Source organism: Psychrobacter sp. 16-MNA-CIBAN-0192 (assembly GCF_040309565.1).
Lineage (GTDB): Bacteria > Pseudomonadota > Gammaproteobacteria > Pseudomonadales > Moraxellaceae > Psychrobacter.
Genome location: NZ_JBEOOX010000004.1, coordinates 1 through 230,686, shown reverse-complemented (window position 1 = coordinate 230,686; position 230,686 = coordinate 1). Strand labels below are relative to the sequence as shown.

The 230,686-nt window shown below is 42.9% G+C and carries 175 protein-coding genes and 2 tRNA genes (1 of these 177 cut by a window edge); 98 read left to right on the top strand and 79 right to left on the bottom strand.

The window, feature by feature from the left end:
• The 7 genes from AAEY78_RS05530 to AAEY78_RS05500 form a co-directional block, all read right to left on the bottom strand.
• Window positions 1-579 carry the 5' portion of a TIGR03915 family putative DNA repair protein gene (locus AAEY78_RS05530; protein WP_352337991.1) on the bottom strand. It extends 318 nt beyond the left edge of the window, so 579 of the gene's 897 nt are visible here — the first part of the coding sequence; its start codon is at window positions 577-579; its stop codon lies beyond the left edge, outside the window.
• Between the two features lie 78 nt (window positions 580-657).
• Complete coding sequence (locus AAEY78_RS05525) at window positions 658-1,926, bottom strand: putative DNA modification/repair radical SAM protein (RefSeq protein WP_352337990.1); 1,269 nt, start codon at window positions 1,924-1,926, stop codon at window positions 658-660.
• Window positions 1,927-2,144: 218 nt separating this feature from the next.
• Window positions 2,145-3,119, bottom strand: a complete 975-nt coding sequence (locus AAEY78_RS05520; RefSeq protein ID WP_352337988.1) for a hypothetical protein — start codon at window positions 3,117-3,119, stop codon at window positions 2,145-2,147.
• Between the two features lie 158 nt (window positions 3,120-3,277).
• A complete protein-coding gene (gene greA, locus AAEY78_RS05515) occupies window positions 3,278-3,754 on the bottom strand; it encodes a transcription elongation factor GreA (protein ID WP_352338058.1) in 477 nt (158 codons plus the stop codon).
• Window positions 3,755-3,982: 228 nt separating this feature from the next.
• Window positions 3,983-7,246, bottom strand: coding sequence for a carbamoyl-phosphate synthase large subunit (gene carB, locus AAEY78_RS05510; protein ID WP_352337986.1), 3,264 nt, complete (start codon window positions 7,244-7,246; stop codon window positions 3,983-3,985).
• 127 nt (window positions 7,247-7,373) lie between these two features.
• Complete coding sequence (gene carA, locus AAEY78_RS05505) at window positions 7,374-8,615, bottom strand: glutamine-hydrolyzing carbamoyl-phosphate synthase small subunit (RefSeq protein WP_352337985.1); 1,242 nt, start codon at window positions 8,613-8,615, stop codon at window positions 7,374-7,376.
• Window positions 8,616-9,015: 400 nt separating this feature from the next.
• Window positions 9,016-9,564 carry a phosphatase PAP2 family protein gene (locus AAEY78_RS05500; protein WP_352337983.1) on the bottom strand — a complete coding sequence of 183 codons (549 nt, stop codon included), beginning with the start codon at window positions 9,562-9,564 and terminating at the stop codon, window positions 9,016-9,018.
• A 239-nt stretch (window positions 9,565-9,803) separates the two neighbouring features.
• On the opposite strand from AAEY78_RS05500, the gene AAEY78_RS05495 reads away from it, so the two are divergent.
• The 10 genes from AAEY78_RS05495 to AAEY78_RS05450 all read left to right on the top strand — a co-directional run bounded on the left by AAEY78_RS05495 (window position 9,804) and on the right by AAEY78_RS05450 (window position 23,100).
• Window positions 9,804-10,340 carry a gamma carbonic anhydrase family protein gene (locus AAEY78_RS05495; RefSeq protein ID WP_352337981.1) on the top strand — a complete coding sequence of 179 codons (537 nt, stop codon included), beginning with the start codon at window positions 9,804-9,806 and terminating at the stop codon, window positions 10,338-10,340.
• 175 nt (window positions 10,341-10,515) lie between these two features.
• Window positions 10,516-11,232, top strand: coding sequence for an HAD family hydrolase (locus AAEY78_RS05490; protein WP_352337980.1), 717 nt, complete (start codon window positions 10,516-10,518; stop codon window positions 11,230-11,232).
• 157 nt (window positions 11,233-11,389) lie between these two features.
• Window positions 11,390-12,485 (top strand): peptide chain release factor 2 gene (gene prfB / locus AAEY78_RS05485; protein ID WP_352337979.1). Its coding sequence is split into 2 segments (ribosomal slippage): window positions 11,390-11,461 and window positions 11,463-12,485, totalling 1,095 coding nucleotides; the frame shifts between segments, so codons are not numbered across the junction.
• Between the two features lie 93 nt (window positions 12,486-12,578).
• A complete protein-coding gene (ppnP, locus tag AAEY78_RS05480; protein WP_352337978.1) occupies window positions 12,579-12,863 on the top strand; it encodes a pyrimidine/purine nucleoside phosphorylase in 285 nt (94 codons plus the stop codon).
• A gap of 252 nt (window positions 12,864-13,115) precedes the next feature.
• Complete coding sequence (locus AAEY78_RS05475) at window positions 13,116-14,225, top strand: DNA topoisomerase IB (RefSeq protein ID WP_352337976.1); 1,110 nt, start codon at window positions 13,116-13,118, stop codon at window positions 14,223-14,225.
• Window positions 14,226-14,276: 51 nt separating this feature from the next.
• Window positions 14,277-14,861, top strand: a complete 585-nt coding sequence (locus AAEY78_RS05470; RefSeq protein WP_352337974.1) for a L,D-transpeptidase family protein — start codon at window positions 14,277-14,279, stop codon at window positions 14,859-14,861.
• A gap of 351 nt (window positions 14,862-15,212) precedes the next feature.
• Window positions 15,213-17,807: an ATP-dependent chaperone ClpB gene (gene clpB / locus AAEY78_RS05465; protein ID WP_352337973.1), complete on the top strand. Its 2,595-nt coding sequence runs from the start codon at window positions 15,213-15,215 to the stop codon at window positions 17,805-17,807.
• A 184-nt stretch (window positions 17,808-17,991) separates the two neighbouring features.
• Window positions 17,992-19,281, top strand: a complete 1,290-nt coding sequence (locus tag AAEY78_RS05460; RefSeq protein WP_352337971.1) for a PQQ-dependent sugar dehydrogenase — start codon at window positions 17,992-17,994, stop codon at window positions 19,279-19,281.
• A gap of 309 nt (window positions 19,282-19,590) precedes the next feature.
• Window positions 19,591-21,219 (top strand): BCCT family transporter, encoded by a 1,629-nt coding sequence (locus AAEY78_RS05455; RefSeq protein WP_352337969.1) that lies wholly within the window; start codon window positions 19,591-19,593, stop codon window positions 21,217-21,219.
• Window positions 21,220-21,444: 225 nt separating this feature from the next.
• The gene (locus AAEY78_RS05450; protein WP_352337967.1) at window positions 21,445-23,100 is read left to right on the top strand and encodes a BCCT family transporter; all 1,656 of its coding nucleotides are present in this window, start codon (window positions 21,445-21,447) and stop codon (window positions 23,098-23,100) included.
• 112 nt (window positions 23,101-23,212) lie between these two features.
• Here the strand turns inward: AAEY78_RS05450 and AAEY78_RS05445 are convergent, their stop codons facing one another.
• The 8 genes from AAEY78_RS05445 to dnaQ all read right to left on the bottom strand — a co-directional run bounded on the left by AAEY78_RS05445 (window position 23,213) and on the right by dnaQ (window position 32,428).
• Entirely contained in the window at window positions 23,213-23,551 is a 339-nt protein-coding gene (locus AAEY78_RS05445; protein WP_352337966.1) for a hypothetical protein, read from the bottom strand.
• Window positions 23,552-23,786: 235 nt separating this feature from the next.
• On the bottom strand, window positions 23,787-24,071 hold the full coding sequence (locus tag AAEY78_RS05440) for a DUF3144 domain-containing protein (RefSeq protein ID WP_352338056.1): 285 nt from the start codon (window positions 24,069-24,071) through the stop codon (window positions 23,787-23,789).
• A gap of 183 nt (window positions 24,072-24,254) precedes the next feature.
• Window positions 24,255-25,421, bottom strand: coding sequence for a methionine adenosyltransferase (gene metK, locus AAEY78_RS05435; RefSeq protein WP_352337964.1), 1,167 nt, complete (start codon window positions 25,419-25,421; stop codon window positions 24,255-24,257).
• 557 nt (window positions 25,422-25,978) lie between these two features.
• On the bottom strand, window positions 25,979-26,623 hold the full coding sequence (gene nth, locus AAEY78_RS05430; protein ID WP_502943677.1) for an endonuclease III: 645 nt from the start codon (window positions 26,621-26,623) through the stop codon (window positions 25,979-25,981).
• A 165-nt stretch (window positions 26,624-26,788) separates the two neighbouring features.
• Complete coding sequence (locus AAEY78_RS05425; RefSeq protein ID WP_352337960.1) at window positions 26,789-27,655, bottom strand: RnfABCDGE type electron transport complex subunit B; 867 nt, start codon at window positions 27,653-27,655, stop codon at window positions 26,789-26,791.
• Window positions 27,656-27,754: 99 nt separating this feature from the next.
• Window positions 27,755-28,738 (bottom strand): NAD(+) diphosphatase, encoded by a 984-nt coding sequence (gene nudC, locus AAEY78_RS05420; protein WP_352337958.1) that lies wholly within the window; start codon window positions 28,736-28,738, stop codon window positions 27,755-27,757.
• Window positions 28,739-28,887: 149 nt separating this feature from the next.
• The gene (locus tag AAEY78_RS05415; RefSeq protein WP_352337956.1) at window positions 28,888-30,570 is read right to left on the bottom strand and encodes a hypothetical protein; all 1,683 of its coding nucleotides are present in this window, start codon (window positions 30,568-30,570) and stop codon (window positions 28,888-28,890) included.
• 235 nt (window positions 30,571-30,805) lie between these two features.
• Window positions 30,806-32,428 carry a DNA polymerase III subunit epsilon gene (gene dnaQ, locus AAEY78_RS05410; RefSeq protein WP_352337955.1) on the bottom strand — a complete coding sequence of 541 codons (1,623 nt, stop codon included), beginning with the start codon at window positions 32,426-32,428 and terminating at the stop codon, window positions 30,806-30,808.
• A gap of 372 nt (window positions 32,429-32,800) precedes the next feature.
• Between dnaQ and AAEY78_RS05405 the strand changes: the two genes are divergently transcribed.
• The gene (locus tag AAEY78_RS05405; RefSeq protein ID WP_352337953.1) at window positions 32,801-33,376 is read left to right on the top strand and encodes a hypothetical protein; all 576 of its coding nucleotides are present in this window, start codon (window positions 32,801-32,803) and stop codon (window positions 33,374-33,376) included.
• 59 nt (window positions 33,377-33,435) lie between these two features.
• Complete coding sequence (locus AAEY78_RS05400) at window positions 33,436-33,741, top strand: hypothetical protein (RefSeq protein WP_352337951.1); 306 nt, start codon at window positions 33,436-33,438, stop codon at window positions 33,739-33,741.
• Between the two features lie 191 nt (window positions 33,742-33,932).
• Here AAEY78_RS05400 and AAEY78_RS05395 read toward each other — a convergent pair whose 3' ends face one another.
• Window positions 33,933-34,481: a YkvA family protein gene (locus tag AAEY78_RS05395; protein WP_352337949.1), complete on the bottom strand. Its 549-nt coding sequence runs from the start codon at window positions 34,479-34,481 to the stop codon at window positions 33,933-33,935.
• Window positions 34,482-34,835: 354 nt separating this feature from the next.
• Here AAEY78_RS05395 and AAEY78_RS05390 point away from each other — a divergent pair, with 354 nt between their 5' ends.
• Both AAEY78_RS05390 and AAEY78_RS05385 read left to right on the top strand, forming a co-directional pair.
• Complete coding sequence (locus AAEY78_RS05390) at window positions 34,836-36,158, top strand: LD-carboxypeptidase (protein WP_352337947.1); 1,323 nt, start codon at window positions 34,836-34,838, stop codon at window positions 36,156-36,158.
• Window positions 36,159-36,221: 63 nt separating this feature from the next.
• A complete protein-coding gene (locus AAEY78_RS05385) occupies window positions 36,222-36,815 on the top strand; it encodes an HAD family hydrolase (RefSeq protein ID WP_352337945.1) in 594 nt (197 codons plus the stop codon).
• Between the two features lie 156 nt (window positions 36,816-36,971).
• On the opposite strand, the gene AAEY78_RS05380 is transcribed toward AAEY78_RS05385, so the two are convergent.
• Window positions 36,972-37,057, bottom strand: a tRNA-Leu gene (locus AAEY78_RS05380).
• A 137-nt stretch (window positions 37,058-37,194) separates the two neighbouring features.
• Window positions 37,195-37,268: transfer RNA gene (locus AAEY78_RS05375), tRNA-Cys, on the bottom strand.
• A gap of 411 nt (window positions 37,269-37,679) precedes the next feature.
• Here AAEY78_RS05375 and folD point away from each other — a divergent pair.
• On the top strand, window positions 37,680-38,546 hold the full coding sequence (folD, locus tag AAEY78_RS05370; RefSeq protein WP_352338055.1) for a bifunctional methylenetetrahydrofolate dehydrogenase/methenyltetrahydrofolate cyclohydrolase FolD: 867 nt from the start codon (window positions 37,680-37,682) through the stop codon (window positions 38,544-38,546).
• 133 nt (window positions 38,547-38,679) lie between these two features.
• Here the strand turns inward: folD and AAEY78_RS05365 are convergent, their stop codons facing one another.
• From AAEY78_RS05365 to AAEY78_RS05345, 5 genes are all read right to left on the bottom strand, one after another.
• A complete protein-coding gene (locus tag AAEY78_RS05365; protein ID WP_352337944.1) occupies window positions 38,680-40,164 on the bottom strand; it encodes a di-heme oxidoredictase family protein in 1,485 nt (494 codons plus the stop codon).
• 190 nt (window positions 40,165-40,354) lie between these two features.
• The gene (locus AAEY78_RS05360) at window positions 40,355-40,813 is read right to left on the bottom strand and encodes an RCC1 domain-containing protein (RefSeq protein WP_352337942.1); all 459 of its coding nucleotides are present in this window, start codon (window positions 40,811-40,813) and stop codon (window positions 40,355-40,357) included.
• Entirely contained in the window at window positions 40,804-42,018 is a 1,215-nt protein-coding gene (locus tag AAEY78_RS05355; RefSeq protein WP_352337940.1) for a chromosome condensation regulator RCC1, read from the bottom strand. Before AAEY78_RS05355 ends, AAEY78_RS05360 begins: the two co-directional genes overlap by 10 nt.
• Window positions 42,019-42,266: 248 nt before the next feature.
• Window positions 42,267-43,409, bottom strand: coding sequence for a magnesium/cobalt transporter CorA (gene corA / locus AAEY78_RS05350; protein WP_502943676.1), 1,143 nt, complete (start codon window positions 43,407-43,409; stop codon window positions 42,267-42,269).
• A gap of 227 nt (window positions 43,410-43,636) precedes the next feature.
• The gene (locus AAEY78_RS05345; RefSeq protein WP_352337936.1) at window positions 43,637-44,026 is read right to left on the bottom strand and encodes a DUF2237 family protein; all 390 of its coding nucleotides are present in this window, start codon (window positions 44,024-44,026) and stop codon (window positions 43,637-43,639) included.
• 581 nt (window positions 44,027-44,607) lie between these two features.
• On the opposite strand from AAEY78_RS05345, the gene AAEY78_RS05340 reads away from it, so the two are divergent.
• From AAEY78_RS05340 to AAEY78_RS05280, 13 genes are all read left to right on the top strand, one after another.
• Window positions 44,608-45,876 (top strand): ATP phosphoribosyltransferase regulatory subunit, encoded by a 1,269-nt coding sequence (locus AAEY78_RS05340; RefSeq protein WP_352337934.1) that lies wholly within the window; start codon window positions 44,608-44,610, stop codon window positions 45,874-45,876.
• 120 nt (window positions 45,877-45,996) lie between these two features.
• Window positions 45,997-47,286 (top strand): adenylosuccinate synthase, encoded by a 1,290-nt coding sequence (locus tag AAEY78_RS05335; protein ID WP_182406669.1) that lies wholly within the window; start codon window positions 45,997-45,999, stop codon window positions 47,284-47,286.
• A gap of 298 nt (window positions 47,287-47,584) precedes the next feature.
• Window positions 47,585-48,001 (top strand): lysozyme inhibitor LprI family protein, encoded by a 417-nt coding sequence (locus tag AAEY78_RS05330; protein ID WP_352337932.1) that lies wholly within the window; start codon window positions 47,585-47,587, stop codon window positions 47,999-48,001.
• A 312-nt stretch (window positions 48,002-48,313) separates the two neighbouring features.
• Window positions 48,314-48,745, top strand: a complete 432-nt coding sequence (gene ndk / locus AAEY78_RS05325; protein WP_352337930.1) for a nucleoside-diphosphate kinase — start codon at window positions 48,314-48,316, stop codon at window positions 48,743-48,745.
• Window positions 48,746-49,321: 576 nt separating this feature from the next.
• The gene (gene rlmN / locus AAEY78_RS05320; protein WP_352338054.1) at window positions 49,322-50,533 is read left to right on the top strand and encodes a dual-specificity RNA methyltransferase RlmN; all 1,212 of its coding nucleotides are present in this window, start codon (window positions 49,322-49,324) and stop codon (window positions 50,531-50,533) included.
• Between the two features lie 177 nt (window positions 50,534-50,710).
• Window positions 50,711-51,598 (top strand): type IV pilus biogenesis/stability protein PilW, encoded by an 888-nt coding sequence (gene pilW / locus AAEY78_RS05315; RefSeq protein ID WP_352337929.1) that lies wholly within the window; start codon window positions 50,711-50,713, stop codon window positions 51,596-51,598.
• Window positions 51,595-52,587 carry a helix-turn-helix domain-containing protein gene (locus tag AAEY78_RS05310; protein WP_352337928.1) on the top strand — a complete coding sequence of 331 codons (993 nt, stop codon included), beginning with the start codon at window positions 51,595-51,597 and terminating at the stop codon, window positions 52,585-52,587. Before pilW ends, AAEY78_RS05310 begins: the two co-directional genes overlap by 4 nt.
• 115 nt (window positions 52,588-52,702) lie before the next feature.
• On the top strand, window positions 52,703-53,818 hold the full coding sequence (gene ispG, locus AAEY78_RS05305; RefSeq protein WP_352337926.1) for a flavodoxin-dependent (E)-4-hydroxy-3-methylbut-2-enyl-diphosphate synthase: 1,116 nt from the start codon (window positions 52,703-52,705) through the stop codon (window positions 53,816-53,818).
• Between the two features lie 141 nt (window positions 53,819-53,959).
• Entirely contained in the window at window positions 53,960-55,258 is a 1,299-nt protein-coding gene (gene hisS / locus AAEY78_RS05300) for a histidine--tRNA ligase (protein WP_352337924.1), read from the top strand.
• A 104-nt stretch (window positions 55,259-55,362) separates the two neighbouring features.
• Window positions 55,363-56,163 carry a YfgM family protein gene (locus AAEY78_RS05295; RefSeq protein WP_352337922.1) on the top strand — a complete coding sequence of 267 codons (801 nt, stop codon included), beginning with the start codon at window positions 55,363-55,365 and terminating at the stop codon, window positions 56,161-56,163.
• A gap of 182 nt (window positions 56,164-56,345) precedes the next feature.
• The gene (bamB, locus tag AAEY78_RS05290) at window positions 56,346-57,539 is read left to right on the top strand and encodes an outer membrane protein assembly factor BamB (RefSeq protein ID WP_352337921.1); all 1,194 of its coding nucleotides are present in this window, start codon (window positions 56,346-56,348) and stop codon (window positions 57,537-57,539) included.
• 286 nt (window positions 57,540-57,825) lie between these two features.
• Window positions 57,826-59,268, top strand: coding sequence for a ribosome biogenesis GTPase Der (gene der / locus AAEY78_RS05285; protein WP_352337920.1), 1,443 nt, complete (start codon window positions 57,826-57,828; stop codon window positions 59,266-59,268).
• 236 nt (window positions 59,269-59,504) lie between these two features.
• Window positions 59,505-61,391, top strand: a complete 1,887-nt coding sequence (locus AAEY78_RS05280) for a sensor histidine kinase (RefSeq protein ID WP_352337918.1) — start codon at window positions 59,505-59,507, stop codon at window positions 61,389-61,391.
• A 139-nt stretch (window positions 61,392-61,530) separates the two neighbouring features.
• Here the strand turns inward: AAEY78_RS05280 and AAEY78_RS05275 are convergent, their stop codons facing one another.
• Window positions 61,531-61,965 (bottom strand): MCR_0457 family protein, encoded by a 435-nt coding sequence (locus AAEY78_RS05275; protein ID WP_352337916.1) that lies wholly within the window; start codon window positions 61,963-61,965, stop codon window positions 61,531-61,533.
• Window positions 61,966-62,528: 563 nt separating this feature from the next.
• Between AAEY78_RS05275 and surE the strand changes: the two genes are divergently transcribed.
• A complete protein-coding gene (surE, locus tag AAEY78_RS05270; RefSeq protein ID WP_352337915.1) occupies window positions 62,529-63,401 on the top strand; it encodes a 5'/3'-nucleotidase SurE in 873 nt (290 codons plus the stop codon).
• Window positions 63,402-63,518: 117 nt separating this feature from the next.
• Complete coding sequence (locus tag AAEY78_RS05265; protein ID WP_352337913.1) at window positions 63,519-64,280, top strand: peptidoglycan DD-metalloendopeptidase family protein; 762 nt, start codon at window positions 63,519-63,521, stop codon at window positions 64,278-64,280.
• A 129-nt stretch (window positions 64,281-64,409) separates the two neighbouring features.
• On the opposite strand, the gene AAEY78_RS05260 is transcribed toward AAEY78_RS05265, so the two are convergent.
• From AAEY78_RS05260 to AAEY78_RS05250, 3 genes are all read right to left on the bottom strand, one after another.
• Entirely contained in the window at window positions 64,410-65,660 is a 1,251-nt protein-coding gene (locus AAEY78_RS05260; RefSeq protein WP_352337912.1) for a cation:proton antiporter, read from the bottom strand.
• Between the two features lie 221 nt (window positions 65,661-65,881).
• Window positions 65,882-67,792 (bottom strand): dihydroxy-acid dehydratase, encoded by a 1,911-nt coding sequence (gene ilvD / locus AAEY78_RS05255; protein WP_352337911.1) that lies wholly within the window; start codon window positions 67,790-67,792, stop codon window positions 65,882-65,884.
• 234 nt (window positions 67,793-68,026) lie between these two features.
• Window positions 68,027-68,806 carry a hypothetical protein gene (locus AAEY78_RS05250; RefSeq protein ID WP_352337909.1) on the bottom strand — a complete coding sequence of 260 codons (780 nt, stop codon included), beginning with the start codon at window positions 68,804-68,806 and terminating at the stop codon, window positions 68,027-68,029.
• A 216-nt stretch (window positions 68,807-69,022) separates the two neighbouring features.
• Between AAEY78_RS05250 and AAEY78_RS05245 the strand changes: the two genes are divergently transcribed.
• The 4 genes from AAEY78_RS05245 to AAEY78_RS05230 all read left to right on the top strand — a co-directional run bounded on the left by AAEY78_RS05245 (window position 69,023) and on the right by AAEY78_RS05230 (window position 74,136).
• Entirely contained in the window at window positions 69,023-69,469 is a 447-nt protein-coding gene (locus AAEY78_RS05245; RefSeq protein WP_352337907.1) for an HIT family protein, read from the top strand.
• A gap of 365 nt (window positions 69,470-69,834) precedes the next feature.
• Window positions 69,835-71,880: a BCCT family transporter gene (locus AAEY78_RS05240; protein WP_352337905.1), complete on the top strand. Its 2,046-nt coding sequence runs from the start codon at window positions 69,835-69,837 to the stop codon at window positions 71,878-71,880.
• A 222-nt stretch (window positions 71,881-72,102) separates the two neighbouring features.
• Complete coding sequence (gene dusB, locus AAEY78_RS05235; protein WP_352338052.1) at window positions 72,103-73,065, top strand: tRNA dihydrouridine synthase DusB; 963 nt, start codon at window positions 72,103-72,105, stop codon at window positions 73,063-73,065.
• A gap of 183 nt (window positions 73,066-73,248) precedes the next feature.
• Window positions 73,249-74,136, top strand: coding sequence for an SDR family NAD(P)-dependent oxidoreductase (locus AAEY78_RS05230; RefSeq protein WP_352337903.1), 888 nt, complete (start codon window positions 73,249-73,251; stop codon window positions 74,134-74,136).
• A gap of 52 nt (window positions 74,137-74,188) precedes the next feature.
• On the opposite strand, the gene AAEY78_RS05225 is transcribed toward AAEY78_RS05230, so the two are convergent.
• From AAEY78_RS05225 to lipB, 4 genes are all read right to left on the bottom strand, one after another.
• The gene (locus tag AAEY78_RS05225; protein WP_352337902.1) at window positions 74,189-74,578 is read right to left on the bottom strand and encodes a DUF1622 domain-containing protein; all 390 of its coding nucleotides are present in this window, start codon (window positions 74,576-74,578) and stop codon (window positions 74,189-74,191) included.
• A gap of 51 nt (window positions 74,579-74,629) precedes the next feature.
• A complete protein-coding gene (locus tag AAEY78_RS05220; protein WP_352337900.1) occupies window positions 74,630-75,094 on the bottom strand; it encodes a hypothetical protein in 465 nt (154 codons plus the stop codon).
• Window positions 75,095-75,323: 229 nt separating this feature from the next.
• Window positions 75,324-75,854, bottom strand: coding sequence for an inorganic diphosphatase (locus tag AAEY78_RS05215; protein ID WP_352337899.1), 531 nt, complete (start codon window positions 75,852-75,854; stop codon window positions 75,324-75,326).
• 237 nt (window positions 75,855-76,091) lie between these two features.
• Window positions 76,092-76,928 carry a lipoyl(octanoyl) transferase LipB gene (gene lipB, locus AAEY78_RS05210; protein ID WP_352337897.1) on the bottom strand — a complete coding sequence of 279 codons (837 nt, stop codon included), beginning with the start codon at window positions 76,926-76,928 and terminating at the stop codon, window positions 76,092-76,094.
• Window positions 76,929-77,383: 455 nt separating this feature from the next.
• On the opposite strand from lipB, the gene AAEY78_RS05205 reads away from it, so the two are divergent.
• The 5 genes from AAEY78_RS05205 to pncB all read left to right on the top strand — a co-directional run bounded on the left by AAEY78_RS05205 (window position 77,384) and on the right by pncB (window position 85,869).
• Entirely contained in the window at window positions 77,384-78,796 is a 1,413-nt protein-coding gene (locus tag AAEY78_RS05205) for a coniferyl aldehyde dehydrogenase (RefSeq protein ID WP_352338050.1), read from the top strand.
• A 235-nt stretch (window positions 78,797-79,031) separates the two neighbouring features.
• Entirely contained in the window at window positions 79,032-80,993 is a 1,962-nt protein-coding gene (locus tag AAEY78_RS05200) for a glycine betaine ABC transporter substrate-binding protein (protein WP_352337895.1), read from the top strand.
• A gap of 56 nt (window positions 80,994-81,049) precedes the next feature.
• The gene (locus AAEY78_RS05195; RefSeq protein ID WP_352337893.1) at window positions 81,050-81,943 is read left to right on the top strand and encodes an ATP-binding cassette domain-containing protein; all 894 of its coding nucleotides are present in this window, start codon (window positions 81,050-81,052) and stop codon (window positions 81,941-81,943) included.
• A gap of 527 nt (window positions 81,944-82,470) precedes the next feature.
• Window positions 82,471-84,270 (top strand): bifunctional peptide-methionine (S)-S-oxide reductase MsrA/peptide-methionine (R)-S-oxide reductase MsrB, encoded by a 1,800-nt coding sequence (gene msrAB, locus AAEY78_RS05190; RefSeq protein WP_352337892.1) that lies wholly within the window; start codon window positions 82,471-82,473, stop codon window positions 84,268-84,270.
• A 351-nt stretch (window positions 84,271-84,621) separates the two neighbouring features.
• The gene (gene pncB, locus AAEY78_RS05185) at window positions 84,622-85,869 is read left to right on the top strand and encodes a nicotinate phosphoribosyltransferase (protein WP_352337890.1); all 1,248 of its coding nucleotides are present in this window, start codon (window positions 84,622-84,624) and stop codon (window positions 85,867-85,869) included.
• A 10-nt stretch (window positions 85,870-85,879) separates the two neighbouring features.
• On the opposite strand, the gene xseB is transcribed toward pncB, so the two are convergent.
• The 3 genes from xseB to AAEY78_RS05170 all read right to left on the bottom strand — a co-directional run bounded on the left by xseB (window position 85,880) and on the right by AAEY78_RS05170 (window position 88,376).
• Window positions 85,880-86,134, bottom strand: a complete 255-nt coding sequence (xseB, locus tag AAEY78_RS05180; protein ID WP_352337888.1) for an exodeoxyribonuclease VII small subunit — start codon at window positions 86,132-86,134, stop codon at window positions 85,880-85,882.
• Between the two features lie 74 nt (window positions 86,135-86,208).
• Complete coding sequence (xseA, locus tag AAEY78_RS05175) at window positions 86,209-87,792, bottom strand: exodeoxyribonuclease VII large subunit (RefSeq protein WP_502943670.1); 1,584 nt, start codon at window positions 87,790-87,792, stop codon at window positions 86,209-86,211.
• Window positions 87,793-88,016: 224 nt separating this feature from the next.
• The gene (locus AAEY78_RS05170) at window positions 88,017-88,376 is read right to left on the bottom strand and encodes a hypothetical protein (protein ID WP_352337886.1); all 360 of its coding nucleotides are present in this window, start codon (window positions 88,374-88,376) and stop codon (window positions 88,017-88,019) included.
• A 386-nt stretch (window positions 88,377-88,762) separates the two neighbouring features.
• On the opposite strand from AAEY78_RS05170, the gene AAEY78_RS05165 reads away from it, so the two are divergent.
• The 11 genes from AAEY78_RS05165 to purF all read left to right on the top strand — a co-directional run bounded on the left by AAEY78_RS05165 (window position 88,763) and on the right by purF (window position 99,969).
• On the top strand, window positions 88,763-89,425 hold the full coding sequence (locus tag AAEY78_RS05165; RefSeq protein WP_352337884.1) for an alpha/beta hydrolase: 663 nt from the start codon (window positions 88,763-88,765) through the stop codon (window positions 89,423-89,425).
• Window positions 89,426-89,782: 357 nt separating this feature from the next.
• Window positions 89,783-90,883 (top strand): cell division protein ZapE, encoded by a 1,101-nt coding sequence (gene zapE, locus AAEY78_RS05160; protein WP_352337882.1) that lies wholly within the window; start codon window positions 89,783-89,785, stop codon window positions 90,881-90,883.
• A gap of 128 nt (window positions 90,884-91,011) precedes the next feature.
• Window positions 91,012-91,674, top strand: coding sequence for a nitroreductase family protein (locus AAEY78_RS05155; protein WP_352337881.1), 663 nt, complete (start codon window positions 91,012-91,014; stop codon window positions 91,672-91,674).
• Between the two features lie 240 nt (window positions 91,675-91,914).
• A complete protein-coding gene (locus tag AAEY78_RS05150) occupies window positions 91,915-93,342 on the top strand; it encodes an NAD(P)H-dependent glycerol-3-phosphate dehydrogenase (RefSeq protein WP_502943675.1) in 1,428 nt (475 codons plus the stop codon).
• Window positions 93,343-93,418: 76 nt separating this feature from the next.
• On the top strand, window positions 93,419-93,877 hold the full coding sequence (sixA, locus tag AAEY78_RS05145; protein WP_352337878.1) for a phosphohistidine phosphatase SixA: 459 nt from the start codon (window positions 93,419-93,421) through the stop codon (window positions 93,875-93,877).
• Window positions 93,878-94,048: 171 nt separating this feature from the next.
• Window positions 94,049-95,344, top strand: a complete 1,296-nt coding sequence (gspL, locus tag AAEY78_RS05140; protein WP_352337877.1) for a type II secretion system protein GspL — start codon at window positions 94,049-94,051, stop codon at window positions 95,342-95,344.
• Between the two features lie 27 nt (window positions 95,345-95,371).
• The gene (locus tag AAEY78_RS05135; protein ID WP_352337875.1) at window positions 95,372-95,917 is read left to right on the top strand and encodes a type II secretion system protein M; all 546 of its coding nucleotides are present in this window, start codon (window positions 95,372-95,374) and stop codon (window positions 95,915-95,917) included.
• Window positions 95,918-96,055: 138 nt separating this feature from the next.
• A complete protein-coding gene (locus AAEY78_RS05130; RefSeq protein ID WP_352337873.1) occupies window positions 96,056-96,457 on the top strand; it encodes a DUF4870 family protein in 402 nt (133 codons plus the stop codon).
• Window positions 96,458-96,633: 176 nt separating this feature from the next.
• Window positions 96,634-97,668, top strand: coding sequence for a quinone-dependent dihydroorotate dehydrogenase (locus tag AAEY78_RS05125; protein ID WP_352337871.1), 1,035 nt, complete (start codon window positions 96,634-96,636; stop codon window positions 97,666-97,668).
• A gap of 93 nt (window positions 97,669-97,761) precedes the next feature.
• Window positions 97,762-98,265 (top strand): CvpA family protein, encoded by a 504-nt coding sequence (locus tag AAEY78_RS05120; RefSeq protein ID WP_352337869.1) that lies wholly within the window; start codon window positions 97,762-97,764, stop codon window positions 98,263-98,265.
• 177 nt (window positions 98,266-98,442) lie between these two features.
• Window positions 98,443-99,969 carry an amidophosphoribosyltransferase gene (gene purF / locus AAEY78_RS05115; protein ID WP_352337868.1) on the top strand — a complete coding sequence of 509 codons (1,527 nt, stop codon included), beginning with the start codon at window positions 98,443-98,445 and terminating at the stop codon, window positions 99,967-99,969.
• 131 nt (window positions 99,970-100,100) lie between these two features.
• Here purF and AAEY78_RS05110 read toward each other — a convergent pair whose 3' ends face one another.
• The 6 genes from AAEY78_RS05110 to yajC form a co-directional block, all read right to left on the bottom strand.
• The gene (locus tag AAEY78_RS05110) at window positions 100,101-100,457 is read right to left on the bottom strand and encodes an AzlD domain-containing protein (protein ID WP_352337866.1); all 357 of its coding nucleotides are present in this window, start codon (window positions 100,455-100,457) and stop codon (window positions 100,101-100,103) included.
• Window positions 100,447-101,091, bottom strand: a complete 645-nt coding sequence (locus tag AAEY78_RS05105; protein ID WP_352338046.1) for an AzlC family ABC transporter permease — start codon at window positions 101,089-101,091, stop codon at window positions 100,447-100,449. Before AAEY78_RS05105 ends, AAEY78_RS05110 begins: the two co-directional genes overlap by 11 nt.
• 142 nt (window positions 101,092-101,233) lie before the next feature.
• On the bottom strand, window positions 101,234-102,634 hold the full coding sequence (locus AAEY78_RS05100; protein WP_352337865.1) for an MATE family efflux transporter: 1,401 nt from the start codon (window positions 102,632-102,634) through the stop codon (window positions 101,234-101,236).
• Window positions 102,635-102,920: 286 nt separating this feature from the next.
• Window positions 102,921-104,201: a protein translocase subunit SecF gene (gene secF, locus AAEY78_RS05095; protein ID WP_352337863.1), complete on the bottom strand. Its 1,281-nt coding sequence runs from the start codon at window positions 104,199-104,201 to the stop codon at window positions 102,921-102,923.
• Window positions 104,202-104,210: 9 nt separating this feature from the next.
• Window positions 104,211-106,088 (bottom strand): protein translocase subunit SecD, encoded by a 1,878-nt coding sequence (gene secD, locus AAEY78_RS05090; RefSeq protein ID WP_352337862.1) that lies wholly within the window; start codon window positions 106,086-106,088, stop codon window positions 104,211-104,213.
• Window positions 106,089-106,433: 345 nt separating this feature from the next.
• Window positions 106,434-106,763: a preprotein translocase subunit YajC gene (yajC, locus tag AAEY78_RS05085; RefSeq protein WP_352337861.1), complete on the bottom strand. Its 330-nt coding sequence runs from the start codon at window positions 106,761-106,763 to the stop codon at window positions 106,434-106,436.
• A gap of 324 nt (window positions 106,764-107,087) precedes the next feature.
• Here yajC and AAEY78_RS05080 point away from each other — a divergent pair, with 324 nt between their 5' ends.
• The 3 genes from AAEY78_RS05080 to AAEY78_RS05070 all read left to right on the top strand — a co-directional run bounded on the left by AAEY78_RS05080 (window position 107,088) and on the right by AAEY78_RS05070 (window position 112,276).
• Window positions 107,088-108,380 (top strand): hemolysin family protein, encoded by a 1,293-nt coding sequence (locus AAEY78_RS05080; protein ID WP_352338045.1) that lies wholly within the window; start codon window positions 107,088-107,090, stop codon window positions 108,378-108,380.
• 338 nt (window positions 108,381-108,718) lie between these two features.
• Window positions 108,719-109,213: a hypothetical protein gene (locus tag AAEY78_RS05075; RefSeq protein ID WP_352337859.1), complete on the top strand. Its 495-nt coding sequence runs from the start codon at window positions 108,719-108,721 to the stop codon at window positions 109,211-109,213.
• Window positions 109,214-109,399: 186 nt separating this feature from the next.
• Window positions 109,400-112,276 carry a LysM peptidoglycan-binding domain-containing protein gene (locus AAEY78_RS05070; protein WP_352337857.1) on the top strand — a complete coding sequence of 959 codons (2,877 nt, stop codon included), beginning with the start codon at window positions 109,400-109,402 and terminating at the stop codon, window positions 112,274-112,276.
• An 89-nt stretch (window positions 112,277-112,365) separates the two neighbouring features.
• Here the strand turns inward: AAEY78_RS05070 and AAEY78_RS05065 are convergent, their stop codons facing one another.
• Window positions 112,366-113,601 (bottom strand): transglycosylase SLT domain-containing protein, encoded by a 1,236-nt coding sequence (locus AAEY78_RS05065; RefSeq protein ID WP_352337855.1) that lies wholly within the window; start codon window positions 113,599-113,601, stop codon window positions 112,366-112,368.
• Between the two features lie 628 nt (window positions 113,602-114,229).
• Entirely contained in the window at window positions 114,230-115,078 is an 849-nt protein-coding gene (locus tag AAEY78_RS05060) for a Nif3-like dinuclear metal center hexameric protein (RefSeq protein ID WP_352337854.1), read from the bottom strand.
• A gap of 308 nt (window positions 115,079-115,386) precedes the next feature.
• Here AAEY78_RS05060 and AAEY78_RS05055 point away from each other — a divergent pair, with 308 nt between their 5' ends.
• Entirely contained in the window at window positions 115,387-116,712 is a 1,326-nt protein-coding gene (locus tag AAEY78_RS05055; protein WP_352337852.1) for a S1C family serine protease, read from the top strand.
• 88 nt (window positions 116,713-116,800) lie between these two features.
• Here AAEY78_RS05055 and yfaE read toward each other — a convergent pair whose 3' ends face one another.
• From yfaE to AAEY78_RS05025, 6 genes are all read right to left on the bottom strand, one after another.
• On the bottom strand, window positions 116,801-117,067 hold the full coding sequence (yfaE, locus tag AAEY78_RS05050; RefSeq protein ID WP_352337851.1) for a class I ribonucleotide reductase maintenance protein YfaE: 267 nt from the start codon (window positions 117,065-117,067) through the stop codon (window positions 116,801-116,803).
• A 134-nt stretch (window positions 117,068-117,201) separates the two neighbouring features.
• The gene (gene nrdB, locus AAEY78_RS05045) at window positions 117,202-118,335 is read right to left on the bottom strand and encodes a class Ia ribonucleoside-diphosphate reductase subunit beta (RefSeq protein ID WP_352337849.1); all 1,134 of its coding nucleotides are present in this window, start codon (window positions 118,333-118,335) and stop codon (window positions 117,202-117,204) included.
• Window positions 118,336-118,438: 103 nt separating this feature from the next.
• Window positions 118,439-118,828, bottom strand: a complete 390-nt coding sequence (locus AAEY78_RS05040; RefSeq protein WP_352337847.1) for a hypothetical protein — start codon at window positions 118,826-118,828, stop codon at window positions 118,439-118,441.
• Between the two features lie 59 nt (window positions 118,829-118,887).
• Window positions 118,888-119,736, bottom strand: a complete 849-nt coding sequence (locus tag AAEY78_RS05035; protein ID WP_352337845.1) for a hypothetical protein — start codon at window positions 119,734-119,736, stop codon at window positions 118,888-118,890.
• A gap of 69 nt (window positions 119,737-119,805) precedes the next feature.
• Window positions 119,806-122,082 (bottom strand): class 1a ribonucleoside-diphosphate reductase subunit alpha, encoded by a 2,277-nt coding sequence (gene nrdA, locus AAEY78_RS05030; protein ID WP_352337843.1) that lies wholly within the window; start codon window positions 122,080-122,082, stop codon window positions 119,806-119,808.
• Between the two features lie 571 nt (window positions 122,083-122,653).
• The gene (locus AAEY78_RS05025) at window positions 122,654-123,013 is read right to left on the bottom strand and encodes a YbeD family protein (RefSeq protein ID WP_352337841.1); all 360 of its coding nucleotides are present in this window, start codon (window positions 123,011-123,013) and stop codon (window positions 122,654-122,656) included.
• Between the two features lie 702 nt (window positions 123,014-123,715).
• Between AAEY78_RS05025 and AAEY78_RS05020 the strand changes: the two genes are divergently transcribed.
• From AAEY78_RS05020 to AAEY78_RS05010, 3 genes are all read left to right on the top strand, one after another.
• A complete protein-coding gene (locus AAEY78_RS05020; protein ID WP_352337840.1) occupies window positions 123,716-124,621 on the top strand; it encodes a hypothetical protein in 906 nt (301 codons plus the stop codon).
• A gap of 14 nt (window positions 124,622-124,635) precedes the next feature.
• On the top strand, window positions 124,636-125,220 hold the full coding sequence (locus tag AAEY78_RS05015) for an alpha/beta hydrolase (protein ID WP_352337838.1): 585 nt from the start codon (window positions 124,636-124,638) through the stop codon (window positions 125,218-125,220).
• 274 nt (window positions 125,221-125,494) lie between these two features.
• Window positions 125,495-126,136: a hypothetical protein gene (locus tag AAEY78_RS05010; protein WP_352337836.1), complete on the top strand. Its 642-nt coding sequence runs from the start codon at window positions 125,495-125,497 to the stop codon at window positions 126,134-126,136.
• A 207-nt stretch (window positions 126,137-126,343) separates the two neighbouring features.
• Here AAEY78_RS05010 and rpoD read toward each other — a convergent pair whose 3' ends face one another.
• The 3 genes from rpoD to AAEY78_RS04995 all read right to left on the bottom strand — a co-directional run bounded on the left by rpoD (window position 126,344) and on the right by AAEY78_RS04995 (window position 132,324).
• Window positions 126,344-128,263: an RNA polymerase sigma factor RpoD gene (gene rpoD / locus AAEY78_RS05005; protein ID WP_352337835.1), complete on the bottom strand. Its 1,920-nt coding sequence runs from the start codon at window positions 128,261-128,263 to the stop codon at window positions 126,344-126,346.
• Between the two features lie 529 nt (window positions 128,264-128,792).
• On the bottom strand, window positions 128,793-130,988 hold the full coding sequence (locus AAEY78_RS05000) for a DNA primase (RefSeq protein ID WP_352337833.1): 2,196 nt from the start codon (window positions 130,986-130,988) through the stop codon (window positions 128,793-128,795).
• Between the two features lie 184 nt (window positions 130,989-131,172).
• Complete coding sequence (locus AAEY78_RS04995; RefSeq protein WP_352337831.1) at window positions 131,173-132,324, bottom strand: outer membrane protein assembly factor BamD; 1,152 nt, start codon at window positions 132,322-132,324, stop codon at window positions 131,173-131,175.
• A 690-nt stretch (window positions 132,325-133,014) separates the two neighbouring features.
• Between AAEY78_RS04995 and AAEY78_RS04990 the strand changes: the two genes are divergently transcribed.
• The 6 genes from AAEY78_RS04990 (at window position 133,015) to AAEY78_RS04965 (ending at window position 140,432) form a co-directional block, all read left to right on the top strand.
• Window positions 133,015-134,238, top strand: coding sequence for an RluA family pseudouridine synthase (locus AAEY78_RS04990; RefSeq protein WP_352337830.1), 1,224 nt, complete (start codon window positions 133,015-133,017; stop codon window positions 134,236-134,238).
• A gap of 50 nt (window positions 134,239-134,288) precedes the next feature.
• Window positions 134,289-135,254: a purine nucleoside phosphorylase YfiH/LACC1 family protein gene (locus tag AAEY78_RS04985; RefSeq protein ID WP_352337829.1), complete on the top strand. Its 966-nt coding sequence runs from the start codon at window positions 134,289-134,291 to the stop codon at window positions 135,252-135,254.
• Between the two features lie 86 nt (window positions 135,255-135,340).
• Window positions 135,341-135,961 carry a flavodoxin family protein gene (locus tag AAEY78_RS04980; protein ID WP_352337828.1) on the top strand — a complete coding sequence of 207 codons (621 nt, stop codon included), beginning with the start codon at window positions 135,341-135,343 and terminating at the stop codon, window positions 135,959-135,961.
• A 641-nt stretch (window positions 135,962-136,602) separates the two neighbouring features.
• Window positions 136,603-138,045, top strand: a complete 1,443-nt coding sequence (locus tag AAEY78_RS04975) for a c-type cytochrome (protein ID WP_352337826.1) — start codon at window positions 136,603-136,605, stop codon at window positions 138,043-138,045.
• A 99-nt stretch (window positions 138,046-138,144) separates the two neighbouring features.
• On the top strand, window positions 138,145-139,743 hold the full coding sequence (locus AAEY78_RS04970; protein WP_352337824.1) for a flavin monoamine oxidase family protein: 1,599 nt from the start codon (window positions 138,145-138,147) through the stop codon (window positions 139,741-139,743).
• 35 nt (window positions 139,744-139,778) lie between these two features.
• The gene (locus tag AAEY78_RS04965) at window positions 139,779-140,432 is read left to right on the top strand and encodes a c-type cytochrome (protein WP_352337823.1); all 654 of its coding nucleotides are present in this window, start codon (window positions 139,779-139,781) and stop codon (window positions 140,430-140,432) included.
• Window positions 140,433-140,536: 104 nt separating this feature from the next.
• Here AAEY78_RS04965 and AAEY78_RS04960 read toward each other — a convergent pair whose 3' ends face one another.
• The 4 genes from AAEY78_RS04960 to tolQ form a co-directional block, all read right to left on the bottom strand.
• Complete coding sequence (locus AAEY78_RS04960; RefSeq protein ID WP_352337822.1) at window positions 140,537-141,829, bottom strand: beta-propeller domain-containing protein; 1,293 nt, start codon at window positions 141,827-141,829, stop codon at window positions 140,537-140,539.
• Window positions 141,830-141,957: 128 nt separating this feature from the next.
• Window positions 141,958-142,980, bottom strand: a complete 1,023-nt coding sequence (locus tag AAEY78_RS04955) for a cell envelope integrity TolA family protein (RefSeq protein ID WP_352337820.1) — start codon at window positions 142,978-142,980, stop codon at window positions 141,958-141,960.
• An 85-nt stretch (window positions 142,981-143,065) separates the two neighbouring features.
• Complete coding sequence (gene tolR, locus AAEY78_RS04950) at window positions 143,066-143,524, bottom strand: protein TolR (RefSeq protein WP_352337819.1); 459 nt, start codon at window positions 143,522-143,524, stop codon at window positions 143,066-143,068.
• A 4-nt stretch (window positions 143,525-143,528) separates the two neighbouring features.
• Complete coding sequence (gene tolQ / locus AAEY78_RS04945) at window positions 143,529-144,260, bottom strand: protein TolQ (protein WP_352337817.1); 732 nt, start codon at window positions 144,258-144,260, stop codon at window positions 143,529-143,531.
• Between the two features lie 492 nt (window positions 144,261-144,752).
• Between tolQ and AAEY78_RS04940 the strand changes: the two genes are divergently transcribed.
• The 10 genes from AAEY78_RS04940 (at window position 144,753) to AAEY78_RS04895 (ending at window position 166,298) form a co-directional block, all read left to right on the top strand.
• A complete protein-coding gene (locus AAEY78_RS04940; protein ID WP_352337815.1) occupies window positions 144,753-146,048 on the top strand; it encodes an NCS2 family permease in 1,296 nt (431 codons plus the stop codon).
• Between the two features lie 639 nt (window positions 146,049-146,687).
• Window positions 146,688-149,927: a bifunctional proline dehydrogenase/L-glutamate gamma-semialdehyde dehydrogenase PutA gene (gene putA, locus AAEY78_RS04935; protein WP_352337814.1), complete on the top strand. Its 3,240-nt coding sequence runs from the start codon at window positions 146,688-146,690 to the stop codon at window positions 149,925-149,927.
• 11 nt (window positions 149,928-149,938) lie between these two features.
• Window positions 149,939-150,631: an aldehyde dehydrogenase family protein gene (locus AAEY78_RS04930; protein ID WP_352337813.1), complete on the top strand. Its 693-nt coding sequence runs from the start codon at window positions 149,939-149,941 to the stop codon at window positions 150,629-150,631.
• A 785-nt stretch (window positions 150,632-151,416) separates the two neighbouring features.
• Complete coding sequence (gene xdhA / locus AAEY78_RS04925) at window positions 151,417-153,048, top strand: xanthine dehydrogenase small subunit (RefSeq protein WP_352337811.1); 1,632 nt, start codon at window positions 151,417-151,419, stop codon at window positions 153,046-153,048.
• Window positions 153,049-153,137: 89 nt separating this feature from the next.
• The gene (gene xdhB, locus AAEY78_RS04920) at window positions 153,138-155,705 is read left to right on the top strand and encodes a xanthine dehydrogenase molybdopterin binding subunit (protein WP_352337810.1); all 2,568 of its coding nucleotides are present in this window, start codon (window positions 153,138-153,140) and stop codon (window positions 155,703-155,705) included.
• Window positions 155,698-156,684, top strand: a complete 987-nt coding sequence (gene xdhC, locus AAEY78_RS04915) for a xanthine dehydrogenase accessory protein XdhC (RefSeq protein WP_352337809.1) — start codon at window positions 155,698-155,700, stop codon at window positions 156,682-156,684. Before xdhB ends, xdhC begins: the two co-directional genes overlap by 8 nt.
• Before the next feature lie 88 nt (window positions 156,685-156,772).
• Window positions 156,773-158,164 (top strand): guanine deaminase, encoded by a 1,392-nt coding sequence (gene guaD, locus AAEY78_RS04910; RefSeq protein ID WP_352337807.1) that lies wholly within the window; start codon window positions 156,773-156,775, stop codon window positions 158,162-158,164.
• 208 nt (window positions 158,165-158,372) lie between these two features.
• A complete protein-coding gene (gene hrpA / locus AAEY78_RS04905; RefSeq protein ID WP_352337806.1) occupies window positions 158,373-162,614 on the top strand; it encodes an ATP-dependent RNA helicase HrpA in 4,242 nt (1,413 codons plus the stop codon).
• Window positions 162,615-162,968: 354 nt separating this feature from the next.
• Window positions 162,969-165,347: an ATP-binding protein gene (locus AAEY78_RS04900; RefSeq protein WP_352337805.1), complete on the top strand. Its 2,379-nt coding sequence runs from the start codon at window positions 162,969-162,971 to the stop codon at window positions 165,345-165,347.
• Between the two features lie 33 nt (window positions 165,348-165,380).
• The gene (locus AAEY78_RS04895; protein ID WP_352337804.1) at window positions 165,381-166,298 is read left to right on the top strand and encodes a response regulator; all 918 of its coding nucleotides are present in this window, start codon (window positions 165,381-165,383) and stop codon (window positions 166,296-166,298) included.
• Window positions 166,299-166,320: 22 nt separating this feature from the next.
• Here AAEY78_RS04895 and AAEY78_RS04890 read toward each other — a convergent pair whose 3' ends face one another.
• The 4 genes from AAEY78_RS04890 to pnuC form a co-directional block, all read right to left on the bottom strand.
• Window positions 166,321-167,247 (bottom strand): DMT family transporter, encoded by a 927-nt coding sequence (locus tag AAEY78_RS04890; RefSeq protein WP_352337803.1) that lies wholly within the window; start codon window positions 167,245-167,247, stop codon window positions 166,321-166,323.
• Window positions 167,248-167,358: 111 nt separating this feature from the next.
• Window positions 167,359-168,012 carry a hypothetical protein gene (locus tag AAEY78_RS04885; protein ID WP_352337801.1) on the bottom strand — a complete coding sequence of 218 codons (654 nt, stop codon included), beginning with the start codon at window positions 168,010-168,012 and terminating at the stop codon, window positions 167,359-167,361.
• A gap of 141 nt (window positions 168,013-168,153) precedes the next feature.
• Entirely contained in the window at window positions 168,154-168,738 is a 585-nt protein-coding gene (locus AAEY78_RS04880; RefSeq protein WP_352337799.1) for an AAA family ATPase, read from the bottom strand.
• Window positions 168,689-169,408 carry a nicotinamide riboside transporter PnuC gene (pnuC, locus tag AAEY78_RS04875; protein ID WP_352337797.1) on the bottom strand — a complete coding sequence of 240 codons (720 nt, stop codon included), beginning with the start codon at window positions 169,406-169,408 and terminating at the stop codon, window positions 168,689-168,691. The genes AAEY78_RS04880 and pnuC overlap by 50 nt, the downstream gene beginning before the upstream one ends.
• 329 nt (window positions 169,409-169,737) lie before the next feature.
• Between pnuC and AAEY78_RS04870 the strand changes: the two genes are divergently transcribed.
• From AAEY78_RS04870 to AAEY78_RS04845, 6 genes are all read left to right on the top strand, one after another.
• Window positions 169,738-170,883 (top strand): beta-ketoacyl-ACP synthase III, encoded by a 1,146-nt coding sequence (locus AAEY78_RS04870; RefSeq protein WP_352337795.1) that lies wholly within the window; start codon window positions 169,738-169,740, stop codon window positions 170,881-170,883.
• A 217-nt stretch (window positions 170,884-171,100) separates the two neighbouring features.
• Window positions 171,101-172,195, top strand: a complete 1,095-nt coding sequence (gene prfA / locus AAEY78_RS04865; RefSeq protein WP_352337794.1) for a peptide chain release factor 1 — start codon at window positions 171,101-171,103, stop codon at window positions 172,193-172,195.
• A gap of 57 nt (window positions 172,196-172,252) precedes the next feature.
• A complete protein-coding gene (locus AAEY78_RS04860; protein ID WP_352337792.1) occupies window positions 172,253-172,744 on the top strand; it encodes a hypothetical protein in 492 nt (163 codons plus the stop codon).
• A 184-nt stretch (window positions 172,745-172,928) separates the two neighbouring features.
• Window positions 172,929-174,458: a lysine--tRNA ligase gene (gene lysS / locus AAEY78_RS04855; protein ID WP_352337791.1), complete on the top strand. Its 1,530-nt coding sequence runs from the start codon at window positions 172,929-172,931 to the stop codon at window positions 174,456-174,458.
• Between the two features lie 227 nt (window positions 174,459-174,685).
• Window positions 174,686-176,578: a DNA polymerase III subunit gamma/tau gene (gene dnaX / locus AAEY78_RS04850; protein ID WP_352337790.1), complete on the top strand. Its 1,893-nt coding sequence runs from the start codon at window positions 174,686-174,688 to the stop codon at window positions 176,576-176,578.
• A gap of 272 nt (window positions 176,579-176,850) precedes the next feature.
• Window positions 176,851-177,750: a LysR family transcriptional regulator gene (locus tag AAEY78_RS04845; RefSeq protein WP_352337789.1), complete on the top strand. Its 900-nt coding sequence runs from the start codon at window positions 176,851-176,853 to the stop codon at window positions 177,748-177,750.
• A gap of 116 nt (window positions 177,751-177,866) precedes the next feature.
• On the opposite strand, the gene AAEY78_RS04840 is transcribed toward AAEY78_RS04845, so the two are convergent.
• On the bottom strand, window positions 177,867-179,048 hold the full coding sequence (locus tag AAEY78_RS04840; RefSeq protein WP_352337788.1) for an aspartate aminotransferase family protein: 1,182 nt from the start codon (window positions 179,046-179,048) through the stop codon (window positions 177,867-177,869).
• Window positions 179,049-179,213: 165 nt separating this feature from the next.
• Window positions 179,214-179,405 (bottom strand): DNA gyrase inhibitor YacG, encoded by a 192-nt coding sequence (locus AAEY78_RS04835; RefSeq protein WP_352337786.1) that lies wholly within the window; start codon window positions 179,403-179,405, stop codon window positions 179,214-179,216.
• Between the two features lie 275 nt (window positions 179,406-179,680).
• Between AAEY78_RS04835 and AAEY78_RS04830 the strand changes: the two genes are divergently transcribed.
• The gene (locus AAEY78_RS04830; RefSeq protein ID WP_352337784.1) at window positions 179,681-180,373 is read left to right on the top strand and encodes a DUF938 domain-containing protein; all 693 of its coding nucleotides are present in this window, start codon (window positions 179,681-179,683) and stop codon (window positions 180,371-180,373) included.
• 154 nt (window positions 180,374-180,527) lie between these two features.
• Here the strand turns inward: AAEY78_RS04830 and AAEY78_RS04825 are convergent, their stop codons facing one another.
• Both AAEY78_RS04825 and purD read right to left on the bottom strand, forming a co-directional pair.
• Window positions 180,528-181,934: an ABC1 kinase family protein gene (locus AAEY78_RS04825; RefSeq protein WP_352337783.1), complete on the bottom strand. Its 1,407-nt coding sequence runs from the start codon at window positions 181,932-181,934 to the stop codon at window positions 180,528-180,530.
• 262 nt (window positions 181,935-182,196) lie between these two features.
• On the bottom strand, window positions 182,197-183,513 hold the full coding sequence (gene purD / locus AAEY78_RS04820; protein ID WP_352338043.1) for a phosphoribosylamine--glycine ligase: 1,317 nt from the start codon (window positions 183,511-183,513) through the stop codon (window positions 182,197-182,199).
• 448 nt (window positions 183,514-183,961) lie between these two features.
• Between purD and AAEY78_RS04815 the strand changes: the two genes are divergently transcribed.
• On the top strand, window positions 183,962-187,330 hold the full coding sequence (locus tag AAEY78_RS04815; protein ID WP_352337781.1) for an NAD-glutamate dehydrogenase: 3,369 nt from the start codon (window positions 183,962-183,964) through the stop codon (window positions 187,328-187,330).
• 100 nt (window positions 187,331-187,430) lie between these two features.
• On the opposite strand, the gene AAEY78_RS04810 is transcribed toward AAEY78_RS04815, so the two are convergent.
• The 7 genes from AAEY78_RS04810 to AAEY78_RS04780 all read right to left on the bottom strand — a co-directional run bounded on the left by AAEY78_RS04810 (window position 187,431) and on the right by AAEY78_RS04780 (window position 199,434).
• Entirely contained in the window at window positions 187,431-188,693 is a 1,263-nt protein-coding gene (locus AAEY78_RS04810) for a WG repeat-containing protein (protein WP_352337780.1), read from the bottom strand.
• Between the two features lie 62 nt (window positions 188,694-188,755).
• Entirely contained in the window at window positions 188,756-192,748 is a 3,993-nt protein-coding gene (locus tag AAEY78_RS04805; RefSeq protein WP_352337779.1) for an AAA family ATPase, read from the bottom strand.
• 74 nt (window positions 192,749-192,822) lie between these two features.
• Complete coding sequence (locus tag AAEY78_RS04800) at window positions 192,823-194,310, bottom strand: exonuclease SbcCD subunit D C-terminal domain-containing protein (RefSeq protein WP_352337777.1); 1,488 nt, start codon at window positions 194,308-194,310, stop codon at window positions 192,823-192,825.
• 174 nt (window positions 194,311-194,484) lie between these two features.
• Complete coding sequence (cysG, locus tag AAEY78_RS04795; protein WP_352337775.1) at window positions 194,485-196,137, bottom strand: siroheme synthase CysG; 1,653 nt, start codon at window positions 196,135-196,137, stop codon at window positions 194,485-194,487.
• Window positions 196,138-196,403: 266 nt separating this feature from the next.
• Complete coding sequence (locus AAEY78_RS04790) at window positions 196,404-197,042, bottom strand: phosphoadenosine phosphosulfate reductase domain-containing protein (protein WP_352337774.1); 639 nt, start codon at window positions 197,040-197,042, stop codon at window positions 196,404-196,406.
• 111 nt (window positions 197,043-197,153) lie between these two features.
• A complete protein-coding gene (locus AAEY78_RS04785) occupies window positions 197,154-197,756 on the bottom strand; it encodes a DUF934 domain-containing protein (RefSeq protein WP_352337773.1) in 603 nt (200 codons plus the stop codon).
• Entirely contained in the window at window positions 197,749-199,434 is a 1,686-nt protein-coding gene (locus AAEY78_RS04780; RefSeq protein ID WP_352337771.1) for a nitrite/sulfite reductase, read from the bottom strand. Before AAEY78_RS04780 ends, AAEY78_RS04785 begins: the two co-directional genes overlap by 8 nt.
• Window positions 199,435-199,827: 393 nt before the next feature.
• On the opposite strand from AAEY78_RS04780, the gene sat reads away from it, so the two are divergent.
• Window positions 199,828-201,102 (top strand): sulfate adenylyltransferase, encoded by a 1,275-nt coding sequence (gene sat / locus AAEY78_RS04775; RefSeq protein WP_352337769.1) that lies wholly within the window; start codon window positions 199,828-199,830, stop codon window positions 201,100-201,102.
• Window positions 201,103-201,264: 162 nt separating this feature from the next.
• Here sat and AAEY78_RS04770 read toward each other — a convergent pair whose 3' ends face one another.
• Together AAEY78_RS04770 and AAEY78_RS04765 are read right to left on the bottom strand one after the other, a co-directional pair.
• On the bottom strand, window positions 201,265-201,645 hold the full coding sequence (locus AAEY78_RS04770) for a hypothetical protein (protein ID WP_352337767.1): 381 nt from the start codon (window positions 201,643-201,645) through the stop codon (window positions 201,265-201,267).
• A gap of 115 nt (window positions 201,646-201,760) precedes the next feature.
• Complete coding sequence (locus tag AAEY78_RS04765) at window positions 201,761-202,363, bottom strand: hypothetical protein (RefSeq protein ID WP_352337766.1); 603 nt, start codon at window positions 202,361-202,363, stop codon at window positions 201,761-201,763.
• Between the two features lie 447 nt (window positions 202,364-202,810).
• Here AAEY78_RS04765 and AAEY78_RS04760 point away from each other — a divergent pair, with 447 nt between their 5' ends.
• From AAEY78_RS04760 to bfr (AAEY78_RS04725), 8 genes are all read left to right on the top strand, one after another.
• Window positions 202,811-203,971, top strand: coding sequence for a sulfate ABC transporter substrate-binding protein (locus AAEY78_RS04760; protein ID WP_502943657.1), 1,161 nt, complete (start codon window positions 202,811-202,813; stop codon window positions 203,969-203,971).
• Window positions 203,972-204,309: 338 nt separating this feature from the next.
• Window positions 204,310-205,428 carry a sulfate ABC transporter substrate-binding protein gene (locus AAEY78_RS04755; RefSeq protein ID WP_352337765.1) on the top strand — a complete coding sequence of 373 codons (1,119 nt, stop codon included), beginning with the start codon at window positions 204,310-204,312 and terminating at the stop codon, window positions 205,426-205,428.
• A gap of 277 nt (window positions 205,429-205,705) precedes the next feature.
• Window positions 205,706-206,590, top strand: coding sequence for a sulfate ABC transporter permease subunit CysT (gene cysT, locus AAEY78_RS04750; protein WP_352337763.1), 885 nt, complete (start codon window positions 205,706-205,708; stop codon window positions 206,588-206,590).
• Between the two features lies 1 nt (window position 206,591).
• Complete coding sequence (gene cysW / locus AAEY78_RS04745) at window positions 206,592-207,521, top strand: sulfate ABC transporter permease subunit CysW (protein ID WP_352337761.1); 930 nt, start codon at window positions 206,592-206,594, stop codon at window positions 207,519-207,521.
• A 105-nt stretch (window positions 207,522-207,626) separates the two neighbouring features.
• Entirely contained in the window at window positions 207,627-208,349 is a 723-nt protein-coding gene (locus tag AAEY78_RS04740) for a sulfate/molybdate ABC transporter ATP-binding protein (protein WP_182406534.1), read from the top strand.
• A 309-nt stretch (window positions 208,350-208,658) separates the two neighbouring features.
• A complete protein-coding gene (locus AAEY78_RS04735) occupies window positions 208,659-208,850 on the top strand; it encodes a (2Fe-2S)-binding protein (RefSeq protein WP_352337760.1) in 192 nt (63 codons plus the stop codon).
• Between the two features lie 405 nt (window positions 208,851-209,255).
• Window positions 209,256-209,744 carry a bacterioferritin gene (gene bfr / locus AAEY78_RS04730; protein ID WP_352337759.1) on the top strand — a complete coding sequence of 163 codons (489 nt, stop codon included), beginning with the start codon at window positions 209,256-209,258 and terminating at the stop codon, window positions 209,742-209,744.
• A gap of 96 nt (window positions 209,745-209,840) precedes the next feature.
• Window positions 209,841-210,323, top strand: coding sequence for a bacterioferritin (gene bfr, locus AAEY78_RS04725; RefSeq protein WP_352337757.1), 483 nt, complete (start codon window positions 209,841-209,843; stop codon window positions 210,321-210,323).
• 92 nt (window positions 210,324-210,415) lie between these two features.
• On the opposite strand, the gene AAEY78_RS04720 is transcribed toward bfr (AAEY78_RS04725), so the two are convergent.
• Window positions 210,416-211,792, bottom strand: coding sequence for a DHA2 family efflux MFS transporter permease subunit (locus AAEY78_RS04720; protein WP_352337755.1), 1,377 nt, complete (start codon window positions 211,790-211,792; stop codon window positions 210,416-210,418).
• Between the two features lie 197 nt (window positions 211,793-211,989).
• Between AAEY78_RS04720 and yghU the strand changes: the two genes are divergently transcribed.
• The 4 genes from yghU (at window position 211,990) to AAEY78_RS04700 (ending at window position 217,894) form a co-directional block, all read left to right on the top strand.
• Complete coding sequence (gene yghU, locus AAEY78_RS04715; protein ID WP_352337753.1) at window positions 211,990-212,883, top strand: glutathione-dependent disulfide-bond oxidoreductase; 894 nt, start codon at window positions 211,990-211,992, stop codon at window positions 212,881-212,883.
• A gap of 246 nt (window positions 212,884-213,129) precedes the next feature.
• On the top strand, window positions 213,130-214,248 hold the full coding sequence (locus AAEY78_RS04710) for a DUF1176 domain-containing protein (RefSeq protein ID WP_352337751.1): 1,119 nt from the start codon (window positions 213,130-213,132) through the stop codon (window positions 214,246-214,248).
• 475 nt (window positions 214,249-214,723) lie between these two features.
• Window positions 214,724-216,394, top strand: a complete 1,671-nt coding sequence (gene csdA, locus AAEY78_RS04705) for a DEAD/DEAH box helicase CsdA (RefSeq protein ID WP_352337749.1) — start codon at window positions 214,724-214,726, stop codon at window positions 216,392-216,394.
• 255 nt (window positions 216,395-216,649) lie between these two features.
• Entirely contained in the window at window positions 216,650-217,894 is a 1,245-nt protein-coding gene (locus AAEY78_RS04700; protein ID WP_352337747.1) for a DUF819 family protein, read from the top strand.
• A 161-nt stretch (window positions 217,895-218,055) separates the two neighbouring features.
• On the opposite strand, the gene AAEY78_RS04695 is transcribed toward AAEY78_RS04700, so the two are convergent.
• The 3 genes from AAEY78_RS04695 to AAEY78_RS15300 form a co-directional block, all read right to left on the bottom strand.
• Window positions 218,056-218,796, bottom strand: a complete 741-nt coding sequence (locus tag AAEY78_RS04695; RefSeq protein ID WP_352337746.1) for a proteasome-type protease — start codon at window positions 218,794-218,796, stop codon at window positions 218,056-218,058.
• 79 nt (window positions 218,797-218,875) lie between these two features.
• On the bottom strand, window positions 218,876-219,661 hold the full coding sequence (locus AAEY78_RS04690; protein ID WP_352337745.1) for a transglutaminase family protein: 786 nt from the start codon (window positions 219,659-219,661) through the stop codon (window positions 218,876-218,878).
• Between the two features lie 70 nt (window positions 219,662-219,731).
• Window positions 219,732-222,188 (bottom strand): circularly permuted type 2 ATP-grasp protein, encoded by a 2,457-nt coding sequence (locus AAEY78_RS15300; protein WP_502943655.1) that lies wholly within the window; start codon window positions 222,186-222,188, stop codon window positions 219,732-219,734.
• 229 nt (window positions 222,189-222,417) lie between these two features.
• Here AAEY78_RS15300 and AAEY78_RS04675 point away from each other — a divergent pair, with 229 nt between their 5' ends.
• Window positions 222,418-223,173 (top strand): M90 family metallopeptidase, encoded by a 756-nt coding sequence (locus tag AAEY78_RS04675; RefSeq protein ID WP_352337743.1) that lies wholly within the window; start codon window positions 222,418-222,420, stop codon window positions 223,171-223,173.
• A 133-nt stretch (window positions 223,174-223,306) separates the two neighbouring features.
• Here the strand turns inward: AAEY78_RS04675 and AAEY78_RS04670 are convergent, their stop codons facing one another.
• Window positions 223,307-223,936 carry a hypothetical protein gene (locus tag AAEY78_RS04670; RefSeq protein WP_352337741.1) on the bottom strand — a complete coding sequence of 210 codons (630 nt, stop codon included), beginning with the start codon at window positions 223,934-223,936 and terminating at the stop codon, window positions 223,307-223,309.
• 260 nt (window positions 223,937-224,196) lie between these two features.
• On the opposite strand from AAEY78_RS04670, the gene AAEY78_RS04665 reads away from it, so the two are divergent.
• The gene (locus AAEY78_RS04665; RefSeq protein ID WP_352337739.1) at window positions 224,197-224,697 is read left to right on the top strand and encodes a hypothetical protein; all 501 of its coding nucleotides are present in this window, start codon (window positions 224,197-224,199) and stop codon (window positions 224,695-224,697) included.
• Between the two features lie 1,186 nt (window positions 224,698-225,883).
• On the top strand, window positions 225,884-227,152 hold the full coding sequence (locus tag AAEY78_RS04660) for a tyrosine-type recombinase/integrase (protein ID WP_352337737.1): 1,269 nt from the start codon (window positions 225,884-225,886) through the stop codon (window positions 227,150-227,152).
• Window positions 227,153-227,379: 227 nt separating this feature from the next.
• Here AAEY78_RS04660 and AAEY78_RS04655 read toward each other — a convergent pair whose 3' ends face one another.
• Together AAEY78_RS04655 and AAEY78_RS04650 are read right to left on the bottom strand one after the other, a co-directional pair.
• Complete coding sequence (locus AAEY78_RS04655) at window positions 227,380-228,450, bottom strand: beta propeller repeat protein (RefSeq protein ID WP_352337735.1); 1,071 nt, start codon at window positions 228,448-228,450, stop codon at window positions 227,380-227,382.
• Between the two features lie 154 nt (window positions 228,451-228,604).
• Window positions 228,605-229,969 carry a serpin family protein gene (locus AAEY78_RS04650; protein ID WP_352337734.1) on the bottom strand — a complete coding sequence of 455 codons (1,365 nt, stop codon included), beginning with the start codon at window positions 229,967-229,969 and terminating at the stop codon, window positions 228,605-228,607.
• A 127-nt stretch (window positions 229,970-230,096) separates the two neighbouring features.
• Here AAEY78_RS04650 and AAEY78_RS04645 point away from each other — a divergent pair, with 127 nt between their 5' ends.
• Complete coding sequence (locus AAEY78_RS04645; protein ID WP_352337732.1) at window positions 230,097-230,387, top strand: hypothetical protein; 291 nt, start codon at window positions 230,097-230,099, stop codon at window positions 230,385-230,387.
• Window positions 230,388-230,686: the final 299 nt, after the last annotated feature.

Genomic DNA, 230,686 nt, shown 5'->3' with positions numbered 1-230,686 from the left:
TTGATAGCGCTTATGAAAATGCGCGCCAATGAGTGGCAAGACATTAAAATCTGGCTCAATTCGGGCAAAATAGATATCCTGCGTGGTGTGCTCAAAACGGACAAACGCTTCCATACGGTGTTTTTCGCGTCCCACGGACTTTACTATTTGCGCCAGCTCAAGAACGTGTAAATTACCTAAATCTTCCATCACGTCACGATTCGGATAGGCAATAGTGTATTTAACCACTTCAAAAAGGATGATGCCAATAATCTGCTTTTCGGACAAAAATCCCCACAATATTTGACGCATACCTGAGCGCCCCAATAGTTTATTTAGGGTTTTTAGCACGCGCTCGGCATGTTCGGCGTCACTGGGTACAGAAATAGCCGGATCAATTAACGAGGGCACATAATTATCCTGCGCGTATAGCTGTAACCCAGCATGGTCTTGCAAACGCTTGCTATAAATGTAAAAAACGGCACTGAGCCAACCTTCAAAGCTGGGTTCGTAGAGAATAATACTCGGAATAACCGCGCTCGGCGTTGTATGCGCATTTGGCTTATTGTGTTTAGTATTTTCTAATAACAACATCGACATTTTTATCCTAAAAACGTGATTATTAAAAATGATTGTGACCATCTTAATACTTAATACACGCTGGCTGATCCAAATTTATTAAAACAGTGCCAGTTGTCCATCACGTTGGTCTTTAAACTTAGTCTGCGTTTGCGCCAGCACATATTGACGGAAGTTATCGCGGGTTAAATGGGCGAGATGCTCATTTTTACCCGTCATCGCCATAAAGTATTTGGCACGGTTTACCGCAGCACCCATTTTTTTAAGATGCTCTAACGTTAGATTATGAAACTTGCGCGCTTTAATCATTTTCTTTGCCGTTTTTGTGCCAATCCCCGGAATACGGACAATCATGGCATAAGGCGCGGTTTGAATATTCACCGGAAAATGCTCACGGTGGCGAATGGCCCATGCCAGTTTTGGGTCGCAATCTAAGTCCAAAAATGGTGACTCCGGCTCGACGATTTCATTGGCATCAAAGCCGTAAAAGCGCATCAGCCAATCGGCTTGGTAGAGGCGGTTTTCTCGTACCATCGGCACCGGTGTGCCAATCGCTGGCAGGCGACTGTCGGACAACATCGGCACATAACCCGAATAATAGACCCGCTTGAGCGCATATTCTTTATAAAAGTGACTCGATAACTGAATCACTTGCAAATCAGTCTCGTTACTGGCACCAACAATCATTTGGCTGGTTTGCCCAGCAGGGGTAAATTTTGGTGCTTTCTTATGGGTTTTTTGGCTGTCACGGAATGTGATAATCTGCTCGCTAACCATTTGCATTGGCATTTTTAATTGTTCATGCGATTTCTCTGGCGCAAGCAATGCTAGCCCAGATTTGGTTGGAATCTCAATATTGGCGCTCAAGCGATCAGCATACAGCCCAGCCTCAATCAGCAATTCCTTTGACGCGCCCGGAATGGTTTTTAAGTGAATATAACCATTAAAGCGCTCGCGAGTACGCAATATTTTGGCAACTTCAACTAAGCGCTCCATCGTATAATCGCCATTTTTAAAAATACCGGAGCTTAAAAATAAACCTTCGATATAATTACGGCGATAAAATTGCATGGTTAATTCCACCACTTCTTCAACGCTAAAAGCTGCGCGCGGCGTGTCATTACTTTTGCGCGAGGTGCAATACGCACAGTCATAAATACAGTGATTGGTTAATAATATTTTTAGTAAACTGACGCAACGTCCATCTTCGGTATAGCTGTGGCAAATGCCTGATTTTTCGCCATGACCGAGCGCGCCACCCTGATTTTTGCGGGTGCTACCGGAGGAGGAGCAAGAGACATCGTATTTTGCCGCATCGGCTAGAATATTGAGCTTGCCTTGCAATCGTTCGTAATTAATCGTTGTCATAATAGAATCTTATCAATCAATTAATAAGTTCTTATTTTAACAAAATTAACGTTAAGTCATTGTATTACTGGCGGATTTTACAGAATAAGACGACAACTGCTGTCGCTGGTTAGAGTAATAATGGCGCATGAAAAAAGGTCTTTAATAATAAAGACCTTTTGATAATTTAAAACGTTATTGCCAACATTAACTACTGATTATATACCCTTAAAAAAGGGTTACTGCACAGTGGCGCGAATCACTACGGTTTGCGCAGCATTAGCGCCAAGGTCAACCAAATTCCATTTTAAACCTGAATAAGGCTGTTGAATGACGGTAGACGTGCCAACTTGTCCGATAGCTTGGTAAGTATTACCACCTGTGGTTGCAAGCGTTGGCAGGCTACTATTGAGCGAAAGTAACTTGACGCCATTGGGAAGGTTCACCGTTGCATTGATATCGTTGACAGGTCTTGCCGTGGTATTGGTGTAAACGGTGTGATATTCGATAATATCGCCGGGCGCAATATGGTTAGCAGGCACGGCAAATTCACGACCTTCGCGATTTTTAAGGATTTTCATCACTTTGGTATTTGCTGCAACCACATTTGGGGTGCTAAATACGGGCTTTAATTGCAACGTATCGAGGGAAGTTGTCGTGGTAACCGCAATGGCATTGTTATTAGTGATGGGCAGGGTAGTGATTGGCAGGGTAGTAATTGGCAGTGTGGTGACTGGTAGAGTCGTTACAGGTAATGCTTGGGCGACGCTATTAACAGGGGTGGTTACAATACCGACCGAAGTGACTTGATTGGTCACAGGAATGGTATTAAGCGGCAAGGTATTGATAGGTAAAGTGGTGACTGTTGTGCCTGTATTTATAACATTGCTTTGACTCACCACTACTTGCTTAGTATTGCTTTGTAATACGCCGTTTTGACGAACCGTATAACGCGGTACGTTGGTCACTTGGGTGACTGAGTACGGCATGCCGCTTTGCATACTGATGCTGGTGGGCGTTGTGGTGATGGTTGCTACTTGTCCGTCAGAGGTTTGCTCAATAATAGTGCTGCTAGCGGTATTCGGGGTGACGATAACTTGCGGCGCAGAATGAGCGCTACTAATAAACAGTAGGCTGCTGGCTAACATGCTAACGATGCACACAGGCGTTATTTTTTGAGTCTGATTGATTTTATTTATTATCATATGGGTCATAAATTCCGTTTTATAAATGTTTTATAAATAAGGATGAATAGCCAGTTAGCCTATAAAAAACCCTCGCAACTGACCAATTATTAATGTCAATTGCGAGGGCAATATAAGTGATGGCTAACCAGTTATCATAAATGTTAAAGGTGCTAGTCTAACCCAATTTAATCATAAATTACTTTCATGACTTCATATTCAACCACGCCTTTTGGCGTTTCAATACGGGCTTCATCGCCTTCAGATTTACCAATCAGACCACGTGCAATTGGCGAGTTGACAGAGATTTTACCGGCTTTAAAATCCGCCTCATCATCACCGACGATTTTGTATTGTTTTTCTTCTTCGGTGTCCATATTTTCGATGACGACGCTTACGCCAAAGACCACACGACCTTCTTTTGGTAAAGTGGCCGGATCAATCACTTGTGCACCGCCCAGTTTGGCTTCGATATCACGGATACGCGCTTCACAAAAGCCTTGTTGTTCACGGGCTGCGTGATATTCAGCGTTTTCCTTTAAATCGCCATGTTCACGTGCTTCTGCGATAGAGGCAGTGATACGAGGACGGTCAATACTTTTTAATTGTTTTAATTCGGCTTCTAAAGCCGCATGTCCTTGCGGAGTCATGGGGTAACGTTGCATATTTTTTCCTTGAACCAACACCATCACACCACCTCGTGATGAGATGGTGTGATGGATGATGATATTATTGCAATGGGTATGGGAGAGAAGCGTGGCGGTACATTGTTGTACCATGCCCGCACACTATAAACATACGTAATAAAAAGCATAGTAGCTGTCTAGCCACTATGCTTTTTAGGTATTCATAAGACGTTAATAAGTTAACTCGTGAGGTCTAATTTACTGAATTTATTCAGCGACGTCAAGACCCTTTGCTTGTGCATGCAAATCTTGTAGCTTATAGACCTCAAACGGCAGCTCGATAGCATAAGATTTACAGACGGCATCTGCTGCGCCTAAGGTGGTGACATAAAACACTTTACCTTGCAGCGCGCTACGGCGGATAGAGAATGAATCCTCTTGCGCTTGCTTGCCTTCAGTCGTGTTAATAATCATATCGATTTTGCCATTTTTTAGCGCATCAACGATATGCGGACGACCTTCGGTGACTTTATTGATTTGCTTACAGTCAATGCCGTTGGCAGCCAATACTTTTTGCGTACCCGTAGTTGCGACAATGTTAAAGCCGTAGTCGATAAGCTGGCGGGCAATAGGGGCAACTTGTTCTTTGTCGCTATCACGGACAGAGATAAAGACCGTTTTAGTTTCGCCTTCAGTTGGCAAGCCTGGCAGACGCTCATTACTACCGATAACGGCTTTGTAGAATGCTTCGCCAAAAGTTTTGCCCACGCCCATGACTTCGCCGGTTGATTTCATTTCAGGGCTCAAGATTGGGTCAACGCCTGGGAATTTAGCAAATGGAAAGACGGCTTCTTTGACCGCAAAGAAAGAAGGTACGATTTCTTTGGTAAAACCTTGGTCTTTTAGTGACGTGCCAGCCATACAGCGAGCAGCTACTTTAGCTAATGAGGTGCCAATACATTTAGAAACAAACGGTACGGTACGCGCCGCACGTGGATTCACTTCTAAGATATAAACGGTTTCGCCTTTTACCGCAAACTGCACGTTCATTAAGCCTACAACACCAAGCTCTTTTGCCATGGCAACGGTTTGTGCGCGCATCACATCACATAATTCTTCTGATAATGAATATGGTGGTAATGAACACGCTGAGTCACCTGAGTGGACGCCTGCTTGTTCGATATGCTGCATAATACCGCCAATCACCACATCAGTACCGTCGCAGATACAATCGACATCCACTTCAATGGCATCGTCTAAGAAGCGATCAAGCAATACTGGTGCTTCGTTAGAGGCTTGTACAGCAGTGCGTAGGTAATGTCTTAGCTCGTCTTCGTTGTAGACGATTTCCATCGCCCGACCGCCAAGCACGTATGATGGGCGTACGACCAATGGATAGCCCACGTCTTTTGCTTTCACCAAGCCGTCTTCTAAGCTAGTTGCTAAGGCATTGGTTGGTTGCACAAGATTTAACTGCTGAATCATATGCTGGAAGCGTTCACGGTCTTCTGCGCGGTCAATCGCATCAGGGCTCGTACCAATGATTTTTACGCCAGCTGCTTCAAGGGCACGTGCCAATTTCAATGGGGTTTGACCACCAAATTGGACGATAACGCCATCAGGCTGCTCAATACGGACGATTTCTAACACGTCCTCTAACGTGATTGGCTCAAAATACAAGCGGTCCGAGATGTCATAATCGGTTGAAACCGTTTCAGGGTTACAGTTGATCATAATGGTCTCGTAGCCATCTTCACGCATGGCAAGTGCCGCGTGTACACAGCAATAGTCAAACTCGATACCTTGACCGATACGGTTTGGACCACTACCGATAACCATGATTTTTTTGTTATCAGTCGGTTTGGCTTCACATTCGCTATCATAAGTTGAGTACATATAAGCGGTGCTGGTTTCAAATTCAGCTGCACAAGTATCAACGCGCTTATAAACTGGATGTACACCTAAATCCCAACGTTTAGCACGCAATTGCTTTTGTGAAATACCAAGTAATTTAGCCAAACGTAAGTCAGATAAACCTTTACGCTTAAATCGACGTAAGTTGTTCTCAGTTAAACCGCCAAAGCCTAATGCTTTAACCGTCGCTTCTGTCTTAACGATATCTTCAATTTGTACCAAGAACCATGGGTCGATTTTGGTGAGATTAAACACTTCATCAACACTCATGCCAATACGGAAAGCATCAGCTACGTAGTAAATGCGCTCAGGCGTTGGGATGGTTAAACGGTTGGTGATTTCGCTGCGGGCTTTATCAGCAGAAACTTGGGTTAAGTCAATTTGCTCATCAAAACCGTCGGAGCCTGTTTCCATGCCACGTAAGGCTTTTTGCATGGATTCTTGGAAGTTACGACCAATTGCCATCACTTCACCAACGGATTTCATTTGCGTTGATAAGACATTATCCGCTTGTGGGAATTTTTCAAAATTAAAGCGTGGAATTTTAGTCACAACATAATCAAGCGCTGGCTCAAAGCTGGCAGGTGTTTTGCCACCAGTGATATCGTTTTGCAATTCATCTAACGTATAGCCAATTGCAAGTTTTGCCGCGATTTTAGCAATCGGGAAGCCAGTCGCTTTTGATGCCAATGCTGATGAGCGTGAGACGCGTGGGTTCATCTCAATGACGACCATGCGACCCGTTTCAGGATTGATACCAAACTGTACGTTTGAGCCGCCTGTTTCCACGCCAATCTCACGCAATACGGCGATGGAGGCGTTACGCATGATTTGATATTCTTTGTCCGTCAACGTTTGCGCTGGTGCAACGGTAATCGAGTCACCCGTATGTACGCCCATTGGGTCAAAGTTTTCAATGGCGCAAATGATGATACAGTTGTCGTTTTTGTCACGAACCACTTCCATCTCGTATTCTTTCCAACCAATCAATGACTCGTCAATAAGCAATTGATGGTTTGGCGATAAGTCAAAACCGCGCTCGCAAATCTCGATAAATTCATCACGGTTATATGCGATACCGCCACCTGAACCGCCCATGGTAAATGACGGACGAATGATACATGGATAGCCCATTTTTTCTTGGGTAACAAACGCTTCTTCCATGGTTTCAGCGGTTTCGGCACGTGGACATTCAAGCCCAATACGCTTCATGGCTTTATCAAATAGATTGCGGTCTTCTGCCATCTCGATTGACTCTTTGGTCGCGCCAATCAATTCGCAATTATATTTGGTTAATACGCCATGCTTGTCCAATTCTAACGCACAGTTCAATGCGGTCTGTCCGCCCATCGTTGGCAAGATGGCATCAGGACGTTCTTTAGCAATGATTTGCTCAACGGTCTGCCACGTAATTGGCTCAATATAAGTTGCATCCGCCATGGCAGGGTCAGTCATGATAGTCGCAGGGTTTGAGTTGACCAAGATGACGCGGTAGCCTTCTTCTTTTAGTGCTTTACAGGCTTGTGCGCCTGAATAGTCAAACTCGCACGCTTGACCGATGACGATAGGACCTGCGCCAATGATGAGAATACTTTTTATGTCGGTACGTTTTGGCATAATTAGGGCTACCTTCGTTTAAGTGATATTTTAATAGAGGGGTATATACTAGTTTTATATGATATAGCTTGAACCACTGTTAATGATCCAAGCATTTTTTTGTTATTATCTATTGATTGCGACTGGCTTAAGCCTGAGCTGTTTTAGCATCTGCCATCATGGTGATAAATTTATCAAACAACGGCGCGCAGTCATGCGGACCTGGGCTGGCTTCTGGGTGACCTTGAAAGCTAAATACAGGCTTATTGGTCAGCTCGATACCTTGGTTAGTACCATCGAATAATGAGCGATGGGTCGACTTAACATTGGCAGGAAGCGTATCTTCATCAACGGCAAAACCATGATTCTGGCTGGTAATCATCACAATACCAGACTCTAAATCTTGTACTGGATGGTTTGCGCCATGATGACCGGTTTTCATCTTAATCGTATTTGCGCCGCTGGCAAGACCAATCAGCTGATGCCCTAAGCAAATACCAAAGGTTGGAATGTCGGTTTCTTCAATGATATGACGCACGCTATCAATGGCGTAATCACAAGCTGCTGGGTCGCCAGGACCATTCGATAAGAAGATACCGTCTGGATTCATCGCTAGCACATCTGCAATTGGTGTTTGCGCAGGGACTACCGTCACATGACAGCCACGGTCAACGAGCATACGCAGGATATTGGTTTTGCTACCAAAATCATAAGCAACAACGTTATATTTTGAATCAATATGCGTGCCTAACTGTTTAAAAAAGCCGCCTGTACCGCTGTCATGATTGCCTGCTATGTCACGATTTAATAGCGTATCTGATAACTCCCACGTACCTGCTGTCCATTCAAAACCTTCAGGGTGGCAGCATTCTTTTGCCAAATCCATACCTGCGATACCAACAAATTCTTGCGCCAGTTTAATCGCTTGTTGCTCATCTTCAGCACTGATAGTCTCGCCGTTTGATGCGGTCATGATGCAACCGTTTTGCGCGCCTTTATCACGTAATAAACGCGTTAATTGGCGGGTATCAATCTCAGCGATAGCAACGGTATCATTGCGCTTTAGATAATCGGTCAACGACTCAGAGTTACGAAAGTTCGAGGTGACCATCGTTGAGTCACGGATGATAAGACCATCTGCCCACACTTGATGATCATTACCCGATTCGGCATCTTCACTATTAGTACCAGTATTGCCGATATGCGGATAAGTAAGCGTCACTAGCTGACGCGCGTAGCTTGGGTCAGTCAGGATTTCTTGATACCCTGTCATGGCTGTATTAAATACCACCTCACCGACACGATGACCTGTGCTACCGATACTGACACCGCGAAAAATCGTACCGTCTGCTAGTGCCAAAATTGCTTGTACTTCTGCCGATGAATTCAAGGGTTGCCTCCGCTGTTATGTAGTAAGTGCCATTATTATTCATGAACTAAAGCTGCCTGTCACCGTGATTAATGGACTAATTTTTGCTAAAATTACGTCTAGAAAAAGGGCTAAAGGCAAATTTTTTCCACAAAAAAGCGAGGAGACATTATAGATGAGAACTACAAAATTCACAGGGTAGTGAATGGGTAAGTCGCATCATGTCCGCTCGCTTAGGCACAGATTTTGCGCATTATATACAATAATGGTGCAGATAGCCAGCCGATTCTTTTATCATAGTAAAGAATATGGGGGCAAAGGTACTCATTGCAAGGAGGTAACGCTTTGGAAATACGTTTATACAGGTATCCGAGTCTATATCAATAATCAAATTTTAAGCGTCCGTTATTTTAAGTTTGAGTTAAAAATTATAATGAACCGATAGTCCATAATAGTCAGGGGCTAAATCAGTGGCGATATGCAGCTGATCGCTATAGCTTTTGGTTAAATACAGACTACTGGCAATGCCCAATGCCGCGCCCGCAAGCACGTCAGTAACATCATGCTCATCAGCATTCACGCGGCTATACGCCACAAATCCTGCACCAATATATGCCGGAATACTATACTCTAAGCCATAACGTTTATGAATAAAGCTGGCACCTTGAAAAGCAACAGAGGCATGACGCGACGGAAAGGCATTATCATCGCTACCATTGGGACGTTCTTTATGAATGGTGGACTTTAGAAGTTGCGTGGCTGCCATATTGGACGCAAAACCATAATAAAACTGCTGCCGACCTTCTTTGTCATCCATATAAAAGGTACTGCCATAAGCAATGGCAGGGATGGCGACGGCAATGATATCTCCAGCAGTTTCGGTACGGCTATTATTATCAGCATGGCTGGGTACTGCCACCATTAAACTGGTAGATAACAAGATTAACGATGCATATCCGTTGCCGTTCATAGTTTTATTCCTTAAGATGGTTATATTCGCGCTAGTGTACTATAACGGCTGTATTATTTTGCATAACCACTCACATTTATAAAGCGTTATTATAAATAAATCAGAGTGCGCTTTCATACGTTAGTTATACGGTACTTATGCGCGTTAGGTTTTATCCGTAAAAATTTAAGTCGCGCGTATCAGAGCGTTGCCGCTGCCAGTCGTTTTGCTAACCGTTTCGCCAATACTAAGGATGAACCATGATTTATAGCTATTTAGATAAGACGCCTGAGTTTGCCAGTCCGTTTAACGGCTGGGTGGCGGATTCTGCACAAGTGATTGGTAATGTGTATTTGGGTCATCAAGCCAGCGTTTGGTTTGGGGCAGTGATTCGCGGTGATATTGAGCGTATTCATATTGGTGACTATAGTAATGTCCAAGAAAATAGCGTGATTCATACTGATGAAGGCATTGCTGTCACCATCGGCAATCATGTTACTATCGGTCATTTAGCGATGTTGCACGGCTGTGAGATTGGCGATAATAGCTTGATAGGTATTGGCGCGGTGGTACTCAATAATGCCAAAATCGGTAAAAATTGTATTATTGGTGCTAAAGCACTAGTCACCGAAGGCAAAGTCATTCCTGATAATTCATTGGTCATGGGCGCGCCTGCCAAAGTGGTTAAAACGTTAACCGATGAGCAAGCTCAGATGATTACCGCCTCTGCCGTGCATTATGCTATTCATTGCCAAACCTTTAAAAATGGTCTACAACCGATTACCCAACCCGATTAAAAAAGCAATTAACAGACAATAAGAGTAAAGATGAGGCGAAGCGGATTTGCTGCTGCGCTAAGTTTTTATATTAATTCCCTTCATGTGAATTACACTTATTTTTATAACTATGGTAAGCGTTAAGTGTAATTTAAACTCCTTCTAACTTCCTTTACAACGTCCCGAGAATAATGATATGACTTCTGATATAAACAATAATATAACCAACATTGAAAATACACGCACCTTAGCGCTGTTTGATTTAGACCATACGTTACTTGATGTTGATAGCGACTATTTGTGGGGCGAATACATTGTCAATAATGGCTTGGTTGATGAGGCGCAGTATCGCACTGCTAACCAAGCGTTTTATGAGCAATATATTGAAGGTACGCTTGATGCAACGGAATATAATGAATTTGTCGCCCAGTTTTTGACCACCTTGCCGATTGAGCGTCTGCACGATATACGAGAAGATTATATTAAAGGTGAGATTGAACCGCACATTCGCCCAAAAGCGATGGAAGTATTATGTCAGCATGTCGAAGCAGGTCACGATGTGGTGATTATCTCCGCGACCAATGACTTTGTGGTGTCTGCGATTGCTAAACGCTTTGGTATTGAAGATGGAAATGTTTTATCTACGCCGCTTGAGATAAAAGACGAACGTTATACCGGCAAATTAACCGATAAGCCAAACTTTAAAGAAGGTAAAATTTATCATTTGGATAAATGGTTAAATAAGCAGCAATTGGCAGGCTTACACTATGCCAAAACCTATGCTTATTCTGACTCCAAAAATGATATTCCATTGCTTGAATGGGCGGATGTGGCTATCTGCGTGTCACCGGACGATGCGCTACATGCCCATGCCTTAGCACATCACTGGGCAGTAGAAGATTGGTCGATTTAACCATGTTGAGCGTTGAATAAGTTGGTTCAAAAAGTGTGTCAATAAAATAACTTAATAAAATGTTGGCATGAATCAATCGTACATTTTGCGCCAATCTCCTTTAAAATAGCGCCACAGTTATCTTTCAAGAATAATCGTTTAAAACACAGGAATAGTTATGGAAATCAACCCGTATCAAGAACGTATTAAAGACTTATCTGAGCGTGGGCAGGACTTGCGGAGGTATCTTTGACTTCGATGGCAAGCAAGAGCGCTTAGAAGAAGTCAATTTAGAGTTAGAGAATCCCGAGCTGTGGAATGATCCCGAACGCGCGACCAAAATTAATAAAGAAAAAAGCCTGTTAGATGGTGTGATTGATGTGGTGGTGTCGCTAGAGACTATATTGGAAGATGCGTCCACCATGCTGGAGCTTGCGGTAGAAGAGGATGATGAGTCGTTACTTGCTGACGTTCAGGCTGAATTAGATGAAGCAGAAGCTCGCGTTGCCGATTTAGAATTTCGCCGTATGTTTAGCGGCGAGATGGATCCGAATAATTGTTATTTAGATATTCAGTCGGGTAGTGGTGGTACTGAGGCGCAAGATTGGGCTGAGATGCTATTGCGGATGTACACCCGCTGGGCAGAAGCACATGGCTTTAAGGTTGAGGTAATTGAGACCTCATCAGGTAGCGTTGCGGGTATCAAGTCAGCAACGATTGAGATTAAAGGCGACTATGCTTTTGGTTGGCTGCGGACTGAAATTGGTGTGCATCGCTTAGTACGTAAATCACCCTTTGATAGTAATAATGGTCGTCATACCTCATTTGCTGCCGTCTTTGTTTCGCCTGAGATTGATGATAATATCGAAATTGATATCAATCCGGCAGATTTGCGCATTGATACTTATCGCTCATCGGGCGCGGGTGGTCAGCACGTGAATACCACCGATTCAGCGGTACGTATCACTCATGAGCCAAGTGGCGTCGTCGTTACCTGTCAAAATGAACGAAGCCAGCATGGCAATAAAGCCACCGCAATGAAGATGCTGCGAGCTAAGCTTTACGAGCTTGAGATGCAAAAACGTATGGAGAGCCAGCAAGCGGTTGAAGACGGTAAGTCTGATGTCGGTTGGGGCAGTCAGATTCGCTCATATGTACTTGATGACTCGCGTATTAAAGATTTACGTACTGGTGTTGAGACCTTTAATACGGGTGCAGTGCTCGATGGTGATTTGGATCAGTTTATCGAAGCCAGTCTAAAAGCTGGTTTATAAAACGATACTTAGCAAAACAAGACTGAGCTTTTAATAGCCGTATTTTTAATAACAGTGCTTTTAATATAAACGATAATAATTTAAGGAAAAATGATGCCAAGCGTGAATAATTATTTTGATAATAAAGTGACTTCTATTGCCTTTCAAACGGCAATCAAACCTGCAACGGTTGGCGTAATGGAGATTGGTGACTATGAATTTGGTACGAGTGAGTTTGAAACGATGACCGTTGTAAGCGGTGCATTAACGGTTAAGCTGCCAGAAAGTAGTGACTGGCAAACTTTTAACGCTGGCGAGCAATTTACTATTGAAGCCAACCAAAAATTTGGCGTTAAAGTTGCGGTAGAAACCGCATATTTATGCACTTATGGTAAATAGATATTAATAAGTCAGCCTAATAGTACAAATCAACGCCAAGTATTAAATGCTTGGCGTTTTTTTATGGTGATTGTTTATATAGTTACTGTTTTTATTGTCGATTGTCGTTACTGTTTTTTTACACAGCTTTACACATTGTCTGCGCCAAAGGCACAGCAACTATCGCGGTATTTATTTATGCTAAAGCATACTAAGGGTGTTCTATTAGCTTCCTAATAATGCTCTGATAATTTTAAGCCAAGGCGAGTGTTTATGACTGATAAAACAACAATCACGGAAGACTTACGGCATGATTATGAGCAATTAGCCAAGCGTGCCAATCTGCGCTATGTTAGTGATGATGAGGCAGGCTTTACGCGCAGGCGACATGGGCGCGGCTTTAGTTACCGCGATAGCGCTGGCAAGACGGTAACTTGCAAAAAGCTACGCGAACGCTTTGATGGATTGATCATCCCGCCAATGTGGTCAGAGGTATGGATATGTCAGGATGATAAAGGTCATTTGCAAGCGACAGGACGCGATGACAAAGCCCGTAAGCAATATTTATATCATCCAGAATGGAACCGTGTCCGTGACCAAGCCAAGTTTGATGCCATGATAGGCTTTGCAACCGCGCTACCAAAATTGCGCGCTCAAGTTGAGCAAGATTTGGACGCGCCGCCACTATCACGCGCCAATGTCTTGGCTGCTGTGGTCAAGTTGCTTGAGACCACGTTAATTCGTATTGGCAATAGTCGCTATGCTAAGCTCAATAAAAGCTATGGACTTAGTACACTGCGCAGTAAGCATGTGAGTGAAACTAAAAATGGCTTAGCGTTTGATTTTGTCGGTAAAAGCGCTAAAACCCATCATATTGAGCTACAAGATGAGCGCCTGATTGATATTGTACAAGCGTGTTCAGAGCTGCCCGGTTATCAGGTTTTTAAATATATTGATGAAAACGGTGATAAGCAAGTTGTCGATAGTGCCGATATTAACACCTATTTACGTGAGCATACTTGTGGCAGTAGTGCTGACAATCTCTATAGCGCTAAAGATTTTCGTACGTGGATGGCAAGTGTGCTTGCTGCTAGTTATTTATATGATAATTTGCAATCTTCAGCAGGTGCAGATATTTTAGATAGTGCACTTGATAGTAAAATACGGCAAAATTTAATTAGTGCTATGGTTAGTAATGTTGCAGACGAATTGGGCAATACGCCTACAGTTTGCCGCGCCTCTTACATTCATCCGCTCATTATCGAGCAGTTTTTGGCAGGGCAATTCTTTGAGAACTATAAACAAGCGCGTCGCGGGCGTACGAAACAGTATCAAAGCTGTGATGAAAAAGCTTTGCTTGGATTTTTAAGTGCTTCACATTAGCAATTTTAAGTCATTTACATGAACACTAACGGTCTAGTAAGGTTGCAATTTATGTCATTTTTTCGTCAGAATTTTAAAAAACATGCCATTGGTTTAAGCATGATTACGGGCTTAGGAGTAAGTGTCGCCGTCAGTGCTGGTAATGCAGTCAATGCAACATCGATAACTCAAAATAAGGCGACAACCGCCATGAAAATAACGGCTGATATGCCCATTATTGATAAAGTATACGTCGATAAATCTGCGCGTCGCTTGCAATTATTAAGCGGTAATCAGGTGATTAAATCATACAATGTGGCATTGGGTGGCAATCCAGTCGGTCATAAGCAGCGTCAAGGTGACAAGCGGACGCCAATTGGCAGCTATACTTTGGACTATAAAAATGAAAAATCTAAATTTTACCGCTCAATCCACGTAAGCTATCCAAATGCTACAGACAAGGCACGTGCGAAAGCGTTGGGCGTGAATGCTGGTGGTGATATTATGATTCATGGACAGACAAATGGCATGAGCGCATCGGCACTAGCGACGCAAAAATCTGACTGGACGGAAGGCTGCATTGCGGTAACTAATGACGAGATGGATGAGATTATGGCAGCGGTAAAGGTGGGTACACCGATTGAGATTGTCGAATAATTAAGCGTTTTAATACTTATAGTTCTCATACTTATGCTAGTTATTATTTTCTGTTGAAATACTTTTTTTAATCGCTTATTTATGATTCATGTCATTGTGCTAGGAGAGCCTTTCTTATAAATAAGAGCCTCACTGTTTAGTATTGCTACTTATAATAATAAGCATATTGTTATGCAGTGTATTGTTGTGACTCGTAATAATCCGACGCAAACGAGTTGAAATTTTACCTCGTTTGCCACATATAAATGCTAGATTATGGTAAGCGCTATTTCACAAAGACTGAATAAAAGCGCGACCATATATAACTATCAATAAGACAACTGTGCATACTAATTATAAAAGGACACTATTATGAGATTCGAAAAATTCACTCAAAAGCTGCAAACTGCCATTCAAGAGGCGCAAAGTCTGGCATTGGGTCGTGATCATACCGGTATTGATCCGGTGCATTTGCTTGCTGCTTTATTACAAGATGAGTCCAATTTGTCGATTTGTCAGCAAGCGGGCGCGTCTATTCCCGCCCTGAAAAATGGCGTGGCAAAAGCTTTGGAAAATCAAGCCGTGATTAGCGAACCAACGGGTGACGTTAATCTTAATCCAAATTCGGTTAAAGTGCTGAATCTTGCTGACCGCCAAGCACAAAAAGCTGGCGATGACTTTATTGCTACTGAATGGGTATTGTTAACTTTAGCTGAGCAAGGTGAAACCAAAAAAATATTTGAGACCGCAGGCGTGACTGCCGCGAAATTAAAAGACGTTATCGAGCAGCTGCGTGGGAGCGATACTGTAAATGATCAAAATGCAGAAGATCAGCGCGATGCGCTTAATAAATATACCATTAATCTGACAGAACAAGCAGAACTCGGCAAGCTTGATCCCGTCATTGGACGTGATGAAGAAATTCGCCGTACCATTCAAGTATTGTCGCGCCGTACCAAAAACAATCCCGTATTGATTGGTGAGCCCGGTGTTGGTAAAACTGCCATTGTTGAAGGCTTAGCACAAAAAATTATTAATGGCGATGTGCCAGAGGGTCTACGCCGTAAAGAAGTGCTGTCGTTAGATTTGGGTGCGTTGATTGCCGGTGCAAAATTCCGTGGTGAGTTTGAAGAGCGCCTCAAAGCAGTACTGAGCGACTTATCAAAGCAAGAAGGCAACGTCATCTTATTTATTGATGAGCTGCATACGTTGGTCGGTGCCGGTAAAGCTGACGGCGCGATGGATGCCGGTAATATGCTCAAACCTGCCCTTGCTCGTGGGGAATTACATTGTGTTGGCGCAACAACGTTAGATGAATACCGCAAATATATTGAAAAAGATGCCGCACTTGAGCGTCGCTTTCAAAAAGTATTGGTCGATGAGCCAACGGTTGAAGATACCATTGCGATTTTGCGTGGTCTGAAAGAGCGCTACGAGTTGCACCATGGCGTTGATATTCAAGACAGCGCCATTATTGCCGCTGCGCGTATGAGTCATCGCTATATCACTGATCGTAAATTGCCCGATAAAGCAATTGACCTCATTGATGAAGCCGCCAGTCGTTTGCGTATGGAGATGGACAGTAAGCCTGAATCATTGGGTAAATTAGATAGCCGTCTTATTCAACTTAAAATGCAGCGCGAAGTGCTCAAAAACGAAGAAGATGCTGGCGCGCAAGCTGAGCGTAAATCTTTAAATGATCAAATTGAAGAGTTAGAAAAAGAATACGCGGATCTTAATGAGATTTGGCAAGCTGAAAAAGCACTGGTTAAAGGCAGTCAACAGCTTAAAGACGAGCTAGATAAAGCGCGTACGGCTTATGACAAAGCCAGCCGTGAAGGCGATTATGAAGCCATGTCAAAGCTACAGTATGAGACGATTCCTCAGCTTGAGCGCCGTATCACTGAATCTGATTTAGCAGAGCAAAAAGAGCAAACGGACGCGCCAAATATTAAGCTATTGCGTAATAAAGTCACTGATAATGAGATTGCTGAAGTCGTTAGCGCCGCCACTGGTATTCCGGTTAATAAAATGATGCAAGGTGAGCGCGATAAGCTGATAGCAATGGAAGACAAACTCCATGAGCGCGTTATCGGTCAAGATGAAGCAGTCGAGGCTGTTGCCAATGCGGTACGCCGTAGTCGCGCAGGCTTGTCTGATCCTAACCGTCCTTCTGGCTCATTCTTATTCTTAGGACCGACAGGCGTTGGTAAAACTGAGCTGACCAAATCACTTGCTAACTTCTTATTTGATAGTGAGGATGCGCTAGTGCGTATCGACATGAGTGAGTATATGGAAAAACACAGCGTCAGCCGCTTGGTTGGTGCGCCTCCCGGTTATGTGGGTTATGAAGAGGGCGGTGCATTAACTGAAGCCGTTCGCCGTAAGCCTTACAGTGTTGTCTTATTTGATGAGGTTGAAAAAGCGCATCCGGATGTGTTCAATATTCTATTGCAAGTACTGGATGATGGACGTTTAACCGATTCGCAAGGTCGCGTCGTGGATTTTAAAAACACCGTGATTATCATGACCAGTAACTTAGGTTCGCATAAAATTCAAGAGATGGTTGGCGAAAGCTATGAGGATATTAAAGCAGAAGTCATGGAGTCAGTAGGCGAGCATTTCCGTCCTGAATTCGTGAACCGTATTGATGAAATCGTCGTTTTCCATGCGCTCGGTCAAGCTCAAATGGCGGGTATTGCTGATATTCAAATGGAGCGTTTACGTCGTCGTTTGCAAGACCGTGAGCTTGATATGACCTTATCCGATGCGGCGATGAACCAGTTGGTTGAAGTAGGCTATGATCCTGTTTATGGTGCGCGTCCTCTGAAACGTGCGATTCAGCAAGAGATTGAAAATCCATTGTCGTTAAAATTGCTGGCCGGTGATTTTGTGGCGGGTGATATTATCAAGGTCGATGTTGGCGCTGATAATAAGCTAACCTTTGATAAGCTTAGAATGAGCTAACTGCACTGATTTTAAGAGTGCTGAATTTCGCATTTATTATAGTGAAATCAATCCCTTATCTGTAAACGCAGGTAAGGGATTTTTGTTTTATGCACTACTATTCTTTTACCGTTTAAATTTTTTACTATGGTATAACTGACTGAAGCTTTAATAATATGACGACCTAATGAATGGAGAAAACAAGATGATTTTAAGCCGTTCGGAACATATCATCCCCTCTTTGACCTTGCTTATCATAGCTGCAATATTGCTTAGCACCTCATCTTGTTCCAATCAGTCGGCGGTAAACACCTACGAAGACCTTAAAGAATATAAAGAAGCGAAAATTTCTGCTACTGATACGCAAGCAAGTCCTACTAAACCAACCTTTACCACTCAGGCAATTGCTACCTTTAATGAGCCTTGGGCAATGACTGCACTCCCTAATAATGGGCATGAGTCACCCATATTACTGGTCACCCAAAAGACAGGTAAATTATTTATCATTGATACGGCAACAGGCGCTAAGACAGCCGTAACTGGCGTGCCCAAAGTGGCATACGGTGGACAGGGCGGTCTTGGCGATATTATTCTTGCACCTGACTTTGCTACCTCTCAGCACATATATCTGAGCTATGTAGAGGCAGGTAATGGTGCTGATAGCAATAAATTTGGCGCTAAAGTTATTAAAACCAAGCTAGCAGGATTAAATAGCAATGCTCCAAGCTTGCAAACCATCACGCCAATTTGGCAGCAAACTCCAAAAGTTGACGGGCAAGGGCATTATAGCCATCGCTTGCTATTTTCTCCTGATGGAAAATATTTATATATTAGCTCAGGCGAGCGACAACAAAAAACCCCAGCGCAAGACATGAGTGTTAATTTGGGTAAAATTATTAGATTAAATCCCGATGGTTCTATACCGGCAGACAATCCATTTGTGGAAAATCTCAATACTAATTCTAATAGCAATACTAATAGCAATACTAACGCTATTGCCGCTCAGTTTTGGAGTATTGGGCATCGTAACGTATTAGGAATGATTTTTGATAATAATGGACGATTGTGGGCGCATGAAATGGGACCACGAGGTGGTGATGAGCTTAATTTGATTAAAAAGGGCAAAAATTACGGCTGGCCTCTGGTATCCAATGGTCGAAATTATTCTGGTGTTAATATTCCTGACCATGACACGCGTCCTGATTTGGAAGCACCCAAAATCACATGGACACCTGTGATATCACCGTCCTCAATCAGTATATACACAGCCGGACGTCATAATGATTTTCCAGCATGGCAGGGCAATGCGCTTATTAGTGGTTTGTCATCGAAAGCCCTGATTGTCGTTGATTTTGATAACAACAGTGAGGCATCTGAGCGTTATCGCTATGATATGGATCAGCGTATACGCAGTATATTAAACGTCGATGGTGAGGTTTGGATGCTAGAAGATGGTAATGAGGCTAGATTGCTAAGATTACTACCTATTACATGACCTGATTTCTAATTTGTATTGGACTTAGTAATGACTTTGTTTTTTATACTAGATAGATGTTATTTAAGGCCGTATTTCACCATATTATTAAAAATAATTAGCATCTTTTGCCCAAATTATAAATGAAATAAACTTCCACATCACGCATTTTAATAAATAATAAACTCAACTTAGTTTCAATTTTATTTCAGAATTATTCAGATAGTATGGTTATGAACCCATTGTTTTTAAGACGTTTTATTTTGTAAAAATTTGATAGTTTGCGGTCAGTTTGTTAAGGTAATACTCCTAAAATTATGAGAGCACCGCATGAATGAAGTAAAAGTAGGTCGGCTAGGACCTTTTCCACGAGTGTGTAAACCGGTGTTTATTACCTCGATGCTGTTGATTTTTGGCTTCATTATTTTTGGGGCATTTTTTACTGAAACGGCAGGTGCGCTATTTGGTTTCTTACAGGAGTTCATCACCCATAAGTTTGGCTGGTTGTTTATTATTTTAGTTAATACGGCATTGGTGCTGTGTATTTATTTGGCTATGAGCCGCTATGGCGATATTCGCTTAGGCGCGCAAACGGAAACGCCAGAATACAGTTTGTTTTCTTGGATTGGGATGTTGTTTTCAGCGGGTATCGGTATTGGGCTATTATATTGGGGCACCGCTGAGCCGTTACAGCATTTTATGGCACCGCCGCTCGGCACGCCTGAGAGTGTGGAATCTGCCAAACAAGCCATGAATCTCTCGTTTTTACATTGGGGTTTGCACGCGTGGGGGCTTTATACCATTGTGGCGCTGGCTTTGGCTTATTTTCACTTTCGTCGCGGCTTACCACTTTCTATTCGTTCGACCTTGTATCCTATATTGGGTCAAAAAATCTATGGTCCTTGGGGTCATACCGTAGACATTTTAGCCGTATTTGGCACGATGTTTGGGGTGGTCACATCGTTAGGTCTTGGGGTGATGCAGATTAACTCAGGCTTGACCAGCTTGTTTGGTATTCCCAATAATATAACCGTGCAGTTTATTTTAATCGCTTTTATTACAGCCATAGCATCTTTATCCGTCATGATGGGTCTTGATAAGGGGGTAAAGCGTTTAAGCGAGCTAAATATTGGTCTGACTATTGTTCTACTGGTCTTTATGGTTGCTTTAGGACCTACCTTATTTATTTTTGACAGTTATATCGAGAATATTGGTAATTATGTGACGTCGCTGGTCTCGTTAGGGACATGGGGTGAGTCTTATAGCGGTACAGATTGGCAAGGTGCTTGGACGATATTTTATTGGGCATGGTGGGTCAGCTGGTCGCCATTTGTGGGTGTGTTTATCGCGCGAATCAGTCGTGGGCGTACCATTAGGGAATTTACCCTTGGCGTACTGCTGATTCCGATGATGATTTTGTTTTTCTGGTTCACAACGTTTGGCGGAGTGGCCATTCATATGGAGCTTGGAGGCAATTTCGGTCTGATTGCCGCGGTTCAGGCAGATTATGGCAGCGCTATTTATAAATTTATTGAGTATTATCCCTTTGTGCAACCAGTTACTTTATTGATTGTGGTGATGATTATCCTGTGGTTTGTAACGTCATCAGATTCTGCCAGCTTAGTGGTTGACATGCTTACTGCAGGCGGCGATACCAATCCACCTAAGATTCAGCGCTTATTTTGGGCAACTTCAGAGGGTTTGATTGCTGCGATTTTACTGGCAGCAGGGGGGCTATCTGCTCTGCAAGCTGCGGCTATTGTTGCAGGCTTGCCGTTTGCTTTGGTTATCTTTGTGATGATGTATGCTTTACTGCGTGGTCTGAGTCGCGATCGGTTGATTCTATACCGTGCTCAGCAACACTTTATCACTGAAGAGTCAGCTGACCATAATTCTGCTAATGAGTTTGTTGATGAGCATTTATTGAAAGGTCCGCCAAAGATTATTAAGGGTGATTAATAATGCAGAGTAATGGCAGATAATTATTGTTACTAAGTATCTTATTAAACAAAGCAATTGTCTAATAACTGTTGAATCGCTGTCAGTTGTATTTGCTATTATAAAACTCTAAGGTAAATTTTTATCTTGGAGTTTTTCTTTTTCAAGCTTCTAGAATGCCTACTTAGATTTGATAGTTGCTCCATATCTTGTTAAGGTAGGCACCCAAAAAAATTGAGATTATGAATGGATCATGTCAAAGTTGGCCGATTAGGCCCTTTTCCGCGTGTTAGTAAACCAGTGTTTTTATCCTCGGCAATTTTAATTGTCGCGTTTATTATTTTTGGCGCTTTCTTTAACGAACTGGCCAATCAAGTATTTGGTCAGGCAAAGGAATTTATTTCTGTACGCTTTGGCTGGTTCTTTATTGTGGTGGTCAATTTAGCCTTAGTCATGTGTATCTATTTGATATTCAGTCGCTATGGTGATATCAGGTTAGGACACCAAACTGAGGCACCAGAGTATAATCTGGTCTCTTGGGTTGGGATGCTGTTTTCAGCGGGAATCGGTATTGGACTGCTCTACTGGGGCACTGCTGAGCCGTTACAGCATTTTATGGCGCCGCCCCTAGGCGAGCCTGAAACCGTTGCTGCGGCGAAGCAAGCCATGAACATATCCTTTTTGCATTATGGTCTACATGTGTGGGCAGTCTATGGCATTGTGGCGTTATCGCTGGCGTATTTTCACTATCGCCGCGGTTTGCCTCTGGCAATTCGCTCGACGTTATATCCGCTGATAGGTAAAAAAATATATGGTCCATGGGGTCATACGGTCGATACGTTAGCGGTATTTGGCACCATGTTCGGGGTAGTAACTACGTTAGGTCTTGGTGTATTACAGATTAATGCAGGTCTTGATACTTTATTTGGTATTCCAAATAACATTACAGTACAGATTATATTGATAGCCTTCATCACTGTATTGGCTGGACTATCACTGTTAATGGGGCTGGATAAAGGCATTAAGCGCCTGAGCGATATCAATATTTTCTTGACCATTGTATTGCTTAGCTTTGTGATTATCTTAGGACCCACTCAGTTTATTTTTAATAGCTTTATTGAAAATATCGGTAATTATCTGCATCAAGTGATTCCTTTAGGTTTGTGGACGGAGTCGTACGCAGGCGAAGATAAGTGGCAGTCGTCATGGACAATCTTCTATTGGGCGTGGTGGATCAGCTGGTCACCATTCGTTGGCGTGTTTATCGCTCGTATCTCGCGTGGTCGTACGATTCGTGAGTTTATACTAGGGGTATTATTAATCCCAATTACCATATTGTTCTTATGGTTTACCGCGTTTGGTGGTTCAGCCGTACATATGGAACTACTGGCAGCAGCAGATCCTAGTATTGTAAGTCCGGGTCTGATTGATGCGGTTAAGGTTGATTATGGCAGTGCTATTTTTAGGCTTATGGAGTTGTATCCATTTGCTCAGCCGATGACCATGCTGATTATTGTGATGATTGTACTATGGTTTGTGACCTCATCAGACTCTGCCAGCTTTGTGATTGATATGCTCACATCTGGTGGTGATGCCAATCCGCCAAAGATACAGCGTTTATTTTGGGCAGGTACTGAGGGTGTGATTGCTGCGGTATTATTGGCAGCTGGTGGGCTTGGCGCGTTGCAAGCCGCCTCGATTGTCTCAGGCTTTCCCTTTGCTATTGTCATCGTGGTGATGCTCTATTCACTACTGCGTGGTTTAAGTCGGGATCGCTTGATTTTATATCGCAATCAGCAATGGTTTACCACGGAAGAATCCGCAGAGCATAATTCGGCTAATGAATTTGTTGATGAACATCTGCTCAAAGGACCACCGAAGATAAATGAGCCTACTGAATAAGTAAGATAGATATAGTAATAAAAAACCCAGTCTAGTTATAGGCTGGGTTTTTTTGATGTAAAGTAATATTTTTTATGAATAATATAAATCAACTTTAACTCATAAAAAGTACTTACTGACATTCGCCTTTGACGTAGCCAACTGCTAAAGCTGAGCCACAAGCGGAACAAGCGTTACCCGCCGTGCGATAGCTAATAGTTGAGCCGTTTTTAACGGTCACGCAGACAGGGTCATATTGTGCCGTACATATATTTTGTTCAGGATTATAAGGGGGGCATTTTGAAAAAACACGATTGTCAGAGGCTTGCGGGTGCGCGGGTGTTTGAATGGGCGTCGTATCTGGTGCATCGATGTTCGGCATATTAGTACAGCCGGTCAATGCCATCGTCATTGAAAGTGCTGCTAACGAGCAGTAAGACCGCCATGATGTCAGAAAATGATTTGTAAACATAATAACTCCTTATTGATTCAAGTTATAACGTTCTATTAGTAGAGATGCTTAACTCTAATCATAGCGCATTTTAAAAATAACAGCATATGATAAAAGTAACCTTGTTGTGTGCTCGCTCAAAAGAGTCAGCTTAAATAAAAATAGCCCATCTACCTTTTATTTAAAGGTGAATGGGCTATTGAAGGCGGTTAACCGCTAACCAGCCTTACATCATATGTTTTAATAGTATTAACAATTAAGACGGCTTATTAATATTGATATATTTATCAAAATTTTGCGCATAGTCTGTCAGGTTATCACTTAACATTTGACGGTATTGTTTGACATAAAATTCGACAATATCGTCTTTTTCTTTGGCAAAATCATCACCCTTTACAAAGCCAATTGAGGCAACTGAGGCACTGTAACGCGCTGCTGCATACAATAATGAGGCGCCCACTTGTCCAGAATGAGCATTATCACCTAGCTGACTGTTTGCCAAACCGATAATCGCATCGGCACGTTGGTAAAATCCTTGCATTTCAGGGGTAATCTCAAGCCCTGATTCAGCATGAGTTTCAGATTGCTCATTGAGAGGTAAAGTATTTTCTTCAGACATAAGCTACTCCTAATAGTTGTGGATGAATAAGCCTGTAATGTAACCATTGCTGCGTGGTGTGTTCTCACTTTAAAAATAACGATAAAATGAGCACACTTTCATGCATTATAACCCAGCGTCAGCTCTCAAAATGTCTGCTTTATCCGTTTTTTCCCACGTAAAGGCAGTGTCCGATCCAGTACGACCAAAGTGCCCAAAGCTTGAGGTGCGCTGATACATAGGTTGAAGCAGGTTCAACATACGAGTGATGCCGTAAGGGCGCAAGTCAAAGTGTTTGCGAATCAGACGAATGATTTCTTCATGGCTGATCTTACTAGTGCCAAAGGTATTGATTGAGATAGACGTCGGTTCAGCAACGCCAATAGCGTAACTGATTTGAACTTCACAGCGATCGGCGATACCAGCAGCTACCAAGTTCTTAGCAACATAACGCACTGCATAGGCAGCACTACGGTCGACTTTAGAGGGGTCTTTACCACTAAAGGCACCGCCACCGTGACGCGCCATACCGCCATAAGTGTCCACGATAATTTTACGACCGGTCAAGCCTGCATCACCAACGGGACCGCCAATAACAAACTTGCCCGTTGGATTAATATGGTAGCGTGTGCCAGCATGCAACAATTCGGCAGGCAAGACATGCTTGATGATAGATTCCATCACCGCTTCTTGCAAATCTGCTTGTGAGATGCTTGGGTCATGCTGGGTAGAAAGCACGACTGCATCAATAGCAGACGGACGGTTATTTTCATATTGCAAGGTAACCTGAGCTTTGGCATCAGGGCGCAACCATGGCAAATCACCTGCGCGGCGCAGCTCTGACTGGCGCTGCATCAAACGATGCGCGTATTCAATAGGCGCTGGCATCAACACTTCTGTCTCATTGCTGGCATAGCCAAACATTAAGCCTTGGTCGCCAGCACCTTGCTCTTCAGGGTCGCTGCGGTCAACGCCTTGGGCAATCTCAGGCGACTGTTTACCCAGCATATTGATAACCGCACAAGTTTCGCCATCAAAGCCTAAATCTGAATGATGATAACCAATGCCATTCACCGTATCACGGACAATACGTTCAAAGTCGATATTAGCCGTGGTGGTAATCTCGCCTGCCAATACCACAGCACCGGTCTTAACCAACGTTTCACACGCCACACGGGCATTGATGTCTTCACGTAAGATGGCATCAAGGATAGCATCAGATATTTGGTCAGCCATCTTATCAGGATGACCTTCGCTCACAGATTCTGAAGTAAATAAACTGTATTCACGCATAGTGGGATCGCTTAATGGAATCAATAATAATAAGAAAAAGCATAGCGCCGGTGCGCTGCTCTAGATAATAAGTGCCTTGCATCAACGTGCTTGGCTAATAAACTTCTAAAAAGGGTGTAACAATAATACGAATGAGAAATTATTGTGAGTATAAACGCGACAAAACATAATGGTCAAGACAGGCATTCATTAAGATGGCTCATATAACCGTATTACAGACTGTAGTTACAGCTATTTATGATTACCGCTCTAAAAATAGCAACAATTGTCAGTATCTTGTGTCAATCGGTATCTTCTGGTTATCTGCACACGATTATCATGAGGTAAGCCATCTGAATTTTTATATTTAATCTGAGACAGATAGACCTTGAAAAGTAGCGTTATTCTACCCTGAAATATGCTAAAACTCTAGTAAGCAGCGTTTGCCGTAGTACCAGTAATACTCATGACAGCGTTTATAAAAAATAAACGACTGCAATAATTTCAGATAAGCATTCAATTTTTAGTTGCTTATTTAACTGAATAAACCATTAGAAGGATTTGGCAAGCACAATATATTAAAGCTCAATAAAGGCAGCTTTATCTTTAAACATACATTCATCATAAACAGGACAGGCACCACATTTAGGCGTACGCGCTTGGCAAGTATAACGCCCGTGTAAAATCAGATAATGATGAGCGTCAATGATAAAGTCATCTGGAATCCGCTCGATTAGTTTTTGCTCGACGATTAACACGTTTTTGCCTGTCGCCAGCCCTGTACGGTTGCCCACCCGAAAGATATGGGTATCAACTGCCATCGTTGGCTGCCCAAAAGCGGTATTTAAAACCACATTGGCGGTCTTGCGCCCAACGCCCGCAAGCGATTCTAAGTCTTTACGGTTATCAGGCACGGTGCTATCAAACTTGTCAATCAAGTCGCGGCAAGTTTTAATCACATTTTTAGCTTTGGCGTTGTATAAGCCGATATTCTTAATATAAGATTTTAAACCGTCTTCGCCTAATGCCAAAATGGACTCAGGCGTATTGGCAATCGGATATAACTGATTAGTAGCAATATTAACGCTGATATCGGTTGCTTGCGCGGATAAAATAACTGCGATTAACAGCTCAAAATTGCTCTTATAATTCAGCTCGGTTACCGGCTCATCAATGGTTGCCGCCAGTTTTTCAAAAAACGGGCGTACATCACGATTGGGCATGCGCCGTGAGGGTGGAGTATCGGCAGTTTTATGTTTGACGGTTTTACTCATGGTATTTTGACTGTCATTATTTAGGATTACGTTAAAGTGTAATTACTTTAAGTTGCCGTCTTTAAATAAATATTTTTAACAACTGTTTGAAAAATAATGTTTAACTAAACTAAACTATATTTGCATCAATGTAAGCTCTGCATGTAACGCATCGAGTTCAGCTTGTTTAGCAGGATTCGCGCGCACGCTGAGTTGTTTTTCTAATTTCTTAATCTTACTGCGTAGCTTAGCGGCAGCAATGGTATTTTTTGCTTGTTGCTCACTGATATCAAGGGTAGGGCTTGCCACGTTGTTCAATTTTGCCTCAACCATACTGACCACGGGTCTACTATTACTAGTATCGGCAAGCTGTTTGGTAACGCGCTCAAGATGGGTGTGATAGCGTTGGCGCAAATCATTTTGCTCGTGCGCGCGTGCTACAGGCGCAAGTTCGCGTTCAATAGTCACTAGGTCAATGCAATCGACCGGACAAGGGGCAATACACAGCTCACAGCCGGTACACAAGTCGGTAAATATGGTATGCATATGCTTGCCTGTACCAATGATAGCATCGACAGGGCAAGCAGGAATACATTTGGTACAGCCGATGCAGTCATCTTCGCGAATAACGGCACGCACTTCTTGCGGTCGCTGCGAGTGTGTCTCTATTGTCCATTTAGACGGTGCTGCTACAAGATGCTGCTCAGTTGCTAAAATATCGGCGATTTTATCAGTGACAGGCTGTCCACCCGGTACACATTTATTATGCGGTTCATGATTGGTGACAATAGCAGTCGCATAAGGCAAACAGCCATCGGGATGATTACATAATCCACACTGCGTCTGCGGTAAACAGGCGTCAATCTGCGCAATTTGTGTTTGCACATCGACAGGCAGCTCATCAAGCGCTAACGTATCAAATAAAATGGGCAAACTTGATAGGCGGCTTTGAGTATTATGGTTAATGAAGATTAAATCATCACGTATTACATCATTGGGCATTAAATTAAAAACCTTAACAGCAGTCATTATGAACTGGCATAAAAATAAAATAAGGGAGGTAAGTAGCGTTATTAATCATAGAAAATAAGAATAAACCAGCTAAAGGCTGATGCCGTATTCATCGGCAATTTGCTCAATCAATTGATAAGCAATACTGCCTTTAAACGGTATTTTCGGCAAATTTGATATATCAAAAAAGTCTGCATGTGATAGCTCGTCTTCTTGGAGCACAATATCACCGCTGGCATAGCAGGCGCGAAAGCCCAACATCAGATTAGACGGAAACGGCCAAGGCTGACTGCTAACATAGTTAATATCAGTGACTTTAATACCCACTTCTTCTCCCACTTCGCGCATAACCGCTTGCTCTAAACTTTCACCGACTTCGACAAAACCTGCAATCAGCCCGTATTGTAAAGGTGGCGTCTGCCGACCGTAACGATGATGATGAGCAAGTAAAATCTGAATCTCACCAGTGAGCGGATTGGGGCGAGTAATGGCGGTAATCACACAGGGTTGTACGCGAGGATACTGGCGCAGACCGCAGCCTGAGCACACCATCGCACGTTCACCTTGGGTAGCTACCGTAACAGCGTCACCGCAGCGACTACAAAATTTTGTATCTGCTTGCCAGCGTAATAGCTGTATGGCTTGGCTTAGCTGGCAGGCTAGGGCTACAGGTAAATGGGGCACCAGCTGGCGATAGGTTACCAAAGCCACGCTACCTGAAGTAACCGGCTGATTGACATTCTCATGGCTATTATCATTGCCAATCTCTAAGGTTGGCGCAGGTACGTTAACATTATGAGATTTGGCATAGCAGACGGTTATGGCGTATGTTGCCGGAAGAATAGGCTGATTATTTGATTGGCTATCTGGCTGATTAACTACAATGGTTTCTGTTATTTCTGCTGCTTCACCCTCTATCAGTAAAGGCACACAGCCTACTTGGTATGTTTGATACAGTTCGCTATTATTAGCAAAATCGTGAGGCATATCTATTTTAATAGGCAGCCATTCTTCGCCCGTATAGCGGCACAATACAGTCTCATTATTAAGTACAAAACTTGTCGTCAAACTCATCACTCATATTCCCAATCAGGCAGGATATGCCTGATGATTAAAGTACCATAATAAGACAATTAAATATTCAAACGCATATTATAAAAAGGCTTGAGCCAGTGCAGCGTTCTTTCATTCAATAATGTGCCAGTCACTAATTATTTTAGAAGCTAAGCAGCCAAAAGTTGCGTCAAACTATTTTGCGCGATATTCAATGACTGACGACTGATGGGACGATGATTCTCATAACTTTGCAGATAATAATCGACGGACATCAACACATCAGCGATATGCTCAAGAGAGTGATTGTCTAGCGGGTAGTCGATATCGAGGCGTCGCTCCAAATAACGCGTCAGTTGACTGAGCATACTAGAAGAGATGGGCATTTGTAAAAAACGCGTTGCCCCTGAAACTTGATGCAGCATTTCTGGCAGATTTCTAATATGTAGTACGTCATGATCGTTATCAGCAACATAATCATTTAGTGCCTGCTCAGCACTGGCAATAGTGGTTCTGCTCTCTTGAATCAAGGTATTATAAGCGGTATCAAGCTGGTGTAAAGAGATGCCTTCATTATTTAGAGGTAATTTAACAATACCTGGAGTATGCAATTTTGCCATGGTAATCATGGCGTTTTCAGCGCTCATTAAGGCCTGTAATAGATGGTCAAAGTCGCTAGGGCTTGGCGATTGCCATTTTATCACAGCGTTACCTGCTTCATATAACGCCGATGCCGCGGTATTTAAGCGCAATAATCGCAACGTGGAGCTCATCTCAATCAGCTCTTTTGTGATTTGGTTCACCTGTAAGTCAATAGCAGTAAGTGAATGGCCACGCGAATAGTTGTCTACTTTTTCTTTAATGTGATTGATTTGAGCTTGAATTAACTGGTGCAAAGTGTCAATAACCTGCCGGTTAGGACCCAATAAAAAACGTCTCATTTGCTCGCGCTGCGGTGTCTCTAGCTGATTGATGGCATATTGACTGCGTAATTGTTGTCCTTGGATATGGTTTCGCTGGCATGCCAAGCTCACCAGCTCGGCAAACCGACTGTCGTTAATGGGTAAATAACTATGAAACTGCTGCTCTAAATAAATCAGCGTGTGTTTTTGGCTGTTATTTAAGGGTAGGATGCTTTCAATATCTGTCATCGCTGCCGCTGCCGCTTGCCAAAATAGACAGTTATTATGAGCTGCAATAAAATTACAAGCACTGCTCATAGCGACCAATTTTTGCCGTTCAGCGTTTGATAGTTGACCATCATTATTGGTTAAGACGACAGAAAATCCGCTACGAAATGCATGGCTTAAGCGTTTATCGTCAAGATCCATAGCGCGTAGAGGTTGAAAGTTTTGTTCAGGATTGGCAACAATGACACTACTATTGCCGAAGTCGAAAAAGTAGTCGGCAGCAAGCGGCGCAAGATGCGCATGGACATGCAGCTTATTAATAATAGGTAGTAGTAAAGAGGGTTCTATCGTTTCCGTTAACAGCACAAACTCAATATAGCGATCAAGGGTCATAATCGCTTCTGATAAATCCATAATTAGGGCAGTATTGGTATTATCCCCACTATCATGCAGCTGCTGCAAGCTCTGTACAATCGCAGTAGTCAGCACCTGTCCACCCATCAATGAGATCAGCTCAAAGATACGCGATAATTGCGTTAATACCTCAATTGAGTCAAGTAACAAAGCGCTCTGCTGTTGATCATTGGTAAACTCGTTTAAGTAAGACTCGGTATCCCTAAGCGTGCTAATAATTTCATCATGCAACAAATGTAGAGAAGGTAGGTTGAAGTTAGTGATACTCAATGTTGGCAGGGTTAACAGGTCGTGCTCTGATTGGCTCATAATATTTCATCCATAAAATGCGGTTAATAAGCAACAAGATAATAATTCATTAATATCACTATTTATATATCATGCTTATAAAAGGGAACTATGATTCCTTGTGAATGCATAAATTTGCTCGATTGCTTCAGGAATCTAGACGCAGCTTAGCAGATTTCTGCTAAACATTAGCTTGGTTTTATATAAAAATAGCGATGTAAAATAATTATGCAAAGCAGCTAGGCAAAATAGCACATTACCATTGGCTTATAACATGCTTAATCTCAGGATAATCATCCGCTAAGCTGGTATACCACTCATTATTCGCGTGCTCGTCAGCACTCGATGCGACCAATAACGTGGCAAGATTGGCAAAGTGTGCATTGCCTGAGTGCCCGCCATCAGCTTGACTGTCCTCTTCAATGGCAAGTGCTACTTGACCACCGGTCATCGCCAAATATACTTCAGCTAAAATCTCTGAGTCTAATAATGCGCCGTGAAAGGTTCGGTCTTGCTTACCGACATCAAGACGACGTACCAGCGCATCCAAGGTATTTTTTTGCCCAGGATACTGTTGTTTTGCCATGACCAAAGAGTCGGTCACTTGCACCCGCTCAGCAAAATCGGTTATGCCAACGCGCTCAAATTCCATAGATAAAAAATTCATATCAAATGAGGCGTTATGAGCGATGATTTCAGCGCCGTCCATGAATTCATATAGCGACTGCGCAACTTGATCAAAGGTAGGCTTGTCCGTTAAGAATGCCTCAGAGATACCGTGAATGCGTATTACCACCTCATCCATGCCGCGCTGCGGATTGATATAGACGTGCAGCTTTTCACCGGTAAATTTACGCCCGATCATTTCAACAATACCGACTTCGATAATGCGGTCGCCTTTTAGCGGGTCAAGTCCTGTGGTTTCGGTATCCATAATCAGCTGGCGATTGGCAGCATGACGATTAATAGGTTGTGGTAATAGTGGGCGAAAATGCGGATTGGCTCGGCTGGTATCACCATCAAACTTGGGCAACTCTTCCTCTAGTGGCTTTTCTTCTAATAAGGCTGGTTCTGCTTCTGCCAATGTAGAATCCTCTAAAATAGAGGTGCTAAGAGGTGCGTTATGGGTAAAGTCTGATTGAGTATCAGAGTCATATGTATGCAGTGAAGCAGGCTGCTCTGAGCCCTCATCCATAATATTTAATCCTAAGGGATCGTTTAACAACCAATCACTGTGGTCTGTTTGAGAAGTATTATTGGACATTGAAGGCTCTTTTTTTTTAATGGCAATGCTGTTAGTTAACGTGTTTTCAGTCGAAGTGGCTTTAACAGCAGTCTCTTTGAGTAATGAATTTTGATTAAAATTACTGCTCTCAACATCGCTACTGGAGGTCACGCCAAGGTTTGCCAATTCATCCGCCTTTTCATTGCCAGCGTGTCCGGCGTGCCCTTTTACCCAATGCCATTCGACCTTGCGCGCGTGGCAAAGCGTATCGAGCTGCTGCCATAAATCTTGATTGGCAACTGGTTTATTGCTTGCTGTTTTCCAGCCTCTTTTTTTCCAATTAACCACCCACTCGGTGATGCCTTTTTTAACATAGCTTGAATCGGTCCAAATCTCAAGCGTAGGCTCATGCGGACTGTGCGTGAGTGCTTGAATTGCGCCCATCAGCTCCATACGATTGTTGGTGGTATCGGGCGCGCCGCCATATAAATCTTGGGTTTGACCATCACTAAATATCAGGTGTGCGCCCCAACCACCGGCGCCCGGATTGCCTTTACAGGCACCATCAGTATATGCCACTGTGGTATCAGGTTTTGCAGCTAGTGGATTATTAGCGCAAACAGCACTGACGGGCGATATCACGTTATCTGACATAAAAACTCAATTGGTTAATAAAAGACTTAGTTTATAAAAGATTTAATTTATAAGGGGCTTATAACAAACGGTATAAAAATAAAGTCTACACCATCGCATCAGAGCCATTACATTAATACCATCACTATTGGGCAAGGACAATGATTAAAAGCTGACTGATTATAACAAATCTGCTGTAGATAGCGACACTCCCAGTGGCGAAAACAAAATATAAATCAAGCAATTAACCAATCCCTAGATTATCGTATCAAGCTCGCTATAAAACCCTATATCAAAATCGCCAGTGCGTCTTTTTCTGTTAAAATGGCTATGATTATTAATCTCTCAAAAAACTAATTTTTCATGCCTTTATTCCTTATGCAGGATACCCTTATGTTGAGCTTATGCGCAGATACAATGTCTAAAAAATTCTCCCTGCTAGCGGTTAGTATCGCGGCTTGTAGTGCGTTATTATTGGTTGGCTGCGATAATAGTCAACAAGCAGAGTCAACGGATACAGCAAGTACCAAGGCGACAGCGGCTCAGCCGGATTTGTCCATATTTGCAGGCTGCTATACCGTCAGTCATGACGAGCCTGCACAAATTAAAGTCAGCGAGCAAGACGGCAAATGGGTGATGCAAATGAAGGAGCCTGCCGGTGCTAAGCGTGTTTGGGATGTGCCAGAGCCGTTAGAGGTCATGGCGACGAAAGATGTACCCAAATATTTTTCTATCGACCCTAACAATGTCGATGCGATTATCGGGCGTCCTGATAGAGTATTGGTGATGGCGCATGTGAAGCCGGTTTATGCCAATCTAGACCCACTGCTCGATAGCGAATATCTGTCTTATATTTATAAAGGTGCTAACACTATTTATCGCGTTGAGTGCGACGAGGTCAAGACAGATGTTTTAGCCAATCCGCATGCTAATATGCAGCATAAAAAGAATGCTACGACAGAGTTATAACGTTATTATTCTCTAAACCTCATCACTCTCTAAACCTTTGGATAAAGCGGTCAAATAATATGAATTTTTTTAGTTATGTGGTGTTGGGCGGCTTCTCTTATGCCGCAGGTTGGGCGATACGTACTTATATATTAGACAAACAGCCAGCACCTGAGCAGTCTTATAACCTAAAGCATCCCGTTATCTTAGGATACATGGGCGGATTTTTTATTATTATGCTGATTGTCTCTTGGTTATTGGGGCGTTACTTGCTTGGCCATACTACGATTGATTTGCCCTTTATTATCATCAATAGTTTGGTTGCCACCTTTGTCTATTCGTTTGGGCTTAATCCAGAAAAAGTGCGTTATGATGTGCCAGACTAAGTGTGAAGCGTACTAAAAATATACGAAACATATTTATTTAGATAGCATAAAAACTGTCGTTAATAATTAGCGTTAATAAAAATAAAAGCAGCGACTCATGATTCCCTCATAGGTCGCTGCTTTTTTACGGTATGACAATTTTTATTACCGTTTTTTTACTTGGCTTAATCAAATATTAATATGGATTAAAATTAAGCGCTTGGCGTATCTGTGCTAGTTTCTGCATCCGTGTCTGTATTAGTAACATTATCAGTATCAGCTTCTTTATCCGCTTTAGTGTCGACATTGCTATCTTTTGCGGTTTGCGCTTCTTTCCATACTTGATAGGTGAGCAAATCTTTTTCGACCATTTTTAAGCAGAACGCAATAATAATCGCATCATCAACATAGCCAAGCACAGGGATAAAGTCTGGGATAATATCAAGCGGATTCAAGATATAAACCAATCCTGCTACCACTGCCGCGATAGATTTGTACGGAACTGTGCGGTAATTGCCTTGAGAATAGTCTTTGACTAGGCTGATAAATAAGCCCACATCGGTCGCAAAACGTTCAAGATGGCTGCTTTGTTTCAGCTTCTCTTTAAGTTTTTCTTCCTCATTTAAGATATATTCGAGATCCGCATCTAACAGTTTTTCATTGGTTTCGCTATGAGCAATTTCTGCTTTCTTCTGGTTTATCTTATCGTTATATAGCATATTTTTACTAAGGTTGGTGTCGCTTTGGCTCTTATCGGTCATTATGATTATTCCTTGTATAATGTTTTTAAAATTATTGTCCGTGATAAAAATCAATATTCTTCATAATTTTGCACGTCTATACTATAGCAAGCCGAGCGTTAAGTACCAAATCGCTTGGTTATCATTTTGTTGCACAACGCTATGCTCTATAGCAGTAGGGTAATGTAACTATTGTTGATTTTAATAGCATCTAGCCTATATCGAATCGCTCGTCTATTGGCTAAATAATAAGATAGTCTACAATGGCATGTTATCAAGATAATTATAAAAAGTGTTAAGCAGTCTTAGAATATGACTCTTTAAGAAAATCTTTATAACAATAAATATAATAATCTTATAAAACTGGTGAACCCTATGTCTAACAAAAGCTCAGCCCTAAAAATAACGTTTACTGATAAAGTGGAAAGCGCTAACGTTAAAAACGTTGACGTTAAAAAAGTAATAAGGCTAAATCGCCGCCAGTTTTTGCGGCACATAGGGCTAGGGGCTAGTGCAGGATTAGTAGCGACGCAAAGCATCAGCCAGACTTTGGCAGGAGTTGGTAATTCTCAAGCGCATAGCTTTCAAAGCAATGATTTTAAAGACAGCACCAGTTTGTTTACCAAGGATGAATTGCCACTGACAGAGCTGGATGCAAGGTCGATATCTGAGCCGTTGGCAGCGCAAACGAATTGTATGGTGCCAAGCATTGAGACGCGACTGTTTGCCAGCTCCAATGTTGGCGGCAATAATGCTCGTAATCAGTTGGGGTTAGCACGGCTGGCGTGTGCCGGTTTTAAAGTCAGTAATCCTGAGGTTGTTAGTCGCCAATATTTGCGCTTTGCCGGCACCGATGGTCAGCGGGTCAGTGACTTACAGAATATTGCCACCGGCGCTATTGCCGCGCCCAAACTACTGCTTGGAGTGCGTGGCGGTTATGGCGCGGTGCGTCTGCTGCCAAAGATTGATTGGCAAACGCTTGGGCGCATTATGCAAGAGCGCGGCACGATATTGGCAGGCTTTAGTGATGTGACTGCGATTCAGTGCGCGCTGTTGGCAAAAGGTGGCATGAGCTCGCTTGCCGCACCCATGCTTTATAGTGAGTTTGGTAAAACCATTCCAGATGAAGTCAGCTCTCGGCAGTTTGTAGAAGCGCTCAGCAATCCTAAGCTAACAATTGATGTTAACAGTGCTGACTTAACCAGTAAGCAATTACCACTTATTTTGGCAAGCAATACTAGTAACCCGATAACAGGCACAATCTGGGGCGGTAATTTAAGTGTGGTATCAGCGCTGGCAGGTAGTGATTATTTGCCACGTATTGATGGCGGTATCGTATTTTTAGAGGACGTCGGTGAGCAGCCGTATCGTATTGAGCGCATGCTGTATGATTTGTATCTGGCAGGTGGTTTTAAACATCAACAAGCCATTGTCCTTGGGGCATTTTCGGGGATAGGGGCAGACAGCTATGATGCCCGATATGATGTGGCAACTGTAATTCAGCAATTGCATAAACTGACTGGATTGCCTGTTTATAGTGGTATGCGCTTTGGACATATTGAGCATAAACACAGCTTTCCGCTCGGTGCACGGTGCCAAATTGTGCCAAATACAAATGGCGGTTACCAATTAAGTTTTGCTGATTATCCGACCATAAATAGACGTGATATTAATGTTCAGGGGTTATGGCAAGGGTAGGTTTTTATCATAGCCACATTTTTATTATGGCGTGCCACAGTTTTGATAGAGTAGAGCAAATTTATGAATTTAGCATTATTTGATTTTGATGGCACCATTACCCATTGCGATACCTTCACACCTTTCATAAAAAAAGCAGTGCCGTCCTCAAGAATGTACTGGGGAGGTTTGCTGCTTTTACCCTCAATTATAGGTTACCGTATCGGTGTCTGCTCTGCCTCTACACTGCGGCAGCAAATAGTTTATGTATGTTTAAAGGGTTTTTCTACCACGCAATTCAAGGCACTTGGTGAAACGCATGCTAGAGAGTTTTTGACAACAGTTATTAGGGCAAATGCACTAGAGAGAATCAAGTGGCATCTTGAAGTGGGAGATAGGGTAATTGTCGTGTCAGCTTCGCTAGAGGTATATCTTAAGCCTTGGTGCGATGCACTAGGCGTAGAGTTGATTTGTAGTCAACTTCAAGTGAATAGAGAGTCGCTTACTGGTAAATATGCTAATGCCGATTGCTCAGGTGAGGAAAAAGCGAAGCGAGTGAAATCACTAGTCAACCTTGATGAATATCAAAAAATATATGCTTATGGCGATACTAAGGAGGACGAAGCATTACTTAAAATAGCTGATGAGCAATATTTTCAATGGCAAAAAAGAATCTGACTCGTGGCTATGAGCTTAGATTACTCATTAAGCGTTTTCATTTTCTATCTAATAGAATAAGTTAAATATCGATAACTGGCTTATTAAGCCTAAAATTAAGACAAAAAAATACCGTTAATAATAAAATTATTAACGGTATTTTCTTTACTACTATAATGGTACCCGGAGCCGGACTTGAACCGGCACGCTATTGCTAGCGAGGGATTTTAAATCCCTTGTGTCTACCATTTCACCACCCGGGCAAAACTTGTATTTATCTAATGTGAAGTTTGCTAAACAGCAATTATCTTCTTAGATAAGTGGTCGCTATTATAAGGGTTTTTATTATTAATGCAAGATAAAATTAATAAAAACTTTCAAATAATTTAACCTAAATAATTGGAGGCTGGAGCCGGAATCGAACCGGCGATCAAGGAGTTGCAGTCCAGTGCATTACCACTTTGCTATCCAGCCAATCAAGGTCGCCTATATTAGCAAGAATATTTTAAATTACAAGCTATTTTTTACTCAATTGTATATTTTTTAATAAAAAAGATTTTTTACAGCACTTAGAACACTAAGAAAGAGCAGAAACAGCATTTTATGCTGGCTGGTGGCTGAGTTTGAATGGCTTTAAAAAAACAATAGTGTTTATTACGTCAGGAAGAATTTTGAGCAGATAAGGGCTAACGGGTAGGTTTTTGGCACTAAGATAGGTACAATACCAAGCTCAAATCTGCGCTAATCCTACTTTTTTATCGCATTATCTATGGAGTTACTATGTCACAAGCTGAATCGTCAACAGCCGTATCAAGTACTGAGTCACCAGCCATGTCAACTGAGACCACAACGTATGAGAAACAGACGTCGTTGCAACATCAGTCAATGATAGTGCTCGATGGAAAAGCGCTTGCCAAGCAGATTGAACAAGACTTGCGCGTGCGTGTCGATGTGATTAAAGAAAAGACCGGTCGTACGCCGATTTTGGCGACGATTTTGGTTGGTGCTGATCCGGCATCAGCAACCTATGTGCGTATGAAGGGTAATGCTTGCAAACGTGTTGGTATGGACTCTATTCGTGTTGATATGCCGCACGAAACGACGACTGAACAGCTTAAAGCCAAAATTCAAGAATTAAATGACAATCAAGATGTGCATGGTATTTTGCTTCAGCATCCTGTGCCCAGTCACATCGATGAACGTGCTTGCTTTGAGCAAATTGACCTAGAAAAAGATGTGGATGGTGTGACTTGTTTGGGCTTTGGGCGCATGAGTATGGGCGAGTCGGCATTTGGGTCTTGTACCCCGCAAGGCATTATGCATTTGCTACAGCATTATAATATTGAACTGTCTGGTAAAGAGGCAGTGGTGGTCGGTCGTAGTCCTATTCTAGGTAAACCGATGGCAATGATGCTGTTAAATGCCAACTGTACGGTAACGATGTGTCATTCACGTACTCAAGATTTGGCAGAGACTGTTAAGCGCGCTGATATTGTGGTCGGGGCAGTCGGGGTGCCTGAGTTGATACGCACGGAATGGATTAAAAAGGGCGCGGTGGTGGTTGATGCCGGCTTCCATCCTACTGATAATGGCGGTGTGGGTGATATCCAGCGTCTTGGTATGGAAGAAGTTGCCGGCGCTTATACGCCAGTTCCAGGCGGTGTCGGTCCAATGACCATCAATACTTTAATCCGTCAAACGGTTATGGCAGCTGAAAAATCAGCGGGAATTACGGTTAATGCAAATAGCTAAATAGTTAATTAATACGGTTACAAGTCATAACTATCAACGTATAAAAAAGGGCTCCAATTGGCAGCCCTTTTTTGTACGTTAAGATTTGGATTTTCCTTAATAATACTTTTTATGTACGATTTTAAAACGCATTTTAAATACCACGTAAAAAGTTTAACAAGGTTTCTTGTTGAGCGATAGGCAATTGCTTAAAGCGCATTTTAGTCGCTTCTGCTTCGCCGCCATGCCACAGTATTGCCTCAGTTAAGCTGCTGGCGCGTCCATCATGTAAAAAACGCGCTGCAGGGTCACGAGCCACAATGCCAATGCCCCAAAGTGGTGGCGTGCGCCATTCAGCGCTCTCAGCATTTTTTTCCTTAACCCCATCATCGAGTCCAGCGCCCATGTCATGAAGCAATAAATCAGTGTAAGGGTAAATGGTTTGCTGCGATAACAGCGGGAAGCGCATGCTATCACCGGTTTTTTGCTTCGGCGTATGACAGCTGGCACAACCAACTTGAGCAAATAAATTTGCACCTTTATTAAAGTTTTGCAAATCTGTGATGCGACGCTCAGGAACTGCCAACGCAGTCATAAAGTCCGTCACTGCATCCAAGCTGCTATCGGTTACTTCAGGGCTACCGCCATTGATTGCTGTCCAGCAAATTGGCTGATTCACAGTGCAATTAGGCTCCATAAATAAGGACGTCGTTAGCCCCATATCTTGCGACATGGCATTGGCGTTTTGGATACGTAAGCTGGCATTGATAGCTTTCCAACCGAAGCGCCCAATACGCTGGCTACCATTAACATCGACCCAGTGTGCACGACCGCTGATACCGTCTTTATTACGATCATTTGGGTCAGCGGCAGCGATGATGCTGGCTTCAGGAATCAAATCAATTAATCCCATACCGACCAGTTGTGGTGAGATACGTCCGCTCATCACCATATCACCTAACGGCTGATTGGGGTCAGTTGGCGTAAAGTTAAAGCGTATTCCAGCTGGCGACTTATCACTTGCTGCTGTGGCAATATATTGCATACGACCTTCAGTCGCGACGCTGGGATTGATACTCTGATGCTGCATTTGCTCGCCATAATACGCGTGCGCTTGACCTTGTTTATTGCCAAGCCGAAATAAAATGGCATCACTTAACTCATTATTCTCCCGATAAATAGGTTTGCGCCCTTCAGCGCTATGGCATTGCGTACAGGCATTGGCATTAAGAAGCGGACCGACCCCGTCGAATAGAACGCGCCCTTCACCAGCAGGTGTCCAATGCGTGATAAATAGCTCGCGCCCTGGCGACACACCGCCTAGCGCGCTGCTGGGTAAATTGGGCATGATTTGTAAAAATGGACGAGTAATATCCGCCGATATCGTGGCTGAACCGCCTGCAGGTAGCCAATTGGTATCCGCTTCAGCTTGGTTATTATCATTGCTATTGTTATTGTCGTCAGGGATAACTGGTGGGGCAGGGTTATTCGGTATATCTGATACGTTATTGTTATCTGAGCCACCACAAGCGCTGAGCACCACTGTCAAGCTCAGTAAGCTGGCACGTATGATGGTGAGTAAAAAGGTAGGCGTTGGACGAATTGGTGCAAAAGATAAAAGTTTTACGGGTAAAAACATGGGGCTACCTAAAAAAATTGGTTTAAAACAGTGATTAAAAATACTGACTGATACATGTAAGACAAGAGCTATCAATAACCATGATATAAAGCAAAAAGGGCGACATACGACATGCCCCCTTTCTGTAGCTTGTTGCTATAAATTACTTTGAATCGCTTTTCTGTGGTTTGAGATATAACTATTCTTTATTTTATAGTTGGTTTGGCAAAATGGTCGGAATAGGATTGTTATACATCCAAACATGGGTAGTGTCTTTATTGCCTAACGAACCCTCAAAGCTCCAGCCCCATGTAAATAAGCTGCCATTTTTATTTGCTTCACTTCCTTTTTCATGCGCAATCAGATGCATAATGCCCATTGCCATCGTATCGATATTGGTTAGGCTAGGCAGGGTATCGGTCGGCTCATTCAAATTGTTATAAACAGTTTTACCTGTACCGTCAGTCTCGCCAAACATGCCCCATGGATAGACCTTGCCATTATCTAGCAGTACGTAACTGGCATTGCCATTAGCATAGACATGACGTACGGCTTTATCGTTAAACCATGGCAATTTGGTAGGTGTGCTAATCACGTCGCCCCATGATTTTTCTGTATTTTTATAACCAATACCGTTATAGCCAATTTGGCTGTTGCTATTTAACCCCAACCATACACCGTTTCTTTATTGGTCAGTGCCAAAATATGGTCTCGTCCAGCAGCAAGCTGTGTAATTTGTTCAATGTTGTTAGGATTATCTACCGTTTTATTAGTTGCTGTATTTGAGCTGTCGTTATTGCTAGTGGTAGCAGGGATGACATTAATAAGAACGGGCACAGCATTAAAATTGGCGCAATTATTTACTTTATTACACGCTTGACCGCGCCCAAGATTGGCATACGCATCGCTGCCCCAACCCCATACTTGCCCTTTATCATCGAGCGCATACGAGCTATTGGCGCTAGCGACCACTTGGATAATACGACCGATGCCTTGTGCCGCTGAAAAGTCGACTTTGACCGGCGTACTACTTTTAGCATTCGTGAGATTGGCATTGCCTAATTGACCTTGTCCATTAGCGCCAAATGCCCAAACGCTACCGTCTGCAGTTAGTACTAAATTGTGACTGTATCCTGCTGCCAACATAACCGCATGGTCGATACCCGCAATGGCACTGATGTCTAAGCGGCAGTCGTTTTTACTATTAGTACAATCATTACGCCCAGTATCACCGCGCCCTAACTGACCAAATTTGTCTTCACCCCAGCTGTAGACACGTCCATCTTGCGCAATGGCTAACGAATGATTTTGATTAAAATCAATGGCAACCAAATTGCGCGGCGCACTGTGCATCAGCATCGGCGTGTCTGGGTGTCCGATACTATCTGCGATTTTGGAGGTCATCCCTAGACCCGTTTGCCCAAAATTATTACCGCCAAAGCCATATAATTTGCTACTTTGCAGCGCGCCCGTATGGGAATTACCAGCCGCAACGGTATTACCGACATACAACGTTTTGGTCATGCGCATAACGTTGCCCGCATTATCCGTGGCCGTTAGCGTGACCGCGTTACTGCCTGCTGCCAATAAAATGCTGTCGTAAAAAGCACCGTCTTTATTAAGGTTTAATGGCTGCGCAAGTGCTTGGTTCAGCTGATAAGTCATGGATTTGATCCCACCATTATCTTGTACTGTACCTGATAAAAATAAGGCGGCTACCGCACTATAGCCGTTGGCAAAGTTGCTGTCAGTTGTCACCAACGGTGGCGTTACATCGTGAACCGTCGTATTCGAGTCAGCATCATTGCCACAGGCAGACAGCATCAAGGCTGCACTGGTAAAAATTAATGCCTGAGACAGACGGGATAAACGCATAAAAACCTCAATAAATTAGCAAGATGGAGCAAAAATAGTCGCGTAACGCGCATAAAAGCTGCGAATACTATTACAAATAATAATTATTATCAATAACGCAAATAAAAAATAGCGAGACGATCGGGTCACAAAGTACCTTTTCGTCTCGCTATTGATGTGTAGAAACATGCTGTTTAAAAGTGGATTTGGATGATATAAAAATTGTCTAAAATTATGTTTTAAAGATTATTAAAATAAAAGTAGAGACTCTATAACCAGCCCAACCTTTTAAAGTTATAGTATAAATAACTACATAATGAGCCAATAAATAACATAATAATTAAGTACGAATATTTCCAGTGTAATTCAGGCATAAAGTCAAAGTTCATCCCGTAAATTCCAGCAATGGCGGTCGGCACAGCTAAAATACCTGCCCATGCAGCAAGCTTACGTACCACCTCATTCTGTCCCATATTAACCATGGCGAGATAAGTATTCATTACCACGCTTAGCATCTCATTAAGACCGTTTATGGCATCAAGTGAATGTAATAGATGGTCATTCACATCACGAAAATAAGGCTTTGCTGCTTGCGAAAAAGAGGAGACCAAATCACTCTTTTTATGGTTGATAAAAAAGCTACAGATGTCTTGCACCGGCAAAATAACCGCGCGCATGTGCACTAGTTGCGACTTTAATTCATACAAATTCTTGAGCGTTTCTTTATTAAATTCATATGTAAAAATATTGCGTTCTTGTTCGCGCAAATAGCTGCCTAAGCGATCCGTCACCGGCATATAGTTATCAACAATAAAATCCAAAATCGCGTGCAAGACAAAAATAGGTCCCATACGCAATTTTTCAGGACGACGATTGCAATGATCACGCACTGGCGTATAAGGATTTGACGGACCGGTACGAATGGTGATTAGATAATTTTTACCCATAAATATCGCTGTTGTGCCGTAGCGGATTACATTATCTTCAAGCTTGGCAGTACGTATAACTACGAATATCGTATCGTTGTCATAATTCTCAACCTTAGCGCGCTGATGGTCGGCGAACGCATCTTCAATCGCCAGCTCATGCAAATCAAAGGCATTTTGCACTTTGGCAATGGTTTTTAAGCTGGGTTCATACAGACCGAGCCAGATAAACTGACCACTGTTCGTTAAGGCTTTATTGACATCGCTAAGCGGCAGCTGATCTAGTTGCTCACCCGTCTTACGTGAATAGGCATAACAATTAACGACCTCATCCGCGTTAGAGATATCGATATCTTCATAACGCTCCGAGTCTGGATCATATACCGTCATGGTCTCAAGCGTATCTGCGAGCGTGGCATCGGCATCGCCGTAGATATAACTGTCATAATCAAGATAGGAGCGGTCGTCTTCCATATCCACATACATATGGTCAAGATTGGATTCAGGTGTGAGACGAGTCGTTACTTTTAGTGGCTGGACATCATCGCGGCTCATTCACCCCTCCTTAATAAAAAAATATAAATAAGAACCATAATAAAATAAGCGACTGTTAATAAGCAGTCAGTCATAAGCAGTTTATAACAAGTAAACGTTATGCACTTATTAGCCTAAGTAATTATAAGGTTTAGTTAGCTGTAAAGTTCAGTCAGCTGTTAGATGGCATAACGCTTTAAAGTATCCATATCAACCAGCGTTAATAGGCTTTCATGACAAGCGGTCAGCTTAATCGGTGGTGCAACGTCATAATCCAATGCTTCAACCCAACGCAAAGCACAAATGCACCAAAAATCGCCTGGCTTTAAACCCGGAAAGTTATATTCAGGCAACGGCGTAATTAGGTCATTACCACGGCTTGACGAAAAGTTTAAAAATTCACTGGTCATTTTTACGCAAACGGTGTGTTGACCAACATCATGATTGCCCGTATGACAAAATCCATTACGATAATAACCGGTGATGGGGTCAAAACAGCAGCTGGCAAGCTCGCCGCCTAATACATTAATGCCATTAATAGCAGGATTTGGGTGGTAATCAGATGACATAAGGTCTCCGAGAGGAATAATAAAAGAGTGGTATAAAGTATGATTGACTATGTCAGTATAGGGGTCAGGACGACAGTTAACACAATAGCCATCACCAATAAAAAGTGCGGCTAGTGTAACATGACTCTAACCCAAAGTTATCATTCAAATCGTGCGCAGAATGTCAGTTGAACGATAGATTTTGTAAGGTCTAACTTCACTACTATAGATAACCTAACTTCCAAAATAGAGGTTCTCTATTATAAAAAATCTTTGTTTATAGTCATTTATTAAATAACAATTAATCATAGTACGAGTAAATATTAGCGCGAATTGTGACTAGGCGAGACTTAGCGTTTATGCTAAACTTAAGCGTAAAGCGCCTTAAATATTTAGCATATTAATGCTGTCGTTTTACCTGCTTTACCAATATTTATTATTCACTCATCTGAGCTTACCTAGTTTTTTATAATAATTGGGCTGATGAAGTTGTGCGTTAAAAATACAAAGTGGCTGTCATAACTGTTAAGTTAATGATATCTCACCCTTATAATTATAATGCCGCGTTTTTTGGTAAGCGCTATACCAAACAAGGATTTATTGTGTCTGTCAGTTCTGATTCTACTACCCTCGTCTCATCAAGCGCGCCTAGTCAAGTAGTCGCTAATAGTCTTCCTTATCTAAGTGACTTTGCCAGCGATGTGGCGAACAGTTGGCTATTGCCTGATGGCGTGGCAGATGTGTTGTTTGAAGAGGCACAAAAACAAGAAGTGCTGCGTCACGAGCTTACTCAGCAGCTAATTACCTATGGCTATCAGCTGGTCTGCCCGCCGATGATTGAGTTTACCGAATCATTATTGAGTGAGGCGTCAGAGGATCTAAAACGCCAAACCTTTAAGATTATCGACCAGCTCTCTGGTCGCTTGATGGGCGTGCGTGCGGATATTACCCCGCAGATTTTACGTATTGATGCGCATCAAGGAGGCGAGGGTATTGCTCGTTATTGTTATGCAGGTCACGTGGTTCATACCTTGCCTTCAGGATTGTTTGGCTCGCGTATTCCGCTACAGCTCGGTGCAGAGATTTTTGGTTGTGCGTCATTGACGGCGGATATTGAGTTGATTGACGTACTTTTTACCTTAATTAATAGCCTGAATATGGATGCAGCGTTGCATATTGACTTAGGGCATGTGGCGATATTCAAACGCTTAGCTGTATTGGCGCAGTTGCAGGATAGCGATACTGAGCATTTAATGCATCTTTATGCCAACAAAAACTTGCCAGAGCTAAAGCGCGTTTGTCAGTCTCTGCCGATGGGCGATGACTTTTATGCCTTAGCGCGTTTTGGGCATGATATAACGCATCTGTTATCTAAGTTATCAGATACCGCGCAGCAGGATACGCAAATTGCAGAAGCAATCGATGAGTTGCAGCGCTTGACTCACCATTTGCAAGATCGTTGGAAGTGCCAAGTGAGTATTGATATCACGGAATTGTCAGGGTATCACTATCATACCGGTATTGTTTTTAATGGTTATATCAATAGTGAAACTCAGCCTTTGGTGCGCGGTGGACGTTTTGATGGCTTACAAAGTCATACCCAGCAGCCACGTGCAGCAACCGGTTTTAGTATGGATGTTAGTCGTTTATTGGCACATACGCAACTTGAGGCGCCAACGGTGGTTATCGTTGATTATGCTGCTTTGAATAATGCTGATGAGACCCAGTTAAATGTGCTAGAGCAACAGTTGGTCAGTCTGCGTGAGCAAGGTTATCGCGTAACCATGCCGTTAGATGCGCAAGATTGTCCTAAAAACAGCACTCATCGTTTAAGTTTAATTGACAGTCAATGGCAGTTATTAGCCGTTTGATAAGTTAACTGCATAAGTTTTAAATGAATATTTTCAAGAAGTTTTTACGTTACAGCCCACTAGGGTTATTGTTAAAATCGTTATCGTACACACCTCAATACATCATTGTAAGGATTGATCATGGGTAAGAATGTCGTAGTTTTAGGTAGCCAATGGGGCGACGAAGGTAAAGGTAAAATCGTCGACTTGCTTACCGAAAAAGCCTCAGCGGTTGCACGCTTTCAAGGCGGACATAACGCGGGTCACACATTGGTTGTCGATGGCAAAACCACCATCTTACATTTAATCCCATCTGGTATTTTGCGTGAAGGCGTGACTTGCTTTATTGGTAATGGGGTTGTACTAGCGCCTGATGCCTTACTAAAAGAGATGAAAGGCTTAGAAGATAACGGTGTACCCGTTCGCGAACGCCTACGTATCTCGCCAAACTGTCCGCTTATCATGCCGTATCACGTGGCTCTTGACCAAGCGCGTGAAGCCAAACGCGGTAGTGGTAAAATCGGTACGACAGGTCGTGGTATCGGTCCTGCGTATGAAGACAAAGTAGCGCGCCGTGCCATTAAGCTTGCGGACTTGTTCCGTGAAGATTTAGAAGAAAAATTACGCAACTTGATTGAATATCATAACTTTCAACTGACGCAGTATTATAAAGTTGAAGCTATTGATTTTGATGAGACGCTTAAGCTTTGTAAAGAGTGGAAAGAAGCCATCAAAGGCATGGTTACAGACGTCACTGAAGAGCTTGATCAATTGCGTCGTGCTGGTAAAAATCTAATGTTTGAAGGTGCTCAGGGCACGTTACTTGATATCGACCACGGTACGTATCCGTTTGTGACTAGCTCAAGTGTGACTGCTGGTGGCGTATCAACTGGTACAGGTATTGGTCCATTATACTTAGACTACGTATTGGGTATTACTAAAGCCTATACTACGCGCGTAGGCAGTGGTCCATTCCCAACTGAATTGTTCGATGATGTGGGTGCACATTTAGCCAAAGTTGGTCATGAATTTGGGGCAACGACTGGTCGTGCGCGTCGCTGTGGTTGGTTTGATGCCGCCGGTTTACGCCGTGTTGTGGTATTAAACTCACTAACGGGTATTTGCTTAACCAAACTTGACGTATTAGACGGTCTAGAAGAGCTACTTATCGGCGTTGGCTATGAGTTGCCAGAAACTGAATGTGCTGGCGCGCATGATGCTGAATTCTATGAGTCAGTAACGCCAATCTACGAGACGCTACAAGGCTGGAGCGAATCTACGGTTGGTATCACTAACTATGATGACCTGCCTGAAAATGCTAAAATTTATATCAAGCGTATCGAAGCATTAATTGATTGCCCAATTGATATTATCTCAACCGGTCCTGACCGCGAAGAGACTATCGTACTACGTGATCCGTATGATGCTTAACTAGTAATAAAGTTAAGTGGTAAAAAGGCTACTTAGTAACACTTAATAATAACCTCTATTGTTTAAATGCAATGGAGGTTTTTTTACAGCATTTTTTTAAACACTCATAAAAAAATGCTACTTCTTAATTACATAAAGTTAGTATAACCCCTTTTAAAAAGGGGTAGGCTTATAGTAATAAGGTGTAGTGAAATTACTATTTTTATTAAATAACATTTAACAATTGAAGAGGTAACATTGTAAAAATAATATGGTAAAAAGGATTTTGCTAACCGTTAAATAACAAGAGGGATCTATTATGAAAATGAATAGCATTAATCGTACTATTAGTAAAACGTCTTTAACGATGTTGGCGTCAGCAGCTTTTATGTTTCCTATGATCTCTTGGGGCGCACAGAATTGTGATAAACCGATCAATGACTTTGACGGATTATACTGTTTAACCAAGGTATATTTGGAAGCCGATAAAGAGCTGAATAACTCTTATACTAAGCTAAATAAAGTCTTAAATAGTACGCAAAAATCTAAACTTAAACGTGGGCAATTGGCTTGGATACGTGACCGCGATGAGCGTTGTAGCTATCATAATGACGAAGGTTTCTTTGTAAATATGAACTGTGCGACCCGTACGACTACCAGTCGCGTTAATTTCTTAAATGATCGGGTACGTGAATGTAGCGCTGGCAGCTGCCGCGACAGCCGTCTAGGAGAGTAATTACTCAATCATAAGCATGAAAAAGCCATTGAGATATGACTGATATTGCCTTTATATAGCTAAGCTTTAAAATTATCCATTTCAAAACATGGTAATTTCAAAGCTTTTTTAAACCTTCCTTTTCTGAGCAGTTAGCGTAATTGCCCCTATCATTTATAGCCTTAATCATTATAATAGACAACAATCACATATTTGGTAGGCTAGATACTGTTTTACTAAGTGCTGTTTTTATTAAGTAGTGTTATGCCAAGTGCTGTGGTCAATTATAATATAAACTTACCCTTTTCACTGTTACCTCATTAGGAGCTTCTCATGGCTATCGAACGCACGCTATCTATCATCAAACCTGACGCCGTTGGTGGCAACCATATCGGTGCTATTTATGACCGTTTTGAACAAGCCGGTCTAAAAATCGTTGCCGCTAAAATGCAACAACTTGATGACGAAAAAGCTGGCGGTTTTTACGCTGAACATGCTGAGCGTCCATTTTATAATGATCTAGTATCATTCATGACTTCAGGTCCAGTATTAGTATCTGTATTAGAAGGCGAAAATGCTATCGCTAAGCATCGCGATATCATGGGCGCAACCAACCCTAAAGAAGCCGCTGAAGGTACTATCCGTGCCGATTTTGCCAGCAGCATCGATGAAAATGCGGTTCATGGTTCAGATTCAGCAGAATCAGCCCAGCGTGAAATCAGCTACTTCTTCAGTGATGGCGAAGTTTGTGCCCGTACGCGCTAATTGCGTTTATACCAAGAACACGCATGATAACTGTAAATAGTCGTGTTAAAAACGATTGATAGCTAACTATGAATCGTATGAACTATTTATCTAGCGTGTCGTTAAACGGCTTATATCCACTAGGGTATAAGCCGTTTATCTTCTTATTATTCGATAGTTATTTATAGTGTTTGCTTAACAAAAACTAATTTAATTATAGTGCATTTGTTGAAAACATCAGCTTTCTGCCTCATGATAAATGGCTAATGTCATTATGTTTTATCAAGAATTGCTTATTATTAATATAAAATACTGATATTCTTGTTAGCATTCTTAACATTATCAATCCTTTATTAGCATCCATTCTGTCTCAAAGTTATTTACGTTAATCAGCTTGGCACAATAAAAGCGCTTAATGCAGATAGCATTATCGACAGTTCGCTTATAAAGGATTGCTAATTTTTATTTTATTGCACCTTTTACACGATGCAAACCAGTACGACCAATAGGTAACCGATTATGTCAACTGTAGCCCCAACTTCTGCCACGCCCACTGCGTCATCTTCTGATTCAACATCTGAATCAGCATCTCAGCCAATGCCTAAACCAGTACGCCGTTATAATCCCATTCAACTGGTAGATGAGGCGCAAGCGAAAACCAATTTATTAGGGATGACGCCAGCACAGCTTGGCGATTATTTTAAGAGTATTGGTGAAAAGCCGTTTCGAGCGACCCAAGTTATCAAATGGATTTATCAGCAAGGCGTGACTGACTTTGAAAAAATGACCAATTTAAGTAAAGGTTTGCGTGAAAAACTATCCACTCATGCCTGTGTTATTCCGCCAAAGGTGATTCATCGTCAATACAGCGATGATGGTACACGCAAATGGATATTTGAAGTTACCGGCGGCTCGTTGGTTGAGACGGTATTAATCCCTGCTGAAGATGGTAAAGTCAATGGTCGCAAAACCTTATGTATCTCTTCGCAAGTGGGCTGCGCTTTAGACTGTAGTTTTTGTAGTACCGGCAAACAGGGCTTTGAGCGAGATTTGACCGCTGCTGAGATTTTAGGGCAGTTGTGGGTAGCCAATGCCTCATATATGACGGATGCTGAGGACAGTTTGGAGCATGTTGATCACAGCGTCTGGGAAAATAATGTCACCAATGTAGTGATGATGGGCATGGGTGAGCCGCTGCTAAACTATCGCCCCGTTGTTAGCGCAATGGAGCTGATGCTGAGCGATCATGCCTATGGGCTGTCAAAACGTCGCGTGACCTTGTCGACTTCTGGCGTTGTTCCTAAAATGTATGACTTGGCAAAAGAAATCGATGTGGCATTAGCGATATCGCTGCATGCGCCCAATGATGAATTGCGTAATGAGTTGGTGCCTATTAATAAAAAATATCCGTTACATGAGCTAATTGCGGCAGCAAAAAACTACGTCCATGACGTTAATCCGCGCCATAAAAAGCATGTCACCATTGAATATGTGATGCTCGATGGGGTCAATGATAAGGATGAGCATGCTCATCAAATGGTCGCCCTACTAGAAGGTCTGCCAAGTAAAATCAATCTTATCCCATTTAACCCATTCCCGCATGCCGGCTATGATAAATCTAGTAATAATCGTATTCATGCCTTTAGCAATATTTTAAGTGAAGCCGGTTTTGTTTGTACCATTCGTCAAACACGCGGTGATGATATTGATGCGGCATGTGGGCAATTGGTCGGGCAAGTAGCCGACAGAACACGCCGTTCGGCAGCTTGGCAACAAAGTATTAAAAACCGTGAAGCCGCGCAAAAATAATTAGTCAGAATCAAAAGAATTTGAACGATTTACTTCGGTTTATATGTCGTAATGGTAATAGATATGTAGCAAAGGTAACTAAATTTTACTTATGTTCGCAAAATCTATTAAACTGTGGCTCATTGAAACCCTTTGTACGTACTGATATGGACTTACAGTGTTATGATGGCGGCTATTATGAGCTCTACTTTATCTAATCTATATACGCGGAAATATTTGCAGAATACTAAATGCGTGGTCACCGTTACCGTACTAATGACAATGCTAGTAACAGGCTGTCAAACGGTGCCCGACAATGAGTTATTAGGCAGTGCCGGTTATCAAACTTCAGCGCAGTCAAAAGGTAAACGCCACATAGACAAGCAGGAAGTAGCACGCGTACGTACGTCGCTTGCTGCCCAATATATTCGTAAAAATGAACTTGATGCCGCCCAGCAACAACTTGAAAAAGCTTTTGCAGCGGATAGCCGATATGCGCCCGCCTATGATATGATGGGCGTGCTGTTACAGCAAGAAGGCAGCCCGATAAATCTTGCAAAAGCTGATCAATATTTTAAAAAAGCCATTGCCTTTGATAAAGATTTTGAGCAAGCGCGTAATAATTATGGCGTATATTTATCGCAGATGAAACGCTATAGCGAAGCCGCCGCGCAGTTTGAGATTGCAGGAGCCGCATTGGGTTATGATGGTCGTATTGGGGCGCTAGAGAACCTTGGTCGTACTTATTTGCAATTAAATGACCGTCCAGCCGCCGCCAAAGCTTTTTTACGAGCTCTAGAAGGCAATCGTAATAGTATTATTGCCCATATTGAGCTGGTGGATTTATTGCTTGAACAGCAGCGTGTTAGCCAAGCAAAAATGCTTTATGAAGAAACATTGGTGTTGGTGCAAGGTCAGGGCATAAGTCCTCGCTTATTATTACAAGGGATTAAACTTGCCGCTGCCCAAAAAGACATCACCACGCGTCAGCAGTTAGCGCAGCAGTTGCTATCGGCGTACCCTTTAAGCGCAGAAGCAAAACAGCTGAAAGTGTGGCTGAATAATCCAAAGGCGACTTGGCAATGAGTGATTTACCAGCGACCAATAAGTCTAAAAATAAGACGAAGCGTGTAAAAGGGCAGTCGCGTTCTAGCCATGATGCAACTGTTCAACAAGTTGTGGTTGAAGAAAAAACGGTGCAATCAGGAGCATCTCAACAGATTGTTATTAAAGAGCCTGCTATTACAGAGACTGATGTTCAGAGCGAAAATGAACAATACAATAAAGTGCAACCTTCATTTGGTGCTATGTTACAGCAAGCACGCTTGAATCAGCAGCTTAGCTTGGACGATGCATCTGCTGAGCTGTTTATTTTGCCGCGTCATCTGCAAGCGTTAGAAGAAGAGCAATTTGAGGCTTTGCCACAAGCAGCATTTGCACGTGGTTTTGCGATTAATTATGCTAAGTTTTTGGGTTTAGACGCAGCCCAAGTGGCAAGCCTTTTTGATGCTGCATGTCCTAAAGACCTTCAACAACAGCCTGCTATGAATATTACTGCAGCTTTGCAGTCTATGGGTACATTATCAACTCATATAGACAGTCGCATGCGCTTGAATCCGTTATTAATTATTGCGGTTGCTGCGTTAATTATCTTAGTGATTTTTTTATCACGTATGATAAGTAATGCGCGCCAAGAACCAGAAGCAGTGCGTCCACTGGCTGAAGATTTGACGATGCAAGCGCAAGAACAAGGCGCCGCTGTAAATAGGGATGTTAATGCTCTCAGCACTTCTGGCTCGACAGTTGGCAATACTGTGGGCAGTACCGCGTTAGAGATTATACTGACTGATACGACGGCGGTTAATATTACCGATGCCACTGGCAGTAGCTTAATATCGGGCAGCCAAACGCGTGGTAACTATAAACTGGTTGGTACGTCACCGTTTAAAATAGATATTGATAATATCGATAACGTCAGCTTGTTACTCAATCAAGAGCCTGTGTCATTAAGTGATTATGCGATTGAAAGTGAAGCTGGCGCTGAAAAGCAAGTCAGGTTTGAGCTGACACTTTAATACATAGACGTTTATACTTTTAAAAAAATTATTATGCTTCTAGTAAGTAACCGAAATAAATGAAATAACTGAATATCCGATTTTATCCGTTTTGCTCTGATCGAAGGATTACTTTATGTCAACGTCAGCACCCATTAACCGTCGCCTTACCAAAAAAATCTATGTTGGTGATGTCGCGATAGGCGGTGATGCACCCATTAGCGTGCAGAGTATGACCAATACGGATACCTGCGATGTGGCGGCAACCGTTGCCCAAATCGAGCGTTGCGTCGAGGCGGGCGCAGATTTTATGCGTGTCTCAACACCGACAATGGATACGGTAAAAGCCTTTGGCGAAATCCGAAAATTGGTCAGTGTGCCGCTGGTTGCTGATGTGCATTTTGACCATAAAATCGCGCTTGCTGTTGCTGAAGCAGGTGCGGATTGTTTGCGTATCAATCCTGGTAATATCGGTAGCGATGCTAAAGTACGAGAAGTAGTGGCATGTGCTAAGTATCATAACATCCCTATTCGTATTGGTGTTAATGCAGGCTCGTTAGAAAAAGAAATTCAACGTAAATACAGTGAACCAACTGGCGCGGCGATGCTAGAGTCGGCAATGCGTCATATTGATATATTAGAGCGTCTAAACTTTGACCAATATAAAATCTCGGTTAAAGCCAGTAATGTGTTCTTAACTTTAGATGCCTATCGTTTAATCTCTGCACAAATTGATAATCCGCTGCATCTAGGCGTGACCGAAGCGGGTGTGTATCGTACTGGTGCTGTTAAATCTGCGATTGCGCTGGGTGGCTTATTGCTCGATGGTATTGGCGATACTATTCGTATCTCATTAGCAGCAGAACCTGAAGAAGAAATTAAAATCGGATTTGATATCCTAAAATCGCTGAATATCCGCTCAAATGGGGTAAACTTTATCGCCTGCCCAAGCTGTTCACGCCAAGAGTTCGACGTGATTAGAGTGATGACCGCGCTAGAATCGCGCCTAGAAGACATTCGTGAACCGATGAATCTATCCGTTATTGGTTGCAAGGTGAATGGACCGGGTGAAGCGAAAGAGGCGGATATTGGTATTGTTGGTGCGGCGCGTAAGTCGCTGGTTTACCGCATGGGTGAAAAAAGTCATTTAATAGACACCAATAACTTAGTTGATGAGATAGAAAGTATGGTGCGCGCTCATGCAGATACGCTAGCCAAATTACGCGAAAATGAGATTATTCGAGTTAGATAAAAGATAACTGCTATTAATAAATAGTTTTTATCAAACGTTATATGAATATGATGTTAGCTTGCTTAACTTTTAATATTGATTTTAAAAAATAAAGATAATAATGGCATTAACCGTTAAAAATTTTAAGGATATGACCGCGTCATGATTAAAGCAATTAAGGGCTTCAACGATATTTTGCCAGACCAATCCGCAAAATGGCTATATTTAGAGTCTATTTTGGCAAATGTGCTGGGCAGATACGGCTATGAGCATATTCGTCTACCCATTGTTGAGCAGACGGATTTGTTTGCGCGAGCAATTGGCGGTGCGACCGATATTGTTGAAAAAGAGATGTATAGCTTTGCTGATAAATCAGAGCCGCCAACGCCGTTAACCCTTCGTCCTGAAGGCACGGCAGGGGCAGTACGCGCTGTTATTGAACATAATTTATTGCGTGGTGATACGCCAAAATTATGGTATATCGGTCCAATGTTCCGCTATGAGCGTCCGCAAAAAGGACGTTATCGTCAGTTTCATCAGTTGGGTGTCGAGAGCTTTGGCAGTGCCTTACCCGATGCTGATGCTGAACTTATTGCCATGACTCATTTGATGTGGCAAGAGTTGGGTTTAAAAGATGAGATGCGCTTGCAGCTTAATAGCTTGGGCGAGAGTGACGAGCGCCATGCCTATCGTGATGCTTTGGTTGCCTATTTAACGGACAAGCAAGAGCAGTTAGACGAAGACAGTAAGCGCCGCTTGACGACCAATCCACTGCGTATCTTAGACAGTAAAGAGACTTCTACTCAAGCTTTATTGGCAGATGCGCCAAAGCTAGCTGATTTTTTAGGTACAGAAAGCCAGCAGCATTTTGCGCAAGTACAAGCGTATTTGGATGAGCTGGGTATCGTGTACGAGATTAATCCACATCTGGTACGCGGGCTTGATTATTATAACAAAACGGTTTTTGAGTGGGTGACGGATAAGCTTGGCAGTCAAGCAACCGTATGTGCCGGTGGTCGTTATGATGGCTTGCTTGGACAGCTAAAATCGATAGATAATCGTGCTGACGCGCCGGACAATAAACCGGTTAAATCTGAACCTGCCGTTGGTTTTGCCATGGGTCTTGAGCGCTTGCTGCTGTTAATTGAAGCCGTTGCACCGTTTGCTGACACGCCCGCTTGTGATGTGTTTGTGGTGACCCATCCAGAAGTTTATAGTGCCGGTATTCGCTATGCGCAGAATTTGCGTTACGCGCGTCCAGATTTGCGTATCAAAATGGCAAGTGCTACTAGCTTAAAAGCGCAGATGAAAAAGGCAGATAAGTCAGGCGCTGCATTGACCGTTATTTTAGCGCAACAAGAGCTGGAAGATCAGACCATTAGTATTAAAAATATGCAGACAGGTGAGCAGACAACGGTTGCCCAAGATTGGTTATCACAGTATGCCAATTTTTCACGTTAAATAGTTGATAGTAGTTGTTTAATGCTACTTGTACTCATTATTAATTCTGCCTTATATTTAAGCACTTTATATTTAAGTCACTCGTTCTTATCAGGTAAATAAACATGGCTCTGACCCCGAATTCGCCCAATGCAGACAACTCAATGCAAGCACTGAAGCAGTATGGTAGTTATATCATTACCGCTATTTTATTGGCATTGGCTGGCTATTTTGGGTGGACGTATTGGCAAAATAATCATGCGCGTGTTGATACCGTTGCTGCGGATCATTATGCAGATATCCAACGCGTAAATGCAGAATTCAGTTTAGCCGCCCAAAATCCTGATTTAGGCGCGGATGCACAAGCTGCTTTATCAGCCAGCCGTACGCAGATGAATAAGGATATTGACGCGCTAGTGAAAAGTCATGGCGATTCGGTTTATGCGTGGCAAGCGCTCATGATTAAAGCGCGTGGGCAGGTGGATAGTGATGATTTTAAAGGCGCTGCGGCAACTTTAAAACAGGCGTTAACCATTGATCTGGGCGATGCAGGCTTACAGGCGATTACCCGTTTGCGTTATGCGAATGTCTTGCTTGCTTCAGGTGATACTACGGCGGCATTGGCTGAGGCGAATAATGAGATGCCAAGCTCGTTTGAACCGAGTCAACAAGAATTGTTGGGGGATATTTACGTCACTCAGGGCGATAAAGAAGCCGCTGTTAAAGCGTATAATAATGCATGGGAATTATTGCGCAGTCGCAATGAGACACGCGCTGTATTGGCATTAAAAATGGAAAGTTTAGGGGTGGTTCCTGAGCCTATCAATGAGCAAGCTGCGCTCATTCAAGCGGCTGCTGCACCTGAGTCAGTATTAAATACAGCAAATTCTCCAAACTCTGATACTGCTGAACAAATCGTGCAGTAAGGTTGTAACTGGCTATCATAACCGTCAAATCTGCAATTATTGTACTTAAGTATCATCGTATAGCGTAGGCTAATTTTTTAAATATTAAAGACTGTAACCTATATTTTGCTATGATAGGGTTGCAATCTTATAATGTTATTTGCTTTTATTGATTATTAATTTATTTGTAGTGAGAATTTATCATGACCCCATCTATGCGCTCTCGTAAAACGATAAAAGCGACTGTCATGCACGTGGCAGTATTGGCGCTGATGACCACAGCCGTTGTCGGTTGTAACCGTGGTATCAAGCCTGTCGTTAATGAACCAGTTAAATTAGTACAAATAGCGCAGCCAATTAGTCTGTTGCAACCCGTATTTAATGTGAGTGTTGATAACAAAAAGGCTATTAAACAAGACCCGTTAAGCTTGCAAGTCGGTTATGACAATGAACAGCTGGTCGTTGCGTCGCGTGGTGGCGACATAATCGGTTTTGATAATACTGGCAAGCGCTTATGGTCGATTAATATTGGCAAACCAATCACAGGCGGTGTGACCGTTGATGCGTTTAGTCAAACGGCAATCGTCAGTACGCGTGATGGACAGGTACTGGCATTTGATACCACAACCGGTGCTAAGCGTTGGGAACAGCAGTTATCAGGCTCAGTATTAACGCCTGCCTTGATTACTAACAACCGTGTCATCTTATCGGCTAATGACGGTTTTTTACATGGTCTATCACTGCAAACAGGACAATCTGTTTGGCAGTTTGCCACTCAAGTCCCTGCAATCAGTATTCGCGGTACTGCAGCGCCTGTATTATTAGATGCTAAAACGGCATTGCTGGCTACGGCTGATGGTCGCCTGCACGCTATAACTGCAGATAATGGTTTGCCGCAGTGGTCACGCCGTATTGGCGTGGGTATGGGCAGTAGTGAAATTGAGCGCATGAGTGATGTAGATGGCATGCCCATTGTAGATAGCAATCAGTTATTTGCTATTAGCTATAGTGGTCAGCTAATAGCCATTGATTTAGCATCGCGGCAAGTGATGTTTGTCCAAGAGCTTGCCAGTCTCAAGGCGTTGGCGGTGAATAATAAGCAAGTGATTGCCAGCAGCTTAGATGGCAAAGTCGTTGCTTATGATCGCCGTACTGGTCAAAAGCTGTGGGAAAATGACGCGTTAGCTTATCGTAAATTGACCAATCCTGTCATGATTGGCAACCATATTGCTGTTGGTGACCTTGAAGGGGTGGTGCATTTATTCGACCCAGCAACAGGTACTATCGTGAGTCGTGTGCAAACTAAAGGGGCGCTAACGACTCTACAAGTGAAAAATAATCGTTTGCTGACCCAAAGCACGTCAGGGCAAGTGGCTATGTGGCAAGTAGCTCGCTAATGATACGTATACTTATTATTAAGTATTGAGCTATTGATCTTTCTTGTTTTGTTAAACGCTGCTCAGTCAGCGTTTAATGCCTTGTGTAAATTGCTTGTTTAGACTGCTGGTTTCGCGTAATCTATGCGCCTTAACGGTTATCGGTGTTTGACATCGACGCTGATAAGCAGCTATAACAAGGTTGCATCATAATTATTAACTATTTTATTATTTTTATCATTCATTTAAGTTTGCGGTCAATTGCAGTCTATTTGCTGTCATTATTGTCCGTCACTGAGAGTAACGCATGAGTATCAAGCCTGTGGTCGCCTTAATTGGTCGCCCAAACGTTGGTAAATCCACCTTATTTAATCAATTCACCAAAAGTCGCCTAGCATTGGTTGCTGACTTGTCAGGTCTGACCCGTGATCGCCAATATGGTGATGCCGAATATGAAGGCAAGGCATTTATTGTGGTCGACACTGGTGGTATCGGCGAAGCGGATGATGGCAAAGGCGCGATTGATGATTATATGTCTGAGCAGTCGTATACTGCCATTCATGAAGCCGACATCATTGTATTCGTAGTTGATGCGCGGGCGGGTATGGTTGGTGCGGATGCCGAAATTGGTAAGTTTTTGCACGCGCTTGGCAAGCCAGTTTATGTCGTTGCTAATAAAGTCGATGGTGCTCATGATTCAGCGCCGGCTGAGTTTTATGCGTTAGGTTTGGGCGAGCCATATCCAATGGCAGCAAGCCATGGTCGCGGTGTTGGTAATCTGCTTGAGATTCTAACGGCTGACATGCCTGATCAAGAAAATATAGTAGAGCCAAGAGGCTTAAAACTGGCTATTATCGGTCGTCCAAACGTTGGTAAATCCACGCTTGTTAACCGTCTATTAGGTGAAGACCGCGTGGTCGTATTCGATATGCCGGGTACCACACGTGACAGTATTTATATTCCCTATAAGCGTGATGGTAAAGACTATGTTTTAATTGATACTGCGGGTGTCCGTCGCCGCGGCAAGATTGATGACAAGGTTGAAAAATTCTCAGTGATCAAGACATTGCAAGCGATTGAAGATTCAAATGTAACCGTCATTGTTATTGATGCGCAAGAAGGTATTGTTGATCAGGATTTACATATGATTGGCTATGCGCTTGATGCCGGTCGTGCGTTAGTAGTCGCAATTAATAAGTGGGATGGTCTAACTGCTGATCAAAAGAACTATATTAAAATAGAAATGGATCGCCGTTTTAACTTTATTCCTTATGTGAAAGTGCATCAAATATCGGCACTGCACGGCACCAATGTGGGTAACTTATACCCATCAATTCTACGCGCTTATCAGTCTTCCATGTTTGAAGTTTCGACCAATCGCTTGACCCAAATTTTGCAAGATGCAGTTGCAGCAAGTCCGCCGCCAACGGTTGGTGGTCGCCGCATTAAGCTGCGTTATGCGCATATCGGTGGACACAATCCACCCGTTATTGTCATTCATGGCAATCAGACGGGCTCGTTACCTAAGAGCTATCAGCGCTATCTTGAAAATCAATTCCGTCAGGTCTTTAAGTTAGAAGGCACACCACTCAACGTGGTCTTTAAATTGAATGAAAACCCTTACGCTAACAAGAGCGACACCCCAACCAAAGCAAAAGAGCAGCAGCTACGCCAGCGTGAACGTAATCGCGCGCAGAAATTTACTACTAAAGATAAGAAGGTCACACCCAAAGGTAAAAAGCCTCGTTAAGTCAACGGCTTTTCATATATTTTTCTATCCTCACGTCACAGCTGTGCTTTCAGTTGGTGAGGCGCTTTTACAGATAATAGTAGCCTTCCGTGTTGCTATTATCTGTAGAGTGCGACGTATTGCTCACTCTCATCACACTCTATGTTGCTTTATGACCGGTACTGGGATTTATTCATCATGATACCTAACTCATACCCATACGATTCGTAACAGTCGCCCTAATCTAGTTGAGTGACATGAATAGTTTTTCGCGCCTATCTTTCCCAAATCTTATTCGCTGCTATGTCTTTCAAGTAGCCATCTCGACAGTATTGTTTATTTATTTACTTACCTGCGCTTCTGAATTGGTGCATAGCTATCAAAATAAGCGACGAGATATCCATCAGTTAGCCACATTATTATCGGATAGTGCCTCCACAACAAACGCTCCAAACATTATCGAGCAGCAAATTAGTAGTTTGTTGGATGAAGACCCAAATATCCAAGGTATATTATTTTATTCGACCACCTATCTGTTATCTGATAGCAATCAGGCAAATACAGAGAGTATTGTAAACGATTGGCAAAATGCACTATTTGCGAGTACCGTTAGCTTTAATTATGCAGTGACCAAAACCGATAACAGACAAAAGAGTGCGAGAGGAGGTGCCATCGCACCAACTTCGTCTAATAATACTTTGATAGGCTATATTAACATTACCTTAGATGCGCAAAAACTGCGCTTAACATGGCTCAAAAACCATGCATTATTATGGCTTATCAATTTGGGGCTGGGTCTGATTTGTGCATGGCTTGCTCTGCGTAAAATAATCTCTCCTGCCAAAGAGATGGTAGCCCTAGCCACTGTATGTGACACGGTTGCTAATAATCTTGAGTTAAAACAGTTGCCCTTTATGCCGCGACAATTTCAATTGTCAGAACTTAGAAGCGTGCGGTCGGCGCTCATTACCTTGTTTAATCGCTTACATGCTGCTGAGAGTAAGCACAGCGAGCTTACTGGTCTTGAAGAGCAGTTACATAGTAAAAGCCTATCACTTGATATTCAGCGCTCTAATTTTCAGAGCATGATTAGCCATGAGTTAAAAACCTCATTAAATGCTATTGCAGGTGGGCTGCAACTGTTAAATACGCAGACTTTGAATGAAGAGCAACAGGACATTTTAGCTATTATTAGACAAGGTAGTGAGCACTTAGATAATACCCTTGAGCAAATTATTCAGCTAAACAAGATTGAAAAAGGTCAGATTGGCATTAGCGTTAATGAGTTTAACCCACTACAGTTGTTGTCCGATGTCATTGCTGATTTTGAGCCCAGCGCGCGCCAAAAAGGCTTAGAATTAATCAGTCGGGTTCAGCATGTTGACTCTATCCTCAAAGGCGATGTTGACAAGATTAAGCAGATTCTCTCAGCTCTGATTGATAATGCAATCAAATTTACCTTAACTGGTCACGTCATTATCGAGTCACAGCTTGACTATTTTACGGACAGTATCCGCTGGCAAATTAAAGTCACTGACACAGGTATCGGCATCGACACCAAATATCTAGAAGATATCTTCACCCCGTTTTTTCAAGTTGATCCCAGTCATACGCGTGAATATGCAGGGTTAGGACTTGGCTTATCTCTGGTAAAACAATTCGCCCAACTTATTGATGCTTCGATAGAGGTGAAAAGTAATCCTGATATGGGCGCAGAGTTTATCTTGACTTTACCGCTACGCAACACGTATCAAGGGCAGCATCAGAATTTATTAAGAGACAAAAAAATTATTTATATTTATCATCAAAACGTCGATTTTATGGTAAAAGAGCTAGAGATGTTTGGCGCTTCAGTAAGCTGTCAACAGTATGGAGTGGTAGCAATAGAGCAGTTAATTATGACGCCAGTTGATATGATCATGATAGCTGAAGATGTGTTGCCAGAGGCAGTTGCCCAGTTAGCCCGTGATATCCGTGAGCAAGAAGATGCGCATCGAGCACTCCTCATATACTGGTATCCACTGCATAGTTTAGTCAGTATTGAGTATGGCTTACAGGCGTTAGGTGTTGATTTTTGCCATCTGGCCACTCGGGATAGAAGTGAGTTGGTGGCGCTTTTTAAAAAGTGGTTAAGCTTGCAGTAGCAGTATTGCTCTATTCTACTATCTTAAACTATATTTATTAAAAATCATCTTAAGCGAACGACAAAAAGACACTCACCGATATGAACATGAGTGTCTTTTTATTGTTTTAGGCAACAGCGCTGCGTGGTCCACTAAGCTATTAAAATTGAGCATCTGCCATATCTTGGCACAGCTCTTTATTGTCCTGTTTTGGGAAGCTCATAGTCCAGCTGCGCATTCCTTGAAGAATCTGGCGATAATCTTGCTGGGTAGATAAATATTGAATCGCAGCTTTTGGGTCTTCTAATGACGGCATTAGCTCACGAAGCTGAGTATTGTAAGATTTATAAAAGCGCTGCTTTTGATTGCCCTTTAACATCGGCGGACAAATCTCTGACAACACTTGCATGACGGCAATTTCATGTTTGGTAATATTCATACCTGACATATCGAGGGGAATCGTGGTGGCTGCTTTATTCGCCGCATTGGTGGTTTGGGACACCATAGCAACCGAAGTGATTAACCCAGCAACCCCAATCTTTGATACTGTTTTTGACGCCATAGAAATGATAGATAACATCGATTGCTTTTTCATTCGGTAGGACACTCGCTTTGCATGATTGAATGGTATTATGGTAATGGGAAAAAAAACAAAAGTCACATAAAATATCGCTTTATGTGTAGGGGTATTGTGAGCTAAACGCCTGATATAGCAACATATGCGCAGCATTGAGAGGCAAGTTACGCCAACCTTAATATAGCGCGATATCTTGTGATACTTTGTAACATTTATATCCACTATCATCTAAGACGCTATCGCTTTAACAACCTTTTATAAGTGTGTATTTTTATAAAAGGTGTTTGTTTAGGGCACATTTTTACCTCAATAGTAATATTAAAAATACGATAAATTGGCGTCAATTGGCTGCTAGCATATAGCTACCACTTCACGACTTTTAGCAAAATGTAGCTATTTTTAGCTCATTTATAGCAGTATGCTTCTAGTTGAAGATATATCGTAATAGTATATAACGGTTTCAACATAAAAATTAAAAACAAATGTTTAATTTTAAACGGATTAGTCTGATTTTTAGTATAACAATTTTCACTAAATAAAGCAGCTGGGCAGGTGGTTAATAATAAATATGGTGAGTCATGATGAATATTTTGATAAGTAATGATGATGGTGTCCATGCCCCAGGTCTATTGGCATTGTATAAGGCGTTATCGGTCTTGGGTGAGGTAAAAGTGGTTGCCCCTGTGAGCGAACAAAGCGGATGTGCCAGTGCATTAAATATCTCTCAGCCTTTATATACCCATCAGCTATCATCAGGGTTTATAGCAGTGACAGGGTCGCCCGCAGATTGTGTATATTTGGCGCTACATCATTTATATCGTGATGTTAAGTTTGATTGCGTGATTACTGGTATCAATTCTGGGGCAAACTTAGGTCAAGATGTGTTATTTTCCGGAACCTTTGGCGCGGCACTAACCGCGCAACTGTTTGGTTTGCCTGCCATCGCAACGTCCTTGGTCGGTGGTGCAATTAAGGGCGATGGACAAGATCAGATGGATGGTTATCAACTGGCAGCGGCAGAGATTGTCAAGATTTTAATAGAGACACCGTTGCTTGCAGAGCTTAAGCGTTTGCCCTATCACGTGTTAAACGTTAATATCCCTGAGGTAAACTGTGCTACAGCGGTTAAAGGGCGCAAGATTACACGTTTGGGTCATAGTGATATCGCCTGCCCTGTACATCCAGTGGTAGACCCGCGAGGACGTGATGCTTATTGGTTAAGCTTGCGTAAAATACCCCTTGGTACGCCAGTCGTCAAGCCTAACAATGCGGATATGATATCGGAGCCTGATGCCAATAGGTTAGCAGACATCGAGGTATCGAACCAGATGTTAGGCGTGACGGATGTCCAAGCGGTGGCGGCGGGTTATATTAGTATATCGCCGGTTCGGGTACATCATACACCGACGGACGTATTAAATCGGTTGTCTACTTTGATGTCGTCTTACGATTAAATTATGATTAAAAAATAACGACAGTCTTTTGCGCTTTTATGGACACGCCGTTATTAACTGCTATCTCTAATCAATTTTGCTTATCAATGATATAAAGTAATATATAGGAATTCTTTTATGAAAAAATTTATTATTAAAGCGCCATTTGTCACGGTGGCACTCATTGGTGCACTTATTATGACAGGCTGTGCGACTAAGCCCAGCTATCAGCAGCCATCCTCTGGTCCCAAGATTATTACTAATGCTCAAGGGGTGCCAAATTATCATGTGGTCGCGCGTGGTGACACGGTCAGCCAAGTTGCTTCCCGTTACCGTCTCAACTATCGTCAAATTGGCGCGTTAAATGGGCTTGATAATCAGTACACTATTTATAGTGGTCAGTATCTGAAATTGTGGCAAGGTGATGAGAATAACTATAGAAGTAATAGCACTAATGCCACCAGTAACAACAATCAGTCTACAACCAGTACACCCTCAGCCAATCCTGTCTATGATGTGATTAATAATGCGCCTTTAGGGTATGAACTGCCGAGCCGCAATCAAGTTGTTCGCAACTTTGATGAGTCAAAAGGTGCTTTAGGTATGTTATTTGCTGGCAACATCGGTGACCCTGTAATGGCAAGTCAAGGGGGCAGTGTGATGTATGCTGGTAATGGACTACAAGAATATGGCAATCTGATTATGATTCGCCATAGTGACAATTATATTACTGCCTATGCGCACAACAGTGAGCTATTGGTAAAAGAAGGCGATTCAGTACAACGTGGTCAACGTATTGCCAGTATGGGCAATAGCGGTCAGACCAATCAAGTTGGGCTTGATTTCCAAGTACGTTTGAATGGCAATCCTGTTGATCCGCGCTCTGTATTAGGGCGTTAATTAACAACGCGCTTTATTCTGTTATTACGAAAAAAACCTACGATTCATTCAATTCATTGTATCGTAGGTTTTTTTAATGTCCGTAAGATTATAACGAGTCGCTATTATTGTATTATTATCACTTTATCATTATTCATGTGCCTTATTAGGCGTCATTTGCAGCAATTTCTGTGCACTCAAACCATGAATGAAAATAGAGATTAAAATTACAATAGAGCAGACCACCCATAACTTAATGGCATCGTCGTCCGCAAAAAAACCTTGATTAATAGCGTAGGATAAATAATAAAGCGTGCCAATACCGCGGATGCCAAGTGATGAAATGGCATACTTTTCAGTACGATGCATGTTAAGTCCGGACAGCGCAATCATGCCGCCAAGTGGACGTATCAGTAATAAAAAAGTAAAGCTAACAATATAAACGCGCCATGTCAGCTCAACTCCGGACTGTAAACCTTGCCCAATGAACATCCCAAAGGTGACGAGCACCAATGACATAAATAAGCCTTCTGATTGCTCTGCAAAATCGTGAAGTTTTTCATGATAACTATGCTTACTTTCGGAACGGCGAAAGGTAAAGGCGGCAATAAATACAGCAATAAAGCCATAACTGTGCACAAACTCAGCCAATCCATATGCCAATAAGGTTAAAGCAATAACCGTATATCCTTGAGATATAGTGGTGCCATTGGTATTTTTCGATAGTATTAACTTTGCCAAAAGCTTACCGACTGCCACACCAACTATTAAGCCTGCACCGATTTTCCACAACACATCATGGGTAAACCATGACCACAGCATCTCACCGGTAAAGCGCTGTCCCTCACTATAAGCTTCAGCGATTTTTATTGCCAAATAAACGAAAGGGAAAGCTAAGCCATCATTAAGTCCGGCTTCTGACGTTAAAGTAAAACGAGGCGCATCTTCGCCACCGGTATTAGGCGGACCAACCTGAATACTAGAAGCAAGTACCGGGTCAGTGGGTGCCAGTACCGCGCCTAATAATAGCGCTGCGCCCAGACTTAAGCCAAAGGCATAATAGCCCAAAACTGCCATTGCAAAAATGCCAATAGGCATGGTAATTAGGAGCAAGCGCGCGGTCGGTCGCCATAATTGCCAAGTCAGTGGCGTATCAATTTTAATTCCAGCGCCAACTAACGACACTAAAACGACAATTTCAGTCAGTTTTTCAATGAGAAAACCATTATTAATCGGGTCTAAAAAGGACAACGTTGTCCACCAATAACCCATTATCATGCCAAAGCTGACTTGCAGCATGGGCAAGGAGATAGGCAAGCGTTTAAACATCAATGGAAATAGCGCACCAAATAAAAACGCAATACCGCAGATCAATAAGAATAAATTGTAATTTTCGAGCATAAGGTTTGCGCACACGGGTAGGTTGAATTAAAAAGAAGCGCGTCAATCACGTTAAATTAATGTGCTTATCATGACGCTAAAAAAATTTAATTTCCGCAAATAAACGTTATCAAAACGGCAGCTACGTTGTTTTTTGGTGAAAAAAAGCCTGCACGCGGCAGACTTTTTTTGATTTGATTTTTATGGAGCTATTAATTGCTGCTGTAACGAATCGTTATTACCTAGCGCTCAACTTGACTGACATCACGTACGGCACCCGTATCAGCGCTGGTGGTCATTGCAGCATAAGCACGTAGAGCAGGGGTTACATGACGCTCACGATTGACCGGCTTCCATGCTTTACTACCACGGCTTTCCATTTCCTCACGGCGTGCCGCCAGTTCTGCATCGCTAACCATCATATTAATGGTGCGATTTGGGATATCGATATGAATGGTATCGCCCTCTTGGACTAAACCGATAGCACCGCCTTCAGCGGCTTCTGGGCTGGCATGACCAATTGATAAGCCAGATGTTCCGCCAGAAAAACGACCATCAGTTAGAAGCGCACACTCTTTACCTAAGCCTTTTGATTTTAGATAAGTCGTCGGATAAAGCATCTCTTGCATACCGGGTCCACCTTTTGGACCTTCATAGCGAATGATAACCACGTCACCTGCGATGATTTTATCATCAAGTACCGCAGCAACAGCGTCATCTTGCGATTCAAAAATGCGCGCACGTCCGGTGAATACCAAAATGCTGTCATCAACGCCCGCTGTTTTGACCACACAGCCACGCTCAGCAATATTACCGTACAAAACGGCAAGTCCGCCATCGGTTGAATAGGCATGCTTAGCGCTACGGATACAGCCGGACTCACGGTTTACATCCAGGTTTGACCACTCTTTTGACTGTGAAAAAGCTTGTGTGGTACGTACGCCGCCCGGTGCTGCAAGATATCGTGCGCGTGCCTCAAGATTATCGGGATTCATGATGTCCCATTTATCAATCGCTTCTTTCATGGTCGCGCTATGAATGGTTGGCAAATCAGTATGGAGCAACCCTGCACGGTCAAGCTCAGCCAATAGTGCAAAGACACCGCCAGCACGATGCACATCTTCCATATGATATTTTTGTGAAGCAGGGGCGACTTTAGCCAAACAAGGCACACCGCGACTTAGACGGTCAATATCATGCATTTTAAAATCGACTTCAGCTTCATTAGCGGCTGCCAATAAATGTAAAATCGTATTAGTAGAACCGCCCATGGCGATGTCTAAAGTCATGGCGTTTTCAAACGCCGCTTTAGTCGCGATAGAGCGCGGTAATACTGAATCATCATCTTGCTCATAGCGACGCTTAGCGAGAGCTACAATCGTACGACCTGCTTCTAAGAACAGCTCGCGGCGCAGTGAATGAGTTGCCAATAGCGAACCATTACCTGGCAATGCCAAGCCTAATGCCTCGGTCAAGCAGTTCATCGAGTTGGCGGTAAACATACCTGAGCACGAACCACAAGTTGGACAAGCTGAGCTTTCAATCGCCAATACATCTTCATCACTAATATTATCATCAGCCGCATCCATCATCGCATCGACGAGGTCAAGCTTACGAATGGCATTGCCTTTACTGTCCGTGCTATGGACGTCGCTACCACCGTCATTATTATGACTGTGTGCCACGGTACTGGCGATAATTTTACCCGCTTCCATGGGTCCACCTGAAATAAAGACCACTGGAATATTAAGGCGCATGGCTGCCATTAACATACCCGGAGTGATTTTATCGCAGTTAGAGATACATACTAGCGCATCCGCACAATGCGCATTCACCATATATTCAACAGAATCGGCAATCAAATCACGGCTCGGCAGAGAATACAGCATACCGCTGTGACCCATGGCAATACCGTCATCAACGGCAATAGTATTAAACTCTTTTGCCACACCGCCCGCTTTTTCAATCTCGCGCGCAACCAATTGTCCCAAATCTTTGAGATGCACATGACCGGGTACAAACTGAGTAAATGAGTTAGAAATGGCGATAATTGGTTTGCCAAAGTCGTCATCGGTCATGCCTGTTGCGCGCCAAAGGGCACGGGCACCAGCCATATTACGACCGCCGGTAGAAGTTTTTGAATTATAATCCATGTGGTATTCCTTCCTTTTAATGGAGCGAGGTGTCTAATAAGTGTTTAAATAGACGCACCTGCAAATGTGATATGAATATTAAATTAGTAAACAGATTAAAGTAGCGGTCATATAAAAAATACGCGACGATGCTTTTCTAAATAAAAATAGGGTTTAGTAGTAAAGGTTCAATAGTAATCAGGATTCTTTTTTATAAGCGTTTATTATAAATAAACAGTCTTAAAAAAAGCAGCGCTATTCGAGCCGTGCCAAAATCGCTGTCTCAAACCAAGGCAACTCAGACTTATGCGTCTCTAATTGAGCAATAACTTCCAGCGCATGCGTTGCAGGCAAGTACTGATAATCCGTGCTGGCGTCAATCGTAAGTATCTGCTCACTAGCCACAGCGTGCTCATCAATACTAACCAGCCTTTGCTTATCGTTTTTATAGAGCACATCAATACGACCAAAAAACTGCCACTCTTTAAAAGCAGTAATGAGGGCTTCATCTGCTTTTTTGGTATAAATCTGCTGCGTACTTTTACCAGTATTGGTCCAATGCAAACGCACTGCTAATTGCAGCGCTTCGCTAAATACTACTAATGAGCCTATCACTTTGACCTGCCAAGGGGTTGCTAGCAATTCGCTTTCGATACCGATTAATTTTGCTGCCTCAACCGCGCTCATTGGGGTATTAAAGTGAGTAAGCAATGCTGGCGTAAGCGGATATGCCTGTTTTACGCTGTCATCTAAACTATCATAATGGTATAAAAATAGCATCGGCAAAGATTGGGTGACCGTTTTTTCACTTAGCTTGCAATTGTGAATACGCCAGCTGATAGCAGGGTCAACCAATGCTTGTGCCAATAGGATGCTATTGGGCGGCAGCGTGGCGGCTTGGCTATCACTAGATTCCGATGCATGCGCTTGATGGTCATCATGGTTAGCAGAATTAGCCTCTACATTGTTATGAGAAGTGTCACCATAAAGGTCAGTACGTTCTAACGATTGAGTAGGCAAGGCAGTCAAATCCATAAGCATAAGCCAATAAAGTAGAGTTGTAATATACCATTTTATAGCCCTCACCCGCCAATAAATTAGCGTGTTTGCTGGATTAATCTTACAGAAGTTTCCGTAAATGACAAAGTAGTAGTGGCTTGTGCTATAGCTATATTTCATTCACTATGGGGCAGGTATAGCAAATAGTAAGACTTACGAATAAATATTTAACGAAAAAATAAGGAAAGAATAATGACCCAAGTAAATGATACTCAGCAAACGATTTATGATAATAATAATATCTTTGCCAAAATGCTAAACGGTGATATTCCTTGCCATAAAGTCTATGAAGATGATAAAACCCTCGCTTTTATGGACATCATGCCGCAAGCAGAAGGGCACGTATTGGTGATTCCGACGCAAAAGGCAGTGGATTTGGGTGATTTAGCGCCAGAATATGCAGCAGCAGTGCTGATGACCGCGCAGAAAATAATGCAAGCACAGCGTCAGGTGTTTGCACGTGAAGGCATTGTACAAATGCAATTAAATGGCGCGCAGGCAGGTCAAACCGTGTTCCATTACCATCTGCATCTGATTCCCTCCAGTATTCAAGAGCTTGGACGTCATGCGGCGATTGAAGTTGATCATGACCAGCTTGCGGCTACAGCAAAGCAGCTGGCAGCAGTCATTAACGCGTAATTTGTATTAAGCAATTTATCCTAAGCACTACTAATCAGTAGCACTACTAATCGGTATTTCTTCAACGATAAAAAAGGCGACTTTCTAGTTGCCTTTTTTATGGATTGTTTTATGGCTTGGTCATAATCATGTAATGAAAATTAAAGTAATGTTACAAAAACGTAGTTATTCTGGGGTTTAAAGCGACTTTATGCTAAAAGTAACGCATTTTTAAGGGTTTAAGCTGAGATTTCATTTTATATTTGCATAAATTTGAACAAAATGTTTATTAAAGTAGTTAAACCATTACGCCCACTTTTTGAGGAGGTCTCTTATCAGGGATCGCTTTCAGGATATCCTTGTTAGATGCTTAAGAGACTGATTTTATGAATAATAAGTTACCGCGCTCTACTATTTTAATGCCCGTATTTATTCCCACAGCGATTGTCATGATATTGCTGGTTATCGGCACTTCAGTCAATCCACAACTGGCTAGTGGACTGTTTGAGCAGGTGCTGAGTTTTACCACGGAGACTTTCGGCTGGTTTTATATGCTGGCAACGGCGCTGTTTTTGATATTTATCGTGGTGCTGGCGTTTTCTTCTTATGGCAATATCAAGCTTGGGCCTGATCATGCCGATGCACAATACAACTTTATTGAATGGTTTGCGATGTTGTTTTCGGCAGGGTATGGCATTGCCTTGCTATTTTATGGCGTCGCAGAGCCGGTACTGCATTTTGCAACGCCACCACTGTCAGAGCCGCAAACCATTGCTGCAGCCAAAGAAGCGATGCAGATTGCTTATTTTCATTGGGGATTTCATATTTGGGCGATTAACGGTGTTGTTGCCTTAACATTGGCTTATTTTGCGTATCGTCAAGGTTTGCCGTTATCGATGCGCTCAACGCTTTATCCTATTATTGGTGACAAAATATATGGTCCCATTGGTCACGCGGTTGATGTGTTCGCCATATTGGGTACTTTATTTGGACTGGCAACCAGTTTGGGTATTTCAGTCTCGCAAATCAATACCGGTTTAAACTATTTGGTTCCTAGTATTCCCGTTAATAATACCGTGCAGGTCATTGCGATTGCTTTGATTACCGGTTTGGCATTGATATCAGTATTGGCAGGTATGGACAAAGGGGTAAAAAGACTGTCTATATTGAATATGATATTGGCTACAGCGTTGATGTTGTTTGTGTTTATGGTTGGACCTTCAGTATTTATCTTAAATGCCTTTATGGAAAATACGGGCAGCTATTTAGGTAATATTGTTGAGCGTACCTTTAGCTTACAGGCTTATCAGCAAGGGGATTGGATTACCAGCTGGACGCTATTTATCTTTGCATGGACGATTTCATGGTCACCGTTCGTTGGCATGTTCATTGCCAAGATTAGCCGTGGTCGTACCATTCGTGAGTTTATTGCAGGTGTTATGCTGGTACCAACCATTTTTACTTTCTTTTGGTTTGCCGTGTTTGGTGATACGGCGCTCAACATGATTATGGTACAAGGCTATAAGTCATTGATTAGCGAAGTACAGAACAATCAAGCCATTGCGTTATTTAAACTACTTGAGAATCTACCGTTTACACAAGTCGTGTCTTCACTGGCAGTCGTGCTTATTATTACCTTTTTTATTACTTCATCTGATTCAGGGTCGCTGGTGATTGACTCATTGGCAGCAGGTGGACGCAGTGATACGCCCGCGTGGCAACGAACGTTTTGGGTCGTGACACTAGGCGTTGTTGCCTCTGTGCTTTTGATTGCAGGAGGGTTACAAGCGCTGCAAACCGCCGCTATTGTCAGCGCCTTGCCGTTTACCATTATTATTTTAATAGCGATGTATGGTATGTGGAAAGCATTACGCATTGAGGGTCATCGTACTCAGAGTTTAGCCAATGACAACCATTTGCCGCCGCATCTGCTCAAGCTCGATGCTTGGCGTGATCGGATTGATTACATCACTGAGCAACCAAGCCGCGAGGATGTTTTAGGTTATATTAAAGGCACGGTTATGTCATCGATGACTGAAGTTGCCGAAAAATTTAAAGAGACTGGTTGGCTGCCTGAAGTGAACTATGATGACAATAATAATCGAGCGGTATTGGAGCTACAACGTGGCGATGATGTGGAATTTTGGTATGAGGTACGCTTAACGCATCGAGATACGCCTGAGTATTATAAGAAAGGCGTGGTGAGTAATACTGTACAAGATCACTCTTACCGCGCCCAAGTTTATTTGCGTCGGGGCGGGCAAACTTATGATTTGTACGGTTATCAGTCTGAATCAGTTATTAACGACATTATCGACCAGTTTGAGAAGTATCTCTACTTTGTAGACGAAGCGCCTAATACCTTGCCATGGCGTATGCAGGAGCATGATGAAGATATTACTTTGGAGCAGGGCAGCGTGTTTGATAAGTAAGTATATTACATAGGAATTTTAATGTTAATAAATCTTATTAGTTGCCTGAGTGATGACGTAATCACTTGCAATATGTGCCTGAACGCTTAGAATAACGGCTTGTTTTTATGATAAATCAAGCCGTTATTTATGCCTAATAATTCTTCTCAGCACACTCATTATATTCCAGCTTCTGCACCAGCAGCCTTGTCAGAAAATACTCATCCATTATTAAAGCCATTAATGATTGGCGGTTTAAAGATTGAAAACCGTCTTATCGTTGCGCCAATGGCAGGGGTGACAGACAATCCTTTTCGCAGGTTATGCAAATCCTTTGGTGCCGGTCATGCCGTCAGTGAGATGATAATCGCTGATACTGCCTTGTATGCCCGCAAAAAGTCTTTATATCGCGCCAATTTTGATAATGAAATTGCGCCCATTTCCGCGCAAATCGCTGGCGCTGAACCAGATAAACTGGCGCAAGCGGCACAATATCAGATTGATAACGGCGCGCAAATTATTGATATTAATATGGGCTGTCCAGTTAAAAAAGTCTGCCGTAAGCTGGCAGGTTCAGCATTATTACAAGATGAAGATTTGGTCGCGCGGCTGTTAGATGCAACGGTTAATGCTGTCAATGCGCCAGTGACACTCAAAACGCGGTTGGGTTATGAAAATGGTCGTGAAAACATTTTGCGTGTGGCAAAGCGAGCCGAGCAAGCTGGTATTGCTGCCATTGCCATTCATGGGCGTACTCGCGAAGATATGTATACGGGCGATGCTCGATACGACTTAATTCGAGAAGTTAAGGAAAGCGTTAACATTCCTGTGATTGCCAATGGTGATATTGATAGCGCCCAAAAAGCCCAACGTATTTATGAGTTGACGGGCTGTGATGCAGTAATGATCGGGCGTGCGGCACAAGGGCAGCCATGGTTATTTCGAGATATCAGACATTTTTTACAAACGGGTGAAACTTTACCAGCGCCAACAGTCAGTGAAATTAAAGACATCGTTTTAGCGCATCTACAAGAGTTATACGGTTTTTATGGCGAATATTCTGGCTGCCGTATCGCCCGTAAGCATATCGCATGGTACACCACAGGCATTCCCAACTCTAACGCCTTTCGCCAAGCCATGTATGGCGAAGAAAGCACCGCTGGTCAATTCCGTGTGGTTGATACTTTTTTAACTGCTCATGAATAAGGCAAATGCATAGACCTACAAATAGTTAATCTGTCCCTGATACGGTTGATATAGCAGGGCTTTTATGATTATCCGTCATTTAACTACGTACCGACCCTACATTTTTGTTATATTGAACCGAGAAGAAATATCGAACAATTGTGCTAAAGTTAATGGACGGACAATAACTAATAAGGGCGTTTTATGGCTAATCCTTCAAGAGCAGCAATTACTAAAGTGGTTAATGGCAAAAATATCCTGATTACAGGAGCTTCAAGCGGCATCGGCGAGCGGACAGCATACTTACTCAGTGAATGTGGCGCTCACGTCATCTTATTGGCACGCACCGAAGAAAAATTAAAAGGCGTTCAAGAAGCCATTGAGGCGAAAGGTGGTAAAGCAAGCTACTATCCTTGTGACCTTACCGATATGGATCATATTGAGAAAGTAACCGCGCAAATCATTGCTGATTTCGACCATATTGATGTATTAGTCAATAATGCTGGTCGCTCGATTCGCCGCTCAGTTCATGAGTCTGTTAACCGCTTTCATGATTTTGAGCGTACCATGGATATCAATTATTTTGGTGCCGTCAAAATTATCCTTGGCTTTTTACCGACCATGATTGCTAGAAAATCCGGACAAATTATTAATATCTCATCTATTGGTGTGCTAGCAAATAGTCCCCGTTTTGCCGCTTATGTGGCCTCAAAATCAGCATTGGACGCGTTTAGCCGTTGTTTGGCTGCTGAGGTAAAAGGCGATAACATTACAGTGACCAATATTTTTATGCCGCTAGTGCGTACACCAATGATTGCACCAACCAAATTGTATCGTTATATGCCAGCGCTCATGCCAGATGAAGCTGCATTGATGGTTGCAAAAGCCATCGTCAAACAACCGAACAGTATTGCCAGTAATATGGGCAAATTTGCATCGGCAAGTTACGCCCTAGTGCCGGCGTTTAACGTCAGTGTGCAGTCTATTGGTTATCGTATTTTCCCGAGCTCAACGGCAGCACAAACCACGGATTCTAAACCAAACTTAGCGCAGCGTGCTTTTGCTAAAATTATTCCTGGTGAATTGCATTAGACGTTTATTAAATTAGTCAATCAAGAACGGTTTTTCTTAACATAAAAACCGTTTAAGAATCGTTAATAGGGGTCGCGGGTGTTTCTTGCTTAGTAAGGTTATTTTTATTTTGCCAAGGAAAGCGACCTTCTAACTCTACTTGTAATGACAAACTTAAAAAGGTGCGAATAAGAACGATAAAGCCCAATACCATCACACTACGCAGAGTGGGAGTGGTGACCACCGTTGCCATAATATCAGCGGCAATCAGTACCTCAAGTCCTAACAAAATAGACTTACCAACTGCTTGTCTAATCTCAAGATAGGTCTGATGAGTGAAATTATGAATGGATTTAATGGCTAAGTAGACGGCAAATAGTAGCCCTGCCACCATAATGAGCACGCCAAGAAATTCAATAGTTTTAGCAATAATATCAATATAATGCGCTAAATATTCTATCAAAATATTTATCCTTAATATTGGTCATGATAACGAATTTCAGCTAGCTATAGTTTAGCCAAATACCCGCCGCAATATCCAAAATAGTCCTGCCATAACAATAATAATCACGAAAATTCGCTTCACCCAATAAGGAATAAGCGGTTTGTTGTATCCCAATTCGTTAAGCTTGCTATCAAGTCCACGTTGTAAGCTTTTAAAGCTTTGCTGGTCTGGGGTTGATTTTACGCGGTCTTTGATTAAGACGGGTATCTCTTCGCGAGCCTGTTCTCCATCAAACGTTAGCGCTTCTGTGGGAATGCCTTGCTTATTGGCAATGGCGTTAAGTTTTTGTTGCTGCTTAGCCTTAAATTCGGTTTCATAGACGTCGATACGTTCTTTAGCGGCATCCATACTAATACTTTCTTCTGCCACTAAGGTGTTGATAGCCATCACGATATTGCCTTTTTCAATCATCATGATGACCGTTTTTGACAATTTAATATTGACAGGCTTTGAGCTGGGATCAGAGTTAAACATGGCTATCCTTAATGATAATTCTTATTTTTAGAAGGGCTTGTTTTTTGAGGGTTAGTTTGGTGGTAGTAAACGCAATAAGCGCGTTATAACCATTATAATAAAGTTAGTATAGCAACTTTGTATCCGTGTTCTGTAGGCAGATAGTCATAAATGACAGCCAAAAAAATACCGCAATCGTCATGAATGCGGCATTTTTTATTAAACTAGGTATTATTAAAAATAATAAAAACTATTTATCTTTCCAGCGTTGGATAGATTCTTTAATCACTTCTTTAGCCTCGTTTACATCGCCCCATGATTCAACCACAGTCGTGCCTGCTTTTTTCAAGTCTTTATAGTGGCTAAAGTGGAACTGTAATTGGTTGATAAGCTGTTTTGGCAAGTCTTCTAGGCTATTGTAAGCATTGCCGGTATCACGATCGTCAGCAGGTACGACAACGATTTTGTCATCGATTTCGCCATCATCAACGAATTTCATGACGCCGATTACTTTTGCTTTTAAGAAGATACCCGTTGGCAAAGGCTGTTCTGTGATGATTAGCGCATCAAGCTCATCGCCATCTTCATCAAGGGTTTGTGGAATAAAACCATAGTTGCAAGGCTTAGCAAAAATCTGTGGGTCAATACGGTCAAGCTCAAATACGGCCAACTCGCGATTCCATTCGATTTTATGGCTGCTACCGGCTGGGATTTCAACAACCACGTTAATAATGCCGCCATCAACATCGCCTGCGTCTAGAATTTTATTAAAATCTGCCATAAAGTGCTCCAATGTAATTTTGTTATGAATACTTCAACGATAAAGGGAATATGTTGGCGCGCTAGGATAATTGCGGCGCCTAATTTGTGCCGAGTGCGAGTATAGCAAGTTTAAATGTTTTTTTCTCGCAATCCTTAAGTCTAAGCGCGCACGATATTATGCACAATTAGACAAACGATTGTAGGTGACAATTTAATTGTCAGTCAGCTTTCAGGCAAATTTCAACTTAAACTACGGCTATGATTTTGGTGCAATAGCACGTAGCTCAATTAATCCAGCATGACGTTGGGCGATATTATCAATGAGTTTTTGCGTCACTTGCTCATAATTTAAGGCATCAGCAAGCTGGGTGTCCATTGCTGAAAAGTCGGACAATCGTAGCATTTGCATACCAGCATAGCCACACGGGTTGATGGCATTAAAGGCGGCTAAATCACAATCGACATTAAGCGCGATGCCATGATAGCTAAAACCGTGCTTAATCTTAAAACCGAGTGAGGCAATTTTACCAATCATGATGGCGTTATCATTTAGCTCGTTATTGCTTTTATTAGTATCGTTTTTATCAATGTCGTTATTGGAAATAGTGTCAGCGTGATTGGCATATAAATAAACACCGGGCGCATCACGGCGTGCATGGGCGCTGATATTGGTCGTAGTGGCTAAAGGATGATTTTTTAAGCAGTCATTGACTACATCTTCAATGGCTTGCTCAGCATGAGAGACTAGATGCCGCACACTCCAGCCCAAGCTATGCAAATCAAACAGCCAATAAATAACCAGTTGCCCATGTCCATGCCAAGTGACTTGCCCACCGCGATCGGTCTTAATAATCGGCGTCGTGGTATGCTGCAAGATATGCTCTTCTTTGCCTGCTTGCCCAAGCGTATAGACGTCATTATGATCGACAATCCATAGCTCGTCAGGCGTGCGCAATCCTTGCTCTTTTTTAAGGGCAATGCGCTTAAGCGTGCGCTGTAGCATGGCATCATGAGTTGGATTATAATCGGCAGCTATTAGCGATTTGCTTAGAAGGGTGTCGCTTATCAGCGTATCATTACTATGAAGTGTCATGAGGAAGGTGTCTTCTTATTGTGTAGAAAGTAGGATGTAGAAATAGAAAGATGATGGTGCAGGCGATTTAAAATTATTAAACTTAAAGTTTCATGATGAAAAAAAGCTGACAATGAATAAGTGTAGCAGTTTTTAATAGCAGTATTCAGAAACGTCATGGAGTTAACGTGCCCAAAAAAATGGCTAAAATTTTTGACAGTACTGTCTATTTTGTCACTTACTTAACGTTTTACACACCGATTGGTCTATTAAACGCGCTTTTCATTTATGAATCAATAGGCTACATTGACAGATAAAGCAGAGATATAGTTCTGATCGAATCTAGTACAGCATGATAACGAACCCTGATACTAAAAATAATATGACTCATGATAGGTAGCCCGCAGATGGATAATCAACAACACGACAACCAGCAAAGCAATCATAATGCATCAGCAGCGATGAATGTTACTGATATGGCAATAACAATAGTGACGGATAAGGCGCAACTACACGCGCAATTTTTACGTTTGCAAACGTTAAGCCGTACCAAGCCTATTTTAGAATGGAGAGTTCGTGAGACCCAGCTTGATAATTTAGAGGCGATGCTGAGTGACAATCAAGACGCGTTTGCAAAAGCCATTAGCGCGGACTTCGGGCACCGCAGTGTGTCAGAGACGCAGTTTGCCGAATTATTCCCGAGCTTTACGGGTATTACTCATGCCAAAAAGCATGGTAAAGCGTGGATGAAAACCCGCCGTGCGTCTATCTCCGCGCTTTATTTACCTGCTCATAATGAAATTCAGCCGCAGCCCTTAGGTGTGGTGGGCATTATGGTACCGTGGAACTATCCATTATATTTAGCGATTGGACCGATGATTGATGCGTTAACCGCAGGCAATCGGGTGATGATTAAGATGAGCGAGGCAGCACCGCAATTTGCGCAGGCTTTTGCTAAAGCTATCGCTCATTATTTTTCAGCAGATATGGTTTGCGTGGTACTTGGTGAGGTTGATATGGCAGAAGCCTTTAGCAAGCTGCCTTTTGATCACCTGCTTTATACTGGCTCAACCGAGGTTGGCAAAAAAGTAATGGCAGCAGCGGCGCCCAACTTAACGCCTGTGACCCTTGAGCTGGGTGGCAAGTCGCCGGTAATTGTTTTAGAGGACGCCCATTTAGAAAGTGCGGTCAATCGGATTATGATGGGCAAGACTTTAAATGCTGGACAAACTTGTATTGCGCCGGATTACGTCCTTATTCCGCGTCAGCACCATCCGCGTTTTATTACCTTAGCGAAAGCGTGGCTACAACAGCATTATCCTAATATTGCCAATAATCCAGACTATAGCCATATTATTAATAATCAGCAATTTGAGCGCGTGCAAGGTTATCTAGAGGAGTTGCCAGCAGACAGTATCTATCCGCTGACTGATATTGCTGCCAATGCTGAGACGCGATTGCTCACCCCAGTAATTGTTACTGAGCCTGATGCCGATAGCAAACTCATGCAGAATGAAATTTTTGCCCCGATTTTACCGCTGATCCACTATGAGGTAGTTGATGATGCCATTGAGTTTGTCAATGAGCGTCCGCGTCCGTTGGCGTTATATGTGTTTGGTAATAATGACCAGCAGATAGAACAAGTGCTGGCACGGACGGTATCGGGTGGCGTCTGTATCAATGAAGTCATCGTCCATGTGGCGCAGCATGATTTGCCTTTTGGCGGGGTTGGGCATTCAGGCATGGGTGCGTATCACGGTAAAGCTGGCTTTGAGCGTTTAAGCCATCTTAAACCTGTGTTTGTGCAATCTAAGCTGAATGGTATGAATTTGCTACTACCACCTTATGGTGACTTATTTAAAAAGGGCATGGCATTGTTGTTAAAATAATTGAACTATTAAAATAGCAGATTAGCTAGGTATCACTTTTCATCTAAACAGCTTATTCAAATAGCGCTTATGATAATAGGCGCTATTTTTTATGAGTAAACTTTTGTTATTAGAACTATAAATTACTATATTTCTTAGTAAGGTTAAACGATAGTTAAGATGATTGTGTATTTGCCGTTTTATTTCACATTATTGTTACTGTTTTTTATTAAAATAACGATAAATAGGATATGTCATGCGCCAATGGATTGCGTTAAGTTTACTGCTATTAAGTTCGTGGTTACTGCCGGTATCTGCATCGGCAGCGTGTGATACGCCGATTAAATTTGGCGCATTGACTTGGGAGAGTGGTCAATTTACCACTGGCGTGCTCAAATATATTGCTGAAAATGGCTATGATTGTCAGATTGAAGAAGTGCCAGGCGCAGGTCCAGCGCTTGAAACCGCGCTATCACAAAACGATATTCAAGTCATTGGCGAGCAGTGGGTAGGGCGTTCGCCTATTATGGAGCAAGCCATCAAAGATAAGAAGGTGGCGGTGATTGGTGATACGCTCAAAGGTGGCGCAACCCAAGGCTGGTATGTGCCCAAATATGTGATAGAAGACAATCCTGGGTTACGTCGTTATCAAGATTTGCCAAAATATGCGCATCTATTTAAAGATCCTGAAGATCCAAAAAAATCACGTTTTATGAATTGTCCTTCTGGCTGGGCGTGTGAGGTGTTTAACACGCGCTTGCTGAAGAATACGGGTCTTGGTAATACCTTTAATAATGTCCATCCTGGTACAGGCGCGGCTTTAGATGCTGAGATTGCATCGGCATTTGAGCAGCGAAAGCCGTTATTGTTTTACTATTGGCAGCCGACAGGTTTGATTGCCAAATATGACTTTGCACCGTTGGCATTTCCTGCGCATGATGATGCGTGCTGGCAAGACTTGTTACGAGCAGATGGTACGGCTGATTGTGTTTCTGGTTTTCCGGTATCGCCATTAGGTATAGCCGTATCAACGCCATTTATAACCACCAATCCAGAAGTCTCTGAGTTTTTCAAGAAAGTGCAGTTTACACCTAATGAGCTCAATGGTGCTATTTTGGCAATGAGTGAAAGTAAGCGTAGTGGCGATGAACAGGCATTAGAATTTCTACGTGACAACCCAACAGTCTGGCAAGCATGGATATCTGACACCGCAGCCAATAATCTTGCGACTGCTTTAGGAATTAACTTAAAAGCGGATAGCGCAGATAATACTAATAGTATTGCTCCTTTAAATACCTCAGCATCAAAATCACGAACTGATACTATATTAGGATTATCATCGAGCTTTCCTTCGTGGTCGCTTGAAACGCCACTGAATAATTCTCTCGCAAGTCTTGTCAAAAATTATGGTGATATCTTTCGTAGTATCAGCCATCTGGCTTTAACGTATTTATTATTGCCTCTTGAGCGCCTACTAACGATTATTCCACCGTGGTTAATCATTGCGCTGGTGACAATATTGGCATGGTTTGGCGTACGCAAGATATGGTTTGCGCTGGCGTGCGGAGTCGGGTTGTTTTTAATTGGTGCTTTTGGGTTGTGGGGCGCATTGATTGATACGTTGGCGTTATTAATCGTATCTGTATTAATCACCGTAGTTATCGGAATTCCTATTGGTATTGCCATGTCGGCAAGTAAAGTACTGCGCAAAATTATTACGCCCATACTTGATGTGATGCAGACCATGCCAAGCTTTGTGTATTTAATACCGGTACTGATGCTATTCGGTATTGGTAAAGTGCCAGCCTTATTTGCTACCGTCATTTATGCTTTGCCACCATTGATTCGACTAACCACTTTAGGTATTACCCAAGTTAATCATGAAATGGTGGAAGCAGGGCGCTCATTTGGTAGCACTCATTGGCAATTATTAATTTGGATTAAACTGCCGCAAGCATTACCCAGTATTATGGCAGGTATCAATCAGGCGGTGATGATGTCGCTGGCAATGGTGGTGCTCGCGTCTATGATCGGCGCACCGGGACTTGGTGAAGATGTTTTACAATCTATTCAAACGCTCAATATTGGTCAAGGGTTACAAGCAGGCGCAGCGATTGTCATTGTAGCGATTATCATCGACCGTATTACTCAAGCATTTGGTCAAGGTCGCCGCGCTCGACAACAGACGATTAAAGCGAGTAGAGAACATATTTGTTGATTTGATAACTTAATAAAACAATGACCGCAGAAATTAATAAAAAAACGAGAATAATAATGAATCATATTCGGCTAGAAAATATCAGTAAAATTTATAATGCGACCAATGCGCAAGCACAGTCCGCGCTGACACTACTGGCTGAAGGTATGAATAGCATTGAGGTAAAAGAAAAAACAGGCTATTCGGTAGGACTCTATGATATTAATCTGACTATTAAAGCTGGTGAGTTACATTGTATTATGGGGCTGTCAGGTTCAGGAAAATCCACATTAATACGTCATATTAATCGTCTTATTGATCCGACCAGTGGCAAAATTTGGGTCGATACTGCCATTAATGCCCAAACCGACATTATAGAAAATGATGCTATAGCAGACAGCGCTTGTCAGTCTGCGCCTTCAACCGTTATTAATATTTTAGATTTGGATGATAAAGGTCTACAGCAGTATCGACAACAAAACGTCAGCATGGTATTTCAGCATTTTGGCTTAACGCCACATATGACCGTGCTACAAAACGTTGCCTACGGTCTGCGTGTGCGTAAAATGAGCGTAAAAGAGTGTCATGATATTGCACGGCACTGGCTCAATGAGGTGGGGCTGCCAAATTTAGAAAATAGCTATCCTGATGAATTATCTGGTGGTATGCAGCAGCGTGTCGGGCTGGCACGTGCATTAGCCACTGATAATCCTATTTTGCTGATGGATGAAGCATTTTCTGCCCTTGATCCTTTAATTCGTGCGCAATTACAAGACCAGCTGCTAGAATTGCAAGCACGGTTGAATAAAACAATTGTATTTATTACTCATGATATTGATGAAGCGGTCAAAGTGGGTCAACGTATTAGTATTTTAAATGGCGGACGTTTGGTACAGACGGGTACGTCCAGCGAATTACGAAATAACCCAGTTGATGATTATGTTGCGCAATTTATGCAAGCAAGAAAGTAAATATCAAACCATTATTTCTTAAAAAATAGTCTATAAAATGATATCAAGATATAGTAATAAATATCAAATAGCCTAAGTAATTATAACGTCTTAAATATTTTAAAAGCTATTCTCCATTTCTACCCCTCCTTTCTAAACAATCTGTTTTCGTTAGACGATTCCTAAGCAAAAATTCAATTAGCTTATCATTTAAAATGTATAAGCCACTATTTTTATCTACAGTCTTACGCGGCTGTAAAATAAATGTATCTGCTTGTATTTTACTGTTAATTTAAACTAAATTATAAATGTATACTATTAAAATTATCTAATTGTAATTATTATTTAACCCTCGTATCATTTACATATAACCAAATTACTCATCTAAATTTTCGCTTCTATTTATTATTTATATTGTATGAGATAAGGTATATTTTTCTAAAATAATCTCATTATATTTAATCCTTTTTCATGCGTATAAAAAATTTCAGAGAAATAATAGCTGCTACCTCATAAATAGTCGTAAGGCTTCATAACAAGGATATATCATGTCATATAAAAATTCTCAAAATGACGCTAATGACAACGACTCAACGCCAGAATCACAGCGTCAACCATCGCGTTGGTTAAAAAACATCAGCGCAGTTGGGGTCACCAGTGTGTTAAGTGCCGGGCTATTACTAGCTTGTGGGCAAATGAGCGGTGCCGAAAATAACGCCAAGAGTAGCGCCAAATCAGGCAGTAAAAATAGTGGTATCACAAGCTCACGTGACATGCTGCCATCCGATATGCTTAAGCAAATGCAAGCCTTACCGCAGTTAACCAAAGGGCTGGGTAAAAATGGGGCAGCTGTTATTGACCCTAATAAGCCGACGCTAGTGAAATTTTGGGCGAGCTGGTGTCCGTTATGTTTGGGTACATTGGAGGAAACTGAAAGCTGGCGCACTGATCCTAAATTTGCAGGCTTAAACGTCGTTACTGTCGCAAGTCCAGGGCATCTGAATGAAAAAGCGTCAGGCGAGTTTGAAAAATGGTATGCAGGAGTGCAGTCTGATTATCCAAGGTTACCGGTATTGGTTGACGTATCAGGCGAGCTAATCAATAAGCTTGGTGTGCAAGTGTATCCAAGTTGGGCAATACTTGATAAAAAAGGCAATCTGGTGCATCTGGTTAAAGGCAATATGACCGAACAGCAAGCCTATGCGTTGGCGGAGAATGCCGGTAACGATTTTGCTGAGCTAAAAGCGGGAAGTGCCAAGCCTGACGCAACATCGGCAGCAGATAATAGCAAAATTGAGTCTATTAACAAAAAAGGTGAGGTTTATTACAACGCCCAAGGTAAGCCGATTAATACTCGTACGATTTACTTAGCAGGTGGCTGTTTTTGGGGCGTTGAAGCCTATATGGAACGGGTCGATGGCGTTATCGATGCAGTATCTGGCTATGCTAATGGTGCTGCTAATAAGCCAAATCCAAGCTATGAGCAGGTTATTGCTGGCTCTGGACATGCAGAAGCGGTCAAAGTAACTTATGATGCCGATAAGACTGATTTGGATACCATCTTAAAATACTACTTCCGCGTGATTGACCCAACCAGCCTCAATAAACAAGGCAACGATCGCGGCGTACAATACCGCTCTGGCGTTTATTATACGGATAGCAAAGATAAAGCCGTTATTGATGCTGCCGTAAAAGAGGTTCAAAGCAAATACCAACAAAAAGTCGTGGTTGAAAATAAGTCATTAGATAATTTCTACCTCGCTGAAATGTATCATCAAGATTATTTAGCTAAAAATCCAAATGGTTATTGTCATGTGGATTTAAGTCTGGCTGATGATAAACCAGAAGGCGTAGCGCGTACCAAGCTTGCACCGGTAACCACGGTTGCTGAAACTTTATCCGCTAAGCGTTACGCGGGTTTTGATAAAAATGCGCTCAAAAACACTTTGACCAAAGAGCAGTATAATATTACTCAAGATGCTGGTACAGAGCGCGCCTTTAGTCACGAATATGATGAGCTCTTTGCGCCCGGTATTTATGTTGATGTTGCAAGTGGTGAGCCGTTATTTTTATCAACGGATAAATACGCCTCAGGTTGCGGTTGGCCAAGCTTTACCAAACCGATTGATATGCAAGTGATTACCCAACATAAAGATATGGCATTTAATATGGTGCGCACTGAGATTCGTTCACGGGTTGCCGATTCGCACTTGGGTCATGTATTCCCCGATGGTCCTAAGGATCGCGGCGGTTTGCGCTACTGTATCAATGGCGGGGCGTTACAGTTTATCCCTGTCAGTGCGATGCCACAATCCGGCTATGCGCCATTAGTCAAGCTGGTTAAATAAGTCCCTGTTATTATGAATACATTAGCTTATTTTTCCATCAAATGATTTAATGTATTCACTCTTATTTAACAATAAAAAAGGCGCTAGAATTAATTTTTAGCGTCTTTTTCGTGGTTCAATTCTTGAAATTAACCGATAAATTGGTATTAAAACGATGCTAAAAACGTAGTAGTTTTGCTGTTAATACCGGTCAATTATGCAAAAAATAATAAACTTCGTTATACTCAGACCTCTATTTATCGACTACTATCATTGCTCCGTCATAAATATGTGCTACTCAAGATTGACTTACAGCGCAACTTTACGGATTGAATGATGCTCACTTTTTATTTTCGCGTTTAAGGCTGTAACATGACCGTTACCCATATTCCTACTAGCGTTGCCCCCATTATCACATCATTACTTGATAACGATTTGTATAAATTCACCATGTTACAAGCGATGCTCCATCAATTTCCGCAGACGCATGGCGTTTATCGGTTTCGCTGTCGCAATAATCAAGATGCGGCTTATCCATTAGCTGATATTAAAGACGCTTTAGAGCAGCAATTGGACAGCTTATGTGAATTGCGCTTCTTGCAAGATGAACTCGATTACTTACGTAGTCTGCGTTTTATGCGTTCAGATTTCGTTGATTATCTTGAATTATTTAAGCTAAAACGTCGTTTTATTACCGTGAGTACGGACGAGAAAGGTCGGTTATTTGTCGACATCGAAGGACCAATGATTCAGGCAATGTTCTTTGAAATCTTTGTTTTAGCGATTGTAAATGAGTTGTATTTTAATGCCTTATCGAATCCTACTGTCATTGCAGAAGGTCAGCGCAGACTTGATGAAAAGGTAGCCTTATTACATGACTACGCTGAGCAACAAGCTTCTCAGCAACAGATAGTGGATAAGCCGCCATTTATAGTGGCTGATTTTGGGACGCGCAGGCGTTTTAGCAAGGCGTGGCAGGCGCATGTGGTAGAAACACTGCATAAAGCGGTGCCAAAAATAGTGAGCGGTACATCCAATGTGTATTTAGCGAAAAAACTTAATATGACGCCTATTGGCACCATGGCACATGAGTTTATGCAGGCATTTCAGGCGTTAGATGTGCGTTTGCGTGATTCACAAAAAGCGGCGTTAGAATCTTGGGTACATGAGTATCGCGGTGACTTGGGTATTGCATTGACCGATGTGGTGGGCATGGATGCGTTTTTACGCGATTTTGATTTATATTTTGCCAAGTTATTTGATGGATTGCGTCATGACAGTGGCGACCCCTATATTTGGGGTGATAAAGCCGTTGCGCATTATCAAAAATTAAAAATAGACCCCAAAACTAAATTGCTTACCTTTAGTGATGGTTTGGATTTGCAAAAAGCGTGGGCGTTGCATCAGTATTTTAATGACCGTATCAAAACCAGTTTTGGTATTGGCACCAATTTGACCAACGATATGGGCTTAACACCATTAAATATTGTCTTAAAATTGGTAGAATGTAATGGGCAACCGGTAGCTAAATTGTCTGATAGCCCCGGTAAAACCATGATTAATAATGACACCTATTTGGCTTATTTACGTCAAGTATTTGAAGTAGATGCACCGGAATAATAAGCTTTTCTTAAAGGTTACGGTCAGTAGATTCTTTATCGGCAAAGGCAGCATCTAGCGCTTGCTGAATGGCATTAATACGAGTTTCGCACACACGATAAGCGGCAATAGACTCTTCAACTGTGGTCATTAAATTATCAATATCCGGCTCATCTTGCTGCTGAAGTTCCGCAGCATTGGTTTTTAAAATATCGTACGCTGCCTTAAAGGTTTTTGGGGCGGCTTTTTTGCGTTTGCGTGTTGGGGCGTTGGTAGAAGTAGTCATAAAAAATCCTAAGGCTTTGATATGTTATTAAAAGGAAAGGTTTAGCATAATAATAATCAGATAATAATGTGTGCTTAATTTGGTGAATAATCAGTCGTTATAGTTGCGATATTGTCATTTTCAACATAGCTAATATGAGCGGTTGCTTGACCATCTTTTAATATAATTTTGATGGTTTGGTCAGGAGAAAGCTGCTCACTACTAGTTAGCCTTTGGTTGGTTTTCCCATCTCTAATGAATGCATAACCTTGTTTGAGCACGCGCGCTGGCTGATGCAAAACGATAACATCGCGTAAATACTGGGTATCTCGCTGTGCTTGCATTACTTGTTGTTGGGCGCTTTTTATAATGGTGTGTTGATAGTCTTGGCTGTTATTGCGCGCGCTATTAATCTGTTGATAAGCAGCTGATTGTGTTTGTTCAAGAGACTCTTTTGCCACTCGTGCGGCTTGACCGATTTGACGTTGGGCACTTTGCTCAATACTACGCCATGCAAAGTGGCTGTCTTTTTGTAGGGCAGTCAGCTGACCAATGGTCTGCGACTGGATGCGATTAAGCTGCCGTGTGCTTTGCTCAGTAGCCGCTTGTAATTGACGATTGGCAGCTTGCTGTATTTGGCTCTGATAATTTAACACTTGCGTGACTAATTGCGCTAAATGAGTGCTGATAGCCGCAATTACTTTCGATGGGGTATCAAAGCTGCTATGCGCTACTTCATCCAAAATCACTTTATCGCGCTCATGCCCAATGCCAACCCACACCGGCACCGACTGTTCGGCAACCAACGCGGCAAGCTCATAATCATTCAAGTATGCCAAATCCCCAACCGCGCCGCCACCACGAATAATCACTAGTAAATCTGGTAAACGCTGATAAGTCGCATAAAAATCCTGCTGTGCACTGACAATGGCTTGGCGTATCTCCATAGGCGCATGATTACCCTGAAAGGTCGCATGATGATAATGAAAATGACAAGCGCCAGTTTTTGCTAGCCTATCGGCATCCGCTTGAAAATCGCCCAAGCCCGCTGCCTTTTCAGGGGCAATGACCAGCACATGCTCTATATCAAACGGGCTAGGTAATTGCTGATTCAGATGTAATAGCCCTTCACCGGTCAGGCGATCAACCATTTCAGCGTACTGGCGGGCGAGGTCACCTAATGTATAACTGGGATCAATATCTTCGATGGTCAGCGAAAAACCATACTGCGCATGAAAGCCTGCCGATACTTTTAATAATACCGTCAAGTCGCGGTCAAGTGCCATGCCGGTTGCGCGCTCAAATTTTGCCAAGACGCGCGTGGCTTTAAAGCGCCACAGGTTGCCACGGCAGCTTGCGACAACCTTACCGTCATCGTCTTTTTCCGCCAACTCAAAGTAATAATGCCCGCCTTTACTTGAGAGGTTACGAATTTCAGCCTTTACCCATACTCTATGGTCAAAGGTTTGTTTGATCACCATATCAACAGCGGCTAAATAATCACTCAGGCGCAGCACTGTATCTTCAAGGTTTTCTGCCAGACTGTCCTCAATTTCAGCAAGCTCAGCTTCAAGGGTCGCCAAATCTTTGGCAGGCATTAGTACTTTATCCTTCCCTTTATCCTTTTCTGATTTTTTAGCATTCAGGTGAGCGACATTGGCAAGATTGGGTTTGCGCATAATAATAGACCAAGAGGATAGCTAGCGTGGAAAAAAGAAAGCGATAAGAAGGGTAGCTTAGCGTAAAATCCACCTGATAAACAACTTGTTCCCATTATTCATAACAAAAAAGCCAATAAATATGCGATAAGAAAAATATCTTAATCGCATATTTATTGGCTAGCAGTTACTTATTAAAAGCAGGTTTTCGATTTGTAAAAACTTTAAATATGTATCAAAGCCGATTACTGGCAACGGAAATTAATTGTATATTCATAGTCATCATTGCGTGAGGTATCTGTTGGCGTTTTGCCAAATATACCGCCAATTTGTCCAATCACTCGACCCGTACGTTCACCTAAAATACCATTATATTTGGTTGTATCATTTACCACTATCACTTGGCGAGAGCCGCACGTCTTTTTAGCGCTGTCTAAGGCATTTTGTTGCGCTTTGATTTTAGTGGAGCTTACACCTGTGGTCTCATAAGTGGAGTTGGCACGTTGAATAACAGGCGAGGTGGTAGAGGTTGATTGACAAGCGCTCAAGGTCAGCGCTGCGGCTAATGCGGCAGTGAAAGTCACAGTTTTATTAAAGGTCATCATAATATAATCCTATCAATAACAGAGAAAAAAAACAGAAAAGCAAAATAAGGCAAAAGTCTGGAGCTATACTTGGTGAATTTAACCTATTTCTAACCTTACCGTCTAGATGGTTAATGTGTAGGGTGTTACCGCCATGTTGCCTGCTAGCAAATCATCATATTTATACGAATAAACTGCCTTTTAATGTGGCGTTATAACAAGCGCATGAGTATGGTAATAACCATTTATAAAGCGTTATTTAGGTATGGTTTAGCCATTATTTCTACTTTGTGTAATATTATTAGGCATTAAAGAGCACAAACACGGCAGATACACAGCAAATCACTTGAAATATAACTCATATCTAGGATAATTAGCCTATCTTTTTTTAATGAAACATACCTATTATGCCTTTAATTCCTGCTCCTGCCGGTGTTCTTGAAGTTGACGCACTATGGCAGCAAGACAATCCTAATGATCCAAATACCGATACCGTCGCCTTATTGTGTCATCCCAATCCGCTATTTGACGGTACGATGAATAATAAAGTGGTGACCACCATGTACCGATTTGCGCGTGATAGTGGCATGCATGTGGTACGGTTTAACTTTCGCGGCGTTGGACAATCGACTGGCGAACACGATTATGCGAATGGTGAAGTGACGGACGCAATGACCGTGCTACAATGGCTGGCAGGTCAAACCAGTGCGCGAAAACTGTGGCTAGGTGGCTTCTCATTTGGTGGTTATGTGACGGCGCGCGTGGCAGAGCAAGTGTTGACGTCAGCGCATGTTTGGGGTCTAAGCGACTTTGATATTGTCAATGTTGCGCTGATTTCCCCTTCTATAGAAAAAAATGACGGCAGTGATTTAACTTTGCCCATTGCAAAAACCTTTGAGATTTATGGCGATGCAGATGAGGTGATAGCGCCTGAAAATATGCAGGATTTTGCTGATCGTTTGGGCATTAGAGTCAGTATCGTTGAAGGCGCTGGGCACTTTTTTCATGGTCGCTTAACGGAATTGAAAAAGCTATTACAACAGCAGAGCTTTGATGCGGATACGCAGTAATTTTAATGCTTAGCGGTGCTGATATTTAATAATGTAGTGGCAGTGATATAGTAACCGTGATGTAAGAAATCACGCAGCGATAGAATACCATAGTACTGAAATATACAATATTACTGAAATAAACGGTTGGAAATGAATTAATAACTGCTGAATAGGCAGCGATTGATTTTACTGTATTTCGATAAATTAAATTGATTATTGTTATCCCTTAAGCCGTGCTAACCTAAAGAGTGGTGTTGATAAGCCACTCTGACATCTCGGTTGCTACTTTCTCAGTGTAAAAGACATAAGTGGGTAGCAATGGACGGTTTCAACACATTGTTTTATTGTTTATTTTGTCGAATGACGAGTCGTCTTATGAGATTATCTCCATTGCAGCGTTACGAGCAAGTCATCAAGAATGATGACTTTACCCGAGATGACCAGCAGTATCAGGCCATGAGTTACCTCGATGATCTTTATCATCAGCTGAATGCCAGTGCTCAGCGCAAAAAGGGTTTTTTTAGCTTTTTAAAAGCCAAACCTGCCGCGCCAAAGGGTCTATATATGTGGGGCGGAGTGGGGCGTGGTAAAACGTGGATGATGGACATGTTCTACGATTCGCTGACGATTGAGCGTAAAATGCGTCAGCACTTTCATCACTTTATGCAGCGTGTGCATCATGAGCTTAATTTGATTCATGGCGAGTGTAATCCACTGGAAAAAGTGGCGGATATCATTTATGCCGAAGCGGTGGTGATTTGCTTTGATGAATTTTTTGTCTCTAACGTCTCTGATGCGATGATTTTAGGTGATTTATTTACCATGTTATTTGATCGCGGTATTACCTTAGTGGCAACCTCCAATATCGCGCCTTCAGGATTGTATAAAGATGGTCTGCACCGTGATCGCTTGCTGCCTGCCATTGCCGAAGTAGAAAAGCATACGACCGTGATGAATATTGACTCGGGTATCGATTATCGGCTGCGGGTATTGCAACAGGCGGAGCTTTATAAATCGCCGATGACCAAAAGCAATCACCATTGGCTGGCGAATCGCTTTGCCAGTCTTTCTAACAATGTAAAAATCAGTAATGAACCGATTGTGATTAACGGTCGCGAAATTAGAATAAATGCGCGTACAGAAACTATTTTATTTTGCGACTTTCGGCATTTATGTATGGAACCACGTTCAGCTGCTGACTTTATCGAAATTGCCAACCGTTATAGTACGGTCTTGGTCAATGCGGTGCCTGCCTTAAATGATGATTTACGCGACCCAACCCGACGTTTTATCTATATGGTCGATGAGTTTTATGATCGTCGTGTGAAGTTACTGATTCGCGCTGAGCAGTCGATTCTTGATTTATATCAAGGTGAAAAATTAGCATTTGAGATTGAGCGAACACGGTCACGCTTGCTAGAAATGCAGTCAGAAGATTATCTTAAAATGAAGCATCGCCTTGATGATGCCGCATAATGACTGTATTAAGAGTGTCTGTCTTAAGAGTGCCTCTATTATGGGCTTCTTCATCAAATAAAAAATTGAAATATAAAACTAATAATGACGTTAAATAATTAGAACGACAATAACGATAAGGATAAGTAATGAGCAAGTCTAAAGAGAAATCAGTAAAAATCAATAATGACCACTTATTAGAAGTGACCGCAACTGCGCCAAAAAATGCGCAAGTGACAGACGAGCAATTGATTCAGTGGATTAATTCTAGACGCAGTATCGGTAATTTAGAGCTGCCTGCACCCACGCATGAGCAAATTGAAGCTGCTGTATATTGTGCGGCAACCGCTCCTGACCATAAAAAGTTACAACCGTGGCGTTTTATTGTCACCGAAGGCGATGCCCGTCAAGAATTAGGGCGCGCTTTGCTGGCAGCAGCAGACGCAAAAGCCGTGAGAGATGGTGAGACCTTGTCAGATAAAGATCGACAAAAAATGGCAACGTTACCGCTACGTGCGCCCGTAATTATTACCGTTGTCACACAGATGGAAGTTCATAAAAAGGTGCCAGAATTTGAGCAAATGCTGAGTGCAGGCGCTGCAGTGCAAAATCTAATTTTAGCCTTAAAAGCACAAGGATTTAGTACCCTTTGGCGTACTGGATTACTATGTAATGAGCCTGCGGTTAAAGCTTATTTTAATGTGAGTGCAGAGGATTATGTGACCGCTTTTGTTTATACAGGCAGTAGCCCTTGCAATGAGCCTGCGCGCAAGCCGATAGATATTGAGCCACTACTGCGTTTTGAGTCCTAGGTTTTTAAATAATAGGTTTTAAGGCATAAGTTTTAAATAATGGGTTTTAAATTATAGTCCTTAAATCATACGTTTTTAAGTCATGGTTTTTTACCCAATGGCTTTTATTACATCATAATTTCGCAACACGCTTAGCAGCTACGAGCAATATAATCGCACTATACCTGTGAGTTGCAAGTGTATAAGCTGCAGAGATAATGACAAGCGCCTCAATATGGATAATAAGATATGACAAGTCCAATTAAAACTAAAAAAGCCAAAACGGATACAGCAAAAACTGACAAGCCAGTTGCGAATATAGAGAGCGGTCAGGATAAGCCAAGTGGGTTACTCGCTGGTATTATTGAACGTGCCGCCAAAACAGGGCTTGGGCGTAAAAAACTGGATCCAAGCACGGTTGAAGCTGACGTGACCAATAATATGGAAAAAATCTCCAAAAATCCTGCCAAGTTACGTTTGGCATTTTTGGGTGGCGGTAGCTTTGGCACTGCTATGGCAAATTTAGCGGCGCGTAATGGCTGTGATGCCACACTTTGGGTACGTGATAAACGTACAGTAAAGTCGATGGCAAAGCTGCGGATGAATAAAAAATACCTCCCCGGTTATAAGCTTGATGAGCGCCTAAAATACAGCAATGATTTAGAGGCGACCGTTAAAGATAAAGACATTATTTTTCTTGCGGTGCCAAGCCTAGCGTTTCGGGAAACGCTAAAGAATATTGCTCCGTTTTTAACAGGGCAATCGCTTGTTTCTTTAACCAAGGGCATGGAAAAAGATACCTTTGCATTAATGAGCGATATCATTAAAGATGAGCTTCCAGAGGTGAATTTTGGGGTGATGTCGGGTCCCAACCTTGCCATCGAAATCATGAAAAATATGCCGTCAGCTACGGTGATTGCCAGTGATTCAGAGCCGTTACGCCATGCGGTACAAGCGGCGCTACACAGTGCATTTTTTCGGGTCTTTGCCAGTGATGACGTTCGCGGCGTAGAGCTGGGCGGCGCGCTAAAAAATATCTATGCCATTGCTATGGGAATGGCAGCAGCGTATGAGGTAGGCGAAAATACTAAAGCAATGCTACTAACCCGCGCTTTAGCTGAAATGAGCCGTTTTGGGGTTGAAACGGGTGCCAATCCATTGACCTTTTTAGGCTTAGCAGGCGTAGGCGACTTATATGCCACGTGCAGCTCTGAGCTGAGTCGTAACTATCGTATTGGCAATATGCTTGGGCGTGGCATGAGTATTGATGCGGCAGTTAAAAAGCTGGGTCAAACGGCGGAAGGGGTCAATACCATTCAGCAAGTACATGAAAAGGCAACGAAAGAAGGCATTTATATGCCCATTACCCATGCGCTTTATGCGGTCATTTATGAAGACAAGGCTGCATTAGGGGTTGCACTACAGTTAATGGAAGCTGGATTCCGAAGTGATGTTGAGTTTGTGATGGCGCATGACCACAGTAATGCGTCACTGACGGCTCAGCTACAGGCGGCGACTCAAGATTTTCCTGCCGATACATCTAAAATGGATGACGATAAAAAAGATGACGTGTCTAGCGACAAGACAGCTTTAAGTAATGCCACAAAAGCGACTGTAGTTTTAGATAGCGATAGCAATGTTAATGACAATAACCATAATGATAGCAATGGCAAAATATCAGCCAAATAATGGCTAATAATCATTCATACATTAGCTAAAGCAACACATGGTTTATACAGGCAGATATTTAAGGAGTTAGAGTCATATGAAAATTATCTTGATGCGCCACGGGCAGGCAGAAGATGAGACGCGCCCAGATAGCGCGCGCCAACTGACAGACTTTGGACAGCAACAAGCGGTGCAAACAGCAGCCTATATTATCAGTCATTATATGCCGGACCTTTTTGTGGTGAGTCCCTATGTGCGCGCACAACAAACGTTAGCACAACTACAAGTACAGGCGCCTAATGTCCTCGTTAAAGTCCAAGATAATATCACGCCCTCAGATGACGCACGCACTGCGCTTGCAGAACTTGCAACTGTTGACGCTGAATGCATAGTGGTGGTGTGCCATATGTCCATTATTGCTTATCTTGCCAGCTTATTGACTGGCGAGACTCCGGAATCCTATGCCTTAGCAGAAGCACGCGTTTTTGAGATGGAATTTATCATGGCAGGAATGGCACATGAAATTGACCGCTTTGTTCCCACCCAGCCATATTAATAACTATTAGTCTTAATTATCAGTCCTAACGACTAGACTTTGATATGACACACTATGATATGAGTAGTGGCATTTATTCACAGTGCTGGGTCTCAACCTCTTTTATTAACCCCTTAATGAGTTATCAGTGGATAAATAAGCTAAGGGGTTTGACAAGTAAGGACACGCTTAGTGTTACACGTATGGTTAAGAGCACAGCACAGTCCGCTGGCAGTGTGGCATGGCGCTACCAAACAGTGGCATGCGGTCGATAATTGGCAACAGCTACATGATATTTATAGTATTCATGGTCATAAATCACTGTGTTTATATTTCCCGTCGCAGCATATATTGCAGATAGAAACACCGCTAAGCGGAGCACAGCTTAAGCAGCTGGGTATCACTGGTAAACAGTATTTGTTTGAAGAAGTGTCGCTTGCGCCTGCTGAGCAATTAGCCATACGTCAGCTTGGTTATGCCAATAGTCATTATTTATACGCGCTTGCGTCAAGTGATATAGAAGCCTGGCAGCAAGGCGCGCAGCTGGCAGGGTTAAATATTCAGGCTTTAGTGCCCGATTTTTTATTGTTACCTATTCCAGAAGAGGCAGCAGGACAACAGGTTACGCTGTATCAAGATGCTTATACCACTTTGTTGCGTCAATCTGCTCATCAAGGTCTGGCTGGCAGCTATTTACCGGTGCTGTTTGAGCATTTACCGCAGTTAAGCGAAGTTTGCATTATACCTAGTCTTGATTTGTCAGCTAATTCAGCGGTTGAGGCTTTAACGGCTAGTATAGATAACGAGCTAGCGGTACAAACCGATATAGCTGTAGCAAGCTCGATATCATCAGAAACGGTAGCGCTATTGTCTGAGCGCCAGTTGTTAATGAGTATATTGCCACTTGTACCTGTGCCCATTGACAATCCTGAACGCCATGTCTTGAATTTTTTTACAAAAGCATCCAGCTCCCAGCTATCGCCTTATCTGCGGGTAGCCATGATGGTTGCGCTTTCGGCATTGGTGTTACAGATGGCAACCGATGGAGTGCAGTGGTATCGCTATAATAATGCCGCAACCGTCACTCAAGCCGAGATTGCTGCTCAGTATCAGTCCTGGTTTCCGAATGAGGCGCTCAGCACGCGTACCAAATTACAAGCACAGTTGCAGCCAAAATTAGTCAATGATAATCAAGCGCCAGCATCGCATACGGCTATCTTATCGCGTATTGCTCCTCTTATTAAGCAATCCTCTTTACAAGCGCAAGCGTTGGTTATAGCGCCAAACGCTTTGAGTTTTACCCTAATTGCACCTAATCGTCAAAGCCTTGATGAGTTTGCCAATACGCTGACTGCGCAAGGGTTAATTGCTAATTTGCAACAAGTAAATAGTAATGAGCAAGGACAATTTAGCGGTCAAATTACTGTCAATATACAGCCTGATAGCTCAGCAGTTTCGAAAATAGTAACGGCTGAGGCGGAAACTTAATTAACGGCATTCAAATAAGGTTAGGGCATGAACATATTACAGCGCCGTGTTAAACGGAGTGCTCCGGCAGGCAGTGCATTATCTGCGCGTATCACGAAGTACCATGATATGGCATGGACACGCTGGCAGTTATTGTCTGCGCGCGACCAGATGGCGTTGGCGGTGCTAACGCTATTTTTACTGTTATTTATCGGTGGTTATGGTGGCTATAGCTTGCAGCAAGCGGCTAAACAAAGTAAAGAAGGCTATCAAAATCAAGTGGCAGATTATTTTTGGTTGCGGGCGCAAGCGGGTAATATTGATACCCGCGCTAGTAATGAGGTTGACCAAAACGAGACTGCCACGCCGCCGGCAAGTCGTATTAGTACAGCCCTAAATGGTGCCGGCATTAATGATGCACAAGTGGTAGCGATGGGTGATACAGTCCAGTTAAGCTTTAGTCATCCTAGCCAAGCGGTAGTCAGTACCACATTAGCTCAGCTTGAACAGCAAGGCTGGCAATTGACCCAATTATCTATTCTGCAAGATGCCATCACTAAGCAGTTGCAAGTACAAGCGACCTTTAGCACTTAATAAAACCTATCACTTGGTGTCTATTATTTCGCTTTCTTGAAAACCGCACGCAACGCCACAATGATAATAATATTCGGCAGCATAACAACTAGCCATATAAAAATATATCCAACGCATTTTAAGCAATAAGGCAGTCAAATGATTGATGACAAACAACGCTCGTTAGTGACTTATAATCATGTGACTTATTTACTGTATGTATTGAGCTATTTTACCGCAGGGTTACTTTGGATTGTGCCTATTGTCATGAACTACACCAAACGCCATGCAGCAGATGGCACTTGGCTTGCCACCCATTTTGATTGGCAAATTAAGACCTTTTGGTACAGCATTGTATTTTTTGTTATCGGCGGGTTATTGCTGGTCGTCGCTTTTGGCGGCATTGGTATCAGCGTGCTATCGGATAGCGGCAACGTGGCACTTGTCTCAATCTTATTAACTGGTCTTGGGCTAATGATTATCGCGTTTACCTTTATATGGCACCTATATCGTATTGTGCGCGGCTGGATTGCGCTTACTGACAGTCGCCCTGTGCCTTAATCTCATCTATTTTATTATTAAATACAATATTAAAATAATATCTAAGGTTGTATTTGCTTAACCACAGACCCTTATGAAACTTTGCTCTTCTTTCTGTTAAGCTGATATAATCGCTGCGCTTTACTCATCGCATTTTATTTCATTCATCTATTTCTTATTCAGGGTTCATCGTCATTATGTCCTACGCCTTACTTCGACCGTTTTTATTTAAGATGGACCCTGAGCACGCCCACGACATGACCTTGTCTTTGTTGGCAAAAGCACACAAAGCGCGTGCATTAGGTTTGGTATATGGTCAGCATATGCAGCCTATAGACTGTATGGGTTTGCAGTTTGCTAACCCAGTTGGGCTGGCAGCAGGCTTGGATAAAAATGGCGACTATATTGATGCGCTTGCCGAATTAGGCTTTGGCTTTATTGAAGTGGGTACGGTCACGCCAAAACCGCAAGTAGGCAATGATAAGCCGCGTTTGTTTAGAATTAAACAAGCCGATGCCATTATTAACCGGATGGGCTTTAACAATCAGGGCGTTGAGTATCTGATTGACAATGTTAAGCGCAGTAAATATAAAGGTAATATCGGTATTAATATTGGTAAAAATGCCAGTACACCGGTTGAAAATGCCGCTGACGATTACGTCTATTGTTTGGAGCGTGTTTATCCTCATGCCTCCTACATTACGATTAACATCTCATCACCGAATACCTCGAATTTGCGTGACTTACAAAGTGGTGAAGCGCTTACCTATCTATTATATACCATTAAAAATCGTCATGATCAGCTGGCAACGGAGTATGGATTTTATGTGCCGTTGGTGCTTAAAGTTGCGCCTGATTTAGAGCCAGCACAAGTGGATTATATCTCGCAGCAGCTGCTGGATTTTGAAATTGATGGACTGATTGCCACCAATACTACGTTAAGCCGTGTTGGCGTTGAAGACTTGACCGATGGTGACCAAACAGGCGGTTTATCCGGTCGTCCGGTTAGTCATATTAGTACCCAAATACTGCAACAATTCTCAGATCAACTGGGCGATCAAGTGGCGTTAATTGGGGTTGGTGGGATTGATAGCGGTGAAAAAGCAGTTAAAAAAATCAAAGCCGGTGCAGATTTGGTGCAAGTATATACGGGGCTTATTTATCAAGGTCCGGGGCTAGTGCAATCGTGTATCCAAGCCATTGGCGGCTATTATGATGCGATGGAAAGCTAAATGATTTATTTTATCTAAAGGTTGATAATAGCGTTTACTAACACCAAATATAGTCATAAACATTTAGGTAAATTATAGAGCAAGGCGAAAGATATGAGTGGTTTGGATATTATCATTGCCGTGGTTGTTTTAATTGGCTTATGGCGCGGGTTTCAAGTGGGCTTGATTAAAACAGCAGTCGGCTTGGTCGGCTGGTTTATTGCTTTAATTGCAGCAACGCGGCTGGCAGGTATTATCGCGCCGCAATTGTCTGGCATAGTAGAAAACTCAGTATTACAGATGGCAGCGGCTTTTTTATTGGTGGTCATTGTTATTTTAGCAGTGATGCATTTGGTCGCCTTTGTATTTTCAGGGGTACTAAAGACATTACGGCTTGGGGTGCTCGATAAAATGGCAGGCGGTGTGCTGGGTGCGGCAAAGAATGTGCTTGTCGTGTTGGTATTGCTCAGCGTTAGTGCGCCATTATTGATGCAATTACCGCAATGGGAGACATCAATCCTTGCGCCTGAATTATTACCTTATGCACCCATGGCAAAAACCTTAGCAGCAGATATGTTGGGCGTGGCATGGGATCAGGTCAATCAGCCGTCGATTTAAATGTGTCAAATGTAAAAATATCTAATGAAAGTCAGTATTAAGCTATTTATTCATAAAGTTATTTATCCGTAAATATTAGCAAGCAGTACCATCAGTTTAAGCGGTAAGGACAGTTTATTTTAGCCGTCCGATACCGTCATCACGTTACTAATGTATGATCTAAAATAGGACATAACTATGTGTGGAGTCGTCGGGGTTGCAGCTCATGAGCCAGTCAATCAAATTCTTTATGATGCCTTAACCATGTTACAGCACCGCGGGCAGGATGCAGCGGGTATTGTAACGTTGCAAGATGGGCGCTTATATTTGCGTAAAGAAAACGGCATGGTACGTGATGTCTTTTTAAACAGTCATATGCTTAAACTGGTGGGTAAGTTTGGCATCGGTCACGTCCGTTATCCCACTGCTGGCACATCGAGTAGTGCAGAGGCGCAACCTTTTTATGTTAACTCTCCGTATGGCATTACCCTTGCGCACAATGGCAATTTGACCAATGCTGAGGGCTTGGCAAAAGAGCTTTATCAAGAAGACCGTCGCCATTTAAATACCGATTCAGACTCTGAAGTGTTGCTGAATGTACTTGCTCATGAAATGCAAAATTTGGATAAGACCCATCCGAAGCCTGCCGATATTTTTGAGGCAGTAAGTGCGGTTTACGAGCGTATCGAAGGCGCGTATGGCGTAGTAGCACTCATTACTGGACATGGCTTGCTTGCGTTCCGTGATCCAAACGGTATTCGTCCGCTAATCTTCGGTCAACGTCTTGCTGATAATGGTGGCACTGAATATATGGTGGCATCGGAGTCGGTGGCGCTTACCGGTTCAGGATTTACGATTATTCGTGATGTACGTCCAGGCGAAGCTATTTTTATTGATTTAAAACATCAGTTACATAGTAAGCAGTGTGTTGAGCCAAAAGAATATACGCCGTGTATTTTTGAGTATGTTTATTTTGCCCGTCCTGATTCAATTATGGATAATATTTCCGTTTATAAATCTCGCTTGCGCATGGGTGAGAAGCTGGGACAAAAAATCCTGCGTGAATGGGGCGAAGACCATGATATCGATGTGGTGATTCCGATTCCTGATACCTCGCGTACGTCAGCAATGGAGCTGGCGCTAAAGATGAATATTAAATACCGTGAAGGCTTTATGAAGAATCGCTATATCGGGCGCACCTTTATCATGCCGGGTCAGCAGCAACGCAAAAAGTCGGTACGTCAAAAATTAAGCCCAGTTCCGCTAGAGTTTAAAGGTAAAAACGTATTGCTGGTCGATGACTCTATTGTTCGTGGTACTACATGCTATGAAATCATCCAAATGGCACGTGATGCTGGTGCAAAAAATGTATTTTTTGCTAGTGCAGCGCCACCGGTAAAATATCCCAATGTTTATGGTATTGATATGCCGGTACGCAGCGAGCTTATTGCATCGGGTCACAGCGTAGAAGAAGTACGCAAGATTATCGGTGCTGATCGCTTAATTTTCCAAGATTTAGATGACTTGATTGAAGCGGTAAAAGACACCAAGCACAGCAAGGTTGCAGGCTTTGATTGCGCGGTATTCAATGGTTGCTATATTACGGGACAAATCAACGAAGCCTATCTTGAGCACTTACAAGAACAGCGCAGTGATTCTGCCAAAAATGGCGTCGAAGTGATTGCTGATACCCCAGTCGATATGATGGGTGTAGAAGAGTTTTAAAAATTTAATATATTAGTAAGCATGCTGCTTTAAAAAAGGCTAAATCCTATAGAGGGTTTAGCCTTTTTATGGTTTTTAGTTTATTAGTGCTAATTTATCAGCATCAAATTATGGGCAGCCATTTTAATAACTTATAAAAAACATTCAAATACCCATAGCAAACCATTAATGGCGGCAATGCCAACAATCATACTAATCAGCAGCTGACGACTGATGTGATACACTAGTAACACCAGTGCCAACGCCCCAATTTGCGCCAATAATAAATGCAGCGCGGCATCAGATAAGTGCGTAGTGAACGACAACTCCTGATAGGCAAGGCTGGTAAGAATTAATAATACCAATACTGATAAAGGTAGGCTTTCGTTAAGGCGATGCAGCCATGGTTTATCGAGCATTTTTTGTGGTATTAGGGCAGGAATGGCGCGGGTGATAAAAGTAACTGCTGCCATCGCCAAGGTTGCCAAAATCAGATAACTACTGCTCATCACTGCCTCCCATTGGCTTATCTTTTACCATAAAAGCGCGCCCTAGAATCAGCAGCATACAAATAGCGATTGCCACCAGTAATAGCCACTGACTGGTAAATAGCGAGGCGATAACTAACGCGATAATGGCAATGCCAATTGGAAAGTAGCGCTTAATGGTTTGTAGCTGCTCATACGCCAATATGGCAAATAAACACACCAAGGCAAAATCTAAATGGGGCACTAAATCATTAAGGGCGCTGCCTATCATGACCCCAATCGCCGTTGCCAGTACCCACCAGCTTTGATTAAATAAGCTGATAGGTAATATCAGTGCTTGCCTTGATTCTGCTGGCAGGCTGGTCATGACTGAAAATGTCTCGTCAGTGAGCGCAAATAAACAGTAAGTTTTAGCAAGTTTATGAGTAGGCAGATAGTTTAGTAATGGCACACCATAAAATACATGACGCAGATTAATAGCTGCAATATTGGTGGCGATACTACCAATTGGCAAGCCTGCGCTCAACATCGGTAGGCAGGCATATTGCGCCGCCCCAGCATACAGCACAATGCTAAGCATAATCGTTGCCCAAATCGGCACACCTGCAACTTGCGCCAGTACCCCAAAAGCGATGCCAGCGGGCAAATAACCCATGGCAACTGGCAAGCTTTTTTTAAACCCTTCAGTCCACTGAGTAGACGAGGAGGCATGCTTAGAATAAGAAATCACAGGCTATCCTAAATTTTTAACGTTATTAATAAGGAAATAATAAGAAGTCGTAATAATATCAATACTATTAATGTGGCTGCAAGCTTGCATAGCCACCTTTGCGGCGTGCATGATATAAAAACCCAGCCAATACCAGCGTACGTAGTAATAAAATACTCCAAATGCTAAGCCAGATACCCGTCATATCCCATTGCTGATACAGCATCCAGCTGAGTGGAAAAAATATCGTCGCCCATGTCAATGCGGCATTACGGATAGCACGTCCAGCCGTTAAACCAAAAAATATCCCATCAAGCCAATACGCACCGACCCCAATCAGCGGCAATAAAATCGCAAAAGACTGATAGGCGCTAGCCAGCTCAAATACGGGTTCAATATTAGTCATCATTTGCAAATAATGCGGCATGGCGAACCACCACATAATGCTTAATAAGAGCGCCAGCCCGTAGCTGACGATTCCTGTACGCTTGATAATAATGCTAAAACGTTGCCAATCTCGTCGTCCTGCTGCCTGTCCACTTAACGCCTCGGCGGATACTGCCACCCCATCGAGCGCAAATGCTGAAATGCTCAATACTTGCAATAAAATAGCGTTGGCAGCCAATACTAAATCGCCACTTTGCGCGGACAGACGCGTCACCCAAGCAAAGCTTAAGGTCAGTATCAACGTACGAATAAAGATATCTTTATTTAACGAGAATAGCCTAAGTAATCTATACTTAGTAAAATACTGAGGATCTGCACGAAATAGTGCTGCCCAAGACAGATTTAGATGGCGTCTACTCAACGAGAGCGCTAGTAATATCCCTGACCAAAAAGCAATAGTGGTGCCAAGCGCCACACCCTCGATGCCCATATCCATGCCAAAGACAAAAAACAGAGTTAAGATAATATTCATTACCGCAATAAAACCCTGCTGATACAGCATATAACGGGTCTTGCCTTGACCTGCAAACCAGCCAATAAATGCAAAGTTCATCAGTTCAGCAATGACACCCCAAAAGCGCACGTCCAAGTAGCTTTTTGCCGCAGCGCCACTTGCCGGATTAGCAGATAAAGCATGCAAGCCAAAATCGATTACCCAAGGCTTTGCAAGTAATAGTAGTGTACCAATGATAAATGCCAGCAACAGTGCCCGTTGTAGAATGGACAAGAGTAATGCTGCCAACTCACTAGTTACAGGCATATCTTTACTACTACCAAGTTGCCCTAGCGCTTGAGCTGATAATCCAGAAGAGGCATATTGCAAAAAGTTAAAGCTGACCAGTAGTAAAGACAACAACTGAATAGCAAGTCCCATGCCCGCAAGCTTAGCAGCATCATTCATATGACCTATAATCGCAGTGTCAATCAGGCTTTGTAATGGCATAGCTAAATTAGCAAGCAGCACTGGCACTGCAATGGCAATAATGCGAGCGTAACGGGTATCGATAGGCGGCAGCGCACCAGTCGGCGGTATAGAGGGCATGACAAAATCACTTATACAAGAATGCGAAGGGTAAATAATTTACCGAAATTAGGTGATAATTGGGCAACACTAAAGGGTTATATAGTTATTGTATATAAGGCAGTTTCTTTAAAAATTATTTTAAAAACTGCTTTGAAAAATTGGTTTGGAAGTGTGTAGGACTAAAGCCGCTATATTTAAAAATATTATTAAATGCTGTAAAGATAAAAGCACCTAGAGAATTAGGTGCTTTTATGCTTATTTATAATAAATCCGTGGATATAAATATCTTTATTGCAGCTACTGATTAGTCTTGCTCAAACATTTTTGGGTCGTTAAAGGTCACGATTTCTTCTTCAAACTCAGGTTTCACTTTAACGACAAAGTCGTCGCGTGAGAGCCCCATTGCCAATGGAATTGAGCTGGCAATATAAGTTGAAGAATATGTACCTGCAATCAAACCAATAAATAATGCCACTGAGAACCAGTACAAGCCATCACCGCCAAGCAGCATCATGGCTAATACCACAAGCAAAACCGTAGAGATGGTCATAATCGTACGGCGTAAGGTTTCTGTCAATGACAAATCAATAGTTTGCGTTGGATTGATACCGCGTACGCGGCGGAAGTTTTCACGGATACGGTCATATACCACAATGGTATCGTTCAATGAATAACCAATCAGTGCCAAAATCGCGGCTAAAACGGTCAAATCAAATGGAAAACCGAACAATGCAAATACACCAATGGTGACAATAGCATCATGGAACAAAGAGACCACTGCGCCAAGTGCCAGTTTAAACTGGAAGCGCAGCGCCACATAGCCAAGCATACACAGCAAGGCTAGACCTAACGCCATTACTGAATTTAAATAAACCTCGTTACCCACTTGGCTACCAATAATATTAACATTGCTGATGTCAGCTTTATTATTAGGTAAGTCTAGCGCTTGTCCAAGTGAGGCATTTAAACCATCGACACTGTCTGATTGCGGTGGTAGACGAATCAGTAACTCTTGACGTGTACCTAAATACTGTACAACTGCATCATCAAAGCCATTATCAGCAAGGGCTTTGACCACTTCAACTTGTTCAGCAGGCTGCTCATAGCGTACATCTGCTGACACGCCACCAGTAAAATCCAGTCCTAGATTAAGACCATTCACCGCAATTGCAATAATACTGCCTATCACTAAGAAAATAGATAACAGCGCCATCGGCTTTTCTATCTTCATAAACGGGATAATGCGCTGAGTGCCAATAGACTTGATACCGCCTTCAGCGTGCGCTGCCGCGTGATCATCCGCGTCCCCGAATTCATCTTGAATGTCGGTAATCGGGTCTATATTTGGCGTGGTCAGAGTGGTATTGTCGCTTGTCCCGCCACGATTTGTTCTTTTTTTGCCTTTACCTAATGTCGCTGGGCTATTTCCTTTATTATTGCTACCTTTACCATCACGGCGCGGCTTATTACGGCGGCGACGTGACTTATCGTTTGGGTTATTTGGATTGCCGTCTGAGCCACCACCTGAGCTGCTAGACGTCGGCGTATTCTGATTTTCTGGGGGAATATTCTGTTCAATCGCCATGTTTTTCTCCTAGCCGATGCTCAAACGTTTAATAGATTTACGCTTACCATAAGCAATTTGTATTAAAGCTCGCGTGACCAACAGGGCAGTAAATAATGAGCTGATAATACCAATCGCTAAGGTAATCGCAAAGCCTTTGATTGGACCGGTGCCGATAGCAAACAAAATAAATGCAACCAGTAAAGTGGTGATATTGGCATCAAATACACTGCTAAAGGCGCGATCAAATCCTGCACCAATAGCGGATTTGGGTCGTACGCCGTTCGCCAGCTCCTCGCGTATTCGCTCAAATATCAGTACGTTAGCATCGACCGCCATACCAATGGTTAAGACGATACCAGCGATACCAGGCAATGTGAGTGATGAGCCTAAGATAGACATGATTGCCATGATAATGACCACGTTAATGGCAAGGGCAATATTCGCCATTAAACCAAATAGGCGATAGAAGATAATCATAAAGACAAAGACTAGTAAATAACCCACTTGGGTAGAAAACAGGCCTTTATCGATATTTTCTTGACCCAGTGATGGACCAATCGTGCGCTCTTCAACAAAATACATCGGAGCCGCAAGCGCCCCTGAGCGTAATAATAACGCCAATTCAGCCGCTTCAGCATTGCTATCAAGACCGGTGATACGGAATGATGAGCCGAGCACTGCTTGAATATTGGCACGGTTAATCACTTTGGTTTCAGCATAAGGCGTACGCACTTCGACCGTCTCGCCAGTCGCTGGGTCTGCCTCATAAGTGATTTTTTGCTTATTCTCGATGAACAGTACTGCCATTTGCTCGCCAACGGCTGTGCGCGTGGCATTTTGCATGAGCTTACCGCCAGCACTATCAAGGGTAATATTAACTTCAGGACGACCACTCTCATCAAGGCTGGTTTGAGCGTTGGTGACTTTATCACCGGTGACGATGGCTTGGCGCTCTAGCAATACGGGTTGACCATCAAGCGTCTTAAACGGAAAGGCTTCAGTGCCAGCAGGTGGGATGCCGCCCATATAGGTTTCACTGTCTTTTGCCACCATACGGAACTCAAGATTCGCCGTACGACCAAGCACACGCTTGGCTTCAGCGGTATCTTGTACGCCCGGTAGCTCAACGACAATACGATTGGCACCTTGCGACTGCACTAGGGCTTCGGCAACGCCAAGCTCGCTGATACGATTACGTAACGTTGTTAGATTCTGGTTAACTGCATAACTATTGATTTCATCTAACGTCGCATCGTTATACGACATAATCAACGCCGCGCCTTGCCCATCAATCGATGACTGCAAGTTAAAGGTGGTGCCGACAGTGCTTTGTAAAATATTTTGCGCGCGATTACGAATATCGGTATTGGCAAAATGCAGGACAATACCTTGCGCTTCTGTCTTGATACCTTTAATAGCGATACGCTCAGCACGCAAGTCGCGACGTATGTCACGGCTGGCACTGTTGAGACGCTGCTCAAGCGCCTTATTCATATCTACTTCAAGTACGAAGCGTACCCCACCACGTAAGTCCAGTCCCAGCTTCATCGGCTTAGCACCGATATCGCGCAACCATTGCGGTGTTGTTTGGGCAAGGTTTAATGCCACCACATAGTCATCACCTAAGTTTTGGCGTAACACTTCCTGCGCCTTAAGCTGCGTTTCAGGATTATTAAGCCGGACAAGGGCGCTATTGCCTTCAAAGGTACCATCATGATAGCTCAAGCCGGCTTCTTTAAGCAGAGTTTGCGACTCGGTTAAGATACCTTCAGACAGCTGCGTGCCCGCAGCAGAGCTGGTGATCTGTACTGCCGGTTCATCCGGATATAAATTGGGCGCAGCATACAGACCGGCTATAATCAGCACGATGATGATAACGAAGTATTTCCAAGCAGGATATTGCATAATCACTTCTTTAGGTTGATAAGATACTGGCGCCGCAAGATAAACACGATAAATAATAGGCAGAAGAGCGGCGACTAAATACTACCATTCCCATCCTCTATACACATCATTGCATCTATCTGCGACGATAATAAAGCGTATCGCTGTAAGTAAAGCTACTGTAATTTTACATGCACTCTAAAACATAATTCAAAAATACTTAAAAAATTAGGACGCATGATCGATAAAGTACTACTAGATTATAGGGGCAAATGACCGTCAATCATTAACGGTCAGCCATGCTCTACCTCTAGGGTCACTAACGATATTCGGATAACCATTAGTGATCCGAATAATCATGTCAGGCTATACGCCTTCGATGGTACCTGTTGGTAAAACAGAGATAACAGAAGCGCGCTGTACCTTGATATCCGTATTATTATTTAAGCTAACAACCGCGTAGTCGCCTTCAAGTTTTTTAATACGACCCATCAGACCGCCGGCAAAAATCACTTCGCTGCCCACTGTTAAGGCGTTAACCATAGCACGGTGCTCTTTAGTACGCTTAGACTGCGGACGAATCACCAAAAAGTAAAAAATAGCAAAAAAGGCTACTGGCAGTAAAATTTGACCAAAAATAGAAGCGCCGCCTGCTGCCGTCTCAGCGGCATGGGCTGACTGAATAAAAAAGCTCATAATTTCTCTCGATAACAAGTGAACAAAAATAAAATTAGACGCATAGTAACAAAAATTCCCAGACTTGGTAACTGTTAATCATGGCTTGCGGGTATTTTTACGTTTTAACCCTCACTATAGCGTGGAACCGGTAGTATCAGGGTAGCGGTAGGTCACCAATGCTATACGACAAAGCATACTGCCCGCACTAATTGATGTGACTTATTGTTAAATGCGCTTATCAATGCTACTATCAAATGGCTATCGTTATAGTCATAAGGAGTCAATGTTTGCCTCCTTTCATTCTTTTCTTTGTTTAGGTTACCTACCTTGTCCACCACCTTTATGTCTGTTCCTCGTTCAAGTCGTCCGCGCGCCTGTCGTCAGGCGGCATCTGCTAAACCTCCCCCGACATCGACACGTCATTACTGGCAACGCGCCTCTATAGCGGCACTGCCTTTATTAGCGCTTGTATTGGTGCCGTATCCAGCGCTCGCTGCTGACGCTATGGCAGATCCAACGGCTGCCAATGTGTTATTACTCATCATGTTTGTGGTGATTGCTATTGCAATTTCATTTGTCTGCTCATTAGCAGAATCTGCATTACTCAGTATGACGCCTTCTTATATTGCTGGTGTTCAAGAATACAGCCCTAAAAAAGCAAATATGCTAAGACGCCTAAAAATCGACAATATCGATCAGTCGTTAGCAGCTATTTTGACCTTGAATACAGTAGCACATACTTTGGGTTCTATTGGTGCGGGTGCGCAAGCGACCATTGTCTTTGGTAGTGCATGGTTTGGTTTGTTCTCTGCCATCATGACTTTAGCTATTCTTTTTCTGTCTGAAATCATTCCCAAGACGTTAGGCACGGTGTACTGGCGTCAGCTCAGTGGTATGGTGGCGTATTTCGTGCGGGGCATTATTTTATTGCTATATCCGCTTATTTGGATTTCAGAACGTCTGACTAAACTTTTGGTACGTGGTAAAGAGCAAGAGACGTTTAGTCGCCGTGAGTTTTCCGCTTTAGCTACTATTGGTGAAGAATCCGGTCATATTGATCCCCTAGAATCACGCATTATTCGCAATTTATTGGCGTTTGGCGCGATTAAAGTTGAAGATATCATGACGCCGCGCTCCGTCATGCTAGCGTTTGAGCAGAATAAAACCGTTGCTGAATTGCTGGTAGATAGACCAAAACTTACCTTTTCACGACTGCCCATTTACGATGGTGATCTTGATAATATTACCGGCTTTGTTCTAAAAACAGACATGCTGCTGGCAAAAGTTAACCATGCCATGCACAAGCCACTGACTCAGTTTCAACGTGAGATAACCTTTGTTTTTTCTAAAATGAAGCTGTTTGATTTGTTAGAGCTGATGCTAAAAAATCGCATTCATATTGCCATTACCGTTGGTGAATATGGCGAAGTCAAAGGATTGGTCACGTTAGAGGATGTCTTTGAAACCTTGCTTGGGCTTGAGATTGTCGATGAAATTGACCGCGTTGAAGACATGCAAGCGCTGGCGCGACAAATGATGGACAGACGCGTTGAACGCTTGGGTATGAAGCTAAGCGATGACGAACAAGAAGGCGATAAAGAAGGCGATAAAGAAGGAATAAACACCAAGCTTTAATAAACGTCCTGATACGCCAAATAAAGTCGTTATAACTGTAAGCGGGACAGCCTGTTTAGCTTGCGGTTTATGTTGTTAAAGACTGACTCTATAATCATTATAAGGTTAGTCTTTAATGTACCTGCAACGCTACAACCTGCAAGGCGACACATAACTTCTATACTAAATTTGGCAGATATATTGCGAGGTATGCTATCAATAATTGCACATGACGTTACATGGGTGTGAGAATTGAGTGCTACCCTTATAGGGCATCTGCTGGTATATAAATAAAGACAGTCGGCTGCCAGTTAATCAATGATGGCTCATAGACTGCACACTTATTGCTAAGGAATATCATGAAACGTATTTTGACAAAAGGGTTACTGGCGTTATTTATAAAAAGCGTGAGTATGAGTAGCGTAGTGGCGATTGCCAGTACGGCTGCGGTAAACGCAAATGCTGCAGTGATGACCGAAAGCTTAGTAAATAGCTACGCGGCTGCAATGAAATCCGCTGCTAATAGTCAAAACGTTAATAGAGTGGCGCAGCTGGTATCGGATGATGCGCTCATCTCAATGTCTCGTAAAGGTAAATCCACCAGTCTGGATAAAGAGGCTTATTTAAAGCTGATTCAAAGAAGCTGGAATCAAGCGACTGATTATAAGTACGATATTAAAGTTGATAATATCGTTATTACCGGTACGCAAGCCAAAGCCAACGTAGTGACGATGGAAAGCTGGGTAAAAGAGGGTAGAAATGCCTCCTTTATTACTAATTCTCGGGTTACGCTGACCTTATCAACGGGCAATGCCATATTGTTACGTGCCGTTTCGCAAGTCACGATTGATTAATCGACTGGCTGATTCAATAGGTAATGATAGGCGTTTTTATGACATCTGCTTTTGGGTCGTGTCACAGTAGATAGCGATTATAAGACAGATGTATGACAGCCTATCGGCTGATTTTTATTGAATCGTATTTTATTGCTCAATACCGTTCCGCTCTCATCTATAACTTGTTAGGAAAGCTTTATAATTATGCCTACTGTGCCTTCATCTTCTCGCTCATTTATCGCCTTACCCTTAACCTTTGCAGTGTCAGCTTTGCTTATTAGCGCCTGTAGTAGCACGCCATCTACAAAAAATACTGGTGTAAATGTTCCTACCTCTGGGGTAGTCAAGCGTCCAGCTAATCAAAGTGGTACTGCTAAACCAAGCGGCACGACAGGCTATTCAACTGCCTATCTAGATGCCGACAGTTTGGATGAATTAGCCGATCTGTTGGAAGCGACAGATATGACGATGGTGGAAAGCAGTCAGCTTGCGATTCAGCAATATGGTGATTTATGGAATAGGTTGCGAGCAGGCTACCGGATGAACGCGGGCAAGCCCATGTATGACCCTCGTATTGAAGCACAAAAAAGCTGGTTTAGCAGTCGTCAAGATTATCTCAATCGTTTAACGGCACGAGCCAGCCGCTATTTATACCATACAGTGCGAGAAGCGGAGCGCCGTAATATTCCCACCGAGCTGGCATTACTGCCGGTGATTGAAAGCTCTTATGATCCGACTGGCACAAGTAGTGCAGCGGCAGCAGGGTTATGGCAGTTTATCCCCAGTACTGGACGTATTTATGGTCTGAATCAAAGCGGTAGTTATGATGGTCGCCGTGATGTGATTGAATCCACGCGCGCCGCTTACGATTTCTTGACCGCTTTGCACAACCAATTTGGCAGTTGGGAGCTGGCGCTTGCGGCTTATAATGCAGGACCCGGTCGGGTACAAAGAGCCATTGATGCAAATAGAGCTCAAGGTTTGCCAACGGACTATTGGTCGCTTAGGCTGCCTACTGAAACCATGAACTATGTACCGCGCTTTTTAGCGGTTGCGGACATTGTCTCCAAGCCTTCACAATATGGCGTATATTTGCCCGCGATAGCCAATCGGCAGCATTTTCGTAGTGTACCAGTCAACTATGGGGTGAGTTTGGCGGAAGTGGCACAGATGACGGGTGTGGGTCAGGATGAGTTGGAAAAGTTAAATCCTGCGCTTACTTCATCGCGTATTGACGTGTTAGGACCGCAGCGGGTCGTCATACCTAATGATGTTAATCTGAATCTTGATGCAAAACTTAGTCTATTAAGAGGTGATGGTACGAGTAATGTCGTCGCAGCCAGCGCCACAACTACGCCAAGCTATAAACCAAGTCCTAGCTTTACGCCTGCACCAAGCTATAGTGGCAGCACGACCAGTGCGCCAACTGGCTATAATAGTCAGCCTTATAACAATTCATCTTTGCCCACCACAGGTAAAGGCTTAGCAGATTATGCGGCAAGTGCTCGTGTGCCGCAGCAGACCACTAGTTATATCGCTCCTGTGTCTACGCCGACCAGTAATTCTGTGTATAGTAGTAGTGCGACTATTAGCAAAGAGCCTGCAATCACTAGCGCTGAGATGAAGAAGATTAATGCTGAATTACAAAATAGTAATAGCTTGCCGACCACCTCAGCGCAAATTACTCAAAACAATACTATCGTTCAAGAACCTGCATTAACCAAGCAAGAACGTGACTATATTGCCGCGCAAATCATGCGCCAAACTCCTGAAGTTAAGGAAGTAATCAATGCTGATGGTAATATTAATCTGTCAGCCATTCAGACCCAGCTGTCTATCTTGGAAGCCAGTGGTCAAGATAAAAAGCTGAGCTTTGCAACGACACCTGCCAGCGAACCAAAGCCTAAGGGTGCTCGCAGTACTTATACCGTAAATCCTGGTGATACTTTAATGAATATCGCCAGCCGTGCGGGTGTCAGCTGGCGAGATATTGCAGAATGGAATCAAATAGACGCCAGTGCAAAGCTATTCTCTGGCAGCACGTTATATTTATATAACGCCAAGACCGTTGAGCCACTGCCTGCTGCTTCTGCGCCCACTGTCAAACAGCCTGAAAGTTATGTCGTGCAGTCAGGTGATAGTTTGATTGGTACTGCCAATCGTTTTGGTTTATCAGTCACTCAGCTGGCAACCTATAATAATTTAAGTAGCCGTGCTGATTTACTTATCGGTCAAAAACTGTGGTTGGTTGCAGGAAAGGTGATACCGCCAAAAACTACCCCGAGCAGCAATAGCGCTGCTAGTACTAATAGCGGTAGCAGCAATACCAATAACAGCGCGCCTACCAGTAATTATACAGTGAAATCAGGCGATACCTTGATAGGTATTGCCAATAGTATTGGGCTAAGTGCCGCACAAGTAGCGGCAGTAAACACTAACTTTGATGCTCAAGCACGTCTGCAAGCTGGGCAAGTGATTAAAGTACCGGTCTCTAAAATCCAAGTAGATCGCCAACTAAAGAATCAGCCAGCCAGTTACAAAGTACAAGCAGGTGACAGCTTAACGGCGATTGCCAAACGCTACAATGTCAGCATCAGTGATTTAGCGGCTGCCAATGGATTGACGGCAACCTCAAACTTAATGTTGGGTCGCACCATTACGATTCCGGTTGCAGGTAGTAGCGCTTCGGTGAGTGCGCCAGCTGCCAAAAGCGAGCCTAGCGCCAGTCGTAGCCCAGTTGCAGAGAGCAATAACACCAGTAGTGGTAAAGATTTAAGTAATATAGAAAACTATAAAGTGCAATCGGGTGATGGTTTGATTGTGTTAGCACGGCGCTTTGGCGTGTCAGTGGCAGACTTAGCAGCGACCAATAATATGACTGTCAATGAGTCGTTACAAATTGGACAGACCATCAAAGTTCCTAAGACTACCATAAGCTATACGGTAGAATCAGGCGATAGTCTGATTGGGCTAGCCCGTAAATATGGGGTCTCAACGCAGGAGTTGGCAGATATGAATAAAATTGCCCCTGATGCGATGCTACAGCTAGGACAGCGTCTGACTGTACCCAATCGCCAGTAATGCTTATTAAATGTGTTTAATTGACATTTTTCTCATAAAAAGCTGCCCTTATTAAAAGGCAGCTTTTTTAATTATCCAGCATGTAGGCTCTAAACTGACTGCAGTTTTATAACCTCAAGATAACTTCTGATATTACTAACATAGTGCATGGCTTGAGTATAGCGACTGTTTGAAGCTTGATTTTTTGCCAAATAGGCATAGATATTCGCCCAGTTTTTATCATCAATACCCTTTGCGACCAGCTTTTTCTGGATACCTTTAATCGCGTTTGGCCCCATATTATAAGCGGCAAGGGCAAACCAAATACGGTCGGTTTTTGGCACATCAGCGAAGTCGTCTTTCATCTGCTCTAAATAGCGCGCACCGCCACCGATACTTTGCATGGGGTCAACACGGTCAGCAACGCCCATGGCTTTCGCCGTACTATTGGTTAACATCATCAAACCGCGCACCCCTGTTGGCGAGATAGCATCAGCGTCCAAATGCGACTCTTGATAACCCATTGCCACCAGTAACTCCCAGTCGTGATTGTAGTTATTTGCCTGTTCAATAAAGGATGTTTGATAAACAGGCAGCTTTTCCGTTAGCGTTTGTTGAAAGTGCTGCTGACTATAATCATCTTGAAGTAGCTTTTGATTATAAAATGCCGCCAAGTTTTGAGTACTATTTAGCTTTACGCTGTCGCATAGAAAGTAGCTGGCTTTTTGGGACAACGGATCATTCGTTTGTCTAAATGCCCAACTGACTTTAGGATTTAACCCATTCTTGGTCAAGCTGCTATCATAGCCACAGCTCACGTTAATTGACGGCAGTGCCAGCTCATTTCTAAGTTGCGTGCTTGCTGTCGTCAGTGCCATATCAGCTGCACCGGATCGCAGCGCGCGTAATGCTGCCTCATCACTGGGATAAGCTTGTAGATTAATAGATACCCCAAGCTCATCAGCGTAACCGCGCAGCAAGTCATAACCAAAACCATGTTGAAAGCCATCTGTCGCAAAATAAGTACTGTCACCGGGTACGGCAGCAATGGTCAAGGTTTGTTGCAGCATGACCTTATTATAAGCAGGTAACTGTGCACTCATAGCCATATTCATGGTGGTTAAGCTTTGCGCGGGTAGCGATAGCAAGGCAATACTTGATGCCTGTGCCAATTTTTTGGTTTTACGAAAGCGTTTCATTGGCAGAAAGATTGGCGCAGCGAGGGAACTATTAGCGTCGATAGAGTCGCTAATAAGGTTAAGTGCCGGTTTATTGGAACGAAATAAATAAGAGATACAGCGTTTAGTACTTTGCGTCACGTTGGCGCGATAAGTCATACGCGGCATGAATGTCTCCTGATAGTCGCCATCCTACTTTCCTCAAATCGTCAGGACATGCTGACATCAGCACGCAGTTATGAAGCAACTAATATTAAGTCGGATCATAAAAAGCGCACAACATTAAACTGAGGTAAGGTCATGAATAAAGAATGACAGTGGCAACCCAAGTGCTAAGCGGCAAACCGTCAATGAGTACTAGCGGTTGCATTATTATTGCACGGTCATAAGTGCATGATAATAAAGTATTAATAATTGTCTTAGCGAGTACTGGGCGGCAGCATAAACGCAAATAGGGTTATCTGCATTTATACCGCTCATATCATAATCGGAGGCAGTAAGCGATGATACGTCTCATGACAAAACGTGTATGTTATTTACCAGATGATAATATGCGGAGTAAGTAACGACTATTCAAGATAGATTAAGGACTATGTGATAAAACTTAACAATATTGTTGTGCTGAAGTAAGATAGCTGGAATATTGACAGATAACCAGCATTGCTGATTACACAGATATTCAGATGCGTGTAGAGTATGCCCTCACTTTTGAGCTATCGATTCAGCGAACGTTTGACTAGAAGGCATACTTTGGATGATATATTAGGGTTTAAGCCATTAATACATTATTAATCCTTTAAGCAGGATTGGCAATATCAATAAAGGTAACAGGAATATTGAATTGCTGTGCTACTAACTCACCTAATGCTTGAATGCCGCCACGCTCCGTGGCGTGATGTCCGCAAGCAAAGTAATCAATACCAAGCTCACGCGCACTATGCGTTGTCCGCTCTGATATTTCACCAGAGATATACGCATCACAGCCCATTGTTGCTGCTTGCTCAATCATATCTTGCGCGCCGCCTGTGCAGATGCCCACTCGTTCAATCAACTTCGTGTCATTAATATCACTTTCACTATTATTAGCCTTATTATCATTAAGGTAAGCTGTATTCTGGTAATTACTGGCAATATAAAGCGGGGCGCGGTTTAATGCTTGAGTAATGGTATGAGTAAACGTTGCTGCACTTTGAGGTGCACAAGTGGCAATATTGCCTACTGGATGCGCCTCATTAGGATATAATCCACCGACAATCGTTAGCCCTAGTGATTGGGCAAGCGTGGCATTATTACCAATGATAGGGTGGGCATCAAGCGGTAAATGATAGGCGATAAGAGATATGCCATTCTGTAATAGCTTACGAATCCGTCGACCTTTCATGCCGATAAGCGGTTCTGGTTCACCTTTCCAAAAGTAGCCATGATGCACCATAATGGCGTCGGCATTGGCAGCTATCGCAGCATCAATCAAGGCTTCGCAAGCGGTAACCCCAGTGACAATGCGTTCAATAGGCTGACCGCCATCAACTTGCAAACCGTTTGGAGCATAGTCTTTAAATTGTCCAGCGGATAGATAATTATCACAGAATCGGGTTAACGCTTGGGCGCTGAGTGGCTTGGGTACGGCTGGATTGATTATTGTCATCATATGTCCTTATGGAATCTACTATTTGATGATAAGTACGGCGTTACAGTTGGTGTTAATAAGGGTTCTGAGCTACCATATGGGTATTCATTATATGGTAGCACAGCGGTGCCAGTAGGTAGATAGCTGGCATAACTGAAAGGCTACAGGATAGCGTACTATTGTAACGGTTTGGCAGTTATAATTTGCCTACCCACATTGGTTAGATTAGCTAGCATTTAGCTACATATCAGCTAATGATTCGCTCATTGCACCATCTTTTATCCCTACACTTTCTATCCCTACATTATAAATATAGAGGTTTTTATATGTCGTCATCCCCAAACACCAATGATAAGGCTGCCATTATCAAGTGGTTGCCTTGGATCTTATTGCTGATTGCCATTGCAGCGTTTGTCTGGTTGTTTACGAGTATGAGGGCACCATCAGAGGCAAAATGGGAAAAACCCGTAACCCCTGCCGCTGAGCAACAACTGGCAGTACCAACTACGGACGGTGCAGCACCGATATCTTCTTATCATGACGCTGTGGCACGTGCATCGCAATCTGTGGTTAATATCTATACGACTCAAGTCATGGAAGAACATCCGTATATGGATGATCCCGTTTTACGTCGCTTCTTTGAATATCATGGTAACCCTGACAGTCAGGGCGCAACCAACTTAGGCTCAGGAGTTATCGTCTCACCCGATGGTTATATTGTCACCAATGCGCACGTGATTGAAAAAGCCGATGAGATTACCGTCGCCTTTAATGATGGGCGTAAAAGCCGTGCCAGAATTGTTGGTACGGATCCTGACAGCGATTTGGCAGTGATTAAAGTTGAGATGACTGGATTAACGCCATTGGCATTCCGTGAAGCACCAAGCCGCGTGGGCGATATTGCCTTAGCGATTGGTAATCCGTTTGGGGTTGGACAAACGGTCACGCAAGGTATCATTTCAGCGACAGGGCGTACGGGGCTTGGAGTCAATAAGTTTGAAGACTTTATTCAAACTGATGCCGCGATTAATCCGGGTAATTCAGGCGGTGCCTTGGTCGATGCTAAGGGCGAGCTGGTCGGTATTAATACAGTAATTTTCTCGCGCTCAGGTGGCTCGATGGGCATTGGCTTTGCCATTCCAACCGCATTGGTTGAACAAGTGATGAATGCCTTAATTAAAGACGGACGCGTCAGTCGTGGCTGGCTAGGCATTGAAATACAGTCGCAGATGCGCGACCCAACGCGACTAGAAAGCTCAACAGGCGTTGAGATATTAAACGTCATTCCGCAAGGTTCAGCAGCGAAAAGTGGTCTAAAAGTTGGTGATATTATCTTATCGATTGATGGCGTTGAGATGACTGATGACAACACGTTAGTTCAATATGTGGCACGTAAACCGCCTAATACTGAGCTGCATGCCCAAGTGCTGCGCGGTGGTAAAAATAAACAGGTTAAAATTGTACTAATGGAGCGTCCGCCTCAAGAAAAAATGGAAGAGCCGAATGTCATTTATGACGACGGCTTTACTGGGCAGCCTAATTATCATGGCAATGGACAAGATCAAGATGCCCCGCCAATGTCTGAAGAAGAGCGCCTGCGTATGCGTGAAGAGTTGCTGAAATTGTTTGAACAAGATGCAGCTAAACGTTAAAGAATAGTTATAAATCAATAAAAAGCGCGCCATCTATACTAAGATGGCGCGCTTTTTTGGTTAATATAAATAATGAATTTACAGTCAATTATTCTACTATTAACTCATGATCGATATGAATCACGCCTTGAACCTGACAACAGCAGGGCAATATCTCATCTTCATCAACCATTGCTAAAGGTGAAATAGGATAGACAACCGCATGCGAGCTAGATATTTTACGAATCCGGCAGCTGCCACAATAGCCGTCACGGCACTGATAATTGACCTCATGCCCTGTACGCAATAAGCCATCGAGCAAACTCTCATCATCATGCAAATAAAACTGCATTTTAGGGGTTATTACCCAAGTCATTATTCATCCTACAAGACGCTATCGCGTTCAAATATGAATCAAATTTTTAGTGATAATCACATGTTATAAATTAAATGCTATGACTCAAAGCTTATAATCCGAAAGCCATAATTCAAATCCTATAACTCAAAATCCTATAATTCGAAGTCATCAAAATCAGTGTTTGATAAGTCCGAATCAATTTGCCCAACCAAATACGAGCTGATTTCGGTTTCTTGCGGGGCAACTTGCACATTATCAGATGATAGCCACGTATTAATCCACGGAATTGGATTTGATTTAGAGTTCGGGAACGCGGACGGCAAACCAACCGCTTCCATACGTAAGTTGGTAATGTACTCAATATATTGGCATAAAATGTCTTTATTTAGCCCAATCATCGAACCGTCTTTAAATAAGTAACTTGCCCATTCTTTTTCTTGTCCAGCAGCTTTTTTGAATATCTCAATACTTTGCTCGTAACATTCATTGGCAATCTGCGCCATTTCTGGGTCGTCTTTACCGTTACGCATGAGATTAATCATATGCTGCGTGCCGGTTAAATGCAGCGCCTCATCACGGGCAATCAGCTTGATAATTTTGGCATTACCTTCCATTAGCTTGCGTTCAGCAAAGGCAAACGAGCAAGCAAATGACACATAAAAACGAATCGCTTCCAACACGTTAACCGCCACAATGCACAAATACAGCTGCTTTTTGAGCGATTTTAAATCAACGGTCACTTCTGTACCGTTAATGTTATGCGTGCCCGCACCGTATGAGCTATACAGTTGCGAGCTATGATACAGCTCATCGTAATATTGCGCGATGTCAGAGGCGCGCTCCAAGATGTGCTCATTGGTCATAATATCATCAAATATCAGACTGGGGTCATTGACGATATTACGGATAATATGAGTATAACTGCGCGAGTGAATGGTCTCAGAAAACGACCATGTCTCAATCCACGTTTCAAGCTCTGGAATCGATACCAGTGGCAGCAAAACGACGTTTGGGCTACGACCTTGAATCGAGTCGAGGAGAGTTTGATATTTCAGGTTGCTTAAAAAAATGTGCTGCTCATGCGAGGATAGATTGCCAAAGTCGATACGGTCTTTGGATACATCGACTTCTTCTGGACGCCAAAAAAATGACAGCTGCTTCTCAATCAATTGCTCAAAGATAGGGTGCTTTTGTTGGTCATAGCGGGCAATATTAACCGGCTGACCAAAAAACATCGGTTCTTTTAGGGCGTTATTTGGCGTTTGAGAGAAAATCGAGTAAGTCATGGGACTGCCTTTATAAGTTATGCGATTATGAATCTAAATTTAAAAATAATGCTGTAGAAATGTGGTCAACAATGCGTTATTAACGCTTTATGAGACGTTTTATTTACAAATCCTCTAACGATATCTGGGTCTGTCCATCGTTCATATAGGCTTTAAAGATTTCGCTAAGCTCACTATCGTTTAATGCTTCTAGCTCACCGATAGCGCTATTGTGCTGTGTTCCCAAATCAAGATTTTGTGATGCTTTCAGCGCTTCTCTTTTTGGCTGCTTCTTGATTGGTTTTTTGGTCTCTTTTGCTGCTGTGGTCTTTGGTATCTCTTGTTGTAGGACTTCTTGTTTTGGTTCTGTGCTTGTACCTAGTTGCTGACGAACGGCTGCGATATCGACGGTGACTTGTACAATGTGCGCGCCACCATCGTTGCCATTATTTAGGTCGGCAAATACGTTAGGGATAAACAAACCACCGTCTTTGATGATTGCGGTATATTGCACTATGACCTCCGTCGGTTTTATATATAAAATTTATATGTTATTTATGTATACGATATTTTTTACGCTGGTCTGCCAATAACAGGGCAGTGTCCTTCACAATATTTCAGACTATTCATTAATTTGTCGGAGTCTAATATACTAATTAATTCCTTAGAGTTAATGATGCTACTTGCAAGTTTGTCGCTATAACTAATCATCTGATTTGCGATAGAATCTGTTCTTTTATCAGACGATGCATAAATAAATTGTATATTTTGGGGAAGTTTTAAGCTTTCAAAGTAAGGTGTTTGAAAATCATTAATTAAGTCATGTGCTCCAAGGTCGCAATCAACTATTATGCCTATTCTGTAATTTCTAGGAAATCTATCCTGTATATAACTTGAAATAATAACGTACCAACCAAGTTTCTCTGGACTAATACTATCTTGTATATCAACAAATAAATGAGCCGCAAATGGAATAAAAGGATATTTACTTGTCTTGTTGCATTCATGGATAGGTTTGTTTATAAAGTAAGATGAAGTCACACTTATTAATTTGTTTCTTATAAACTTAGTATTTGTATCTATTGCTAGAACAACGTCATAGTTTTCAAATATAGCTCTATCACAACTAAATGATAATTCTGAAGATTTAATGGGTGTTGAGTTTGTTAGTTTAGTTTTTCCAGAATTTTTTTCGTAAGATGTTGCTATTTTTGCATTATTAATGGTTGCACCTTTTAATGATATTGAGTCATTAAGTAGATCATATGTAAGTTCAACCTTTTCATCAGTAATATCAGCGTAAAACTCTATAGTTTGTTCTCGAGGTTTTTTTGTTTGATCTTTCTTTGCCATATTTAAAACCATTTCCATAGCTTGATAGCAGTGCATGGCAGGTTTAGCTCCAAAAACTAAACCCACCATCCGTCAGAAATTCTATTTAAAGAATTTCTCTTGCGAACCTAAAATTGCAGTGCAATTTTTTAACGGTTCTCAAATCTTACAAGCCCCGCCAGCACAGTCATCTTCCATATCCGCTTGGGCATCATTCGCGCCATCACGAGTATTGTGGTAATACAAGGTTTTTACGCCCAGCTTATACGCCGTCAATAAGTCTTTGAGCAGCACTTTCATCGGTACGCGCTGACCTTCAAAGCGAGTCGGATCATAGTTGGTATTTGCTGAGATACTTTGGTCAACGAACTTTTGCATGATAGCGACCAGTTTTAGGTAGCCGTCATTGTTCGGCATTTGCCACAATAATTCATACTGATATTTCAGGTTTTCAATGTCAGGCACGACTTGCTTTAAGATGCCATCTTTTGACGCTTTAATGGACACCAGACCGCGTGGTGGCTCGATACCATTGGTGGCGTTGGCAATCTGGCTCGAAGTCTCAGACGGCATCAAGGCGGTTAGGGTAGAGTTGCGCAGACCGTGGGTAGTGATTTCGGTGCGCAGCGTTTCCCAATCGAGATGCAGCGGCTCTTGGCAGATTTTATCCAAGTCTTTCTTATAAGTATCAATTGGCAAGATACCTTGCGAATAGGTGGTCTCGTTAAATGCTGGACACGCGCCTTGCTCTTTTGCCAATTTATTTGATGCTTTTAATAAATAGAATTGCAACGCTTCAAAGGTTTGATGGGTCAGACCTAATGCTGAATCATCTGAATAGCGCACGCCATTTTTCGCCAAATAATAGGCATAGTTAATCACGCCAACGCCTAAAGTACGGCGGCGCATACTGCCATTTTCAGCGGCTTTTACCGGATAGTCTTGATAATCTAGCAGGGCATCAAGTGCACGGACAATCAGCTCAGCAGGCTCTTCGATATCGCTTACGTGCTCAACTTTACCCAAGTTCACCGCAGACAGCGTACATAGCGCAATCTCGCCTGCTTCGTCATTGATGTTATCAAGTGGCTTGGTTGGTAGCGCGATTTCCATACAGAGATTGGATTGGCGAATTGGCGCAACGCTGGCATCAAATGGGCTGTGGGTATTGCAGTGATCGACGTTTTGAATATAAATACGTCCGGTGCTGGCACGCTCTTGCATCATTAAGCTAAACAATTCGGTTGCTGGAATTTGACGCTGACGGATTGATTTGTCTTGCTCGTATTGGGTATATAACTCTTCAAACTTGTCTTGATCTTCAAAAAACGCATCGTATAAGCCCGGCACGTCAGAGGGCGAAAACAAGGTAATGTCTTGGTTTTTAATCAAACGGGTATAGAGTGTTTTATTGAGCTGCACACCATAATCCATATGACGGACACGGTTATCTTCGACGCCGCGGTTATTTTTGAGTACCAACAGCGATTCAACTTCAAGATGCCATAATGGGTAAAATAAGGTCGCAGCCCCACCACGGACGCCACCTTGTGAGCAACATTTTACTGCAGTTTGGAATAATTTATAGAACGGTACACAACCCGTATGTTGCGCTTCACCGCCACGAATAGGGCTACCAAGGGCGCGAATACGACCGGCATTGATGCCGATACCCGCACGCTGCGACACGTAGCGTACGATGGCGCTGGTGGTCGCGTTGATTGAGTCTAAGTTATCACCGCACTCAATGAGTACGCATGAGCTGAACTGCCGTGACGGGGTACGCACGCCTGACATAATCGGGGTAGGTAAGGAGATTTTAAATTGTGAGGTGGCATCATAAAAACGCTTTACGTAGCTCAGACGCTCTGCTTTATCGTAGTTGGCAAACAGACACATACCAACCAACATATATAAGAACTGCGGGCTCTCAAACACTGTTTTAGACACGCGGTCTTGCACGAGGTACTTACCTGCCATTTGCTCAACCGCGGCATATGCCAAATTCATATCACGCCAGTGGTCGATATACTCATCTAATTCATCAAATTCAGCACGGCTATAATCCGCTAAAATATGCGCGTCATATTTACCGTCGTTGGTTAGTTTTTGCACGTGGTCAAATAACGCTGGCGGAGTGAATTTATTATAAGCAATCTTACGCAAATGGAAAATCGCCAAACGCGCTGCTAAATATTGATAATCAGGCGTATCTTCAGAAATTAAATCGGCAGCAGATTTGATGATGGTTTCGTGAATGTCACGGGTTTTAATGCCTTCATAAAACTGAATATGCGACTTCAGCTCTACCTGTGACACCGACACATTATTTAATTTATGAGCCGCCCATTCGATGACCTTATGAATTTTATCCAAATCAATAAGTTCAAGACTGCCATCGCGTTTGGTCACTTTAATTTTATCAATATGTGTCATGCTGCCCTCGGTGGTTTATTGCTGATATTGGTTATTACGGTCGTTGAGTTACTACTGATACTGTTAGTTCTAGTTATTGCCGTCATTGATATTTATAAATACTGCCCGTCATTTTTCATTGTTAACCCAATCACTTTTCCCATTCATAATGATGTTTTTTAAAGCAAAAGAATACCATTAGCCACTGTTGTGATAAAAACAGTGAACACTAGATATAGCGTGTGGATGAGTAAGTAGACACAATATAGCGGGAAAATTTTGAAAATGCTATATTGATTTTAGAGAGAAACTATGTTGCCAACAGGCAGTTAGGTACCCCATTTTAAGCAAAGCACGATGGGGCAAGGGTTAGGCGAATTTGTAAAAAAATAAAATAAAAGGCTTGTGTTTTCCTGTAGCAGCAACTTTGAAACAGTTGGTCATCTAAGCGCGCACGGCTTTGCAATGACGGGCGCTGATTGTACCTGAGACCACAAAAAATCGCCAGCCAAAAGCGTGACGATTGTGGTTAGCTAGAGTTATTTTATAAAAATATAGGCACTTATTTTAAAGTGGCATGATGATTGACATGCTACATAACAATGCGAACGGTTTTGGCGGCATCAAGTGCGGCATATAAGGTGTTCACTTGCTCAGCGGTCGTTAAGTATAGGTTGACGCGTGCAGAATGAAAGCGCCCCGTTTTTGAGGGCTTTACTTGTATAGATGCTAAATCAAAATCGGGGAACTGGCTGCCAAGAATCAGCTTAACTTCATTCAATAAAGTCTCATGCTCACCTTCATGACCGATAATACTCATCGGGTAATTCATCGGAAAATCCCATAATTCAGGATTTTGAATGTCGGTTTTTTTACCTTTGATTTTATCATTGGCTAACGATATCTGCGAGACGTTGACATCTTTTTTAGGTTTTTGGTCGTCATTACTCATAGTAGAGTCCTTAAAGCTATTTAATAATGTAAATAAAGGTTAGAGATTGGGTATTTAGTTACCGTTTATAATGATGATTATCGGTATATTCAAGTGCTATAAGATATATTAAGCGTTACAGCTTGGATGTTTACAAGCTTCATACATCGCTATGCAATGATATTGTAGAGCATGTATTTAGAATAAGAGAACTCGATTGGCTGATAGTACTATGATTACTATGATTTATTTGGACAGTTCCAATAAGCTCTTACCAAGATTTTGCTACCTTTAAACGACATCAGATGTCGTATAGCTCGTTTTAGCCTCTTCCCTTTCATCGTTTTTTATACTATAGTTATTAAGTCAGGAAGAAATAACGAAATATCGTAACATAGAGTTAACCCTCGAAGCGCAACGCTTTACCTTATAACTCTGCTATTTTCGTTAACACTAAAAAGCTCTTAATTGGTATTAACTACTACCATTCTAATTATCAAATAATCATCAATAAACATAAGCAATCAAATGTAGCCCGCATAAAAATGCTGGTAATAAATCTCTTTTTGTCAAAAAACCAAGCTTAAACCAATTAACTCACTCATCTTGCCTCTATAACGTTGCTCAAAAAGCGGCGGACAGACACGGCTGACTTAAAGCTTTGACCACCATAATTAAAAAACGCTACTAGCAAACTGCCTTTAAAATAATAAGGACAATCCTATGACGAATACAAAATACACTTTCGAGAAAAAACGCATAGACGATGTACAGTGGTCAGGTGTATCAAGACTCTCAAGTTTACCCTCACTACCGAATGATGGTAAATCTCCATCTCTTAAAATCCCACTGTTCTATATCACTAGCGTGTCTGTTAACGATTATGAAGATGATATCTATTTTGTTAATAATACCGATCAGACGCTACACTTTGTAGCGCCGTTTAAGCTATATCGGAACTTAAATGAAGCGGGTGCCAAGCTTGGTGATACAGGCGTTGATAATGTACAGAAAGTTAAGCTTTATGCAAATGAGATAGACAGTTTATATACCGATGTATTACCCAATCAGGGCGTGCGTATCGGGAGCTATCATATTATGTATGATAGTGATGAGATGATGCAGTGGTTTATACAAGTTCCTTTTAAAGATGCTAATACCCATTATGGTATTTGGCGTTTTAATGTGGTTGAAAAAGGCGGAATCGGTGGGAACTACCCTCTACTATGGAATGACTTTAGCAAACCTTCACATATGGTCAGTTGTGATTATTCGTCTGAGCGAGGTGAGATACCGATAGAGCCTTTAGTGTATGAAGAACGCTGTTGGGTCTTAGATAGTCTGACTGAGTCTCTTGGGGTGGCTGACGCTATATTTGTACTGACCATTAATGATGTGCTGTATCGTTATTGTGTGGGCTGGAGCGCGCCCTATAACGAGTCTGATATACAGGCCAAAGACATTGCCAATAAGTTACAAGAGCTAAAGCCTAGCGATGCTGATGCGGTAAAAGAGGTTATACAAGCCGTTTATGATTTCTGGTTTAACGAGGGCTTTGCTAAGAATATTCCAGTGGAGGCCTGCGCGGAGATTTTAGATTTGTATAAAGAGTGGATGGCTAATCATTAAAAAAGGAGAAAGCGATGATGTTTCCCATTGAGAATAACGACACATTCTTACTGTTCTTTCACGGTTTAGATTCGAGCAATGAGACCAGTAAATACACTTGTATCAAACGTGAACCTAAGTACTGCCAAACGGTTAACTACCGAGATGACTTTGAAGGCGTATTTGAGATTTATGAGGCGTTGATTCAAGAGAAAATGAAGCAGTATCCTAGAGTGGTATTGGCAGGGCATTCACTTGGTGCATGGTTTGCCAATCATTTTGCTCATAAATATAACCTGCGTGCGCTATTGATTGCGCCCTGCATTTATCCCAGTGAGGTATTAGCCGATCATATTCCGCAAGTAGCTGATATGAAGTTGTCTTTTCCTACGTTTAATGCTGAGATGGTGCGAGTCATGGTTGAGGTCGATGATGAGTCTTTGGATGTGGCCGTCGCTAGACGAACGTTAGTCAACTTACCTGATAGTTGGGAAGTGGAGTATTTTGAGTGCGGTCATCACCGTATTGCGCGTAGCGAAGATATTTGGTATCACCTAGTCCATCTGTGCGAAGATCCCATCGTTTGGATGGATGAGGCAACGTTTCATGGTGAAGACTAACCTCAATTCATATTATGCTTCGTACTATACTTTCATGATTAAGAGTTTTTATTAATAGCCGTTATAAGAACTATCGTGGGTTTAATGGTTTTGTAGATGCCAGATGTTATGGTTAATCAATGATGAGTCTACAAACCTTGCAACTTCCAGCACGATATAAAACAACTCTGGTAAAGCGCATGAGCCTGCATTCCGACAAGGCGATTCATGCCTGAATTGATGAGCCGAATTTAGCTCGTCTTCATATTTTGTTGTCGGAGTTCAGGAGTCACCTATGTCTAATTTTAAAAGTCAAAATACCACTCATCTTAAATATACCAGTCGTTATAGTCCACGTCATCCTTTAGCGAAATATGCTGTCAGTCAAATAGGTAAGCTTGCGCTACGGGCACAAGATATTACCCAAGCCATGGGCTATTCTCAACGACACACAATACCTGCCTGTGATCGTCTGCGGCATGTATTGTCTAGTGAAATACTGGGACTAAATGGGCATGATGTTGATACGTACTTCACTGCGCACGAATTCTTAAGAGCGCTGCTTGTAGTGCTGGATATACCATACGAGCCATTTGCAGACACTATCGCTCAAATCGAGTATGACTTAGCGCATTATCCCTATCCGCTGCCGATATATGGTTTAAGAGCAGATGTCGATTTTACGTTTAGTGGCGGTGCAAATTGGATGTCCCGCGGCGTAGCTAGTAGTAAAGCTAATGCTTACTTGCCTGAGGACATTGCCAAGATGGATAACGTAGAGCGTGATTCAATAATACAAAAGTGTATTGCTGAGCACTATAAAGAGTATCACGGTAATTTGCCGTATGACGGGGTTATTAAAAGCTATCGACTGATTGTTGAACAGCGTAATGAGAGTGTTGATAGGGTTGAGTATGGACTGCCGGAGTTTGATTAGAATTTAATGCGTAATTAGTAATATGGCTATGAGTAACCAATGCTTATAGGGCTGTGTAAATAGGGAAAATCTTCAATTAATCTAGAGAATATCAAAAACAGATTATCTAACAGACACAAAAAAGCTGAGATATACTCAGCTTTTTCTATGGTGTTTTTTTTATGACAGTTTAATTTTCGGTTATTAAACTGTTACTTTATCAAACCATTAATCATTTTCGAGGAACGAGCGCAAATGCTCAGAGCGTGACGGATGACGCAATTTACGTAAGGCTTTTGCTTCAATCTGACGAATACGCTCACGCGTGACATCGAACTGCTTACCAACTTCCTCTAACGTGTGATCGGTTGGCATATCAATACCAAAACGCATTTTTAGCACACGTGCTTCACGCTCAGTCAGGTTGCCTAGTACATCACGGGTGGCTTCACGTAGTCCGGCAGCCGTGGCATCGTCAACAGGGCTTGAGATCGTGCCATCTTCAATAAAATCGCCTAGATGTGAGTCTTCATCATCACCGATAGGGGTTTCCATTGAAATAGGTTCTTTAGCAATTTTAAGCACTTTACGGACTTTCGCTTCATCCATCTCTAAGCGTTCGCCTAATTCCTCAGGCGTCGGCTCGCGTCCCATTTCTTGTAATAATTGACGAGAGACTCGGTTAATTTTATTAATCGTCTCAATCATATGCACCGGAATACGAATGGTACGTGCTTGGTCAGCGATAGAGCGGGTGATTGCCTGACGAATCCACCATGTTGCATAGGTTGAGAATTTATAACCACGGCGATATTCAAATTTATCTACCGCTTTCATCAAGCCAATATTACCTTCCTGAATCAAATCCAAGAACTGAAGACCACGGTTGGTATATTTTTTGGCAATTGAAATCACCAGACGTAGGTTGGCTTCAACCATTTCTTTTTTCGCGCGACGGGCTTTGGCTTCACCAACTGCCATACGGCGAGCAACGTCCTTCATGTCGTGGATTTCCATGTCGAGCTTATGCTCATAATCACGGATAGCACGTTGCAATAAAATCACATCGTCGGTCACTTTTTCAAGGGTCGCGGCAAAGCCAGGCTTACCTTTTAGACGTTCAGTGAGCCAATCAACGTTGGTTTCATTACTTGGGAACGTTTTACGGAATTCTTCACGCGGCATACGACCACGGCGAATTACCAAACGCATGATCTGGCGCTCTTGCTTACGTACATCGTCATAGACGTCATGCATAATTGCCATGACTTGGTCTGATAAGCGATTATTAAGCTTGAGCATCATAAAACGTTCTGCAAGCAGTGCATAAGCGGCATCTGCTTCTGTGCTACCACGACCATAATCTAGCAATGCTTGCTTAGCGGTAATAAATAAGCCTTCGATTTCTTCTAAACGTACGCGCACTTCTTCTGGATCGATACCGCCAGTTTCTTCTTCAGCCTCATCATCTTCAACGACATCTGCTTCTTCTTCCTCGTCATCGTCTAGATCAACTTTGGCTTTAGATTTTGCTTTAATGACAGGAACTTTCTCTTCCTTCGCAGCGGCGGCTTCTTCTTTTGCTGCCTCTTTCGCAGCTAACGTTGCCGCTTTATCTTCCTCAGTTTCAGGATCTAAAAAGCCAGTAATGACATCAGAGAGTTTCTTTTCACCATCTTGTACCTTTTGATATTCATCCAGTACAAATTGCACCGTGCCCGGCCAATAAGACATCGCATGCTGAACATCGCGAATACCTTCTTCAATACGTTTGGCAATGGCAATCTCGCCTTCACGAGTCAGCAAATCAACCGTACCCATCTCACGCATATACATACGTACAGGATCGGTAGTGCGACCCGGATCTGTTTCAACCGCTGCTAATACCGCGGCGGCTTCGTCTGCTGCTGATTCATCATCGTTAGAATCGTCATTCATCAAAATATCGTCAGCATCAGGTGCTGATTCGAAGATTTTAATACCAACGTCGGTTAACATCTGGACGATATCTTCGATTTGATCACTTTCTGTGATCGAGTCAGGCAACTGATCATTCACCTCAGCATAGGTCAGATACCCTTGCTCTTTACCCATTTGGATTAAGGTGGCCAGTTGTGATGTGGACTTAGAAACTGACTTATCGTTCATAAATACTCACTTTGTTTGCGTCGGGAATCTTCATTATATGACCTGCTGAAACGTGATGCGGGGCGGGCGTTGATCGACTCTATATGGTGATCAAAAAAACGTCAGGCGTATCATTAATAATAAAAATAAATGGATATTAATAAAATCTAAAAACTCAAATCATAAAATCATTCAAATTCTTACTTAAATAATAAAAATATTTAAAAAATATGAGTGCTAGGGTAAATTCTAAAACATAAAACCCTAAAAATAATTGTCATTAATAATCGGTAATCACCTATAGTCATCATGACAGCGGCATATTTTAACACAATCTATATAATCCAGACTATTGCTATCCGTCAAGGTGCTGCTAAACCGTCGTAATCTGCTGTTTCTCACCATTTCATTATAGATGCTTGTTACACATAATCATTAATAATGGGGTTAAGGTGTATAGTTTTAAAGAGCTAAGCCGTTTTAAGTAATAATATGAGCCCTTGTTTAGGAAAAATATAGCCAAAGTTAGGGAAAATAAAGCTCAAATACTCTAAACGCTAATCATTTGTGCTGATTGCTCTGCTTGCTGCGCCCGTAGCCAATCACTTAAAAGCTGTGCCTGCCTTCGCACGATAGTGGCTTTAATATGATCAGGATTTTTTACCAAATTTTGTATTGTCTTTTTCATACTTCGTTCAAGTAACTGACTTACTAAAGCTTCAATTAACTCGTCAAGGTTGAAAACGTTTCTTATTATTAGGGTCTTATAAAATGAACCCCAACTGCGGCTAAGCGATTCTTGGGTAATGGGTTTGAGATTTGACAAAATAAAGTGTGCAGCGCCATTAACGTCTGATGGTAAGTAAGACGAACAGCGTTGAATAGTACTAACTACGTCAAACAGTGCGGTATCTTGTAAATCTTCCCATGCTAATGGACGAAGAGTATCAGTAGGTGCTTTTTGTTTGATATGTACAGGTAAATTATTAATACCTGCCTGCTGCCAGATTACCTCAATAGGATCATCTATAAGCGCGCGTGGTTGAAACAAAAAGCACAGCTGCAATTGCTGGCTGATGGTCATATCGCCATCAAAGTTTAATAAGGCGTCTTTTGCTTCACTATTTTGGTTGCGTCTGCCACCCAGCTTTTGATAGATATCATTATTAAGCAGGTAACGAAAGCTGCTGCCTTTAGGTAGTGCCGCCGTCAGTGCACGCACTTGCGACATGAGCTTGGCTTTGCCTTCAACCAAAGATAAGTCGTGACGCTCGCTTAAATAAGCAAAGATATATTGCGAGAGTGGCATGGCATTAGTGATTTGCTCACGCATGGCATCTGCGCCATTACTCTTAATAAAGGTGTCTGGATCATGATTGTTAGGTAAGGTTAAAAATCGGAGTTCTTTATCGTCGCTAAGCACGGGCAAGGCTATCTCTAAAGTCCGCCAAGCTGCTTTTTGCCCGGCGCTGTCACCATCAAAGCTTAAGGTTAAGGTTGGATTCAGCGTGAGCAAGCGTGAGATTTGGCTCTCGTTAATCGCTGTGCCCATCGACGCTACCGCGCCATAAATGCCAGCTTGGTGTAAAGCAATCACGTCCATATAACCTTCGACCACCAGCCAGTCATTTGCCCGCTGTTGGCGTGACTCATAATAGCCGTACAATACGTGCTGCTTATGGAAGACAGGTGAGTCCGAAGAGTTGATATATTTGGGCTTCACCTCATCATCTAAAGCGCGCCCACCAAAACCAATGGTGCGACCTTGATTGTCACGAATTGGAAAGATAATCCGATCTCGTAGCAAGTCATAATCGCGTCCAGAATCAGATTGGCGCACTAATCCCAATGCCTTTAAACCTTCGATATCTTGTGGAAAGGCATGTTCAAGATGCTGCCAACCAAAGGGCGCGTAGCCAAGCCCAAAGGTCTCTAAGCTTTGCTCAGTAATGCCGCGCGACTTAAAATAATGCATGGCATGCGGATGTGTGGTTAAACTATGCTGATAAAACTGCTGAATTTGGGTCAGTAATTCATATAAATTACCATCTTTATCATGGACTATATTGGCTGCGCTGCCAGTATCAAAGCCGGCATACATCGCATCATCTGGCGGATAACTATGCTCACCTTGATGCTCACCTTGATGCTCACCTTGATGCTCAGGTTGATATTCCGAACCATAAGCATAACTATAATCATTAGCCATATCAGGCATTGAATTATAATTATCTGAATCATAACTGTCTAATGATGGATAATCTGTATAGCCATTATCATCATAAGCTGGTTGCTGTGGTGATTGATTGTGGTGCTGATTGTCCAAAGTAGAGCCGATAGACGGCGCATCAATAGTTTGGGCTGGATTTTTTATACTAATGGATGGATTAGATACTGACGATGATTCGATTGGTTTCGGCTTTATGCGTCGATAACGTACATTTTGCTGTTCTTCTTTTGGTACTTCGATGCCTGTTTGCTTCGATAATTCGGTGACCGCTTCCATAAAGGTCAGGTTTTCATAATCGCGCAAAAAGCTAATGGCGTTACCACCGACACTACAACCAAAGCAGTGATAAATATTCTTTTGCGGATTAACATAAAACGAAGGCGATTTTTCCCCATGAAACGGACAGCAGCCTTTATATTCACTACCCGCACGTTTTAGTGTGGTATGACGACCAATAATGCTGATCAGGTCAGCTTGGCTATTTAATTGTTCAAGAATATGATTAGGAATACTCATATAAGAAATAGTTCACCACAGGGTAATAATACAATCAGTAACAATAGAAATAATAATGGCTATAAAAAGGCTAAAAACAGAAAAATAAGGTCAACCAGACAGTTGACCTTATTTTTAGCACAAGTTGTATGATGATTAACAAAAATAACGGCAACTAAATAGCGTCAGCTTTTTAGAACGATTATTATTGATTAGGAAGCGTGGTACGGCGCGTTGGATTGGTATTCTGTGGCTCAACGACCGCATCCGTTGCTGCCTCTGAAGCGCTACCTTGTCCTGTTACCTGTTCAGTGGTATTTTCTGGAAGACCTAAACCAATATTAACGCCGCTACGAGCAGGAGATAGTGTGGCGCGCGATGTTGCACTGCCAGCATTAGCTGCAGGCAAGGTTAGCTTGGCTGCATCATAAATAACTTGCGTTTTTGTCGCGCCGTTATATTGACCTTCAGCAAGTGAGGCACCTGGCATTGTTGAGCGACCCAATTGACCAAAGGTGAGCTTATTCAACCACGTGCGATCGGCTTTGGTATTTAATTTTACGCGCCCATCAGCGGTTAGCCAGTTTGGATAGTTGATGCGCAATAGTGTTTTATAATCATTTGCCAAATCCTTCAGCCCAAGCTGTTGATTACTGTAAGCCAAAATAGCAATGGCTTCAGGTACAGACTCACTTAGCGGATAGTATTGGAATGTCCACTTAGCGCGATTGGCGGCGGCAACATAGGCATCACGCTTGATATACCAGTTGGCAGCGGTCAGCTCACTTTGGGCAAATTGATTGTAAATAAACAGCATGCGCTGGGCGGCATCTGGTGCATAAGGGCTATTTGGATATTTATTAATCAATTCTTGAAAATTGGCAAATGCCAGACGTAGATAGCCAGTATCGCGCTTAGCTTGATTGGTTTTAAACAGCTTAATGCCTTCTGACGACCCTTGCATATTGGCAACACCGCGCACGTAATAGGCGTAGCTGACTTGCGGGTTAGAAGGGTAGAGGCGGATAAACTGATCAGCGCTGCCCGCTGCGGTTTCATAGCTGCCGCTTGCGTATTGAGCGTACATCATATCGAGCAATGCTTGTTCAGCGAATTGACCAGTAGGATAAAAGGTACGCAGATTGGTCAAGTCTTCAATGGCTTGAGTGTAGCGACCTTTATCAATTTGGGTAATAGCGTCACGGTAATAGCTCTGCTCAGATTTCTGCGCAGTTTCTATCGTCTCGGCATCTTTATTGGTCAAGTTTTTAAAGGTCTGACAACCCACCAGATTGACACTTAACGCCAATAAGGTGAGTGATGATAGCTTGATAAACGTGTTGCCAACAGGGCGCATACTTCTCTCCGCACAAGATAAATAATAACAATAGCGCTATTAGGCTATAGAACTGGTTGATGATAAAAATTTGTTATTGCAAAGGCTTATATACAGCAGCAATCTAGTTAATAGATTTAATTAACAATAATGTCGATTATCACCGCATAATTACTGGCAAAGTTACCTGCAAAATATCGCCTACTTTATAGAATAAAGCGGGCTTCGTCTATTTTTTCGTCAGCTATTTTGTAGTTAATAGGCGCACGATGAGACTGCGCTATCAATAATCATGCTGTATTTTGCCCACAGTTTAGCACGGTAAGCGCTTAGAGTGATGGAGAATCGTGCTAAATAAAGGCAGTCTTACCTTTCAGTCGGCTTATTTTATTATGGTTTTTATATTTTATTACTATGCCTATATTTTGGGAACGTTGCAAAGTAGATAAGCGAGGTATAAGAGAGGCGATACGTGAAGAGACTGTAATAATGGTATCAGCCTGTGTTGCAGATAACGCAGTCTAGCTATAGGGCTTGAGCGTATGACATGCTACACTATAGCGACATTAGACTGGTTTTTGTTGCCGCTATTATTATTTTTAATGGCTAAAAATTGTCTATCTTTTTTATAAAGCTCACGATTGTGACTTTGCTATATATGAACTTGCCATGAATAATGATGCTATGACCACAAATGTAACGAATAACTCTATGTCTAAACCTATCTCTAAATCTATGCCAGATACGCCTTTATCAGAAGCAGAATTATCAGCGCAGACGATTGCGCCTACAGATGACTTACTAGATAAGTCAATGTTAGATGATAACGATTCACCGTCTTTTGATAACACAGAAGATGAAGATATTGATTATGATACAGAAGGTGAAGATATTGACGATGATGAATCGCAAGATGATGACGCGCCTGCTATGGACTTAGGTCTAGATATAATCGATGAGACTTATACAGTAACAGAAGCTGAAAGCGGTCTGCGTATTGATAAGATTGCCTCGCTAGCCTTTACCAATTTTTCACGTGCCCAGCTGCAAGGCTGGATTAGTGATGGCAGTTTGCTATATAACGGTACGGTTCAAAAGCCTAAACTGCGCTGTAAAGTAGGTGATGTGTTGCATCTCTCGACTACCTTGCAACAGCATAGTCATGATTTGCCAGAGAATATCGATATCGATGTGATTTATGAAGATGATGATGTTTTAGTCATTAATAAGCCAGTTGGTATGGTCGTGCATCCCGGTGCGGGCAATCAAACGGGGACATTGGTCAATGCGCTCTTGTATCACTATCCGCAGCAGCATCATTTGCCACGTGCCGGTTTGGTACATCGTATTGATAAAGACACCTCAGGGCTATTGCTGATTGGCAAGACCAAACCTGCGCAACTGGCGTTGATGGAACAGCTTAAGGATAAGTCCGTTTATCGTCATTATCGATGTGTCGTTGCTGGTGATCAGGCAAGCTTGATGCGCCATCGCCGTATTGATGCGCCTATTGGGCGTCACCGTAATCAGCGCACTAAAATGACTGTGATGACCGCTGGACGCGAGGCAGTGACCCATTTGCTAAATGTCACACCTTTAAATGACAATTATTGCTTATTAGATATTGCTCTTGAAACTGGACGTACCCATCAAATTCGTGTTCATTTGAGTCATATCACTTATCCGCTGGTTGGCGATCGCGTTTATGGCGGACGGCGTCAGTTGCGTTCCGGCTTAACCGAGCAGCAGCGTCAGGCAATAAGCAACTTCCCACGCCAAGCATTACATGCCTATGCCTTGGGTTTTGTGCATCCTGTAACAGGTGAAGATATTGAAGTCACCACCCCGATACCAGAGGATATGGAAAAGCTGATAGCGGTATTGCACGACGGCTATGATGAAGAAAAGCAGAATGAGCGCTACAAGCTCTCATAATTATAAGCAGTTTAAGATACACAGATGATATCTAGGATAATACCCATACGATGACTTATGATTTTCCGATGATGGTACTTGCGACGCTTGGTGAGGTAACAGTCTTTCAAACGGCAGCTTTTACTGATGCTGATATGGCATTAAATGATATTGCGTCAATCAACTGTCAGTCGATGCGCCAAGTAGGGCAGCCAAGTTACGGTAAAGGGAATATCGGTCTGCATGTAAATGATGATGCAGTAAAGGTATTAGATAACCGTATGCACCTGTTAGCAACCATCAATCAGCATCTTGCTGCTAGTCACAGGTCGCCTATTGAAAGTTTACACTGGGTTAATCAAGTGCATGGCAAGCAGATATACGATGTAGATACTAATCCGCTCATCATGCAGCCTGTCGATGCGGATGCGCTGGTCAGTCCACAGTCTAATGTCGGGCTAGCAGTCATGACTGCTGACTGTGTTCCTATCGTCTTATATCAACCGACTACTGGTAAAATCGCTGCTATCCATGCCGGATGGCAAGGGCTGGCATGCGGCGTTATTAAAGCCACTGTCGAGCGCTTTACTCAAATGGGTCAAATTACAGCATGGATAGGTGCTTGTATCAGTCAAGAGAATTATGAAGTAAACGGTCAGGTAAGTAATAAGCTATTAGCTGGCTGTATCAGTTCTCAATTATTAGCAGATAAGCATATACAGCAGTTTTCAACGCTGTTTTGTAACGTCATTGATACTAATATATCAGACGCTCATACTTTAGATGCTAATATTATAGATACTGACATGGCAGCCAACAGTCAAGGTGCAGTAAGCTGTGTTGCTAAGGTTCATATCAATTTACCTAAACTTGCTCATTATCAGTTGCTACATATGGATGTTACTGTGGCGAATGAGGGTCAAGCTCCTTGTAGTTATGCCGATGGACGGCATTACTCGTATCGCCGTCAGACTCATTTACAGCAGCCGGCAACGGGTCGGATGGCGTTAATTATTGCACGCAGTAAGGCACTATAGACAATATTTTCTGATTAAAGTTATGTGACTTATCTATATTTTATCTGTGCTTTTTAAGTTTTTTACCATATATGACTAGAGTTTGTATGAATACACTTGTAACGCCATCTGTACAACCTGCTCATGAAAGTGATACTCCGTCTAATGTTACGTTCGCAGTGATTTATCATAGTAATTATGGTCATACCAAGCGTGTTGCTGAAGCGGTTGCTATTGGTGCGCGTCAGCAGTTACCAGAGTCACAAGTTAAAGCGATAGATATTCACGATGTTGATTGGGATTTTGTCGATGCAGCAGATGTGCTGATATTCGGTAGTGCCGTCTATATGGGTAGCGCGCCAGCAGCATTTAAGACCTTTATGGATGAGACCTCAAAACGCTGGTATCATCGCAAATGGGAAGGCAAGTGGGCGGCAGGGTTTGCCAACTCTGGTGGTTTAAGTGGTGATAAGCTGGCGGTATTACAGCAAATATGTCTATTTGCCATGCAGCATGGTATGAACTGGATTGGTATGCCGCTGATGCCCACCGGACATAGCGAAAATGACTTAAACCGTTTATCCAGCTTTTTAGGATTAATGACTCAGTCCATGAATGCACCACCTGAAGAAACTCCGGGGCAGGGCGATATTGATACGGCTATCTGGTTTGGGGATCATGTGGCAAAGACAGTAGTTAAGCATCAACCTGCCACTATCATCCCATAAATTTCTATATCAACAAACCTATTATAAAAAAAGCAGATACTTACTTAGTGTCTGCTTTTTTATTTATTTATTTATTCATAAGCTCTATACATAAGTATGGTCAAAATACTTACAGTTTTTACTGAAAGGCTTATTTATTGGTTGATGGCTGATGCGTAGTAGAAAAAGAGCTGGTGACGGGGATAGGGCTTTCCACAAACTGAAAGGTTTGACAACCGCCCAGCAGTATTAGTGTAGTGAGTAAGCAGCTCAAATTAAAATTTTTCATAATTATTCTCGTCGTAATAAATCAAGTGCCATGACAATATTTTAGGCTAAATATTGTCAATATAGCATAAGCCAAAGCATATATAGAGCAGTCGTGGGTCGCACTATTATATGAAATTAACCTTATTCTTTATATGCTTTGGGCGGTTCTATTTATACTTATGTAAAGAAATTAGATGAATAAGTTAATAATCAAGCAATATTGGCGAAATAGTTTTACTGTAGCGGTAAAGAGCAAATACTTTCGAGCAATATAACCAGTGCGGTAATAAAACATTATGTGCTGGGTTAAAAAGAATCGAATCAAGACTTGGAATAAGTAAGCTATTTAAAGAGTATTAGTTGCTATAAATAGCCCGCGAGATGAGGATATTATGAAGCCATTTTCTATGATGCTATCGATGCTTGCTGTGGGTATCCTGTCCAGTACGGCAATGGCTGAAGACACAAGCCTAAATCACATAAGCTTACCCAACGTGAGCCCCGCTAATAGCGATCTTGCCAATCGAGGGGCTTATGTCGCTCGTGCTGCTGACTGTGTGGCGTGTCATGGCGAGAACTATACGGGTGGTTCGCCTATTGCCACGCCAATGGGCAATATTTATTCAACCAATATTACCCCATCCAAACGATACGGTATTGGCAATTATACTAAGGATGATTTAAAAAACGTTCTGCGTAAAGGTCGCTCGCCTGACGGTATGCTATATCCTGCCATGCCTTATCCTTCCTATAGCGGTATGACGGATGCAGATATTGATGCATTATTTGCTTATCTGCAGACTGTGCCAGCTGTGGAAGAAGCCCCGGAATATGAAACCAAACTGCCGTTCCCGTTTAACTTTCGAATTTTAATGGTTGGCTGGAATGCGATTAATATTCCATCGTCAGAAAAGCGCGAAGGTCTGACTAAGGTACAGCAGCGCGGTGAATACTTAGTCAACAATCTAGAGCATTGCGGAACGTGTCACACACCTCGCAATAGTACCATGGGCTTTGACAAGCAAAATTACTTGTCGGGTGCGCCTTTAGGCAATTGGCATGCGCCAAATATCACGCCTGATAAGTCAAGTGGTATTGGCAGTTGGAGTGAGCAGGATATTGTGACTTACCTGCGTACAGGCGAGCTTGATCAGCGTGCTTATGCTGGTGGACCGATGGGCGAGGCAGTGGCGCACAGTACCCGTTATCTGGCTGATGAAGACTTAGGTGCTATTGCATCTTATTTAAAAGCCGTTCCTGCGATTCAAACCGACGATAAAATATCTGAAGTTGATGTATCACGTTTGCCCAAGCCGATTAATGAATCTATTACTCGTGATTTGATTGCTCAAAAGGACAATTTAGCGCGAGCAAAAGCCAGCGTGGCGGGTGGTAGCAACTCTCCTGAAGCACTTTATCTTGCCGCTTGTGGCAGTTGTCATGGTATCAATGGTTATGGTCAACCGGATGCACGTTATGCACCGATTGTTGGTTTAAGTAGTCTGCGCCGTGATAAGCCTGATGCGCTAGTGAATATCATCGTGCATGGGATTGATGGCGCGACCAACACCAGTCCTAAAATGCCAGGGTTTTCAGAGGAGCTGAACGCCGAACAAATAGCGGGCATTGCCAATTACGTCCGTGTGAATTTTGGTGGTCTCAAAGACAGTAAGGTCAATGCTGCTGATGTTGATCGGATTATGAATACCAAACCTGCTCAGCCTTTCTTGATTAAATATGCTGGAATATTAGCAGGGCTTGGCATCATTGTAGGGTTGTTACTACTGGGTCTATTGGTACGCTGGTTGTTCCGTCGGAAAAGACATACTTATTAATAGCATATTTTAATAGCGCTAATAGTTACCGATGATCAGTTGATAATAACAAAGACAGTTTAGATATGATCTGCTTGCAAGATCTAAAAGGATAGGACTATGACAGACACGCTTAAGTCCCCAACACGCCGGCAATTACTGAGTATGATTGGTAAGACGGCAGGGGCGACCGCCATGTATCAGGCAATGACCACATTAGGGTTTGCTTCAGAGTCAAGTTTTAAAGCAGGGATGGAGCTTAAAGATGCGCCTCCTGGTGCCAGTATTATTATTTTAGGCGCAGGGCTGGCAGGTTTGACTGCCGCTTATGAGCTACGTAAAGCGGGTTATAGCGTCAAAGTATTAGAGTATCAAAACCGTGGTGGTGGACGCAGCTGGACGGTTAATGCAGGCGATAGCTACACTGAGCTTGGCGGTGAAGAGGTTACTTGTGATTTTGAAAAAGGTAACTATCTCAATGGTGGTCCTTGGCGACTGCCCAGCCATCATTATGGGGTTTTTCATTACTGTAAGCAGTTTGGCGTAGCAATGGAGCCCTTTATTCAAGAAAACTCGCGCGCTTATTTGCACCGTGCTAATCATTTTAATGGCGTGCCGCAGCGCTTAGGCGATGTGCAGACGGATATTAGAGGTCATGTCTCAGAACTGCTATCAAAAGCGGTGAATGTCGGTGGTCTCGACCGTTCGGTTAATACTGAAGATAAAGAGATGCTGCTTGAAGGGTTAAAAGGCTGGGGCGTACTGAATAAAGATTATCGCTATGAGCGTAGTCATGATGCAGGATTTTACCGAGGGTTTGAGGTGTATCCAGGTGGCGGCTTGATGCCGGAGTCGAAATCTTCTAAGCCTATTCCATTAAATGCCTTATTACAGTCAGGTATGTGGTCAGATTTATCTAACTTTACCGCTTATAGCCATCATCCAACCATGTTTCAGCCTGTAGGCGGTATGGGTAAAATTGGTGATGCCTTCACCCGTGAATGCCAAGAAATGATTACCCTCAATGCCAAAGTTACCCGTATTAATCAAGATGATAATGGTGTTAGTGTGCATTATGTGGATACCAATGGTGGCGACAATGTGACTAAGATAGCCCGTGCTGACTGGTGTATCTGTACCATACCATTAACGGTATTGACCCAGCTGGATGTCAATGTCTCAAAACCGATGAAGCAGGCGATGGCAGCCGTACCTTATGAAACCTCGTTTAAAGTTGGATTAGAATTCAAGCGCCGTTTTTGGGAACAGGATGAGTGGATTTATGGCGGGGTCACTTATACTGATATGCCGATTACCCAAATCTCTTACCCATCAGACAATATGTTTGGTGATGGTCCGGGCGTACTATTAGGGGGTTATGGTTATGGCGCAACTTCCTATAAATTCAATGCGCTAACACCGAAGCAACGTATCGATGCGGCGCTGGCTTATGGTAAGCATATACATCCGCAATACCCTAAAGAATTTAAGGCGGGCACGTCTGTAGTGTGGCACCGTATTCCTTGGACATTAGGCTGCTATGGCATTTGGAGTGAGTCCAGTCGCGCGCAGTATTATGATACGCTTTGTAGTATTGATAATCGTATCGTGCTGGCGGGTGAGCATTGTTCGCACATTCCTGCTTGGCAAGAAGGTGCGATTTTGTCTGGCTTAGATACGGCAAAGCGGCTTCATCAAAGAGCGAAGCTTGCGGTATAGCTATCTGTCATAGATTAAGAAATAAAGAGGCGATTATGAATAATTATAAATATCCAATCTTGACAGTCATGACCAGTATCAGCCTAAGCATGGTGTTACTGACCGGCTGCTCATCGGCAGATAAAGAGGCACCAACCATTGCAGAACCTGCCGGTAAAACAACAAGCGTCAAGAGTGCCGATATTGTCGATGGTTATAATGTACAAGAAAGCCGTAATAATGGGGCTTGGGGCGGTGTCTATATGAGCCGTGAAGAGCTGGCTGAGCCACGTGGTAATCTGCTAGATGTTAAAGCGCAGCCAACAATAGCGGATGATCCTGAGCTAAAACAGTGGGATGCTATTTTTGGTGATGACAACTCGTACAGTACCAATGATGGCAAAAAACTGTACCATCAATCATGTGCTGCCTGTCACATGCATAAAGGCGAGGGCGCAATCGGTGCAGGATATTATCCGCCCTTAGCGAACAACAGTAAAATGGAATCAAAATACTATATTATTGATATTTTAATCAATGGTTTCCGTGGTATGCCGTCGTTTCATAGAATGATGGATGATGAGCAAATGGCTGCGGTTACTCAATATATTCGCACTGAGTTTAATGGTTATAAAGACCCAGTAACGGCTGAGGATGTCGCACAGCTTCGCCATGCGATGCCATCAGCTCTTGACCCTTGGGATCAGTAATTTTATAGTAGTTAATTATCAGTAAAGCATTAAAAAAGCGCTTAATCATGTGATTGAGCGCTTTTTTGTACTTTCTACTTCATAGTCATATAATATATCTAACATCATTTAGGGCTTGCTGACCAAACAGGTGAGCGGATAATACCTTGACCGGATTTACCAAAAGACTGACCGCCATTCAACGATTTGATGGTTAATACGCCTTTGCCGCCTTGGGTTGAGGCATAGACTACGCGTTTACCATTAGGCGAAAAGCTTGGCGCTTCATCAATACCAGTACTGCCAAGATTGGCGGTGATACCACCGCTACTGTTCATGATAGCAGCGGAGCGTCCACTTAAAAAGGCAATTTGTTTGCCATCGCTACTAAATTGCGGGCTGGTGGCATAGCCGCTGCCAGATACTTTGGTAACGCGTCCTGAACCAAACTCATAACGATAAATTTGTGGCTTATTGAAGCCTGCTTTATCGGACACAAAAACAAAGGATTTACCATCTGGTGCATAGCTTGGCTGCACTTCGCTGCTTGGCCAATTGGTTAAGCGTCTTGGCGTACCGCCGCTCGCACTGGTTTCGTAAATATGCGCGCTGCCCTCAAAGCTACTAGAGAACAGAATTTTGCTACCATCAGGAGAGAATGAAGGACTTAAGTTGCTGCCTTTAAATGGCGTGATGACAGTTGCCGCGCCGCCGCTGACGTTTTGTACATAAATAAGCGGATAGGACTTGTCACGCTGCACGGCGTAGGCAATGCGTGAGGCATCTGGCGACCACGATGGTGAGAAGATTGAGCCTTTCACTTCAGTGATGGTAGTGGCATTTTCACCGTCTGCATCCATAACTTTTAGACGGGATACTTTTTCTTTACCGCGTCCGCTTTCTTCAATATAAGCAATACGTCCGGAAAAATCACCCGGAATACCAGTGATAAGCTCGTATACTTTGTCCGCAATGACGTGACCAGCATAACGCATGCTTGAGGCATCTTTATTAGCAGATAGGCTTTGTTTGCCTTCAATCACGCGTCCTGTTTTGACATCAATCACTTCATAATCAGTGACAATTTTGCCGCGATCGGTTCGTGTGCTGCCAACGACCAAATAAGGAATACCCAATTGTTGCCATACCGGCAATGTTCCTGCAAGCTCGCTACTGCTGCGAGGCTGTTGAGGCAAGTTTTTATTAGTGACACTAAGCTCAGTGCGGCTTAAGTCATTAAAAATAATGGGCGATAAAACAGAATCCCCAGCAAAGGGTACAAACGCCACTTGGGTTTGCTGGACTGGAATTTCATAGTCCAAATCTAATACTACGGGCGCCGCAAATAAGTTAGGGGCAACAAGGAACCCTGAGGCGCTGGCAAGCAGGGTTATTAATAGTTTTTTATGAGTACGCATAACCGAATCTAACTCCTAAAATTGGGAAATAATTATTTTTATAAATGAGTTTGGCAAATTGCAAAAGTCGCATGATTTCAAACTCATTTTATATCAAAGTAACCAGTATATCGCATTTGCGCAACGGCTTAATTGCTGCCTTTAAACTGTATGGTAAAGGTTGGATATTTAGGATCGTCAGTGCCGATGGGTAAATTACGGGTGCTCATCACGGCCTGTTTTGCGGCGTCATTGACAGCGCTGTCTGGACCTGAGGCGGAGACATTGACGACATCACCATTACTATTGACCGTAATGGTCAATGTTGCGCGCTGGGTTGAGCCTTTCGCTGCGGTTGGCGGGCTATAATTGCGTCTGATTAAATTAATAATCTCGCTATTACTTGCACCACGACTGCCACTAGAGGCGGAGCGGCTACTGCCTTTTGATGTGCTAGACGTTGACGAATCGCCAGATAGCATAGACTGACCGTCAGATAGGCTGTAATTTTTACCACCGCCACCTGAGCTGCCGGAGGTGATTTCGATATTACGCTGTGAGCTGGTGGGTTTTTCAATTTTTGGCGGATTGTTCTTTTTGTCACGCAACTCTTTTAGGCGCGCGCTTTCTTCATTGTTATCGCTTCTTTTGCTCTCTTCAATGCGTTCGAGTCGCTCAAGTGTCAATTCATCTTGTTGTGCTGCCCATTCAGCAAGCTCGCTTTCATACGATTGCGACTGCTCAGATAAGCGATCCTGTTGCTCTTGACTCATAAGTATCGGCGCTTCGCTATCGCCATCAGCAGGATTGTCCGATTGCATAAACACAGGTACACGCTGGGAGGTCGAGCGCGAGCTATTTGCACCAGCGTTATTGGCATCATTGCGGTTAAAAGGCTCGCTGCTAATTGCGCCGCTGGCATTGCTGTCGCTTTGTGTGCCATCAGATGCGGCTGCACGATTGGCAAGGATTTGCCCTTGCATCTCCGCCAGCTGTTCGGGCGACACCATCGTGGTCTCAAGACTGCCGACGGTATCATCGTCCATATGCTGATAGGTATAAATCAATATCCCAATCACGATACCGTGCGCCAATATGCTGAGCAGTGTGGGCAGCGTGAGACCATTACCTTCAGGTTCGGTAGGCACATAGACGACAGGAGCATGGTTCATTATTTTAATACTCTTGGACACTTAATTACTCTTGGTCGTGATTTATTGAATGACAGATTCAGAACATTAACGTCAGTATAACTTATTACGGCTTAGGCATCGGTAAAGGTGTGCCGGTTAATAAGCCGACTTTTTGAATGCCTGCCTGTTGTAAGTTTGCCATTAATCCCATAATCGCGCCATATTGATTATTTTGGTCAGCATTAATCATAACTTGTAAGGGCTGTAATCCGTCAGCCTTGCCTTTGGCTTGCAAGTTTGACAAGGTATCAATCAACTCAGGCTCACTGATGGGCGTATCAATATTATTCTCATAACTGATAAATATCTCGCCATTGCTGGTTAACGACACAATCACCGGTAGCTGACTTTGAGTAATAGTTTTGGTTTGCTCTTTAGGCAAATCGACATCGACGCCTGTGGTCAGCATCGGTGTTGTGACCATAAAAATGACCAATAGCACCAACATCACATCGATATAGGGCACCACATTCATATCAGAATTGAGCGCGACTTTTTTACGGGCATAAGGACTTGGTTTCATAATATTAGCGTCCTGCAACCTGACTGGCTTTGGCAACTTGGGTGGTGGCGGTCACAATAGTAGGATGCTCAGTGCTGGTTTCGCGCTGCAACATACCGGTCATCTCATCACAAAACAGCGCACGCGAATCATACAGACGGCTTGATTTAGAAGTAAAATGATTGTAAGCGAGTACCGCAGGAATAGCGGCAAATAGACCCATTGCCGTAGCGATAAGGGCTTCAGCAATGCCCGGGGCAACAGTAGCAATCGATGCTTGCTCATTTTGTGACAGTCCTAAAAACGCATTCATAATGCCCCAAACTGTACCGAATAGTCCGACATATGGGGCGACAGAACCAATGCTGGCAAGGGTTGCAATACCAGACTCGAGCTGCTGCTGCTGACGCCCAAGTCCTACGCGTAGTTTGCGCTCAACGCCATCAATGATATCGTCTTTTGGTTGGCGTTTTTTATGCATTCTTAGATATTCAGAAAAGCCGACATAAAAAATCTGCTCAAGTCCTTGGCGATCAGGCGAGCCTTGAATACCTTGATACAGCTTGGCTAAATCCTCACCTGACCAAAACCATGTCTCAAACTGCTCATCAAAGTTTCTAGCAGTTCCTAAGCGCGCGCTTAGGCGAAAAATAATCACCCAACTGACCAAAGATGCGAGCAATAATAAGCCCATCACAATCTTTACTAATAGGCTGGCTTGGGTAATAAGGTCAATAATATTTAAAGATTCAGGCATATAACGGACTCACTGACGATGAACAATAACCAATTTAAGTGGATATAGCGCGCACTTAAATCAGCGCAAGCTATTAATCAAATTTCTAATAACGAAGCTTTATAAAGGATAAAATAAGAATATAAAGGTATGCCGTAGCGCTAACACTACGCAGAATAGCGAGCGTGCACTGTTTACAACCTGCTAGTGTACTGCGAAAACTATGAAAGGTCATTTATTAATATGGTTAATACTCAGCTTTCTTGCTTTTATTAACGATTAACCACTATTAAGCATTAGCTTACTATTGTTTAATAATATTATAACAACGAATGATTGTTATTTTTAAGCTTATTTTATGAGTAGGGGTATTTATTGAATTTGTAGGTAATATTCTCTAAAATGTTAATCTTTGTTACGATAGCTTTCTGACGAGAATATCAGTTTTTTGACATTATTTTCTTGATTTTTACTACTTGTAACTTTTTCACTCTCCAGTTGGAAGCGATGCTCATGAACGCAATTGAACGCTATTTTGGGATTAACGGTGAAAATACCACGGTCAAAACAGAAGTTTTAGCCGGATTAACCACGTTTTTAACGATGGCTTATATTATCTTTGTTAACCCTAATGTCTTGGCAGAAGCGGGGATGGATAAAGGCGCGGTCTTCGTAGCAACTTGTCTTGCTGCGGCAATCGGCTGCTTTATTATGGGGCTTTATGCTCGCCTGCCAGTCGCACTGGCACCGGGCATGGGTCTCAATGCCTTCTTTACTTATGGCGTGGTGCTCGGCATGGGCTACGCTTGGCAAACCGCACTTGGCGCGGTCTTTTTGTCTGGCTGTATTTTTGTCTTGCTAAGCTTATTTAAGATTCGTGAAGTGATTATTAATGCCATTCCCATGTGTTTAAAACAGGGCGTTGTTGCTGGTATCGGTGCTTTTTTAGCCTTTATCTCGCTACAAAGCTCAGGCGTGATTATCAATAATGACGCTACGTTGGTCGGTCTTGGTGACATGACGACGTTTTCACCCGCAATGGCAGCATTAGGCTTTATTGTTATTTTAGCTTTGTCTTATCGAAAAGTACCGGGTGCTGTGACCATTGGTATTTTACTAGTAGCGTTAATCAGCTTATTAACGGGTCATACCCAGTTTACCGGTATCATGTCAGCACCGCCATCTATTGCGCCGACGCTTATGCAGTTGGATATTGCTGGTGCCTTTGATGTGGGCATGATCAGTGTCATTTTTGCCTTTTTATTCGTCGATTTATTCGATACGGCAGGTACATTGATTGCGACTACCAGTCAGGCAGGTCTTATTGATAAAGACGGTAAAATTCCCAACATGGGTAAAGCGCTGCTTGCGGATTCAACGGCAACAGTAGCCGGCACTTTATTAGGTACTTCTTCAACGACCAGTTATATTGAAAGTGTGTCAGGTATCGCCACAGGTGGGCGCACTGGTTTGATGGCGGTCACAGTTGGGGTGATGTTTTTACTCAGCACCTTCTTTGCGCCGCTGGCAGGTATGATTCCAGCTTATGCTACCGCGGGCGCTATTTTTTACGTTGCCGTACTTATGATGGGCACTTTAAAAGATATCGCATGGAGTGATTTAACCGAAGCTGCTCCGGTGGTTGTGGTGTTATTATTTACGCCATTAACCTATTCAGTTGCTGATGGTATTGCCTTAGGATTTATTACCTTTACTGCGGTTAAGTTATTGACGGGCAGATATGAGGAAGTAAGCATTCCGGTATGGATATTAACGTTAGTGCTATTATCAAAAATTATATTTTTATAGTACAAAGCGGAATTTTTTATAATGTAGAATCATAGTATTTGCAATATAGCGCTTTATAAAGAGTGAAAATAATTAAAAAACCTTCTTATCGAATGATGATAAGAAGGTTTTTTTTGGAAAATGCAAAATATTTATTTATAAAAGTAATATTAAGAACAATAAAGCAAAGTCATGAATCAGTACTAAAAAATAGGTGAGTTAGGTAATAGCAAACAAAAAGTTATGATTGGAACCATATATTAGTAAGATTATGGTAACTAATTGTTTTTAAAAGCTATACGCGCGTATGCAGCCAAATGATTGCATTAGTTTGCACCGGTTTTCCGTGATACCATAATCGAGTTAAGCGCATCACCTCAATCAACGCCGTAGAGGTCTTTCTTATAGTGAATAAGCGGTAAATCAGCGCACAGTTTTTTGCTAAATATGCTTTATTTGTTCTTTAAGAAGGCATCAATAAAGAGTAATCAAGCAAACATCTCCTGAGCTGATTTTATTCACGACCAACAAGAAGAAGGCACTAATGCCGCTTAGCTGATCGTTGTTGCCTTTGCATAATTGAATAGCATATTTAACTTTCAGAAGTGTAAATACTATTTTGCTTATGTTAATCCTCTATATGACCATTACGGAGTTGGTATGAACCCCTTAGATCAGTTTACCCCGCAAGAACCGATTTTATTTAATCCAACTGATTTGCTTGCGCCAGATTATATCAAGCAGTCAGCGGCTGAGCTGTATGCGCGTATTTCGCCTTTATATAGTGCTGATGAAGACCGCTGGTTGACGGCATTATTGCCACTTGCTAAACCGACTGATGCTGAGCGTGAGGCAGCAGCTGAACAAACACGCAAACTTGTTGAGCACGTGCGCAATGACGGCAAAGCGGTGAAAATGGTCGATTCATTATTGCTAGAATATAGTCTTGATACCCAAGAAGGTATCTTGCTCATGAGCTTGGCGGAAGCATTGATTCGTGTGCCAGATAACTATACGGCGGATGCGCTGATTCGTGACAAAATGAGCGTGGCAGATTGGAAAAAGCATTTAAACGATGACAACGGCTTGATTGTCAATGCCTCGACATGGGGGCTGATGATGACCGGTCGTGTGGTCAGCATTGATAGCAGTACGACGGCGTCAGGATTTTTGGATCGAATGACCAAAAAGATGGGCGAGCCGATGATTCGTGCCGCAATGCAAAAAGCCATGCGCATTATGGGACATCAATTTGTATTGGGCGAGACCATTGAAGACGCCAATAAGAATAGTAAAAATTATCGTGATAAAGGTTATACCTATTCATTCGATATGCTTGGTGAAGCGGCAATTACCAATCGCGATGCAGAAAAGTATTTTAATGACTATCTGCATGCTATTAAGTCAACGGCTAATATAAAAGTAAAAGACGGTATGCCGAAGCCGTCGGTTTCTATTAAGCTGTCCGCGCTGCATCCACGCTATGAAGCCACGCAAGAAGCGCAAGTGATGGGCTTACTGCGTCAACGTTGCTTGCTGTTGATTGAAGCGGCTCGTGAAGTGAATGTGGATTTAAGTATTGATGCCGAAGAAGCGGATCGCCTTGAGATTTCACTAAAATTATTTGAGTCGCTATATCGTGATCCGTTAACCGCCGGTTGGGATGGTTTGGGCTTGGTGGTGCAAGGGTATTCAAAACGTGCAATTGCGATTTTTGCATGGCTGGCGCGTTTGTCTACGGAAGTTGGCGACCGTATTCCATTACGCTTAGTAAAAGGCGCATATTGGGATACGGAGATTAAACTTGCTCAGCAAAAAGGGCTATCTGGCTATCCAGTCTGGACGCGTAAAGAAGGTACGGATACCGCCTATCTAGCGTGTGCACGCTTCTTATTATCGGAGCATTTGCGTGGGCTAATTTGGCCACAATTTGCTACCCATAACGCCCACACGCTTGCAACCGTGATGACCATGAGTACGCACCGCGACTTTGAGTTTCAGCGCCTACATGGCATGGGCGATGCGCTGTACGACCATATTTTGCAAGCCTATAATATTCCGGTACGTATCTATGCACCGGTTGGTGCCCATAAAGATTTGCTGCCGTACTTAGTACGACGCTTATTGGAAAATGGTGCGAACAGCTCCTTTGTCCATCAGCTATTAGACAAGTCTTATCCGATTGATAAGCTGGTCGTGCATCCGTATGACAAGCTGCTGGCGAATGATCATTTACACAATCCCGATATTCCACTACCGCTGGATATATATGGCTCGCGCCTTGCAAGTTTCGGTCCCAATATCTTTGTTGAGTCACAGTGGCACCCGTTTAAAGCCGCGATTGATGCGCAGTTAAATAAAACGTGGTCAGCAGCACCTATTATTAATGGACAAGTAGTCAGTGAGTCTGTAGTAGATGGTGTCTCTGTGAACCTTGCTAGCCATAAAGTACGTGCGCCTTGGAACCATGACGTTATCGCTGGTGACGTACGTTATGCCAATGCTGACGTTGCCAAACAAGCGATAGATGCAGCAGTGGCTGGACAAAAGGCATGGCAATTAGTATCGGCATCGCAACGTGCGACTATTTTGCGAAAAATAGCCGATTTGTATGAAGAAAATTATGCTGAATTAATGGCATTATGTCAGGTAGAAGCAGGCAAGACGATTCAAGACAGTATTGATGAGATTAAAGAAGCAGTAGATTTCTGCCGCTTTTATGCCGATGAAGCTGAGCGTCTCGATGGCATCATGCACGAAATTACTGATTTATCCGGCATGCCGTTGCATCAAGTCTATAAAGCGCGCGGTACGTTTGTGTGTATCAGCCCATGGAACTTTCCATTAGCGATTTATACTGGGCAAATCGTTGCGGCATTGGCAGCAGGTAATACAGTGGTTGCTAAACCTGCTGAACAAACCAGCTTAATTGCTCATTTTGGCGCACAGCTTATGTATCAGGCAGGCGTGCCAGCAGAAGCATTACAGTTTGTGACCGGCGCTGGCGACGTGGGTGGAGCATTAACCACAGCAAATAACATTGCTGGTGTAATATTTACTGGCTCGACGCAAACGGCTCAACGTATCAACCAAAGCCTTAATAGTCATGAGCAACTCAGCGGCGAGCTGCCGGTATTTATCGCTGAAACGGGCGGTCAAAATGCCATGATTGTTGATTCAACGGCTTTACCGGAGCAAGTGGTACGCGATGCGGTACTATCCGCCTTTGGTTCAGCAGGTCAGCGTTGTTCAGCATGTCGCGTCCTTTGCGTACAAGAGGAAGTGGCGGAAGGCTTAATCGAGCTACTTCAAGGCACGATGGCTGAATTGGTCGTGGGCAATCCTACTCAGGTCACTACTGACGTCGGACCAGTCATTGATAACGATGCCAAAAAGGGGCTTGAGGCGCATATTGAACGTATGCAAGCTGAGCCAACTGCCAATATTCTAGCGCAAGCAACGATGAGTGCCAGTTCGATAGTCAGTGAAGACAATGCTACTTTTGTATTGCCAACTGCGATTGAAGTAAAAAGTATCGATGTCATCGGCGGTGAGCATTTCGGTCCTATATTGCACGTCTTACGCTATCAAGCACGCGATTTGGATAAGCTGATTGATGCTATTAATGCAACGGGTTTTGGCTTAACCTTAGGTATTCATAGCCGTATTGAAAATATCGTTGAACATATCGAGCGCCGCGCGCTGGTAGGAAATACTTATATCAATCGTAATCAAATCGGGGCGATAGTCAACGTCCAGCCCTTTGGTGGCTGCGGTTTGTCAGGAACCGGTCCCAAAGCGGGTGGTCCACATTATGTTGCCCGTTTAATGCATCTAATCACTGAGCCTTTAGTAAGCGCAGACAGCGTTTCATTCTCTATTCAAGCCGATATCGCATAAGGAGTAGCAACATGGCGACTGAATTTAAAGAAAATCATGCTCAAATTTGTGAAGCTTGGCGATTATTGACAGCCATTGAACGCGCAAGTTACCTTGAAGTCGCGTTGCCTAAATTGGCACTGCTGACAGGTAATGCCAATAAAGCACGGCGCTTGTTTGCTCATTTGTTAAGCTTTGCACCAAAGCTTGATGACGTGCAGCATATGATTGGTGCAACAGGCGAGTCTAATGACTTATATGTCACCGCACGTGGTAAAACCATGGTTATTGGCGGTGAATCTGCCAAAACTATGGCAATACTGGGACAATTGGTTGCTGCATTGCTAACTGGTAATGAGGTGATTCTACATTGTCCAAGCCAAGATGAGATGTGCATTGCTGCAGTAAAGGCGCTGTATCAAGCGGGCGTTAGTGAAGATGTAATTAGCATTGCCAATGATTCGCAAACCGTCACTTTGCTGCATATCGATCGCCTGGCTCAAGTTGCTGTCGTTGGTAGTCGCGCTGAGGTGCAAGCCATCAGCAAAACGCTGGCAAGTACGGATGGTATCCTGACGCAAGTAATTGCGATCACAGATATGGTCGGCTTAGTAGAAATGCTAGCGCCTGATTATCTATATCGTTTTGTCACCGAACGGGTCAGAACCATTAATACTACTGCGATTGGTGGCAATGCCAGTTTGCTTGAGCTGGGAACGGAATAGATAGTCGGTAGCGATGAGTGGATATGGCAGCCATTTGTCCAACGTCAAATATTAGAGTAAGCTATAAAATTAGCAGTCAGCACTTATTTTTCATGCAATGATGAATAAGGATTGATTGCCTTTTATGGCTTATCCTTTTAAGAGTGGCTCTTACGTTGTGAAATGGTGAAACCGACTGCGTTCATAGGTTTTTTTCGATTCGCCACATTATTTTATTTCTAGCTTAGAAGTTATGCTTTTTAAGTTGCAAGTTAAATAAGTATGCTGCTAGTATAAGTTAACTCTGTAGTTATTTAGCCATCACACAATGGCTCATCAATAGATTAGTAATTATTGTTTAAGTGATTATTTTTTAAGTGATAATTTTCTATAACTAACAAGGAAAGTTAGTTCGTTGCCACTAACCAAGGATAGGTTTTCTATGATTAAAGACGTTTTCCGTTTTAAAAATAAGTAACAAAAAACTATACTTTTGTTTTTATTTTTATTGATGAGGTGATATTATCAATAAATACTAAAGTCCAAAATTCACTTCGATTAAGCCTGAGCGAGTCAGTAGTCATATAGGCAGTCAGCTTATTCAATACATGTATAACTCTCAGTATTGATGTAGGTATGATGAGCATCATCGTATAAATTTTATGTTCATAATTATCAAATACTACCTTAAAGGCGGTGCATTGACGTGCGTCTATCTTTTGAGATATTGGTTGTTAACATTTTATTATTCGATTAGATAAAAGCATTCTTTTATCTCCCTTTCATTTTGACAGCCGAGTATTGCTATGATTAAATTTTATCTGAACGGGAAGCGCCATGAGCTAACCCATCTTAATCCTAATACCACCGTGCTTGAGTACTTACGTCTGCATGTGCGCCAGACGGATACCAAAGAAGGCTGCGGCAGTGGCGATTGTGGTGCTTGTACGGTCATGGCGCAGCGGTTGCCAATGGGTGACGCGAATAATTCTAAACCAAAGCCTTTTTATACGCTAAATTCTTGTATCACATTATTGTCGCTAATGGATGGTCATCATGTGATGACGGCATCTTATTTAGCGGATAATCCTGAGAATCATCCAGAGCGTGCGCGCTTGCATCCGGCTCAGCAGGCCATGGTCGAATGTCATGGCTCACAGTGCGGCTTTTGTACTCCAGGATTTGTGATGTCGCTTGCCAGTGTGTATGAAAATAAACGTCTGCAAAAAGGTCAAAATGCTGCCATTGATAAACAAAATGATAATAATTTGAGTTATGACGATATTGTCGCATCAATATCAGGGAATTTATGCCGGTGTACAGGCTACCGACCTATTATAGATGCAGGTTTGATGATGGGAAAAATTGGTCAGCAACGAGATACCGATCAAACAGAAGTAAAAAACTTAACTATAAACCTAGCCACGGATGCGATGGCAAATGCTCAAATAAATACAAATCAAAAAGAGTCAATTTCTAAAACAGGAAGAATAGAACCGGCACTCACCGAAGGCTTACGACAATTATTTATGCCACAATCTATTGATGAGCTAAATAAAGTTTTAGCGGCAAATCCCAAAGCGACTATTTGGGCAGGTGGTACGGATTTAGGCTTAAGCATCACGCAGCACTTAGTCGACCATGACGTCATTGTTCAGCTGTCCGCTGTTGAGGAATTAAAGTTTTGGTCGTTGGCTGATATCGAAGACACTGCTAACTCTCAATCATCCTCTCAAGAGTTAGTTCTTGGCGCTGGCATGAGTTATCACAACATGCTACCAGTGCTTGAGCAATATTTTCCTGAATTTGCAAACTTGTTCGAACGTATTGCTTCGCCACAAATCCGTAATATGGGCACTATTGGTGGTAATGTCGCTAATGCGTCACCAATTGGTGATTTGCCGCCGATTTTATTGGCGTTAGAGGCGCGTATTCATTTGCGTCATTGTGATATTGTTGATGAGGGTGGCAAAAATACTATTGATGAAATCATACCGTTAGCTGAGTTCTTTTTGGATTATAAAAAGACCAAGCTGCGCGCTGGTAGCTATATTGTTGCCCTTCATATTCCATTGATGCAAGACAATCAGCATTTATTTATTCACAAGATTAGTAAGCGTTACGAAGATGATATTTCTGCTTGTCTACTTGCCGCAAAAATTGCCCTTTCAGCAGATGGCATGACAATTAATAATGCAAAATTCGGTCTAGGCGGTATGGCAGCGATACCACTATTAGCAACTCACTGTGAGCAAGCACTTATCAATCAACCTATTGATGTTGCTAGTTTTAAAAAGGCAGCACAAGTATTGCCACAAGATGTCTCGCCAATGACTGATGTTAGAGCGAGCCGTGAATATCGCATGCACGTGATGCAGCGTTTGTTAATTAAATGCGGCAAACAATTAATAGAAAGTATGCAAAATGAAATCGCATAAAATTAGCGTTTGATCATTATGAAATCGCTATAGCATTAATACCAATAAAAAAAGAATCTTATTGCAAGAGTAACGAAAAGAGAATAACTATGAGCCATCATTCTAGCCTATTTGATAGTTACAGTATCCGCCGCGTGCGTCCACCCAAAAGTAAGATTGGTACTTCAGCCAAGCATGACAGCGCCAGTAGCCACGTGATGGGCACGGCAACATATGTGGATGACATTTTGAAGCCGCAGGGTACGTTGCATTTAGCCGTTGGTAAGAGCAGTCATGCGCATGCACGCCTTTTAAGCATAGATTTATCAGCAGTAAAAGCTTCTGATGGCGTGATTGATGTCATTACCTTTAAGGATTTAACAGCAAAAACGGATATCGGACCTGTCTTTGATGGCGATCCGTTAATGGTCGATGAAATTACAGAATACGTTGGACAAACGCTATTTTTGGTGGTAGCAACCAGTCACCGTGCCGCAAAAAAAGCCACTTTAAAAGCTGTTATCGAATACGAGCCATTGCCTGCAATTTTAAATATCGAAGATGCTCTTGAGCAAGACCATTTTGTGCGTCCTAGCCATTTTATGCAGCGTGGTGATACCGAAGAAGCGCTAAAAAATGCACCGACACGTATTGCTGGGCACATTCATATGCTGGGACAAGAGCATTTTTATTTAGAGGGACAAGTGGCGTATGTGACCCCTTGTGATGATGGCGGGCTTGAAGTCTATACCTCATCGCAGCATCCGAGTGAAGTGCAGCAGCTGGTTGCTGAAGTGACAGACTTACCTTTTCATGCAGTCAATGCCATCGTGCGCAGAATGGGCGGCGGCTTTGGAGGTAAAGAGACGCAGGCAGCGGCGTGGGCGTGCTTTTGTGCCATCGTTGCTAAGCGCCATAATATACCCGTCAGTATGCGCCTTGATCGGCAAGATGATATGGTGGTGACAGGCAAACGCCATGAATTTGCCAACCGTTATGATGTCGGTGTTGATGACGATGGCAAAATTGTCGGTGTTGATATGCAGCTGGCAGGATTGTGTGGTTATTCGCCTGATTTATCTGATGCTATTGTCGATCGCGCCATGTTTCACTGTGACAATGCCTATCATTATCCAGCGGCAAATATTGCTGGTCATCGCTGTAAAACGCATACAGTATCGAATACCGCATATCGTGGTTTCGGTGGTCCACAAGGCGTGATGACCGCTGAATATATGATGGATCATATCGCCTATACTTTAGGGCAAGACCCACTACAAGTGCGCCTGAATAACCTTTATCAAAATGGTCAAAGCACCCACTATGGACAGCCAATCGAGCATTTTGATTTAGCGACTTTGATGGCAAATTTGGCTGATGATTGTAATTACCATCAGCGCCGTCAGCAAATTACTGAGAAAAATAAACAAGCTGAAAAAGACGGCAGCGATATCCGCTTTGGATTGGCGTTAACGCCAGTGAAGTTTGGTATCTCCTTTACTGTGCAAACCTTAAATCAAGGCGGCGCACTGGTTCATATTTATACTGATGGCAGCATTCATGTCAATCATGGCGGCACTGAAATGGGGCAGGGGTTATATATTAAAATTGCCCAAATCGTTGCCAATGAATTTGATGTCGATTTAGATACCGTTAAAGTATCCGCGACACGCACTGATAAAGTACCCAATACCTCGCCAACTGCCGCTTCGTCAGGGACGGACATTAATGGTAAGGCAGCGCAAAATGCCTGTTTAACGATTAAAGGTCGTATTATTGACTTTGCTGCTGAACACTTTGAGGTCGCGCCAGAAGCCATACGCTTTGAGAATAATCACGTTTATATCGGTGACAAGGAAGCCTTTACCTTTGCTGAGATGATTCTTCTCGCGTATCAACATCGTATCAGCCTATCGTCTACGGGCTATTATAAAACGCCGAAGATATTTTATGACCGCTCAAAAGCATGGGGTCGTCCTTTCTTTTATTTTGCCTTGGGCGCAGCGTGCGCTGAGGTCGAGATTGATACTTTGACGGGTGAATACAAGGTACTGCGCTGCGATATCTTACACGATGTCGGACAGTCGATTAATCCAGCGATTGATATTGGTCAAATTGAAGGTGGCTTCGTGCAAGGTATGGGTTGGTTAACGACAGAAGAGCTGACATGGGATAAAACTGGTAAGTTAGCATCGAATGCCGCAGCGAATTATAAAATCCCAACCGCTCATGACCTGCCAAAACAGTGGAGCGTAAAGCTGTTTGATCGTAAAAATGAAGAGCAGACTATTTATAACTCAAAAGCCGTCGGTGAGCCGCCCTTTATGCTCGCTGCCAGTGTGTGGTGTGCCATTAATAATGCGGTAGCAAGTTTAGCTGACTATCAAAAAAATCCAGAGCTTACCATGCCTGCTACGCCAGAAGCGGTGCTAAAAGCGGTCATGCGTATGGAGGGTGCGGCATGGGATATTGATATCCAGGTTGATAAGAATACTGTTAAGAGCTTAACGAAAAATGATGTGTGTGGTGTTGATGATGATAAAGTCGAACCGCAACAAGTGCGTCATGCCAATGATATTAAGCCACCTGAGGTTGAAGGAGAATTGGTTGATGAGCAGCCTGAAGCAATAGAGCAGCCGAATGTCGCAACGGCTAGAGGACCGGCGCATAGTGAGTGAGTCATTGACCGCATTCATCAGCGCAAACTCTTTGATGCCCCCAACCCGATGGTATGACGGTTTAGCAGAGTATCAGCAGCAGGGTATAGCCCATGTGTTGGCGACTATCGCAGCCGTCAACGGCTCAGCACCGCGCGCTTTACAAGCAAAGATGATTATCACACAAGATAGTTGCTGCGATACGCTGGGTGGCGGTGGACTTGAACATGATGTGATGAGCACTGCGCGACAATTGCTCAATGGTGAGGTAGAAGCTACCGTATCAAAACAGGTGACAGATAAAAAAGCCGTTCGCCGCGATGCTATTTATACCAAGCATTATCCGCTTGGCGCGAAGCTAGCACAGTGCTGCGGCGGTAGTGTCACTGTTATGTTTGAATGCTTTAATGTGACGCCACCGCTGTCGATATTAGTATTTGGCGCTGGACATGTTGCAGCAGCACTCATGACTATACTTGCCGAGTTGCCTTGCCAAGTGGATTGGGTAGACAGTCGTCCTGAGATGTTCGAACCTTATTTACTTAATAAACCGCAGAAAATAGAAAGTTTACAGCAAGGTTTAAATGGTTTAGATACACCCACTCTTTACCAACTTCCTGCGCATATTCGACCGCATATTAGTGATGAGCCTGTTGATTTTGTACGACCTTTTATTGAACCATTTAACGAACAAGGTAGTCAGCGCTTTATTCTTATTATGACGCATGACCATAGCCTTGATTTTGATTTGGTACGTGCGGCTATTGATAGTAGTTTAGCAAATGATAACCCACGAAATTCAATGCCATATATTGGCTGTATTAGCTCGGCAACCAAAGCCAAACGTTTTAAAGATCGCCTACTTCAACGCGGTTATAGTGAACAAGTAGTTGATAACTTAACCATGCCAATTGGTCTGCCAATCGGTGGCAAAGAGCCGATGACAGTTGCTGTTTCCATCGCTGCTCAGATTTTACAACAGTACAATCATCAGCTATAGCATAGTGGTTGCACAATTAATTTAATTTATACTCTCATAACTCAACATTTAAAAGCTTGGTATTACTAAAGCGCTAAGAGGTATATCCATGACCCTACATATCTACCAAGCCCAATTGCTACATTATCTTACCGAAGATGATGTGGCTAAGCGCTTACCAAAAATGCCAATAGTTGATAAAGGTGTCACGCTTATGCCTGTGGTTGCTGGCGTGAATGTGTATCCTGAATATATCGCTAATGGTGCACTTGTTGTCGATGATATGACGGGTTTAATTGTTGATTATGGTAGTAGTGAGACTATATTAACTGAATATGCTCATGCTAAAGAGGGTCAACAACCCGTTCAGATTCATGACTATAAAAATAAGCTTATCATGCCCGGCTTTATTGACACCCATGTCCATTATCCACAAATTGATATGATGGCTGCTTTCGGTGAACAGTTGCTTGACTGGCTCAATAACTATACCTTTGTCACTGAAGCAACCTTTGCTGATCCACAGATTGCGCAGGACACAGCCAAGTTCTTTTTAAATCAGCTGCTTGCTAATGGAACAACAAGCGCTTTAGTATTTTCTACCAGCCATGCTCAATCTGTAGAAGCCTTTTTTACCGAAAGTCAGCGCCTGAATACCCGTATGATTACCGGTAATGTGTTGATGGATCAAAACGCGCCTGCCAATTTGTGTGTGCCGACTGAGCAAGGCATTCGTGATACGCAAGATATTATTGATAAATGGCATGAGCGCGGGCGTCAGCATGTGGCGATTACGCCGCGCTTTGCCATCACTTCAACGCCCAAACAATTGCAAATGGCGGGCGAGTTATATGCCAGTTATGACAGTGTTTATATGCAAACGCATTTGGCGGAAAATCACGATGAAATTGCTTTTGTGCGTACCCTATATCCCAATCATAAAGGCTATTTAGACGTTTATGATGACATGGGTTTGCTGGGTCGCCGTACGACGTTGGCGCATGGTATTCATCTTGAGACTGCCGAATATGAACGGCTGCGAGAAACGAGCACACAAATCGCTCATTGCCCGACGTCAAATTTATTCTTAGGCAGTGGGCTGTTTAATTTGCCTAAAACTTTAAGTTATACGGGTGTGAGTATCGCTACTGATGTGGGTGCGGGTACGAGCTTATCGATGCTGACTACCTTGTCCGAGGCGTATAAGGTTCAGCAATTACAAAGTAATCCCTTGTCTGCGCATCAAGGATTGTATCAAATCACGCTTGGCAATGCGCAATCGTTAGTATTAGACGATAAAATCGGTAACTTTATGCAAAATAAAGAAGCGGATTTCGTGGTCATTGATATGGCAGCAACGCCGCTATTGGAACGCCGAATGGCACAGACCAAAACGCTTGGTGAGCAGCTGTTTGTGTTAATGATGATGGGTGATGACAGGGTGATTGAGCAGACGATTGTCGCTGGCGTGAATCGTTATAGTCGTACGAGTGCTGCTTAAAATATTAATGATATAAGTGTTTCTTGTATAATTATAGCCAAATCCTAAGCGTCGCTTGCATTTATTAAGCGGTAACTTGGGGTTTTCTATTTTGACTTTATGAATTTTATATTTTAAGCGTAAAGCACTGAAACAACCACAACTTGAATCATAGTTCAATTAACCCCATAATCTAACTACTTCCAAACAATAAATAGCCTAAGCAAATATGCCTAATACTCTGCAAAATATTCAAGAAAACGCCCATCATGCCCAAACAGAAAGTCTAAGCGCTGATGCGAATAATAAACATCAAGCAGATACAATAGCTAAAAACGCTATTTCTACTGCTGATTTACCTGTACTTGCTAAAGATGAGTATTATCTTAGCCGTCTTGAGCGTGAGCTAAAACGTGCCGCTTCTGCTAAGCAGCCTGCTGAAAATTTAACTAAAAAACGTGCTAATTTTGAAAAACTGAAGACCCGCTCACAGCAAGCGGTACAAGCACGCATAGATAGCATTCCGGCGAATTTGCCAGCGAAGCTAAATCTTGATTTACCCGTTAGCCAACGTGCTGATGATTTAATTCAAGCGATTATTGACAATCAAGTGATTATCGTTGCCGGTGAGACCGGTTCGGGTAAAACCACGCAGTTGCCGAAGCTTGCCATGCTGGCAGGGCGCGGGATACGTGGTCAGATAGGACATACTCAGCCAAGACGATTAGCAGCCCGTAGCGTGGCAAACCGAATTGCCGAAGAGTTGGGCGAGCAGTTAGGTAATACTGTTAGCTTTAAAATTCGCTTTAATGAGCAAGGGACTGCGCAATCTGTAGTCAAGCTGATGACCGATGGTATTTTACTTGCTGAGCTAGGTCATGATCGGTTTCTAAGTAAATACGATACCATTATCATTGATGAGGCACATGAGCGTAGCCTGAACATTGATTTTATTATGGGTTACCTTAAAAAACTGCTACCCAAACGTCCTGATTTAAAAGTTATTATTACTTCAGCGACACTCGATACCAAACGTTTTAGCGAGTACTTTAGCCATTATGATGCCAAGATAAAGCGTAAAGTTGGTGCACCTATTTTTAATGTCGAAGGGCGCAGCTTTCCGGTTGAAGTGCGTTATCGTCCGCTCACTGATGAGCCAGTGACCAGTACAGATGACGACAGTTATGATGACTTTGAAGAGAATTTGCCACGTGCGGTGGTCGCCGCCGTAGAGGAATGCTTTAGCGATGCGCAAAATAAAGGTCATGCCGATCAGGCAGATATTCTAATCTTTGCCGCGACCGAAGCTGAAATACGTGAGCTACAAGAAGTCATTGAACGGCACGGACCCAAGCATACGGAAGTGTTACCATTATTTGCACGGCAAACTTACGAAGAGCAACAGCGTATTTTCCAGCCGTCTGGTCGTGGTCGCCGTATTGTTATTGCCACTAACGTTGCTGAGACTGCGTTGACCGTGCCCGGTATTCGTTATGTCATTGATTTAGGCTTCGCGCGTATTTCACGTTATTCCTACCGTTCACGCGTCCAGCGGCTACCGATTGAAGCCATTGCCCAAGCTGCCGCCAATCAGCGTAAAGGTCGCTGTGGTCGTGTCGCACCGGGCGTTTGTATTCGTCTCTATAGTGAGGAAGATTTTACTGGTCGCCCCGAATTTACCGAACCGGAGATTCTGCGTACTAACTTGGCGTCCGTTATTTTGCAAATGGCTAATTTGCGCTTAGGTAGTGTTGATGATTTTGAATTTATCGAGCCACCTGACAGTCGCTTGGTTGCGGATGGGCATAAGCTGCTCAATGAGCTGGGTGCGATTACCGAAAAAGATGACAAAGACGTCAGTAGCACCGGTACTACAAACAGCAAGTCAAAACGCCAAGGTTTAGATCATTTAAAACTGACCCGTATCGGGCAGCAAATGGCACGTATGCCCATCGATCCAAGGCTGGCACGTATGCTGGTTGCAGGTAGTGATTTTGACTGTATTCGTGAAATGCTGATTGTCGTTGCCGCTCTTGCCGTGCAAGACCCGCGTGAGCGCCCTGCGAATAAACGCACGCAAGCGGATCAAAAACATGCCGAATTTCGTCAAGACGATTCCGATTTCTTATTTTATTTAAGTTTATGGAAAGCGCTGTTTGAGAAAGACGATGACGGCAATAGGCTGTCGGGTAATCAGCGCAAACAGTTTACCAAAAAGAATTACCTGAGCTTTCCGCGTGTGCGTGAATGGCATCAAACCCATAAGCAATTGGTGCAAATGGTCACCGAGCTTAAGCTGACTGATGATGCTAGCACTAAATCTAATACTAAAAACAGTGCTAAAAATGATGAATTAGCCAATAGTGATCCAACTGGCGTCGATGATGAAGCGTTAAAAGCGGTTAAATATGCCAATTTGCACCGCGCATTATTAACAGGCTTATTATCTATTATTGCCCATAAAACCGAAAATCGCGGCGAATATCTAGCAGCGCGTCAGCAAAAAACCAAAATTTTCCCAGCAAGTACGGTTTTTAAACAAATACCGCCTTGGGTAATGGCGTTTGAGATGGTAGAGACATCACAAGTCTTTATGCGTACCGTTGCTAAGATTGAGCCGGAATGGATTATTTCAGCGGCTGGTAACTTATTAAAATACCATTACTTTGAGCCGCACTGGTCGAAAAAAACCGGTCGCGTCAAAGCCTACGCACAGATTAGTTTATTCGGGCTGATTATTATTGGCAAGCAGCTGACCAACTATGAACAAGTTAATTTGGTTGAATCGCGCGAGATATTCATTCGTGATGGTCTGGTCACGGGTAACTTGGGTCGCGCGGCACCATTTTTACAGCATAATATGGATAAAATTGCCGATATTGAGCGTATTGAAGACAAATTGCGCCGACGTGATTTATTGGTCGATGAAGAGTCGCTGTATCAGTTTTACGATAAAAAAATCCCTGAGCATATTGCCAGTCGTAAAGCCTTTGAAGATTGGCGTGCCGAGGTAGAAAAAACAGACACTAGGCATTTATTCTTCACTGATGAAGATGTGTTAAATAGCCAAGCGCCAACCACAGGCGACTTTCCTGAAGTTTGGCAGTTAGGCGATTTGAAATTGCCGCTGCGTTATATCTTTGATCCGGCAAGTGATGACGATGGCGTGACTATTCGTGTGCCGCTTGTCGCGCTACCGCAGTTAGATGCGATTGAGCTACTATGGGGCGTACCCGGTTGGCGCTTTGAGCTGGTATTGCAATTACTTAAGTCGTTACCCAAAGAGATTCGCCGCCAAATCGTACCAATCCCTGATACTGCTGACAGCTTATTTGATGAGCTACAACCGGCGCAATCACAAGGATTGCTTAAGCAGTTATGCCAAGCGCTCAATCGTCGCGGGATTATGTCGGTGACGCCTGATAGCTTTAATCCGTCGACTATCGACCGTTATCTACAACCGCAAATCTGTGTGGTCGATGATAAGAATCGCATTATCGAAAAAGGTCGTGACCTGCAAACCTTGCAAATCCGTCATGCCAGTGAAACTCGCCAAGCGGTGAATGAGCAGCAAGGCGCGCATAGTAGTTTTCCTGAGCACTTTAAGTTTAGTAAAAATCATCATAGCGCAGGTGTTGTGATGAAGCAATTTGCTGCGTTGGTGACGGATAAATCTGGTGAGGCAGTATCTATTCATCAATATACTGACGTTAATGCCGCGCTGCAAGCGCATCGAATTGGCGTTTTAACGCTCATTAAAAAGCAGCTGGGCGCTAAGAAAAAACAGCTAACCAGTCAAGTTGATGCGGTATTTAAGCTGGCATTTGCACCGCTTGGCGATATGGAAAAGCTAAAAACCATCGTCATTGATGCTGCGTTAGATGCCACAATTGAAGAGCATTATGTGCTGTTTGATCACAGTGCAGATTTGCCGGAAAATGCCGATAATATCGCAGTGGGATTGGCTGAAGAGCTACCATTTACGGCAGAAGAGTATCAAAAAACGGCTGAAGTCGTGCTGCAACAGTTCTTATTAACCGGACAAGCGGTCATTAAGACCCTTAAAACTGTCTATACGCGCTGGCAACGTATTCGCCAAGGGCTGTTAATGATGGATCGTGAAATTTTTGGCGAATCCATTGATGATATCGAAGACCAGTTGGAAGACTTGCATCTTGCCGACTTTGTGTATCGGATGGATTATAGCCATTGGCAGCAGTATCCACGTTATTTAGAAGCACTGGAGATTCGTCTTGAGCGCCTTGAGCACAATATTGAGGCAGATTTGGATGGCGTTTATGCGCTCGATTTACATATGGAGCGTTTATCCGGTCGTGCGGATAGCGAAAAAATTAGTGACTATCGCTGGATGGTGGAAGAATATCGTATTCAACTGTTTGCTCAGCCCATGAAAACGCGCATGGCGGTATCACCAAAGCGCCTAAGTAAAATGTGGGATAACGTGAGTTAAACGTAGATAAGTTTGGATTGTTATAAAAAAACATGCTTCTAGCATGTTTTTTTTATGCGCTATTTTAAGTCTACTTTGTCATTACCCCAGATGAATGATGAACGGATTGAATGACAGGTATGTCATCTGCTTGTCATATAGCTGCCCTATCCTTAAGCCCAATATTAACGATTATTGTCTGTAGTGTTACCAATAGCAATTTTTCGTAAATAAATATATAAGCTATTTAACAACTTATCGGTTTAAGCTTTAGACCGTTTTTATAGATAGAGGGTAAGTCTGTTTTACTACTTATTAATAGCAAAACATTTTTTACGTCAGCAGCCAATGCAGTGCCACGGATTAGGTTTTTTTATGGGTATCGTTAAACGGTTTGGCAGTATTACCACGCGTATGTTGCTGATACTAGCGTTGGCATTTTTACTCATTATTATATTGGTATATTGGGTTATTGAGACTCAAGCAAAGCCACGTATATCTGCCATGACGTCAGAGACAGTGGTGGAAACAGGTAATGAGGTTGTTAATAGTATTACTGCTAGTATTAACCATGTTGATGGTATGGCAAAGGCGACCAGCGCTATCAGCGGCGGGTTACCTAAAGATGCCGTTATCTATCAGCAGACCATAGGCAATCTGATGCAACATACCGATGCAAGAATCGTCGGTGGTGGGGTATGGTTCGATCCCAATAGATATCAAGAAGGGCAAGATCGGCAGTCGTTTGTGTGGTCGCGTGACCAAGCTGGTGAGATGCAACGGGTGACAGGATACGATAGTCAGTCGCAAACACCGAACCCTTATTACCGCGACTGGTGGTACACGCCGGCGCTGTATGCTCGTCACGACCACTGCGTGTGGAGTCGCGCTTATGTAGATCCGGTCAGCAACTATCCGATGATGACCTGTGCTAAAGCGCTTTATAACAGTCGTAATCAAGCCTTTGATGGGGTAGTGTCCTTTAATCTGTTGCTGGATAATCTTGATGAGGCGATTAGTAAATGGCAGGAGCGCGTGGGCGGTTACATATTTTTAGTAGATTTGGACAATCGGTTTTTGACTTTTCCCGATCACGCTATGGTAACGCAGGTGACTGCCGCCAATCCACAAGGTGAGATGATGACGGTCAGTCAGCTGGCGAGTACTCATGCGCGGTTTGCCCCTATTGCAACTGCCCTTGACGGGATTAATAACACCCTTATTAGTGAAGCAGTTACCAAAGATGAAGGACGCTATACGCTCGCGGCGCGCAGTATTTTAAGCACCACTAATATGAACAAGATTAGTGAGCAAGAGTCAAAACTGCTCTCAGCCTTGTTACTGCTTAATGTCGATCAAGCGTTTAATTTGGTGGACAGTCACCTCATTGACACGATTGCAGTGCCCAATGACTTTATGTTACAAGAATCTGCCACCGCATTTATTTTTCGCATGCCGTTTACCTATTGGAAAATGGTAATTGTTAAGCCTGATAGCGACATGATGAGCGTGGCAAATGCGCTATCTAGTCAGCTGATTCGAACCATGTTATTTGGTTTTATCCCTATTTTACTACTGACAGCATGGGCATTTCGGCGCTATTTTACCCGTCCCTTAAAAAATATGGCAAGCTCGGTGGCAGATATGGGCAAACTGATTGCGCAAAAGCAGTATCAACAACTCGGCAATCATAAACTTCCTAACTCTAGTATCAGTGACATTCAGCTCATCAGTGACAATACCAATCAGCTGATTGACCGCGTGGTTGAAAACGAAGGCACACTTGCTGAAATCAATGTCCATCTTGAAAAACAAGTCATTGAGCGTACCCAAGATTTACAACAAGCCATGGATGAGCTCAAAGCCTCACAGGTGCAGCTGGTTCGCTCAGAAAAAATGGCAACGTTAGGTCAAATGGTGGCAGGGGTCGCGCACGAGGTTAATACGCCTCTAGGCTATGTGCGTAGTAATATTGAGCTTGTTGGCGATAACTTAGCGCGATTTGATGAGTTGATTGAGCATACTGAGCGCTTGCTGAGTGCTTTTAAAGACTCAAAATCGAGCCAAGCGCATCTTGAGCAGTTAATCACTCAAACTTTACAATGCTGTGATGAGTTAAAAGAAGATGAGGTCAGGGAAGACTTGGCGCACTTGGTTCAAGATGGACTGTATGGCGTCGATCAAATTGCCGAACTGGTGGTTAATTTACGTGATTTTTCACGTCTAGATGAATCAAAAGTGAAAAATGTTGCCATTAATGACTGTATTAACAGCTCTCTTGTGATGGCGCGCAACAACCTTAAAACATTAAATGTAGTCACGCATTTAGCTGAGTTGCCTCCCATTCAGTGCAATCCTTCCCAAATCAACCAAGTATTATTGAACTTATTTAATAATGCCGCGCAAGCCATTCCAGCAGATAAAAAAGGCGAGCTGCATATCAGCAGTGGCTTAGAAAATGATGCAAGGCAGACACCAGATAACAGGGCGGTGGTGATACAGGTGACTGACAATGGTAACGGTATCAAAGAGAGTATCTTAAGCCAAATCTTTGAGCCATTTTTTACCACCAAAAAGGCAGGTGACGGCACAGGACTTGGTCTGGCTATTGCCGCGCAAATCATTGAGCAGCATGGCGGTAGTATTAAGGTGCACTCAACCATAGGTCAGGGCACCACATTCACGATCACCTTACCTAGACAGTCCGTTATTGTAAGCGATAAGCAAGCACCCCAAGCCCTATTTGCCAGTTAAGACAGCCCTGACGACCTACCGGAAGAGAGCAATATGCAAAAACCTAAAATTGCCTTTATCGACGACGAACAGCGCATTTTACGCAGCTTAAAAATGCACTTTCGCCAGACACATGATGTTTTTACCACGACTGATCCAAACGAGCTGCTGCATTATGTGACGGCTAATGAGGTACAAGTGGTCATCAGCGATCAGCGTATGCCAGATAAGCAAGGGACAGAAGTTTTACGCGAGGTAAAAGAGGTCTCACCAAATACGATTCGTATCTTATTAACCGGTTATGCCGACCTAAATGCAGTAATTGACTCCGTCAATGAGGGCGAGATTTATCGCTATATCACCAAACCTTGGCAGAATGACGAGCTCAAAAAAATCGTTAATAAAGCCACAGAGATTGCTCAGCAGACCCAAAACATTGACCAGCAGACAGACATGTTGTCTCACGTCAATAGCGCCCGTCAAGTCTTAGTATTAGATGATGATGAAAATGTTTATAAACAAATTAAAGCCAATTTTGGTGCGGTGTATCAAGTAAGCTGGGCGAGCAGCCTTGAGCAGGCGTCCGACTTACTACAACGCAAAAAGTTTGGCGTGACTATCGCTGATGTGACACTCAATCAAGAAAACATCGCGCCGGTTATCTACGCGCTAAAACACATTCAACCTGACCTTATGATATTGATGTTGACTGATTTTAAAGACGCTCATATGGTGATTGACTTGATTAATAAGGGTCAGATATACCGCTGTTTACCGCGACCGACCAACTTGGCTATTATGAGTATCAGTCTTGACCGCGCTTATAGCCATCATGAGAAGTTAATGCAACAGCCCATTTTGGCAGCCCGTCACCATGTAGAGGCAGTGCCAGAATCGGAAGCGTTTAGTTTTTCAGACAAATTAAAAAATTTTTTTACGAAAGTCACGCTGTGGCGTAGAGTCAAATCATAAGCGCTGCTACTAAGGATACGTCTTATTGAGATACAGGCACCTTACTGGTATTTTGAGCCACAACAAATAATAGTATCGCTCCCACAATCACCGCACTGGTTATGATAAATCTTAGCGTTAAAGGCTCGGCTAGAAATATCATACCCATCACCGCAGCAATAATAGGTACGCAAAGTTGTACCACCGCCGCCTGTGTATTTGTTAGAAGTGGCATGGTCATATACCAAAGACTATAACCAAGAGCAGAAGCTAGCGCACCTGACGCGCAAGCCAATAGTATCCCCTCTATGCTGATAATATTGTGCGCGCTGACTGCGCCTAGTAGCAATAAGGGCAGCGCTACCAAACTTCTAATAAAGTTAAATCCTGTTGCTTGCATCGGTAACGCACAAGCTTTACCGCGAATACTATAAATGCCCCAAGCAACGCCGCTCACTGCCATATATAACGCGCTAAGTGGAGAAGGCGTCGTCGCTGATGGCAATAAAAAATACACAAAACCGGCAACCGCTATTATAAATGCAAACCATTGCACCGGATTTAACAGCTCCTTTTTATATATACCCCAGCCCATCATAGTAAACTGCACCGCGCAAAATAAAATCAGCGCACCTGTACCCGTCTCTAGCGCCACATAAGCAACCGAAAACCCAAGTGCATAAATCAGTAAGCACAGACTGCTGAACCAGCCACCAGTCTCATCGACGTTGATTACGTTTATATTAACGCGATTAGGAATAGCAGCTTTAGGGCGGTTAATTACTGTAAGCAGTATGGGTAGATAGCGCTGGATCAGCATAATCAGACCAAGACAGGCTGCTGCACTTAGTAGACGGATGGCGGTAAAATGCCATGGATCGATATAACCTTGGGCTAATGCCATCCGGCACAGGAGTGAGTTGGCAGCAAATGCAATCAGCGCACCGATAGTAGCCAATACAATTTTCAAAATAGAGTCATAACAAATAATAGCCTAGGTAAAAGCCCGTTATTAATGGTTGTTAATCACTCATTGTCTATGAAACTAATTATCTATAAATATAGAAGTTTAATAATACAGTTAGTTCTGAACCATTCGCAAATCAGCAATCATCTGCTCCAAGTGCGTCTTACTTTGCGCGCTCCATACATTATAAAAGCAATTATTTTTAGGAATCAAAATATAAGCCAGCCATTTTCCAGTTGGATTACCACCTTCACGACCATAACCAACCCAACTGCCATCTTGATAACGGACATTATATTCCCACTTATTAAACATCCCATCAAGACTAGAAGTGCCCGCATTAGCGACCCCATAAGCACTTCGCAACTTTGGTAAATCATAAGCCACACCCCAGCCACCAGAGAAGTTCGCGCGGCGACTGGTATGCCCGTCAAGATGGGCTGCTGATTGCTTGGGTAAGGCTAAAATTGGGCACAACCTTCTACTCTCCGCTTTTAACCATTCTTGCCGATAAACTGCATCTGTTTGGCTATTGTCAATCGCTGGTTTCATCCATGATGCTATGGGCAGCGCAATTGGCAATTGTGGCGGGTTGCGCGGATAGCTCACAGCAGGCTTAGCACCTTCTGATGCACCGTCTAAAATACTTCCTGAGCTGCTCGGTAGTTGACTACTACTAGTCGGCGCTTGACAGGCGCTTACTCCGAAAGCGATTGCACCAAAAAGTAACACTTGAGTCAAAGGCGTTTTGTTTATGATTACTTTCATAAATATTTTCATAAAGTCACCTCGTCAATACTATGGTTTGATTGATATCATTAAGTGATTAATACTTAAATAAATTTAACCGCGTTTTGTATAATTAGTAGCGCTTTTTTGATGGTTGTCTGTAGGGTTCGTATATGGGTTTTACATATTATTAAAAATTTGCTCAACGTATCTTACCCGCTCAAGGCGATTACCACCCACTTTTTTAAAGGGAATTTGATAGCGATTGAGCATGTTTTCAAAAAAGGCGCTAATCGCTTCGCGCTCATGGGGACTGTCACGCAAGTCGTCAGCGACCCACGGGATATCAACTTCAGTCAGTAAGATCAAATCATAATGATGGGCTAACGCCGCTTTTGTCAGCGCCTCTGGGCAGTCATCATAATACCAATGGGCATAAACCATCAGCTCAAATAAACTGGTATCACAAAATATATACTTGTCATTTTTTAGTTCAGCTTGTTGGGCAAGCCTGTTTTCTAACGCGATTTGCCCTTGGGCAATTGGTAATAAATCTTCCCATGTGCAGGTTTTTTGCTCATCATTCCACTTGTCTTGCAGATAGGTTCGCATGTATTCAGACACCCATTGGCAATTAAAATGCGCGGCTAAATCACGGCATAAGGTCGTTTTTCCAGTACTTTCTGCACCCAAAATCACAATCTTGGTGACCGATTTAGGCGTGTGCTGCGTTAAATTGAACCCGATAACGTCGTTGCCATTCATAATATGCCCAAACTGCAATGAGAGTGAACACTACATATTGTAGTGCGGTAAAGGTTAAACCCTTATAAAAATACAGCGGCACTGAAATGGTATCCGCCACTATCCATAGTAGCCAATGTTCGATTTTTCGCCTTGCCATCAGCCACATTGCCATCAAAAATAGCGCGGTGGTCAGCATATCGGTATAGTCAACCCACGTAAATAAATGCAAGCCAAGCTCCGCCCCATCGAAGCTAAATTCGTTATTAATAACGGGACGGAAGTAATATACTAACGCCACAAAAGCAGTCGTCACGATGGCTAATACAGACAAAATGGGTATATCACTTGATTGAATATGTTCAATAGTTAATTCATCGGCTGACGAATTGTTCTTAGCCGTATCCGCTGACTCTGAAGGCACTTTATTTTGTGACCAATTGACCCAGCCGTATAAGCTCATCGCGGTATAATAGGCATTGATAAGCATGTCGCCAAACAGTTGCCATTTCCACAATAAATAGACAAAAATAGCCGTACTGACAATGCCAATAGGGAATGCTAAAATATTGGTGCGGCTGGCAAGCATCACACTTGCCACGCCAAAGACAACCGCAATCAGCTCAAGCCCGATAAATAATATCGAGTATTCCGCATACTGACCAAATAGCCAATCAAAAAGTGCAATCATAACAAGTCCTTATTCTTGATATTACTATTGCTAATATTCTTATTATTGATACTAGGATTTTTGTTGAAAAAAGCGGTGTTAAGCCTAACCGATTATATCGCAGCTTTAGCATAATAAAGCCAGTCTTTGCTGCTTCTGTGCTCGAAATGGATTATTTGTAACAAACGATTAGAAATATAATATAATTCAGGCATAATAAAGCTATTGATTTTAAGTTTACAGTTATTCACCGAACTAACCTTAACAACATTCATTAAAATAGCTTTATGCTATTTTTTTCCCCCTTTATGCTTTATTCAAGCAATTAGTAGTAGACAAGGAAGCTTATCATGACGACTTGTATCACCGGCACTGGCTTATACATTCCTCCATATAGCATCAGTAATGAAGAGCTGGTAACCTCATTTAACCAATACGTGGACAATTATAATGAGCAGCATGCTGAGGAGATAGCCAGCGAAGCCATCCCTGCGCTACAACATTCATCGGCAGAATTTATCGAAAAGGTATCCGGTATTAAGTCACGTTATGTGATGGAAAAAGAGGGTATTTTAAATCCTGAAATCATGGCACCGGTCATTGCGCATCGTGATATGGATAAAGAATTGTCCGTTATGGCAGAGATGGGCACAGCAGCGCTATTAGCGGCGTTAAAAGATGCAGGTTTAGAGCCCAATGATTTGGACGGTATTATCCTCGCTTGTTCAAACTTTCCGCGTACGTACCCTGCGTTATCCATTGAGATTCAAAATGGTATTGGGATGGTTGGCGGCTTTGCTTTTGATATGAATGTGGCGTGTAGTGCGGCAACTTTTGGTATCGCACAAGCGCATGGCATGATTGTATCAGGTCTGGCAAAACGAGTAGCAATGGTCAATGTTGAGATTACCTCAGCCCACTTAAACTGGCGCAATCGTGATAGCCACTTTATCTTTGGGGACGTGGCAACGGCTTGTATTATAGAAGATTTGGATACGCCAAAAGGTTATGAGGTGTTGAATGCCAAGCTATTTACGCAGTTCTCAACCAATATCAAAAATGAATATGGCTTTATGGATCGCTCAGAATATTTAGCGGCAGGCACTAAGATGTACCCTGATATTAAAGAGCCGGTCACGAATAAATTGTTCTTACAAAACGGTCGCAAAGTATTCCGCGAAGTCTGTCCAAAGGTGTCTGAAATCATCACCGAACACTTACAAGCCAATAACTTGCAAGCCGATAAGATCAAAATGATGTGGTTGCATCAAGCCAATGCCAATATGATTGATTTGATACTGCGAACGGTCGTGGGTAAAGACGCGGATAAAGCCATTGCGCCGAGTGTCATTGCAGAATTTGCCAATACCAGCTCAGCCAGTCCAATGATTGTGTTCCACCGTTATAAAGATTCCCTACAGTCTGGCGACTTGGGCGTGATTTGCTCATTTGGAGCGGGTTACTCGATTGGTTCGGTATTGGTACGTAAAGTTTAAGCCGTTCATTTCAATCCTATTAACATTGCAAGCTTCTAGTTATTAAAAAAATAGTCAAGTTCATGCTTGGCTATTTTTTTGCTTTAAATTTTGATAATCGTGCTTATTTGCAATTTTTTAATGCGATAAACCGTAAGTTTACGCAGTGGTTTTAATTTAGTCGCAAAAATTTGCTATAATCGCGGTCTTATTTCCCTCATTTAGATAAAGTTACGTTATGAAAGAATCCTTGCGCCTACGTTTAGACCAGATGGTGGATCGTTATGAAGAGGTGACCGCCTTATTATCCGATCCTGGTGTCATCAGCGATAATAATAAATTCCGTGAGTTATCGGTTGAGCACAGCGACTTGATGGATATTACTACCTTATGGTTGAATTATGGGCGCGCAGAACGCGACCAAGCCGATGCCGAGGCAATGCTAGCAGATGCATCAGATCCTGATATGAAAGAGATGATGCAGGATGAGATTGATGATGCGCGCAATGCTATTATCGAGATGGAAGAAGCGCTCAACGTAATGATGCTGCCAAAAGATCCGAACGACAAAGTACCTGCTTTCTTAGAGATTCGTGCTGGAACGGGCGGCGATGAAGCGGCGATATTCTCTGGTGACTTGTTCCGCATGTATCAAAAATATGCGCAGACGCAAGGCTGGACGTTGGAAGTACTGTCCGCAAATGAAGGCGAGCATGGCGGTTATAAAGAAATCATTAGCCGCGTCTCTGGCAACAGTGTTTATGGTCGCATGAAGTTTGAATCCGGCGCGCACCGTGTGCAGCGTGTACCGGAAACCGAAAGTCAAGGTCGCGTACATACGTCAGCTTGTACCGTTGCAGTGATGCCGGAAGTTGAAATCGATGATAGTGTCGACATTAACCCTGCGGATCTAAAAATGGATACCTTTCGCTCAAGTGGTGCGGGTGGTCAGCACGTTAACACGACTGACTCAGCGGTACGCTTAACCCATATCCCAACCGGAACCGTGGTAGAGTGTCAACAAGAGCGTAGCCAACATAAAAACCGTGCTCATGCGATGAAAATGCTGATTTCAAAAATTCAGCAAGCGAAAGTACAAGCGCAGGTTGATGTTGCAGATTCTATCCGTCGTGACTTGGTGGGTAGTGGCGACCGTAGTGAGCGAATCCGAACCTATAACTTCCCGCAAGGGCGTATGACCGATCACCGTATTAACTTAACGTTATATAAACTTGATGCAATTATGGAAGGCGACATGGACGAGTTGCTTGATGCCTTGTTACGTGAGCACCAAGCGGATTTAATGGCAAGTATCGGTGGTGGCGGCGAATAATATAATCAGTGACTGTATAAGTAAAAGCCATTTATCTAAAAGGTAACGAGGTTTATTATGATCATAAATAACAGATTATCTTTAAAATTAATGGTAAATAATAGCTCAAAAATTGCCTTTGCAACGTTTATGATATTTTGGTTATCAGCATGTGGGATATCGCCATCTTCAACGGTGAAGACCCAAACGCCAGTAACTACAGGCGATGTTATTAACAGTAATCCTAAACTGACCACTACCGTTGACCCATTAGCGTATCAGGGCTGCGTATATCCGCCCGCTGAAATTGTGCAGGCATGTATCGCGTATGGCGGCACTATCACAAAAGTCGGTCGTCAGCAGTGTCACCAATGTATAGTCACCTATAAAGATGCCGGTAAAGCCTGTCAAGATAGTACAAATTGTCAAGGCACGTGCGAGCGTCAAGGCGAGTTTATTGCTGCTGGTACGGCTAATCAAGTCGGACAATGTACTATCGATAGCAACCCCTTTGGCTGTCGTCAACTGATTAAAAAAGGCGTTGCGCAATCAGCAATTTGTGTTGATTAGCCATAAAAATCATCGTTAATCCTATTTATTTTTTAGTCTAGTTAATAAGTATTAGGTTAATAAGTATTAGGTTAATAAGTATTAGGTTAATAAGTATTAGGTTAATAAGTATTAGGTTAATAAGTATTAGAACTGTTTACCCGTTTTATTATTCCTCTAATTATTCAACAATTTTGAGAGTGTTATGTCAAAGCAAAACAATCAAGACCCAGTCCCAGCGGTAGAAGACGCTAACGAATTGATCGCTCAGCTACAATCGAAGCTAGATGATATAAAGGCTTCAGGTAAACAGCCGTATCCCAATCAATTTAAGCGTACCGATTACGCCCAAGACTTACAAACGGTATTTGACGGACTTTCAAAGCAAGATATTGCTGATAAAGATGCGAAAGGTGAGAAAACTCAGGTCAACGTTGCTGGTCGTGTGATGTTGAATCGTGGCGCATTTATTGTTATTCAAGATATGACCGGTCGTATTCAGTTATATGTGGCACGTAAAGAGTTGAGTGAAGAGACGCTAGCTGGTATTAAGTCGCTAGATTTAGGCGATATCGTTGGGGTGTCAGGTTATATCGGTCGCTCAGGAAAAGGTGATTTGTATGTGCATATCGAAGAGATTAGTTTACTGACTAAGTCGCTGCGTCCCATGCCAAATAAGTTTCATGGTTTAGCGGATGTTGAAGCCCGTTATCGCAATCGTCATCTTGATTTGATGACCAATGAGGCAACGCGTGATGCCTTTATGATTCGTAGCCAAGTTATTAGTGGTATCCGTCAGTTTATGTTGAATGAGCGCTTTATGGAAGTTGAAACGCCGATGATGCATCCGATTCCAGGTGGTGCGGTCGCGCGTCCGTTTGAGACGCATCATAATGCGCTTGATATGCCATTATATTTGCGTATTGCCCCTGAATTATATTTAAAGCGTTTAGTAATTGGCGGCTTTGAAAAAGTATTTGAGATTAACCGTAGTTTCCGTAATGAGGGCGTGTCAACCCGTCATAATCCTGAATTTACGATGATTGAATTTTATCAAGCCTATGCTGATTATCATGACTTGATGGACTTGACCGAGCGTATGTTTGCAGAGCTAGCTAATAATATTTTGGGTAGCACTGAGATTACTTATCAAGAAGAGGCTATTAGTTTAAAAGCACCGTTTGCCCGTTTGTCTATGTCTGATGCCATTGCTCAATACGCGGAAGGCTTTGATATGACGCGTATTGATGACCGTGACTATCTCGCTGACTATGTTGCGAATACCTTAAAGCAGCAAGTCAAAGATGTATTCGGTGTGGGTAAATTAAAAACCATCGTCTTTGAAGAAACCGCTGAACATCAATTGCGTCAGCCAACCTTTATCACTGAATATCCGGCTGAAACGTCTCCACTGGCACGCCGCAGCGATGACAATCCTGAAATTACCGACCGCTTTGAGCTGTTCGTTGGTGGTCGTGAATTGGCAAATGGCTTTAGTGAGCTAAATGATCCTGCTGACCAAGCAGAGCGTTTCCGTGGTCAAGTTGCTGAAAAAGATGCTGGCGATGATGAAGCCATGCATTTTGATGCTGATTATATCGAAGCATTGGCTTATGGCTTACCGCCAACGGCTGGCGAGGGCATTGGTATTGACCGTTTAGTCATGCTATTTACCGATTCAGCAAGTATTCGCGATGTGATTTTATTCCCGCATATGCGCCGTAGAATGGATTAATAAATCTTTGTTGACGGGTAACTGTTAGTGCCAATCAGTAGTACGCAAATAGAGATTATCATAGTTAGAAGCCAGACGAATGCGCTGGCTTTTTGCTATAATAAACACAGCAAAATAGCGCTTGAGATAGCACTTTTATTAACTTGCTGCCATTAAACAGAAACATTGAAGAAAGCAATTAAATTGAAAGTTTGAACAATAAAAATCACTTGGCAAAATGGATAGATATGACTCAGCAATATCAAGTCTTAGCGCGCAAATATCGCCCCAAAAACTTCCACGAGTTGATTGGGCAAAATCATGTGTCGCAAGCATTAATCAATGCCATTGATTATAATCGTTTGCATCATGCTTATCTATTTACCGGTACGCGCGGCGTGGGTAAAACGACTATTGCACGTATTTTAGCCAAATGCTTGAATTGCGATATGGGTGTAACGAGTACCCCGTGTAGCGTGTGTGATAACTGCGTGGCGATTGATCAAGGGCGCTTTATTGACTTAATTGAGATTGATGCCGCCTCACGTACTAAAGTTGAAGATACCCGCGAGCTGCTCGATAATGTCCCCTATGCGCCAAGTCAGGGGCGCTATAAGGTCTATCTTATTGATGAGGTGCACATGTTGTCAACGCATAGCTTTAATGCGCTACTCAAAACGCTAGAAGAGCCGCCTGAACATGTGAAGTTTTTGCTAGCAACCACCGATCCGCAAAAATTACCGATTACTATTATCTCTCGCTGTCTACAATTTGTGCTGCGTCCATTGCCCCAAACCTTGCTTAGTGAACATTTAGCAAATGTATTGACTCAAGAGCATGTGAGCTACACGCAACCGGCATTATGGCAGCTGGCAAGTGCGGCTAAAGGCTCAGTACGGGATGCGCTGTCATTGACGGATCAGGCAATTGCTTTTGGGCAAGGCGCGCTTGATGATGTCACGGTCAATGAAATGCTTGGTTTGATTGATGCCGCTGACTTAGTACGTTTAATTAATGATATTTATAATCATGATAAGTCAGCCGTTGCTGCTCATATTGAGCAAATGCGTGCGCAAATGGTCGATGCGACCAGTATGTTTGATGGGTTAGCAGAACTACTTCATCAATTGGCATTAACGCAGCTATTGCCTGAAGTCGCGTTGAATGTGAATGAAGCGCAGGCGCAATCGATAACGGTGCTGGCTCAGCATATTAGCCCTGATGTCTTGCAACTGTATTATGAGATTGTGGTGCAAGCGCGTGAAGGTATTAAGCTCGCTAGTACGCCGATGCAAGCGCTGGAAATGTGCATTTTACGTCTGTTAGCGTTCCGTCCATTGCCGGTTGATGAGATGTTGGTAACGTCAGTTACGCCAGCTATTAATAATACTTCGACTTCTCCAGCTGCTAGTGAAACTATTGTTGCTGCTACGCATGAACTGCAGTCTTACCGTATTGACCAAATTGATGCTGTTGATAGTGAGACGTCCATCGTAAATACACAACAGGTCTATGAAGCAGAATCGTATTTATCAAAAGATACACTGGATAGCTCCGAATACTTAAACCTTGAGATACATGATGTAGCAGAACCAATTGCAGAACCAATTGCAGAACCAATTGCAGAACCAATTGCAGAACCAATTGCAGAACCAATTGCAGAACCTGAACGAAATGATTCTCAATTAATAAGTCAACTTGACGACCCGCGCACTTTGTTACGTTGCCCACCGCAATCGTTAACGGGTGATTGGACGCCGGAGAAATGGGATTATTGGCTACAGACAGTTCGTGAAGCGGATATTTTGGCGGAAGATGAGCGCGCCCTCGCACGTCAAGGCATGATGACAGGCGAGTGTAATGGTAACGCTGTATTTATCACTGGCGTTAACAGTAAGCACCTACAAAGTACGTTTTTACAGCTAACAGCGAAGTTGCAACAGCAGTTTCCACAGATAGAGATTAGCTTGCAGACGGACAGCCATATCATGCAAGCGGATAACCAAACGCCTGAGCGTCGTCAACATCAACGTTTGATACAAGCGACGACTGCCGCAGAGGCAAAGTTACAGCAGTCGCCTGTCATGCGTTATTTGACTGAGCGCGGCGAAGGTAAAATGGGTAAAGTAAAATTGAATTAAAGGTTTGTTACTGAGAGCGAGTTAATCGATAGAGCGTTAATATATATTAAAGAGTACACGCTATTTTCTGACGATTATTTATTAATGCTACGTTAAATGAACGCTAGCGTCTACGTATAGATATTTATATTGAACGGCTAATACCTTGATATTATTGACGTTGACAGTAAGTTATCCTAACCAGTCAATACGGCAAAGCCTATAAAAAATACTCAAAATAAGCTATAATGGTTAAGTTATATTAAAAAATGAAAAACAGCTTAGGTGAGAGTATGATAGATAATTTACGCGGTATGGCTGTGTTCGCCAGTGTGGTCGGACATGGCTCGTTTAGTGGTTCAGCTCGTGAGCTTGGCATCACCACCAGTGCGGTTAGCCAACAAATTCGAGCCTTAGAAAATGAGTTAGGCGTGGTTTTACTACATCGCTCAACTCGTAAGTTAAGCTTAACAGAAGCAGGTGAAAGCTTCTATGGCGCGGCAAGAGATGTTGTCAGCGCGGCAGAGCAAGGCAGAATCAAGGTCAATCAATTGCGCGATGAGCTTGCCGGTAGTTTGCGTATCGCCACCACTCCTGAACTTGGCGTTAATCATATTTTGCCAGCGTTATCCACATGGATGGCGGCGCATGATGATTTGAGTATTACCTATTTTGCAGACAATCATTATATTGACCTGATCGATGAGCGCATTGATATTGCCATTCGCATGAGCCCGAGCATCAATGACTCTACGTTGAGCAGCCATCCGCTCACTGATGTCCGCCAACTGTTAGTTGCTTCACCGCAATATTTGCGCCAGCATAATAAGATTGAAAGCCCGAAAGATTTGGTAGATCATCAGCTGATTTGTATTGATATTATGAAAGACCCCAATCAAGTAGAGCTGACCCAGACAGAGACAGGCAAAAAAACACGTACCAAAATGGTGTCTCGTATCCATACCAACAATGTCTTTATGGCGACAACCTTAGCCAAAGAAGGGCATGGCTTGGTGAGAATGATGGAAATGGACATTAAAAAAGAGCTGGAAAATGGCGATTTGGTTGAAGTACTAACGGGCTATCAATTATCAAGTTTTGTACTTTATGCCGTAACCTTAAGTCGTGAACAGCAGCCCGCTAAAATAACCCGATGCTTAGAAGTGTTAAAAAAATACTTTCATGCGGGATAAAAGTTGACGCTGTGTATAGACATAATTATAGCTAATAAATGCTCTGTTAATAGACAAGAAAAAGCCCTTAGACGACTAATCTAAGGGCTTTTTTAGAGCAATATTTTAATCTTATTTTAAAATAAAGGCTGTAATAAGTTAAGCAAGCGCTCAACCACTTGTTCGCTGTCGTTACGGCTGATATTTAATGGCGGTAATAAGCGAATCACATGACTACCCGTAACATTGATAATTAGTTTTTGCTCGTCACGAGCCTCATCAACCAGTTGGCTACAGTCCATCGTTGCAGGCAACACAAGACCAATCATCATACCAGCACCGCGACTGCTAACCTCATATTGTCCGAGCGCGTCGGTAATACTGTCGCGGATAAATTGTCCTTCCGTGACCGCGTTATCCATGATATCACTATTTGCCAATACATTATAAACGCTATGTACCACACGGCTTGCAAGTGGTGTGCCGCCATAGGTCGAACCATGACTACCCGCACCAAATAAGCCATTTGCTCGTCCACGTACCATACAAGCGCCAACTGGAAAACCATTACCAAGCCCTTTGGCTGTGGTCAACACATCAGGACGTGCGTTGCTGTGCTGATAAGCAAAGTATTTACCTGTACGACCGTTACCAGTCTGTACCTCATCAATCATAAATAACCAATTGTGCGTGTCACATTCTGCTTGCAGTTGTTCTAAATAAGTAAAGCCATTTGCTGCCGTATTAAGACCGCCTTCACCCTGAATTGGCTCGACCAATATTGCACAAATATCATCGTGCTCTATTGCCGCTTTTTTAACTGCTTCGATATCGCCAAAAGGCACGCGAATAAAGTCATCATCTAAAGTAAAAAAGCCTTCGCGTGCTTTTGGATTCGCTGTTGCCGATAGGGATAATAAGGTACGACCATGAAAGGATTGTTCCATTACAATGACTTTTGCTTGTTTAAAGCCTTGATTATAGGCATATAAACGTGCCATTTTTAGCGCCGCTTCATTCGCTTCAGCGCCACTATTAGCAAAAAACACACTGTCCATCTGCGCGGCTGTGCAAAGGGCTTCACCAGCGCGTTCCTGCCAATCAATGCCGAATAAATTACTGGTATGCACGAGCGTTGCCGCCTGTTGCTGAATCGCTTCTGTCACTTGCGGATGGCAATGTCCCAGACCACATACAGCAATACCAGTTAGTGCATCCAAATACGGGGTGTCATCCTGCGTATATAACCAGCTACCTGAACCACGTGTAAAGCTAATAGGTTGACGAGCGTAAGTAGGCATCAGATAAGTAGCTGACATGAAATATCCTTAAAAAAGTAAATGGTAAATGAGACAATCATTATAGTTATCATTAAAAGCTAACGTTGCTAGCAAGCTTTCATTTTAATTCCGTTAAATAAAGAGGGATGATAAAGAGTGCTGATATAAATATACTGATGTATCAATTAAGCAGCGCTCATGCCTTTATAATTCATCAGAGAAAGGTGACACTTCAGCAGGTAATGTATATTCTTCACTTGCCCACGCGCCTAAATCTATAAGCTTACAGCGCTCACTACAAAACGGCTTTGACTTATTATCTTGCCATGCTGTCTGAGTGCCACATTGGGGACAAGGATACGTTTTTGGTAGCGGATTTGGGGTTGATTGCGTCATAATAATTGAGGTGAGCCTCGTAATATATCAAAAAATTAGAATAAGAAGACGTAAAAGCAGTATATGAATAGAAACAGCGTAGGAACGAATCGTTCAAGCTATTATAATAGCATGCGCATCTTAAAAGACAAATATGAGTCTTATTTAAGTAAAATTTATGAATGCTACCTGACACTATTGAGTATAATTATAAATAGCCTAAGTAATAAAATACAGAAAATAAATATCTTATATCACTAACAACGAAAAACATCTAAATAAAAGGCAAAAATTTCATGATTGATGAAACAGTAATTTTTGAAAAAATGAATGAAACATCGCTCTCTCACCAACAGCAACGTGCTTTTCAACCAGAAAAATTATCAGCGCCACGTGATTTTAGTAAGCCTAGTATACTCTTAAGTAAAGATGCCGACAGCATGCCAATTATTATTGAAATTGGTGCAGGAAAGGGCAAACACGCTCTTAGCTTTGCTGCTGCCCATCCAAATAAGCATTTAATCGCTATTGAACGTACTCGTAATAAATTTGAGGCTTTCACTAAGCAAGCAGAGCTGAAAAATTTAGCGAATCTAAACCCAATTCATGCGGATGCTATCGCGTGGATAGTTCATGCTATTGCCCCAAAGAGTATTGCAAAGATGTATATTCTTTATCCAAATCCAGAGCAGCATAATCCCAATCAGCAATGGCTGAATATGCCCTTTTTTGAGTTCCTACTATCGCGGCTACAGGACGGTGGGGAGATTATACTGGCTACCAATATTGAAGCGTATATGGATAATGCAGAGGAGCAAGCAAAGGCAGTGTGGCAATTACCTATACTGCGCCAAACAGTAGCAAGTGACAGTCAGCGCACTCATTTTGAAGTTAAATATTTAGCACGTAATGAGACTTGTTGGGAGCTTACGATGCGAAAACCAGAAGGTTATCACACCCGCTTTGATGATTGGGTTGCAACTTCCTAAACATAAGTAAACGAGCATAGTAACTAGAAAATAAATATCGAGATAAATAATAAATAGCCTAAGTAAAATTAACCAATGAATAAAAAAACCGCTACTAAAGAGCGGTTCAAAATTTATCCATCTCACTTATAGCATCAAAGAAACAAGCTATTAACTATAGATAAGGTTTAACCAAAGTATTGGAATCAGTATGCACATCCATCACCGTTAAAAATGTATAAGCGCCGATAAACTTGCGGCTAATAAACATGAACTCTTTAGGCGGCAAATTGAACTCAAAAGATTGCATCGCGCGTCTGGCATTAGCGGAAATGCGTGAATGTAGTTTACTTTTTGCCCAAATATAACGATTTTGTGCATCTAAGCAATATTTAGGGATATCAATATTTAGGGCAGGATCACTAAAAGGTTCTGTGGCTAGCAAAAATAAAGCGGCTACATTCGACTTAACTTGCTGGCTCATCGTATCAAAGAACTCATAACCGGTCATTGCCGCCATCATCGCAGTATGATCATGATAATATCCAGCGCGTAATAGTGCATGGGCAATGGTCAACAAATTATGGTCAAACTGACGTATAGCACCAAAATCTAGCAATATCAGCTTATCTATTTTGCTATTATCAGGCGCATTATCATCACTTAAACGCACCAGATAATTACCAAAATTGGGATCAGTTTGCATCTCTCCCCAAACGAATATTTCCTGCATCATGATTTCGATGGCGGCTTGACCAATAGCGTTACGGCGCTCAGCAGGTAATACCTTCAACACATCAGAGGTTACTGTGACGCCGGGCTCATAAGACATACATAATAAGCGTTTGCTGGAATAGACACGGTTAATCTTGGGCACGACGTAACGCGGGTCATTCTGCAAACGTCCATAAAAACGTTCGGTCGTTGCTGCTTCAACCGTGTAATTAACCTCGTTATGTAATAAGTCACGTATTTCTTCAAACCAAGTATCTAATGAGCGCGTTTGCGGTACGACATTACTGACTTTTAATAAGCGTTTAAATAACGCTAAATCAGAATCAATGGCTTCAGCCACACCCGGATATTGAATTTTTAATACGACTTCTTCGCCAGTAGCGATAATAGTTGCACGGTGAACTTGTGCTAATGACGCAGTGCCGATGGGTATGGGATCAACCTCTAACTCTTTTAGTTTATCACCCAATATATGCTGTAGGTTTTGTTCTATTTTTGACCACGATAAAGTGGCAGTATCGTCATTTAGGGTTTGCAGTGCACGAGTAATCTCTTTCGGCAACACATGCTCACCATACAACGCCAGCATTTGCCCAATTTTGACGACAGAGCCTTTTAACTTGCCCAATTCTTCTGCCACATATTGTGCTTGCGCTTCCATAAAAGCTTGATTGCGCGCGGTACGAGCTTTTTTATCTAAAAAAATCCCTGAAACACTGTTACCAGCCCAGCGCCGTCCTACGTTTAGGGATGTTTTAGCAATCGACAAGCGACGCTCAAACCCCGACGTTTTCAGGTTGTCAATAGATTGCTTGCTTTTAGAAGAGTTAGACGTATCGTGTTCCATAAATATAGTCATTCATCAAGTTAGTCATGATTTGTGGGCATCAAGCGTACAATACAAGGAGGATATGATACTGATGGTCAAAATTGTATCATATAAAGGCTAGTAGGTTGATAAGACAAGAGCAGCTTATTGGGGTAGCTTTGTAATGATAGATAAAAGGTAAGATGGAAAGGCTAATGACAAATTAAAAAAAATGACCTAGTGCGGAACTAGGTCAAATATATTAGAAATTATAGTCAGGGAAAATATGGTCAGTTATGATTTATTGGTTGTGCTCACGGGCAATGGCATGGTGACCAATATCACGGCGATAATGCGCCCCGTCAAAACTAATGGCAGCGGTAACCGCAAGTGCTTTTTGCTGTGCGTCTAAAATGCTATCGCCTAATGCAGTAACACATAATACGCGCCCGCCATCTGTTAATACGGATTGTGCATCATTAGGATCAATGGCCGCACCTGCTAGAAATACTTTGACTGACTTAGTATGATCCGTGGTTAATGCCGGCAATCCAGTAATGGCATCACCTTTTGAGGACGATTCAGGATAGCCTTTAGACGCTACAACAATACCAAGGGCGCAGCGCTCATCCCATTCTGCTTGTGCAGGCAATTGACCAGCCAGCCCTTGGCTTACCAAATCAACCATTGATGACTTTAAGCGCATAAGTATAGGCTGCGTTTCTGGATCACCAAAACGGCAGTTAAATTCAATCACAAAAGGATTGCCAGCAGCATCAATCATTAAACCAGCATATAAAAATCCTGTATAAGGATGACCGGCAGCTTTCATTGCATCAACAACTGGATGGATAACTTGTGCTATGACTTTGTCATGAATCTCTTGAGTCACCACTGGTGCTGGGGAATACGCACCCATACCGCCAGTATTGGGACCGCTATCGCCTTCAAATGCGCGCTTATGATCTTGGCTGGTTGCCATCGGCAAAATATTATCGCCATCCACCATACAAATAAAGCTGGCTTCTTCACCTTGCAAAAACTGCTCAATGACCACGCGACTGCCTGCATCACCAAACTTATTATCCGCCAGCATATCATCAATAGCTGCATGGGCTTGTTCAATGGTTTCAGCAACGATAACACCTTTACCAGCGGCAAGTCCGTCCGCTTTAATCACAATCGGTGCGCCTTGTGCGTCAACATAAGCTTTAGCAAGGTCAGCATCAGTAAAGCCTTGGTAGGCAGCGGTTGGGATATTATTGGCTGCCATAAATTCTTTAGCAAAGGTTTTTGAGCCTTCTAACTGCGCACAATAGGCAGTGGGTCCCCAAGCTGGAATTCCGGCATCACGGCACGCATCAACAATACCTGTAACCAGCGGTGCTTCAGGACCAACAATTACCATATCAATGGCGTTATCTTTACAAAATTCGATGACGGGGCTGTGATCAGTAGCGCTTGTTGCAGTTTTTAACGTTACGTTTTGGCATTTGTGCTCAAAAGCCGTGCCAGCATTGCCCGGTGCGACATATACATTTTGCACTTTATTATCTTTTGCACACTGCCACGCCAGCGCGTGTTCACGCCCACCTGAGCCAATCACTAAAATATTCACCATCTTTTTTTGCCCTTAGCATCCATGAGTAGCTATTAAAGATTCAATAGCAAAAACGTTAGCACTGTTTATTTTATATTAAGTCAATGTAGTGTTAACAAGTGCACATATTCTAACAAGAAAACACCATGAATTGCCATGAGTATCACAAGCAATAATTTATAGTATAACGATAGAGTGCCTATCATATTCATAAAGGTTATCAAGGTGTGATTGATTCATGAAATGATGTTGTAGGCGGTTTATAGGTAAGTAGGTGCGTTACACTTTAAATGACAAACCTTGTTATGTACGAATTAGGGCTAAAAATGGCTTTAATATTTGTTTTAATCATACTGTTTTGATAAATATGGGCAATAATACGTGCATGAGTAGGCAATGTCATCAAGACAAATAGCTGATCAATATAACAACGTTTATAACGCTTTATAATAAAAGGATTCACGTTATGCCAAACGCTTCGCACACAATCCAACCGTGTGCCAATACTACCGAGATGCAGAATAACCTGCCAATAGAGCAGCTGCGCCAGCGTTTTTTAGATCACATTCCAGCAGCACATCAAGCACGTTTTGATGATAAGACAGTACAGGGCGATATTGAACGCTTATTAAGCTTAACCGCAAGCCAGCCTATGATTTGGCATTTGTACCAGTCAACAGCAGATGCGGATAATCAATTACACCTAAAACTATATGGCAATCAGCAGCCTGTCACCTTGTCTGATGTATTGCCTGTGCTTGAAAACTTCGGCGTGGCTGTGGTTACGGCACAGACTTATACTTTTGATTTGTCAGGTCAGCCAATTTGGATGCAAGAGTATGAGTTGACTTTAGCGCATGTTGATAATGTCGATATGCAAGTGGTGCGTAGTCAGTTTGAAAACAGTTTGCAAGAGATTTGGGCGGGGCGCGTTGATAATGATGGTTTGAATGAGCTGGTGTTAACCACCAAATTAGACACTTATGATGTGGTGGTATTGCGTGCGTTGTCGCGCTATATGCACCAAGCGCGTGCTGGGTTCTCGATACGTTATATCCGTCAAACCATTCTTAAGCACAGCGCCATTAGTGTGCTATTGGCAGAGTTATTCGATGCAAAAATGAATCCGCAACATAGCGATAGCGAAAGTGCGATAAAAATGGCGCATTTCTATGAACAAATTAATACGGCGCTGGCGGATGTTGATAGCTTAGATGAAGATCGCATTTTGCGTTGGTATTTAGATTTAATTAACGCCATGGTTCGTACCAATTTTTATCAAGTCGATAATAATGGCAATCGTAAAGACCGATTATCGTTTAAATTTTTGGCATCAGCCATTCCTAATTTGCCAAAACCTAAGCTGATGTTTGAAGTCTTTGTTTATTCACCGCGCGTGGAAGCGGTACATATGCGTGGTGGCAAAGCAGCACGGGGCGGATTACGCTGGTCAGATCGAGCAGAAGATTTCCGTACCGAAGTGTTGGGTTTGGTCAAAGCGCAAATGGTTAAAAACGCGGTGATTGTGCCAGTTGGTTCTAAAGGCGGCTTTATCGTCAAAACCAAAAGCATGGCAGATGGACGCGACGCATTTCAAGCGGAAGGTATTGCCTGCTATCAAGTGTTCCTTCGCGGTATGCTCGATGTGACCGATAATATCGTTGATGGTAACATTGTCCCGCCAGCCAATACCGTGCGTCATGATGACGATGACCCATATTTGGTGGTTGCCGCTGATAAAGGCACGGCAACTTTTTCTGATATTGCCAACGCGTTATCAGCGGAATATAACTTTTGGTTAGGCGATGCCTTTGCTTCTGGTGGTTCAGTCGGTTATGACCATAAAGCGATGGGTATTACGGCGCGCGGTGGTTGGGAGTCGGTGAAGCGTCACTTCCGGATGCGCGGTATGGATATTCAAAACCAAGATGACTTTACCGTGATTGGTATTGGTGATATGAGCGGAGATGTCTTTGGTAATGGAATGTTGCGCTCAACGCATACTAAGCTGGTGGCGGCATTTAACCATTTACACATATTTATCGACCCCAATCCTGATACGGCAGCGTCTTATGCGGAACGCGAGCGTTTGTTTAAATTGCCGCGCTCAACGTGGGAAGATTATAACAAGTCATTGATTAGCCAAGGTGGCGGCGTGTTTGCGCGTACTGACAAAGCCATTGCTATTACCCCTGAGATGAAAGCACTGTTTGCCATTACGGAAGACAGCCTTGCGCCCAATGATTTTATCAGTGCCTTGCTACGTGCGCCGGTTGATTTGATTTGGAATGGCGGTATCGGCACGTATGTCAAAAGTGCGGCAGAGACCAATGCCGATGTGGGCGACCGTGCAAATGATGCAGTACGTGTAAATGGTGGCGAGCTACGCTGTGCGATTGTGGGTGAAGGTGGCAACTTGGGCTTTACTCAGCGCGGGCGTATCGAATATGCGCAAACAGGCGGTCGTATTTATACCGATGCCATTGATAATTCAGGCGGCGTCAACTGCTCGGATCATGAAGTAAATATTAAAATCTTGCTTGGCAAAGTCGTTGAAGAAGGAAAGATGACCCTTGAGCAGCGTAACGAGCTGTTAGAAAGTATGACGGACAGTGTGGCAGCGCGGGTATTGCGCCAAAATTATCTACAACCGCAAGCCATTGAGCTCAGTCATCTGCGCGCAGCGGCTAATTTAAGCGATCATCAGCGCTTTATTCAGCTATTAGAGACAGAGCAGCGTCTTGACCGAGCGATTGAATACTTGCCAGCGGATGACGAAATTGCTCGCCGCCAAAAAACGGGCACAGGATTAACCAATCCTGAGCTGGCAGTGGTCATGGCATATGGTAAAATGTGGGTCTATGATAATTTATTATTATCCGATGTGCCTGACGCGCCTTATTTTGTGAATGAATTACGCAAATATTTCCCCGCTGAGCTGTCCGATCGCTTCTTTAATGAGATGGTTGAGCACCGCTTGCACCGTGAAATCATCAGCACGTATCTGACCAATAGCGTGGTTAATCGTCTTGGTATTGAGGCATTATTCCGCTTAACTGAAGAAACGGGTCAGCCTTTATCAACCATTATCCGTGCTTATACGATAACGCGTGAAGTTTTCGAAGTGCCCGTCGTCTGGCAGTTGCTGGAAGCATTGGATAATAAAGTAGATGCCACGCGCTTGCTACAGCTAGAGCTGCGCTTGCGTGATGCCATCGAGAGTGGCGTGATATGGTTTATCAATGCCTTTGGTCCAGACTTGAACGTCAATGATTTGATTGGACGCTTTGTCGGTAGCGTTGGGCAATTGACCGAAAAAGGCGGCTTTATCGAGCAACAGTTTGCCCAGCATTTGCAGCAAGAAACCACCAGCTTAATGCATGAGGGTTTGTCCGACAGTGATGCCACGCTATTTGCCATGTTGCCATATCATGTTGATGCCCTTGATACGGCGCGCCTTGCAGAGCGTTATGAGCGACCGGTCGCTGAAATTGCAGCATTATATTTTGAAGCGTATCAAGTGTTGCAACTGGATTGGATGATTAATAATATTACCAACCTACCGCAGCACGACTATTGGGATCGCCGTGCCCGTCATGCGTTATCGAACCAAGTTACACGCGGTTTGCGCTTATTAATGGACACGTTATTATTACAGCCAAATCCAGCACAAGCCTTTGCCGACTGGAAAGCGCGACATAGTAACTCACTTGCTACTGTACAAGCAGAAATGCAAGAGCTGAATGAGCTGGCAAGTAGTGATGATGAGTCTGTGATTGGTCTATCCACATTATCGGTCTTGATGAATGAAATCAGTGGTTTAGTGGTGAAGTAATATCCGTAACTAAGACAACTGTTTGTTAGCAATAAAAAAACCACCATTATGAGTCATGGTGGTTTTTTTTATTGTCATGTTAATAAGACTATGAAGTTTGTTATTTAATAAGTGGTTCTAAACGCACCATTTTGCCATTTTTTTCTACCCATACTTTATCGCCCTCATCGCGATAGCGGGTAAATTGCGGTGCCAAGATAACTTTTGCTTGATTGTTTATAACGCCATATTTTCCTGACTGCCGATACATATACAGCTGGTGATACAGCAGTTTGGTAATGGGCGCACTTGATGACAACCTCAATTTACCAGTGGCGTCAATAATTTGCGCGCTAACAATCTCGTCTTTAATATCTTCACTAAAGCCCGTTGCGCTGCTGCCTGCCACTAAGGTGCTGCGTAAAAATAGTAGCGGTGTGACATTGTCATTAAAAGCTTCTATATGCTGATTGGATGCCAATGGGATAATCGTCTTATGCTGCTGATTGATAAGCGCGGTTTTTTGTTGCAAGCGTGCTTGCAAATATAGCGGCTTATCGGTACAAGGATTTAAGGGTTGCAGGGCATCATAAACTTGAGGGATGACCCATGTGCCTTTATCATCCAATAAGCCGACTTTAATTGTTTTTTTTGTCATGCCAGCTGAGGCAATTACAAAATAATCGCGATCTTTAGGGCTATCATAGTGGGCGTGGCTGATAGAGGCAGGTAGTAGGGCGCGCGGTGCTCTTGCTGCACGTAGCCATGGGGTTGGAGTTATTTGCGCTATAGATTGTGACTTTTGCATACTAGCTGATTGAGTAGCCGTCTTTATTGGCAGCGGATAAATCCAATAGCCATGACGGTTAATAATACCTTGTTTAGTGACTCCATTTGGCGTGTGATTACTGACGATAAAGCTGGTATAAATATCGGGCTCAAAGGCAATGCTGTCATATCTAAATGGCACAATCACATGTCCTGTCGCAGTGACTATTCCTTGTTTGCCTTGACGCTCAGCCCACACATACTTATTCATTAGCACATAAGCGTTGCTCAAATTATCTAAAATTACGCGACCGGCAGGATTTTGCAACTGCTGAGTGCCATTTGCTAAAGTGACCAGCTTGCCGGCAAATTTTTGCTTATCATCAATGCGTTTAAAGTAACTGCTGGGCAAGGTATCCGCGCAGTTTATCGATGCTGATGCGCTCGTTGCTGTAGCCACTGCCAGTATTGACGCAATCGCTACATTTATGGGAAGGGATAATAGTTCAGTTCGAATTTTTCTAGCATAACCAGAATAAAAAGGGCTCGTGTCAAAAGTACTTGCGCCCTTACCGCGGCTTACTTTCTGACCATATATTGACCGAATGACATTCATACTAACCTCCTAACAGCAGAGAAGAATAGCTATTTTAGCTGGCAGAGCTTGTAAATCAATAGCTAGCCAGCAATCCTAGCGCAGCCTTGACCACTGATTTCACTAAAGCCGCCAGACAGTTTGGTGACTTGAATTTGGGTTAAGATGCGCTCTTTTAGTGCAGGAATATGTGAGATAACCCCAATCAGCTTACCTTCTTGCTGTAGGCTGCTTAATGTATCTAGCGCAATATCCAGCGACTCTTCATCTAATGTACCAAATCCTTCGTCTAAAAACAGCGAATCGACACGAATATTTTGGCTCGCCATTTGGGACAGTCCAAGGGCGAGGGCGAGGCTAATAATAAAACTTTCACCACCCGATAAGTTTTTGGTACTACGAATTTCGCCACCTTGATGATTGTCAACGACATTAAGCTCTAACGCATCGCTATCATCACGAATTAATAAATAGCGATTACTCATTTTTTCTAATTGCTTATTGGCATTACCAATCATAACTTCAAACGTTAATCCCTGAGCAAAAGTACGATATTTTTTGCCGTCTTTTGAGCCGATGAGCTGATACAGCTGATCCCACACGATAAAGTTTTGCTTTTGCGCGTCAAGCTGGGTAAGGCGCTCCGCCTGCTGTGATTTCGCTGACTCATTATCTGTCAAGCGCTGCACAACCGCGCCTATCTCAGACAACCGCTGATCCATACTGGCTTGCGTTTCAGCCAGTTTTTGCTCAAGCGTGTGCGCGTCCAAATCACTTAATGGCTCATTGATACTTTTATCATAAGTCTGTTGGGCCGTGGTCAATTGGTGACGCGCTTGGCTTTGAGAGTGTTGAATGTCGTATGCTTGCGCAGCTAGATACTCGCGCTCAGATTGTGGTAGGCGCGCTTGTTCAAATTCAGTCTCTGAGGCAAAATCTGAGCTGGCAAGCGCTTGGGTAAATTTTGCTTGTTGCTGTGCTAGTTGCTCATTAATGCGAATAATGTCAGTCGTCAGCTGCTGTTGCCGTGTGTGACTTTGCGCCAATCTCCACGTAATGCCGTCATACTCGCGCTGGGCGTGAGTGAGCTGCGCAGCGGAGTCATCTCGCGCTTGCTGCAAGTAGTGTTGAATTGAATCTGGGCTTAGATTCTGATTTTTGGTATCGCCATTTTTGAGGTATTGAAAGACGGGCTGAGCAAGTATTGACTGCCGCTCTTGCGTGAGCGTGTTTAAATCCTCAATTAACTGTGCCTCATTTTTAGTAAGCCTTTGCCATAAATTTTGAGCATCAGCTAGATTACCTTGCATCGCGTCAATTTGGCTCACGAGTTTGCCGAGTATGTTTTTTTGCTCATAATGCTGCTCTTTGTTCGCTACAAACTGCATGTACTGCTGATCGAAATAAGTACCGATATCTTGCCATAGGATACGTACATCCTCTATTTGAGCACGGTCTACAACCTTCCGTGCTTGCATAAGGGCAAATATAGATTTTATCAATGCGGTGTTGTCAAAGCTCGCCGGCTTGTCACTAGTAGTTACAAAGTGAGACTGAGCCATAGTATTTATGGGCGCGATTAACGCTAGAAGCTCTTGAAAGTTGCTTGCCAGTTTTTGCTCTTCATGTTGAGTGGCTTGTGCGGTAAGGGTTATCTTCGTTTGGCTCTCATTAATTTGCCCATTAAGCTGCTGTAATTGATTGTTTTTGCTAATGATAGCTTCCTTTATAGCATCAATATTCTGACTGAGGTGTTCAATATGGCTAAGTGTCTCGTCTAAGCGCTGCTTAATCGTGATAAGTGTGGCGTTAAAGGTGGTGATATTTGCGGCTATCGTTTGCTGTGTGTTATCTATAGTCGCTATAAAATCATCATCTGTAACGCCACTGGTGTGCTGATCTGTCGCCGCTTGAATCTCATGTGCAATGCTTGACAGAGCCGGCATGTCATCATTTAAACGCTGAATATTAGGCATGTCTGTATCAATGAGGTGCCGCGTCACATCGCCAATTTGCTGAAGCAGTGCTGTTATATGCTGGCGTGCATCGCGGATCTGTACTGACTGCTGCGCGATATGGGTTTTCGCAATGGCATTTTGGGTGTGGCATTTAGATAGCTGGTCATTGAGAATAGTTATATCTTGCGTGACGGCGTCAATGGTTGACTGCACCGCTTGTTGAGAATGTGTGCCGATGTCGCCTACGTTATTGGTCGATTTATTAGCAATCAGCGGGTGCTGCTGCCCATGCTCTCCGTAGGGGTGTTCGGTGGCACCGCATAGTGGGCAAGGGTCGCCTGAGATGAGCTCGATAATATAATCTTCAAGCTTGGTGGCGCGAATCAACGCCGATAAGTGGGCACGATGAGCGTTTTGCTGCTGCTGTTTGTTATCACGTTCTGCCTCTAACTGTTCGACAGTATCGGTGGTTTTTTTGACTGTCTGCGCAGCACTAGAATGCCCATCACGCGCCTGAACCAATTGTCGGTAAGTGTGGCTGAGTGCGCGACTGTGATGACTCATGTCATAAATAGCGGTATCCATACGACTGATTTGATCGCTAAGAGCGCGAGTGTCTGATATCGATAACGCAGCAGATTGTTGCTGATGAAGGGTAGTAAGATGTAGCTCTTGCTGCTGGATATGTTGAACCATTTGCCCATGCTGCTTCGTGAGCGTATCCACTTCGGCTTGATATTGTTTGGTAATATTAAGCTGCTGATGAAGGGTTAAATCGATATCACTATTAGCTTGTAGCAATTTAATAGCACTAGCGGTGTGCTGATGATAAGCACTAATATCGGGTTGCTTATGACCGAATTGCTCATACGTTTTTACTGCACAACCAAGCTGTTCGAGCTCGCTGTTGATATCTTGTTGCTGCTGCTGCTCGTCCTTTATCTTTTGAGAAAGCGCATTGATATTTGTACTGGCATCTATTTTTTGCTGCTGAATGTCTTGTAATTGGCTGCTAACGTGGCTGATTTTTGTATTGATATCTCGCATTTTTTTAATCAGCGGCTGGGCATCATATAATATCTGCTCAGCGATCTGCTGCCGTGATTGGGCGAGCTGCACGGTATGTTCTGCTGTGTTTTTCGCGGTGCTGTCTTTTTCAATACTTGCCAACAGCTGCTCTTTCTCATGACTAAGTTTTTTATGATCATGACGGTATTGACTTAAGGATTGGAAATTGCCTTCTAATTCAAGGGCGCGATTGGCAGCATTCAGGCAATCTAACTTTGGTTTAAATAATTGCATCTGCTGATTGGCATTCGTGAGCTGCTGTTCAAAACGGTGGATATCGGTGCGTAAAATATCCACGCGCCGCCGCCAGTTTAAGTGCTCATTTAGCTGATTAAAGGCAGTGCGCTGCGTGTTTTGAATGGCTTTTTGTGCCGTTAACTGCTCTTTTAGGCGCTGTTCTTCATCCGACTCTAATATGGATAATGTTGACATGCCCGCCATGAGTGTATCAATTTTTTGCTGCTCGAAACGGCGTTTTTCGAAGACTTGTTGCGATATTTGGGCATAAATCGCCGTGCCGGTAATTTTTTCTAAAATCTCAGCACGATCATTGGTATTAGATTTTAAAAAAGCGGCAAAACTACCTTGTGCCAACATAATTGAGCGAGTGAATTGATCAAAATCCATGCCAATAATGGTTTGAATGCGTATTTTTGTTTTTTTAAGGGCGTTATCTAATATCTCTCCTGTGTCTGCGTTGGCAATCTCATGAGTGGCATCTTGCAAATTACCATCCGCTCTATTGCGCGCGCGGCGCTGCCCCCAGCGACAGACATATCGAGTGTTATTGGTCTCAAACACCACTTCAGCAAAACACTCAGCGGTTTGGCGGGTCATGACCTCATTATTACTTTTGCTGATGGCGTCAATGCGCGGGGTTTGCGCGTATAACGCCAGACAAATGGCGTCCAAAATAGTGGTCTTTCCCGCTCCGGTGTGCCCCGTAATGGCAAAAATACCATTATCGATAAAGGTCTCATGGCTAAAATCAATATGCCATTCGCCCTTTAGAGAATTTAGGTTCTGTAATCGCAGTTCAATCAGTCGCATGAGCAAATCTTAATAAAGAAAAAAAGGAAAAGTGAGATAACGGAGGCAATTTTGATAAACGCATGACATTCAAACTACTCAGCGTTGTAATCCTCATGAGACATCTCATGAATGATGTGCGCGTAAGCATCGCGCAAAGACGACTTTTGCCCCTCATCAACGTTGTGAATAAGCAAACAGCGCTCAAACACCTCCTCGGTGCTCAAGTCTTGTAAAGTTTCAGTCATACTGGTTTGAGCAAGGGTCTTATTATACTGAGTCTTATTTTGGATTTTTAACACCAAAAGCTGAGTACCTGCCACCATCTCATGAATTTGTTCGCGCAGTCCGCTGACCACCTCGTGTCCGGTATAGACCACCTCAAGCCAAACGCTGGTGTTTCTTGTCGATTGGGTCTGAATTTGCGCTTTTATGACGTCTAAATCACCAGTTATTTGTGCCAACGCCTGAAAGCTAGGAATAGAATACGCGGTAACGCTCATATTTTTAACGCTCATATTTTTAGTGGGGTTGGTTACAATGTCAGTGTTAATGTCAATAGCAATGTCACTGTCACTTTGAGTTGCTTCGTTATGATTATATTTTTGAGCGCTTTGGTCACTCTCCTCGAAGCCAAACAAATCATCGATATAACCATCATGGTGATTCTTATTTGAATTGATATATGCTTTCTCAGGAGTCAGTAGTTTTTGCTGATGTAGCGGATTATTATCGCCAAATTGAATAAATATGACTTGTTTTTGTTGCCGTGCCTCACCAAACCCCATGGCAATAGGAGAGCCGGAATAACGAATATGCTCGCAGCCACCCACTTTTTGGGGCACATGTAGATGCCCAAGCGCCACATAATCAAAATGACTGCTGAACATATCGGCTGATATTTTTCCCAAATTACCCACGTACAGCTCACGTACACCGTCATCATCGGTGGTGCTGCCTCCTGCGGCAAACAGGTGCCCTGTCGCAATAATCGGAATATGATGATGGTGCTTAGCATGCAGGGCGCGTTGCTGGACATGGGCTGCCTGTGCTACCGCATCGTAGTGCTGACGAATACCTTGTACTACGTTATCATCTTTACTTTTTGCCGACTCGCCAGCAACGCTACTGCGCACGTCGCGGTCGCGCAAGTAGGGGACGGCAGCAATAATGCAGTACGGCACACCACTGCCATCATGTAAAACCAATACTTCATCACTCACGTTTTCACACGCAGTACCGATAACATGAACGTTTAGCGACTTTAATAGTTGACTCGGCGCATCTAAAAAACTTGGGGAATCATGATTACCGGCAACAATCACCACATGCTGGCAGCATGATTTTGACACCGTGCCCAAAAATTCATAATACAACGCTTGAGCACGGTTACTTGGGGTCATGGTATCAAAAATATCCCCAGCAACAATGAGCACGTCCACTTGTTGGTTCACAATCGTATCAGTGAGCCAGTTTAAAAAAGTCACAAATTCATCATAACGCTGATGCCCATAGAGCCTGCGCCCCAAATGCCAGTCAGAGGTATGCAGGATGGTGAGCGGGGCGGCAGTAGAGAGAGACATAGTTGGGCTTAATTAAGAAGCGGGAGACCGCGATTATTCTAGCAAGAATTGGCGGGGTTTGCTGCTTTACTGTATAAGAGAATGGTTTAGTAAAATGGCTTACACAGCAAAAACCCAGCATCCGCTATTAAACGGATGATGGGTTTGAGACTAAAAGATGAATAGTTTTCTGGCTTAGCCAATCACCAATTGCTCCAAGCTATCGTCCGATTTTTGCTCGGCTAAATCAGATAAATTGGCGACCATTGATAGAGCATGAGCTTGCTGGCGAGAAAGGTTATCGTCTTTTAAAGTGGCTTTTGGGGTGGCTGCCGTACCGCCGCGCAGCCAGTTCTCATCAGTATCTGATTCCTTTTGATTATGCTGCTGGTGATTGACGTTATACCAAGCCAAGTCATGATGCAGTGCCACCACATCGCCCATAATCAGTAGCGCTGGCGTTGGCAATTGCGCTTGTTCTTGCAAGGCAACAATCGTGCCAATGGTGCCGGTCAACACTTGCTGATTGGTCATACTGGCATTAGAGACAATCGCAATAGGCGTATCGGCAGCGCGCCCAGCATCAATTAAGCCTTCGGTCAAACGTGCCAGCGAATGCAGCCCCATGTAAAAGACCACCGTCTCATCGGTATTAAGGAAGTTTTTAAAGTTGCCATTTGGTGCGCCCGCCTTTAAAAATCCAGTAACAAAGCGCACGGATTGAGAATGGTCGCGGTGGGTTAGCGGAATACCAGCATAACTGGCAGCCGCATTTGCCGCCGTAATGCCCGGTACAACTTGATAAGGGATATGATGCGCGCGCAAGCTTTCAATTTCTTCGCCACCACGCCCAAAAATAAAGGGGTCACCGCCTTTTAGTCGTACCACGCGGCGACCTTCTTTTGCTGCATTGACCAGTAATTCATTAATGCCCAATTGCGCCACGGCATGATTGCTGCGTTTTTTACCGACATATACTTTATCAGCATCACGGCGGCACAAATCCAACACTTGCGGTGAGACTAATGCATCATAAAACACGATGTCCGCTTGCTGCATTAACCGTAACGCTTTAAAGGTTAATAACTCAGGGTCGCCCGGTCCTGCACCTACAATATATACTTCACCAACCGGCTGTGTTTGTGACTGAATTGCCTCGTTTTTTGGTTCTTCTTGAGGTTCTAAGTTTTTACTGATTTGCGCGGCAGTATGATCTAAATCGGCTTGTAATTGCGCGGCTGCTTGGGCTTCATTGCCAGCAAACATCAGCTCGCTGACTTTTCCTTCAAAGGCGCGCTCCCAAAACTGGCGACGTCCGGTAAGAGTCGGTATTTTAGCTTTAACTTCATGACGAAACTCGCCAGCCAATTTTGCTAATTTGCCATAGCCTTGCGGAATTAAGGTCTCTAAGCGGGCGCGTAATAACCGTGCAAGCACCGGCGCTTTACCATTCGATGAAATGCCAATCACAATTGGGTTGCGATCAACGATGGCTGGGAAAATAAAGTCGCATAAATGCGGTGTATCGACCACATTCACCGGAATATTTAACTCGGTAGCGTCGGCATGAATTTGATGATTTAGCGCTTCATCATCGGTAGCGGCAATAATTACCCGTGATCCTGTCATATAGGATTTATCGTAATTCTTGTAAATCAGCTCATGCTTATTATCACTGCTATCATTAGTGAGCAAAGCTTGCAGTTCGGCACAGATACTGGGCGCAAGAATCGTGATACACGCGCCAGCACGGCGCAGCAAATCAGCTTTACGCAGCGCCACATCACCACCGCCAACGATAAGCACTTTGCGGTTTTCTAATTTAAAAAATAGCGGGAAGGTATTCATAATACAACCAGTCATTCAATTCTATAGTTAACGCTATTATGAATTATCACACGCAGCAGCTCACGTTGCATATTGGCATTAGTATATTCCATTTTTTAATGTGAACAGTAATTTATTAGAAGAAAGGGAATAGCCATGATTATATTTGTAAAGAGCAAAAGGCATAAAAAATCCCGACTTATATAAAATAAGCAGGGATTTTTTTCTGTTTTTAGAAGCGCTATTAACTTAGAACTAATATTAACAACGCTTTTTAGCAAGCAGCCTTATAGCTGCGTGTGCAGACCACATTCGCGATGCTCTTCTACTTTAGTAGGGTCAAAGTAGTCAAACTCATTTGGTAAGTTATTTTCTTCTAAATAAACATCCAAATCAGCGTCGGTTTTATCAAATAATGGCGCTACTTTCAACACGCCATCTTTTGATAAGCTTAATACATCAAGACCTTGACGGAATTCAGTTTGGTCTTTACGAATGGCATTGAACCACACGTCAGGCTTTAACTCATCAAGGGCTCGGCGGAATGGCTCAAGTTTAACTTGGTCAGTGAACTCGTCATGCAATGGGTTGTCAATACCCGGAATACCTTCCATCGTTACATCGCGATGCGCCGCAGTTTGTTTTGGGATATAAGTGATTACGTTTAGATTTAAATCACGGATAACTTTATTGGCAAGCTTATAAGTGGCATCAGTGTTATAGCCAGAATCTACCCATAATACCGTGATATCAGGGCGCTGTTTAGCCACCAAATGCAAAATCGCAGATTCATACGGACGGAAGTTAGTAGTAATGATTGGGTTTTTAGCTTGGGTTAATGCCCACTCAACGATTTGCTCAGGCGTTTTGCCTTGTAAATCTTGATTGGCTTGGCCAATGTTTAGCGTTGGGTGTAATTGGCTCATGATAAAATCCTAGGTTGATAATTAATTAAAAGTTGCTTGATAACCACGAAAAATTTTAGAAAAATAATTTAAAAGCAATAACGACTTGAACGACTTATAAGTTATTAACTACTAAATGCCTGCAAACATCGGTAAAGCAGTCGCATCTTGACCATCATAAGAGCTGGCAAGGGCAGTGAATGCTTGGCTAATGCCGCCCTCAACACTTGATTTCACATCATGTTCGCTCAGCACAAAGCTGTCAGCGCCAACCCGTAGCAAATAAGCAATTTGATCACGACCAAAGGCGCCTGCCATGCGAATCTCACCTTTATAACCTAACTGGCGTAGCGTTTGCGCAAAGCTAAAGCCGCGACCATCAGCAAAGGCGGGTACATGAATCACAATCAGCGCTTGCGTTAATAAAAAATCACGCAAGCCTACCAACACATCGGTATCCGTATTCGCGGTCATCCAAAGCCCTAAACGACTGGTATGTTCGGTTAAGAGCGCATAAACCTGTTGTAATAGTCCGCTGGCAAGTTCGCCAGTTGGTTTTAATAAATCCGTAAGAGGAATCAGAATATCGGGTTTGTCTTGCTTATGCAGCAGCTCGCTCAAGGATAGCTCGGTGAGCGCCACGCCGTCTGGTAGCTCGGACGTGGTCAATGCCTGCCATGTATCTTGACTACTGATATCGACACCTTGGCTGTTTAGCACATGATGATTACCCATAGACCTTCTCCTTAAATGGGGCAATGCCAACGCGATCGACCAGATCACCAAAGCGTTCTACCTCGTTGTCGCTATCACCGCGCAGCTCAAGGTAAGTATCTAAAATAACTTGCAGGGTGCTGGCAACATCGTCAGCGGCAACCGCGCGCCCCAATATCTTGCCAAGCTTGGCATCATTGCTTGAATTACCGCCCAAGCTGATTTGATACCAATGCTCACCTTTTTTATCCACGCCCAAGATACCGATATCGCCGGTGTGGTGATGGGCGCAAGCATTCATACAGCCGGACATGTTGAGACGGATATCACCCAAATCATAGAGATAATCAAGGTCATTAAACTGCTTTTCGATTTGCTCAGCGATATTGTGCGTGGTGGCATTTGCCAGTGAGCAATAATCCCAACCAGGGCAAACAATCATGTCGGTTAAGGTATTGATATTGGCACGGGCTAAATGTAGCACTGCCAATTGCTGCCACAGCTCATACAAATGATTGATTTGTACGTCAGCAAAGACGAGGTTTTGCTGATAGGTACCGCGCAACTCGCTAAAGCTATAACGGTCAGATAGGTCAGCTAAGGCGTCCATTTGATCGGCATTGACGTCACCGGATGGCACATATTTACCATCAACCAAGCCCGCTTTGAGAGAAATCACTACCGCACGGTAGCCTGCAACTTTATGCGCAACAGTATTTTGGGTGTACCAATTGGCAAAATCTTTATCTGCACTCAGTTGCTGTTGCAGCTCAGATTGTACCTGTAGCGCATCAAACGACTGATAATCAGGCGCAGTAAAGAAGCTAGCAGCGGTGGCAAAATTATCGTCATTTAAGGTCAGTGCGCCATCTTTAGTATGCGCTTCCCATTCTGCATCGACCAGCTTGGCAAACGCTGCCGCGCCCATGCTTTCTACCAAGATTTTGATACGGGCTTTGTACTTATTATCACGGCGACCATGCAGGTTATACACGCGCAAAATTGCATCAAGGTAGCTGAGCAAATGCTGACGCGGTAAGAACTCATTAATGGTTTTGCCAATCACTGGCGTACGACCCAAGCCGCCACCAACCAACACTTCAAAACCTATTTCGCCTTCTGCATTTTTCTTCACATGCAAGCCCACATCGTGGACTTGGGTTGCGGCGCGGTCATTTTCCGAACCAATCACGGCAATTTTAAATTTGCGCGGTAAAAAAGCAAACTCAGGATGAAAAGTTGACCACTGACGGATAATTTCACAATACGGACGCGGGTCAGCAACTTCTTCTTGATGAATACCCGCGTATGGGTCGGTGGTGGTATTACGAATACAGTTGCCCGAGGTTTGAATCGCGTGCATTTGCACCGATGCCAAATGCGCCAAAATATCCGGCACATCTTCGAGTTTTGGCCAGTTCAGCTGAATGTTGGTACGAGTAGTGAAATGCCCATAACCCTTATCATACAAGCGGGTAATCTCAGCCAACTTGCGCAATTGATAGCTGGCAAGTAAACCGTAGGGAATGGCAATACGCAACATGGGCGCGTAACGCTGAATATAAAGCCCATTTTGCAGGCGCAGCGGTAAAAACTGCTCTTCTGGTAGCGAGCCGTCCAAAAAGCGCTGAGTTTGGTCGCGAAATTGGGCGACTCGTTCCTCAACCAACGTTTGATCAGCGTAATTATATTGATACATGACGTAATCTCAATTTCAAATTTAAAAAAGCGAATAGCAAAAAGATAGGGTAGCAAAAATGAAACAATAAACCATGGGTTAAAACACGGTAATAATGAAAAATACCAATAAAAATTAATATTAAAATGATTTTCGTGTATTGCCGTCAGTTTTTGGCATTTTAAAACGGCTCAACAACCAAACAGCTTTACATCATATAAGCTTAATGTTTTAAAGATAAATTCCTTTAAGTCATATCCATAGTAAAACACAGCATAAATTTTCATAACGAAAGTTAGGTAGCCTATAGGCATCTGCTAGTTAGCGACTGCTTATGCAAAGATTAACCAAAAACATCAAGCAAAAATGAATCAATGGTAATTTCACCCAATCTTCCCTCTGTTTAGGATTCTCATGACCCAACTTGCCGAAACGACCTCAAAAGACACTATCTCAAAAACCGCATCAAAACTTGTGCCACCTCACGGTAGCAATGAGCTAAAGCCGTTATTATTAACCGGTGACGCCCGTGCTCAAGCGCTAAAACTTGCCGCAACCTTACCGCAAATCACCTTAAGCTCACGTGAGCGCGGTGATTTGATTATGCTCGGTATTGGCGGCTTTACGCCACTTGATGGTTTTATGAATCAAGCCGATTGGCAAGGCGTGGTCGATAATATGCGTCTGCAAACGGGCGCGAATGCTGGCTTGTTTTGGCCAATCCCGATTACCTTATCTGCGCCGAAAGTAACTGCTGATAACCTAAATAAAGGCGATAAAGTTGCCCTAGTTGCCGAAAGTGGCGAGATTATGGGTGTCTTGACCGTTGAAGAAACTTACACTATTGATAAAGAGCATGAGTGTCAGCAAGTCTTTACCACCACAGATAGCGAACATCCGGGTGTGCAGCAAGTACAGAGCCAAGATGAGGTGAATATTGCCGGTAGTGTAGAAGTGCTCAGCGAAGGCGAATTCCCAACCTTGTATCCTGAAACGTATAAGACCCCTGCGCAAACTCGCCAAATCCTTGCCGATAAAGGCTGGAAAACGGTTGCCGCTTTCCAAACCCGTAACCCAATGCACCGCTCACATGAATATTTAGCCAAAATCGCAATTGAGATTTGTGATGGCGTCTTAGTGCATTCATTACTTGGCGCGCTAAAACCGGGGGATATTCCTGCCGAAGTCCGTCAAGAAGCGATTAAAACCTTAATCGATAATTACTTTAAGCAAGATACCGTTATTCAAGCTGGTTATCCGCTCGATATGCGTTATGCAGGTCCTCGTGAAGCATTATTACACGCCTTATTCCGCCAAAACTATGGCTGTAGCCATCTGATTGTTGGGCGTGACCATGCGGGTGTTGGCGATTATTATGGTGCGTTTGATGCACAAACTATCTTTGAGAAGTTAGAGAAAGATGACTTAATCACTCAGCCGTTAAATATTGACTGGACGTTCTGGTGTAATGCGTGTGGCGCGATGGCATCGAGTAAAACTTGCCCACATGATGCGTCACAGCACGTCAAAGTATCGGGTACGAAGTTGCGTAAGGCATTATCAGAAGATGAGGAAGTGCCAGACAACTTTAGCCGTCCTGAAGTATTAGAGATTTTGCGCCGTTATTATGCCAATATCGCCAAGGAAGAGCGTGCTGAAGTAAAATTGGTTGGTGCCTCTGCGGTATAAGTTCGACTACGTAGATGAAATACGAAAAAGGTAGCAAACGCTAGGTTTGCTACCTTTTTTATTTTTACTGTCACATCATCGCAACCGTATTCGAGACTGATGAAATTGATTCAGGTAGCTTGATGCTGAATAAGTATCATTAGATTGATCACAGAAACAGTGTTATACGCAGAGATCATGAACGGTAATTTGATTTTGATACTTACTGGTAGGACCATATCCACCCTCTGAGCCAACCATTCCAACTACGCAAGTAGTAAAAGATTTAGAGTAGTGCCTTTGTCCCATTTTTTCTGATGCTGCCATCAATAGCTGCTTCGGATCCGACACATAATATAACGTACCATTAGCTTCTAGTTCATGAATCTCAAAACTTCTTTTGAAATCTCCACGTAGTATTATATCCTCTGCAGTCTTCTGTACTGCTGGGCTTAGTGCATTATTTTCTACGGAGTCATCACGATTAGACACTGCATGACTACAACCTATCATCGCAACTATAAGCACCATAACGCCAATGATGGACAATTTACGCTTGAGCATTTAGACCTCTCTAATCAATCATCGCTAAATTATTTTAAATAACTTCTTTCGTAGAATGTTATCAATAAGGTGCGTGCTGCAACGGACAGTATCATTACAGGTAGAAGACATCTCTTTAACTTAAGACCAATTGGCTTGCCAGCTTTTGATAATCACCCGCTAAAGTATCACCGCCTGAACAAAAATAATGCAGCGCCATTTTATCTTGGCTATCAATAGTCAGTTTACCGTCCTTAAACTGCAAAAAAGTCACGCTATTATTAGCCACAGTCTGAAAAATCACGCCATGTGCCTGATCTTGCCCCATTAAGGTCGCCTTACCATCAAAGTTGCAACTGGGATTTTTAATATCACCACGCGCCCGCACTTTAATGTCGATTTCTGCTTCGCCAAACGGACGTACCATCACGCCGACCCAGTCATAACCTTGCTGACGTTTGTCATAGCCATCAGTGGCGTAATCACCGATGACGGTTTGCACTGCTGGCGTGAGTTTGCTTGGCGTTGATGCTGTGGTTGACGTTAATAGTGACATTGTTGCATTAGCTGGCGTGCTTTTTACGGCAGTACTTATGTTGGTATTAGTGTTGGCATCAGTATTGATATTGGCAGAAATACCACTTTGACAGCCGGTTAAAAGCATAACACCAGTGACAAGGGCAGTAGATAGCAAGAAAGGGCGTGTCTGTAAACGTGATGCTAGGGGAAATGGGTTCATATACGTACCTCGGTAAGAATAAGGAAATAGGGCGACGGCATAACGATGATAGTAATAGCAATCAATCAACAACGCTCAGCCACAATCTTGGCAAAAACGAGAACAAAAAACCTTCCTTAACCTTTGGTATGTAAGGCTTATCGTCTTATTGCATAACCAGTTTATCATCTTGACTATTAAAGGATAGCTAATAAAGGTACTTATGCCAAGTTAATCACTTGATAAGCGCTTTTGTCACTAAGCGATAGCCGTGCAAACTGCTAGCATAGCTTTCATGGTCAGCCGCGTACTTCCTTCTTGCCGTGCCTTTTAACCGCTTGAATGATAAAACCTAAGCCACGTCTTTACCATAGCTTTTAATCTGAAAATTAAAAAACAATAACCAATAACTGATGCCTGAATAATGGGCGCAATTTTTTATCCCGTTACTTTTAGAGAGAGCCACCGATGCCACATATTACTAAAGCTGCTATTCATAAAGATGCTTTATCTCATCACACAACGCCTATTTTACAGGCAGCACAGACTCGCATGGCATCACGTGCAGTATTGATGGGTGGCGCGCTCACAACCGTATTATTGCTGAGCGGTTGTAACCCCACCGAAGGCACCAAAGAGCAGGCGTCTGGGGACAATACCGCAGCAGCTGAGAGTAAAGATATCAGCTTACTGAACGTGTCATACGATGTGTCACGCGATTTTTATAAAGAATACAACCCGCTATTTACCAGCACCTATCAAGCTCAGTATCCCGATAGTAAGGTAGATATCAAGCAATCGCATGGCGGCGCTAGTAAGCAAGCATTGTCTGTGGCGAATGGTCTACAGGCAGATATTGTGACCTTAAACCAAGAAAGTGATATTAATATGCTGGTTGAAAAGGGACTTGTAAAAACCGATTGGCGTCAAGCGTTTCCAAATAATGCCGTCCCTTATAGCACCACCATGGTGTTACTGGTACGCAGTGGCAACCCAAAACAAATCAAAGACTGGAATGACTTGGCGCGCGCCGATGTCGACGTGGTCATGCCCAATCCAAAAACCAGTGGCACTGCGCGCTATGCCTTTTTGGGTGCCTATGGTTCAGGATTGCACCAGTTTAAAGAGTCAGTCGATAAGCCAACCCAGACCAATGACTTTATGAAAAAAGTGCTCGATAACGTGGTGACCTATGACAATGGTGCGCGTGCAGCGACCACCAGCTTTACCCAGCGCGGCTTAGGTGATGTACTGATTACCACAGAAAATGAAGCGCATCTGGTCGTCACGCAGCATGCCAAAGGTAAGGTTGAGATTGTTTATCCCAGCTACTCCGTTAACATTGATAACCCAGTGGCAATCGTGAGTTCAGTAACGGATAAAAAAGGCTCTACCGCAGCAGCAACTGCTTATCTTAACGCCTTGTGGGACAAGCCGGCGCAAGAACTGATGGCACAACTGTATCTGCGTCCTAGTAATAAAGAGGTCCTAGCTGCCCATACCGGTACGCTAAAAGACATCCAAACCTTTGAGCCGACTGCCGTTTTTGGAGAGTGGGACAGCATTATGGATACGTTTTTTGTAGATGGCTCACTGTTTGATAAATTAGCTGTAAAAACAGAAAAATAGGGCAGACATCTGCTAACACAATGGTTCGCATAATAAGCGCCTAAAAAATGCTTAAATCAATCACTATAGAAAATGTTAGAAAAACCAATTGGCTGATCATCAGCCAATTGGTCATTTATACCACTAAAATAAAACAACTAACATAAAATTAAAAGAAGTCACCTATAAAATATTAGTGCTCCCAAAACGGCACTCAAAAACTACAATACTGTTCATTAATAGCCATTATTCCATTTTGGCAATAATATACGCATATTCATCATTAAAGATAATAAGCTGGCGCTGTTAGCATACTTGCATTCCCCTAGACATTGACCATCTATCTATTTGAGGCAATTATGACATCATATCGCGCTGCTGATTTATCCACTTATACCGCCAAAAGCAAACGCCGTGCGGTTCTTGGTGTAACAGGTGTTGCCTTAGCCCTTGGCTTGACTGGCTGTAGCAACAATAATGATAAAACGGCAGCCGCACCGAATGCTGATGGCACGCCAGCTGCGACTGAAAGTCAAAATATTGAGCTACTAAATGTCTCTTATGATGTGGCACGCGACTTTTATAAAGGTTACAACCCACTGTTTATTGAGCATTATAAAACCGAAAATCCGAATGCCAATATCACCGTTAATCAGTCTCATGGCGGTTCTAGCAAACAAGCTTTGTCGGTTGCTAATGGTTTACAAGCGGACGTGGCTACCATGAATCAGGGTTCAGACATTGAGCTGCTTGAGAAAAAAGGTTTGGTTGAAGCCGATTGGGAAAGCAAATTCCCAGACAATGCAGTGCCGTTTACCAGCACTATTGTATTTTTGGTACGTAAAGACAATCCAAAAGGCATCAAGGATTGGGCAGATTTGACCAAGCCGGGTGTTGAAATTGTCCTTGCCAATCCAAAATCAACCGGTAATGGTCGTTATGCCTTCTTAGGGGCATATGGCTATGGTCTACACGCATTTAATAATGATGATGCCAAAACTCAAAGCTACGTCAAAGACGTACTAAAAAATGTCAAAGTTTATGAAAATGGCGGTCGCGCTGCTACGACGACCTTTGTCCAGCGCGGTATTGGTGATGTATTAGTGACCTTTGAAAACGAAGCCAATCTTGCTGCCACTCAGTTTGGCGCGGGTAAAGTTGATATCGTTTATCCTAAATACTCGATTAAATCTGAAAGCCCAGTGGCTATCGTTAAAACAGTGACAGATAAGAAAGGCTCTAATGCTGCGGCAAAAGCATATCTTGATTATTTATGGAGCGAGCCAGCTCAGCAGTTAGCCGCTGATCTTTACTTGCGTCCTAGTGTGAAAAGCGTTCTTGATAAAAACGGTGATAAATTACCACCTATCGACACCTTCCGTCCAAATGATACCTTTGGTTCGTGGGATGACATCATGGGTAAATTCTTTAGTGATGGTGGTGTGTTTGATAAATTAGCGGTCAATCCACCGCAGTAAATAACCGTCATAAAAAGATAAGGACAGGGCGCCATTGCCTGTCCTTATTGCCGTTACTCTGTTAGCTAATTTATGCTGGCAAGCTGTTTTCACTTTCTTTCTTGCTTTATTATTTTATCTCAATTATAGAGCTACTCTGAATGATGATGCTTTGAATTCTAGAACCCTAAATAATATGATTCCTACAATAAATAATAATATCCATTACTAATCCCATGTTATGCGCCACGACATGGACTTTTGATATATGCCAGCAGATAGGCTATAGGACTTTACTATGAGTGTTACCCCTTCTCAAACCAGCAAAGCGATTCACAAAAAGGGCTGGTTAACCCGCTTGCGCCAGCGCAATGTGCTGCCAGGCTTTGGTCTGAGTATGGGCATTACGGTCTTTAGCTTATCGTTATTAGTCGTGTTGCCGTTTGCGATGATGGCATATACCACAACGCAAATGGGCTGGAGCGGATTTTGGGAAACCATCAGCCAGCCACAAGTTGCCGCAGCGATTAAGCTGAGTATTTGGATGTCGTTTTTGGCAATGCTCACCAATATGGTGTTTGGTACATTGGTGGCGTGGGTCTTGGTGCGTTATGAGTTTTGGGGTAAGTCGTTAATTAATGCGTTGGTTGATTTACCTTTTGCGCTGCCAACGGCGGTGACGGGGATTTCGCTTGCGACTTTATATGCGCCAAATGGTTTATTGGGACAATGGTTTGATAAGTTTGATATTCAAATTGCCTTTACCCCGATTGGTATTTGGTTGGCTCTGGTTGTTGTGAGCTTTCCCTTTATTGTCCGCGCTGTACAGCCCGTTTTGGCTGAATTGTCCGTTGAATTTGAAGAAGCGGCGGCGGTATTGGGTGCCAATCGCTTAACGACGTTTAATAAGGTAATTTTGCCTGAGCTATTGCCAGCGTTATTGATGGGGGCTGGCATGATGTTTGCGCGCGCAACGGGCGAGTATGGTTCGGTGATTTTTATTGCCGGTAATATTCCGATGCAATCAGAGATTTTACCGCTAATTATTATCAGTAAGCTTGAGCAATTTGATGTGCAAGGCGCGTCGGCAGTGGCGCTATTTATGCTCCTTATCTCCTTTGTGATTTTATTAACCATTAATATTGTGCAGTGGAAACTGTCGCGCCGCGTAGGAGCTCGCTAATATGCAAATCGCCAATAGCTACGACTACCAAAGTAACCCTGCGACTAAAGATACGCCGTGGATCAGACGCATTTTTATCACGATTGCGGTGTTATTTATGATTGTGATGTTGGTCTTTCCGCTGCTTGCCGTATTTTATGAGGCTTTTAAAGGCGGTTGGGAGCTGTATATTGCCTCTTTAGTAGAACCTGAAGCGCTGCAAGCCATCAGACTCACGCTGATTACCGCCGCGATTGTGTTGCCGATTAACATGGTGATGGGTATAGCGATTGCGTGGCTGGTGACCCGTTATCATTTTAAAGGTAAGCAGCTGGTTACCACCTTACTTGATTTGCCGTTTTCGGTGTCACCAGTGGTCGCAGGTTTGATGTTCGTGTTGCTATTCGGACTGAACTCTACCATTGGCGGCTGGCTTGAGAGCATGGGCTTTCAGGTGATTTATGCGGTGCCGGGTATTGTATTGGCAACGTTGTTTGTGACTTTTCCGTTTGTCGCGCGTGAGCTTATTCCACTAATGCAAACTCAAGGTGACTCGGAAGAACAAGCAGCATTGACGCTTGGCGCAACTGGTTGGCAGACGTTCTGGCATGTGACATTGCCTAATATCAAATGGGCGCTGTTATATGGCTTGATTTTGACCAATGCACGGGCGATGGGTGAGTTTGGCGCGGTTAGTGTAGTTTCAGGTCACATTCGTGGCGAGACCAATACCATGCCGCTACTGGTTGAGATTGCTTATAATGATTATAACTTTACCGCTGCTTTTGCTTTATCAAGCTTGCTTGCTGCTTTAGCCTTAGTAACGCTGTTGGTACAGCAGGTGATGACCAAGCTACAAGAGCGTAAATTTGCCAAATTTGAACGCTTGGTCAGTGCGCCTGAACTACCGGTTAGTGCCAACAGCGCCATACCCACGCAGCCAAATGAGTAGCTAATCAGTAATTCATAAGTGACTGAAGAGCACCTTTTAATACTAAAGATAAATACGAAAGATAATGGTTAAAAGCAATCGTTAAAAATAACAAGAGACCATGCTATGAGCATCGAGATTAGAAACGTTAATAAGAAATTTGGTAATTTTACTGCCTTAAATGATATTAGCATCACCGTACCCACGGGTAAATTAACCACACTTCTTGGACCTTCAGGCTGCGGTAAAACCACCTTGTTGCGTATTATTGCCGGTCTTGAATATGCGGATTCTGGGCAGATATTATTTGATGAGTTGGATGTGACTAATACGCCCGTACAAAAGCGCCATATCGGTTTTATGTTTCAGCACTATGCGCTATTTCGCCATAAAAACATCGCCGATAACATCGCTTTTGGGCTGACGTTATTACCTAAGGCGGAGCGCCCCAGTAAAGCCGATATCAATAAGCGCGTGGCTGAACTGTTAGAGCTGGTGCAATTACCACAAGTTGCCAACGCTTATCCGCATCAATTATCGGGTGGTCAGCGGCAGCGTATTGCGCTGGCACGAGCGCTTGCGGTTAAGCCAAAGCTGTTGTTACTTGATGAGCCGTTTGGTGCGCTAGATGCCAAAGTTCGCAAAGAGCTGCGCACCTGGCTAAAAAATATCCATCATGAATTGGGTATCACCAGCATCATGGTCACCCACGACCAAGAAGAGGCGCGTGCGGTTTCCGATGAAATTGTGATTATGAATCATGGTATTGTTGAGCAAGTTGGTACTTCAGAAGAGCTGATTCATCATCCTGCCAATGCCTTTGTCAGTGATTTCTTAGATTTGGTTTAAGAGAGTTATTATAAAAAAGCCCATTTAATCAGACTCAAATATTCATTCTGATATTATTATTAAAGAGACTTCACTTCTTGTGAGGTCTTTTTTTATGAGTTTGGTTGATAGCAGATATAGGCAGCCAACCAGTTACATTAATAAAAAATAAAATAAGCGATTAATTTGTTAAAAGTTATTGTAAATGGTAGTAATTATCGTTATTATAATGGTCATTAACTCATATGCTTTAAGATATTGATTATTAAGCCAATAGATGCCGGACTGATTCCTATCAGCACAGGCAGCTATCTCGCTAGGAGCCCGCACATGTACGTTTGTATCTGTAATAACGTGAAAGATAAACAAATCAAAGCAGCAATTGCTTCTGGTATTGATACCCTTGATGGTTTAAAAGATACGCTAGACGTTGCAACGTGCTGTGGTTGCTGTGAGCCGATGGTAAATGATTATCTTGATGAGCATCATGCGAAACTAGGTATGCTGGCATATGCGGTTTAAGAGCAGGCGACTGCTAAAGTATGTTGATTGACAACATGCTGTTGTAAGGACTAAGTCTTATTAAACAAGCATTACTTTTAGATAAAGTAGTGCTTTTTTGCATTTACTCATTCTCTATACTCTGCACTGCTATTATTTAATACAATAATGGGAGTAACGGCTCATATAGTTATCGCTGATTATGGTTATCACTTACCATCTTATTCTTAGTTACTAACGTTACAAGCCATAATTTACCGGTATGTTACACTAGCTGTTTTACAGGTAAGTCGTTTTGAGTTTTGAATATCGATTTTTACTAAACAGCTCGCTTGCTAAGCCATTACTGCGATTTTGATGAATGAGTCATTAAGCAGTCAGTCGTAAGAGCAGGGCAGTGCGCTGAATAATAAGGGAGTAGACGTGATGATAGGCAGCCAAAAAGTTATTGATTATTTAAATTTCTTACTCGGTGGTGAGCTTGCTGCTCGTGACCAGTATTTTATTCACTCTGAGATGTACGCAGAATGGCATTTCGGCAAGCTGTATGACCGTATCAGTCATGAAATGCATGATGAAACCTTGCATGCGCAAGCAATTATCCGCCGTATTTTAATGCTTGGCGGCAAACCAAATATGAAAGTGAATGACATTCATATTGGTGCTACGGTTCCTGAGATGCTGCAATTTGACCTTAATCTTGAGTATGAAGTTCAGCAACATCTAAAAGATGGTATCGCGATTTGTGAAGCAGAGCATGATTATGTCAGTCGTGAGATGCTGGTCGTCCAACTGAAAGATACCGAAGAAGATCATGCCCATTGGCTTGAGCAGCAGCTGCGCCTTATCGATATGGTGGGTCTACCGAATTACTTACAAAGCCAGATGGCAGAAGTATCGCCTAATCTTGCTTAACTGCCATTCAGCTAACTATGATTTTTTAAATTAGAAAGTGGCGATAGGTTATATCCAGTAATAGGCGCTGTAAGGTATTTATAAGGGAGAGAGAATATGCAAGGTGATAAAGAAGTTATTCAGGCGCTCAACAAGGTACTTGGGCAGTCATTAATTGCCATTAATCAATACTTTTTGCATGCACGGGTGGCACGCCATTGGGGACTGGATGCGCTAAATGACAATTTTTACCATCAGTCCATTCAAGAGATGAAATGGTCAGATGATTTGATTGAACGTATCTTACTATTAGAAGGGTTGCCAAACCTGCAAGACTTAGGCAAAGTCCTAATTGGTGAAGACGTTCCAGAAATCATTGATTGTAATTTGCGGTTAGAGAAGCAGAAATTTGCGATTATTACTGACGCCATCACGTTATGTGAGCAGCGCCAAGATTACGTGTCACGCCAGCTGTTGGTAACACTCAAAGACGGCAATGAAGAATATGAAGATTGGCTGGATACGCAAGAAGATTTGATTAAAGAAGTTGGGCTACAAAACTATATCCAGTCGCAAATGGGTGGCGATAAAGCGCCTTAGTATTCGTTGTTTTATAGAAGCTATAAGAAAAGCCGGCAGTGCGTGTTTCGTATCTGCTGGCTTTTTTAGGTCTAAAATTTAGGGGCAGTTTTCTAATATAATCCTTGTCCATCTTCTGGTTTTAGGCGTAAAAACTGTAATCCTGAAAGTATGGTTAAGATGCCTAGCAGCCAATAGGTAATATGAAACGCGGTAAGTGTATCTATGTGCCAGCGCTCGCGCATAACGTTCAGCATTGCCGCACCAAAGGCAATACCAAAACTGATTGCCAGTTGTTGATTGACCGCCATTAAGCTGTTGCCACTACTGGTCTGCGTTCCTTGTAAATCGCCAATGGTAATGGTATTCATCGCGCTAAATTGCATCGAGTTGCAAGCGCCCATTAAGGTTAGGATAGGGATAAACCATGGCCAGTGCGCAGAGTCATTAAACTGTGCCAATAAAATAATCAATAACCCTAATAAAGAAGTGTTGTATACCAGCACTTTACGGTAGCTATAACGTTGGATAATTTTACTGACAAATGGCTTTACGCCAATTGCGCCAACAGCTATGGGTGCCAGTAACCAGCCAGCTTGTGACGGTGTAAATTCAAACACCACTTGCAGCAGCAAAGGTAGCAAAAAGGGTACGGCACTGATACCAAGACGGGTAAATAAATTGCCGACAATGCCTATACGAAAGGTGCGAACACTAAATAGACTCAAAGGAAATAGCGGTGCTTGTGCGCGTTTGGCATGCCAGACATAAGCCATTAATAGCACAAGCGCTGCCACCGTTAATAACATACCATAAAAACCTCGACCGGGCTGTGCGCCAAATTCAACCGCAAGGGTTAGCCCGCAGGCAGCCGCAGCAAATAAGATAAAGCCTGACCAATCAAGGCGCTGAGTATCTTCAAACAATGCCGGTACTAACTTTTTTCCTAAAATAAAACCTACAATGCCCATCGGAATATTAATCAGAAATATCCAATGCCAGCTGGCATATTGCACCAGATAGCCGCCCAATAAAGGTCCCACTAATGGCGCAACAAGTGCTGGAATGACGGCAAAATTCATCACCGTTAATAGCTGATTGCGCGGATAGGATTTAACCAAAATAAGCCGAGCAACGGGCGTCATCATCGCCCCACCAAGCGCTTGAATCACCCTTGCACCAATTAAAAAGCCCAAATTGGTCGCAGCGGCACACAATAACGAGCCAATACAAAATATAATAATCGCTGATAAAAATACCCGCCGCGTCCCGTATTTATCCGCCAAAAACCCACTAATAGGAATAAAAATCGCCAGCGTTAACGCGTAGCTGATTACTGCCCATTGCATTTTTAATGGTGACTCGCCCAATGCTTGTGCCATTTGCGGTAGTGAGGTATTTAAAATAGTGGCATCTAAAATTTGCATAAACAGCGCTACCGCCAGCACATACGGCAGGTACTTATTTTGAGTTGCGTTTAAGGTCACCATAGTACCGCCAGTATCATTCTACTTGTCATCATTACTATTCTATATCAACTTAAAATCACTAGTATAAACCAGAGCGCATAAAAGAGGCGCTAAGTAACGATAGCCGTTACAGGATAGGACTGTTATTCAAGGTCATGCTCTCGCTATAGTAAGGTTGTGCTATCCAAAATCACTTACTTTTAGCAAGAGGATATTCCATGAGTAACAATAATCAAAAAAGTAACACAAAAAAAAGCAACCTTTTAAAGACCGATGATACTCACTATACGCCACCAAAAGTATGGACAAATGATAAGGAAAATGGCGGTAAATTTGCCAGTACCAACCGCCCAACGGCAGGCGTGCGCCATGAACAAGTACTGCCAGTAGGCGATGCGCCATTGCAGCTGTATTCACTCAACACACCAAACGGTGTCAAGGTCAATATTCTACTTGAAGAACTCGCTGAGCTTGGTATTGAAGGCGCAGAATATGACGCATATCAAATTGATATCTCAGCAGGGGATCAGTTTGGCTCAGATTTTGTGGCTATTAATCCCAATTCTAAAATTCCAGCATTAGTTGACTATTCAGCGGTGAAAAATGGTGAGCATACGGAAGATAATAAAGCTGGCGCGCCGATTAAAATCTTTGAGTCGGGCGCTATTTTATTATATTTAGCCGAAAAATTTGGCGCTTTGGTGCCGCTTGAGCAGGGAGCAGCGCGTGCTGAATGCTTGTCTTGGCTCATGTGGCAGGTGGGCAGTGCGCCGTTCTTAGGCGGCGGATTTGGGCATTTTTATGCTTATGCCCCTGAACCGATGGAATACCCTATTAATCGTTATGCCATGGAGACCAAGCGTCAGCTAGATGTACTCAACCAGCATCTGGCAGAGCGCATTTATATGTGTGGTAATAATGACGCAGATTATAACATTGCCGATATTATTATTTGGGCATGGTACGGACAGTTGGTATTGGGTAAGCTCTATGATGCCGCTGAATTCTTACAAGTAGACAGCTATCAACATGTGCAGCGCTGGGCACAAAAAATTGCGCAGCGCCCTGCAGTAAAACGGGGCGTTTCATTATCCCTAAAAGTCTCTCCCTAAAGACTTTCATTAGAAAACCATTAATAGTCATCACTTATATTAAAAAAGCTGCTAGGTGTGATGTCTATCGGCTTTTTTTAATACAGCTTTTAATATAGCTTTTAATATAATTATGTTTTTTACAAACTTATGTTTCTTTAAAATTTTAATTTTGCTTTTTATTTACACAATAGTACATTACTATAATGTACAGTAACATCGTTACGTTAAGATAAAACCGCATATTTTTATTAAGATAAAATAGTTATGATTCAAAAAATAATAACCTCCTTCCAATCGACTTCTTTTACTTTGAATAAAGTATTTCTCCTCTGTGCGGCTGCGGTTGGCGTAACAGTCAGCTTGCCTAGTATGGCAGCAGCCCCAGTTGAATTTAGCAACCAAGATTGGCAAGTGGTTTGTGATAATACTCGTACCTGCCGGTTAGCAGGGTATCAAGCTGAAGATAGAAACGATCTTCCGGTATCCGTATTATTGATTCGCCGAGCGGGTGCTAATGCTGGCGTGATAGGTAAGGTCAAACTTGGTGGTGCAAAAGACAGCTCATCAAAAGCCTTATTGCAACTGGGCAGTCGCCACCGTATCTCTTTATTTATTAATGATAAAGATCTAGGGGAGACCAAGGCTTTCTCTACCGCCTCTGGTGATGCTGACCTTACCTCGGCTCAAGTTACCGCATTACTCGATGCCCTCAGTAAATCCAGCAAGATTGAGCTGGTGCTGCGTAATACTCACTGGCGCCTGTCTGATAAAGGGGCAACCGCGGTTATGCTCAAAGCCGATGAAGCGCAAGGCCGAATCGGTACCGCTAGCGCTTTTATCAATAGCGCAACGGTTACCAAAGCCAATAACCGAGTTTTGCCACCAAAAGCGGCACCAAAGCTACGTTTGGTACAGCCAAATACGAAAATTGCTGCTAGCGGTAATAAGAAATTTAGCATGAAGTCCTCTCAGCTTGCCTCATTGATGCAAGAAACGATGAAAGATGTGAGCGGCGATTGCCCGAATCTCACCGACAATTCACCGTGGCGGGTCAGTCGTCTTAACGCTAACAAATTACTGATACAGCATGGCTGCTGGCTGAGCGCCTACAATTCGGGCACAGGCGCTTGGGTTATGAATGACAGTCCACCATACAATCCTGTTTTGGTGACTACCAGTGCCACGGATTATGATAACGGTAAAATCAGTGCGGTTCATAAAGGGCGCGGTCTTGGCGATTGTCTGAACCAAACTTATTGGGTTTGGACAGGGACGCGCTTTACCAAAAGCCATGAGAGCTCAACTGGACTGTGCCGATTGGTTGAAGTTGGCGGCGCGTGGCGGATGCCCACTTATGTAACGGAAGTACAAATAACGCGATAAACACTCAATGAATTTATGCGTTTACTTATGCCCTCAATAACTATATATCAAATAAAAGTAAAAATAAATGCAACTATTTATTTTTACTATGGTATACTACGTCCCCACGTTGGCTTAGACTGACGTGAATTATGAGATTGATAACATCGCCTGCGATTTTGGGTCTGGGATGACCAAGAGTAATTGTTGCCGATGATTTTGTGTACTTAAATAATCTTATTATTTTTGACTCATATCTTATCTACTAGCATGGGCTAGATTGGTTGTTGTTTGCGTTTATCTGCTTTGGACAAAGCATAGATGGGCTGTTAATAACAGACAAGGGTAAGACACTCGGCACTACCACCAAAATACGTCAGACAGCATATCTACTTGTTTATCAGTATATTGATAAAGGGTTGGTATGATGAACGGTTATCAGTGGTGTGCATCAAGTTTGCTGAATTTACAGCAGCTTATACCACCAAGGATACTCATGACTGACATCTTATCTGCAATCGCTGCTGAAAACGGCATCATCGAAAACACTGACACTGCAACTACTTCAGAAAATAATAACACTCAAGCGCCTGCTACTGACGCACCTGAAGAAAACAAAACTACCTTTACTGACCTTAATATTGCCAAGCCAATTCTTAGCGCGCTTGAGCGTAGTGGTTATACTCATCCAACACCTATTCAAGCAGAAGCCATTCCTTTTGCTCTAGCTGGTCGCGACCTTTTATTGTCTGCGCAAACGGGTAGTGGTAAAACGGCTGCATTCGTGATCCCAGTACTTGATCGCTTAAGCCGTGCGACCAGCTTTGATAAATTAACCAAAGCCCTTATCCTAACGCCAACGCGTGAACTTGCTCAGCAGGTACATGACAGCGTTCGCACCTATTCTAAAGACATGCGTGGTTTATTCTGTGTGCCATTAGTTGGCGGCGCACCATACAACGGTCAGATTACTGCGTTGAAAAAGGGCGTTCAAGTTATTGTTGCCACTCCAGGTCGCTTACTTGACCATATCAATGCAGGTCGCGTTGATTTGTCAAGCCTTGAAATCTTGGTACTTGACGAAGCGGATCGCATGTTAGACATGGGTTTTGCTGACGATATCAATGATATCTTGAAAGCTGCACCGAGCAGCCGTCAAACCATCATGTGTTCAGCCACTTGGGACGGTCCGGTTGGCAAAATCGCAGCCAGCTTTACCAAAAATCCTGAGCGCGTTTCAATCAAAGTTGAATCTGCACACATCGAAGAAAAAGTATACTACTGTGATGATTTTGATCACAAAAACCGTTTACTTGATAAAATCGTTTGTGCTAAAGATATGGAACAAATCATTATCTTTGCAGCAACCAAACGCAGTACTGAAAAATTAGCAAAATCATTACAAGAGCAAGGCCATAAAGCCAGCTTCTTACATGGTGATTTGCCACAAAGCAAGCGTAACCGCATTGTACAAGACCTACGTAATGGTAAATGTAAAATCCTAGTAGCGACTGACGTTGCTGCCCGTGGTCTTGACGTGCCAGCGTTATCGCATGTAATTAACTACGATTTGCCACGCCAAACTGAAGATTACGTGCATCGTATCGGTCGTTGTGGTCGTGCCGGTCGTACGGGTGTTGCTATCAGCCTATGTAGCATAGATGATCGTCCACAGCTTAACGCCATTAATCGCTACTTAGATCGCAAAGTGGAAGTATGTGTCATTGAAGGTATGGAAGCTAAGAAAACATACGTACCTAGCGACAATAAAGGCAGCCCTCGTGGTCGCGGTCGTGGTCGCTCAAACGGCGGCGGTAATGGTCAAGGCCGTGGTCGCTCAGCAGGCGGTTATCAAGGTAATCCTGCTAATGCTCGTGGTCGCTCAAGTGACAGCGCAGCAACGGGTCAACGCGCCAGCAATGACAGCGGTTATCAAGGTAAGCCACGTGACGCATCTGGTAAACCAAATGAGCGTTCAGGTGGCAAGCCGTATCAAGGCAAGCGTACTGGTGGTCCTAGCCGTGGTGATGGTGCAAGTGCACCGCGCGGTGATCGTGCTGCAACAGGTCGTGGTCGCCCAAGCGGTAGCCAAGGTCGTCCAGCAGGTCGTTCAGACAGCCGTGGTCAAGGTCGTCCAACTGGCGGCAACCGTGGCAACAATTCGTAATAGCCTTATTTTAACCGATTAACCGTTTTTTGAAAATGATGCCTTAATCGCCTAAAAATAGCGTCAAAAAGCCAGATACTTGTTATCTGGCTTTTTTGTGTTTAAGGGGTTTGTAATTATCTGACCGCACTATATAACTTTCTAAGCTAGTTAAGCTGATTAAAATGAGTCTTGTATTGGATAGCTGCTTGCGTGTCATTTTCGCCTTGTCTATACTGACAGAATTTTTCCTATCGTGTGCTGCGGAGCCATTGGATGCCTGACATTCCTCATTTAGCCATTGATAATTTACCTGTAGCGTTTGGTATTATTATGGCGATTATTGGCTTGGTGTTTTATACCCAAAGTTTACCGGGCAAGTTTTGGCGACGTTTTTATGCGGTGCTACCGGGAATTGTGTTGTGCTGCTTTATCCCAGCAACGTTAAATAGTCTCGGTGTATTTGCTGATGGTATTGGCGCGCAGATATATGGTTTTACCGCGACTTATTTATTGCCAGCCAGCTTACTGCTGATGACCTTATCCATGGATGTGCCAAAGATTTTGGGTCTAGGTTGGAAAGCGATTGCCATGTTTTTGGCGGCAACAGTGGCCATTGTCATTAGTGGTCCCATCAGCTTGGGACTGGCTAAATGGGTATCGCCTGAGATGTTTACCGATGATACGCTTTGGCGCGGTTTTTCAGCCGTTGCTGGTAGTTGGATTGGCGGAGCCGCTAACCAAGCCGCGATGAAAGAGCTGTTCGGGGTTGGCGATGACTTATTTGGCATGATGATTTTGGTGGATACCACCAATGCGTCATTGTGGCTATTGGCAATATTGGTGATGGCAAAGCATAGCGCCAAGATTGACCGTTGGTTAAAGGCGGATACCAGTAGCATTGATAAGGTAGTGGCTGCCGTTGAGAGCTATGAGCGTGATCATGCACGTCCAGCCACCTTAAATGATTTGATGGTAATGTTTGGATTGTGTTTTGCCATGGTGGGCGTTGCGCACTTTGCCGGAGAACAAATCGCGGCATTTTTTGCGCCTTATGCGTGGGCGGTACAATATAACTTTGCCAGCGCATTTTTTTGGATGGTGGTGATGATCACTTTAATCGGTGTCGTTTTTTCTTTTACTAAAATTAGACGACTCGATCATGTTGGTGCGTCAAAAATTGGCACGGTATTTATTTTTATCTTAATTGCCGCGATTGGGATGCAAATTAATCTTGCTGGTATTGTGTCGCAATGGCGATTATTACTGATTGGCTTTGTATGGATGATTATCCACGTTATCATTATATTTATTGTTGCTCGAATCATCCGTGCGCCGTTTTTCTTTTTAGCGGTTGGTTCTAACGCCAATACTGGCGGCGCATCATCCGCACCGATTGTTGCCACTGCTTTTCATCCATCGCTTGCGCCAGTTGGCGTGTTTTTAGGTATTCTTGGCTATGCAATGGGCACAGTAGGGGGTTATATCAGTACGCAGTTGATGCGTTTAGTGGTGAGTTAATAGCAAGGCAATTTATCAAGCCAGTTGATTTATAGTATTGGTAAATAAAAAGGAGCGGCAGTCATATTTTGACTTACTGCTCCTTTTTTTGTGCTGCTTTATCGGTAATTTATCCTATTAATAATAGCGCTTAACTCTATCTAATGAGATTGGTTTATTTATTACGTCCAATAATCATCAGGGCAGGCGGGCAGCTCAATCAAGCTGCGGCGTATTGATTCTGCCCACTCATAACGTATGGTATTAAAATAGGCATCATGTTCATCAATACGGCGACCTTTTGGCAAATTCAAGCTATCATTTTGATAAATCACGACATCGATGGGCATGCCAACGGATAAATTGGAATGAATGGTCGAGTCAAAGGACAACATTAGCGCCCGTGCTGCATGCCTCACATCCGTATCATAAGTGACCGCACGATCTAGAATGGGCTTGCCATATTTACTTTCACCAAGCTGAAAAAACGGCGTATCTTGGGTGGCGCGGATGCAGTTGCCTTCAGGGTAAATCATATACAATTCAGGAACTTGTCCTTTTATTTGACCACCCAGCATAAACGAGCTGGTAAAGGTCCTGCTACTGGGATCATTGGCAATCATTCTCGCATGGTTCATGACGTTACGCATACATTCGCCAACCATTTGCGCGGCATCGAATAGGGTGGCAACCGTATGAAGATTGCTCTCTTGGCGCTGATCAATATCATGCTGAAGTTTGGTAAAGACCGCTTGCGACGTTGCCAAGCTGCCTGCCGTTTGCAGCACAATGAAACGCTCGCCCTCAACCCCATATTGATAGAGCTTTCTAAAGGTTGAGATATGATCTACACCTGCATTGGTGCGCGTGTCGCTAGCGAAAATCATGCCTTCTTTTAAGCGAATAGCAGCGCAATAGGTCATCAAACTTCCTTAATTATAAATAACAGTACTTATAGATAATAATGATAAATAATCATCAATTTTACCGTGCATATAGCCGTTAGGATAAGCGCGTCACCAGTACTTGACTGTAAAGACTCTCATAACCACCGCCCATACGTACCCCGCGTACGGGCGCCGCGTCTAAATAATCTCGCCCAATAGCTACATATACATGTGAGCTTGGCGCAAATAATTGATTGGAGACATCAAAAGTGTACCAGTAACCATCTAGCCAAACTTCCGCCCACGCATGGCTTGCCATATGGTTTTCGGTATCATCATACAGATAGCCGGACACGTAACGCGCCGGGATATGCTGGTCACGACAGCAACCGACGAACACATGGGTATGGTCTTGGCAGACGCCTGCACCAATAGCAAAGGCTTCGGCAGCCGTGGTGCCAACATGGGTCATGTCCTTAATAAAGGGCATCTTGGTAATAAGGTCAGCAGCCATGGCTTTTAAATGTTCATGAGTGGGGTTTTTGAGATAAGGCGCAGCAAAAGCACGCATAGCGGCTGAGCACTCAGTTAACGGACTTTGTACGGTAAATAGCAAGTAGGGCACGTGTGCCATATCTTCTAATCGCTCGGTATCGGTATTGATTTCGACGATACCTGATGCTTGCATCTGTAGATTATTATGTGCTTCGTTGCGGCTGAGGGTTAGCCAATCATTGCCAAAACCGTCCTTTTGACTGGTGGCAACTTTAGGCAGCATCACACTCCATTGATGAATAATTTGATGCGGCAGCTGCATGGGCGTCATGCGAATATACTGTACGCTGCGGTGCGCCAGCTCGCCATAATAATAGTTGGTTTGATGACTGATTTGTAATTTCATAGTGTATCCCTATTTTAATTATTCTTTTATAGCGGTTATCTACCCTTGTTGAAGGGAATGATGTACACCCTTAAACCCCTTGACGCAATATGATATAAAACTCTTGGCTAATGAGATTAAAGTCACTGAAGCGTTTGCCCTTAATCATCTGATTGGTGAGGCGTATCAGCTCACGCCAGCGCGTATTCTCCGGTAACTCATTAATCCAATGTTTAAACTCTAAACTGGCTGCCATGGCATCTTCTTCTAATAACACCGCACGCTCAAGGCGCTCAAAATGCCGTCCTAATTGCCAAAAGCAGGTGACCGTCGCATGTTCTTGTGCCATCGCTGCATTACAAGCATGAAGCTGCAGCGTCGCGGCGCGGTAGGTGCCAGCGCTGGCAAGTCGCTTAATAAGGTTATATAACTCCGCCGTGTCTTTGCCAATCACGCCTTTTGCTTCTTGAATATTGGTTTCAATAGACTGAATAACATTGGGAATCCGCTGTTGTTCTAAATCACACATTAATTGCGCTTTCATTACTTTTAATGATTCGCTACTACTGACGGCAAAGCCCAAATGATGAATCAAATGTTGCACTTGTGACTTTTTCAAATCGCCTTTAATCATCTGCTTCATGATATTGTCATAGTAATATAGCCGCTCGCTATAGCGTCCGAGCCAAATCAGATGGCTAGCGGTTGATAACAGCAATATCATTGGCGCATCGGTTCGACCTTCATAACCTGCTTCTATCGGCTGCACGCGATCATAGTAGCTGGAATAAGTGGCGCTAGATTCTGATGACGCAGGCGATGAGTTAGCTAAATAGGTATCCGCACAGGCTTTAACGACGTCATTATTGTTTACCGATCTAGGAGATACATGAGTACTTTTTAAACGCGTGGTTAAATTGCTATCATCAATCACCCACGTGTCTTTAATACCGCCACCTTGAGAAGAATTGACAACCAGCGAGCCTTCAACCATTGCTACTCGGGTTAAGCCGCCCGGTACAATGTCTACCGTACCATCACCATGACTAAGAATAAAAGGTCGTAAGTCAATATGACGCGGCGCAATACCATCGCTAATGGCAGTTGGATTGGTGGATAGAGCAATGGTTGGCTGGGCAATAAAGCCGCTTGGATTGTCTAATAAACGGGTGCGATACGCTTCAATCTCTTGCTTGCTTGAAGTCGGACCAATCAGCATGCCGTAGCCGCCAGAGCCTTGTGTTTCTTTTACCACCAGTTTGTCTAAATTATCCAGCACGTATTGTAGTTCGTCAGGCTTGCGGCATTGATAGGTTTTGATATTAGGCAAAATAGGCTTTTCATTTAAATAAAATTCAATCATATCTGGCACGAATGGATATAAGCTTTTATCATCTGCCACGCCGGTTCCGGGCGCATTGACGATAACCACATTGCCCGCACGATAAGCACTCATCAGCCCAGATACGCCTAGAATAGAATCAGAGCGGAATGCTAAAGGGTCAATATACGGGTCATCAATACGTCGATAAATGATATCGACCTGCAGCTTGCCGCGAATCCCTTGCATATAAACTTTGCTGTCCTCAACCACCAAGTCATAGCCATGTACCAGTGGCACGTTCATCTCATGCGCCAAAAAGGCGTGCTCATAATAAGCACTATTAAAGCGTCCGGGCGTTAAAATAACGATTTGGGGGTCATATTTACTGGTAGCGCTGGCAAGACAAGCTTTGAGGCGCTGCGGATAGTCACTAACACCCAAAATAGAATTTTTAGTAAATAAATCGGCGAGTAGCTTTTTTGAAATATTACGACTCTCCAGCATATAAGACACGCCTGATGGGGTGCGCAAATTGTCCTCTAATACACAAAAACGCCCCGTCTCATCACGAATCAAATCAATACCGCTGATATGGGAATAAATCGGCTTATCAAGTGTAATGCCCATCATCCACGGCTCATAGCAGCCGCTGGCATAGACGTAGCTTGCCGGCACGATACCGGCTTTCATAATGGCTTGATCGTGATAAATGTCATGTAAAAAAGCATTAAGGGCGGTAATACGCTGCTTACAGCCAGCTTCTATCAATTGCCATTCACTTGCCGCAATTATGCGCGGGATAATATCAAACGGAATCATACGCTCGATATTTTTAGCATCGCTATAAACGGTAAAGGTCACGCCCTTACGATAGAAGATATCAGCCGCTTGTTCATTAAGATGGTTTAAGGTATTGATACTAGCATTATCCAGCCAGTTGCCAATCGCCTGTGCGACGGGGCGATATTTTCCACTATTTTCTTGTAATTCATCAAAACTTTGCTGATGTTGTGGTTTTTGAGATTCTGTTTGTTCGCTTTTATGTTGTGGCGCTTGCTTATCGTTGACCGTATCAATATCAGAATGAGCTGGCGCGGTTGAATATTGCTCTTGGCTTTGCACCGTTTCGCTATTGTCATTTTTAGCTGTAGTTGACTGTTTTTGGGTTTGCGCCTGATTCTGTACCTGGCTCTGATTTTGCGACTTACTTGATTTTTGCTCCATAATAACCTCATTCATCCTTGATGGTGGTTTCCCTGATAATAGAAACTATAGCGCGTCTATTGGGCAATACACAATAATTGTTAAGTAATCAAGCTTAACAATTGCGTTAAGAGAAAGGGCGATTATAGATAGCGGGGAAGTTCTATATGTGAGTAGTATTATGGTGCTTGACTGATGCGATAGATATCGCTTAAATGATTAATTAGCTTATATGTTAAGGACAAACCCTATGTTCAGCATGATAAAAGATTGGCGCAATCAGCGTATTTTGGATGGTAGTGAATTTACCCATGACGATTGGATGCAAGCTGCCAAGCGTATCGTGATATTGGACAGGTTAAATGATGATGAGCTGCGGCGTCTGTTTGAGCTGGCGACTTTATTCTTGGCAGATAAATCCATCACAGGCGCACAAGGTTTTGAGATTACGGATGTTGTAAAGCAGTCAATTGCCTTGCAAGCGTGTTTGCCAATCCTTAATCTAAGCCTTGATTGGTATGCTGGCTGGTCGTCCGTTATTATCTACCCGGGCTCTTATACTAGTGAAAGTACGACGGTAGATGAGTTTGGTATTGTCCATGAAGGTCATGAGCATCGCAGCGGTGAGGCGTGGCTGCGCGGTCCTGTTATCTTGTCATGGAAGGATGCTAAGCATTCGGGCGAGCGCGATGGTCACAATGTCGTCATTCATGAGTTTGTGCATAAGCTCGATATGCTAAATGGTCGCGCCAATGGTTTTCCGCCATTGCAACCGGATATGAACCCGAAGCGCTGGACTGAGGTGATGACGCGTGATTTTGAGGACTTTCAGCGCCATCGTAAATCAGGGCTGGATCGTTATGGCGCGACCAATCCGGCTGAGTTTTTCGCTGTCTTAAGCGAAGTATTTTTTGAGACACCGCAGAAGTTAATAGACGCTTATCCTGAAATTTATGAGCTAATGGTAAAGTTCTTTTTGCAAACACCACTTCAGCCCAATTCATAGCAGTTAGTTATCTCAAAAATCGAATATAAAGCCATTTATAAAGTATAGGTACAAGCAAATAAAAAGGGCAGGGCATCAATTAAATGACGCGCTGCCCAATGTTATGTTTATTTTTTTTATACCAATTAAATGATTACACCGTCCATCTGTCATTCACAATACCGACCAGATAACGTTTGCCTTGGTACGTTTCAAACACCAAGCGCATACCACGCCAGTCCATGCCATCATACTTATCACTACCACTATAATAAAAATCGACCACATCTGCGCCCGGATAAGCTTCAAGCACGTTATTAATCATATTACCGCGTGATTCAAACTTATTCACAGTAATACGCGCATTATCGAATTTTTTGGCATCAATCCAGCTGTTCAAATATACCGGTAATGGCTCAATATAAGTCTCACCAGCGCCATCAAGCTCGCCCCACGTAAAGCGAATTCTCGACTCTCTTAAATACTGCGCAAACTGGGCGCGACTAAACACCTTATCTTTATCCAAATGCACATAAGCATACATTGAAAAACGAACGCCTTTGGTAGGGTGAATGTCATTAATGATGGTGGCATAGTCATTATTAGCCAATGCGCGCTGGATATGCATGGCTTGTTGGGTCACGGTTTGCTGACTATCTGGTGTAGTTGGTTGGGTCGGAGGGTTGGAGATAACTGGAGGCATGGTTGCTGATTGACAACCTACTACAGACAGTAACAAAGCCAAGCCACCACTGATAGCAAGGGGATACATAGGCAGTTTCATAATCATATCCTTACCGTGCTCAGTCACGGAATCATAAGATGTTTTGTTAACTTAAATCCTATTATAACAATACCTTAGATTAAGCTAAATGAATACGCTGTAATGAGTTGTTGATGTCATATTACTACTAGCATACTCAACCAGAACGATACGATTATCTCGCCAAATAATAGAATAAATATGGTGTAATGGTTTATTAACCTTAATACAAAACAGACGTAAGTTGTTGTTTTATCATCTGATTAATCGTAGAGAACACCATGAAACCAATTGCCTTATTCACCGTACTACTAACCTTAGGATTAACCACCAATGTTGCTATGGCAGATAATGTCGCGACCAAACAAGCGCTGTCTGTAGCAGCCCAACAAGCAGACAAAAAAGCTCAAAAAATAGCAACTATTAAAAAGATGTACCAGCAAAATATTAACCATGAAGGAGGAGATTCTCCCGTTGTACTACAACAATATGCCAGTAAAGATTTACAGGCTGCCATGCAGTTGGAACAAGACTATTTTGATAAAACGCAAATGTCCTGCCATATTGGCTACGATGTGTTGTGGGATTCGCAAGATCCTGATTATACTCAAGATAAGAAGTTCTCTGTTACCAAGCAAGGTCTGGGGCAAGTTAATCTAGCGCAAGGCAGCACTATAGATTATGAGCTGGCATGTGATGATAAAGAATGCCGAGTGCACGATGTGATTGTCGATAAAAAAGGTACTTCTTTAAAAAAATATCTGCATAAAGAATGTCAGTAACTGTTAACCATTTCAGTGCTAATCTTGAATAGTAAATTATAGTCAAAGATTATCGTAAATTAACCAGCTATGCCTTAAATAAATAAGTTCTTAAACCGCAGGAATGTTTTCGCATAATGTATATTATGTTAAACGAAGGACGCCATATAATAAGTTCATGAGTTCATGTTCATAATATATATTATTCACCAGTTAGGCTTCATTACTAATATAGTTATTAACCAGTCCGACTTAAAGAGTCAATATGTAGAATCCTTATCGAAATAGTAATTTTACCATTGCTCCAATATTAGTCTATTCGATGAACTTGTTCTGCTCATCATTAATATATTTATTACCCTCACAATGCATAATAAGCCCTTTGCACAGTCTTTGATTATTAATCATAACCTAGCAACCGAATTACATATTATTTGCTTGTTAGCAGCTTAGCCAACTAGCTCTTTGATACGAATGCTCTTGAAACATGTTATGCATACAAAGATGTCGCTACCTATAAGGCTATTAGCTGAAATCAAAAATCAGTTCTAGTAGCTCATCTATATTCTGACAATACTTCTACTTGGCCTTTCTGCAAGTCTGGTTTAGATATACCTACAGTGGATAATATAATGGCTAGATAAGCTGTAGCATATTTTATTTTAAGTCAGCAAGAAAGCCCTCAGTATTAACTAAGCATTTATCACTCTTCGCAATATACTTTGATCTGAAGTAATAAGTTAACAACCTCCAGATTTGCACAGAACAGTACAATGACCTTGATTAAGATACTCTGTGCGAGTACAGGAGCATAGTTTTCTATGTAAATATACGAAAGGTCTTTATTAACAATAGCAGACAGCTCTCTTATTTCTAATCTATCTAAAACTTAAGAGCTTAAACGTCATATATATCAACGCACACATGGCTTACTCTATCTCTTTACATTATAATATAATTATCCCCAACCTTAACTTGGGGATAATTTTACCTTTAAGCTCTAAATTTAAAGGGTTATATAGATTATGAAATGAATAATAGTGTCCATGTTAGTGTCCAATAGCTATCTATGTTTTCCAAAAGGCACTTTTCAAGATTTATAAAACAGGCGCAAAGATTGCTCTAAATCTAAATTCAAATCTAAGTACAGAGATAATAGATCAACATTCATAATTTACCTTGCTTACAAAGCTTACGGATGTACCTCATGGCGGTCGACAATTTAAATGATATCAATAAACTTGAATGCCGAGATAAAGATTACTCGGTCAGTGTTTCAGGTATCGCAGGTTTAAGTATCCGTATTTATCCAAATGGTAAAAAGGAATACTACTTGCGGTACGCTCATCCACATATCGATGGTAAACGCCCTAGAATGATGCTAGGTAAGGTTGAAGACATTAGTCTATATGAAGCTAAGCATAAAGCAGAAACCATACTTAGAACAGTCGCACAAGGCTCTGACCCTAAAGCCATTCACCAAAAAGAGCAAGTCAATAAGTATGCTCATTTAAAAAATGCCACATTTTCTGATATTACACGAGCGTGGCGAGATCATAAAACATCCAGTCGTAATCGTAGCAAATCTAATAAGCGCGTATTTAGTGAGTCAACGCTCAAATTTTGGGATTTATGTCTAGGATATATGTGTCGCGAGATTGGCGACTTAAGAATGAACGATATTACAAGCGAGATGATATTAAGTGTCTGTGAGGCAATTCAGAATAATGAAAATCAAGCAACCTTTGTTGGTGCAAGTACTCGGCTTTATACTGAAAAAGTCTTCTCATTTGCTGTCGCAAGAGGATTATGTGACAGGAACGTAGCTATTGATACGCGTGGTGAGCTCGCACCTGCCAGCTCAGGCAACCATTTACCAGCCATTACCAAGCCTGATCAGTTTGCGACTCTTCTAAAAGATATGTTCAATTTTAAAGGTGCAAGTAAAATCACACTAGAGGCAATGAATTTACTACCGTATGTCTTCGTACGTAGTATCGATTTACGCTCTATGCGCTGGCAGGATATAGATTGGGATAACAAGCTATGGGAGTTTTCACCTACTAAAGGCGAAGGCAGAGAGGATATGGTATCGCACTTAGTTGTACCTCTAGCCACTCAAGCTATTGGACGCTTACGAAGAATACAAGCAATTACAGGTCATAAAGAATATGTATTTGCATCGATGCGTGCCTCAAGCAATAGCTATATTAGTAAAGCGACTCTAGTACAGATATTCCATAGGCTTGGATACAAAGATGTTCAGTGTGCTCATGGATTTCGAGCATCGGCTAAAACATTACTTATGGAACAGTCTGAGCTACGCTACTCAGATATTGTGACTGAGCTGCAGTTGGGACATCGAATAAAGGATACGCATGGTGGCGCCTATAACAGACTTGATGAAATTGATACTAGAGTACAAATGATGCAAGACTGGGCTGACTATATAGATAAGCTCCGAAATTCAACATAACTATTACTTTATTTTAGGATTAGCGCTCAGCGATAATAGTCTTTTGACTGTAATGTCTATCACAAGCTTTATTAGGGCGTGTTGAACACTCATAATTTCAACCAGAGATACGCACAAGCTAAAGCCACCGTATTCTCATAACTTTGCTTGAGTGAGCTATGCTGAAGAAACCGTAGATATTAACTTGGGTGATTATTATTTCAAAAAGTCTGACTTAATATGCATTTTTAGTAAAGTATAGGCTGTTCTGTTAAGCCTTTCGGTAATTTCACAATCTGATAATCATAGATAATACAGCGTGACTCACAACTAGTATTACGATCAGCGGGTTGGAGCTGACTCAATGTCTGCCAATTCGTCCCGTCCTTTGATCGAAGTACTTGCTTATCTTTATTGGTAACAACAAAATCCTCTGATGAGGGCGATAGCTTACTGATGTAATAATTAAATCTACTGTCATCCTTTGGTAGCTTGTTAAATGTCCATTTTTTATCATGGTAAATATAAAGATAATCATCAGTTTGTAATAATAGGATATCTGAATTATTTTGTAGATTGCGTGGACCTGCACTTAATAGATTTTCAGTGGATAAATCGCGCCAATTAGTCAGATTATTAGACGCATAAAGAGCCATAGCGTCGCCCGTTAGTAAATACTCACCAGCGAAATAGTCAGCATCGTAAAAAGCAGACACATTTTTTATTTTTTGTTGCCTCCAGCGCGTACCATCACGACTGGTAGCTACTAATCCGTATTGACCAGTCGCGATAAATCGCCCATTTAGATAACGAATGCTAGTAAAAGGATTGCGGCCTTGAGAATAAACCTTCTCCCAATTCATGCCATCTTTACTACGTACAATGACGCCAGTATTATTATGTGGTGGTACGCCCTCACCTGCATCATAAAACCATCCATCAGCAAAGATTAAGCTTCTTCCTGACACAGGTATCCTAGAAGGAGCAGGTGTCCAATCACGACCATTAACAGAAATATAGGGCTGATAGCCAACTTCAGCAAGCACTTTGGGAGAAGTTATAGGTGCTACTAGAGATACAAACACGCCATTGCCCTGTGCTATGAGACTTCCAGGCGCTTCAGGCATAACCTGCCATATGACTCCTGTTGGGCTATTATCAATGGTAATTGGCTTACCTGCATCGCTTAAAGTGTTTTTACTAATAGGGCTAACGTTACTGCTTCCAGGTTTTAACGGTGAAGTTGACGTACTCGCACAGCCAACGACTACCCCACTAAGGCTTATGGTAAGAGGAAATATCAGAGCGTTGATATTCATAAGAGCGCGTACTTTAAGCATAATCATACCCTGTATAAAACAGCCTGAAATCTAACTAAATAAAATGTGAGTGACGTTTGCATAATGCGATATACCCCTACTCACTATTACTCACTATCCAATTCTATTATCCTGCCACTACCAATCAATCTTGCTACGGCTTATTCACCTGACCTAAAAATAATATTGCATCGGTTTTATTGTCTTTAATCACAAACATAAACGGGTGATCGGCTTTAAACGCGACTGGTGGATACATAGAACCAGATATGTCTACGGCAACGACGCCTGTCGCTGCTGCTGCCTCTGTTCCTATTTCATTAACGTCGATCACTGCTTGATGATAAATATCGTCAATAGCGATGGGCGAGCTATCTTTAAACACGTTAAAATTAGCTTGATTCCCAAACACGCTTGGCATGCCCATATCCGTCAGTACTGCCTTCATCGGGTAGCCTTCATCTATCTTAAACTTCGGTAGATTCAGAAGGACATCTTGCTGCTTTAGACGTTTAGTCCAATCGGTAATTTGTGTCGTTGACAAGTTCTTGATAAGCGTCTGCATGACTGACGGCTCTTTAGACTTTGGTAAAACCACTAACATAGATAATTCATTGCCCTTATAAGGCAGCTCAACGACTTGTACCTGCTCATCTTCGCTATACCTAAATTCAGTATTCTGGAACATCATATCTACATCACTGGTTGTGCCATCGAAATAATGAAAAGGCATATCACCACTTACCCAGAAACGACTGCTCCAATCCGCTTTAAAATAAACTGCATTGGTCAATATTGCTGAGGTAGTCGGCTGAATACTCTCTTTTGATAGCAGTTCAGGAATCATCTGATTGGTATGTTTGGCTATCTTGTCATTAATCAATTGACGAGTGGCTGCGGTGTTGTTTTTAAAATCAAGCGTATTGATCTGTCCACCATAGTAGCGTTTTACTGTGTCGACATAGCCTTGGTTGGAAGTACGCCCCTGTTGCAGCCATAAGTCATTAATGGTGTTCAATTTATAGTTTGGGCTGGGTTTGTTAAATTGATTGTAGAGGGCGGCACTGTTTGGATTCAGGATGGGTAAAGACGGATAGTAAAAGGTTTTTTGAATTTGCGCTTTGGTGTCGCCCTCCGCTGCGGCATACAGCATAGCTACGGCACTAGTTAGGCTATAAGGTGAGAAAAATACGTTAGCGTCCACTTGCTTAGATTGACCATTTAGCTGTTGATACATGGCCACTGCAAATTGGTTATTGGCATTGACTACTGCGCTTATACCTTCAGGTGTTGAAGCAGAGTCGTCTGCAGTATTAGGGACATCTTTACTATCGGCTTTAGAGTCCGACTGCTCTTTAGTCTTGTCTGGCAAGGAAGGTATATTGGTGAATGTTTGGGTGGCTTTGTTGTTTACGAAGCTATTATTACAGCCAGTAATGGCTAACAATAAGCCGCTAAGGGCAAGACTACTGACGATATGCTTGTTCGTTATAATTTTTATTGGGTTGTGGTTATTCATAATGTTTTATGCTTTTGATATTTGAATGATGCTTTGATTATATACAGGGAGGTAAACTGTTTTAGTAAACATATGCTAACAAATTTTGAGATAATATATGAATCAGCAATAAGCGTATGAGACGTTGATGAAAAAAATTGTGTTGAAATGGCTGATTATACTAGTGGTAATGGCTTCCGCAGTTTGGATATTTCTAGGTATCGTAAGCGTGAAAGAGACCAAGTCATTTAGTAGCAGTGAAGGTGATATTCTCAATAGCCCTGCGGCCGATAAAATTTTCAGCTTCCTCACGATCTTTAGCAATCAAGGGAATGAAAAGGAAATATTCTATGAAAAACTTGATAAGCTGGAAAACGTTAATCATGAATTAGACGAAAGCGTAGAAGCAGTAGAAGATAAGACCTCTGAACACAAGTAAGGCTGTGAGAAGTAGTATTTATTTGTGACGGTGTAAACGTACTTAATTAACTCACTCTATATTTTAATATGAACTCTGGTGACAGTAGAATGCTTAAATGGATTGTGCTTTATATTTTCCTTTGCTTACTCTTTAGATGGCTTGTTTTCTCTGACATTACAAAGAGATTTGGCTCTTGGGGCTGGACTTCAGATCAAAACAAACTCTACCTGTCGATTATGTGAGCCTATCCTAAAAAGTGTGTAACTGCTTATAATCCACTAACCGGAGAATAAGCAATGACTACTCAATCTGACATC

Bases quoted from the DNA above. Each gene is read 5' to 3' on its own strand.
- AAEY78_RS04815 (WP_352337781.1), top strand. From the start codon at position 183,962: ATGCCAAACGCTTCGCACACAATCCAACCGTGTGCCAATACTACCGAG.
- AAEY78_RS05425 (WP_352337960.1), bottom strand. From the start codon at position 27,655: ATGCCCAATGATGTAATACGTGATGATTTAATCTTCATTAACCATAAT.
- AAEY78_RS05295 (WP_352337922.1), top strand. From the start codon at position 55,363: ATGGCTCTGACCCCGAATTCGCCCAATGCAGACAACTCAATGCAAGCA.
- AAEY78_RS05110 (WP_352337866.1), bottom strand. From the start codon at position 100,457: ATGAGCAGTAGTTATCTGATTTTGGCAACCTTGGCGATGGCAGCAGTT.
- AAEY78_RS05525 (WP_352337990.1), bottom strand. From the start codon at position 1,926: ATGACAACGATTAATTACGAACGATTGCAAGGCAAGCTCAATATTCTA.
- xseA (WP_502943670.1), bottom strand. From the start codon at position 87,792: ATGCGCAAACCCAATCTTGCCAATGTCGCTCACCTGAATGCTAAAAAA.
- AAEY78_RS05205 (WP_352338050.1), top strand. From the start codon at position 77,384: ATGGCAATAACAATAGTGACGGATAAGGCGCAACTACACGCGCAATTT.
- hrpA (WP_352337806.1), top strand. From the start codon at position 158,373: ATGCCTAATACTCTGCAAAATATTCAAGAAAACGCCCATCATGCCCAA.
- tolQ (WP_352337817.1), bottom strand. From the start codon at position 144,260: ATGCCTGAATCTTTAAATATTATTGACCTTATTACCCAAGCCAGCCTA.
- AAEY78_RS05105 (WP_352338046.1), bottom strand. From the start codon at position 101,091: ATGGGTTATTTGCCCGCTGGCATCGCTTTTGGGGTACTGGCGCAAGTT.
- AAEY78_RS04765 (WP_352337766.1), bottom strand. From the start codon at position 202,363: ATGAACCCATTTCCCCTAGCATCACGTTTACAGACACGCCCTTTCTTG.
- ndk (WP_352337930.1), top strand. From the start codon at position 48,314: ATGGCTATCGAACGCACGCTATCTATCATCAAACCTGACGCCGTTGGT.
- nrdB (WP_352337849.1), bottom strand. From the start codon at position 118,335: ATGACTTACTCGATTTTCTCTCAAACGCCAAATAACGCCCTAAAAGAA.
- sixA (WP_352337878.1), top strand. From the start codon at position 93,419: ATGAAAATTATCTTGATGCGCCACGGGCAGGCAGAAGATGAGACGCGC.
- AAEY78_RS04790 (WP_352337774.1), bottom strand. From the start codon at position 197,042: ATGAGCCAATTACACCCAACGCTAAACATTGGCCAAGCCAATCAAGAT.
- cysG (WP_352337775.1), bottom strand. From the start codon at position 196,137: ATGAATACCTTCCCGCTATTTTTTAAATTAGAAAACCGCAAAGTGCTT.
- AAEY78_RS05010 (WP_352337836.1), top strand. From the start codon at position 125,495: ATGTCTAATTTTAAAAGTCAAAATACCACTCATCTTAAATATACCAGT.
- ppnP (WP_352337978.1), top strand. From the start codon at position 12,579: ATGCCAAGCGTGAATAATTATTTTGATAATAAAGTGACTTCTATTGCC.
- AAEY78_RS05500 (WP_352337983.1), bottom strand. From the start codon at position 9,564: ATGAACGGCAACGGATATGCATCGTTAATCTTGTTATCTACCAGTTTA.
- AAEY78_RS04940 (WP_352337815.1), top strand. From the start codon at position 144,753: ATGAACGCAATTGAACGCTATTTTGGGATTAACGGTGAAAATACCACG.
- AAEY78_RS04870 (WP_352337795.1), top strand. From the start codon at position 169,738: ATGACGACTTGTATCACCGGCACTGGCTTATACATTCCTCCATATAGC.
- AAEY78_RS05440 (WP_352338056.1), bottom strand. From the start codon at position 24,071: ATGCAAGGATTTTACCAACGTGCCGATGCGATTATCGGTTTGGCAAAC.
- surE (WP_352337915.1), top strand. From the start codon at position 62,529: ATGAATATTTTGATAAGTAATGATGATGGTGTCCATGCCCCAGGTCTA.
- AAEY78_RS05065 (WP_352337855.1), bottom strand. From the start codon at position 113,601: ATGCCGCGTATGACTTATCGCGCCAACGTGACGCAAAGTACTAAACGC.
- AAEY78_RS05165 (WP_352337884.1), top strand. From the start codon at position 88,763: ATGCCTTTAATTCCTGCTCCTGCCGGTGTTCTTGAAGTTGACGCACTA.
- AAEY78_RS04955 (WP_352337820.1), bottom strand. From the start codon at position 142,980: ATGAACCATGCTCCTGTCGTCTATGTGCCTACCGAACCTGAAGGTAAT.
- AAEY78_RS05385 (WP_352337945.1), top strand. From the start codon at position 36,222: ATGAATTTAGCATTATTTGATTTTGATGGCACCATTACCCATTGCGAT.
- AAEY78_RS04830 (WP_352337784.1), top strand. From the start codon at position 179,681: ATGATTGATGAAACAGTAATTTTTGAAAAAATGAATGAAACATCGCTC.
- dnaQ (WP_352337955.1), bottom strand. From the start codon at position 32,428: ATGTCAGATAACGTGATATCGCCCGTCAGTGCTGTTTGCGCTAATAAT.
- AAEY78_RS05155 (WP_352337881.1), top strand. From the start codon at position 91,012: ATGAGCAAGTCTAAAGAGAAATCAGTAAAAATCAATAATGACCACTTA.
- AAEY78_RS05125 (WP_352337871.1), top strand. From the start codon at position 96,634: ATGTCCTACGCCTTACTTCGACCGTTTTTATTTAAGATGGACCCTGAG.
- prfA (WP_352337794.1), top strand. From the start codon at position 171,101: ATGAAAGAATCCTTGCGCCTACGTTTAGACCAGATGGTGGATCGTTAT.
- AAEY78_RS04810 (WP_352337780.1), bottom strand. From the start codon at position 188,693: ATGAATGTCATTCGGTCAATATATGGTCAGAAAGTAAGCCGCGGTAAG.
- AAEY78_RS04800 (WP_352337777.1), bottom strand. From the start codon at position 194,310: ATGTCTCTCTCTACTGCCGCCCCGCTCACCATCCTGCATACCTCTGAC.
- AAEY78_RS04965 (WP_352337823.1), top strand. From the start codon at position 139,779: ATGAATAATTATAAATATCCAATCTTGACAGTCATGACCAGTATCAGC.
- msrAB (WP_352337892.1), top strand. From the start codon at position 82,471: ATGTCATATAAAAATTCTCAAAATGACGCTAATGACAACGACTCAACG.
- AAEY78_RS05220 (WP_352337900.1), bottom strand. From the start codon at position 75,094: ATGTTTAACTCTGATCCCAGCTCAAAGCCTGTCAATATTAAATTGTCA.
- nth (WP_502943677.1), bottom strand. From the start codon at position 26,623: ATGCCCAATCGTGATGTACGCCCGTTTTTTGAAAAACTGGCGGCAACC.
- AAEY78_RS05490 (WP_352337980.1), top strand. From the start codon at position 10,516: ATGACTTCTGATATAAACAATAATATAACCAACATTGAAAATACACGC.
- AAEY78_RS05070 (WP_352337857.1), top strand. From the start codon at position 109,400: ATGCCTACTGTGCCTTCATCTTCTCGCTCATTTATCGCCTTACCCTTA.
- dusB (WP_352338052.1), top strand. From the start codon at position 72,103: ATGATTGGCGGTTTAAAGATTGAAAACCGTCTTATCGTTGCGCCAATG.
- AAEY78_RS04980 (WP_352337828.1), top strand. From the start codon at position 135,341: ATGAATACACTTGTAACGCCATCTGTACAACCTGCTCATGAAAGTGAT.
- yajC (WP_352337861.1), bottom strand. From the start codon at position 106,763: ATGAGCTTTTTTATTCAGTCAGCCCATGCCGCTGAGACGGCAGCAGGC.
- AAEY78_RS04695 (WP_352337746.1), bottom strand. From the start codon at position 218,796: ATGACCTATTGCGCTGCTATTCGCTTAAAAGAAGGCATGATTTTCGCT.
- AAEY78_RS05520 (WP_352337988.1), bottom strand. From the start codon at position 3,119: ATGACCCATATGATAATAAATAAAATCAATCAGACTCAAAAAATAACG.
- AAEY78_RS04740 (WP_182406534.1), top strand. From the start codon at position 207,627: ATGAGCATCGAGATTAGAAACGTTAATAAGAAATTTGGTAATTTTACT.
- hisS (WP_352337924.1), top strand. From the start codon at position 53,960: ATGATTAAAGCAATTAAGGGCTTCAACGATATTTTGCCAGACCAATCC.
- AAEY78_RS04650 (WP_352337734.1), bottom strand. From the start codon at position 229,969: ATGAATAACCACAACCCAATAAAAATTATAACGAACAAGCATATCGTC.
- AAEY78_RS04665 (WP_352337739.1), top strand. From the start codon at position 224,197: ATGAAACCAATTGCCTTATTCACCGTACTACTAACCTTAGGATTAACC.
- AAEY78_RS05020 (WP_352337840.1), top strand. From the start codon at position 123,716: ATGACGAATACAAAATACACTTTCGAGAAAAAACGCATAGACGATGTA.
- AAEY78_RS05445 (WP_352337966.1), bottom strand. From the start codon at position 23,551: ATGTTTACAAATCATTTTCTGACATCATGGCGGTCTTACTGCTCGTTA.
- AAEY78_RS04655 (WP_352337735.1), bottom strand. From the start codon at position 228,450: ATGAATATCAACGCTCTGATATTTCCTCTTACCATAAGCCTTAGTGGG.
- AAEY78_RS04720 (WP_352337755.1), bottom strand. From the start codon at position 211,792: ATGGTGACCTTAAACGCAACTCAAAATAAGTACCTGCCGTATGTGCTG.
- AAEY78_RS05275 (WP_352337916.1), bottom strand. From the start codon at position 61,965: ATGAAAAAGCAATCGATGTTATCTATCATTTCTATGGCGTCAAAAACA.
- csdA (WP_352337749.1), top strand. From the start codon at position 214,724: ATGACTGACATCTTATCTGCAATCGCTGCTGAAAACGGCATCATCGAA.
- rpoD (WP_352337835.1), bottom strand. From the start codon at position 128,263: ATGAACGATAAGTCAGTTTCTAAGTCCACATCACAACTGGCCACCTTA.
- secF (WP_352337863.1), bottom strand. From the start codon at position 104,201: ATGGCGATTGAACAGAATATTCCCCCAGAAAATCAGAATACGCCGACG.
- metK (WP_352337964.1), bottom strand. From the start codon at position 25,421: ATGCGTGAATACAGTTTATTTACTTCAGAATCTGTGAGCGAAGGTCAT.
- corA (WP_502943676.1), bottom strand. From the start codon at position 43,409: ATGTATGTGGATATGGAAGACGACCGCTCCTATCTTGATTATGACAGT.
- AAEY78_RS05470 (WP_352337974.1), top strand. From the start codon at position 14,277: ATGTCATTTTTTCGTCAGAATTTTAAAAAACATGCCATTGGTTTAAGC.
- AAEY78_RS05400 (WP_352337951.1), top strand. From the start codon at position 33,436: ATGAATTTTTTTAGTTATGTGGTGTTGGGCGGCTTCTCTTATGCCGCA.
- AAEY78_RS05100 (WP_352337865.1), bottom strand. From the start codon at position 102,634: ATGCCCTCTATACCGCCGACTGGTGCGCTGCCGCCTATCGATACCCGT.
- AAEY78_RS05000 (WP_352337833.1), bottom strand. From the start codon at position 130,988: ATGAGTATTCCTAATCATATTCTTGAACAATTAAATAGCCAAGCTGAC.
- clpB (WP_352337973.1), top strand. From the start codon at position 15,213: ATGAGATTCGAAAAATTCACTCAAAAGCTGCAAACTGCCATTCAAGAG.
- AAEY78_RS05035 (WP_352337845.1), bottom strand. From the start codon at position 119,736: ATGGTGGGTTTAGTTTTTGGAGCTAAACCTGCCATGCACTGCTATCAA.
- AAEY78_RS05135 (WP_352337875.1), top strand. From the start codon at position 95,372: ATGAACATATTACAGCGCCGTGTTAAACGGAGTGCTCCGGCAGGCAGT.
- AAEY78_RS04785 (WP_352337773.1), bottom strand. From the start codon at position 197,756: ATGGGTAATCATCATGTGCTAAACAGCCAAGGTGTCGATATCAGTAGT.
- AAEY78_RS05280 (WP_352337918.1), top strand. From the start codon at position 59,505: ATGAATAGTTTTTCGCGCCTATCTTTCCCAAATCTTATTCGCTGCTAT.
- cysT (WP_352337763.1), top strand. From the start codon at position 205,706: ATGAGTGTTACCCCTTCTCAAACCAGCAAAGCGATTCACAAAAAGGGC.
- zapE (WP_352337882.1), top strand. From the start codon at position 89,783: ATGAGATTATCTCCATTGCAGCGTTACGAGCAAGTCATCAAGAATGAT.
- AAEY78_RS04735 (WP_352337760.1), top strand. From the start codon at position 208,659: ATGTACGTTTGTATCTGTAATAACGTGAAAGATAAACAAATCAAAGCA.
- ilvD (WP_352337911.1), bottom strand. From the start codon at position 67,792: ATGGATTATAATTCAAAAACTTCTACCGGCGGTCGTAATATGGCTGGT.
- AAEY78_RS05405 (WP_352337953.1), top strand. From the start codon at position 32,801: ATGTTGAGCTTATGCGCAGATACAATGTCTAAAAAATTCTCCCTGCTA.
- AAEY78_RS05245 (WP_352337907.1), top strand. From the start codon at position 69,023: ATGACCCAAGTAAATGATACTCAGCAAACGATTTATGATAATAATAAT.
- guaD (WP_352337807.1), top strand. From the start codon at position 156,773: ATGACCCTACATATCTACCAAGCCCAATTGCTACATTATCTTACCGAA.
- folD (WP_352338055.1), top strand. From the start codon at position 37,680: ATGATAGTGCTCGATGGAAAAGCGCTTGCCAAGCAGATTGAACAAGAC.
- xdhB (WP_352337810.1), top strand. From the start codon at position 153,138: ATGAGCCATCATTCTAGCCTATTTGATAGTTACAGTATCCGCCGCGTG.
- AAEY78_RS05015 (WP_352337838.1), top strand. From the start codon at position 124,636: ATGATGTTTCCCATTGAGAATAACGACACATTCTTACTGTTCTTTCAC.
- bfr (WP_352337757.1), top strand. From the start codon at position 209,841: ATGCAAGGTGATAAAGAAGTTATTCAGGCGCTCAACAAGGTACTTGGG.
- AAEY78_RS15300 (WP_502943655.1), bottom strand. From the start codon at position 222,188: ATGGAGCAAAAATCAAGTAAGTCGCAAAATCAGAGCCAGGTACAGAAT.
- AAEY78_RS05460 (WP_352337971.1), top strand. From the start codon at position 17,992: ATGATTTTAAGCCGTTCGGAACATATCATCCCCTCTTTGACCTTGCTT.
- AAEY78_RS05215 (WP_352337899.1), bottom strand. From the start codon at position 75,854: ATGGCAGATTTTAATAAAATTCTAGACGCAGGCGATGTTGATGGCGGC.
- secD (WP_352337862.1), bottom strand. From the start codon at position 106,088: ATGCAATATCCTGCTTGGAAATACTTCGTTATCATCATCGTGCTGATT.
- bfr (WP_352337759.1), top strand. From the start codon at position 209,256: ATGATAGGCAGCCAAAAAGTTATTGATTATTTAAATTTCTTACTCGGT.
- AAEY78_RS05415 (WP_352337956.1), bottom strand. From the start codon at position 30,570: ATGAGCCAATCAGAGCACGACCTGTTAACCCTGCCAACATTGAGTATC.
- AAEY78_RS05395 (WP_352337949.1), bottom strand. From the start codon at position 34,481: ATGACCGATAAGAGCCAAAGCGACACCAACCTTAGTAAAAATATGCTA.
- AAEY78_RS04760 (WP_502943657.1), top strand. From the start codon at position 202,811: ATGCCACATATTACTAAAGCTGCTATTCATAAAGATGCTTTATCTCAT.
- AAEY78_RS05200 (WP_352337895.1), top strand. From the start codon at position 79,032: ATGCGCCAATGGATTGCGTTAAGTTTACTGCTATTAAGTTCGTGGTTA.
- sat (WP_352337769.1), top strand. From the start codon at position 199,828: ATGACCCAACTTGCCGAAACGACCTCAAAAGACACTATCTCAAAAACC.
- AAEY78_RS05080 (WP_352338045.1), top strand. From the start codon at position 107,088: ATGTCTGTTCCTCGTTCAAGTCGTCCGCGCGCCTGTCGTCAGGCGGCA.
- AAEY78_RS04755 (WP_352337765.1), top strand. From the start codon at position 204,310: ATGACATCATATCGCGCTGCTGATTTATCCACTTATACCGCCAAAAGC.
- xdhA (WP_352337811.1), top strand. From the start codon at position 151,417: ATGATTAAATTTTATCTGAACGGGAAGCGCCATGAGCTAACCCATCTT.
- AAEY78_RS05365 (WP_352337944.1), bottom strand. From the start codon at position 40,164: ATGTTTTTACCCGTAAAACTTTTATCTTTTGCACCAATTCGTCCAACG.
- AAEY78_RS04840 (WP_352337788.1), bottom strand. From the start codon at position 179,048: ATGTCAGCTACTTATCTGATGCCTACTTACGCTCGTCAACCTATTAGC.
- AAEY78_RS05025 (WP_352337841.1), bottom strand. From the start codon at position 123,013: ATGAGTAATGACGACCAAAAACCTAAAAAAGATGTCAACGTCTCGCAG.
- AAEY78_RS05055 (WP_352337852.1), top strand. From the start codon at position 115,387: ATGTCGTCATCCCCAAACACCAATGATAAGGCTGCCATTATCAAGTGG.
- pilW (WP_352337929.1), top strand. From the start codon at position 50,711: ATGAGCTCTACTTTATCTAATCTATATACGCGGAAATATTTGCAGAAT.
- AAEY78_RS05060 (WP_352337854.1), bottom strand. From the start codon at position 115,078: ATGACAATAATCAATCCAGCCGTACCCAAGCCACTCAGCGCCCAAGCG.
- AAEY78_RS05265 (WP_352337913.1), top strand. From the start codon at position 63,519: ATGAAAAAATTTATTATTAAAGCGCCATTTGTCACGGTGGCACTCATT.
- AAEY78_RS04660 (WP_352337737.1), top strand. From the start codon at position 225,884: ATGGCGGTCGACAATTTAAATGATATCAATAAACTTGAATGCCGAGAT.
- purF (WP_352337868.1), top strand. From the start codon at position 98,443: ATGTGTGGAGTCGTCGGGGTTGCAGCTCATGAGCCAGTCAATCAAATT.
- AAEY78_RS04880 (WP_352337799.1), bottom strand. From the start codon at position 168,738: ATGAATGGCAACGACGTTATCGGGTTCAATTTAACGCAGCACACGCCT.
- AAEY78_RS04835 (WP_352337786.1), bottom strand. From the start codon at position 179,405: ATGACGCAATCAACCCCAAATCCGCTACCAAAAACGTATCCTTGTCCC.
- yghU (WP_352337753.1), top strand. From the start codon at position 211,990: ATGAGTAACAATAATCAAAAAAGTAACACAAAAAAAAGCAACCTTTTA.
- AAEY78_RS04900 (WP_352337805.1), top strand. From the start codon at position 162,969: ATGGGTATCGTTAAACGGTTTGGCAGTATTACCACGCGTATGTTGCTG.
- AAEY78_RS04885 (WP_352337801.1), bottom strand. From the start codon at position 168,012: ATGAAAGTAATCATAAACAAAACGCCTTTGACTCAAGTGTTACTTTTT.
- lysS (WP_352337791.1), top strand. From the start codon at position 172,929: ATGTCAAAGCAAAACAATCAAGACCCAGTCCCAGCGGTAGAAGACGCT.
- AAEY78_RS05450 (WP_352337967.1), top strand. From the start codon at position 21,445: ATGGATCATGTCAAAGTTGGCCGATTAGGCCCTTTTCCGCGTGTTAGT.
- greA (WP_352338058.1), bottom strand. From the start codon at position 3,754: ATGCAACGTTACCCCATGACTCCGCAAGGACATGCGGCTTTAGAAGCC.
- AAEY78_RS05240 (WP_352337905.1), top strand. From the start codon at position 69,835: ATGAATAATAAGTTACCGCGCTCTACTATTTTAATGCCCGTATTTATT.
- AAEY78_RS05390 (WP_352337947.1), top strand. From the start codon at position 34,836: ATGTCTAACAAAAGCTCAGCCCTAAAAATAACGTTTACTGATAAAGTG.
- AAEY78_RS05355 (WP_352337940.1), bottom strand. From the start codon at position 42,018: ATGCGTTTATCCCGTCTGTCTCAGGCATTAATTTTTACCAGTGCAGCC.
- AAEY78_RS05310 (WP_352337928.1), top strand. From the start codon at position 51,595: ATGAGTGATTTACCAGCGACCAATAAGTCTAAAAATAAGACGAAGCGT.
- AAEY78_RS04645 (WP_352337732.1), top strand. From the start codon at position 230,097: ATGAAAAAAATTGTGTTGAAATGGCTGATTATACTAGTGGTAATGGCT.
- pnuC (WP_352337797.1), bottom strand. From the start codon at position 169,408: ATGATTGCACTTTTTGATTGGCTATTTGGTCAGTATGCGGAATACTCG.
- putA (WP_352337814.1), top strand. From the start codon at position 146,688: ATGAACCCCTTAGATCAGTTTACCCCGCAAGAACCGATTTTATTTAAT.
- AAEY78_RS05230 (WP_352337903.1), top strand. From the start codon at position 73,249: ATGGCTAATCCTTCAAGAGCAGCAATTACTAAAGTGGTTAATGGCAAA.
- pncB (WP_352337890.1), top strand. From the start codon at position 84,622: ATGACCGTTACCCATATTCCTACTAGCGTTGCCCCCATTATCACATCA.
- yfaE (WP_352337851.1), bottom strand. From the start codon at position 117,067: ATGACTTGGGTAATAACCCCTAAAATGCAGTTTTATTTGCATGATGAT.
- AAEY78_RS04860 (WP_352337792.1), top strand. From the start codon at position 172,253: ATGATCATAAATAACAGATTATCTTTAAAATTAATGGTAAATAATAGC.
- AAEY78_RS04825 (WP_352337783.1), bottom strand. From the start codon at position 181,934: ATGGAACACGATACGTCTAACTCTTCTAAAAGCAAGCAATCTATTGAC.
- AAEY78_RS04990 (WP_352337830.1), top strand. From the start codon at position 133,015: ATGTCTAAACCTATCTCTAAATCTATGCCAGATACGCCTTTATCAGAA.
- AAEY78_RS04710 (WP_352337751.1), top strand. From the start codon at position 213,130: ATGATTCAAAAAATAATAACCTCCTTCCAATCGACTTCTTTTACTTTG.
- AAEY78_RS04930 (WP_352337813.1), top strand. From the start codon at position 149,939: ATGGCGACTGAATTTAAAGAAAATCATGCTCAAATTTGTGAAGCTTGG.
- ispG (WP_352337926.1), top strand. From the start codon at position 52,703: ATGTCAACGTCAGCACCCATTAACCGTCGCCTTACCAAAAAAATCTAT.
- xseB (WP_352337888.1), bottom strand. From the start codon at position 86,134: ATGACTACTTCTACCAACGCCCCAACACGCAAACGCAAAAAAGCCGCC.
- AAEY78_RS05130 (WP_352337873.1), top strand. From the start codon at position 96,056: ATGATTGATGACAAACAACGCTCGTTAGTGACTTATAATCATGTGACT.
- AAEY78_RS04770 (WP_352337767.1), bottom strand. From the start codon at position 201,645: ATGCTCAAGCGTAAATTGTCCATCATTGGCGTTATGGTGCTTATAGTT.
- AAEY78_RS05120 (WP_352337869.1), top strand. From the start codon at position 97,762: ATGAGTGGTTTGGATATTATCATTGCCGTGGTTGTTTTAATTGGCTTA.
- AAEY78_RS04700 (WP_352337747.1), top strand. From the start codon at position 216,650: ATGCCTGACATTCCTCATTTAGCCATTGATAATTTACCTGTAGCGTTT.
- AAEY78_RS05335 (WP_182406669.1), top strand. From the start codon at position 45,997: ATGGGTAAGAATGTCGTAGTTTTAGGTAGCCAATGGGGCGACGAAGGT.
- dnaX (WP_352337790.1), top strand. From the start codon at position 174,686: ATGACTCAGCAATATCAAGTCTTAGCGCGCAAATATCGCCCCAAAAAC.
- AAEY78_RS04805 (WP_352337779.1), bottom strand. From the start codon at position 192,748: ATGCGACTGATTGAACTGCGATTACAGAACCTAAATTCTCTAAAGGGC.
- AAEY78_RS04895 (WP_352337804.1), top strand. From the start codon at position 165,381: ATGCAAAAACCTAAAATTGCCTTTATCGACGACGAACAGCGCATTTTA.
- AAEY78_RS05475 (WP_352337976.1), top strand. From the start codon at position 13,116: ATGACTGATAAAACAACAATCACGGAAGACTTACGGCATGATTATGAG.
- AAEY78_RS04985 (WP_352337829.1), top strand. From the start codon at position 134,289: ATGACTTATGATTTTCCGATGATGGTACTTGCGACGCTTGGTGAGGTA.
- AAEY78_RS05195 (WP_352337893.1), top strand. From the start codon at position 81,050: ATGAATCATATTCGGCTAGAAAATATCAGTAAAATTTATAATGCGACC.
- AAEY78_RS04675 (WP_352337743.1), top strand. From the start codon at position 222,418: ATGTTCAGCATGATAAAAGATTGGCGCAATCAGCGTATTTTGGATGGT.
- AAEY78_RS04960 (WP_352337822.1), bottom strand. From the start codon at position 141,829: ATGCGTACTCATAAAAAACTATTAATAACCCTGCTTGCCAGCGCCTCA.
- AAEY78_RS05330 (WP_352337932.1), top strand. From the start codon at position 47,585: ATGAAAATGAATAGCATTAATCGTACTATTAGTAAAACGTCTTTAACG.
- AAEY78_RS04845 (WP_352337789.1), top strand. From the start codon at position 176,851: ATGATAGATAATTTACGCGGTATGGCTGTGTTCGCCAGTGTGGTCGGA.
- rlmN (WP_352338054.1), top strand. From the start codon at position 49,322: ATGCCTAAACCAGTACGCCGTTATAATCCCATTCAACTGGTAGATGAG.
- AAEY78_RS05495 (WP_352337981.1), top strand. From the start codon at position 9,804: ATGATTTATAGCTATTTAGATAAGACGCCTGAGTTTGCCAGTCCGTTT.
- cysW (WP_352337761.1), top strand. From the start codon at position 206,592: ATGCAAATCGCCAATAGCTACGACTACCAAAGTAACCCTGCGACTAAA.
- AAEY78_RS04690 (WP_352337745.1), bottom strand. From the start codon at position 219,661: ATGAAATTACAAATCAGTCATCAAACCAACTATTATTATGGCGAGCTG.
- AAEY78_RS05345 (WP_352337936.1), bottom strand. From the start codon at position 44,026: ATGTCATCTGATTACCACCCAAATCCTGCTATTAATGGCATTAATGTA.
- AAEY78_RS04995 (WP_352337831.1), bottom strand. From the start codon at position 132,324: ATGCGCCCTGTTGGCAACACGTTTATCAAGCTATCATCACTCACCTTA.
- AAEY78_RS05455 (WP_352337969.1), top strand. From the start codon at position 19,591: ATGAATGAAGTAAAAGTAGGTCGGCTAGGACCTTTTCCACGAGTGTGT.
- der (WP_352337920.1), top strand. From the start codon at position 57,826: ATGAGTATCAAGCCTGTGGTCGCCTTAATTGGTCGCCCAAACGTTGGT.
- tolR (WP_352337819.1), bottom strand. From the start codon at position 143,524: ATGAAACCAAGTCCTTATGCCCGTAAAAAAGTCGCGCTCAATTCTGAT.
- AAEY78_RS05260 (WP_352337912.1), bottom strand. From the start codon at position 65,660: ATGCTCGAAAATTACAATTTATTCTTATTGATCTGCGGTATTGCGTTT.
- AAEY78_RS04780 (WP_352337771.1), bottom strand. From the start codon at position 199,434: ATGTATCAATATAATTACGCTGATCAAACGTTGGTTGAGGAACGAGTC.
- AAEY78_RS04670 (WP_352337741.1), bottom strand. From the start codon at position 223,936: ATGAAACTGCCTATGTATCCCCTTGCTATCAGTGGTGGCTTGGCTTTG.
- nrdA (WP_352337843.1), bottom strand. From the start codon at position 122,082: ATGACACATATTGATAAAATTAAAGTGACCAAACGCGATGGCAGTCTT.
- AAEY78_RS05075 (WP_352337859.1), top strand. From the start codon at position 108,719: ATGAAACGTATTTTGACAAAAGGGTTACTGGCGTTATTTATAAAAAGC.
- AAEY78_RS04975 (WP_352337826.1), top strand. From the start codon at position 136,603: ATGAAGCCATTTTCTATGATGCTATCGATGCTTGCTGTGGGTATCCTG.
- AAEY78_RS05170 (WP_352337886.1), bottom strand. From the start codon at position 88,376: ATGATGACCTTTAATAAAACTGTGACTTTCACTGCCGCATTAGCCGCA.
- nudC (WP_352337958.1), bottom strand. From the start codon at position 28,738: ATGAGTTTGACGACAAGTTTTGTACTTAATAATGAGACTGTATTGTGC.
- lipB (WP_352337897.1), bottom strand. From the start codon at position 76,928: ATGACACTTCATAGTAATGATACGCTGATAAGCGACACCCTTCTAAGC.
- AAEY78_RS05250 (WP_352337909.1), bottom strand. From the start codon at position 68,806: ATGGATTTGACTGCCTTGCCTACTCAATCGTTAGAACGTACTGACCTT.
- bamB (WP_352337921.1), top strand. From the start codon at position 56,346: ATGACCCCATCTATGCGCTCTCGTAAAACGATAAAAGCGACTGTCATG.
- AAEY78_RS04970 (WP_352337824.1), top strand. From the start codon at position 138,145: ATGACAGACACGCTTAAGTCCCCAACACGCCGGCAATTACTGAGTATG.
- carB (WP_352337986.1), bottom strand. From the start codon at position 7,246: ATGCCAAAACGTACCGACATAAAAAGTATTCTCATCATTGGCGCAGGT.